The sequence below is a fragment of the Aminobacter aganoensis genome, assembly GCF_014206975.1.
Taxonomy (GTDB): domain Bacteria; phylum Pseudomonadota; class Alphaproteobacteria; order Rhizobiales; family Rhizobiaceae; genus Aminobacter; species Aminobacter aganoensis.
The window spans coordinates 54,947-276,531 of sequence record NZ_JACHOU010000005.1 but is presented as its reverse complement, the minus strand read 5'-3'; the positions used below and the strand labels follow the sequence as shown (position 1 = coordinate 276,531).

Sequence of the window (221,585 nt, the reverse complement as noted above, 5' to 3'; positions counted from 1 at the left end):
GCCGCCTGGCTCGATGACGCGCAGCTGCAGAAGCTGCTGGCTGTCCTGAACGCCGACGGCGAAGAGGTGCGCATCGCCGGCGGCGCCGTACGCAACGCATTGCTCGGCGAGGCCGTCGCGGATGTCGACATCGCCACCACCAACTTGCCCGAAGAGACGGTGCGCCGGGCCGAGGCGGCCGGCTTCAAGACCGTACCCACCGGGGCCGAGCACGGCACCATCACGGTCATATCGGGCGGCAAGCCGTTCGAGGTCACCACGCTGCGTGCCGATGTCGAGACAGACGGCCGCCGCGCCAAGGTCGTCTTCGGCCGTGACTGGAAGCGTGACGCCGAGCGGCGCGACTTCACCATCAACGCGCTCTACGCCAATGCCGACGGCAGCGTGGTCGACCTGGTCGGCGGCCTTGCCGACCTGGAAAGCCGCACGCTGCGTTTCATCGGCGATGCCGAAACCCGCATCCGCGAGGACTACCTGCGCATCCTGCGCTTCTTCCGCTTCTTCGCCTGGTACGGCAAGGGCCGCCCGGATGCCGAGGGGCTGAAGGCCTGCGCGCGGCTGAAAGATGGGATTTCCCGGCTTTCGGCCGAGCGGGTCTGGTCGGAACTGAAGCGCCTGCTTGCCGCCCCGGATCCTTCGCGCGCCCTGCTGTGGATGCGGCAGGCCGGCGTGCTGACCGCGGTGCTGCCGGAAAGCGAGAAGTGGGGCATCGACGCCATCCATGCGCTGGTCCGGGCTGAGGGCGATCTCGGCTGGGCCGCCGATCCGTTGTTGCGCCTGTCTTCGATCGTGCCGCCGGACGCGGCGCGCATGACGGCGCTCGGCGAGCGGCTGCGGCTGTCCAATGCCGACACCGACAGGCTGGTGCAGTGGGCGGCGACCGCGAAGGTTGAGCCGGCGACGACCGAAGGCGATCTGGCCAGGCGGCTCTATCGCGGCGACGTCGAGGGCATCCGCGACCGCCTGCGCCTCGATCTCGCCTCGGCGCGCGGCCGCGCCGAGCAGGACGACAAGGCGCTGATCGAGGCCGGCGGTTACTTCCGCCTTCTGGCATTCGCCGACAGGTGGCAGAAGCCCGATTTCCCGCTGCGTGGCGGCGATCTGGCATCGCTCGGCGTCGAGGGCCCCGCCCTTGGCGCGCTGCTCAAGACGTTGGAAACGGAGTGGGTCGACAGCGGCTTTTCGCTGGAGCGCGACGCGCTGCTCGAGCGCGCCGCTGCAAGGCTCAAGGCCTGATCAGGCCGCGTCGCGGACCTTCTCGATGCGCGAGCGGATCGCTTCGATCATCGTCTCGCGGATGATGGTTTCGCCATGCGTCTCGCGCAGGTGTTCGGCGACGCGGCGCATGATCTCAGCTTCGTCCTCGTGGCGCGTGTGCCACTGGCAGCCGGGGACAAGTGACCCGCATTGAAATTCCTTCATCGGATGTCTCCTTCCTCGTCCGGTTTCGGGGATGAACTATAACATGCAATCCGGTGATTTGGTTGCGCGGGGCTTGGGCCAGCGCGAAATTTGCCTGATGCAGGGGCTGTGAGGGGCGGAAACCGGAATCATTGCAAATGCTTGCGCCGGCTTGCTGAAAAACCGATTCCGCACGGAGCCCTCCGAAACGAAAGAAGGGCGAAACCTTGGTTCCGCCCTTCTGGAAATCAATCGCGAAGCCGCGCTACTTCATGATCTTCACGGCTTCGGCGACCTTGTTCTTGCCGCTCATGTCCCAGGAGATCGACACCTTCTCGCCTGCCTTCAGGCCGGGGTCCTTGAACTTCTTGGGCAGCACGAAGGACGAGCCGTCGGCCAGGGTCAGGCTCATTGCCTTGGCATCGAAGGTCTTGATCGTGCCGTCCGTATGCTGGACGGCGGCGAAGGCTACGGCAGAGGTTGCGAGAATGGCAGCAGCGGCTGCCGGAACAAGAAGCTTGCGCATGGCATGCTCTCCGACGAATGCGGGCGCCCGATGGGCTTACCCACCTTTGTGAAGGGCCGTCCGGTCACGTCGCGTCGCGGTTCGAACCGCCGGCGTTTCCCGGCCCCGGCGATAGAAATAGACCTGTCTTGCCGGGGAAATATTAGACGAAAAACATATTTCGAAACGGTGGCTTAGCCACAATCGACGCCAGATTTTCACTTTGTGGCATCGATTGTGGCAAAGGCTGATGCAGCCAAAAGCCGCAGGTCGTCGGGCCGCCCTTACTCGCCGAACTTCTTCTTCGGCTTGTACTTCTTGGCCGCGCCGGCGCCCGCCGGCTTGCCGTAAGCGGGCTTGTCGAAGGCAGGCTTGTCGCCGGAGCGTTTTTCGAAAGGCTTCTTCTCGTAGGGCTTCTTTTCGAAACCCTTCTTCTTGAAGGGCGGCTTGTCGGAAGGATCGTACTGGCCCTTGCGGTGCTGCTTCTTCGGCTTTGCGCCATGGTCGGGGGCGGGGGCGCTGCCGGTCCGGGTGATGGTCACGCCCTTTTCGCCGGTGCCCTGTTCCTCAACCGCCGCGGCAAAGGCGTCCGCGCGCTCGGCGATGATCTCGAAATGCGAATCGTTCTCGAAGATGCGGATCGAGCCGATTTCGCGCTTGGTCACGCGGCCGGCCTTGCAGATCAGCGGCAGCAGCCAGCGCGGTTCGGCGCGGTGCTTGCGGCCGACCGAGACGGCGAACCAGACGCCGCTTTCGAAGCGGTTGTCGGGACGTTCGGCCTTGGCCGCGTCGAAGGCAGGCATCGGGCGGTCGGACAGTTCTTCCGCCGCCGGGCGCGAGGCCATCTGCTGGCGCAGCCAGGCAAGGGCGATCGTCTCTGCCGAATGGGCGGCGAGGATCTCGGCGACCTGTGCGGCCTCGTCCTCGGCGGGGGCCTCGGCGCTGGCGAGTTCGGCCAGCATGCGCTCGCGGTTGCGGGCGTCGATCTCGGCCGGTCCCGGAGCCGACTGGGTCGTCGCCTCGAGCTTTGCCAGCTTGAGCAGGCGGGCGGCGCTGCCGCGGCGATGGAACGGCACGATCAGCACGCAGACGCCCTTGCGGCCGGCGCGGCCGGTGCGGCCCGAGCGGTGCAGCAGCGTGTCCGGATTGGTCGGCAGGTCGGCGTGGATGACCAGGTCGAGATTGGGCAGGTCGATGCCGCGGGCGGCGACGTCGGTCGCCACGCAGACGCGGGCACGGCCGTCGCGCATCGCCTGCAGTGCGTTGTTGCGCTCGGCCTGGCTCAGTTCGCCCGACAGCGCAACGACGGCAAAGCCGCGATTGGCGAGCCGGGCCGAGAAATGCTTGACCGCTTCACGCGTCGCGCAGAACACCATGGTGCTGCGCGCGTCGAAATAGAGCAGCGTGTTGATGATGGCGTTCTCGCGCTCGGGCGGCGCCACGAGCACGGAACGGTATTCGATGTCGTCGTGCTGGCGGCTCTCGCCGGCGGCGGTGATGCGCAGCGCGTTGCGCTGGAAGCGCTTCGCCATCTGGGCGATCTGCGGCGGAACGGTTGCCGAAAACAGCAGCGTGCGGCGCTCCTGCGGCGCTGCCGCCAGGATGAACTCGAGGTCTTCGCGGAAGCCGAGGTCGAGCATTTCGTCGGCTTCGTCGAGCACGACTGCGCGCAGGCCAGAGATGTCGAGCGAACCGCGGGTGATGTGGTCGCGCAGGCGGCCCGGCGTGCCGACGACGATGTCGGCGCCTTCATCGAGCGCGCGGCGCTCCTTGCGCATGTCCATGCCGCCGACGCAGGACGCGATGCGGGCGCCGGTCGCGGCGTAGAGCCATTCGAATTCGCGGCGGACCTGGATGGCGAGCTCGCGGGTCGGCGCGATGATGACGGCGCTTGGCGCTGCCCCTGGCGTGAAACGCTCGCGGCCGTCCAGCAGGGTGGGGGCGATGGCAATGCCGAAGGCCACGGTCTTGCCCGAGCCGGTCTGCGCCGAGACCAGGAGGTCGACGCCGTCGGCCTCGGGGGCCAGCACGGAGGTTTGCACCGGGGTCAGCGTTTCGTAGCCACGCGCGGCGAGCGCCCCGGCCAGCGCCGGAACCATGTTGTCGAAAATCGTCACGAAAGTCTTCCAATGAGAGCGAGGCCCGTCACAGCGGGACGAGGGCCAAGGAAAGCGCGCTCTCTAAAGCTTTGCCGCCCGCACGTCAATGCGACGGCGGGCAAGGCAGCCATGCAACGCGCTCAAGCCGCGTTGCGCCGCATCATGCGCGCCCGCATCTCCTGCGGGTCGTCATGGATCAGGTCGATCAGGGTCCTTGCGACGGCATCCGGTTCGGTGCGCCGCTGTTCCCAGTTTTGCAGCGTGGTGACAGGTATGCCGAGCAGGGCGGCAAAGTCGCCCTGGCTCATGTCCAGCAGCCCGCGCACGAGCTTCAACTTGGCAGCCGCATCGAGCGGGCGTGTCCGTTCCTCGGTCCAATCGGGATTGTCGATGTCATCGACCATATCTTGAAATCTCCCGGTCGTTGGCCTTCCTCAGCGAGATGATGTGAACGGCCGTGTCTCGCATCGTAAACACGCAAACGTAGAGCCGCGCCTCGACATGGCCGAAGGTGACGAAGCGATCCTCACCATAGTCGTGCCGGTCATCCAGGAAAGTGGCGACCTTGTTGCGGATCACCTCCGCCCCGAGCGCCAGCGAGAAACCTCGCTCGGCCCGGGTCCATTCGTCCTTGGCCGGATCGAACGAAATCTTCATGCAGCATCCGTCAGCTGCCGTCTTTGTACGCTATCAGCGTAGTTTGCGCAATCCGGCGTTTACGGCCACCTGACCTCGGGCGGCATGCTCGACAGGATCGAGGCGATGTTGCCGCCGGTCTTGAGGCCGAAGATCGTGCCGCGGTCGTAGAGCAGGTTGAACTCGACATAGCGGCCGCGGCGCACCAGCTGCTCGTCGCGGTCGCCGTCGGTCCAGTTGGTGTTGAAGTTCTGGCGCACGAGATGCTGGTAGGCGACGAGGAAGGCGCGGCCGACATCCTGGACGAAGCGGAAGTCGGCGTCCCAGCCGCCCTTTTCCTCCGGCGAATGCTGCCAGTCGAAGAAAATGCCGCCGGTGCCGCGCGGCTCGTTGCGGTGCGGCAGGAAGAAATACTCGTCGCACCAGTCCTTGTATTTGCCGTAGTCGGCAACGCCGGGGTGCTTGGCGCAGGCGAACTGCATCGCCTTGTGGAAGGCGACGGTATCGGCGTCTTCCTGAGTGCGCCGGCGATCGAGCACCGGGGTCAGGTCGGCGCCGCCGCCGAACCACCAGCGCGAGGTCGCGACCATGCGGGTGTTCATGTGCACGGCCGGCACGTTGGGGTTTTGCGGGTGTGCGATCAGCGAAATGCCGGAGGCCCAGAAGCGCGGGTCTTCCTCGGCGCCCGGCATCTGCTTGCGGAACTCGGGCGAAAACTCGCCATGGACAGTCGAGGTGTGCACGCCGACCTTCTCGAACACCCGGCCATGCATCATCGACATGATGCCGCCGCCGCCCTTGCCCTCGTCGCGCTGCCAGGGCGTGCGCTCGAAGCGACCCGGCGCCCAGGAGGCCAGCGGTCCCTCGACCTGGTCCTCCAGCGCCTCGAAGGCGAGGCAGATGCGATCGCGCAGCTCTTCGAACCAGGCGCGGGCGCGCGCCTTCCTGTCTTCGATGTCGGCCGGCAGTCCAGCCGGAATTTCGGGACGCTGCAATTTAGGCTCCGCACAAATGACTCGTAATTGTCCGGCGCGATCCCTAATCTCCTTCTCGTAAGGGTCAAGGAGTTCTTTATGGGCACCCCGACCAGACCGCCGCTGGACGATCTCAGAAAAAGGCTCCAGCGCAGCCGGGCCGAACGTGAACTCAAGCCGCGCGACGGGTTCTTGCGCGAGACATTCGTCCTGCCGCGCAACGACGCGCGGCTGAAGGCGCAGGAATGGTTCTCGCGCTGGCCGAAGCAGGCCTACTGGACCGAGATCGAGAGCTGGTTCGAGCGCCCCGGCGACGTCATCGAGTTCACCATCCGCCGCCTGCCGACGTCGGACTAATCCTTCACCAGCAGTCTCTGCGGCCCCGGGCCCTGGCGCGCCAGGCGGTCCTCGCGGTTGCGCAGCGGGCACTTGTCGATCGACATGCAGCCGCAGCCGATGCAGTCGGTCAGTCCGTCGCGCAGCTTCTTCAACTGGTCGATGCGGTGGTCGAGGTCGTGGCGCCAAGCCGTTGAAAGCAGACTCCAATCCTCGCGCGTCGGTGTGCGCCCGTCCGGCAGCGAGGCGAAGGCGTTGGCAATGTCGGCGAGCGAGATGCCGACATCCTGGGCGATCCTGATCACCGCCACCCGCCGCAGCACGTCGCGCGCATAGCGGCGCTGGTTGCCCGACGTGCGGTGGCTGTGGATCAGCCCGCGCGTCTCGTAGAAATGGAGGGCCGAAACGGCGACGCCGCTGCGCTTGGCCACCTCGCCGACGGTCAGTTCGCCTGCCATGAAGATTCCCGCTTGACCTCAAGATTAGTTGAGGTTGTACGAGGGTATCCTTGATCATGCAAGAAAGGATGCACCATGGCTGGACGCGTTGGAAACAGGTGGAGTTTCGAGGCTGCGGCCATGCGGCTTGCAGCGGCCCTGTCAGCCGATCTGGCGCAGCGCCTCGCCGGCGACCATCGCAGCACTCAGCGCGACGTTGAGGCTGCGGCCGCCACCGGGCATCGGGATGATCAGCCGCTGGAAGGCGAGATCATGGACCCTCTCGGGCACGCCGGCCGATTCGCGGCCGAGCATGACGATGTCGCCGGGCTCGAAGCGGAAATCCGTATAGGGCAGGGCGGCCTTGGTCGACATCAGCACAAGGCGGCGGCCTTCACCGCGCCGCCAATCCTCGAAGCGCTCGAAATCGACATGCCGGGTCAGGGCCGCCATTTCGAGATAATCCATGCCGGCGCGTTTGAGCGCCCGGTCGGAAATGTCGAAGCCGGCGGGTTCGATCAGGTCGATGGCGATGCCGAGGCAGGCGGCCATGCGCAGGATCGTGCCGGTGTTGCCGGCGATATCCGGCTGGTAGAGCGCGAGGCGCAGTTTTTCGTCCATTTCGAGTTCCTAATCTGTGGCGGCAAGGCCACAGCAAGACGAGCCAAAGCAAAAAATGAAGACGAGGCCGTGGCATTCCGCCGCGAATGGGCGTATACGGCCGGCATTGTCAACTCGAACCGATGGAGGGGTACATGACGATGCATTTTGACATTCACCGCCCCCTCTGTGGGCGACGTACCGCCTGAGGCGGACCGGTTCGACGACTTTCCTGACCATTCCAGGCATTTTCGCATCGCGGTCCGCAGAAGCCACTTCCCGGTTTTCGAAGGACAATTCCGATGTTTGCCAATATCCCAAGCGGGCACGACGCCCGTAACGAACGCGACTCTGCAAATTCCCTGGGGCCGAGCCAGCTCGCCGAAGCACGGCGCAAGGCCTGGGCGCTGTCGATCGGCGCGGTTCCACAAGCGTCGGGGCCGCCGAGAAGGCTGCATCGCGGCATGCTGCCCGATGTCGACATGAGCAATGTCGTGCCCGACCCGAACCACCGGCCGCTGTTCGGCCGCATCGTTGCCCAGATCGGCCGGCTTGCCGGCCGGTCGGGTGCGGCAGGGCCTGCTGCCAGAACGATGTCAGGAGGCAACCGCTGAGGATTCGCCGAATCCCCGGCGGTTGCCTACATTCCGGGGGCTCGCGCCGCAGTCCGTGACAGGGACAGGGTGCGCCAAGGCCTTGCCCGTGGCCCCCAAGATACGTCCACGCGGAATTCGCCGCGTGCCAGCTACCGAATCGAGAGACCGAAATGTTCCGCTGGTTTGAAAACAGACTGAATCCGTTCCCGTCGGAGGAACCGGTCGAGCCGCCCAGGACGCTGGTGGCATTCTGCCTGCACTATACCAAGGGCGCCTGGCCCTACATCATCGTCGCCGCCGTGCTCACCTCGCTGATCGCGCTTGCCGAAGTGTGGATGTTCGGCTTCCTCGGCAACATCGTCGACTGGCTGTCGGCCCAGAACCGCGAAACCTTCCTGCAGAACGAAGGCTGGAAGCTCGCCGGCATGGCCTTCATCGTCATGGTCGTCCTGCCGGCCATGGTCGTGCTGCAGTCGCTGGTCAACCAGCAGACGCTGATGGGCAACTATCCGATGCGCATCCGCTGGCAGGTGCACCGCTACCTGCTCAAGCAGTCGATGAGCTTCTACCAGGACGAGTTCGCCGGCCGCATCGCCACCAAGCTGATGCAGACCGCGCTCGCGGTGCGCGAATGCGTGGTCAAGCTGATCGACGTGCTCAACTACGTCATCGTCTATTTCCTCGGCGTTCTGATCATCGTCGGCTCGGCCGATTTGCGGCTGGCTGCACCGCTCGTCGTCTGGCTGCTCTGCTACGTGCTGTTGCTGCGCTATTTCGTGCCGCGCCTCGGCAAGCTTGCCGAAGAGCAGGCCGACGCGCGCTCGACCATGACCGGCCGTGTCGTCGACAGCTACACCAACATCCAGACGGTCAAGCTGTTCTCGCATTCGCGCCGCGAGGCGTCCTTCGCCAGGGAGGGCATGTCGCTGTTCATGGGCACGGTCTACCGGTCGATGCGGCTGGTGACCTCGCTCTACGGCGCGCTCTATCTGCTCAACTCGACGCTGCTGTTGTCCGTCGGCGCGCTGTCGATCTGGCTCTGGCTCGGCGAGGTCGTCACCATCGGCGCCGTCGCCGTCGTGCTCGGCCTGGTGCTGCGCCTGTGGGGCATGTCGCAGTGGATCATGTGGGAAGTCTCGGGCCTGTTCGAAAGCATCGGCACCGTCCAGGACGGCATCAGCTCGATCTCGATGCCGCGCCTGGTCGAGGACAAGCCCAACGCCAGGGAGATCGTCGTCGACAAGGGCGAGATCTCCTTCGACGACGTGCGTTTCCACTACGGCAAGAAGAAAGGCGTCATCGAGGATCTCAGCCTCACCGTGAAGCCGGGTGAGAAGGTCGGCATCGTCGGCCGCTCCGGTGCCGGCAAGTCGACGCTGGTCAACCTGCTGCTGCGTTTCTACGACATCGAGGGCGGCCGCATCGTCATCGACGGGCAGGACATCTCGACCGTGCAGCAGGACAGCCTGCGCGCGCATATCGGCATGGTCACGCAGGATACGTCGCTGCTGCACCGCTCGGTGGCCGACAACATCCTCTACGGCCGCCCCGACGCCTCGGAGGCGATGATGATCGAGGCGGCTCGCCGCGCCGAAGCGCTCGACTTCGTCTCAACCCTGTCCGACCCAAAGGGCCGCAAGGGCTTCGAGGCGCATGTCGGCGAGCGCGGCGTCAAGCTGTCGGGCGGCCAGCGCCAGCGCATCGCGATCGCCCGCGTCATGCTCAAGGACGCGCCGATCCTGATCCTGGACGAGGCGACCTCGGCGCTCGACTCGGAAGTCGAGGCGGCGATCCAGGAAAACCTCTACCGGCTGATGGAGGGCAAGACCGTCATCGCCATCGCGCACCGGCTGTCGACCATCGCGGCGATGGACCGGCTGGTGGTGATGGACAAGGGCCGCATCGTCGAACAGGGCAGCCACGACGAACTGGTGGCCAAGGGTGGGCTCTACGCCTCGCTCTGGCAGCGCCAGTCGGGCGGCTTCCTGCTCGATGACGCAGCCGGCGAAGCGGCCAACGACGTCGAGGCCAAGGGCCAGGCGGCGGAGTAGGGGCGTCAGGCGAGACGTTGGTGCCCTCCCTCCCCCTTGTGGGGAGGGATAAAGGGTGGGGGTGCTACGCTCATGACTTGCTGCGTAGCACCCCTAACCCCGGGGACTACCGTGGCGCTACAGATGCCCACCCACCTCATCACAATGTGAACACGCCGCCCAACATTCGCCCGGCTTGGCGGCGCGTTTCTCCTGCCAGGCCACGGTTGCCTCCCGATGCGGTTTGGGCCGAAAATAGCGAGTCGTTGCCGCGGGATAGCCCAGAGTGCTCATGAACAGAATCTACAAGTGGTTCGAAAGCTGGGTCTATCCCTTTCGCGAGCCTGAGAGCCTGCGGCCTCCGGCTACCGTCTGGGGCTTCCTCTGGCACTATGTCGGCCAGGCAAAATTCGCCTTCTTCGCCATGCTGGTCATCGGCGGCATCGCCCCGCTGGTCGAGGCGGGGCTGTTCTATTTCGTCGGCCGCCTCGTCGACATCCTCGACGGGCTGCCCACCGACCGGAGCTGGGCCGCCCTCTGGGACGTCGCCGGCCCCGAAGTCCTGTTCATGGCCGTCGTCGTGCTGGTCGTCCGCACGCTGGTCGTCGGGCTGTCGGCGCTGGTCGACGAACAGACGATCACGCCCGGATTCTACAACCTCGTGCGCTGGCAGGCCCATCGTCACGTCTCGCGGCAGTCCTATTCGTTCTTCCAGAACGACTTTGCCGGCCGCATCGCCACCAAGGTCTGGCAGGCCGGGCAGGCGACCGGCGACCTGATGGAAAGCTTCATCGAGGTCGTCTGGTTCATGCTGGTCTACACCATAACCACGCTCGCCGTCGTCGCCGGGCTCGACTGGCGGCTGGCCGCGCTCGTCGTCATCTGGATCGTCGCCTTCGGCTTCCTGGCCCACCATTACGTGCCGTCGATCCGCAAGCATGCCGAGGCGACGGCCGAGGCCGGCTCGATGATCAACGGGCGCATCGTCGACAGCTATTCCAACGTCCAGACGCTGAAGCTGTTCGCCGCCGACGGCGACGACCGCTACATCCGTTCCGGCTTCGACATCTATCTCGATGCGCTGCGCCCGTTCACGCGCCGGCTGACCGGCGTGCGGCTGGCGCTGACGGCGCTGTCGGGCGTCATGATCACGGCGATTGCCTGGTTTTCGATCCATCTCTGGATCGAGGGCGCGATCTCGGTCGGCGCGGTTGCCTTCACGCTCAGCCTGGTGCTTCGGCTCAACATGCTGCTCGGCCGGCTGATGATGCAGCTCAACGGCATTCTCCGGAATCTCGGCGTGCTCGAAAACTCCAAGGCGCTGATCAGCCAGCCGCTGGGGCTGACCGACAAGCCGGGCGCTCGTGAACTCGAGGTGACGGGCGGCGAGATCCGCGCCGACAAGGTGGTCTTCCATTACGGCAAGGGCGGCGGCGTGCTCGACAGCATCGACCTCGTCGTCAAGCCGGGCGAAAAGGTCGGCATCGTCGGCCCCTCCGGCGCGGGCAAGACGACGCTCGCCAATCTCATCCTGCGCCTCTACGATCTCGAAGGCGGACGCATCCTGATCGACGGGCAGGACATTTCCACCGTCACCCAGAACTCGCTGCGGGCCTCGATCGGGGTCGTCAGCCAGGACACCGCGCTGTTCCACCGTTCGCTGCGCGACAACATCAAGCTCGGCAAGCCCGACGCCAGCGACGACGAGGTCATCGCCGCGGCCCGCAAGGCCGAGGCGCACGAGTTCATCGGCACGCTCGAGGACAATCGCGGCCGCACCGGCTACGACGCCTTTGTCGGCGAGCGCGGCGTCAAGCTGTCGGGCGGCCAGCGCCAGCGCGTGGCGATCGCCCGGGTGTTCCTCAAGGACGCGCCGATCCTGATCCTCGACGAGGCGACGTCGGCGCTCGACAGCGACATAGAGGCGGCGATCCAGGAAAACCTGCAGGCGCTGATGCAAGGCAAGACGGTGTTGGCCATCGCGCACCGCCTGTCGACCATCGCAGCCCTGGACCGGCTGGTCGTGCTCGACCAGGGCGGCATCGCCGAACAGGGCAGCCATGACGAGCTGCTTGCCCTCGACGGGCTTTATGCCCGCCTGTGGAAGCGCCAGTCTGGCGGCTTCCTGTTCCACGAGGACGGCGTCCTCGACGAATCGAGGCCAGCGTGATGGCAGCTTTGAAGCTCCGCCCCTCATCCGCCTGCCGGCACCTTCTCCCCGTGAAGGACGGGGAGAAAGGACAAGCGGCGCCGCTGGCGCCTCCCTCTCCCCGTTCTTCACGGGGAGAGGGTAAGGGTGAGGGGCAGCTTTTGCATTCGACGAGTTGGAGGGCGTCATGACCCCCGAACCCTTCCGCGAAAAGCTGTGGCGGCGCTTCGAGGGTGCCATCGACCCGTTCCAGGATACTGATCGCGAGGTGCTGCCCGAAAGCGCCGGGGCCTTCATCCTCTACTTCGCCCGCCAGGCGAAGGGGCCGTTCGCTCTGCTTTTGATCAGCGGTTTCCTTGCCGGTGCCATCGACGCGGCACTCTACTGGTCGGTCGGCTGGCTGATCGACCTGCTCGACGCCACCAGCCCACAGCGCCTGTTCGCCGACCACTGGCCCGAACTCGCTGGCCTCTTGGTGCTGATCCTGGTCGTGCGCGCCGTCATCATCATCGGCTCGGCCATCGTCGAACAGCAGGTCGTCGTGCCCAGCTTCTTCTCGATGGTGCGCTGGCAGGCATTCCGGCGCGTCATCGAGCAGCCCTACGATTTCTACCAGAACGACTTCGCCGGCCGCATCGCCACCAAGATCGTGCAGGGCGGCGAAGCCGTCGGCGACTTCATCGTCAACGTGCTGCAGACGATGTGGAGTTTCCTGACCTTCGTGCTGCTGTCGCTGACGATCCTGGTTTCGCTCGACCCGCTGATGGGTGCGGTGGTGATGCTGTGGTTCGCCGGCTATGCCGCGATCATCTATTTCCTGCTGCCCGAGATGCGCCAGGCCGGCCGCGCCACTGCCGACCAGCGCTCGATCTTCAACGGCCGCCTCGTTGATGCCTTCACCAACATCATGGCAGTCAAGCTGTTCGACAGCGGGCGGCGCGAGCATGCCTATGTCCGCGACGGGCTCGAAAGCTATCTCGGCGCCGTCGTCCGGTTGACCCGCTCCATCACCACCGTGCGCTCCGCAGTCGCCGTCATCAACGGCGCGATGATGGCTGCGGTGGCGGCCATCTGCATCGTCAGCTGGACGCGCGGCGACATTTCCACCGGGGCGATTGCCGCCGCGCTCGGACTCGTCTTCCGGCTTAACCAGATGTCGGGATGGATGATGTTCAACATCAACGGCCTGGTGCGCAACTATGCCACCGTGCAGGACGCGACGCGCACCATCTCGGTGCGCCCGGCCATCCGCGACGTCGAGAATGCGTCGGTGCTGCCGCGTGCCACCGGCGACATCGTCTTCGACAACGTGTCGTTCCACTACGGCAAGGGCAGCGGCGTCATCGACAAGCTCAACCTGCACATCAGGCCGGGCGAACGCGTCGCGCTCGTTGGTCCGTCGGGTGCCGGCAAGACGACTCTGGTCAATCTGGCGTTGCGCCTGTTCGACGTGGAAGAAGGCCGCATCCTGATCGATGGCCGCGACGTGCGCGACATCACCCAGGCATCGCTGCGCGCCCAGTTCGGCGTCGTCAGCCAGGAGGCGATGCTGATGCACCGCTCGATCACCGACAATATCGGCTACGGCCGGGCAGGGGCCTCGCAGGCCGAGATCGTCGATGCCGCAAGGCGCGCCGCCGCCCACGACTTCATCGTCGACGTCGCCGATCCGCGCGGCCGGCGCGGCTACGACGCCCATGTCGGCGAGCGCGGCGTCAAGCTGTCGGGCGGCCAGCGCCAGCGCGTGGCGATCGCCCGCATGATGCTGAAGGACGCGCCGATCCTGATCCTCGACGAGGCGACGTCGGCGCTCGACAGCGAGGTCGAGGCGGCGATCCAGGACAATCTCTACAAGCTGATGGAGGGCAAGACGGTCATCGCCATCGCCCACCGGCTGTCGACGATCGCCGCGCTCGACCGCCTGATCGTGCTCGACGAGGGGCGCGTCGTCGAGGAAGGCAGCCACGATGAGCTGATCGCCAGGGACGGGCTCTATGCGCAATTGTGGAAGCGCCAGTCCGGCGGCTTCCTGGCCGACCGGCTCGCGGCGGAGTAGGATCGCGCCATGTCGCCCGTCCGCCCGCCCTCCATCCTGTCCAACCGCTCCGAGCAGACGCTCAACGTGCTCGAATACGAGTTCCTGGCGGAGAAGGCGGCAGCGCTCGGCCGCGCCGGCGACCGGGTCGGCGAGGCGCTCGGCAAGCTCAATGCGCACCAGGGCGATGGTGACGCGCGGCGCCTCCTGCTCAAGGCTGCGGCGGACGCCGTCTACGCCTATTTCATCCAGCGCGAGCTCTGCGGCCTGCGCAAGCATGACGACGCCATCCGCGACTACGGCATTCCGCGCGAGGTGCTGGTGCGACTCGGCGCCGCCTGATCGGCGCACGGTCGTTTCCCGGCGTAAGTTGGGTCTTGCCGCGCCAAGGCCGGCATCGTCTGTGTCGCAGGTCTGCCCGGCCTCCCGAAATCCGCTGATTTCCGCCCTTTCCGGGCGGTTTTCCACCGCCTTGCGTTGTCCCCGCGACAATCTGCCCATGTGCCCTGTCGCGTCTGGACAAAAAGAGGCTTCACGCATAAACCGAAGTCCAAATGCCGGAGGAAATTCGCTAGCCTGGTTGCCATGCGCCGTCGGGCTGGCATTGTTGAGCGGGGACAAGTGCTCAGCCTCCGGTGGTATTGAGGCAGAAGGATCAGGTCCCGTGAGCGCAACCGATACGAGCGAGCCCAATCGCCGCGATTTTCTCTATGTGGCCACCGGCATGGCCGGCGTGGTCGGTGCCGGCGCCCTGGCTTGGCCCTTCATCGACCAGATGCGCCCGGACGCCTCGACGCTTGCCGCTTCCTCGATCGAGGTTGACGTCTCGTCGGTCACGCCCGGCATGTCGCTGACGGTGAAATGGCGCGGCAAGCCGGTGTTCATCCGCAACCGCACCCCCGAAGAGATCAAGGCCGCACAGGAAGTGCCGCTTGCCGAGCTCAAGGATCCGGTCGCGCGCAACGCCAACATCGCTGCCGACGCGCCTGCCAACGACATCGACCGCACCGCCGGCGAAGGCAAGGAAAACTGGATGGTCATGGTCGGCGTCTGCACCCATCTGGGTTGCGTGCCGCTTGGCCAGCAGGGCGATTTCGGTGGCTGGTTCTGCCCGTGCCACGGCTCGCACTACGATACGGCCGGCCGTATCCGCAAAGGACCGGCGCCGGAAAACCTTCATATTCCGAATTTCCAGTTTATTTCCGACACGACCATCCGGGTAGGCTGAGGCAGGGGGACTTAATTCCATGAGCGGTGGACACTCGACCTATTCGCCCAAAACCGGCATTGGCCGCTGGATCGACGCACGCATGCCGCTGCCGCGGCTGGTGCACGATTCATTCGTCTCCTACCCGGTTCCGCGTAACCTGAATTACGCCTACACCTTCGGCGGCATCCTCTCGATCATGCTGGTGGCGCAGATCCTCACCGGCGTGGTCCTGGCGATGCACTACGCCAACGACACGACGCTGGCCTTCCAGTCGGTCGAAAAGATCATGCGCGACGTCAACTCCGGCTGGCTTTTGCGCTACATGCACTCCAACGGTGCATCGTTCTTCTTCATCGCCGTCTACATCCACATCATGCGCGGTCTCTACTACGGCTCCTACAAGGCGCCGCGTGAGCTGCTGTGGATCCTCGGCTGCATCATCTACCTCCTGATGATGGCGACCGGCTTCATGGGCTACGTCCTGCCCTGGGGTCAGATGTCCTTCTGGGGCGCCACCGTCATCACCGGCTTCTTCACCGCCATTCCCTTGGTCGGCGAATGGGTCCAGCAGCTGCTGCTCGGTGGTTTCGCCGTCGACAATCCGACGCTGAACCGCTTCTTTGCGCTGCACTACCTGCTGCCCTTCATGATCGCCGGCGTCGTCATCCTGCACGTCTGGGCGCTGCATGTCGTCGGCCAGACCAACCCGACCGGCATCGAAGTGAAGTCGAAGACCGACACCGTCGCCTTCACGCCCTACGCGACCATCAAGGATGGTTTCGCCATGGTCGTGTTCCTGGCCGTGTTCGCCTACTTCATCTTCTACATCCCGAACTACCTCGGCCACCCCGACAACTACATCCAGGCCGACTCGCTGAAGACGCCGGCTCACATCGTTCCGGAATGGTACTATCTGCCGTTCTACGCGATCCTGCGCGCCATCACCTTCAACATCGGACCGATCGACTCCAAGCTCGGCGGCGTGCTCGCCATGTTCGGCTCGATCGCGGTGCTGTTCGTCGTGCCGTGGCTCGACACCTCGAAGGTCCGCTCGGCCGTCTATCGTCCGTGGTACAAGCTGTTCTTCTGGCTCTTCGTCATCAACGCCATCTTCCTCGGCTGGCTCGGCTCGAAGCCTGCGGAAGGCCTCTACATCCCGCTGATGCAGATCTCGACGCTGTACTACTTCGCGTTCTTCCTGATCATCATGCCGGTGCTCGGCCTGATCGAGACGCCGCGCCGCCTTCCGAACTCGATCACCGAAGCGGTGCTCGAGAAGAACAAGGGCGGTTCGGCTCATCCGGCCGGTGCAACCGCTGCACCCGAAACCCGCGGCTGAACGAGAATCTGAGAGGGATTTTGGAATGAAAAAGATTCTCAACAGTCTGGCGGCCATCGGCTTCCTGTTCGCCGGCACCGCCGGTGCGGCGCTGGCGCAGGAAGAGAACCACGCTGCCGAGCCGACGCACTTCCCGATCCATGCGCCGAAGGAAATGGACTGGACCTTCGCCGGCCCGTTCGGCAACTACGACAAGGCCCAGCTCCAGCGCGGCCTGAAGATCTACAAGGAAGTGTGCTCGGCCTGCCACTCGATGAACCTGGTAGCGTTCCGCACGCTCGAGGATCTCGGCTACTCCGAAGCGCAGGTGAAGGCCTTCGCCGCCGAGTACGAAGTGCAGGACGGCCCCAACGCCGATGGCGAGATGTTCACCCGCAAGGCGCTGCCTGGCGACCATTTCCCGTCGCCGTTCCCGAATGCAGTCGCTGCCGCCGCCGCTAACAACGGCGCCGCTCCGCCCGACTTCTCGCTGATCGCCAAGGCGCGCGGCGTCACCCGCGGCTTCCCGACCTTCGTCTACGACATCTTCACCCAGTATGCCGAAGGTGGTCCGGACTATATCCACGCGCTGCTGACTGGCTACGACGAGCAGCCGCCGGCCGGCATGGAAGTCGCCGAAGGCACGCACTACAACCCGTACTTCATTGCCGGCAAGTCGCTGGCCATGGCCAAGCCGATCTCGGACGGCCAGGTAACCTACGAGGACGGCTCGCCCGAGACCGTCGACCAGTACTCCAGGGACATCTCGGCGTTCCTGATGTGGGCCGCCGAGCCGCATCTGGCGACGCGCAAGCAGACTGGCTTTGCGGTCATGATCTTCCTGGTGCTGTTCGCCGGCCTGGTCTACGCCACCAAGCGCAAGGTCTGGGCCAACGCCCACTGACCGGAATCGATCCAAAAGAAATCGAAAGGGCGCCGCAAGGCGCCCTTTTCTTTTGCCGTCCGAGCCGTCAAGAGTGTCGGTTCGTGGCCTTTGACCGGAATGGATTTCCTGCCTTGGCCTGCACAGATTTCAAGGCCCTGCAGTGCCGTTGCGTGTCTGGAAATGACGCGCGGGCCGCAGTCAACGGAGCCCTCGCCGATGAGCAATTCCCTCGAACAGACGCTGATTTCTTCGATCCGCAACATTCCCGACTATCCCAAGCCTGGTGTCATGTTCCGCGACATCACCACGCTTCTGGGCGATGCGCGCGCCTTCCGCCGCGCCATCGATGAGCTGGTCCATCCCTATGCCGGCTCGAAGATCGACAAGATCGCCGGCATCGAGGCGCGCGGCTTCATCCTCGGCGGTGCCATGGCCCACCAGATGTCGGCCGGCTTCGTGCCGATCCGCAAGAAGGGCAAGCTGCCGCACGAGACCGTGCGCATCGCCTACAGCCTCGAATACGGCCTCGACGAGATGGAGATGCACAAGGACGCGGTGGCGCCCGGCGAGAAGGTCATCCTCGTCGACGATCTGATCGCCACCGGCGGCACCGCCGAAGCCGCGGTCAAGCTGCTGCGCCAGATCGGCGCCGATATCGTCGCCGCCTGCTTCGTCATCGACCTGCCCGACCTCGGCGGCCGCAAGAAGCTCGAAGCGCTCGGCGTCGACGTGCGCACGCTGGTCGCTTTCGACGGACACTGACGGACATTTCCTGTTTATCGAGGCGTGGGTAACTTCCCCACACCTCAGCAGTTTCTTTTTCCCATCATTCGCCGTGCAGTTTCCGGGCCGCTGAAACGCGGCCCGGATGCTTGCCCAGCGAGCGGCGGAGTTCCAGCCATGGGCATGGCACTGGTTGCCTGAGCGCATTTCCTCGCTCCTGGCGCTGCCGCTTGGCCGGCTGCCGCTGAAACAAACGAAACATTCCCGAGTCTTTTCAGAAAAACGCCTGAAATGGCGGCGGCGTAGGACAGGACGTGCCGCGCCCGCGGCAGGTTCAACCGGCGATACGCACATCCTCGTGGCCAGGTCCCAAGACTTCCTGCCCGCGATGCTGAGGCGTCTTGCTCCGAAACGCGAGTGTTCCCATGCTGAAGTCAACTGCTTCGCACGATTTTCCCGAACGGCTCCGTGCCGGCCTCATCGACCAAAGCCATCCCGACTATGACGAGGCGCGTGCGCTCTACAACGCCATGATCGACAAGCGGCCGCGCTGGATCGTCCGCTGCGCCGACGCCGCCGATGTCATGGCGGCCGTCAATCACGCCCGCGACAGGGATCTGCTCGTCGCCATTCGCGGCGGCGGCCACAACGGTCCGGGCTTCGGCAGCTGCGACGGCGGCATGGTCATCGACATGTCGCCGATGAAGCGGATCGATGTCGACCCCGCCACGCGAACGGTCCGTGTCGAGCCCGGTTGTACCCAGGGCGACGTCGACCGCGCCACCAGCATGCATGGGCTGGCGGTGCCCGCCGGCATCGTTTCCAGCACCGGCATCGCCGGACTGACGCTCGGCGGCGGCACTGGCTATCTCACGCGCAAGCACGGCCTCACCATCGACAACCTGCTTGCCGCCGACGTCGTGCTCGCCGACGGCAGCACGGTTACGGCAAGCGTGGACAAGCACCCGGAGCTGTTCTGGGCGCTGCGCGGTGGCGGCGGCAATTTCGGCGTGGTCACCCGCTTCACGTTCCGGGCGCATCCGGCCAAGGATGTCTATGCCGGGCCGATCTTTTACGACATTGCCCATGCAGCCGAGATCATGCGCTGGTATCGCGACTTCCTGCCGGACGCACCGCGCGAGCTTGGCATGTTCTTCGGCATCAAGACGGTGCCGTCCTGCGATCCGTTCCCGCGCGAGATCTGGGGCAAGCGCATCTGTGCGCTGATCAGCTGCTACAACGGCACCGAGGAGGAGGGCATGCGGGCGATGCAGCCCGTGCGCGAGGCGCTTCCCAAGCCGCTGATGGACGGCATGATGCGGCTGCCCTTCGTCGATCTGCAGGGGCTGTTCGACCCGCTGCTGCCCAAGGGACTGCACTGGTACTGGAAGGGCGATTATGTCGACGAACTGTCGGACGCTGCCATCGCCGCCCATGTCGAGCACGGTTCGAAGAGCCCGAGCGAGCTGTCGCTGATGCATCTCTATCCCATCGACGGCGCGGTCCACGACGTGGCTCCCGGTGCCACCGCCTGGGGCGCGCGTCGCGCGCGCTGGTCGATGGTCATCGCCGGCATCGACCCGGATCCGGCCAAGGCGCCGGAGTTGAGGCGCTGGGCGGGGGATTATTGGGCCGCGGTGCACAAGCACAACCTCCATGGCGGCGCCTATATCAACTTCATGATGGACGATGAGGGCGAGGCCCGCGTGCGCGCCGCCTATGGCGCCAACTACGAGCGACTGGTCGCGGTCAAGCGCCGGTACGACCCGGCCAATCTCTTCCGGGTCAACCAGAACATCCGGCCCTAAGCCTCCGCAGGGCCTGTCCGTCCCCTGGGGCGGGCAGGCCTGTTCGTTCTGCGAGAGTCCATTACCTGTTTCGGCGCCAATTCTTGGCCGCAATCAGGACATAAGGACACAAGTAATTATTGGATAAATCGGGAATATTTGATGCTCCTGAAGCAGATAATCATGAATAGTTCTGCGGCTTTGGCGATTATTTTTGTATCTTCTGCTTTCGCGTAGGCCTGCATGACCACTCCGCCTGCCAGCTACTCAATTTTCAAAGAAGCAGAGATCGTCATCCGAGCTCGAGTAACTGGATATGAGAAGCCTAGGAGATATCGATCTGTCCTACACTTCGATGTCGTTGAAGTGCTGCCAAACGCTCCCACCCATCGATTCAACAAGATTTCCGCATATTGGACAAACTCAACTTTTGGTATGCCTGATCGCTGGGATGGTCCCACTGACGTCATTGTAGGCTTAAGAGCCGAGATCGACCAAGGCGGCGTTCCGGTTATCGAGGTCGTGCAACAGCCCTGCGGCCCAATGACCATTCTCGAAGACACTCAGGGGAATTTGACAGCAATTTCTGAAGCAATCGGGTTGTCTCGCTAGCTGCCTTGGCTGCGTGGCCCTTTCTCGCGATGGGCAAGAGAACTCCGAAATCCTGAAACACTGTCACCATCTGTCAGCAATCCGCGTGGATAGCCGCGCCCGTTTTTCCACCCCCTGAAAACCTCCCGTATCATCACCCTCGCGATCTTCCACGGGACTCCGGTGCGCACCGGGCTACGGGGGGAAGCGCCGGTGCCGGGCTGGCAGGAGGTCGGATCTTCTGCTGGGTGATGAGCCCCCAAGCCTGGGCCTTGCTGGCGGCCTGCGGAAACCCCGCCGCCGCGAAGAGTGGGGCAAGAACACCGGGCGGGGCGCGAACGTCGCGCCACATAAAATACTATCGGAAGGCACGGCCTCGCGCCCCGCTTCCCGAACTTTCTTCATCCTGAGCTTGTCGAAGGATGACAATGGCCAGGCGCGAAAGCGAGCGTGGCGGTGAACAAGCTTGGCTTTTTACTCCCCGTGAACGGGCAGAAGGTCCCGGCAAGGGGATGCGGGGCAGCGCAAATCTCTGATGCGGCACGCGCCCAGCACAGCCCTCATCCTGAGCCTGTCGAAGGATGCGATGGCGGGCGCGACGGGAGATGCCGTCCATCTGGAGCGACGTTGCGCGTCCTTGCCTATTCCCGCAATGGGAGAAGGTAAGCAGGCTACCCCACCTTCACCAGCACGGCGCTGTCGAATTCGATGACCTTGTCGCCGGTCGTGTCGAAGCCTTCGGAATGCAGCGTCATCATGCGCCAGCCGGGGCGCGAGACGAGCGGCCGGTGGTCGATGCCGCGCCGGGTGTAGGTCACCGTCTCGCCGGCAAACACCGGCTTCAGCCATTTCAGGTTCTTGAAGCCGGGCGAGGGGCCGAACTCCGGCTTCGGGCCGGGGCCGTCCCAGGGGCGGCCGCGATGCGCCAGGTTGAGTTTCATCCACGCCGCCGTGGTGTGCCAGCCCGAGGCGCAAAGGCTGCCGAAGACGCTCTTCTTGGCGGCGTCCTCGTCGGTGTGAAACGGCTGCGGATCGTATTTGCGGGCAAAGTCCTTGATCGACTCGGCGTCGAACAGGTGACTGCCGAGCGTGACGGTGACGCCGATGCCGAGATATTCGTCGAGGGTCATTGCGCGGCCTCGCGGGTCAGGAACATGCAGGTGTTCTGGAACTCGAACACGACCTCGCCATGCTGGTTGACGAGGTCGGCGCGCCAGGTGACGAAACCGAGCGTCGGCTTCGACCGCGACAGGCGTCTGGACAGGATGGTCAGGCGGCCGCCAAGCACGTCGCCGGCGAGCACCGGCTTCTTCCATTTCACATGGTCGACGCCAGGTGAGCCCTGCGAGGTCGAGTCGAGCAGGAAGGCGTCGCACAGCATGCGCATGAACATCGCGCAGGTGTGCCAGCCCGAGGCAGACAGGCCGCCGAGGATGCTCGCCTTGCCGGCCTCCTCGTCGAGATGGAAGGGCTGGGCGTCGAACTCGGAGGCGAATTCGACGATCTCGGCGGGGCTGACGGTCTTGCTGCCGAGGTCGAGCACGGCGCCCTCGACAAAATCCTCATAGGCCCAGGTCTTGGTGGTCATCGGCAATCCTGTTCAAGTTTGTACGATAACCTTGAACCGGCCCCGCGGGTCGCGCAAGGCCGGTTCAGGGTAAGCCGTTGGCTCAGAGCCAGCCGCGGCGGCGGAACCACCAGAACGGCAGGATGGCCGAGATGACCATCAGGCCGAGCGCCATGGGATAGCCGAGCATCCAGCGCAGTTCTGGCATGCCGTCGAAGTTCATGCCGTAGATCGAGGCGACCAGCGTCGGCGGCAGGAACACCACGGCCGCCACCGAGACGATCTTGATGATGCCGTTCTGCTCGATGTTGATCATGCCCAGCGTGGCGTCGAGCAGGAAGGTGATCTTCTGCGACAGGAACGAGGCGTGGTCAGTCAGCGAGGCCACGTCGCGCGACAGCGTCTTCACCCGCGCCTTGGCGTCCTTGCCGTTCTTGGCCTGGCCGGTGGCGTTGGCGAGGAAGCCCGCCACGCGCTGCAGCGAGGTCAGGCTGTCGCGCATGTTGGACGTCAGCGATTCCTTGCGGCCAATGCCCTTGAGGATCATCTGGAAGTCGCGGTCGCGCTTCGAGGCCTTGGTCGCCGTCGGGTTGAAGATGTCCTTCGACAACAGCTCGACGTCGCGCGAGACGCGCTCCAGCACGTCGGCCAGACGGTCGACGATCGCCTCCAGCAGGCCGACGAGGATCGTCTCGCCCGTGGTGCAGCCGATCGCCGCCTTCTCCGCCCGCAGCGGGAAGGACAGGAACGCCTTGGGTTCGTGATAGCGGATGGTGACCAGCAGGTTGCGGCGCAGCACGAATGTCACCGGCGACATGACGGGAAAGTCGCTGTCGGCCTGCGAAGGCAGGGTGGCGGTCATGAAGTAGGCGCCGTCCTCGACATAGAGGCGGGACGAGATCTCGATCTCCTCCATCTCCTCGCGCGTCGGCACGCCGACGCCGAGCAACTGCTCGACCGCGGCCTCTTCTTCCCTGGTCGGATTGAGCAGGTCGGCCCAGACGATCCCGTCCTTTTCGGCCGCAATGCTGTCTGCAAGGCGCAGACGATCGTTTTCCACGACGAATGCCTTGATCATCGCCGGTCTCCCATACTGGAGCTGATATCGTGCCCGATCGCGGGCGGGGTTTCAGGATTGCGCCGGCGGGGTCGTTCTGGCCGGGCCGGCGCCTAGGCGCGATAGACCCGGGGGGCTGCGACGTCAAGTTGCAAATCGGCAAGGTGGGGCAGCAGCCGGTGGCGCGGCATCGTGCCGGCAACCGCCCACGAGCGCATGAGCAGCTGCCTCAGAAGAATTCGTCGAGCAGCTGGTAGTAGGAAAGCTTGGCCGTATCTGCCTGGGGCAGGCCGTAGAGCGCGAGGAAGGGCGCGATCCATTCTTCGCCGAGATTGACGTGGATGCTCCAGCAGGCGAGCGCGAGGTCCTGGTGCAGGTCGGCAACGCCAAGCCGGCTGCAATCGATGAAACCGGTGAACCGCCCGCCATCGGCCATGAAATTCGGCATCGAGGCGTCGCCATGGGTGACGACGAGCGTCTCGGAGGCAGGCCGTCGCGCCAGGAGTTCTTCGAACACCTGCTGCGCGCTCTGGCCCAGCCTTTCGTCGTCGAAATCGTCTTCATCGACCTCGCCGGCGTCAGCGCGGGCCTTGGCCAGGGCGATGCGTGGCCCAAGGCTGTGATCGAAGGGGCAGGCGGCGGCGTCGAGGGCATGCAGCCGGCGCAGCGCGTCGGCCATGATGGCGATGGCCCTGTCCGGCGCCATTTCTTGCGTCACGAGGTCGTGGCCGGCAACTGCGCTCATCAGCAGCCAGTTGTGCCCGCCATGCGCCTCGAAAGCCAGCACCGCGGGGCAGGGGATGCCCTGGCTGCCCAGCCAGCGCAGCCGGGCGACCTCGTCGGGCAGTTCGGCGAACTGGCCGGTCTCCTCGGTCTTGAGGAACAGGGTGGGCTTGCCGGATGCCTCGAGCCTGAAGACGCCGGCACCCGAAGCGCCGATGGTCTGGCGCTGCCAGTCGTAACCGGCCAGCGCCTCACGCAGCGAGGCGGGAAGATCGATCTCGATGGCTGGATGCTGGGTCATCTGGTCTCTGGCGGTCAAGGGGCAGGTTCGTACTCGGCATTGAGGTGCGAGGACGGCAAAAGCAAAAAAGGCCGGGCAAACCCCGACCTTTCTCTAGCGTCTCGACGTCCCAGTGCCAGTACATCCGTGGTCACGGGTGGAGACGATCTGCAAATCTCCAGGCGACCGTAGCCAGGGTTGGTTAGCAAAAGGTTAACGCCACAGGTATGCGGTGTTGGCCGAAAGCCGGGCACGCAAAAGGTGGGCGGCCGGCAGGCTCATTGCCCGCGCCAAAAGAAAAGCCCCGCGATGCAGGGCTTTTCTCGTATTCGGCAGAGGTGGTGCCCGCTCAGGTATTGAATTTGAACAGCATCACGTCGCCGTCCTGGACGACGTATTCCTTGCCTTCGTCGCGCGCCTTGCCGGCTTCCTTGGCCGGAACTTCGCCGCCGAGGGTGACGAAATCGTTGAACGCGATGGTCTGGGCGCGGATGAAGCCGCGTTCGAAGTCGGTGTGGATGACGCCGGCCGCCTGCGGCGCCTTGGCGCCCTTGTGCACGGTCCAGGCGCGCGTCTCCTTCGGACCCACGGTGAAGTAGGTGATCAGGTGCAGAAGCTCGTAGCCGGCGCGGATGAGCTTATCCAGGCCCGGCTCCTCGAGGCCGAGATCGGCGAGGAATTCCTGGGCCTCCTCGTCGGGCAGCTGCGCCACCTCGGCCTCGATCGCAGCGGAGATGACGACGACGCCGGCGCCCTGCGCCTCGGCCATCTTCTGCACCGCCTGGGTGTGCTCGTTGCCGGTGGCGGCATCGCTCTCGGCGACGTTGCAGACATAGAGCACCGGATGCGAGGTCAGCAGGTTCAGGCCCTGCAGGATTTCGAGGTCCTCGGCGGCGATGCCCTTGAGCAGCAGGCGCACCGGCTTGCCGTCCTGAAGCAGGGCGAGCGCCTGTTCCATCATCGGCAGGATCGTGGTCGCTTCCTTGTCCTTGCTGGCCGCGCGCTTGCGGAACTGCACGATGCGGCGCTCGAGGCTTTCGAGATCGGCGAGCATCAGTTCGGTTTCGACCGTCTCGGCGTCGGCGACGGGATCGATGCGGCCCTCGACATGGGTGATGTCGTCGTCCTCGAAGCAACGCAGCACGTGCACGATGGCGTCGACCTCGCGTATGTTGGCGAGGAACTGGTTGCCCAGGCCTTCACCCTTGGAGGCGCCGCGAACGAGACCGGCGATGTCGACGAAGGAGATGCGGGTCGGGATGATCTCCTTCGACTTGGCGATGTTGGCCAGCTGCCTGAGGCGCTGGTCCGGCACCGCCACCTCGCCGGTGTTCGGCTCGATGGTGCAGAACGGATAGTTGGCCGCCTGCGCGGCAGCCGTGCGCGTCAGCGCGTTGAAGAGCGTCGATTTGCCAACATTGGGCAGGCCGACGATGCCGCATTTGAAACCCATGGTCTTTTGGTCCTATCGGGAAATCGGGATTTTGATGAGGGCTATGGGGGAAAGGGGCGAGGATCGTCAAGGCTTGACGCCCGGGATGCCCTGCAATTGCCCGGAAATCAGGAATTTGTTGCCGGTTCGGCATGAAAGCTTGCGGCGGCATGCAGCTTTCGCGACCAAGCCTATCAAGGTCGCGTTCAGTCCTTGCCGAGCAGCTTCTTCAGCATCGCAGCCATCGGGCCGGTCTCGGGGATCTTGACGGCAGGCTGGTTCGGGCGGGCCTGGCGGATATGGCTCTGGGCCTTCGGCGCCTGCGGCGTGGGTGCCTTGGGCGGCGGGGCGTCGTCGGTTCCGGTCGGCTGGAGCTTGTCGCGCAGGCCGACAGTGACCCTGTTCATGAAGCCGTTGTCGTCGCCCTTGGTCAAAAGGCCGGCGCCGTCGGCAATGAGGTCGAGCAGCACTTCGAGCCATTCCTTGTCGGCCTTGGCGAAGTCGCCGAGCACGTGGCCATGGACCATTTCCTTGACGCCGGGATGGCCGATGCCGATGCGGACGCGGCGGTAGTCCTTGGCAATGTGCTGGTCGATCGAGCGGATGCCGTTGTGGCCGCCGGCGCCGCCGCCAACCTTGACGCGCACCTTGCCGGCGACGAGGTCGAGTTCGTCATAGAAGACGGTGAGATCGGCAGGGGCGAGCTTGTAGAAGCGCATGGCTTCGCCGACAGACTGGCCGGACAGGTTCATGAAGGTCTGCGGCTTGATCAGGATGACCTTTTCGCCGGCGATATTGCCTTCTGAAATCAGGCCCTTGAACTTCTTCGTCCAGGGCGAAAACGAATGGCGGCGGGCAATTGCGTCCGCCGCCATGAAGCCGACATTGTGCCGGTTGTTCTGGTATTGCGCACCCGGATTGCCGAGACCTGCAAAGAGCAGCATGTTCGGGTCCTCCGGAGGCGAAGACTATTCTGCCTCGGCAGCAGCCTCGGTCGTGGCTTCTTCCGACTTCGAAGCCGAGGTGCCGGCGATCGTCGCGATGGTGAAGTCGCGGTCCGAGATGACGGGCTTCACGCCCTTGGGCAGCTTGACGGCCGAGATGTGGATCGAGTCGCCGATGTCGGTGCCGTCGAGGTCGACGGTGATTGACTCGGGGATCGCGTTGGCCGGGCAGTGGAGCTCGACCTCGTGACGGACGATGTTCAGCGTGCCGCCGCGCTTGATGCCGGGCGACTTCTCTTCATTGATGAAGTGAACCGGAACCTGGACGTTGACTTCGGTGTTCTTGCCGACGCGCAGGAAGTCGACATGCATCGGGAAGTCGCGGACCGGATCGAGCTGGTAGTCCTTCGGCAGGACCTGGATCTTCTTGCCGCCGACGTCGATCGTGGCGATCGTGGTCAGGAAGCCACCGCCATGGATCTTGTAGAAGATGTCCTTGTAGGACAGGGCGATGGCCAGGGGAGGCTGCTTGTCGCCGTAAATGACTGCAGGCACTTTACCGTTGCGACGAACTTCACGGGCGGACCCCTTACCGACCAGTTCGCGTGCTTCGGCCTTGAGCTCGTATGTGTCGCTCATGGCATTTCCTTTCGGTTGTATGGAGCGCCTACGGCTGGCATGAAGCCTGATCCGTAAACGTCGAAAGCCGCCGGGTGAGGCGGCCTTCCGCCGCGTTGCCTCCAAGGGTGTCTACGCGGGTGGCGGCTCTATAACGGAAGGTGGCAAAAAGTGCAACCGCGGCGGCTCGTGAGGCTGGCTCCCCGAAGACGGTGCTGTGGCTGCTCGCGCCAACACCACCGTGCCTGTATCACGCCGGCTCGTAACGTTCAAAAAAACAGCCAAGCTTTGCCATGCAAGACCTTCTCCCCCTTCACCTGCCGACAGCCACGATCTGGGTGCTTGTCGTGGCCGCCTTCGTCGCCGGTTGCGCGCGCGGATTTTCCGGCTTCGGCGGGGCACTGATCTTCGTGCCGGTGGCAAGCGCGCTGATCGGGGCGAAGCTCGCGGTCCCGCTGCTGCTGATCGTCGATCTCGTGCTGACCCCGGGGCTGATCCCCAAGGCATGGCACAACGCCGACCGCGGCAATGTCGGCGTCATGGCGCTGGGGGCGGTGGTCGGCGTTCCCACGGGCACCTATCTGCTCACCCATGTCGACGGGGTGATGATCCGCTGGGCTATCGTCGCCATCGTTGCCGGCTTGCTCGCACTCCTGATGTCGGGCTGGCGCTATCACGGCCGTCCGCACACCAGCCTGACCGCCGCCGTCGGCATGACGTCGGGGTTGTTCTCCGGTGCCGCGCAGGTCGGCGGACCACCCGTCGTCGCCTACTGGCTCGGCGGCGCCATCGCGCCGCTGACGGTGCGCGCCAACATCGTGCTCTATTTCGCGATTTCCAGCGTGCTGTCGGTCGCCAGCTATCTCGTCGCGGGGCTCCTGACCTGGGAGACTGTCGGGCTGTCGCTGACCATCGGACCGACCTTCGCGCTGGGCCTCTACATCGGCTCGCGCCTGTTCAGCCGCGCCAACGAGGCGACGTTCCGGCGCATCTGCTACGGCCTGATCGCAACCGCTGCGATCATCGGCCTGCCGGCGCTGGACGGCGTGCTCAGGTGATTGAAGCGGCGGCCGATTTCACATAGAATTCGCACAACGGGGGCATGGTGGACTCCCCGTGAGGCCGGATGGCCCAAGTTCCGCCTTCGCTCTCGTTGCGCGGAGGAAAGACCATGCCCCGGACCATCCTAGCCCAGAACCTTATCCGCCTCGTCGGCACCGAAAGGTGCCCGTTGATCGTCGACGTGCGGCGGGAGGCGATGTTTGCCGCCGCGCCGACGAGAATCGCCGCTGCCTTGTGGCGCGACCACATGCAGGTGGACGACTGGCTGCCGCAGTTGCCGGCAGCGCGGCGGATCGTCGTTTATTGCGCCCACGGCCACAATGTCAGCGAGATCGCGCTGGCCAGGCTTCTGGCGGTCGGCACGGATGCAGTCATGCTCGAAGGCGGGATGGATGCCTGGCTGGCCGCGAGCGGGCCGGTGGTGGCGCGTGAGGCGTCCGGCCTGGAGGCTGGACTGCCAAGGCCGAGCGAATGGGTGACGCGGGCTCGGCCCAAGATCGACCGCATTGCGTGCCCCTGGCTGATCAGGCGCTTCATCGATCCGCTGGCGGTTTTTCACTTCGTCTCGGCCGAATGGGTCAAGGATGTTGCCGACGAGACCGGTGCGATCCCCTATGACATCAAGGACGTGCACTATTCGCATCGCGGCGAGGAGTGCACGTTCGACATGCTGATCTCCGAATTCGGCCTGACCGATCCCGCACTCCTGCAGCTCGCCCGCATCGTGCGCGCGGCCGACACGGCGCGGCTTGACATGGAGCCCCAGGCTGCGGGGCTGCTGGCCATATCGCTCGGCCAGTCGGCCATCGAGGACGACGATCATGCCCAGCTCGAGAAAGGCATGGCGATCTATGACGCGTTGTACGGCTGGTGCCGTTACGCTAGGTCGGAAACGCACAACTGGCCAGCAAAGGCGGTTTGACATGGATGCCACGCCGCCGCGACCCACCCCCTCGTTCGGGGAGGCAACCCGGACCTTCGCCAAGATCGGCCTGTTGTCCTTCGGCGGGCCGGCTGGGCAGATCGCGCTGATGCACAAGATCCTCGTCGACGAGAAGCGCTGGCTCGACGAGCCGCGTTTCCTGCATGCGCTCAACTACTGCATGCTCCTGCCCGGGCCGGAGGCGATGCAGCTCGCCACCTATTCCGGCTGGCTGATGCACGGCGTCAGGGGCGGACTGGTGGCCGGGCTGCTGTTCGTGTTGCCCGGTGCGCTGGTCATCACCGCGCTGTCGGCGATCTACCTGACGGTCGGCCATGTCACGCTGGTGCAGGGGCTTTTGTTCGGGCTCAAGGCTGCGGTGCTCGCCGTCGTGCTCGAAGCGTTGATCAAGGTGTCGAGACGCGCCTTGAAGAACGGCAGCATGATCGTTCTCGCCATCGCGGCCTTCGTTGCCATTGCCTTTCTCAAGCTGCCGTTCCCGCTGATCGTGCTTGTCGCGGCGGCGATCGGCGCGCTGCTGCACTTCGCGGGTCTTGCTCCTGCCGGGGCCAGGGCCGCCGATCAAGCCGACCTAGTCTACGCCATGCCCGAATGGACGAAGCCGAGTGCCCGACGCTTCTTCACCACGCTGTCGATCTGGCTCGCCGTCTGGTTCGTGCCGCTGGCCGTGATGTGGCTCGTTCTCGGCCCGGCCCACGTCTTCACCGCCGAAGCGACGTTCTTCTCCAAGATGGCGGCGGTGACGTTCGGTGGCGCCTATGCGGTGCTGGCCTATGTCGCCCAGCAGGCGGTCGAGGTCCATGGCTGGCTGAAGCCGGACGAGATGCTGACCGGCCTGGGGCTTGCGGAAACGACGCCGGGGCCGCTGATCCTGGTGCTGGTGTTCGTCGGTTTTCTCGGCGGCGCCAGGCTTTCGGCACTGGCTCCGCTCAGCGGTGGTATCGCCGGGGCGGCGGTGACGCTGTGGTTCACCTTCGTGCCGTGCTTCCTGTGGATCTTCGTCGGCGCGCCCTATGTCGAGACCGTGCGCAACGTGCGTTGGCTGGCAAGCGCGCTGGCCGCCGTCACCGCGGCCGTCGTCGGCATCATCGCCAACCTCGCGGTGTGGTTCGCGCTGCATGTGCTGTTCGGTACCGTCGGCGAGACGGCGTGCGGACCGTTCGTGCTGCCGGTGCTGGATTTCGGCAGTGTCGACTGGGTCGCGGCGGGCATTGCGGCCGGCGCCGGCCTGGCGCTGATCCGCTTCAAGGCCAACATGATCGTGGTTCTGGCCGTCTCGGCGCTGGCCGGCATGGCGTGGCAACTGGCGTGAGACAGCGTGCATGAAAAAGCCCCGCCCCGGAGTACCGGGCGGGGCTTCGAAATGATCTGCTATGGGCAGAAGGCTCAGTCGAACAGGCTCGACACCGATTCTTCGGTCGCGGTGCGCGAGATCGCTTCGCCGATCAGGTCGCCGATCGAGACGACGCGGATGTTGTGGGCGTCCATAACCGCCTGGGTCGGCTGGATCGAGTCGGTGATGACCAGTTCCTGCAACTGCGAGCCGGCGATGCGGGCGGCGGCCCCACCCGAGAGCACGCCGTGGGTGATGTAGGCGGTGACGCTGGTGGCGCCCTTGGCCAGCAGCGCGTCGGCGGCGTTGCACAGCGTGCCGCCGGAATCGACGATGTCGTCGATCAGCAGGCAGTCCTTGCCGTGCACTTCGCCGATGACGTTCATCACTTCGGATTCACCGGGGCGTTCGCGGCGCTTGTCGACGATGGCGAGCTGGGCGTCGATGCGCTTGGCCAGCGCACGGGCACGGACCACGCCGCCGACGTCGGGCGAAACCACGGTGACGTTGCCGAGCTGCTTGTACTTGGCCTTGACGTCGCGGGCCATGACCGGAACCGAAAACAGGTTGTCGGTCGGGATGTCGAAGAAGCCCTGGATCTGGCCGGCGTGCAGGTCGAGCGTCAGCACGCGGTTGGCGCCGGCGCGGGCGATCATGTTGGCGACGAGCTTGGCCGAGATCGGCGTGCGGCCCGACGCGCGGCGATCCTGCCTTGCGTAGCCGAAATAGGGGATGACCGCCGTGATGCGCCGTGCCGACGAACGCATGAAGGCGTCGATCATGATGAGCAGTTCCATCAGGTGATCGTTGGTCGGGAACGAGGTCGACTGAAGGATGAAGACATCCTCGCCGCGCACGTTCTCTTGAATCTCGACGAAGATCTCCTGGTCGGCAAAGCGCCTGACGCTCGCCTTGCCCAGGGGAATGTTGAGATAGCGGGCGACAGCTTCTGCTAGCACCCGGTTGGAATTGCCCGCGAAGAGTTTCATACGCCGATCCTGGAAATGAATATGAGCGGGCTTTTAGCGGCCCTGAGCCGTATTGCAAGCGGACTCACCATTGAATCCCAAAAAAGCGACATCGCGGAACGGAATGTCGCGGCTCAGCCGGGTTTTGTCGCCAGCCAGGCGGCGAGCTGGTCGAGGGTGCTGTCGGCGATCGACTGCATGGTCGTCGGCGCCACGGCAGGCCAGCCGTCGCCGCTGCCGGTCGATGCCGCCGTCTGCTGGCCGTTGATGCGATGAAGCCGCGTGCCGGCCGGATCGTAGACGTCCCAGACATAGACGACGGTGGTGTCCTTGCCTTCGGTCATCGCCGAGAAGTAGCCGCGCATGATGATGCTCGGCGGCGTGGTGTCAGTGCTGCCGGCCAGCGTGATGCCGCGCTCGCGGGCGCGGGCGCCGAGCCGCTGGGTGAGCGGGGTCGCCGCTTCGACCGGGGTGCCGACGATGGGGGCGAACTGGACGCGCGTCCTGGCGACGATGGCGGCGGCCTGGGGCGAGAGCGGCGCGGGCGCCGTGGTCGCGGGGGCTATCGTCGGGGCGCCGACGTCGGTGCCTTCCGCGTTGGCCAGTGCGTTCGACTGCTCCGTCGGGGCGATGGCCGAGGGCTCGAGCACGTCCTTGGAGCTGTTGCAGGCAGAAAGTGCGACGAGCGCGGACAGGCCTGCCGCGGCCACAAACCAACGTTTCATCTGCCCGAACTCCATGGCAAACGCCCCCCAGCGCTCATCGCAGTCACCGCACGATCAAGTCGAGATCATGGCGGGAAAGTGGCTTGGGCACAGAATCGGTGGTCAGGTAGGTGCGGCCCAGGGTCATTGCGGTCTCGGTTTCCGAGTCCATGATGATCATGTGGGCAAACAGCGTCATGTTGGGCGCGATCGGCTCGGGGTTGCCCTGGTAGAACATCGGCATGTCCATCCAGGACGGCGTGAAGCGCGCGCCGACGGAATAGCCGCAGGCATTGAGCCGGTGCTTGGTCAGGCCATGCGCCTCCAGTGTGCGGGCATGGGCGTCGAACACGTCGCCGAAGCTGTTTCCCGGCGTCATCGCCTTTTCGACCGCCAGCAGCGTGTCGAGGGAGGCATCGTAAAGTTCCTGGTGGCGCTTGGAGACCTTGCCGGTCAGCGCCGTGCGCATCATCGGCGCATGGTAGTGATTGAACACGCCGGCCCATTCGAGCGTCAGCTGGTCGTTCTTGTTGAGCTTGCGGCGGCCGGACTTGTAGCGGCAGAGCAGGGCATCGGCACCGGAGCCGATGATGAATTCGTTGGCCGGATAATCGCCGCCGCCGGAAAGGATCGCGCCCTGCATGGCGGCCAGGATCTTGGCCTCGTCGCCGCCCTGCTTGATCAGCGGCAACGCCGCATCGAGCGCGTCGTCGGTGAGGCTTGCGGCTTTCTCGGCCTTTTCGATCTCGGCCGGGCTCTTGAACAGGCGCAGCCTGCCGACGATGCCCGAGGCGTCGACGATCTGGCCGAAGGTCTGGAGCTGTTCGTCGAGGCGGCGGCCGTTGAAGGCGGTCAGGCCGTGGGTGTCGTATTCGACGCCGACGCGCATGCCGAGCAGGCCGAGATCGTTGAGCAGGTTGCGCAGGTCGAGAGTCGGATTGGCACCGTCGCGGTCGGTCCACAGCACGATGTTTTCGATGATCGAGGTGTGGCGCGCCTGGCGCAGGTCGGCCGACCGCGTCAGCAGCGTCATCGATCCGTCGGCCTTGACGATGAGCGACTGGAAGAAGCAGAAGCCGAACGTGTCGTAGCCGGTCAGCCAGTACATGCTCTCCTGCGCGAACAGCAGCACCGCATCGAGCTTCTTCTCGGCCATCTCGATCATCAGCCGGTCGCGCCGGGCGTCGAATTCGGTTCGTTCGAAATGCAGCGCCATGCCCTCAGTCCTCCAGTGCGATTGCCGAAATCTGCCGCCCGTAGTCGGCTTCCTTGCGGTGCGTGGTGCGCCGGTAGGAGTAGAAAAGGTCCTCTTCCGCATAGGTGCAGCGGTTCAGCGCCTCGGCCGTCACGCCCGCCCGGTGCAGCCTGTCGACGGTGTAGAGATTGAGGTCGAACATCGAATGGCCGGGGTTTTCGGATGGTGCGAAATAGCGCGCATTGTCGCCGTCGGCCTCGGTAAAGCGGGCGACGAACTCCGGGCCGACCTCGTAGTTGGCGGCGCTGATCGACGGGCCGAGCACGGCCAGGATGCGCTCACGCCTGGCGCCCAGGCCTTCCATGGCCGTGACGGTGTTTTCGAGCACGCCGGTGAAGGCACCTTTCCAGCCGGCGTGCGCTGCGCCGATGACGCGCGCTTCCGGGTCGGCGAACAGCACCGGGCCGCAATCGGCCGACGAAGCGCCAAGCGCGATGCCGGGCCGGTCGGTGACGATGGCGTCCGCCCTCGGGCGGTCGCCGGAAAACGGGCCGCTGGCGACGATCACGTCGGGCGAATGGACCTGGTAGAGGCTGAGCAGATGGTCTGCCGCCACGCCCATCCAGGTGGCGACGCGGTGCCGATTCTCGGCCACGCGGGTCTGGTCGTCGTCCGATCCGACGCCGATGTTGAGGCCTTCGTAGATGCCTTCGGAGACCCCGCCGATGCGGGTAAAATAACCGTGGCGGATGCCATTGGCCCCCGCGCTGGCGAGCAAGTTGGACCGGATCGGATCCGGTTTCGAGTCGTTCAGCATTGCCGCCTTGTCATCCCCGTATGCGATTTCGTCAAGGCCGGGCCCGGCGTCGCCGTCCGCCTTGCTGTTGCGAGCGCGGACAGTGGGGCAGGCGCAAGCGTGCTGTCAACTGACGGCGGGAAAGGGAAGTTTTGTGCCAGCGGACGCGACGGCAAGCACCTTGAACAGCGTGCCCATGGCATCGGGACCGGCGAGCCGCTCGACTTCGCCGCCGATCCTTTCGCGCGCCGCCTCGTCCGCGGAGGCGCCGAGCCTGCCCGCGCGCTCGAGCAGGCCGAGTGCCAGCAGGAACTCGCCCTGCGTCGCCATGTGCGCATCGAGACCGTGCAGGCGGGCAGCCGCGGCAAGGGCGGCAAAATCGACATGCGAGGTGAGGTCGGCCTCGCCGGGATGGGCGAGGACGTCGTCATATTTGTGCTCGCGCAGGGCCTGCAGCGTATCGCCGATGCCCGGCTCGAGATGGCCGTAGTCGAAGAACAGGCCAGCACCGCCCGAAGCCGCTATGCGCTCGGCGATCGCTTCCATGGTGGCGGTTCGCGCCGGCGCGAACTCGAAGATCGCACCTTCGGGAGCTTTTCCGGCGTTCTTCGGCAGCAAGGCGGCCTCGATGGTCGCAGGGCCGGCGACGAAGGCTAGTTGGCCGTCCTCGGCGGTGCCGACGACACGCTCGTGCCATGCAGCACCGGTCCTGACGAACTGGCGCGTCGGGATGGCGTCGAACAACTCGTTGCCGACGATGAACAGGGGCGCCCGGGGCAAGGTGGCGACGCTGTCGTGCCAGGCGATGTTCGCACCGCTGGCGGCAAGCGTCTGTTTCTGGACGTCTTGCAGCTGCGGGCTTGTCTCGATCATCGCGACATCGGTGGTGAAGGCAGGGTCGAGCCTGTGCAGGACCCGCAGCATGTCCTTCATCAGCGTGCCGCGGCCGGGGCCGATCTCGGCCAGCACCGCGTCTTGCGGGCTGCCGGCCGCCTGCCAGGCCGCGTAGAGCCAGACGGCGACGAGTTCGCCGAACATCTGGCTGATCTCGGGCGCGGTGGTGAAGTCGCCCGCCGCGCCGAACGGTTGGCGCGTCGTGTAGTAGCCGTCAGCGGGGTCGAACAGGCACAGCGCCATGTAGTCGGCGACGGCGATCGGACCCGAGGCTGCGATCAGCCCCGAAATCCGCTGTTTCAGGCGGGTCATGCGGGCTTGGCGATGGGCGCTGCCGGCTTGGCAGCGAGCATCGCCCAGACACCGATCAGCACCATCGGCACCGACAGCACCATGCCCATCGTCAGCCAGCCGCCCAGGAGATAACCGATCTGCTGGTCGGGCTCGCGGAAGAACTCGACGAAAATGCGCGACAGGCCGTAACCGCAGATGAAAGCGCCGGCGACGAAGCGCGGGGTCTTCAGCCTCAGGCGCGAATGGGTGAGGAAGCGCAGCACGAGGAACAGCACCAGGCCTTCGAGCAGCGCTTCGTAGATCTGGCTCGGATGGCGCAGGAACGGTCCGCCGGTGGGAAACTCGATCGCCCACGGCACGTCGGTGACGCGGCCCCAGAGTTCCGAATTGATGAAGTTGGCGAGGCGCACGAGACCGAGGCCAACCGGCACACCGGCGGCCACGACATCGATCAGCGACCAGACATGAATGCCGCGCTTGCGGGCGAACAGGAACATGGCCAGCGTCACGCCGAGCAGGCCGCCATGGAACGACATGCCGCCTTGCCAGACCGCGAGTATGTCGAGCGGATTGGAGATGTAGCGGCCGAGATCGTAGAAAAGGATGTATCCGGTGCGGCCGCCGAGCACGACGCCGATCGCTGCCCAGACGATGAAATCGTCGAGATCCTCGGGCTTCATCGGCAGCGTGCCGTTCGGCCACAGCCGGGTGTCGGAGACCAGCCGCTTGGCGTACCACCAGGCGAACAGGATGCCGACGATGTAGCCCAGCCCATACCAGTGGATGGCAAGCGGTCCGAGCTGCACGATCACCGGATCGATGTTCGGAAAGGGCAGGGCTGCCAGGGGCAGGGCAAGATATTCGCTCAAATCAGTCTCCAAGGCCGGCAATGCGGCGGACCATGGGGCAGCGTCTTGGCAGGGTCAAGGCAGGCATCGGCCGCTCACCGAGATGTCATTGTCGGCAAGTCGGCATTTTTGCCGCGGCGTTCGGCTACCGCCCCAGGCATGATATCCTTGCAATCTGAGCCTTGCCCCACTACGTCGAATGGACAACGCGAGGGTTTGCCATGACGACCGGACCGAACCGCATTCTGGATGAGTTCGCCAAGCTGATGACCGATGCCGCGGGCGCCGCGCAGGGCGTCAAGCGCGAGGTCGAGACCGCGTTCCGTTCGCAGGCCGAGCGGGTGATGAACACGCTCGAAGTCGTGCAGCGCGAAGAGTTCGAAGCCGTCCGCGACATGGCGATCAAGGCGCGTGCCGAGAACAAGGCGCTGGCCGCCCGCATCGAGGCACTCGAGTCGAAGCTCGCAGCCCTTGGCGGCGAAGATGCCGGCAAGGCCTCACCGGCGGCGGCGCCGAAGCCCCGTACAAAGAAATAATTCGTTAACTTTTCCACAAAGCGCCATCCGAAAAAGTGCTTTGTCGTGAATCGCTTACCGGCGCTTGATGAATCTGCGCCGCAGCCTGTTTCCACACCCGAATGCGGCAGTGCGAAAAATTGGGCTGTTCACGCTACTCCTGATCAATACACTGAATTTGTTGCATGATTCTTAGCGGGGTCACGCACCGGATGGCGCGGTCCGGCTGGGGGGTATTGAGTCCGGCAGCGCTGGTCGTCCGAGTTCAAGAATAAGTTTGTTCGTCGTGTGTGCCCTTTGCGCGGAGCGCGATGGCGCTCCCGGAACGACAGGAAGCATTTATGGAACTTCTCGAACTCGAGTTCTCGCGCGAAATCCATCCGGTGGATGTTATCGAGCAGGTGGCTCACAACAACGACTGGTCGTTCGAGCGTGCCGGCGACGACGAAATCTCGATCTCTGTCGTCGGCAACTGGACCGACTACCAGATTTCCTTCTCCTGGATGGAAGACTTCGAGGCCCTGCACCTGGCCTGTGCCTTCGACATCAAGGTGCCGGAAAGCCGGACGCTGGAGATCCTGCGGCTGCTGTCGCTGATCAACGAGCAGATGCTGTTCGGCCATTTCGACCTGTGGGAGCAGGAGGGCGCGATCATGTTCCGCCAGTCGCTGCTGCTTGCCGGCGGCGTCGAGCCGACCAGCCAGCAGGTCGAGGTGCTGCTGTCCTCGGCGCTCGAAGCCTGCGAATGCTATTTCCAGGCCTTCCAGTTCGTCGTCTGGTCGGGCACGTCGGCCAAGGACGCGCTGGCCAGCGTGCTGTTCGAGACGCACGGTAACGCCTGAGACCACCGCATGAGTTCGCACAACGAGCGCAAGCCCGAGATCACCTTTGCCGACTTCGACAAGGTCGATATCCGCACCGGCACGATCGTCGAGGTCGAGCCGTTTCCCGAAGCGCGGAAGCCGGCGTTCAAGCTGAAGATCGACTTCGGGCCGGCGATCGGCATCAAGAAATCTTCGGCGCAGATCACCAAATATTATGCGCCGGAGACGCTCGTCGGCCGGCAGGTGTTTGCCGTGGTCAATTTTCCGCCGCGCCAGATCGGCCCGTTCATGTCCGAAGTTCTGACCCTCGGTTTCCCCGACGCCGATGGCGACGTCGTGCTCGGCGCCATCGAGCGCAAGGTGCCGGACGGCGGCCGGCTGTTCTAGGCAAGCCAGCCTGAAGCCTCTGCCGGACAGGATAGTCCGCGATCACGCCGCATAGGCCGCCTTCACATTGTCCAGGAACATCTCGGCGCAGGCCGCCCATGTATAGCGCATGGCGCGGTGGCGGGCTTCGGCGCGGTCGATCTTGAGCGCTGTGAGCGCGGCCTGCTGCAAATCCTCCGAAACAACGCCGCCGACACCGTCGCCGACGATGTCGATCGGGCCCGTCACGGGATAGGCGGCAACGGGCGTGCCACTGGCCAGGGCCTCGATGATGACGTTGCCGAAGGTGTCGGTGCGGCTGGGGAAGACGAAGACGTCGGCCGAGGCATAGATCTCTGCCAGCTCGTCGCTCGGGCGCCGGCCGAGGAAATGCGCTTTCGGGTACCTTGCCTTCAGCCGCTCGATCTCGGGCCCGTCGCCGACCAGCACCTTGCTGCCGGGAAGGTCGAGGTCGAGGAAGGCGGGCAGGTTCTTTTCCACCGCGATGCGCCCGACGCAGAGGAAGATCGGGCGCGGCAGGTCGAGCGCGACCTTCTTGCCGGGGTGGAAGTGGTTGATGTCGACGCCGCGCGTCCAGGGCCGGAGCTTCTCGAAGCCACGCGCGGCAAGATCGTCGGCGAGCGACTTGGTCGCCACCATGCAGCCCTGGCCGGAATTGTGGAAGTCGCGCAGCAGCCGGTAGGTCCAGCTCTCGGGAAGCGGCAGGCGCGCGCTGACATATTCGGGAAAGCGGGTGTGGTAGCTGGTGGTGAAGGGGCGACCATTGGCCCGGCAATAGCGCCGGGCCATCATGCCGAGCGGCCCTTCGGTGACGATGTGGACATGATCGGACCGGCGCCTCTCGATGATGCGCGCGACATTGCCGGGCGTGGTCAGCGCCAGGCGGATGTCGGGATAGGTCGGCATCGGCAGCGTGCGGAAGATGTTTGGCGTCAGGAAATCGGCCTCGGCACCAAAGGCACCCAGCGTTTCGGCGAGCCGTTCGAGGGTGTGCACGACGCCGTTGATCTGTGGTTTCCAGGCGTCGGTGACCATCAGGATGCGCACAAATCGTCTTCCCATCCGTTGCCTGTCCCGCCGGCCTCGGGGGCCAGCGGAATCAGCGGCGATCGCGTTGGTTGCGCAGGCCTTTGAGCAGGCTTCGGTGACGTGGCGATGACGGCGCCGTCTTTCGCACGTGCGAAGACGAGGTCGGTTCTGCCCGAACAGGCATTTTCTTTGTGACGATTTTCCCCGGGCGAGGGGGCGGCGTGAAATCCGATCCTTTGCAGAGAGGGGGGCGTTTGCCGAGGATATGGCCAAGCTTCGCAATCGGCGGAGCGAGCCATCCTCCCAACGGCTCTCAGCGAGACACCGAAATGACCGAGACCACTCCTTCGATTTTTCACCGCAACGCGATCAGCCGGCGCACGGCTCTTGCAACCCTGTTCGCCTCCGTCGCCACCGTCATCAGCTTCACCGTCCCGCACCAGGCCTTTGCCGAGGACAAGGCCTCGATTAAGGTCGGCATCATCTCCGGCGAGGACGAGGACGTCTGGCGCGTCGTCAAGGTCGAGGCGGCCAAGCAGGGGCTGACCGTGGAGACGGTGGTGTTCAACGACTATACCCAGCCGAACGAGGCGCTCGAGCGCGGCGAGATCGACGCCAATGCCTTCCAGCACCAGCCCTACCTCGACAACCAGGTCAAGACGCAGGGCTACCACATCACGGCGGTCGGCTATACCGGGCTGTGGCCGATCGGGCTTTACTCCAAGAAGCACTCCAAGGTCGAAGACCTGCCGGAAGCGGCGGTCATCGGCGTGCCCAACGATCCCTCCAACGAAGGCCGGGCCCTGCGCGTGCTGGCCGATGCCGGCCTGATCAAGCTCAAGGACGGCACCGGTATCCTGGCGACCGTTGCCGACGTCGTCGACAACCCGAAGAAATTCGAGATCAAGGAACTGGACGCCGGCATCGTCGGCCGCTCGGTCGAGGACCTCGACGCCGCCGTGGTCAACACCGACTGGGCGCTGAAAAGCGGCCTGAGCGCCGACAACCGCATCGCCCAGGAGCCGGTGGCCGACAATCCCTACCGCAACTTCATCGCGGTCAAGGCCGGCAACGAGAACGAGGGCTGGGTCAAGACGCTGGTCGCCGCCTACCAGAACGAGACGGTCAAGGCCGAGTTCGACCGTGTCTACAAAGGCACCGGCGTCGCCGCCTACTGAGGCTTATCGGCCATCAACGACAGGCGGCTCGCAGGTTGCGGGCCGCCTTCCGCTTTGCGGGAGATTTCATGAACCAGCATTTCAGTTCCACCGACTTGACCTTGTCGCCTGGCTTTGCCGCGCCTTCCGGCGACGTCGTGCGCATCGTCGACCTCAAGCGCCGGTTCGGCCGGACGCCGGCGGTCGACGGCGTGTCGCTGACCGTGCGCAAGGGCGAGATCCTCGGCATCATCGGCCGCAGCGGCGCCGGAAAGTCGACGCTGATCCGCTGCCTCAACGGGCTGGAGCGGCCCGATGCCGGGCAGATCTTCGTCGAGGGGCGCGAGATCACCGGCCTCGGCGAGCGCGAATTGCAGCCGCTGCGCCGCCGCATCGGCATGATCTTCCAGCATTTCAACCTGCTTTCGGCGAAGACCGTCGAAGACAATGTCGCCCTGCCGCTGAAGATCGAGGGCAGGCCGAAGGCCGAAAGGCTCGCCCGTGCGGCCGAACTGCTCGACCTGGTCGGCCTCGCCGACAAGGCCAAGGCCTATCCGGCGTCGCTCTCGGGCGGGCAGAAGCAGCGTGTCGGCATCGCCCGGGCGCTTGCCGCCCGTCCGGCGCTGCTGCTCTCCGACGAGGCGACCTCGGCGCTCGATCCCGAGACGACGCGGTCGATCCTTTCGCTGCTCAAGGACATCAACCGGAAGCTCGGCCTGACGATCCTGCTGATCACCCACGAAATGGAGGTGGTCCGCACCATCGCCGACCGTGTCGCCGTTCTCGATGCGGGCCGCATCATCGAGGAGGGGGCGGTGTGGTCGGTGTTCGCCGATCCGCAGTCGGAGGTGACGCGCAGCCTGCTCGGCGGTATTCGTCCGCAACTGCCCGGGGAGATCGCCGGACGCCTGGCGCGCTCAGGAGGCGAGGCGATCCTGCGCGTCGACATCGCCGGCGAGGCGGCGCGGCTTCCGCTGTTGCAGGACCTGTCGGCCGCCATCCCCGGCCGCTACCGCCTCGTCCATGGCGGCATCGACCATATCCAGGGCGAGCCGGTCGGAACGCTTTTCCTCGGTGTCGGCATCGCCGCGGGGCGCCTCGCCGAAGCCGTCGAATTTCTCAATGCCCGGGGTGCCCGGGCCGAGGTGCTTGGCCATGTCACAGATGATGCTTGAACTTCTGCTGCGCTCGCTTTGGGAAACGGTGCTGATGACGGCGGCATCGGGCCTGATCTCGCTGGTCTTCGGCCTGCCGCTCGGACTGGCGCTGGTCGCCACCGACCGTGGCGGCATCGCCGAGCAGCTGTGGCTGAACCGTATCCTCGGCGGCATCGTCAACGCCTTCCGCTCGGTGCCGTTCATCATCCTGCTCGTGGCGCTGATCCCTTTGACGCGGCTGATCGTCGGCACGTCGATCGGCACCTGGGCGGCGATCGTGCCGCTGGCGATTGCGGCGACGCCCTATTATGCGCGCATCGCCGAAGTGTCGCTGCGCGAGGTCGACCGCGGCCTGGTCGAGGCGGTGCGTGCCATGGGCGGCGGGCGCTGGGCGATCATCCGCGAAGTGCTTGTGCCGGAAGCGCTGCCGGGAATCGTCGCCGGCTTCACCGTCACCCTGGTCACGCTGGTGGGCGCCTCGGCGATGGCCGGCGCCATCGGGGCCGGCGGTCTCGGCGATCTCGCCATCCGCTACGGCTACCAGCGTTTCGAGACGGCGGTGATGGTCGCCGTGGTGATCGTGCTGATCGTGCTCGTGTCGGGCATCCAGTGGGCCGGCGACCGGCTGGTGGCGCGGCTCGACCGCCGCGCCTGAGGCCCGTTCAGGCCGGCACGCGGATCATGGCGCGGAGGCCGCCAAGCGGGCTGTCGCTGAGCTTGATGTCGCCGCCATGGCTACGGGCGATGTCGCGGGCCACGGCGAGCCCGAGCCCGGTGCCGCTCGAATCGAGGTTGCGCGCCTCGTCGAGGCGATAGAACGGCTTGAACACCTCCTCGCGCTTCTCCTCCGGGATGCCGGGGCCGTTGTCGTCGACCATCACCACCAGCATGCCGCGGTCGTGCACGGCCTTGACCTCGACCTCCTTGGCATAGCGGAAGGCGTTGCCGACGACGTTCTGCAGCAGCCGGGTGAAGGCGTTGGGGCGGACATGCACCTCGGGCTCGCCGACCAGCGTGACCTTGAGCTTGCGCTGGCGCAGCTTGGCTTCCTCGCCAAGCTTGTCGAGATAGCTGGTGAGGTCGAAGCGCCCCGGATCCTCGGCCGCCTCACCGCGGGCGAAGGCGAGATAGGCCTCCAGCATCGACTGCATGTCGTCGATGTCCTGGCTCAGCGCCTCGCGGTCGATCTTGTTGCCCGACAGCGCCAGCTGCAGCTTGAAGCGGGTCAGGATGGTGCGCAAATCGTGGCTGACGCCGGTCAGCATCGCCGTGCGCTGGTCGATCTGGCGCTCGATGCGCTCGCGCATCTGGATGAAGGCAAAGCCGGCGCGGCGCACTTCCTCGGCGCCGCGAGGGCGGAAGTTGGGCGGCATCGGCCGGCCCTTGCCGAAGCTTTCGGCAGCTTCCGTCAGTTGCAGGATCGGGCGGATCTGGTTGCGCAGGAAGGGGATGGCGATGGTCAGCAGCACCAGCGAGGTGCCGACCATCCACAGCAGGAAGATGTGGGTGTTCGACGCATAGGCCTGGCTGCGGCGGACGAAGACGCGCAGCACCTTGTCATCGAGCTGGACGCGCACTTCGACGACGTTCGAGTTGCCGACGGTGTCGAGCCAGAACGGCTTGTTGATCTGCCTGCGGATTTCCGTCGAAAGCGCCTGGTCGAGAATGGAGAAGAACGGCTTGGGGCCGGGCGGCGGCAGCGGTTCGGGCGGCAGCAGGTCGATTTTCAGCAACATCCGCTCCTGGGCGATGCGGATGATCTGGGCGTAGCTGTCCGGTTGCGGAAAGGTGTCGAGCAGGTCGATGATGCCGGCGATGTCGCGGGTCACCGCCTGCGACAGGCGCACAGTCACCGTCTGCCAGTGGCGCTCCATGAAGACGAAGGCGACGACCGACTGCAACAGGATCATCGGGGTGATGACGATGAGCAGGGAGCGGGCGTAGAGCCGCTTCGGCATATAGAGCGCGACCCGCCGCCAGAAGCGGTTCCAGCTTCTCGGCACGGCCGTCAACGCACGCCATGCGCGTGTGCCGATACCGCCTCCGCCGGGCCCGTCCATGTCGGTGGTTGCCATCCGCCCTTCCGTTCGCCGTCAGAAACCTGCTCCGTCGGCTGCCTCGATCCTAGTGCACGCTCGACCGTTCTGAAACTGTCTTTGAAGTTCAACAGCTTACGTTGTCAAACGTTGCGTGGCCCGATGCTGAAAACATAGGGATTTTTTCCCGAGTTTCCAAATGACAGGCTGTTCGCTGTCGCCCAGGGACGATCGGCGGGAACTGTGCCGATACTATGTCGGGTGGCTTGCCCCGAGGAGATCGAGGCGCACAGCCATCGTTCCGCCGCAGTGGGCGGGCGCGGCAGTGCAGGCCGATGCAGGCGGCTTGGGCCGAGGGCGTCGTAAACCACGAACCGCACCGCATCAGCAAAATGGAGCCGGGCGTCGTCGTTGCAACGACGCCCGCAGGGTTCGGCCTAGATGCCGAGCAACGTCTTGGCTTCGTTGAGCGCGGCCTCGGATCCGGCGTGGTCGCCGGAGGCATGGAGCTGCTCGCCCTTGGCACGCAACTCCTTGACCTTTGTCATGTCTGCCTCCGCGAGCGTCGAAGCGGGCAGCGCCGCGTCGATAGCTGCCATGATGCTCGGGCAGGAATTGGCGAAAGCGGTTGCTGGAAAGACTGACAGGGCAAATGCAAGCGTAATCGCGCGTAACATGGCTGTTTCTCCCATGCCGGGCCGCGGAATGCGGCGCTTACCGCCGGCGCGCGATACTACAACGGAGCGGCCGGCTTCAACAACCGGCCTTCCCATAAAGGCGCATGGGCGGCATTGGAGGGGATTGCTATTCGACGCTCAGCCGATAGCCGATGCCACGCACCGTCTGCAGCCAGACGGGGTTGGCAGGATCGCGCTCGATCTTGCGCCGCAGGCGGTTGATCTGGACGTCGATGGTGCGTTCGCCGACCTCGGAATCGCCCGTCACCAGTTCGTGGCGGGGGATGGTTTCGCCGGCACGCGCGGCGAAGATGGCGAGGATTTCCTGTTCGCGGTCGGTCAGCTTGAGGGCTTCGCCGCCGCGCTTCAGTTCGCGGCGCGCGATCTGGAAGGTGTAGGGGCCGAACACCAGCTGCTCGACCTTCGGCGTCGTTGCCGGGCCGCCGCGGCGCAGGATGTTGTTGATCCTGAGGATCAGCTCGCGCGGGTCGAACGGTTTCGGCAGGTAGTCGTCGGCGCCGGCCTCAAGGCCGGTGATGCGGCTGTCGGTCTCGGACAGCGCCGTCAGCATCAGGATCGGCACGTCCTTCTGGTCGCGCAGCGATCTGGTCAGTTCGACGCCGGTCTCGCCCGGCATCATCACGTCGAGGACGAGAAGGTCGAAGTCGAGACCCGCCAGCTTGCGGCGTGCCTCGTCGGCGTTGCCGGCGACCGTCACGCGAAAGCCGTTCTCGGTCAGGTACTGCTTGAGCAGGTTGCGGATGCGCGTGTCGTCGTCAACGACGAGCAGGTGCGGAGCATCGTCGCCCAACGTGGCCGGACTGGCCGTCTTGTCGTTATTCTCCATGGTCTTTCCCCGGCGTGTTTCCGGGCAGATGATCAATCTGCGCCCTTAATTCGGGATTGACCATCGCCTTAAGGAATCGTTCGATCCAGGCGCGTTCGGTCTCTCCCGCGCCCTCCAGTGCCGCATCGATGCGGCGTGACTGTGGCCGCGCCAGCGCAAGGGTCAGCGTCCGGCCTTTCGGCGTGGGGTAGAGCTCGCGCTGGCGGCGATCGCGCGGGCCCTGGACCTGGACGATGTAGCCGGCGTCAATCAGCTGCTTGAGCACGCGCGCGAGGCTCTGCTTGGTGATCTTCAGCACGTCAAGCAACTCGGCGACGGTCAGCCCCGGCATGCGGTTGACGAAGTGCAGCACGCGGTGGTGCGCACGGCCGAAACCGTACTCGGCAAGTATCTGGTCGGGGTCGGAGGTGAAGTCGCGGTAGGCGAAGTAAAGCAGCTCGATGATCGAGAAGTCGATGCCGTCGTCGGCCGTCACTGCGGTGCGGATCGGTTGGGCGGCTGCGCCGCTGCGTTGTGCCATAGAATTCCTGCTCGTCAATTTACGTCAGCACTGTTGACATAAATTAGGTGCGATGGTAATTTTTGCCAAGCTTTTCGGCGGATTGCGAATGAAAAGGCAAGGTACGGTGGTTTTTTCCGAAACATCGTGAGTTTGCTTTGGTATTCTGGCCCGCCTACGCTTTATCCAGCTGGCCCCTTACGGGACATTAAGAACGATACGAAACGATAGGCAGGCTCCCGCCTGCGGGAAGGTTTACCATGGCATCCGTTCCTTTCGACCAACTCGATGGATTCATCTGGATGAACGGCGAGTTCGTCCAATGGGCCGACGCCAAGATTCACGTACTAACCCATGGTCTGCACTATGCAAGCTCGGTGTTCGAAGGCGAGCGCGCCTATGGCGGCGAGATCTTCAAGCTGACCGAGCACAACGAGCGCCTGCATGAATCGGCACGCCTGCTCGGTTTCACCATTCCCTACTCGGTCGACGTGATCGACGCGGCTTGCCGCGAGCTTCTGAAGAAGCAGGGCTTCAAGGACGCCTATGTACGCCCGGTTGCGTGGCGCGGCAGCGAGGAAATGGGCGTCGCCGCCCACAAGAATCGCATCAATGTCGCCGTCGCCATCTGGCAGTGGCCGAGCTACTTCGACCCGGCGCAGAAGCTGAAGGGCATCCGCCTCGACATCGCCGAATGGCGCCGCCCCGATCCGCGCACCGCGCCGTCGCGCTCCAAGGCTGCAGGTCTCTACATGATCTGCACGCTGTCCAAGCATGCTGCCGAGGCCAAGGGCTATGCCGACGCGATGATGCTCGACTGGCGCGGCCAGGTGGCCGAGGCGACCGGCGCCAATATCTTCTTCGTCCAGGACGGCAAGATCCACACGCCGACGCCGGACTGCTTCCTCGACGGCATCACCCGCCGCACGGTCATAGGCCTTGCGAAGGATCGCGGCATCGAGGTGATCGAACGCGCCATCATGCCGGAGGAACTGGAAGGCTTCGAGCAGTGCTTCCTGACCGGAACGGCAGCCGAAGTGACGCCCGTTTCCGAGATCGGCCAGTACCGATTCGAGGTCGGCGAAATCGCCAAGACGCTGATGAACGACTATTCGGCGGCGGTTCAGCCCAAGCACGCGATTGCTGCGGAATAGCCAGTAAATTCAATGGCTAAGGATTGCAGAGGGGCGGTTTTCGAACTGCCCCTTTTGCTTGCCCGGACGTGTATTTGACTTTCGCCGATTTCAGCGTCTCATGTTGACGTCGGCAGACTGAGGGCCGGCATGCAATTGGAGGGAATTGTTATGGAATCGCTTCTTCCGATCATCATACAGATTGTAACCGGCGTAATCGGTGGACAGGCCGTCGGCGCGGCGATCAAGACGGCTGCGATGGGGCAGCTGACGAAGCTGATCGCAGGCGGCGTCGGTGGTATCGCAGGCGGCCAGATCCTCGGCGGTCTTCTCGGCGGCGCTGCTGATCCGGCAACTGCCGGCGCACTCAGCGGCATCCTCGGCGACGTGGTCGGTGGCGCAGGCGGCGGCGCCATCCTGACGGCCATCGTCGGTGCCGTCATGGGCGCGATGAAGAAGTAAAAGCGTTTCAGACGGAATTCGGATTGGGCGGCTGCGGCCGCCCATTTCGTTTTGAGCGGGGCAACACTGAACACTGTGGACGAATGTCCTGTCTGACCCTATGTCGGGGCAAAGATCAGAAAGGACAGCCATGGGACAGCTCAATGCCGGGATCGTGCCGGTCACGCCCTTCCAGCAGAATTGCACGATCCTCTTCGACACGGAGGACAAGACCGGCGTCGTCGTCGATCCGGGTGGCGACGTCGATACCATCCTGTCGGTGCTCAAGGACAACGGCATCACCATCACGGCCATCTGGCTGACGCACGGCCATATCGACCATGCCGGCGGGGCGATGGAGCTCAAGGAGGCGCTCGGCGTCGACATCGTCGGGCCGCACGAGGCCGACAAGCCGCTGCTCGACAACCTCGTCACCCAGGGCCAGAAATTCGGCATGAGCGGCGTGCGCAACTGCGTGCCCGACCGGTTCCTGGCCGATGGCGAGACCGTCTCCTTCGGCAATCATGTCTTCGAGGTGCTGCATTGCCCGGGCCATGCGCCGGGCCACGTCGTCTATTACCACCGCGAGGCAAAGTTCGCCCATGTCGGCGACGTGCTGTTCCAGGGTTCGGTCGGCCGCACCGACCTCTATGGCGGCGACCATGCGACGCTGATCCGCTCGATCAAGGAAAAGCTGCTGCCGCTCGGCGACGAGATCGGCTTCATCTGCGGCCACGGCCCAGGCAGCCGGTTCGGCGACGAGCGCCGGAGCAATCCCTACCTGGTCTGAGACCGCCATGGGCTGACTGGGGAGGAAAAAGAAAAACGGCGCCAACCGCAAGGCTGGCGCCGTTTTTCTTGTCGTTGCGTCGGCTTCGTCGAATGGCCGGGCAGGGAAGGCCGATCGCGCAAGCCGCACGGCGTCAGTTGGCGACGCAGAAGTGCTCCAGCCCGTCATAGCCGGTGAAGGTGCCGCTGCGCGGCTTGAAGCTGCGGTAGCGGTCCGAGCAGTAGCTGTACCATTCCGGGCTCCACGGCTCGATGGCGTAGCTGTTGCGGTAGACCACGCGGCGCTGAACCGGGGCAGGGCGGTAATAGTCCTCGCGGTAGACGCGGCGCGGCTGCGGCTCGTAGTCGTAATAGTCGTCGTAGACCGGCCGCGAGCGGTTGCCATTGCCGGCGATGACCGCACCGGCGATCAGCCCGAGCGCGCCGGCAGCGACGATCGCGCCGGTGTTGTCGTGGCGGTTGTGGCGGCGCCAGCGCTCACCGGCTTCGGCCACCGGCAGGGTGGCGAGCGTGGTGGCGGCAACGGCTGCCGAAAGGACGAGAGTCTTGATGGTGCGGTTCATAGTCGGGTCTCCTTCGCCGTCCGGCCCGTATCGAGGCCGGGAATAAGCGTCGACGACATATCTAAGAGACCGAGGCTGAACGCAGCCTGAACAGATTTTCAGGCGGACGGTGGAGCCGATCGAGGCCGACAGACGCCATCCGGCGCGGCGTCAGGCACTGCTGCGCAAATGTGGCCGGTGCTCAAAGCCCGGCCGGATCGCGGGCTCTCAGCCTACGGTCAGATTGACGGCCTTCGGACCCTTGCCGCGCTTGTCCGGCTCGGTGTCGAAAGAAACTTTCTGCCCATCCTCAAGACCGGGAAGGCCTGACGCCTGCACAGCCGAGATGTGGACGAAGACATCCTTCGCCCCGTCGTCCGGCGTGATGAAGCCGAAGCCTTTGGCATGATTGAAGAACTTGACGGTGCCGGTCTGCGGCATGGGAAACTCCTCTGATCCCATCAATTCCAGTCTCTTCGGGCCGGCAAATGCCCGAAGTGGAAATTTGTCGTTCATTTTTAGGCCATCGGCAAGCAAAAGTTTTGCTCTCCGGCGCCGCCCCAAAGCGGCGCCTTTCCCGGAAAATGCCGGGTTTACCAAGGCAGCCAGGCGAGGTTTCCCGGCTCAGTATTCGCAGTAGCGGATCGGCCCAATCTGGATGCAGGAAGGCGGACGCGGGCGGTGCGGATCGAACCTGCTGTAGACCCGTACGCGGCAATTGGGTCCGACATGGCGGTGAGGCACGTTGCCGTAGCGCGGCAGGAAGTGGCGGCGAACGTCGCGGTGGCAGTCGCGCACCTGGATCGGCGGGCGGACCCGGATCGGCCGGCAGTTGGGCCGGCGGTGGACATGCCATTCTGTGCGGCCGAATTGAGGAACGAAATGGCGCTGCGGATCGCCGTGGCAGCCGCGGACCTGGACCACGAGGCCGGGGTCGACTTGTGGCGTGCCGCTTGTCGGCAAGGCTGCCGCCGGGCCGCCGTAACCCAGGCCTGCGGCAAGCAGCGCCGCGCTCAGAGCATTCAGGAATTTCATCGTTGGCCTCCTCCTGATCGGAGGCGTTTTCGGCCCCCGTGGCGGAAATATGCCATGATTTCCGGGGTCTTGCCAGATCGCGGCGATCGGCGCAGGCGCTGCTATGTCCTTGATCGGCCGAGCGATATTCGCAATTGTATGGACGAAAAGGAAAGGGCGCGACGGTTGCCCATCGCGCCCTTGATCACAACTGCAGTCGCTGGGGCTTAAGCCGCGCGGAGGTTGACCGCCTTCGGGCCCTTGCCCATGCGGTCAGGCTCGACGTCGAAGGTGACCTTCTGGCCATCGACGAGCGTGCGCAGGCCCGAAGCCTCGATAGCGGAGATGTGGACGAAAACGTCCTTGGCGCCGCCGTCCGGCGTAATGAAGCCGAAGCCTTTGGTTGCGTTGAAGAATTTTACGGTACCGGTCTGGGCCATTGGGAGAACTCCTTCACCCGTTCAGTGGTCTGGACCTGCCGACCGCCTGGCGTCGGCGGCAAGTCGGTGGTTTGCTTGGCGGTCATGCATTCGCGCACGATAAAACCCCCCGCCGAGTCACGGGGTCGTCAGAGATTCACAGTATCGGGGAAAGGGTCGTGCAAAACGTTCCAGTCTCCGGGTCAGCAAACGCCCGAACTAGATGTGATATTGCATGGAAACGCGTAGGTTGCAAGATGTCGTGGCCAATCGCGATGGCACTTCGCACCATCGCATCAATATACGACATTCTGAAAACCGCCATTGGCCAGATTGCCGCGTCTGATGGGGCAGTCCGGCTGCGGCGGATTGCTTTCGTTGACAGAATCGCGAGGATCGGGGCAGGGGCTGAAACAATTCCCGCGTGGGCGGGAACGAGAGGGAGCTAATTCCATGGTGTTTTCGGCAAAGACCTTCGTGCGAAGAGCAACGGCTGCTTCGTTGCTGTCGCTGATGCTCGCATCCTGCGTGGTGGTGGAAGAGGGGCCGGGGCCCGGCCCGCGGCCACCCCGCCCGGAACCTGGCCCCCAGTTCTGCACGCGCGAATATGATCCGGTCTGCGCGCGGCGCGGCAACGACCGCCAGACCTTCGGCAACTCCTGCATGGCCGATGCGGCGGGCTACCGCGTCATCCGCAGGGGCGAGTGCCGTGGCGGTGGCGATGGCGGCTGGAACGGTGGTGGCGGCAATGGCGGCTGGAATGGCGGCGGGGGCGGCAACCAGCAGTTCTGCACCAGGGAATACCGGCCGGTCTGCGGCCAGCGCGGCGGTTCGCTGCGGACGTTCCCCAATGCCTGCGAGGCGGATTCCGCAGGCTTCCGCGTCGTCGACAACGGCGCCTGCTAGGACGGCGACCAGATTTGCCTCCCGGCTCTCGGTGCCGGGAGGCTCTGTCCGCCTAGTTCGGTGAAAAGTCGTTTGCGCGCCTGACTTCGCGCACGCGGCAGTCGTCGCCGACATGGCGATGGCGCAAGACGATGCCATCGACGCGATGGGTGCGGACGTCGCGGTGGCAGTCCGCCGACCGGCGCGAGGGCTGTTGCCGGCCGCCGACCAGGACCGGCCTGCAACTGTCCCGGTCATGGTAGTGAGGCGCGCGCCGGCCGATCTCCGGGATGTAGGTGTCGCGCACATCGTCATGGCAGCCGCCGATTTTCACGACGAGGCCACCGGTCTCCGGCTGGAACGGCGTCGAAAGCGGCGCCGCGGAAGCCGGCAAGGCGGCAGCCGCGAATATGGTGACAAGCGAAACGGCCAGGAAATTCATCCGGCTTCTCCTTGAGGTTGCACGAGTAGCCAGCAGATTGCGCTGCGCGCCGCCCACTTCAATGGCTTGCGGCTGCCATGAAGCCATTTCGCCTTGGCAGGGTTACGGCTTTATTGCCGCGCGGCTCGTGATCGGGCGAAACCCATACCCCCTCATAGCCGTCCGGCGGAATCCGAACCTCGGATATGCACAAATGCCTCGGCGACATGTATCGTATGGGACCAGCCGAATAGAGTTCTTTGCCGCATAGCGTTTGACGGCGTCCGCGCGGACGCCACAACTGGGAGGAACAGGTCATGGCTTCAGTATCGATACATCCGGCACTCGATGGCGGCGTCAAACCGGGCAGCGCCAGCTTCAGCGGTGGCACGCTGGTCTGCGCCTGCGCCGACCGCCCGGTGAAGGTGGCGATCAAGGGGCAGGTTGCCCACAACCACGCCTGCGGTTGCACCAAATGCTGGAAGCCGGAAGGCGCCAAGTTTTCGGTGGTGGCGGTCACGGCGCATGAAAACGTCACCGTGCTGGAGAATGGCGACAAGCTCGCCGTGGTCGACCCGGCCGCGCTCATCCTGCGCCACGCCTGCAAGGGCTGCGACGTGCATATGTACGGACCGGTCGAGCGCGACCATGCCTTCAAGGGCCTCGACTTCATCCATCCCGAGCGCTTCCAGGAAGCCGGCTGGGCCGAACCGGGCTTTGCGGCCTTCGTCTCGTCGATCATCGAGGCCGGTGTCGATCCGTCCGAGATGGACGGCGTGCGCGCGCGGCTGAAGGAACTCGGCCTGGAGCCCTATGATTGCCTGTCGCCGGCGCTGATGGACTACATCGCCACCTGGGTGGCGAAGAAGTCGGGCGTGCTGAAAGGCTGAACCCGAGTGCTGGGAAGGGCCGGCCTTAGCTCGTAAAGCCTATGCCGGGCGGCCCTTCCGTCTACATGATCGCCAGGCGATCCGTGCTACCCTGCGGCCGGGAGAAACGGCGGCAACGCCCGATGCGCCCGCACGCCTCCGCAATCGAGGGAGGTCGAAATGGCATATTACGTTTACCTGGTGAACTTTACCGAGCAAGGGGCCCGCAGCGTGCGCGACACGACGAAGCGGGCCGACGCATTCCGGGCGATGGCGGAAAAGGGTGGAGCCAAGGTGCACACGCTGTTGTGGACCCTCGGCAAATACGACGTGATCAGCATTGCAGAGGCGCCCGACGACCTGACCGCAACGGCGCTTAGCCTGTCGATATCGGAACTGGGCAATGTCAGGGCCCAGACGCTCAAGGCCTTCGACGCGGGCGACATGCGCCAGATCATCGCCAAGATGGCCTGATTTCGTTCCCCATGCGGGACGGCAGCCGGGATCTTGCCGGGCTTCCGTCCCGATCGACGCCAAAGGCGGGCTTGCGCCGGGCGCGAAGTCGGCCATTGTGCGCCGAGCCGCATTGGCGTGGGAACGGACCTTGGACGATCAAAACTCGAGAGACGATGCGCCGGATCCGGCGGCCTTCATCCGCGCCAACATGCGGATCGCGGCGGTGCCGTCGGTGCCTGAGATCCGGCTCTACAGTGCCCATCCGGCAAGCGGGCTGTGGCGGCTGGCGGCGGATGCGGAGGACGCAGGCGAGGAGCCGGCGCCGCCTTACTGGGCTTACCAATGGGCCGGCGGGCTGGTGCTTGCCCGCCACATCCTCGACCGGCCGGAAACGGTGCGGGGGCGGCGGGTTCTCGACCTCGGCGCCGGTTCGGGACTGGTCGGCATCGCCGCGGCGAAAGCCGGAGCGCGCTCGGTGCTGGCGTCGGAGACTGACCGCAATGGCATCGCTGCGATCGGCCTCAATGCCGAGTTCAACGGCGTGGATGTCCGTGCCACGGCCGACGACCTGACCGGCGCGGCCGTGCCCGATGTCGAGACGATCCTCGTCGGTGACCTTTTCTATGCCGCCGATCTTGCAAGCCGCGTCACGGCCTTCCTCGACCGATGCGTGGCCCAAGGCGTCGACGTTCTGGTCGGCGATCCCGGCCGGGCACACCTGCCGCATGCGCGGCTGCAACTGGTCGCCGAACACGCGGTGGCCGACGTGGGCACCGGCAGTGCCGTGACGACGAAGCCGAGTGCGGTGTTTTCGTTCGCGTAAAGGCACCTCGCTCGTCATCCTGATGGCGAGCAGCGAATGACGGGCGCGCGACATGTGCTTCCTCTTGACGAGTTCTCTGTTATGAGAATATTTCTCGTTTATGGACATTCCCATTTGCGATGAAGCCGGCATCGACCGGCGGATCGCCCAGCGGCTGCGGTCGCTGCGGGCCGAGCGTGGCTGGTCGCTGGACGAACTGGCCAGTCGCTGCGGCGTCAGCCGGGCGACGCTGTCGCGGCTGGAGAACGCCGAGGTCAGCCCGACTGCAAGCGTGCTCGGCAAGCTGTGCGCGGCCTATGGGCTGACGATGTCGCGGCTGATGCACATGGTCGAAGGCGCGTTCGCGCCTGTCGTGCGCCGCGACGCGCAGGCGACCTGGTCGGACCCGGAGATCGGCTTTCGCCGGCGTTCGGTCTCGCCGCCGGCGCAGACGCTGGCCGGGGAGGCGCTGGAGTGCGAGCTCGATACGGGTGTGACGATCGGCTACGACGCCCCGCCGCGGCCGGGCCTCGAGCATCATCTTCTTCTGCTGGAGGGCCGGCTGGCCGTGACCGTGGATGGCAGGAGGCACGAACTCGCTGCCGGCGACTGCCTGCGCTACCAGCTGTTTGGTCCGAGCGCCTTTGCCACGCCGGCCGAGGCAGGCGCGAAATATCTCCTGTTCATTGTGTGAGGCATCGTGAGCGATCTCGAGATTTCCGTATTTTCCGCCGAAGCCATCGAGGCCAGCCTGGCCGAGCTCGGGCAGTTGCTGCAGGCCTGCGTGCATGACGGGGCGAGCATCGGCTTCGTGCTGCCCTACTCGCTGGACGACGCCATGGGGTTCTGGAGGGACAAGGTGCTGCCCGGCGTGCGCCAGGCGACGCGCCTCATGCTGGTGGCGATGAAGGACGGCCGCATCGCCGGCACGGTGCAGCTCGGCTACGACACCATGCCCAACCAGATGCACCGCGCCGACGTCAACAAGCTGATGGTGCATCCCGATTTTCGCCGCCAAGGCATCGCCAACCGGCTGATGGCGGAGATCGAGGCGCATGCCCGCAAGCTGGGACGCAGCCTGATGACGCTCGACACGCGCACCGGCGACAGCGCCGAGCCGCTCTACACGTCTCTCGGCTACGTCACGTCCGGTGTCATCCCGGCCTATGCCCGCGACCCGTTCGGGACAGACCGGCTGGACGCCACGACGGTAATGTACAAGCTGCTCTAGACCAGAATCCAGGCGCCGGTGACGATCAGCACGGCGCCCGCTGCGCGCGACACCAGGTGCCCGACGGGAAGGACCTTCTCGGCCAGGATGAAGGCGGCGATCGCCGCAACCCAGAGCAGGTTCATGATGCCGACGACGAACAGGATCGCCATCAGCGCCCAGCAGCATCCGATGCAGTAGGCGCCGTGCTCGATGCCGAGATTGATCGCGCCGCGCCGGTCGGAGCGGAAGCCGCCATGGCGCATGATGAACTGCAGCGGGCTCTGGCAGGCCGACAGGCAGACGTCCTTGAGCGGCGTGCACTGGTAGATGCCGGCTGCGATCAGCACGACGCCGCCCAGCCGGGCGCCGAGCCCGCTCATCGGCGTCAGCAGCAGGACGGTTTCCAGGACCCATTGGGCTGCGGTCGCGAGCATCGAGAAGGCGACCCAGACGAGGAGGTAGCCTGCTGCGAACCATGCCGTGGCGGCGAAAGGCTTGCCGCGCGAGCCGGCCTGGCGCGCCACGCCGGCATAGACGAGCAGCATGGGGGCGACGGAGGGCAGCATCATGCCGACCATCATGATCGCCCACATGGCGAACATGAAGGCGAACTCGCCGACGCTCCAGCCGCGCAGGGCAGGGGCGAGCGCGCCATCCATTCCAGGCATGTCCGTGCCAGACATTTCCATGCCGGGCATGGCGGTGCCCGAAGGCGCCGCCGCCATGGACGCAGCAAGCCAGATCACATAGGCCCATGCCAATGCGGCAACGGCGACGATGGCGCCGAGAACGACCGCCCGATCTCGCTTCAACAGGAGTTCGAGGCGGGTGGGGCTCATTGGGTCGGACGGACGACCCCGCTTTCGGTCATGTGCATCCGGGCGAAATGGGCATGCGAATCGTTGAGGTCGAGCTCGATCGCGCCCGACGTCTTGACCCAGCCACGCCCGACTTCGGCAACGGTGTACTCGAAGCCGTTGGGAAGGTTGATGCGGGCCCGATGGGCCTGCGATGTCACGGGGTTCAGGATCGGCTCGCCGCGAGCCTCCATGACGCCGGGAATGTCGACGCGGGCGGTGCGCCCGTCGATGTCGACCTGGATGTCGATCCTGGCAAAGACGGGGTCGTGGACCTTCTCGAACGTCGTCGAAAAGACCTGGAAGAATGTGGCGCCGGGCTCGGTGTCCTCGCCCGTCATGATCCTGAGCAGCGCTTCCCGTTGCTCCGGCGTCGCCCGTTCATCGACGATCGCGACGACCTGGCCGTGGCCGTGATGTATCGCACCAGGCCAGTCCACGATCATGGCAATGCGCAACCCATCGAGCTTGGTGGTGCCATGATGCCCCTGCTCGATATCGATCGCGCCGATGGCGCAGCAGTGGCCCTGGGTAGGCAGGGCATTGAACTGGCACGGGCAGCCATAGGCGCAGTTGCAGTGCAGGAATTCGCGTCCCTTGAGGGTCCATTTGACGGCCGACATCGTTACCTCCTTGCGTTTGCAAGCTCGGCAAGTCGTTTGCAGGTTCGTCCCCGGCTGCTGGAACAGCCACGCCGGAACGTTCGGCTCCGTCCCCTGAAGCCCCGTATTCTAGCAGAAAACCGAGGCTTCCATAACGGGCATAACGAGCGGTTGCCGGCAATCGCGTGACTTTCGTCGAGGGTGCGGCGCACAATTCCGATTGACGAGCGACGATTTACGGATTACGAATGACGAAAGTTGAAAATCGTCAGTCGTAAAACGAGCGACCCGAAATGAACGATGTAGCCGAAAGCCCGGTGGATCTGGCGCGACAGGAAACTGTCGGGCGCATCCTTGATTCAGCCGAGCGGCTGTTCCGGCACTACGGCTATGCCAAGACGAACGTGGCCGACATCGCCCGCGACCTCGGCATGTCGCCGGCCAACATCTACCGCTTCTTTGCCTCGAAGGTGGAAATCCACCAGGCGATCTGCGGACGCATGCTGGCGGCGGTCTACCAGATGGCGTGCCAGATCCTGCATTCCGAGGGCAGCGCCACGGAGCGCCTGCGCCGCTTCATCCACGCGCAGCACCATCTGACCGTCGAGACCATGCTCGACCAGGAAAAAGTCCACGAGATGGTCATCGTCGCGCTCGAGCGCGACTGGCACGTCATCGAAAAGCATATCGACCGGCTGCATGACCTGATGGCGGAAGTCATCGCCGAAGGCATCGCCACCGGCGAGTTCGCCCAGCAGGATCCCCGGATTGCCGCGCGCTGTTTCGGCGCTGCCACGTCGACGCTCTGCCACCCGCAGATGGTGTCGCAGTGTGTCAACAAGCCGAACCGCGCGACCTTCGAGGAACTCACGGAATACGCCCTCAAGGCGCTGAAGCAATAGGGCGGCTTCCGGGCCGCTGTCCAAAATCCGCTAGACAACCAGGAGTGCGAACGATGCATTCGTTCAAAACCTTCGCTGCGAAGGTGCGTCCCTTTGCGCGCGTTTTTTCCGTCGTCCTGATCGGTGGCGCCATCGCTGCCTGCTCCGAGGCCAAGACTGAGACCGTCGAGGCCATTCGCCCTGTCAAGGTGGTGGAGATCGCGAGCACGGGTGCCACGCGCGAGCTCGAATATTCCGGCGCGGTGAAGGCGCGCACCGAGATGAATCTCGGCTTCCGCGTCGCTGGCAAGATCACCGAGCGGGTGGTCAATATCGGCGACAAGGTGAAGCCGGGCGACCTGCTCGCCCGCATCGATCCGACCGACTACCAGCTTGGCGTGAGCACCGCCGAGGCGAACCTCCAGGCGGCCGAAAAGCAGGTCGAGACCGCACGCCTGGCCGATGAGCGGGCCGACCAGCTGTTTGCCAAGAAGTTCGCTTCGGAAGCCCAGCGCGAGCAGGCAGCCCTTGCCTACAAGCAGGCATCGTCGCAGCGCGACGCAGCGCTTTCGTCGCTGCGCCAGGCCAGGAACCAGGTCGGCTATGCCGAGCTTCGTGCCGACCAGAGCGGCATCGTCACCTCCGTCAGTGCCGACACCGGCCAGGTGGTCGGTGCCGGCACGCCCGTCGTTGCCGTCGCGGTCGATGGCGACAAGGAGGTGCAGATCGCTGTGCCCGAACTGGAGATCGCCCAGTTCGAACCGGGCAAGCCGGTCAAGGTCAGCTTCTGGTCAGACGACGGCCTGGTGCTCGACGGCAAGGTGCGCGAGGTCGCCGGCAGTGCCGATCCGCAATCGCGGACCTTCTCGGTGCGGGTCAGCCTGCCCGACGATGCCCGTGTGCTGCTCGGCATGACGGCCACGATCGAGGCGTCGGTCGACAGCGGCAGGCAGTTCGTCTCGATCCCGCTCGGCGCCCTGGCCAAGCAGGACGGCAAGGAGATCGTCTGGGTGGTCAACAACGACCGGGAGACGGTGCATGCACGCGGCATCACCGTGGCAAGCTTCGCCGCCGACGGCGTGCAGGTGGCCGACGGACTGAAGCCGGGCGACATCGTCGTTGCGGCCGGCACGCAGTTCATGACCGAGAACCTGAAGGTCAAGCTGCCTACGGCGGAACAGCGCGCGGCGTCGAACGACGCCACCGCAGCCATTCGCTGAAGACAAACATTTTGCCGAGGCGCCGTGCGGCCGATGGGGCCGCAGGACGCTGCAGAACCCTGAACCTGCGCATGTCCCGGTGCCGTTGACAGGCCGGTTTGCGCCAGCGTGGAACCACGGCCATGGAAAAGTCCAGCCAGGACAAGAAGCCCTTCAACCTGTCGCGCTGGGCGATCGGGCATCCGAGCATCGCGCGGTTCCTGTTCGGCCTGATCATCATCACCGGCGCGCTCGGGCTGATGCGCATGGGCCAGAGCGAGGATCCGGAATTCACCTTCCGCGTCATGGTGGTGCAGGCGATCTGGCCCGGCGCCTCGATCGAGGAGATGCAGGACCAGGTCGTTAACAAGATCGAGCGCAAGCTGCAGGAGACGCCGCATCTCGACTGGGTCAAGTCCTACACCCGCGCCGGCAGCGCCATCATCACCGTCCAGGTGAAGGGCGACACCGACACCGCCGAGGTCAAGGACGCTTTCTACCAGGTGCGCAAGAAGGTCGGCGACATCTCCTCCGAGCTGCCGCAGGGCCTGCTCGGGCCGTTCTTCAACGACGAGTTCGGCGATACCTTCATCACGCTGCATTCGATCGCCGGCGAGGGCTACAGCTATCCCGAGCTGAAGGCGTTCGCCATCAAGGCGCGCGACATGCTGCTGACGACGCCGGGCGTCGAGAAGGCGGTCATCATCGGCGACCAGCCGCAGCGCATCTACATCGACGTCTCCTCCAAGGCGCTGGCCGAACGCGGTCTGACGCTGAACGACGTGCGCAACACCATCGCCGGCCAGAACAACATCGATCCGGCGGGTGCCGTCGACACCGGCACGCATTCGGTGCGCATCTCGGTGGAGGGCGATCTTTCCAAGACAGCCGACATCCGCGAACTGCGCCTGCGCGCCGGAAACCAGATCACCCGGCTCGGCGACATCGCCACCGTGACCAGCGGCCTCGAGGATCCCTACCAGCGCAAGTTCCGCTACAACGGCCAGGACAGCGTCCAGGTCGGCGTGGTGATGGCCAAGGGCTTCAAGGTCACCGACGTCGGCCACGCCGTCGAGGAGACCTACAAGCGCTTCGAGGAATCGCTGCCCTACGGCGTCTCCGTCGACCAGATCTCCAACCAGCCGGAGGTCGTCACCGAGGCCATCGGCGAGTTCATGAAGGCGCTGGTCGAGGCGCTGCTGATCGTGCTCGTGGTGTCGTTCCTGTCGATCGGCTGGCGCTCCGGCTTGGTGATCGCGATCACCATCCCGCTGGTCCTCGCCGCCACCTTCGCCATCATGTACGAGCTTGGCATCGACCTGCAGCGCATCTCGCTCGGGGCGCTGATCATCGCGCTCGGGCTGCTTGTCGACGACGCCATGATCGTCGTCGAGATGATGGAACGAAAGCTCGAGGAAGGGCTGGTCAAGGTCGAGGCGGCGAGCTTCGCCTACACCTCGACGGCGTTTCCGATGCTGACCGGCACGCTGATCACCACCGCCGGCTTCATCCCCGTGGGCTTTGCCGAGTCGACGGCGGGCGAATATGTGCGCTCGCTGTTTTATGTCGTCGGCATCGCGCTGGTGATCTCGTGGCTCGTCGCGGTCTATTTCACGCCGTGGCTCGGCAACATGATCCTCAAGCAGCGCAAGCATGCCGGCAGCCATCATGACGCCTTCGACACCAGCTTCTACCGGCGCCTGCGCGCGACGGTCAGCTGGGCCGTGCGCCATCGCCTCATCGTGCTCGCCCTGACGCTGATGACGTTCTTCGGCAGCCTGTTTGCCTTCCAGTTCATCCCGCAGAACTTCTTCCCGCAGTCGTCGCGGCCGGAAATCCTGGTCGACCTGTGGCTGCCGGAAGGCACCAGCATCAAGGAAGTGGAGAAGCAGGCCGAGGCGCTGGAAGCGCGCATGATGGACGATCCGGACAAGAAGTTCATCGCCACCTATATCGGCGAGGGCGCGCCGCGCTTCTTCCTGCCGCTCGACCAACAGCTGCGCAATCCGAACTTCGCCCAGTTGCTGATCATGGCCAATGACGAGCCGGCGCGCGAAAGGCTGATCGTCAAGCTGCGCTGCATCCTGGCCGAGGACTTCCCCTCGATCCGCGGCAAGGTCGACCGCCTGTTCCTCGGGCCGCCGACGGGCTGGCCGGTGCAGTTGCGCGTCGTCGGCCCCGACCGGACCGAAGTGCGCCGCATCGCCGACGAGGTGAAGGCCAAGTTCGCGGCGACGCCACAGCTCGACGCCATCCATGACGACTGGCTGGAGCCGGTACCGGCGATGAAGCTGGTGATCGACCAGGACCGGGCGCGTGCGCTGGGCGTTTCCTCGCAGCGCATCCGCCAGATGCTGCAGGCGACGATGCAGGGCGCGCCGCTGGACGATTTCCGCGACGGCGAGGAGACGGTGTCGATCGTCGCCCGCGAGCCGGCGGCCAATCGCCAGCTGCTGTCGGCGGTCAACTCGGTCTACATCCCGACCGACTTCGGCGGCTTCGTGCCGGTGTCGCAGGTGGCCAAGGTGCTGCCCGTCATGGAGCAGGGCATCGAATGGCGGCGCGACCGCCTGCCGACGATCACGGTCAGGGCAACGCTGCCGGACGGCGTGCAGCCGAACGACGTCACGATGAAGCTGTTCAACGAGCTCAAGCCGCTGCGCGACAGCCTGGCGCCCGGCTACAAGGTCGAGATCCAGGGCGGCGCCGAGGATGCGGCCGAAAGCCAGGCCTCGATCGCCGCCAAGGCGCCGGTCATGCTGCTGGTCATCGTGCTTCTGCTGATGGTGCAGCTGCAGCACTTCGGCAAGGCGATGCTGGTGCTGGCGACCGGTCCGCTCGGCATCATCGGGGCGGCGGCGGCGCTGCTGATATCGGGCGCGCCCTTCGGCTTCGTCGCCATCCTCGGCGTGATCGCGCTGCTCGGCATCATCATCCGCAACTCGATCATCCTGGTCGACCAGATCGACCAGGACATCGCTGCCGGCATGGAGCGCTACGAGGCGATTATCGGGGCGGCGGTGCGGCGCTTCCGGCCGATCATGCTGACGGCGATGACGGCGGTGCTGGCGCTGATCCCGATCTCGCGCGGCGTGTTCTGGGGCCCGCTCGCCTACGCCATGATGGGCGGCATCCTGGTGGCGACCGTCCTGACCATCCTGGTGCTGCCGGCGGGGTATGCGCTGTTCTTCGGCCGCGAGCCTAAGCAGAAGCCGGCAGAGCCAGAGGGTGAGGATCAGGGCAATGTCGCCGAGATCGCCCACCGGCCGGCCCTGGCGGCGGAATAGGGCCAGTTACGCCAAGGCACAGAAAAGCCGCCCCTCGGGGCGGCTTTTTTGCATCACGGGCGGTCAGGCACGCGGTGCCGGCATGTCGCGGCCGTTCTGGTGCAGCGTCAGGCCTTTGGCCCGGCCGTCGGCGCCCGCCTCGAAGGTGATCTGGGCATCGACGATCTTGTAGAAGAAATGCACCTCGCTTTCCGGATAGACCTCGGCCTTGCCCTGGCCGGTCGCCTGCACGAACAGGCCGTCGTCTTCCCGCGTAACGGTCAGCACGAAGTCGGGGGCCAATGGGTACTCGCCGACATAACCGTCATAGATCGCCGGATCGACGGTCACGGCAACGCGCATCTTGGGCGGCTGGGCGAGCGGGTTGCCCGGATCGAGCAGGTGGGCGCCGATATCGTCGACGCCGACCTCGGTCGAGGTGTTAGACAGGGCAACGATACCCATGCCCTTGGCCGGCAGGAAGCCGAGGAAGGACCGAAAGCCGCCGGTGCCGCCATTGTGCCAGACCATCTGGTCGTCGCCGCTGCCGGAAATGACCCAGCCGAGCCCGGTCTCGTCGTTGCCGTGGCCGGTCGGACGGCGCGTCGCCAGGGTGGTGGCGAGCGCAGCGGACAGCGGCGAGGGGCGCGCACCGAGCAGCATCTCGAGAAAATTCAGCAGGTCGTTGGCTGTCGACAGAAGTGCGCCGGCACCGGCCAGCGTCGGCAGGTCCCAGCAGGAGACGGGGGCGAGCGTGTCGTCATGACCGTTGGCCAGCCGGTTCTTCATGTCGCCATGGACGGCATCCGCCGTCGACGACATGCCGAGCGGCGCAAGGATGCGCTCCCGCAGCAGGGACCCGTAGTCGGTGCTGGCGCGCAGCGCGAGCGCATGCCCCAGCAGGCCCATCGCAAGGTTCGAATATTCGAACTGGCTGCCGATGTCGCGGGGCAGGTCATAGCCGGACAGGAACGCGTAGAGCTGCTCGACGGTGTAGTCGGCATAGGGGTTTTCGGGGTCGGCGGGATCGAAGTTGTCGGGCAGGCGGGGCAGTCCCGACATATGCGTCGCCAGGTCGACAAGGGTGATCTGCCGGCCGCCGCGTTCCGGCACGGTGACGCCTGCCGGCAGCTGGCCGGCGACCGGATCGTCGAGGCGGACCTCGCCGCGCCCGGCCATGTCGGCGAGCAGCAGCGTGGTGAACACCTTGGTGATCGAGCCGATCTCGAAGACGGTGTCGCCGTCGACCGGCCGGGCATGGAAGGCGCCGAATTGGCCATGGGCAATGACGCGGCGCCCCGCCGCGCCGAAGGTGCCGACGACGATGCCGAGGCTCTGGCGCTGCTGGTCGATGCGCTCGGCGAGGATGCGCCTGATCTCGGCATCGGATGGAAACTGCGCGCCGGACGAAGCTTCCACGGGAACAGAGACGGTCATTGGTGGCCTCATGTCAGGTGCGGATGTCGGCTGATACGGTCCGGACATTACACCAGCATGGCGGGGATTGGCTCACCTTCTCCCGCCACGGGGGCAGGTGAGGTCCGTCACTTGCCCTCGATGGCGACGCTGGCGAGGTCGGCAGGCGGCAGGCCGACGAGTTCACGGTAGCGGTCGGGGTCGGTGGCGCCTTCGGTGACCACCAGCAGCACGCGCGATGTGGCATCGAGGCAGATCATGGCGCGCATTTCCGGGTCGCGCGCGGCGGTGAACAGGCCGGCCAGGCCGGCGCCACCGCTTTCGCCCGCGACCACCACCGGGTCGTGGCCGAGCGGACGGGCCAGGCGGTTCATGACCTCGACAGCGGTTTCGTCCTCGACGGTCATGAAGGCGTCGGCGACACGCGACAGGATGCGCCAGGCAAGCGGCGAGGGCTCGTAGCATTCGAGCATCGCCATGACCGTCGGCTCGCCATGGGCGAGCTTGACCGGCCGGCCGGTGCGCGCGGTCTCGAAGATGCAGGCGGCGCGGGCCGGATCGACGACGACGAAGGTCGGGCGCTTTTCGCCGAAGCGGATCGAAAGGTAGGCGGCGGCCGCAGCAGCAATGCCGCCGACGCCGGACTGGACGAAGACATGGGTCGGCGGCTGTGGCAGCTTTTCCAGCGCCTCGCGCATGATCGCCGTGTAGCCCTGCATGACCAGGCCGGGGATGTGCTCGTAGCCGGGCCACGACGTGTCGGATACGACGGTCCAGCCTCTTTCGGCGCAGACCCTTGCCGCCTCGGCGACCGAATCGTCATAGGTGCCGGCGACACGCACCATCTCGGCGCCGTAGCGGGTGATGGCGGCTACACGCGCGTCGCTGACGCCGCCATGGACGAAGATCACCGAACGGGCGCCGACCAGCTGCGCCCCTTGCGCGACCGAGCGGCCATGGTTGCCGTCTGTGGCGCAGCCGAAAGTCATGGAGGCTGAGATTTTCGCCACCTCCGGGTTGTGCAGGTCGTCCATGCCCACCGTGCGGCCGAGCTGCCTTTGCGCCTCCTCCAGCACCAGGCGGATGACAGCATAGGCACCGCCGAGCGCCTTGAAGCTGCCGAGGCCGAGGCGATAGCCTTCGTCCTTGAGATGGATGGCGCCAAGGCCGAGCTGATCCGCAAGAGCCGGCAGCGACCGCAGCGGCGTCGGCTTGTGGTTCGGTCGGTGCGACAGGAAGCGCTCGACGGCCTCGGCAGCTTCGATGCCGAGGGTTTCAGCGTCGGTCGGCTCGAGCGGCGTGCCGTAGTCGGGATGCTGGTTGCGGATAAGCATGGTCGGTGACTCCTCGTTCGGCGCATTTATATTGCAGCGTCGGCGAGAAAAGCGCTCTATTCCGGCTCAGTTGGCGCAAGTTTGTATCGCGAGGGGGCATGAACAGGCAGGCAACGCCAAGTGGCGGTCTCGACGACTTCGATTTGAAGATCCTGGCCATTCTCCAACGCGACAATGCCACGCCGCAGCGCGAGATCGGCAAGGCGGTCAACCTGTCGGCGCCGGCGGTGCAGCGACGCATCAGGCGGATGGAGGAAAGCGGGGTCATTGCCGCCAATGTCGCTGTGGTCGACCCCGACAAGGTCGGGCGGCCGATCACCGTCATCGTCGAGATCGCGGTGGAGAGCGAGCGCGTCGACCTGCTCGATGCGGCAAAGGCGAGCTTCGCCGCCGCTCCCGAGGTGCAGCAGTGCTACTACGTCACCGGCGAGGCCGATTTCGTGCTGGTGGTCACGGTTGCAAGCATGGCCGAATACGAGGCGCTGACGCGGCGGCTGTTCTTCGCCAATCCCAACATCAGGCGGTTCCGCACGCTGGTGGCGATGGACAGGGTCAAGGCCGGGCTGACCGTGCCGCTGGCGTGAAAGCCCGCCCGCCGGGGCGGACGGGCCTCGCAGCTTTCGGGGCTGCTATTTCTTGACCGGCGCGTTCATCGCCCAGGCAACGCCGAAGGGGTCGCGCAACTGGCCCCAGCGGTCGCCCCAGAACATCACGTCGAGCGGCACCACGACCTCGCAGCCGGCGTCGACAGCGCGTTTCCACCAGGCGTCGATGTCGTCGCCGAGGATGAGCTGCATGGTATAGCCCTGCGCCTTCTCGTGGGGGTGGCCGTGCTCGGGGTAGGCGTCGCAGAGCATCATCGACGAGCCGTTGACGTAGAGGTGGATGTGCATCGTCCGGCCCTGCTCGTCCGGCGGGATGGCGAAGGCCGTCTCTGCGCCGAAGGCGCGCTCGTAAAACTTGGCCGCCTTGTTGGCGCCGTCGACTTCGAGGTAAGCGATCAGGCCGCCGAGTACCGGCGGGGCGGACTGCTGGGCGTTCTGTGCAGTGCTGTCGGGCATGTCTGTCTCCGTTCGTTGATGGCCGCTGCAGCCAGCGAAAGCGCGCGACGCGGCTGTTCAGGCATCGAACCGGGTGCGTGTCGCCCACGGCGGATCGATGCCCTGTATTGAAGACGAACGAAGCCGGTCGGAACCGACATCTCGGCCCGACATTTTTTGCGCTTCATCGGAACGTTGCGCCGGCGCGTCGAGCGCCGGAGCGCCGAGGCAGAGTTGCGCACAAGGTCAGTTCGAGGAATTCGAGTTGGAATTGCTCGACGAACTGGTGCTCGTCGAGGTGCTGGTCGACGAGCTGGTGCCGGAGTTGCTCTGGGAATCGCTGTCGGTGGTGCAACTGCCGTTGGAGCAGCTCCTGGAGCGCGAGCTCGACTTGCTGGTCGATTTGGAGACCGTCACCGACCTGCTGCCGATCAGGATCGGCGCGCCGGAAGCGGCAGCCGGCGTCATGGCTGGGCCCGGCCCGGCAAGCGGTCCGGCCTGGGCGGCGGAGACGGTGAGGGCCGTGCCTGCGAAAATCGCGGCCGCGGCGAAGCGCTGGAACCTTGCCATTGCAGATGCTCCTTTGCGTGGCACCAAAACGCCATTTGAACATGGCGCGGCTGGCCGCGTGAATTCGTCAATTGGAGCTAGACGAGTCCGAACGGCCACGGCGCCACGTCTAGTGGCGGTCGCCGCGAGCGGTCGCGCCGTGGCCCGAAAGCGGGTTGAGATCGAGCGTGACGTCGATGGGCGCGCAGAAGACAGCGCCGGGCAGATGGTCGCTTTCGGCCAGCGCGAAACGGACCGCCGCTTCCTTGTCGGCAAAGATGCCGCCGACCAGTCCCTGCTCGTCGCTGACCACCCAATGGCCCTGGGGATCGCGGCCGACCATGAAGCGATGCGGCGTGGGGACGGGATGGATGTCGCGAGCCAGTGTGCCCATGATGTCTTGCCTTTCTTCAGATGCGGGTGCGCTGACTGCCGCCTGTGACAGCCGCCGGGCCCATCGTGCCGGCTGCCCGGGCGGCGCCGGAGATGCCTTCCGTCCAACGGCCGTCGAACGCCTGCAAGGCGTCGCCGATCGCCGAGGCCGTCTCCAGTTCGACCTCGACCAGCGGCAGGCGGACGTCGGGCCGCGTGCGGCCAAGGAGATGGAGCGCATGTTTGACGGGCACAGGATTGGTTTCGAGTTCGAGCGCGGCGATGAGCGGGCGCAGGCAGTTGTGGAGAGAACGCGCCGCATGAGGGTCGCCGCGCCGGCAGGCCGCGTGCATCTCGGCGCAAAGGCGAGGCGCGATGTTGGCGACGACCGAGATGGTGCCGTTGCCGCCCATGGTGTTGTAGCCAAAAGCGGTGGCATCGTGCCCCGACAGCCAGATGAACCGGTCGCCATGGCAACGGGCAAGCGTCATGATGCGCGACAGATCGCCGGTGGCGTCCTTGAATCCGACGATGCCGGGGATCGCCGCCAGTCGTTCGATGGTGGCGGGCGCGAGGTCGACGCCGGTGCGCGAGGGGACGTTGCAGACGAGGATCGGCAGTTCGACCTTGGCGGCAACAGTCTCGAAATGCCTGACCATGCCGGACTGGCTCGGCTTGTTGTAGTAGGGCGTGACGACGAGGGCGGCGTCGGCGCCGAAGTCGCGGGCGGCGGCGGTAAAGGCAATGGTCGATTCCGTGCTGTTGGTACCGGTGCCGACGATCACCGGCACGCGCCCGGCGGCGACCTGGACCGTCTTGCGAATGACCAGGATGCGCTCGTGCCAGGACAAGGTCGGGGCCTCGCCCGTCGTTCCGCAGACGACAAGGCCGTCGATGCCTTCGGCGATCTGCCAATCGACGAGGGCTGCGAGGCTCTTGAGGTCGACTTCGCCGTCCCGGAACGGTGTGACGAGGGCGGTGAGAGCGCCCGAGATGCGTGCGCGGATCGGGTCAATGGTCATGGCGATGGACCTCGTTGGCGTGGCGCGTGGGGTTGATCCTGCGGCGGCCGGGCGCGCGGCGAGACGGGAAGGTCAGAAGCAGCGAGGCAAGCATCGCCGCCGCGAGATCGGCATGTTCGGCCTTGCGGGAGCGTCGGCCGGACACGACGCGGGCCGAGCAGATCCAGCGCTCTCCGTGTGCGGAGGCCTGGAGCAGGCGCGGTGGGATGGCCGTCGCTGCGAGATGCAGCACGGCATCGACCAGTGCATCGGCCTCCATCAGGACCCGGAATTTCCGGTATCGGGGTTGCGACCTGTCGCCGGAACGGTCGAGGCCGACAATCTCGGCCGCGTCCCAGACATGGTGCTCGCGGAGAACCCTGATCTCGGCAAGACGGCCGACCAGCGCGTTGGATGTTTCCGGCTTCATGATGACAAACAGATAGTCCGCCGCCGCGTCGGAATTCGAGAGCAGGATCAGGCCGATGTTATAGGAATGTCATAGGGGCGGGGCGTCAGCAGAACGGCGATCTGTTGGCCGTGAGTTCTCAAGGCTCTTGTGTCGGCCGCGGGGAAGCCACCAGCCCGAGGAATACGAGGGCGGCCCGATTGAGACGCAAGATATCCTCGTCGTTCAACCGCCCGACATGCGCCCCTAACTTGGATTTTGGCACGGTCGTGATCTTGTCGACCATCAGTCGCGAGGCAATGCGGAGACCGTTCTGCTCGCTCGGTACGATGAGCAAGCGGAACAAGGGGGCGTCAGTCGGATCCGTTGTAAACGCACAAACGGTAATGGATTCGGTTGCATCGAAATTGTCGTCTTGAACGATGACAACTGGACGTGGCTTGCTTGCGTAGTCTTTGCCGCCTGAGACAATCCAGATGTCACCGCGCCTCATTCCTCATCCCATTCAGAGATGGAATCGATGAAGGCCTGGTCGTCGAAGGCATCGACGCCAGCTGCTACCGCCAGCGACTGGCGATGCGCCTCAGGCCGGAAAGAGGGCGCACGCGTGTCCGGTACCCATATCTGGATGGGACGCAAACCTTGCCGACGCAGGCGTTCACGGTGCTCTCGCACCTTCTCGCGGGATGGCTTTGGGGACGATGCGGGCGGCATGCCAAACCTCTCTGGTTACATGTAACCTACCGCATTTCCGTCCGATCGGCCAGTCAGCAGTCAAGCTGCAGCCAGGGTCTACTGTCCCGGCCGTCCCGATTTGCCCGGCTTCTTCCTTGTCCGCGCGGCCTCTGCGGGATCTTCGTAGGACCCCGCGCCGATCTTGGCGCGCTTGATCGGCTTGACGCCTTCGACCGGCTTTTCGGTGCGGCGCACCGTCATCTCGTCGAGGTCGTTCTTGCGGAACAGCGATTTGCCGTCGTCGGGAACGCCGTAGTCGGAACCATGGGCTTCGGCGGCCGACTGCTTCTTGAACAGCGAGCGCGAGACCGCGCCTGCCGGCGTCGTCATGTCGGTGCCCGGGCCCATGTCGTCGATATGGGGCTTGGCAAACAGCGACTTGCCGGCGGGCTTGGTGCCGTCGGCGCCCATTTCGTCGAGGTCCGGCTTGCGGAACATGTTGGGCCGGGCGGCCTTGGCAGCCTCTTCGGCGGCACGCGCCTCGTCGAGCTTGCGGAAGCGCTCCTGCTCCTCGGCCGTGCGGTGCTTGGCCACGCCCTTGTTGTGCTTGCCCTTCTCGCGGCCCGACGCCGGGCTTTCCATGTCGGCATATTTTGACATCGGGTCGTCCGAGATGGCCAGTTCCATCTCGCGCAGGCGCTTGATCTCGTCGCGGATGCGGGCTGCCTTCTCGAAATCGAGATCGGTGGCGGCGTTGCGCATCTGCTTGTCCAGCGCATCGAGATGCGCCTTGAGATTGTTGCCCATCATCGCACCGGCATTATCGGTGAACTGCGAGATGTCGGCGCGGACGTGGTCCTTCTCGTAGACGGATTCGAGGATGTCGGAGATGCGCGACTTGACGCTTTCCGGGGTGATGCCGTTGGCCTCGTTCCACACCATCTGCTTTTCGCGGCGGCGCGTCGTCTCGGCCATGGCGCGTTCCATCGAGCCGGTGATCTGGTCGGCGTAGAGGATGACCTTGCCGTCGACGTTGCGCGCCGCACGGCCGATGGTCTGGATCAGCGACGTCTCGGAACGCAGGAAACCTTCCTTGTCGGCATCGAGGATGGCGACGAAACCGCATTCGGGAATGTCGAGGCCTTCGCGCAGGAGGTTGATGCCGACCAGCACGTCGAAGGCGCCGAGGCGCAGGTCGCGCAGAATCTCGATGCGCTCCAGCGTATCGATGTCGGAGTGCATGTAGCGGACCCGGACGCCGTGCTCGTGCAGGTATTCGGTCAGGTCCTCGGCCATGCGCTTGGTCAGCACCGTGACCAGCGTACGGTAGCCGGCCTGGGTGGTGGCGCGGATCTCGCCGACGACGTCGTCGACCTGGGTTTTCGCCGGACGGACCTCGACGGGCGGGTCGATCAGGCCGGTCGGGCGGATGACCTGTTCGGCGAACACGCCGCCGGCCTCTTCCATCTCCCAATTGCCTGGGGTCGCCGAGACCGCGACCGAAAGCGGGCGCATGGCGTCCCATTCCTCGAAGCGCAGCGGCCGGTTGTCCATGCAGGAGGGCAGGCGGAAGCCGTATTCGGCCAGCGTCGCCTTGCGCCTGAAGTCGCCCCGGTACATGCCGCCGATCTGCGGCACGGTGACATGGCTTTCGTCGATGAAGACCAGAGCGTTGTCGGGGATGTATTCGAACAGCGTCGGCGGCGGATCGCCGGGGCGGCGCCCGGTGAGATAGCGCGAATAGTTTTCGATGCCGGCGCAGGAGCCGGTGGCTTCCAGCATCTCGAGGTCGAAGCGGGTGCGCTGCTCCAGCCGCTGGGCCTCGAGCAGGCGTCCAGCCTTTTCAAGTTCTTGCAGGCGGTGCTGCAGCTCTTCCTTGATCGACTTGATGGCCTGATTCAAGGTCGGGCGCGGCGTCACATAGTGCGAGTTGGCGTAGATTTTTACGCTCTTCAGGTCGCCGGTCTTTTGTCCGGTGAGCGGATCGAACTCGGTGATCTGCTCGATTTCGTCGCCGAACAGCGAAATGCGCCAGGCCGAGTCTTCCAGGTGGGCCGGGAAGATTTCGATGGTGTCGCCGCGGACGCGGAACGAGCCGCGGACGAAGTTGATGTCCTGGCGCTTGTATTGCTGGGCGACGAGGTCGGCGAGCAGCTGGCGTTGGTCGAGCCGGTCGCCGACCGCCATCTGGAAGGTCATCGCCGTATAGGTTTCGACCGAGCCGATACCGTAGATGCAGGAGACCGAGGCGACGATGATGACGTCGTCGCGTTCGAGCAGCGAGCGCGTCGCCGAGTGGCGCATGCGGTCGATCTGCTCGTTGATTGTCGATTCCTTCTCGATATAGGTATCGGTGCGTGGGACGTAGGCTTCCGGCTGGTAGTAGTCGTAGTAGGAGACGAAATACTCCACGGCGTTGTCGGGGAAGAACTTCTTGAACTCGGAATAGAGCTGGGCGGCCAGCGTCTTGTTGGGCGCCAGGATCAGCGCCGGGCGCTGCGTCTGCTCGATCACCTTGGCCATGGTGAAGGTCTTGCCCGAGCCGGTGACGCCGAGCAGCACCTGGGTGCGCTCGGTCGAATTGACGCCCTCGACGAGGTCCTTGATGGCGGTCGGCTGGTCGCCGGCCGGTTCGAATTCCGACTGCATGACGATTTGGATGCCGCCTTCCGACTTTTCCGGCCGGGCAGGACGGTGGGGAACCCAGATCTCGCCGCCCTTGTGCAGCGGGTTGCCGCTCTCGATCAGCGCTGAAAGGGCCGCCACCGTCGCGGTGACGCCGGAATTGGACAGCGAGGCTGCGTCCTCGAGGGAGATGTCGAGGCCGGCGACCGGATTGAGGCCGGCGGCGGCGCGATCCTTGGCCGAAGCGGCGCCGCCCATCGAGGTGCCGCGCGACGAGCGTGTGGGGGCGGAGCTCTTTTCGGGAATCTTCTTGGCCTTTGGCTGCGGCTTCTCCGCCTCGCGGGCGATCTCCTCGGCCCAGTCGGAAATCGACCCGGACAGCGGCGCACCGGAAAGCTCGGCCTGCGGCGCTTCGCCGAAGCCGGGACGATGCAGCGGTTCGGACGCGTGCAGAAAATCGGTCACGCCATTGCCGCCGCGCTTGCGCGGAGCGGCACGATCGTCGGCTCCCGAGGCGGGCGATTTCTTGTCAGCAGATTTGGCCATTGCACGAATATGGGCAGAGTCCGCGGAAATGGAAAGGGCACGGGCGCCGGAATGCCGGACCGGCGACCGCGACCTCTCGTGCTCCTGACATCAGGCTGTCAGGAAGTCGTCAGCGCGGGCAGGGGAAGCCTGGGGCGATCTTGCAATGGGCGCCAGGCGGGCGAGGCCTTGGCGGCCGTGGCTTGGGAGGCCGGTTCCAGTGCGGTGGTCGGTAATGCGGCGGCCGCACGACGATGGTCGGCGCCACCACGACCGCCGGCGGGCGGCCGACATAGTCGGAGAGGTAATTGGCCGAGACCCAGCCTCTCAGCCGGGACCCGTAGACGTTGCACCAGTTGCCCTCGCAGCCGCGCAGGTCGACGCGGGTGCCTTCGTCGAGCATGCCGATCCTGGCATAGCCGGTGCCGGGGCCGCTGCGCACATTGACGTTGCCGGTGGTGTAGGCGTCGGCGGCGAGCGCCGCTGCCGGCAGTGCCGTCATCGCGGCCAGAATGGCGCCGGTGGCAGCAAGTCTTCGAAATATCATGGGCAGCCCTCCAGACCGAAATTCATTTCGAACGACCCAAACTACATTCTGTGTTGCCGCATGCCAGTATACTGGTGCGTTTATCCTTTATGCCTGGGCAATAGGCATGAGGCGCCGGGCGCGACGCCTGCCGGGCGCAGTCACGGCGGTTGCGCTGCCGCACTTGCCGTTGCGTCAATTGGCCGATATGGCGTCCGGCCAGCCATCTGCAAACCAAGGGCGTCGATCTTCGTGGTCACCGACACGCATCTGTCCGCAAGCACAGCACCCACGGAAATGCACCGATGAGGATCACACATCTGGTGACTCATGCCGGGCTGAACGGCGTCGCGACCAGTTCGAAGACGCTGATCCAGGCGCAACTCGATGCCGGCCATGACGTGATGCTGGTGCATTCGCAGAACTCGTGGATCGAACGTCAGAAGTTCGACGGCCCGCTCGAGAAGATGGGCTCGGGCTTTGCCACCGCTCCGGCCGAACTGCGCCGTGTCGGCTACGCCGCGCGCGACTGGGGCGTGGACGTGGTCCATACCCATGGCAGCCGGGGCAACAAGTTCGGCCTGGTGTTCCGGTGCGCCGCCGGCACGCCCATCGTCATGACCGCGCATACCCGCCAGTTCCAGCTGCCGTGGCTGTTTGCCCATGCGGTGATCGCGCCGAGCCAGCAGACCGCCGACTACTATCTGTCGCACTGGCTGGTGCGGCGGCGGAACATGCATCTGGTGCGACATATGTTCGACGTCGGCACGGTGGAGGCGGCCACCCCAGCGAGCCAAAGCGCCGCGCGGGCGAAGCTGGGGCTCAAGCCTTCATCCTTCGTCATTGGTTCGGTCGGCGAGATCGACGCGCGCAAGAACCAGATCGACATGGTGCGGATGCTCAAAGGCCTGGTCGGGCGAGGCATCGATGCCGAACTGCTGCTCGTCGGCAGCACGCGCCACATCGCCGGTGATGCGGAATGGAGCGCTGCCACCGCCGATCCACAGATCCAGGGCCGCCTGCATATGTCCGGCGAACGGCAGGATGCGACCCGGCTGCTGCACGCGATCGACGTCTATCTCTGCACGTCGAAGATGGAGGAGGGCCCGATCGCCACGCTGGAGGCGATGGCCAGTGCGTTGCCGGTGCTGTCCGTGGATGTCGGCTACTCCGCGGCATTGCTGCGCAACGGCGTCAATGGCTGGGTCTTCTCGCATGGCGAAAGGGAACGCATGACCGAAACCGCGTCCATGCTTGCCGGCGACGCGGCATTGCGCCGGACCGTCGGGATTGCCGCCAGGCAGACCATCGCCGACCATCTGGCGCCGCAGGCGATTGTGCCGGAAATAGACACGGTCTATCGCCAGGCCATCGAACGCGCGGGAAAGAAGCCTCCGCAAAAATAGCCGGGGGCAGCGGCGTCGCGCCAGCCGCGCGCAATGATTTGCTGGTAGGGTGCCTGCGACCAATTTCGGGCGACGCGTGTCCAGCAATTACCCTTTCTCCTACAAGCTTTCCTGGCCGGCCCGGTTTCTCAAGCCGTCGCTGCGCGGCGGTGTATCGGCGCCTGCGCCTGCCGAGGCGGCGCTGTTGCCCAGGCCGGAAAAGAGCGTGCGGCTGGCGTTCGTCGGCGATATCTCGGCCGTCGCCAACAGGCAGCCACCCGCCTGCGATGGAGACTTGAACGCGCTGCTCGCTTCCGCCGACCTCGTGGTCGGCAATTGCGAAAGCCCCCTCGTCGCGCGGCCGAGCGCCCGGTTCGGCACCCGGATCGGCACGCACCACGCCATGACACGCACGTTCCTGGCCGGCGCGCTTGAGGCGACCGGGATCGCGCCGGGGCGGCTGGTGCTGTCCCTCGCCAACAACCACGTGCTCGACCAGGGGATCACAGGCTTTGACGAGACTCTGTCGGCCCTGGCCGCACTCGGCATCGCGACGATCGGCACGTCGACCGCCGTGACCAGGGTGGGCGTCGGGCCGTTGACGCTCGGTCTTGTCGCGTTCACGCAATGGCGCAACGCCGCTGCTGCGGATTTTGCCGGTCGGGTGGCGATGACGGAGGATTTTTTCGCCGGCAGCCGCGATGGACTGCCGGGCGCGCAAGAGGTCGACCTGATGTGCGCGGTGCCGCATTGGGACTGGGAGTTCCGGCATTTTCCGCGCGACCAAACACAGGCCTGGGCGCAACGGCTGGCCGAGTTCGGCGTCGGGCTGGTGGCCGGGCATCATGCCCATGTCGTGCAGCCGATGGCCAAGGTCGGCCAAACCCTCGTCGCCTACGGGCTGGGCGACTTTCTCGGCACCGCATTCGCGCGCCAGCCCTGGCCGGGGCGGGTCGGAGCGATCCTCGTTGCCGATGTCAGTGCCGATGCCGCGACGCGCGGCCGGATCGCCAGCTACCGGCTCGTGCCCTTCATGCGGCTGCGCGACGGAGACCGGGAGCGGCTGGTGCCGCTGGACAAGGTCCAAGGCCCACCCGGCGAACGGGCACGAGGACGCTGGGCTGCGGTCTGCGGCGATGGCCGAACGGGGCTCACAAGCTGATTCCGCTCGTCGCGCCATCTCCTTGTTTCCACCGCGACATTTGCCGAAAAGCCGCTATCATTCCGCAAGCCGCCGGGTAGCCACGCAGCCGGCGCATCGAAATGCGGCGTCGCTTGCGTCTGGCGGGATTTGGCGAGTCGCTGCTTGGGGGCACTTATGAGCGCAGCCGGTTTCATGCCCGACGAAGCTGTCATCGCCGGCATCAGGCGGGACATCGACGCCTACGAGGCGCGGCGCAAGGCCGCCAAACGCTCGGTGCTGTGGCGCGTGCCGCTGTTCCTCGGCCTGCTGGTGCTGGCAGTCGCCGTGCTCGCGGTCGTGTTCAATCTTGCCGCCGACCCCGCCGAGGTCTGGGTGTCGACGCCGCATCTCTATCTCTACGCGGTTGCCTTCCTCGCCTCGTTCTTCGTCTATTTCCGCGCGGCGAAGCCGGCAGGCGACCTGCAGGCGTCGTTGCGCGAAAAGCTTCTGCCGATCGCGTTCGGGTTCGTCGGCGACATGCGGCTGGCGAAGGGCGAGACGCCCCGGAGCTTCGGGCGGCTGCCACGCGAGACCATCGGCGACTACGACGACAGCCATTTCGACGACATCGTTTCGGGCACGTATGAGGGCTTTTCGTTCGAGCTCTACGAGACAGCCCTGTCGCGCCGGGTGGAAAAGTCCGACGTCAGCCTGTTCGACGGCATCATTGTGGCGTTCGACATGGCAAAGCCGTTTCCGGGCACGCTGGTGGCGACGCTGAAGACCAACACGGTGATGGGCTTCTTCCGCGAGATGTTCGGCGGCGGGCTGCAGGAAATCGCCTCAGGGGGCGAACTCGACAAGGCCTATGACTTTCGCACCGACAACGTCGAGGCGGCCAAGCCGCTGGTTTCGGGACAGATGGCGCAGGCGCTGGACTGGCTCAAGGAGGCCTGGCCGGGCGAGCCGGCGCGGATCGCGCTCGTCGAGGGCGACGGCTTCCTGCTCCTGCCGCACAAGAAGGAGTTCTTCGAGCTGCCGGCCTCGACTGTCGCACTCGACTACAAGGCCCATGTCGAGCCGATGATCGCCGACATGGCGACGATCCTGGCGACCGCCGCGCTGGTGCGCAAGATCGGTGCCTGAGCCCTCGCCCGCGTTAGCCGAAGCGCAGCTTCAGCCCGACGATGGCGAGGATGAAGACCAGCGTGATCGAGTTGGACAGGATCACCGGCAGCGAGCCGAGCGCCACGCCATAGACGATCCACAGCGATATGCCGGTGGCGAGCGCCGCGTTGGTGCCGAGCGAGATGTCGCTCGTCTTGCGTTCGCGCAGGATCTTCATGATCTGCGGAAGCCAGGCAAGCGTGGTCAGGATGGCGGCGGTGGCGCCGACGATTTCGAACAGGGGGTTCAAGGCGGGAGCTTTCGAAAAGCACAAGATGCGCTGCCCAAGCTATGCCAGATCGGCGGGCGGCTGTGAAGCGGAGGCGCCGGGCTGGCCCAACGAAACGGCGGTGCAAAACGTCGCGGCGGTTTCGTCCATGGCGATGGATTTTTCGGTGTTTTGTGATCGGCCGTCGGACAATCCGGCCATGGGATGGCCCTGCGATGACGCTGATGTGACGGTCTCCACGCCATGGCCATCAAGGCGATGCGTGCTGATGCGAGGACAACAAATCACCTGAAACAACGCAGGCTGCCGTCGAATATGGCGGAAATAAGCCGCTGATTCTATTCGGTAATTTCACGCAACGTGATTTGCGTCCGGCCGGCCCCGCGGTCAATCTCCAGGTCGTTCGGCGGGCATTGCTGAGAGGGTGAAGCCCGCGAGGACGAGACAGAACCGGAGTACCAGACATGAACAAGTTTCTTGCAACGGCCGTCGCTTCGTTTGCCTTCATCGGTGCCGCCTATGCCGCCGACATCGAAGGCACCGTGCAGTCGGTCGACCCGGCGACGCGTTCCATCACGCTGGAAGACGGCAAGGTCTATGTCATCCCCGAAACCATCAAGGTCGACGAACTGGCCGCAGGCGCCAAGGTGAAGGTGACCGTGGACGATACCACCGGTGCCGTGACCGCGATCGAAAAGGCCTCCTGAGGCCGCTTCGCGAAGGCGCGCCTTGCTGCCCCCCATTCGCCACCGGCGCGCGACATTCTCGACACCCTTCCAAGCTACCTTTGGCCGGCCCGTTCGCGGGTCGGCCATTCTTTTTCCGAGGCCATTCTTTCCGAAGCGTTGACGCGTCAGAAAGCGATCGGAAACTTTTCCGCCAGCCAGTTGGTCGAGCGCCTGGCGGCAGCCAGCGTGCCGCCCGCGGCGTGGCCGAGGCCGGAGCGGACCAGCGCATAGCCATTCGTGGTGGGGTAAAGTGCGGACTCGCCGCCCTCGACGATGCCGGAATAGGCGGCGGGCTGGATTTCAGGCTGGGCCGGCGTGGCCGGAGCCGAAGCAAGCTGCGGTTCGGCAAAGACGGTGGTGCGGCAGATGCCGGTCACCAGCGGGTAGTCGTGATTGCCTTCGCGCAGGATGCGGCTCTTCATCGCCGCCTCGCAATCGGCGACCGAAGTCCATTGCGCCGGCGTCTCGCCGATATATTCGCAGAGCTTGGCATCGCAGTCGCAGCCGACGATGGTCATGGCGACAAGGGCTGACTTGATCACGGTCCGAATCCTCAGGGATTGTTGACGACGCGATTTCTCCGCCCCGAACGCGGCGCCAGTTGGCCGCAATCATGGCATGACGGTGGCTGTGTGAATTCGCGTCGGCGTTGTGGCGGTAAGGCCTCGGTAGATGTGAACTTCGCAACCTTCCCCCTTGCGCATTCGCCCGTGCGGCGAACAATAAGCGGGGAGGCGGCGGCGCGAGTGCCGCCGGGAGGGTGCGTTTCGTGAAGATCGGCGTGGTCAGGAATCCGGTGGCTGGCGGTGGCCGGCTGGACGCGCATTGGACGGAGGTCGTGGCGACGCTGTCGGCGCGCTTTTCCGACCTCGACATCCGTGAGACCGAAGAGCCTGGCGACGGGGCGGTGCTGGCCCGTGACTTGGTGGCGCTGGGATGCGAGATCGTCGTTGCCGCCGGCGGCGACGGCACGATCAGCGAGGTGGCCGACGGGCTGCTGCAGATGCAGGCCGAAACCGGCAGCACGGCGGTGCTCGGCGTCCTGCCATGTGGCACCGGCCTCGACTTTGCCCGTGGCATGGGCATTCCGGTCGATGTCGCTGCGGCGGTCGAGCGCATCGCCAGCGGCACGGACCGGCTGATCGACGCCGGCCGCATCTCGTTCATCGAGGATCACGGCCGGCTGGCGAGCCGCCACTTCGTCAATATCGCCAGCCTGGGCATGTCAGGGGCCACGGTTCGCGCGGTCAACGCCGACCGGCGCAAGGGGCGCGGCTCGGCCAAGGCGCTGTTCTTCTGGCGCACGGTGACCGAATTCGTGCGCTATCGTTTCCAGGACGTCCGCATCACGGTCGACGGCGACGCGCCGGTCGAAGCCAAGGTGGCGCTGGTCGCGGTGGCCAACGAACGGTTCTTCGGCGGCGGCATGATGATCGCGCCCGATGCCGAACCCGACGACGGGTTGTTCGACATCGTCATCCTGCGTGCCGCGAGCAAGCTCAAGCTGATGCTCGACCTGCGCCTGCTTTATGGCGGGCGCCATCGCAACCATCCCGCCATCACCATCCTGCGCGGGCGCAAGGTCGTGGTCGAGCCGCTGGGCGATCCGCTCGCCAATGCCGCGCTGGTCGACATCGACGGGGAATCGCCGGGGCATATTCCGGCGACCTACGAGATGGTGCCCAAGGCGTTGAAGGTCAGGTGCTGATTCAAAGGGTTCGGGAAAAGAATCGGGAAATTGGGCTATGTGCCTGATTTCTTAGCGCTGCCCCTCATCCGCCTGCCGGCACCTTCTCCGCGTCATGACGAGGAGAAGGGAACACTGCCGCGGCGCTGCGCCCTCCCTGGGTCGTGCGCGCTGCCGAGCCAACGAGCAATGAAGGGCGCAATGCCGACGTCTCCCTCTCCCCGTCTTTTACGGGGAGAGGGTAAGGGTGAGGGGCAAATTCGTAAGGCAGATTGCTAGGCATCCATCGCCCGGACCAGTGCCTCGATCTTCGTCGCTTTTTCGAAGTGGTCGAGCTTGTGGGTGCGGATCCACCATTCGGCGGCTTCCATCAGAAGCTCCGGATCGTCGTTCCTGTTGGCAAAAAACGCATAGAAGGACAGTCCGACATCTGGGCCCTTGGCGGCGATCTTGCGCGCGCAGACGTCGAGAATTTTTGCCCTCAGGCTCGGCCGCATCGGAGATTCCTTCAGATGGAACTCAGGGCTATCTCAGGCTGAAGCCGGGAGTCAAAGGCTGGGGATAGGGCAGGCGGTGAGGGCCCTTACCCTCCCCCTTGTGGGGAGGGTGGCCCGCAGGGCCGGGTGGGGGTACTCGTAAAACGCGGAGCTTGCCGACCCCACCCCGTCGCTTCGCGCCGACCCTCCCCACAAGGGGGAGGGTGACGTCGCTGCCATTCAAAGCTTCGCTGGAAATCCCGGCGCGCGCAGGTCTGTACCCGTCGCGTCCTCCAGCAACTTGACGATCATCGTCGACCAGGCATCGCCGCCATAGGCCGCCTTGCCGCGTTCGAAGATCGCGTTGACGCGCTCGGCGAGGTCGAGCGGCACGCCGCCGTCGCGCGCCATGGCCAGCGCAAAGCCGAGGTCCTTCAGCGCCAGGTCCATGGTGAAGCCGATGTCGTAGGAGCCGTTGAGCACCAGCTGGCTCTCGGTCTCGTGGACGAAGCTGTTGCCCGAGGAGGCAACGATGGCGTGGTAGGCCTGGGCGAGGTCGAGCCCGCCCATCTTTGCCAGCATCAGCGCCTCACCGGCGGCGACGAGGTGGATGAAGGCGAGCATGTTGGTGATGACCTTGATCACCGCCGCCGAGCCGATCGGCCCCATCAGGAACGATCTGGCGCACATCGCCTCGATCGCCGCGCGGTGGCGCTGGTAAAGCGCAGGATCGCCGCCGACGAGCGCCGTAATCCTGCCTTCGGCGGCAAGGTGCACGCCGCCGGTGACGGGGCATTCCAGCGTGTAGATGCCAGCCTCGGCGGCCAGGTCGGCAAGGCGCAGGATCTCGTCGCGGCCGTTGGTCGACATCTCGATCCAGCTGCCGCCCTTGGGCAAGCCGGCGAGCAGGCCCTCCGGACCAATCAGCACCGCCTCACTGACCTTGGGCGAGGGCAGGCAGGTGATGGCGTTGCCGGCGCGGGCGGCGGCATCGGATGGGCTTGATGCTGCGGTCGCACCCAGTGCGACGAGACACTCGACCGCCTCGGGGTTGCGGTCATGGACGACCACCTCGAAGCCGCCGCGCAGCAAGCATGCGGCGAGGTTGGCGCCGAGGTGGCCGAGGCCGACGAAGGCGTAGGCGAGGGGTTTTGTCATGGCATCAGCGGGGTCTGAACCATCTGCAGATGCAGGTGGGGACCATCATAGGGATTGGCCTCGCAGACAGTCTCGTCGAGCTCGACGCCGAGGCCGGGCTCCTTCGACGGGATGACGTTGCCGTCCTGCCATTCGATCTTGTTCTTCAGCAGGCTGGCGTGGAAACCGTCCCACTGCTTGAGCGATTCCAGGATGAGGAAATTGGGCAGGGTGACGGCGAGCTGAATGTTGGCGGCGCCGACGATCGGGCCGCAATAGCAGTGCGGCGCCACCTGGATATGATAGGCCTCGGCCATGGCGGCGATCTTCTTGGTTTCGAGGATGCCGCCGGAGCGGCCGAGATCGGGCTGCAGGATGGTGGCGGCACGGTTTTCGATGACGCGGGCGAACTCGAATCTTGTCGTCAGCCGCTCGCCGGTGGCGATTGGGATCGAGGTGCCGCGCGCGACCTGAGCCATCACTTCGGGCATATCAGGCGGCACCGGTTCCTCGAACCACAAGGGGTCATAGGGCTCGATGGCACGCGCCATGCGCAGCGCTCCCGAGGCAGTGAACTGGCCATGGGTGCCGAAAAGGATGTCGGCGCGGGTGCCGACAGCCTCGCGGATGGCCTTCATCATGCGCACCGACAGGTCGATGTCGATCAGGCGCGGTTGGTGGCCGTCATAGGCGGTCCACGGACCGGCCGGGTCGAGCTTCACCGCGCTAAAACCCTGGTCGACATAAAGGGCGGCGCATTCGGCCGCCATGTCGGGATCGTTGTAGACGTTCTTCGGCGCGACATCCTCGGTGTGGACGCTGCCCGTGTGTGGGTAGAGGTAGGTGTAGGAGCGCAAAGTCTCGTGTACCTGGCCGCCGAGCAGCTTGTAGACCGGCTTGCCGGCCTCCTTGCCGATGATGTCCCAGCAGGCCATCTCCAGCGCCGAGAAGCAGCCCATGGCCGAGACGTCGGGGCGCTGGGTGAAGCCGGAGGAATAGCAGCGGCGGAACAGGTTTTCGATGTCGTGCGGGTCCTGTCCCAGAAGATAGCGCTCGGCCATGTCCTCGATCATCTTCGCCGTGACATCGGCCGAGAAGGTGGCGTTGTAGGCCTCGCCATAACCGACCACGCCGCCGTCGGTGGTGAGCTTGACGAAGATGAAATACTTGCCGCCGATGCCGGGCGGCGGGTTGTTGACCACGAATGTCCTTACGTCGGTGATCTTCATGCGGATTCCTCCCGTAACCTAGTTGACGGTGCGCCGCCCCTCATCCGCCTGCCGGCACCTTCTCCCCGTAAGGACGGGGAGAAGGGACAAGCGGCGCTGTTGACGCCTCCCTCTCCCCGTCCTTCACGGGGAGAGGGTAAGGGTGAGTGACCGCGCCAACGTCGGAAACTCTTCACCCAACATCCTCCAGCACCAGCCCCGCGCCTTTCCAGCCGGTCATGATGGCGGCGGCGTTGGTGTTGCCGGTGATGTTGTCGGGGAAGATCGAGGCGTCGATGACGCGCAAACCTTCGACCCCGTGGACGCGCAGGCGCGGGTCGACCACCGAGGTCGACGGGTCCGGGCCCATCCGGCAGGTCGAGACGGGATGGTAGACGGTGCCCGAGCGCTTGCGGAAATCGTGAATCAAGTCGGCGTCGGAAGTGATTGACGGACCTGGCAAAACCTCTTCCGCGATGATGTCTGCGATGGGCGTCTGCGCGGCGATCTTGCGCAGGAATTTCACTGCGTCGAGCATCTCGGCGACATCGCTCTCCGTCGAATAGGCGTTGACGGTGATGCGCGGGTAAACGGTCGGATCGGCGGAGCGGATCATGATCTCGCCACGGCTCGACGGGCGGCAGTTGGACAGGCCGATGGAAAAGCCGGGGAAGGGATCGGGCGACAGGATCGGGCGCTCGCCGGCCTTCGGCAGCACGGTGGAAAAAACCTGGAAATAGAGCTGCATGTTGGGGCGTGCGCGTGCCGGATCGGAGCGGAAGAAGCCGCCGCCCTGGTTCATGCTCATCGACAGCGGGCCGGTGCGCAACGCCAGGTATTGCATGCCGGCGAGCGCCTTGCCCCACCAGGGCCGCAGCAGCTGGTTCAGCGTCGGCACCTTGGCCTTCCAGGTGTAGTTGATGCCCTGGTGGTCCTGCAGGTTGCGGCCGACATGTTCGTTGGCGTGCAGCACCGGCCTGCCGAGCTCGCCGAGCAGCCCTGCCGGGCCGATGCCCGAGAGCTGCAGCAGTTGCGGCGTGTTGACCGAACCGCCGGAGAGGATCACCTCGCGGCCGGCGCGGGCCGTCTTTTTCGCGCCGTCCTGCCGATACTCGACGCCGACGGCGCGCTTGCCGTCGAACAGCACCTTGGTCACCAGCGCGTTGGTCTCGACCCGGACATTGGCGCGCTTCATCGCCGGGCGCAGGAAGGCGCGTGCCGCCGACATGCGCCGGCCGCCCTTTGTGGTGATTTGATAAACGCCGACGCCCTCTTGGGCCTCGCCGTTGAAGTCCTGATTCAACGACAGCCCGGCCGCTTGCGCCGCAGCCAGGAAGCGGTGGGTTAGCGGATGGACGTTGTTCCTGTTGTCGGTGACGTGGATCGGCCCGCCCCTGCCGCGCAGCTTGGTACTGCCAGCCTGGTTGTCCTCGATTGCCTTGAAGGCGGGCAGCAGGTCGTCGAAACCCCAGCCGGGATTGCCGGCGTTGCGCCAGGCGTCGAAATCCTCGCGCGCACCCCGGATCCACACCATGGCATTGATCGAGCTGGAGCCGCCGAGAATCTTGCCGCGCGGCCAGTGATCCTTGTTGCCGGCAAGGCCGGGGTCGGGCTCGGCGGCATAGTTCCAGTTCACGGCAGGGTCGAAGAAGGTCTTGCCGTAGCCGAGCGGCATCTGGACGAAGAAGCGGCGGTCCGTGCCGCCGGCCTCGATCACCAGCACCGAATGACGCCCGCTCGCCGACAGCCGCTCGGCCACCACCGAACCGGCGGAACCTGAACCGACAACAATGAAGTCGAACGTCTGCATGCGGGCGGCGGCCTGTCGAAATACCACGATCCGGCCAGACTATCGCCTCGGCGAAAGGCTTCGGCGTCGGTTACGGCATGGCCTGTGAAAAATACGACCGGCCGATGCAACAGATGCGGCGTTGACGCGGCTGCCGCTGCGAAGTTACGGGTGGGGAAGAGAACGGTACAGGGAAATGACGATGGTGCAGTATGCCGATGGCCAGCCGACGGGCGAACTCACGCTGAGGACGCTGGCGATGCCGGCCGACGCGAACGCCGCCGGCGACATCTTCGGCGGCTGGGTCATGGCGCAGATGGATCTTGCCTGCGGCATCCGCGCCGCCGAGCGCGCCCGGGGCCGCGTGGTGACGGCGGCGGTCAAGGAAATGGCCTTCGCCAAGCCGATGAAGATCGGCGACACGCTGTGCATCTACACCCATGTCGAGCGCGTCGGTCGCACCTCGATGACGCTCAAGGTCGAAGCCTGGGCGCAGCGCTATCTCTCCGACCTGATGGAGAAGGTGACGGACGCCGATTTCGTCATGGTGGCGCTCGACGGCGAAGGCAAGCCGAAGGCGGTGCCGGCGGAGTAGGGGTGGTGGCGAGCTCGTGGCTCGCCGTCGCTCATCCGGCCATCGCGTCGAACTTCATCCGCGCCTCGGCCACGCGGCCCTGGTTGAGTCGCGCCCATTCGCCAAGCGCAAACACCGGAACCAAAAGCTCCCGACCAAGGTCGGTGAGCTCGTAGTCGACGCGCGGCGGGATGGTCGGGAAGACGGTGCGGGTGACGAAGCCGTCGCGCTCGAGCCCGCGCAGCGTGGTGGTCAGCATCTTCTGCGAGATGCCGCCAACGGCATGGCGCAGCTCGTTGAAGCGCATGGCGCCTTCGCCGAGCTTGCCGACGACGAGCACTGTCCATTTGTCGCCGACACGCTGCAGGATATCGCTGACGGCGCGACAATCCTCGGTGCGGTGCGGGTGCCTCGGTATCAAAAAAGTGCCTCCTTGTGCGGGCGTTTTCCAGTCACCTATATAGCGTCGGTATCCATCAGTTACCAGTATCACATTGATACCCACGCCCGAAAGGTTCCTGCCATGTCCAAACCCAAGATCGCCCTCGTCGTCGGCTCGACGCGCGCTGCCCGCTTCGCCGACACGCCGGTGGAGTGGATCGCCAAGATTGCAAAATCCCACGCGGATATCGAGGTCGAAATCGTCGACCTCAGGGATTTCCCGCTGCCCTTCTTCGATGAGGTCGCGTCCTCGGCCTGGGTGCCCTCGCAGAGCGAAGTGGCCCAGCGCTGGCAGAAGAAGGTGGCCGAGTTCGACGGCTTCATCTTCACCGCCGCCGAATACAACCACGGCCCGACGGCAGTGCTGAAGAATGCCATGGATTACGCCGCCAAGGAGTGGAACAAGAAGCCTGCCGGCTTCGTCGGTTATGGCGGCGTTGGTGGTGCACGCGCCGTCGAGCAGCTGCGCATGCATGCGGTCGAACTGCAGATGGCGCCGACCAAGACTGCCGTCCACATCGTCTGGGGCGATTTCCTGGCCGTGCGCCAGGGCGAGAAGAAGCTCGCGGACATCGAGCATCTCAACCAGGCCGCCAACGGGCTGATCGAAGAGATCACCTGGTGGGCGAAGGCGCTGAAGGTCGCTCGCGAAGCTGACGTTCTGGCCGAAGAGGCCAAGGCTGCCTGATCGGCGGCTGAGAAAGATTCCTCCCAGGGAATAAAGGGCGGCCTTGAGCCGCCCTTTTTTATTGACGGGTCAGTGCGCCGACTTGCCGTTGCCGGACAGGCGGGACGCCAGGACCTTGTCGATGCGGCGGCCGTCGAGGTCGACGACCTCGAAGCGCCAGCCCTGGGCGTCGACGCATTCGCCGGTGGTGGGCAGATGGTGCATGTGCGACAACACATAGCCGGCGACGGTTTCGTAGTCGCGGTTCTCGGGCAGGTCGATGCCAAGCTGGTCGGCCATCTCGTCGGCCTGCATGTAGCCGGCAAGCAGCCACGAGCCGTCCTCGCGCTGGACGGCATTGTCGACATCGTCCTCGTCGAGATCGGATCGGAACACGCCGGTGATCGCCTCGAGGATGTCGGCCGGCGAGACGATGCCTTCGAAATGGCCGTATTCGTCATGGACCAGCGCCATCGGCACTTCCGACTGCTTGAGCGTGGCAAGCACGTCGAGCGCGTCGGCCTGGTCGTGGGCGATGGGAGCGGTGCGCACATGCTTGCGCGGGTCGAATGCACGGCCGGCCAGGAGCGAGGCAAGCATCTCGCGGGTCTGGACGACGCCGACCATGGCATCGACAGAGCCTTCGCCGGCGGGAAGGCGCGAATGCTGGGTTTCCATCAAGAGCTTGCGGGTGGCCGCTTCGTCGGCCTGCAGGTTGATCCAGTCGACCTCGGTGCGCGGGGTCATGACGGCGCGCACGGCGCGGTCGCCCAGGCGCATGACGCCTGCAATCATGCGGCGTTCGTCGGATTCGATGGTGCCGTGATGCTCGGCCTCGGCGACGAGCATCTTGATCTCCTCGTCGGTGACCTTTTCCTCGCTTTCGCCGCGCTGGCCGAGCAGCCAGAGGACGCCACGGCCGGAGATGTCGAGCAGCCACACCAGCGGGGCGGCGATCTTGGCCAGCAGCGCCATGGCGGGCGCGACGCGGACGGCGACGCCTTCGGGGTCGCGAAGCGCGATCTGCTTGGGCACCAGCTCGCCGATGATCAGCGAGCCATAGGTGATGGCGGCGACGACGATGCCGACGCCAAGAGCATCGGCGGCACCGGCGCGCACGCCGTATTCCGCAAGGAGCCCGCTCAGCCGCTGGCCCAGCGTGGCGCCGGAGAAGGCGCCGGAAAGCACGCCGACAAGCGTGATGCCGATCTGCACCGAAGACAGGAACCTGCCGGGGTTGGCGCCGAGCTCAAGCGCGCGACCAGCACCCTTGACGTTGCGGTCGATCATCGCCTTGAGACGGGCGGGGCGGGAGGAGACGATGGCAAGTTCGGACATTGCCAGGAGGCCGTTCACACAGATGAGGACGACCACGATACCGATTTCAGCGTAAAGCATAATGATTGCTGCATAGCATTGCTTCCGCCCCTTCGAAAAGACGGCTGCAAAAATACTCTTCCCCGACGGGAGGCTTGCCTGCCTATTTGCGCGGCGCAAGTACCGCAACCATGACCTTGCCGTCGGTAAAGTAGGGATCGCCGCCCCCGTTGCGGCCTGTCTTGGTGAGGCCGATGCCGGGAACCGTCTCGACCGACAAGACTCGCCCGGCCGCGGTGAGGTCGCGGATCACCTGGTCGCGCTCTGCGTCGATGTCAGGCGCGATGTGGTGGGTGATCTCTCCGGTGTCGTGGCTGACGCCGACACCACGGTCGAAGCTCGCGGCGCCATACCAGGTCGGTCGGCCGTCGGGCCCGAGCGCGAATGTCAGCCAGAGGCGAATGTGGTGGCGCGTGTCGGGGCTGTTGCCGACCGGCTTTTCGAAGGCAATGTCCTGCGGGCGGCCGTCAAGCAGCAGAGTCGACACGGGGGCGTCGCGATAGGACCGGTCGAGCAGCACGCTTTCGCCGATTTCGAGCGAGGACTTGAGCGACAGGCCATCGGCGCGGTTCCAGCCTGCCGCCGTGAAGGCTCCGAGCAGGTCGGCCTCGGTGCCGACCATGCCGACATTGATGGGATCGCCGAGGATGCCTTGCGGCGTGGTGGTGATCAGGGCCGGGGGCTTGAGGCCATCGTGCAGGATGCGGAACGACCAGAACTCGGGCGCGGCGAAATAGGCGAGCGCGATATAGCTCGCGCACAAGGCCGCAAACCACAGGGTTGCCTGTCTGTGCAGTTTCCCCCTAGCCATCGGATCCGCCGCCCCAGATGGGTGAAGCAGGATTTTTATCCCCATTCAGGGCCACAGGCAAACCCGCGCCGGGTTCGTCAGGGCGCGTCAGCGGCAGGCGCGATAGCCGTTGCGGCGCTGCTTGATGTCGAAATGGAAGTGGTTGCGGTGGTCGTAATTGTAGCCGGGGCCGAGCACCGTGTTGAAATAGCTGCAGCCATCGGCGCGGATGGTGTTGAGGAAGCCGCGTGTGCGGAAGGCAAACAGGCCGGGCTTTTCGACGTCGATGTCGCGGCCGTTGTTGAGCTCGATGCGCATGATGTCGAGCGCGTTGCCCTTGCCGTGCTCCGACAGGGTGCGCGAGCCGGCGATCTTGCGGCAGGAATAGCTCGAACCCTGGTGGATCGTCTTGACGCCGGAGAAGTAGCGCAGGCGCGCGGCCGGCACCAGGTCGCGCTTGGTCCAGGCGGCGAAGCTGGCGGCCATGGCGCAGGTGACGGTGGCGGCGGGCTTCATCTGCACCGAGCCGATGGCCGAGACCTTGACCGGATAGTCGATGCCGCACGCCGCGCCGCCGCCGATGGGCGGCAGGTCGCGATACTGCACGTCGAGCTTCTTCAGGTCGGCACGGCAATCGACCTCGTCGGCCGGCATCACCGCCGGCCGCATCGGCGCCGTCTGCGGCTCGTTCGAAGGATCGTCGAGCTTGGGATAGGCGACCATGTAGGGGTTGGAGGGTACCAGCGTCTGCATGCCGCGCCCCTGAGCCGGGGCCAGCGAAGCGGTGCGGACAGGCTGCGGCTGCCGGGGCTCGATCTGGCCCAGGTTCTCGGCTTGTGCGTCCAGCGTCGGTTCGATCGCCGGATCGGCCGATGCCATCGCCGAATCGGACATGTCATAGGTCATGTCGGCTGCGGGCGCGGCATTGTCCTGGGGGATTGGCTCGACAGGGGCCAGCGAGGCGGTCTGCGAACCGACGTCGACGGCCGGCTGTAGCGCGAAGACGTCGCCCGAGGTGCAGGAACTGACCCCCAGGCCGACGATCGTCAGCGTCGTGGCAAGCAGCAGGGCGCGCTGGCGCGAGGTGCGGCGCGATGGTTCGGCTGGGCTGGCGGCGCGCGAATCTGCGGCCATGCGAAGGCTCCTGTCCCTTGAGGGAGTGAGCCTAGACCGCAAGGGTAAAGGAAAGATCAGCGCCGCCATTCACGGCTGCGGCGGAATTGCGGCGCGCGCCTATTGGCAGAAGGTGCCGCCATTGCGCCGGGGCGCGAGGTCGAAGTGGAAATGCAGCGCGTGATCGGCGTCGCTGCCCGGGCCGAGCACGGTCTTGAACGGGCCGCAGGCGGCCTCGCGGATCCGGGACAGGAACCTCGCATTCTGCGCCGGCGGGGCCGGTTCGACGTCGATGGCCGTGCCCTTGCTCAGGGTGAAGCGGGCGATGTCGAGCGCATTGCCGAAGGCATGCTCCGACAGCTTGCGCGTGCCGTTGCGCGGGCGGCAGACATAGGCCGAGGCCTGGTCGACCGTTGCCAGTTCCTCGCCGAACTCGGCCTTTGCTGCCGGTGCAATGACGTTTGCGGTAAACCGTGCCGAGGCTTCTGCCGCGGCACAGTTGATGAGCGCGTCGGGCGCGATGTCGACCGCGGCGGAAAGCCGCTTCAGCTTGAGCGGAAACGGCAGTGCGCAACCGTCGGCATTGCTTTGCGGTGCCGCCTCCTCGAATTCGGCGCCCAGCTGTTTGAGGCGGACGCGGCAAGCCGTCTCGTCCGCGGGCATGGTCGCAGGCCGTTCGGCATTCGATCGCTTGTCGGGCAGCATCTTCGGCGCCGGCGGGCCGAACATCTCGCCCGCCGGTGGATTGGCTGCCGCACGGTCGGGGCGCGTCGGTGGAACGGGAACGGCGGCCGGCACAGGCGCGGCTTGCGACCGTGGCTCCGGCATCGGCGGGCCGAACATCGGGCGCTCGGGCTGCTGGCTGGCATCGGGCTGCGGCCGAGGTGTCGGGATCGCCGCCTGCTCGAGCGTCCGGGTTGTGTTGGCCGGCGATGGTTGGGGCAGGGGCGGCGCCGGCGCCGCTTGCGGCACCGGAGCCCGGACGGGCAGGACGGGCCTGGCGCTCTCGGCAAGGCCGTGCGGCATCGCGGCGAAAGTCGCCAGCGGCAAGATCAGGATCAGGGAAGGCAGGCGGCGCTTGCATGTGTGCATCGGCGCTCAACGTCACCGGCCGGCCGCTGGTTGCCGAGGCGGCGACGGCAAGGCCATCAAATTCGGTGACGGGACTGTCATCAATGCAGGGAGGCGCGGCTTCTCACGCGCCCAGCGCCTCGAGGCCTTCTTCGAGCCAATCGCCCAGCATCGGCATGCCGAGAAGGTACTTGGCGGTGCGGCGATTGCTGCGCTGGCGTGCCTCGGCGACGGCGTCCTGCCACTCCGAAGCGTCGTAGTCGCCGCGGCCGATCCAGGCGAGGGCGACGAGTTCGGCGGCCTCGTCGACATTAAGGTCGCTGATCAGCTGGCGCAGCTCCTTTTCGGTGAGGTTTTCTTCCTCTTCCTCGGCGAGTCCGGCGTGATGGTGATTGTCGTGGGTGCCGCCGTCATATTCGATCTCGTGCTCGGCGCCGTCCTCATAATCCTCGTTGACGCCGGCGCTGATTGCCTTGGCCTTGAGGATGAACACCCGCACGGTGTCCGGGCCGATGGTCAGGTCCCACTCTTTTTCGCGCCGCTGCTGCACGAGCGTGCTCCTGGTTGCCTTCCCCCCACCTGATGATAGCGCATTTGGCGGCAACGTCACTGCCTCGATGTTCGCGGGGTGGTTGCCGCGGTTGACACGGCGCACGGCGAGGCAGAAATAGCCGGCCTTCCTTCCTCCTCCACGCGGTATCCCCCATGGCTTTGCTGCTTTCGCCGAAGATCTTTCCTGTGCTGATGCTGATCGCGTCCAACGTGTTCATGACGTTCGCTTGGTATGGGCACCTGAAGTACAAGGCGGCTCCGCTTTACGCGGCTGTCATTTTCAGCTGGCTGATCGCCTTCTTCGAATACTGGCTGGCGGTGCCGGCCAACCGCATCGGCCACCAGGTCTATTCTGCGGCGGAGCTCAAGACGATGCAGGAGGTGATCACGCTCTCGGTCTTCGTCATCTTCTCGGTGTTCTATCTCAAGGAAGGCATCACCTGGAACCATGCCATGGGCTTCGCGCTGATCGCCGGCGGGGCGGCGCTGATTTTCCGCGGCTGAGGCAGGACGAAACACCGCCATCGACGCGTTGACCTCGTCGGGGACGCATCGGTGGAGGTAGCCATGCAGATCCGATATCTGAGACTTCTGGCAGGCGCGTTGGTGTCGCTGCCGCTGTTTGCCGTACCCGTGTTTTCCGCCGATGGCGGCGGAGGCGGCAATTCCGGCGGCGGCATGGGCGGTGGTGGCGGCAACGGTGGCGACCAGGTCAAGTGCCGCACCGGTCTGGTCTACAACAAGAAGACCAAGAAATGCGAAGCGCCCAAGGCCGGCATGATCGATGACGACAGCCTGTACCTGGCGGGCCGGGCGCTGGCCATGGACGGCCGCTATGACGACGCGATCAAGGTGCTGGCGCTGGCCAGCGACAAGACCGACGCCCGCATTCTCAATTATCTCGGCTATTCCCACCGCAAGGCCGGGCGCATCCTCGTCGGCCTCGGCTATTATCAGGAGGCGATCCTCAACGATCCCGACTACATGCCGGTGCGCGAATATATGGGCGAGGCGCATCTGACGCTCGGCGACGTCGCCGGTGCGCGGCTGCAGCTGTCGGAAATCGCCGAGCGCTGCGGCACGGGCTGTCGCGAATATGGCCTGCTGGCCGAGCAGATCGAGACATATCTCAAGGGCTAGGCCCGGAACGCCGCCGGTTGGGCTCGGCATTCACGCCGTCCCCGGATGAAATCCGGCCCCGGATGCGTTAATCTCGCGATGGGCGCATTTTAGGAGGTAGCGATGCAGACCCGAATTGCGAAAGTGCTTGCTGGCGTTGTCGTGTCGCTGCCCTTGCTGGCGGCGCCTGTGTTCTCCGCCGACAGCGGCGGGAGCAGCAGCGGCGACGAGGTGAAGTGCAACAACGGCATGGTCTACAACAAGAAGACCAAGAAATGCGAACCGCCCAAGGCGGGCATGATCGACGACGACAGCCTCTATTCGGCGGGCCGGGCGCTTGCCATGGACGGCAAGTATGACGAGGCGATCAAGGTGCTGACGCTCGCCGCCGACAAGACCGACCCGCGCATCCTCAATTATCTCGGCTATTCGCACCGCAAGGCCGGGCGCGTGCTCGTCGGCCTCGGCTATTACCAGGAAGCGCTGCGCAACAATCCCGACTACACGCTGGTGCGGGAATATATGGGCGAGGCGCAGCTGATGCTCGGCGATGTCGCGGCTGCCCGCGTGCAATTGTCGGAGATCGGCAAACGCTGCGGCACGAACTGCCCGGAATACGGCATGCTGGAACAGCGGATCGACGCCTATCTGCGGGGGTAGCCGGCGCTGTAAGGCAGCGGGGGCAGGGCAACTGCCCCAACCCCGCTGCCTTATTGCCGTTGCCCCTTAGTCGCCGCGCGACAGCCTGACGATGGCGCCATTGTTTTCGTCGGTGAGCAACCAGACAGAGCCGTCGGGGGCGACGTTGACGTCCCGGATCCGGCCCAGTGCGCCGTCGAGCATGCGCTCCTCGTCGAGGACGTTGCCCTTGGCATCGCGGTCGAGGCGGCTCAGCAGTTCGAATTTCAGCGATCCGACGAGCAGGTCGCCTTTCCATTCCGGGAACATGTCGCCCTGGTAGCTGGCGAGGCCGGAAGGCGCGATCGACGGATCCCAGTAATACAGCGGCTGCTCGTAGCCCTTGGCCGACGTGCCGACGCCGATCTTTTCGCCGGAATAGTCGCGGCCATAGGTGATCACCGGCCAGCCATAGTTCTTGCCGGCCTGGGGCCGGTTCAGCTCGTCGCCGCCCTGGGCGCCATGCTCGACGGTGATCAGGGCGCCGAGGACCGGGTCGTAGGTCGCGCCCTGCAGGTTGCGGTGGCCCTTGGACCAGATTTCCGGCGCCATCGCCTTTCCGTCCGGCGAGGGATTGTCGGCGGGGATCGAGCCGTCGGCATTGATGCGGATGACGGCGCCGGCATGATCGTGCATGTCCTGGGCGCGGTCGCCATCGCCGCGGTCGCCCGTGGTGACGAACAGCGTGCCGTCGTCGTTGACGACGATCCGCGAGCCGAAATGCTGCCCGGCACCGGTCTTGCGGCTCATCGAGAAGATGACCTGGACATCCTCGAGCCGCGCGGCCTTGCCTTCGCGAACCAGCCTTGCCCGCGCAAGTGCGGTGCCCGCGCCGCCGCGGCCGGGCTCGGAGAAGCTGAAGTAGATGGTGCCGGAACGTTCGAAGTCGCGGGCGACGGCGATGTCCAGCAGGCCGCCCTGGCCGCGGGCCGCCACCTTCGGCACGCCCATGACCGGATCCGACAGGCCGTCTTGCGAGAAGATGCGGATGTTGCCGGAGCGTTCGGTGACGATGGCTTCGTTGCCCGGCAGGAAGTCCAGTCCCCAGGGGTGATCGAGGCCGTCGGCGATGACGTCGGCGCGGAGCGTGAGGTCCTGGGTGTTGAAGGTTTGCGTCTCGGCGAGGGCCGGCGAACCAACCAGGGCGAACATGAGTGCAAGTAGCGGCGTGTGGTTGCTCATCTATCCGACATAGGTGGAAAGGCTGGCGCGGCAACGGCAGCAGAGCATCAAAGCTGTGCAGGTTCAATCACAAGCGGGTGAAGCGGCGAACGCTCAGGTTGTCTGCACCAACAGGTCTATGGTGGTAAACGAATTTTTTGACGTGAATTCTGCGGCAGGATTGCTATATTCGCCGGAGATAGAGGTGAGACGGTCCCGTTAGCCGAGGCTGCCGGACCGTTTTCTTTTTTTGTGCCTCGCGGCAGCAACAGGCAAGCCGCGCGGCAAAGGCCAGGAGAGGTCGACTATGAACAAGGTTCCGATGACGGCGGGTGGATTCGTCGCGCTGAAGGAAGAGCTGCGCTGGCGCCAGCAGGAAGAACGCCCGCGCATCATCGAGGCCATCGCCGAGGCGCGCTCGCATGGCGACCTTTCGGAAAATGCCGAATACCACGCCGCCAAGGAATCGCAGAGCCTCAACGAGGGCCGGGTCAACGAACTCGAGGACCTGATCGCGCGCGCCGAGGTGATCGACGTCACCAAGCTGAACGGCGACAAGATCAAGTTCGGCGCCACCGTCGTGCTCGTCGACGACGATACCGAGGAAAAGAAGACCTACCAGATCGTCGGCGACCAGGAGGCCGACGTGAAGTCCGGCCGCATCTCGATCTCCTCGCCGATCGCGCGCGCGCTGATCGGCAAGGAAGTCGGCGACGCCATCGAGGTCAACGCGCCGGGCGGCGCGCGCGGCTACGAAATCGTCCAGGTACAGTTCATCTGAGGCGTGGGCGGCACCTGCCGCCGCATACCGGACCAGACAACGATGACAAAAGCACAAAGCCGCGCCGACATTTCCGGCGCGGTCGACATGGCGCGCATCGAGGTGATCGCGCCCAATCTCAAGAAGCGCCTGTCGGGCGTCACCAGCACCATCGTGCAACTGGTGCCGGTCCAGGCGCGCGACCTCAGCATCGCGGTGTTCGGGCCCGGCCTGCCCGACAATCTGCCCAAGATGCGCTGGTGGCAGCTGCCATCGCTGCTCCGGCGCCCGGCCTCCGGCCGGCCCCGCATCTGGCACGCCCGGCGTAACGTCGAGATGTTGGCCGGACTGGTGCTGCGTGACGTCTTCCGGGCGCCGCTGAAGCTGGTGTTCACGTCGGCCTCGCAACGACACCATACCGGATGGAGCAAATTCCTCATCCGGCGCATGGACGCGGTGATCGCCACCAGCCGCAAGACCGCAGCCTATCTCGAAGTGCCCAACACGGTGGTGATGCACGGCATCGATACCGTCCGGTTCTGCCCGCCGGAAAATCGGGCCGACGCGAGGAAAGCCGTCGGACTGGACCCGGCGCGCCAGTATGTCGGCTGTTTCGGCCGCATCCGCCACCAGAAGGGAACCGATCTGTTCGTCGATGCGATGATCGCGGTGCTGCCGGAGCGGCCGGAATGGTCGGCGATCATCGCCGGCCGGGCGACCGCGCAGCATGTCGAATTCGAAGAGCAGTTGCGCACCAAGGTAGCCGCGGCCGGCCTGGCCGACAGAATCCTCTTCGTTGGCGAGCACACGGACATCCCGCGCTGGTATCGCGCGCTGTCACTGTTCGTCGCGCCGCAACGCTGGGAAGGTTTCGGGCTGACGCCGCTCGAAGCCATGGCCAGCGGGGTACCCGTGGTGGCGGCCGATGTCGGCGCGTTTTCGGAGCTGGTTCCGCCGGACGCCGGTATGGTCGTTTCGGCGGATGACCTGCGGGTCATGATCGCTGCGTCTAGCGCTTTTATGGATCATCCCGAACGGCAAGCTGCGGCCGGAAACGCCGCATTGGCCTATGTTCGGGCAGATTTCCCGCTCGAGCGCGAGGTAGACAATCTCGCCGCCGTCTATGGGCGGGTCTGGGCGCAGTAACAAGTTGATTCTTGCACGCTTGTGGGCGTTCAACTTGGTTCCTCGGGCACTAGGCTCGACCACAATAATGCATTCTTGGAAGGAGCTACGGTGATAGAGGGAGGTTTCTTTCCACCTGACCGAGGCTACTGGCAGGCAATCGGCGAGTGTCCGACAAGATCTTGGCAACTTATCCCATCGCACGATTGACGTGCCCCTAAAGTAGGACGCGAACTTCGACTGGACAGGCGCGGAATGGTCGGTTCAGCCCAAGACTTGGTCGATCAAACGCTGATTGATGGTGCCTATGCTGGCGCACTTCGGCATCCTGCAACAATTATCAAATTCAAGGGTGTTGACGGGTGGGTGACCCGTGAAGCAGCTGCCATCATCGCTATCTGTGACGCCGTGTTTTCCATGTACAAACCCGCTTTGCCCGTGAGGAAGTGCTCACCACAGCCATCGCGACGGCCCAAGACGAGGCGGCGCTCGACGCAATCGACGTCAGCGCCGGCTGGCCGGCTTAGATCGTCTCGGGAGTTCCACGCATCTTGAGTAACTTGGCTGGAACGCCACCGTAGACCCCGAATGGCTCGGTCTTGCCCCGTACAACCGCCCCCGCTGCGATGACGCAACCGGTGGAAATATGGGCTCCATCCAGAACGGTGACGTTGGCACCGATCCATACATCGTCCTCAATGGTAACTCCGCGTTGCGTGCCGCCCTGCGATCCGATGGGCCTATCGATGTCCGAAAAGTTATGGTTCGACGGGATAATGACAGTATGGGCTGCGATGCGTACCCAGTTGCCGATCTTGAGACCTCCATGCCCATAGAGGATAGAATACGGGTTAATGGTGCAGTTGTTGCCGATCAAAATATCTCCCGGCCCCAACAACATCGCTCCCGGGTAAATGGTAGTGTCGCGACCGATAGAAATTGAACCACTCCGAGGACGGAGAACGGCCCTTTGACTTACTTTGGCGCGGTGCCCTACACGAATTCTACCGCGACTGAGCAAAGCCAAGACCTTGGCGCGGAAGATGCTTGAAGTGATTTTCATGTCCGTCTGTCTAGCCAGCAACTCGCGATCTTAGCAACACCTTGCAGGTATGACAGCCGGCTCACAACGCTGTCGGCATCAATGCCGTTGGCCAGGCAGTTCCGTCGCGCGTCCTATCCGGCGCTGAGCAAGATCGTCTTGTGCGCTTCGACCTTAAGCGTGAAGCCCTTGTTCCGAAGCGCCTGAAGCATGGCGGTGACCTTATCCTCACCGGTGATGTGGGGGTGGATCTCGACCACGATATGCTTGACGCCCGACAGTGTGGAATTCGACAACAATTCGATTTCCGCCCCCTCGACGTCCATGATGACGATATCTGGTCGATGCTCGGCCAGAACGTCATCGAGGCGATCACTTTGCACTGACATTTTCTCGGCGTGGCCACCCCGTTCCTTGGTGGACGATGAGACGATGTTGTCGCTCCTGAAGAAGGCGATTGGTTCGCCGTCGGTGGTGATGGCTCGCATGCGCAGGTTGGGTGTCAGGCCGTTCAGAGCATAGTTGTTACGGATTATTTGCTCCAACAACGGGTTGGCCTCATACGACACGACGTTCTGAGCGCCACATAAGCGCGCGCACAGAAGTGAGACGAAACCGATCCCGGTGCCAATCTCCAGGACTCGATCATTTGGCGCGAGCAATCCGCGGACCAATTGGCGTTCGTGGCTTTCGTATGTTTCCTTGAAGAGAGCCGAACGGATGAAGCGAGGCAACGCTTCCGGAGAGGTCGAGATCCTTACACCGTCGAGTGTGATCTCCTGCACGTTGAGCAGGCGACGCCAATGAAGCTTCAAGCTGCGAAAATAGTTGGGCATATCAGTGATCCGTAGGCTATTTTTGGGCGCTTATGAAATAGCCGAGGGCCACGCTACAAATACGTTCACCCCGACGTCCCGAATAGCGCCCGTCGCCCCTGGCGAAGGTGATTTTCGAGTAAAGCAGATCGAAGAAGTGTGAAAGATGGAAACGGCCACGCTTGAAAAGGCCTCTGTAACCGCTGATGCTGCCGGCGCTGGTGTAGCGCCCCCAAACCAGAGGCTGCAGCTCGATCTTGGAAAAGCCAGCGCGGGTCAGGGTCTCCCGCCACCAACTGGGCGTTCCCCTGAAGTAGTCATCGGGATGTCCATGGATACGGAAGATGAATGGCACTGTAATGTGAACAGTTCCGCTGGGCGCAAGCACACGGTAGATTTCGTCGACGACGAAACGGGCGTCGTAAATGTGTTCGAGCGTGTTGAGACAGAGGCAAGTTGCGTAGCTGTTGTCGTCGATCGGAAAAACGCCGTTTGGGCCGACCAGGTAAGTCGGGTCGATTTTCGGATCGATGTTGAGTGAGTCATATTTCACGGACTGCGGAAGTATGTCGCGATAGAGCGAGTTTCCTCCGCCCCCAACGTCAAGCAATGAACCTTCAAGTCTCAATTGGACAAGCTTTTCGTATTCGAGTGCGCGTAGGCAACTTAAGCCCTTCTTTCGGCTATAGATCTTTTGCCAGCGCGCTAGGCTGGGAAGCAGCGGTGGGACATATGTGTAGGTCAAGCGACTCTTCTTCGCAGGTAGCTGGATATGCGGGCAGGTATCTCATGTACTGCCGCGAGGCGTGGCGCAAGACTCTATGAGGGTTACTCAGCCGATCGCGTGCGCAAAGTGTGGTTCAACTCGTTTGACAGGCGTGCTAGGCCACGCCAAATGATGTGGATCGTTCCCTGGATAAGGGGGAATGCTCGGTGCAGGTCTGGTCCGCCCGTTGCCTTTCAGTCAACCTCCATTTAATGCAAATATTGCAATGCACGGCCCATGCCTAGTAAAAGGAAAATCGTGGAAAGCACTCTTCCCCTTTCTGCGTTCATCATCTGCCTGAACGAAGAAGATTATCTCGGAAACTGCATCGATAGTCTGCGCGGTTGCCGCGACATCGTGATTGTGGATTCCGGATCCACCGACGGAACGTTGGCATTGATCCAATCCTACATCGATCGGGGCTGGCCGATTAGGCTTTTCTCGGAAAAGTGGCGCGGCTATGCCGGGCAAAAGCAGTTCGCGCTCGATTTGTGCCGAGAGGATTGGTGTTTCAACATCGATGCGGACGAGCGATTTGACGATGCGCTTCGGGCCGCGCTGCCTGCGCTCTTGGCGGCCGACGACTCGGTTGTTGGATGGCGCATCGCTCGGCGCCCCTACCTGATCGGATATGGTTACACGCCGGCACATGTTCACGAACGGCGCAATCTCAGGCTCATTCGTCGTGGGCGCGGCCGTTACGACCTGTCCCAGCGAGTCCATGAGGGCATCCGACCTGATGGCCACGTCAAGGCTGCACCTTCCGGCAGTCTGCTTCACTTCCGCCCAATCATCATGGACCAGCAAATTCTCAAGGAAAACAACTACTCCACGCTCAAGGCCGATCAGTTGGTCGCGGCCGGGCAGGGTCCACGTCGCTTCAGGCTCATTTTCAATCCGCCGATGTTTTTCCTGCGCCTCTACCTGCGCAATGGCCTTTGGCGATGCGGCTTCACCGGGTTCATCGAGGCAATGACGGGCGCAGTCTATTCCTTCCTGACGGAAGCAAAAATCTATCAGCGCAACGCACTTCGGACCAGGCCATCTGTCGATGACGTCGACCGTGGCGCGAAGTCAGGCCGTGCCGAGCAGCAGCCATGAAGGTAATGCATTTCCATTTCGGCAAGGATGGCGGAGCCGAACGTTTCTTTGTCCATCTGCTCAACGGACTTGCTGAGCATGGTGTGCAACAGAAAATCGTGATCCGCCCTGATCGCGCCTGGAAGAACAACATTCACAGTTCGGTGGAGGTGATCGAGAGCCATTTCCGGACCGCATCGTTGGATCGCTTCTTGCTGCCCTTGCGTGTCAATGCGCTCATCAGACATTGGAAACCGAACAGTGTCCTTGGATGGATGCCCAAGGGAGCCAAACTCGTGCCCGGAAACCCTAAGCCGCATCGACTGGTACGTCTCGGCGACTATCCGACCACATTGAAGAAGTTCCGCAATATCGACACCGTAGTCTGCAATACGCCGGGAATTGCCAGCCATGTCAGGGCCATGGGCTGGATGCGCGGTGTCGAAGTGATCTCCAATTTCACTGACATGGAGCGAGTGGCGCCCTTCAGCCGCAGTGCCATGAATACGCCGGAAGACGCGTTCGTCATTTCCTCCATGGGACGTTTCGTGCCGCGCAAAGGCTTCGATGTCCTCATACAAGCGCTCGCCGAACGGCCGAAGGCTTATCTGTGGCTGATCGGGAATGGCGAACAGGAAGGCAATCTGCGTGCACTGGCCGAACAACTCGGCGTCGATGACCGTGTTCGGTTTGCCGGCTGGCAGAAAGATCCAAGGCCTTTCATCGCGGCCAGTGATTGCTTCGCGATGGCGTCCAGCCACGAGCCCCTGGGCAATGTGGTCCTCGAAGCTTGGGCGCAGCATGTTCCGGTCGTCTCAACCCGGTCGGAAGGTCCGACCTGGTTCATGCGCGACGGCGACAACGGACTGATGGTCGACATCGGCGATCACCAGGCGTTTGCCAGGGAAATCGGCCGCGTCCAGGATGATGTTGAAATGTCGAGAAAGCTGGTCGCGTCAGGGCTTCGCACACTTGAGCAGCAATTTTCAGCTGATGCGGTCGTGCGTGCCTACATGGCACTTTTCGCGGCCCACCCCTAGATCCCCACCAGTCCCTCATCCTTCACCTGCCGGATCGTCAGCGCCGTGCGCACGGTGTCGACATTGGGCGAGGATGTCAGTTCCTCGATGACGAAGGTCTGGAAGGTGCCGAGGTCGGGCGCGAGGCAGTGCAGCATGAAGTCGGATTCGCCCGAGACCATCCAGGCGCTGCGCACGATCGGCCAGTTGCGGGTGCGGTCGGCGAAGGCCTTGAGGTCGACCTCGGACTGGCGGTTGAGGCCGACGAGGCAGAAGGCGACGACGTCCATGCCAAGTGCCGGGGCGTTGAGCAGGGCGCGGTAGCGCTGGATGATGCCTTCGTCCTCCAGCCGCTTGACCCGGCGCAGGCAGGGCGGCGCCGAGATGCCAACGCGACGCGACAGTTCGACATTGGTCATGCGGCCGTCGTCCTGCAGTTCGCGCAGGATCTTCCAGTCGATGGCGTCGAGATCGGCCTTGATCGGCATGTTCGCTCCAGCTCTCGCGCAAGAATCTTGCGCGTCCTTGTCATTAAACCACTCGCAGCCATTGGGAAGCCCAAGCTGAGGAAATCGACGCCGGGCATGGGCGCGTTCCCCCGAAGATCAAGCTTTCGGGGGAGTAACATCTTGTCGCCTTGCGCGGGGCAGGGGTGAACACCTAGATTAGAGGCGATCTGCGCCCCGTTTTGCGGGGGGCTGCTTTTTCCATTGACCACGAAGGCCCTTACGATGACCGCCAAACATGCGCCAGTTCTTATCATCGGTTCGGGTCCTGCCGGATACACGGCAGCGATCTATGCGGCGCGCGCCATGCTCAAGCCGATGCTCGTCGCCGGCATGCAGCAGGGCGGCCAGCTGATGATCACCACCGAGGTAGAGAACTATCCCGGCTTCGCCGAGCCTATCCAGGGGCCCTGGCTGATGGACCAGATGCGGGCGCAGGCCGAGCATGTCGGCACCGAGATGGTCCACGACATCATCACCGAGGTCGACCTCGACGTCCGGCCGTTCCGCGCCAAGGGCGATTCCGGCACCGTCTACACAGCCGACGCGTTGATCATCGCCACCGGCGCCCAGGCCAAATGGCTTGGCCTGCCCTCCGAGCAGGTGTTCCAGGGTTTTGGCGTTTCGGCATGCGCCACCTGCGACGGCTTCTTCTACCGCGGCAAGAACGTGGTGGTGGTCGGCGGCGGCAATTCGGCCGTCGAGGAATCGCTCTACCTCTCCAACCTCGCCAAGACGGTGACGGTGGTGCACCGGCGCGACCATTTCCGCGCCGAGCGTATCCTGCAGGAGCGGCTGTTTGCCAAGGACAACATCAAGGTGATCTGGGATTCGGCGGTCGAGGAGATCGTCGGTGCTGCGGCGCAGAAGCCGCTGCCGCCGTCGGTCAACGGCGTCAGGCTCAAGAACGTGCACACCGGCGCGATCACCGAAATGGCGACCGACGGCGTGTTCGTGGCGATCGGCCATGCGCCGGCGGTCGAACTGTTCGTCGGCAAGCTGAAGCAGAAGCCGAACGGTTATCTCTGGACCGAGGCGAACTCGACGCGCACCAACGTGCCCGGCGTGTTTGCCGCGGGCGACGTCACCGACGACATCTATCGCCAGGCGGTGACGGCGGCCGGCCTCGGTTGCATGGCAGCGCTTGAGGCCGAAAAGTACCTGGCGGGAATTGAAGTACATCGCGAAGCGGCCGAATAGGCCGATCAGACGCCTGGCATAAGAGGGGAAAAATGGCGTTGGATTGGGATAAGTTGCGCGTGTTCCACGCTGCGGCGGAGGCTGGTTCTTTCACGCATGCGGCGGAGACGCTGCGGCTGTCGCAGTCGGCCATTTCACGCCAGGTGAGCGCGCTTGAGCACGACATCGGCGTGCCGCTGTTCCACCGCCACGCGCGCGGCCTGGTGCTGACCGAGCAGGGCGACATGCTGTTTCGCACTGCCCACGACGTGCTGATGAAGCTCGAGACGATCAAGACCAGGCTGACCGAGACCAAGGACAGGCCGTCGGGCGTGCTGCGCGTGACGACGACCGTCGGCCTCGGCGCCGGCTGGCTGACCGAGCGCGTCCAGGAGTTCCTCGAACTCTATCCCGACATCCAGCTGCAGCTGATCCTCGCCAACGAGGAACTCGACCTGACGATGCGCCAGGCCGACTGCGCCATCCGCCTGCGCCAGCCGCAGCAGCCCGACCTGATCCAGCGCCGGCTGTTCACCGTGCATTTCCACCTCTATGCCTCGCCAGCCTACGTCAACAAATACGGCAAGCCGGCGTCGATCGCCGAACTCAAGAGCCACCGCATCGTCACCTTCGGCGTGCCGGTGCCGACGCATCTGAGCGAGCTCAACTGGCTCGAGACGGTGGGCGATTTCGAGGGCGGCCAGCGCGTGCCGACGCTGCAGATCAACGACATCCTGTCGATCAAGCGGGCAGTGCAGACCGGTGCCGGCATCGCCATGCTGCCCGACTATGTCGTGGGCAAGGATGACGGGCTGGTGCAGCTCCTGCCCGAAACCGAGGTGCCGTCCTTCGACACCTATTTCGCCTATCCGGACACGATGAAGGAACAGGCTAAGCTGCATGTGTTCCGCGACTTCGTCATCTCCAAGGCGCGCAGCTGGGCCTTCTGAGGCCGGGCGTCAGGCACCGCCTCAGCCGTCGCCGCGCCAGGGCGTGAGACGCGGCAGCCAGCCGGGAACGTTGCTGCGGTAGGCCTCGTATCGGCCGCCATAGCGGTGGGCCAGGACCGGTTCTTCATAGAAACGCACGAAGGCGGCCATGGCGGCGCCGATGACGGCCGCATAGGCGACGAGCGGCCCGTGCGCGAAGATCAGTGCCTGTCCGAGGATGATCGCCAGCATGGCCACATACATCGGGTTGCGGACGTGGCGATAGGCGCCGCCGATGACCAGCCGCTCGGTCGGCGCGATCGGGGCAGGGGTGCCCGAACCCTCCATGGCGAAGCGGGCGAAGGCATGCAGTAGCACGCCCAGCCCGGCCGCGACGAGCATCACACCCAGGACCACCAAAGCCGCATTGGCCACGGCAAGGCCGTAGCCGGCGGTGAGCATCCACGGCACCAGCCCGGCGACGATTCCGGGCGCGGCGAGGAAGAAGACGGCACTGCCGAGCACTGCGGACGGTTTGCGCAAGGCCTGCACTCCCATTGGTCGGGTTGCTTGGAGAGTGCGCATGATGCCGGTTCTGCCGCAACAATGATCGTCCGCTGCCCGAACCGGCGGCATTGCACTGCAGCACGGAATTCGGCGGCCTTTTTGCCGTCAGCGCGTCTTGTGATGTGCATTGCAGCATCGATATCTGCCGGTTTTCGGCGGTAATTCTGGTCCTATCGGGCCTCTAACATTGTTGGACCACAGCTCGCGCCTTTTTGCATGCGTGCGTTGCAAAATAGATGCTTGTTTGTTGGGCATGGAGAGCACATATATTGACCATCTCCAGGGCGCGTTCCTCCTCCCATTAGCGCCCTCGAGTGTTCCCCTCTGGAGGTTAGCCTTAATCGGCACTTCCAAACAAACTCAGCCGGATCTTCTTGGATCCGGCTTTTTTGTTGCCCGGATTCAGGCGCTCCAGCCCACGTAACAGTGACATGTAACCCCGGGTAACGTTCCCCGTTCCCCGCGACGCGCCTAGCTTTTGGATGGACGCGGTGATGGCGCGCCGGGAGATGGGGGCATCACCCGAGCGGGCCAAGGGCTCAGGCAAAGCGCCGCGTCCAGCAGTTTGCCAACGACCCAAGACGTTGGCCACGTAGCGGCGGACCTGCCGTCCCGCCTCCCGCGGAACGGTCCGCAAAAAGCGGTGCCCGAGATTGCCTCGGGCGCCGCTTTTGATTCTGGCGGGCCGTCTCCATATCGGCCCTGTGGTTCCATTTTCCCGATCACTGGCAGAAGGCATCGTGGGGGCAGCATGAGCAAGACACCGGCAGCGAGGCCGAAGATCCATGGCGGAGGGTGCCTTTGCGGTGCCATCCGGTTCCAGGCGCTTGGCCCGGCCGGCAAGCCGCATACCTGCTCGTGCCGCATCTGCCAGCGTCACACCGGCGCCCTGACCGCCGCCTGGGTGGAGTTCGCCAGCGACAAGGTGAGTTGGACCGGGCCGGGCGGCGCGCCGTCGGTCTATCGCTCGTCGGATTATTCCAGCCGCGCTTTCTGTGCCTCCTGCGGTAGTTCGCTCGGCGCCATCGACGACGCGCCGGTCGTGGCGCTTTTGGTAGGGGCGTTCGACAAGCCCGGCTCGCTCGAATTCAAGCCGACGGCCCACTCGTTCCGCGGCGGGCGGCCGAAGTGGTGGCATGTCGACATCAAGGCTGGGTAAGGCTCACATGTAGAGCTTGGCCGGGTCCTTGCCGGCATAGAGCTGGCCGACATCTGCTGCGTAGCCGTTGAACAGCTGCGTCGGCACCAGTTCGCCGGTATGCAGCACACGTTCCCTGGCCTGGCTCCAGCGCGGGTGCGGCACGTCGGGGTTCACGTTCGCCCAGAAGCCGTATTCGCTCGGCTGGATCGCTTCCCACAGGCCGACGGGCTGCTCGGCGACGAAGTCGATCTTGCGGATCGACTTGATCGACTTGAAGCCATATTTCCACGGCAGCGCGAGACGCAGCGGAGCGCCGAACTGCTTGCCCAGCGGCTTGTCATAGGCGCCGGTAACGAGGAAGGGCAGGTCGAGTGCTGCCTCCTCGATGGTGACGCCTTCAACATAGGGCCAGGGATAGACGAAGTCGTTCTGTCCCGGCGCCATCTCCGGATCGAGGAAGGTCTCGAAGCGGATGAACTTCGCGTCCGCCTTGGGGCTGGTCATCGCCACCAGCGCCTTCAGCGGAAAGCCGCTCCACGGGATGGTCATCGACCAGGCCTCGACGCAGCGGTGGCGGTAGAGCCGCGTTTCCAGCGGGAACTTCCTGATCAGGTCGTCGATGGCGAGCGTCATCGGCTTGTCGACGAGACCGCCGATTTGCACCTCCCACGGCCGTGTCTTGAGCTGCTGGGCGTTGGCGGCGATTTCCTTATAGGTGCCGTATTCGTAGAAGTTGTTGTAGTTGGCGTTGATCTCTTCGGGCGTCAGCGAGCGGTCGAGCTTGTAGGCCGTGTTCGGCTTGGCCGGATAGAGGTCGGCCGTCGGGTCCTTTTCCTCGGCGCGAGCCGGCCGCGGCAGCGCGGCGGCGGCAAGGCCGAGCCCCATGCCGGCGAGGATCGAGCGGCGGTTGAGGAAGATCTCCTCGGGCGTGGCCAAGTCTTCTGAGATCGCCCAGTTCGGGCGGCGGTGTACGAATGCCATGCTTGGTTCTCCAAAGGGACCGTCCGCAAGGTCGCCCCGGCGGACAGCGAAATCAACGCGGTCACGTTCACATACGTGTGCGAACGCTGCCGTGTTTCGTTCGCTTGCCGCATTGAAGATCAACAGAGCGTGAGGAGGAAGGTCCGGACGGCCGATGGGGCCGCCCGGTCCATCCCGTGTCACGCGGCCTTGCCGGCCGACTGCATCGCCTCGTCGGCGAGGCGGCCGGTGAGTTCGGCCATGTGGTCGAACTCGGCGCGGTAGGTGGCGGCACCCGCGGTCGCCGAGCGCAGCTCGATGATCAGGTCGCCGATCTCGGATTGCGGCATCGTCGCCTCGACCACGTCCCAGCCTTGCCAGTCGGCGCGCGCGTCGTAGCCGAGGATCTGGCCGCGTCGTTGCGGCACCAGCGCGATGATGCGGGCGGTGGCGTCGGAGGGGGTGAAGATCTCGACCTTCATGACGGGTTCGAGCAGGACCGGCGAACAGCCGGGCATGCCTTCCTTCATCGCGATCTTGGCCGCCATCTGGAACGCCATGTCGGAGGAATCGACGCTGTGGTAGGAGCCGTCCGACAGGTTGACCGCGATGTCCACGACGGGAAAGCCGAGCGGGCCGACCTTGAGGAAATCGCGCGCACCGGCCTCGACCGACTGGATGTACTGCTTGGGCACGACGCCGCCGGTGATCGTGTCGGTGAACTCGAAACCCGAGCCGCGCGGCAGCGGCTTGATCTCGATGACGACATCGCCGAACTGGCCGTGGCCGCCAGACTGCTTCTTGTGGCGGCCGCGCTGCTGGACGGCCTTGCGGATCGTCTCGCGATAAGGCACCGCCGGCGCATAGCCTTCGACGGCGATCTGGTTGCGGCCTTCGAGACGCTCGCGCACCACCCTCAGATGCATCTCGCCATGGCCCGACAGCACGGTTTCGGCCGAGTCCTGGTTGTGGTGCAGGGTCAGCGAGGGGTCTTCCTCGGCCAGGCGCTGGATGGCGGCCGACATCTTGACCTCGTCCTTGCGCTCCTTGGGACGCAGCGCGAAGGCGTAGACGGGTTTTGGCGGCTCGAGGCTGACGAGCGGCTTCATGCCGCCCTTGGCCGAGGTCAGCGTCTGGCCTGTGGCGACGTTGTCGAGCTTGCCGAGCGCCACGGTCTCGCCGGCACCGGCGCTGGCGAGCTTGGACTGGTCCTTGCCGAGCATGCGGTAGATGCCCGAAACCTTCGCTGTGTCGGTGGCATTGAGCCACAGCTCGGCGCCGTCGCCGACCTGGCCGGACAGGATGCGCGACACCGACAGCTTGCCGGCATGCGAGGTGTGGATGGTCTTCATCACCTGGACGATGGCCGCACTGCCGTCGGTGACGCCGAGCCGCTTGCGGGTCGCCTCGACATCGGGGGCGTCGTGGCGGATGGCCTTCAGCAGCCTGAGCGCGCCATTGCCCTTTTCGGCCGAGCCGATCAGCACGGGGGTGACAGCGCCATCGCGCAGATCGGCGGCGAGGTCGTCGAAAACCTCGTCCTTCGGCGGTTCGATCTCCTCGAGCAGCTGCTCCATCAGCTGGTCGTCGTGGTCGGCGAGGGTTTCGAGCATGGCGAAGCGGGCTTCGAGCTCGCGCGCCTTCTCGTCGCCGGGAATCTCGGCGATCTCGCTCTCGGCATACTCGCGGTAGACATAGGCGCGTTCCAGCGCCAGGTCGATCGAGCCGACGACGACGCCATCCTTGCGCAGCGGGATCTGGCGCAGCAGCAGGGGCGTGCGGCTGACCGGCTGCAACAGCTTGAGCGTGTCGCGCACGCCGGCCGTCGCCTTGTCGATCTTGTTGAGGAACAGGATGCGGGGCACGCCGAGCTCGTCGAGCTTGCGCATGATCAGCTGCAAGGCGGGGATCTTCTTCTCGTCGGGTTCGGCGACCACGACCGCCAGGTCGCAGGCAGCAAGGATGGGGTCGGCCTCGAAGGCAAACTCGACCGAGCCGGGGCAGTCGACGAAGGTGATGCTCTCGCCCATGAACTGGGTGGTGGCAAAGACCGCCTCGACGCTCATCGCGTGGGCGCGGGCCTCGGCCGAATGATCGGACACCGTGTTGCCGGTCGACACCGGCTGTTGCTTGGAAATGGCGCCCGTGCGGGCGAGAAGGGCTTCAAGAAGAGTGGTTTTACCGCTGGCAAAGGGACCGACGATGGCGATGCATTTCGGTCCCGTGCGTCTTCCTCCGGCGCGACTACCCATGAGAGCTGACCTCCACTCAGGCATTTTTCCCTGAATGCGGCGGCCGGCCTGTTCGGCCGTCGCGGGCAATGACGTTTTTGGTGTTCCTCCCGGTCGTACCCATCGTCACACGGCTTTGCCGGGAGGGCAAGGGGATGAGGCGCCCGCCCGGTTCGGAGGCGAGCCATCCGTCGCGGCCGAACCTCCTGCTCAGGTCCAGCGCCAGGCCGGAGCCAATGAAGGGAGGGCCGGGAAGCTTGAAACCACCGGCCTCAATCTCGCCAGAGCCGGTCAGGCGGCTTGCCAGGACTGCAACTGGGCAAGGGTCGCCGTCGCTCCGCCGCAGACGACCATCAGCACGCGTTCGAAGCGCGCCAGTGAAGCTGGATGCGTATAGGCGAGGGCGAGCGTCGCGCCACAAGCCGGCTCGACCAGCACGCGATGGTCGTCGACGAAGCGCAGGCAGGCCTCGACGGCGGCGCGGTCTTGCACGATGACGCTCTCGACTGCTCGGCTCTGTGCCAGCTCGAAGGCGCGCTCGCTGACGACGCGGGCACCGAGCGAGGTGGCGATGCTGGTGATGGCGGGCAGTTGCACCCGCCAACCGGCCGTCATCGCGGCAGCCAGCGACGCCGCTCCGTCGGTCTCGACAGCTATGATCGGGACATGTGCCAGGTCGTTGCGCGCCAGGCCCTGGGCAACGCCGGCCATGAGACCGCCACCACCGACAGACAGAGCGACAGCATCGAAAGACAGCCCGCTGGCGACGACTTCGTCGATCATCGTCGCATGTCCGGCCCAGAGCAGCGGATCGTCAAAGGGGTGAATGAACGCCGTTTCCGCGTCGAGCGCCGACAGGGCGCGTTCGTTGGCCTCCTGCCACGAGGCACCGTGGACGATGACCTCGGCGCCCTCCTGGCGGATCAGCGCCTTGGCCCTGTCCGTCGTCGTCTCGGGAACGAAGACCGACACGGGAATCGACAGACGCCGGCCGGCATAGGCAACGGCGATGCCGGCGTTGCCGCCTGAGGATGAGATGAAGCGGCGCTTGCCGCTGCTGGCATGGTGTTCGCAGGCGGCGCCGATGCCGCGGATCTTGAATGAGCCGGGTGGCTGCAGGGCGTCCATCTTCAGCCAGACCGACCGCCCCGCTGCCAGGCTGAGGGGCCGCGATTCGAGCAGAGGCGTGTTGAGATGCAGGGTCATGGGTTTCGACCTTGGGGGAGACGTTTGGTGCTTATGCGGTAATTCTCGAACCGGCGCCAGCAGGCAGGAGGCCCTGACGAGCGCTCATGCGCCCTCAGGCCACCGGCCGACCAGCCAGGACTATCGATGCCGGCCGTTTTCGGCATGTCTGTGAAATGAAAAAGCCCGGCAGGTTCGCACCTGCCGGGCTTTTCAGCGTTGGTGGCCGAGGATCAGTCCTTGGCGTTGAGGTCGGTGCCGAGCGTGTCCTTGACGAACAGCGTGCCGATAATGAGCGTCATCGCCGCGATCGCGATCGGGTACCACAGGCCGTAGTAGATGTCGCCGGCCGCAGCACTCATGGCGAAGGCGGTTGCCGGCAGCAGGCCGCCGAACCAGCCGTTGCCGATGTGATAGGGCAGCGACATGCCGGTGTAGCGGATGCGGGTCGGGAACATCTCGACCAGGATCGCCGCGATCGGGCCATAGACCATGGTCACGTAGATGACCAGGACGGTGAGGATGGCGATGATCATCGGCCAGCTGACGGCTGCCGGGTCGGCGACCATGGCGAAGCTGCCGCCGGCCGGGATGTTGAAGAACCCGACCTCCGGAGCTCCGGCTGCCTCTTCGGCGGTGACCAGCTTGTCCTTGATCGCCTGTTCGGTCGGAACGGTGGTCTTTTCGCCGGCGCGGACCGCGGCGGCGTCGAGCTTCAGTTCCGGATTGGCGGCGATGAAGGCGTCGAGCTTCTGGTCGGCAACCTTGGCCGTACCACGGACCAGCGGATAGCCGGCGTCGTGGAGGGCGATGTTGACCGATTTGACGAAGGCAGCGTCGCTCGCCTTGGCGGCATCGCCGGCGGCGATGGCGTCATAGGAGGTGACGGTTTCCTCGCCGATCTTGACGGTTGCCGGGGTGCCCGGAGCAGCCGTCGCGACGACGTCATAGGGAACCGAGTTCTTGGTCAGGAACGACGTGGCGATATCGCAGGAGGTGGTGAACTTCGCGGTGCCAACCGGGTTGAACTGGAACTTGCAGTCGCCGGGAGCGGCAGTGACGGTGGCGCGAACGTTCTGCTGGGCGGTGGCGAGTGCCGGGTTTGCGGCCCAGGTCAGCGCCTTGAACAGCGGGAAGTAGGTGACGATGGCGAGCGCAAGGCCGGCCATGATGATCGGCTTGCGGCCGATCTTGTCGGACAGCCAGCCGAACAGCACGAAGAAGCCGGTGCCGAGCAGAAGCGAGATCGCGATCATGATGTTGACCGCCTGGGCGTCGACCTTGAGCACGTTCTGCAGGAAGAACAGTGCGTAGAACTGGCCCGAGTACCACACCACGGCCTGGCCGGCGGTGAGGCCGAACAGCGCGAGCAGGGCGATCTTGGCGTTCTTCCACTGGCCGAAGGCTTCCGACAGCGGCGCCTTGGAGCCCTTGCCCTCTTCCTTCATGCGCTGGAAGGTCGGCGATTCCGACAGCGATAGACGGATCCACACCGAGATGCCGAGCAGGATGAAGGAAAGCAGGAACGGAACGCGCCAGCCCCAGGCGGCGAAGGCCTCCTTGCCGAGCCAGCTCTGCACCACCAGGATGACGACCAGCGACAGGAACAGGCCGAGCGTCGCCGTGGTCTGGATCCACGAGGTGTAGTAGCCGCGGCGGTCGTCGGGGGCGTGTTCGGCGACATAGGTCGCAGCGCCGCCATATTCACCGCCGAGCGCCAGGCCCTGCAGCATGCGCAGCACGATCAGGATGATCGGGGCGGCGATGCCGATGGTGGCCGAGCCGGGCAGCAGGCCGACGAAGAACGTCGACAGGCCCATGATCAGGATGGTGACGAGGAAGGTGTATTTGCGGCCGACGAGATCGCCGATGCGGCCGAAGACCAGCGCGCCGAAGGGGCGCACCAGGAAGCCGGCGGCGAAGGCGAGCAGCGCGAAGATGTTGCGCGTCGCCTCGGGATACGAGGCGAAGAAGGTCGCGCCGATGAAGGCGGCGAGTGAACCGTAAAGGTAGAAATCGTACCATTCGAAGACGGTGCCGAGCGAGGAAGCGAAGATGACCTTCTTCTCTTCTCGCGACATGCCGCGACGGGTAGCGCCGGCGGTTGCCGAAATTGCCATAATTGTCTCCTCCCAGAGTGCCGGCGGTAAAGGGCCTGGAGAGCAATCTCCGCGCGAATCCGCCGAACCTAACGACGGTCGAAGTGATAACGCCGGGAGGCGGGCGTTATCCATCGCTGCTTTGGGATTATGACTTTGGTCGTAGAAGCAGCCGCGAAGTGTTCGAAGCTATTGATGCTGCATCGCAAAAGACGATGTGAGGCCAGCGCCAGAAGAGCGGGGGCCTGTGCTGGCGCCCGGCGCTGTTCGCAGGCGGAAAGCTGCTTGCGGATGCTGCCCGGCGGCACGATTGGCGCCGCCGGGCCGTTTGTCCGGCAAGGCGGGCTCAGGCGGCCCGCTCTTCCTTCTCGACGAGGTAGCCGCGGTCGCGGAGCCACCTTGCGATGATGATTTCGACCATCGACGACACCGAGCGGTGATCGTCCTTGGCCGCCTTGACGAGCGCTTCCTTGAGATCGCGTTCGATACGGAATCCGAGTGGGTGAGTCTTAGACATGACAATTCCTGAGACTTGTCGGGACGTGCAGTCCCGTGGGAGGACGACCGGCAAGCTGCGACGAGCCTATGAATGTGTCGCGTATTGTCCGGTCATGCGGCGCAGGTGGGGCGCGTTGCGCCGTCAGGCCTGGGCTGGCGGGGCGCGGGGTGCGCTCGTTCGTGCGCGCAGGAAATTGAAGGGCGAGCCAGCCGGCGAGGCGGCGCTGTCGATGGCCGCGATCGGCAGGCCGTGGCCGGCCCGAAGCAGGCCGCTGTCGTCGGCGCCGTCGCAATTGCCTTCGGCCATCGGGACGCACGAATCGCCCCAGGCCAGAAGTGCGAAAGGATCTGCGGGTTCCGTGTAGGGCACATCGCCGACGGAAAGCTGAGGACTTTCGTCTTGATTGCTGAAATGCGCCTGACTCGATGCAACCGAGGCCGAAAGGGCAGCAAAAACGGTCAACAGCAACAAGAACAAGTGCGTGAGCAAACTTGTGCTCCTTCGCCCCTGCTGCTGCTGTCTATGCTGATACAATTGCTGCCTCTGGACGCCTCTGCACACCGCCGCCTGCCGCGGCGGATATAGTTACTTTAGATTAACAGAGTTCAGGCCGGAACGGCAATATGCAAATGTATAACAGCGTATGAGAATCGAAGATTCTTGCCGGCAGCCGCATGACAGTTTCGGTCGATTCGCGCAGCCGGCAAAGAAAAACCCGGCCGGAGCCGGGTTTTCCAACAGTCCGATACGGCCGGGCTCAGACGAGAGAGGCGGTAAAGCGCTGGATGCGCGTGCAGGCCTCTTCGAGGGTCTTTTCCGAGGTGGCGTAGGAGATGCGGAAATTCGGCCCGAGGCCGAAGGCCGATCCGAACACCACTGCCACGCCTTCGGCTTCGAGCAGTTCCGAGCAGAAAACCTCGTCATTGGTGATGACGGTGCCGGCTTGCGTCTTCTTGCCGATCAGCCCGGCGCAGGACGGATAGACGTAGAACGCGCCTTCCGGCGAGGGGCAGGTGATGCCGCGCGCCTGGTTGAGCATCGACACGACGAGGTCGCGGCGGGCCTGGAAGATCGCCTTGTTCTTGGCGATGAAGTCCTGCGGGCCGTTGAGCGCCTCCACCGATGCCCACTGGGCGATTGTGCAGGCACCCGAGGTCTGCTGGCCCTGGATCATGTCCATCGCCTTGATCAGCTGGATCGGGCCGGCGGCATAGCCGATGCGCCAGCCGGTCATGGCATAGGCCTTGGACACGCCGTTCATCGTCAACGTGCGGTCATAGAGCGCTGGCTCGACCTCGGCGATGGTCTTGAAAACGAAGTCGCCATAGGTCAGGTGCTCGTACATGTCGTCGGTCAGCGTCCAGACATGCGGATGCTTGAGCAGCACGTCGGCAATGGCGCGCAGCTCGGCCTCGGTGTAGGCCGCGCCTGACGGGTTCGACGGCGAGTTCATCAGCAGCCACTTGGTCTTTGGCGTGATCCTGCGCTCAAGTTCCGCGGCGGTCAGCTTGAAGCCGTTGTCGATGCTCGTCTCGGCAAACACCGACGTGCCACCGCAGATCGCCACCATCTCGGGATAGCTAACCCAGTAGGGACGGGGGATGATGACCTCGTCGCCCGGGTTCAGCGTCGCCATGAGGGCGTTGAACAGGATCTGCTTGCCGCCGGTGCCGACGATGGTCTGCTCCGGCTTGTAGTCGAGGTTGTTCTCGCGCTTGAACTTCCTGGCGATCGCCTCGCGCAGCGGGACGATGCCGGAAACCGGCGGATACTTGGTCTCGCCGCGGCGGATGGCTTCGATCGCCGCGTTCTTGATATTGTCGGGGGTGTCGAAGTCCGGCTCGCCGGCGCCCAGGCCGATGACGTCACGGCCCGCATTTTTCAGCTCGCGCGCTTTCTGCGTGACCGCGATGGTCGCGGAAGGCTTAACGCGGGAAAGGGCATCGGCAAGAAAGGCCATGTCTTCAAGTCTCCGGTTCGGAAAAGGCGCGGTCGCGCGCCGCTTTGCGCGCCCGACGGAACGCGCGGCGCTGTAATGTCGCATGACGCAAGGAATCGCAAGCATATTGACGTCGCGGGCGTACCGGATCTGCTGGGCCAGGGACGTGGTGAAGCTGTGCATAAGCATGCGGCTGCCAGCCGGTGGGTCAAGTTTGAGACATTCCGTTAACCGGCGATCAAATCTTCGATGAGATTTTGGCGAAGCAAATTCGCAGTATTCCGGAAATAGGACGGACCGTGTCGAAGAGCATCGGGCTCGCCCATATCATCCGGCACGACGACGGTTCTGCGACCGGAGTCTGGGGCGTGCACGCCCTGCACAGCGCGTTCCAGCCGATTTTCGCCTTTCAGTCGGGGCGTTTGCTGGCCACGGCCTTCGAAGGGCTGATCAGGCCGTTTCGCGGTGCCGACGCGGTTCCGCCGGGCATGTTCTTCGCCGTCGTGGACGGTGCCGAGCGGCTGCAGGTCGAGACCCTGACGCGGACTCTGCATTTGCTCAACGCCGCGGCGTTCGTGCCCAGGTCCGCATCGATCTTCATCAATTTCGATCCGTCGGTGTTCCTCGACCGCTCGATTTCGGAACACGCGCTGCGCGACATGCGTCAGGTTCTCAACGAGACCGGAATCGACCCGCGCCGCATCGTCTGCGAAGTGACCGAGAAGAAGCCCGCCTCGGAAGAGGCGCTGTTCGATTTCGTCCGGGCCCTCAAGGCAAACGGCCTGCGCATCGCCGTGGACGATTTCGGTTCGGCCGAATCCGACATCAAGCGAATCCGCGACATCAAGCCCGACATCGTCAAGTTCGATGCCCACTGGATCAGCCGTCTGATGGAATCCGGCGCAGGGTTCGCGCTGCTCAAGGAGATGGTGGCGAACTTCGAGGAGAAGGGGATCCGCACCGTCTTCGAAGGGCTCGAGGAAAGCTGGCAACTGCAACTGGCCGAGCGCTCCGGTGCCTCGATGGTGCAGGGGTTCGTGCTGGCGATGCCGGAGATCGTGCCGGCGGATTTTTCACATTTCGAACCGGCGGCGCCCGTGGCTGCCGGCAAGCAACAGGGGTCCCCGGCTGCAGCCGGAGACGCTGGCCCGCTGGCAGGCAGCGCGCCGAGACCAGGCCGAAGCTTCGGCAAAAGGACTTCATGATGAGTGACGGGTTTTTCGGGTTTGGAGCACTGCCGGCGGATCTGGCTGCCAGGATCATTGCCGACGAGGTCGGGCTGGAGTTCGGCGTCCATGGCGATTTTCGCCTGCGCTGCGCCATGCAGCCGATCTTCCGCCATGAGCAGGGCCGGCTGACGCCGGTGGCCGCCGATGCGCAGGTCGTGCCTTATCTCAAGGGCCAGCCGGTGGCGATGCCCGAATTCCTGGCCGGGGTGGCTGCCGAAGATCGCGCGATCGTCGGACGCATGATCGAAGTGCTGCCGCTCGCCAATGTCTACAACATCGGCGTCGAAGGCATTTCGCTGCTGTTCCGTCATGACGGACGCGGTGGCAGCGAAGCCATGGCGGACCTGCGTTTCATGGTGCAGCGCCTTGTGGACGAAGGTTTCGACGTGTCGCAGCTGATCTGCGAAATCGATGGTGTCGACGAAAACCTTGCCTACGCCTTGCGCGGGCTGGGCCTGCGTGTCGCACTTGGTCATCACGGGGCAGGGCAGCCGGATGCACATGCAGCCGCTCGGGTGAAAGCCGACATCGCCAGGCTCGATCGGGCGTCGTTCGAGCGATTCTGCGCCGACGCCGCGACCGGCAGGCTGTTGCGGCCAGTGGTCTCGGAGTTCAAGGCGCAAGGGGTATCGGTGCTGGTCGAGGGCATCGACAGCGAAAGCCGCCTTGAAATCGCCCTTGGTGCCGGCGTCGACCTTTTCCAGGGCGACCTGCTCGAGCCGGCCATGCTGGTCGGCAGCGTCTTTGCGGACGGGCCGCGCGAGATGTCGCAATATCGCCGTGGCGCGTGTGTCGTCGTTCCGCTGTTTGGCTGATTTCAGGCGAAACATCACAAATGCTGATGTTTCGGTGCAGAACAAATCGCTGGTTTGACGTTTCTGTGCGGCGATAATCGCGATCGAACAAAGGGACGAGCGCGATGATCACGATCTATGGAATGAGCGACAGCGGCAACAGCTACAAGCCGCGCCTGCTGATGGCCAAGCTCGGCCGGCCTTTCAGGCATGTTGAAACCAGCTCGCGCGACGGCTCGACACGCTCGGCCGCCTACCTCGCCAAGAACGCCAACGGCAAGGTGCCGTTGCTCGAGCTCGAGGACGGACGCTTCCTGGCCGAGTCCAATGCGATCCTGCTGCATATGGCCGAAGGGACCCGGCTGCTGCCGACCGACGCCTACGAACGGGCGCTGGTCTATCAGTGGCTGTTCTTCGAACAATACAGCCACGAACCCTACGTTGCCGTTCGGCGTACGATGTTTCTCTATCCCGAGCGTGCCGCCCAGGTGACGCCGGAACGGATGCAGGCGTTGCTCGACGGCGGCAACAAGGCGCTCGGCGTGATGCAGGTGCAGCTTGAAAAGACGCCATTCCTGGCAGGCGCTGCGATCAGCGTCGCCGATATAGCGCTCTATGCCTACAGCCATGATGCCACCGTCGGCGGCTATGACCTGGATGCTTTCCCCGCGGTGAAGGCCTGGCTTGCCCGCGTGGCGGGGGACGAGGGGCATGTGCCGCTCACCTGGCTGCCCTGACCGCCAGATCCGGAACGAAAAAGGCCCGAAGATCCGATCTTCGGGCCTTTTTCTTGTGTTGCGCTCAGGTGTTGCGGAAGGGCTTCCGCGACTTGAAGCCTGTTTGCGAAAAACAAAAAGGCGGGGTGTAACCCCGCCTTCCGCTGTCAGCAGCTGATCCTGGTTCCTTTGGCCCGAGGCTCACGGCAATCTGCCGCATCGTCCTTCAGGTCTTGGTTCCGGCGCGCTTGTGGCGCGGCCGCCAGTACATCCGTGACTTGCTACGCAATCGGAGCTTTCGCTCCCGCGCGCCTTAAATCAGACTGCCTTGAGAGCTCCGGCAGACGAGCGGCCCGTACGACGGTCCTGCTCGATCTCGAAGCTGATCTTCTGGCCATCGGCCAGCGAGCCCATGCCCGAACGCTCGACAGCGGAGATGTGGACGAATACGTCCGCGCCACCTGCGTCGGGCTGAATGAAGCCGAAGCCCTTGGTTGCGTTGAACCACTTAACGGTGCCAGTTGCCATTGCGATAATCCTTGTCGTCTGCAGTTTGGTCTTGATCAAGCTATGTGCCCGACCCGTGATATCGAAATTTTGGAGATAGACGTCTGCAAACGCGAGAGTGTCGCGGGGCACGGATCTGTCGGCCGAAATATCAACGTGAGCGATATACGGGCAATTGTCGCTCGACGCAAGCCCTTCCTGAAGCGGCATGCTTGAAACCGGCCTCAATAGTCATGCAACCATGGCGGGCGAAAAGTGTTATATTGCTTGGCGTTACCGCGTCGTGGCATTGGAGGAAGCGCAAGCCGCGCCGCAGTTTCTTGTATCGTCGCATGATCCGGAACCCGATCCCGTCGTCGGGCTCATGCATGAGTGTCGCTGCCGAAGTCTTCGGAGATCCGTCATGAAAGCCATTCTGCTTGCCGTTTGCCTGACCCTGGTCGCTGCCGAGGCCCAGGCCGTCTCGCGCTACATTTCGACCAGCATGAGTTGCGCCCAGGTGCAGGGCGCCGTACGCGGCGAGGGTGTGGCGATCCTGCGCTGGACCTCGCCGACCTCGGGCGTGCCGCGCTACGACCGCTATGTCAGGAACGATCGCTTCTGCCCGTCGGGCCAGGAGGCGCGGCGCGCCTATGTGCCGACCGCCGATGCCAGGTCCTGCCCGGTCTACAACTGCAAGCAGATCGAGCGGGACCGCTTCTTCTTCAAGCGCCGGCTTTTCCCGCACAACTGACTTGTGCTGCGGGCCAGTTCCGACCCGTTCCGAATGGGCCGCGTCCGGTCATGCCATGACATTCGGCTGCCGCGTCGTTCCTAAAAGCCGAACGACGCTTGCGCTGCCGGCGGCGGGCCGACGCGCACGCCTTCCAGCACCAGCATTCGTTCCTTCATCACCGAGCCGCCGGTCGCCGAGAAGCCGCCGATCTTACCGCCGGCCGCCAGGATGCGGTGGCAGGGGATGACCAGGGGGATCGGATTGCTGCCGAGTGCCGCACCGGTTTCGCGGAACAGGCCCTTATGCCCGGCCTTCTCGGCCAATCCGCCATAGGTGGTGGTTTCGCCGTGGCGCAGGTTTCTCGCCGCGGCGTAGATGTCGCGGCGGAACCCGTCGACACCGGCGAGATCGACGGGCACGCCGGAGAAGTCGATGTCGGCGCCGTCGGCATAGCGCCTGACGTCGGCGACGAGGGCCGCGATCCATGCCGGGGCAATCTGGTCGGCGTTGGCATTCGCGGCGTCCGTGCCGGCGAGCCGCAACAAGCGCCGCTCGGCTGCCGCGTGGGTTTTTTCGGGCAGGCAGACGCGGGTCAGGCCAGCATCGCTCCAGGCGAGCGCCATGAAGCCGAGCGACGTTTCGAACACTGCGTGGCCGGGCAGGGGCAAGGAAATGGTGCTGTCCATGTCACTCCCTTCCGTGGAGGCATTTGCCGCCAAATCGGTACAAATCAGGAACATTTTCGCACGATCTGCGGCCCTATGCCACCCGAAAACCGCATTCGCCTGTGGATTGCCCGGGCGGGAGCCTTCATGTAAGGAGGGTCGTACGGGACGAAATCATTAACCAGAGTGTGCATTTGCCGGCGATAAAGACCCATCTGCTGATCTCGGCGGCATTGGCGACGGCTCTGCTGTCGGGCTGCCAGACAAACACGGCGGCGCTCAGCACGGACCTTTCGACTGGTGCGGACGTGGCCCTGAGCGCCGATGCGAGTCTTGCGCCAACCGCCGGTTCCGATGCGGACCTCGTGCAGTCGGCCGACGCCGATTTCGCGCTGCCTGAAACCGTGACCGTGGTGCCCACATCCTTTGCCGCGGCCGAAACATCGCCGGCGACCGCCGCGCTCGAGATGGCCGCTGCTGCGCCCGATGCTGCCGACATCGCTGTCGCCGCTGCGGCGCCAGCTCCGGCACCCGGCGGCGAAGCCGCCACCACCGTCGCAGCCGCATCCGAAGCAGCCAAGACGCCTGCCGCGACTGCACCGGCGCCTGCCGTCGCCAAGGCGCCGTTCGATCCGATGAGCGCGCCGATGGCCGGCGGCGACATCGTCGTCGCTGCCAGCGATGCCAAGCTTTCCGGCGAGTTTCCGCCCGCGCCGACGCTTGCCGACTATGCCCTGCCGGCCAAGGCGCCGGTGCCGAAAAGCTATCAGGTGGCGTCGCTCGGCAATGTTGCGCCCGAAAGCTTCGCCGCATCGTCCTATGCCGCGCCTGACAGCCCGGCGCTGGCTTCGCGCGGCAAGGTCGACGAGCTGATCGCCAAATATGCCGCGCTGTACGAGGTGCCGGAGCGCCTGGTGCGGCGCGTCGTCAATCGCGAGAGCACCTTCAACCCGCTGGCCTACAACAGGGGCCACTGGGGGTTGATGCAGATCAAGCACGCGACGGCGCGCGGCATGGGCTATGACGGCCCGGCCAACGGCCTGCTCGATGCCGAGACCAACCTGAAGTTCGCCGTCAAATACCTGCGCGGCGCCTTCATGGTGTCCGACGGCAACGAGGACATGGCCGACAAGCTCTACCAGAGCGGCTACTACTACCACGCCAAGCGCAAGGGCCTGCTCGACGAGACGGGCCTGGGCCGCGACCGCGTGCGCCACCGCGGCTGACGCGTGCCCCGGCCGCAAGGTGACAACGACGTTCGCCTGCGCAAGGTGCTGGGCGGCGACCTCGATACCCCGCAATGGCCCGATGGCTTCGTCATGCGGACGTTCCAGGCGTGCGATGCCCGGCCGCTGCACGATCTGCTCGAACTTGCCTTCGACGACGGCCTGAACGGCCCGTTCGACGTCTGGTGGCCGAGGCTCGCCGACGACGCCGAGTTCGATCCCGGCCTGTGCTTCCTCGTGCATGAAACCGGCGGGCGGCTGGCGGGTGCCGCGCAATGCTGGGCTGGCGGCTTCGTCAAGGATCTTGCCGTGCATCCCGACTTTCGCGGCAAGGGCATTGCCGAGGCGCTGATGCGGCAGGTGTTTGTAGCCTTTTCCGCGCGTGGCGCGAGCCATGTCGACCTCAAGACCAACCGCTTCGGCAACGCCGCCGCCTATCGGCTCTATCTCCGGCTCGGCATGGTCGAGGTCGACTGGTCGGGGGAAATGCAATCTATGGTATAAATCAATTGATATATACCATCGTAGATTGCGAGAAATCGCGATCGGCATTACGCTGCTCCCTTCACGCCAGTCAGGGGAGGCACTTTCATGGCCGGGCCGAATCTCAGGCAGCGCATCGGGCATGGTTTCGTCAGCCGGCAGGTGCTGGCCGAAAACGCTGTGATTGCCGCAGCCCAAGTGGCGCCGGCCGCAGCCTCGCCGCTGGCCGTCGGCGGCGCGCAGGGCGAGGCGTTCTTCGACTTCATGTTCGGCGAGCTGCGCGGCCAGGCGCTGACGGCCACCGACGACGACCTGCTCGCACTCGCCAGGGCGATGGCGGAGCCCGACCTTCCGGCCGGCGACCCGCGCCAGACGGCGCTCGACAATCCCGACATCCCCGCCGGCTTCACCTATCTCGGCCAGTTCGTCGACCACGACATCACGCTCGACCTGACGCCGCTGAGCGAGGCGATGGCCGACCCCGGGATGACGCGCAATTTCCGCACGCCGGGGCTCGACCTCGACTGCGTCTATGGCGCGGGGCCCGGGCCGCACCGCTTCCTGTTTGCGCGTGCGCCGAACGCCGATGGCGCCATGGTCGACACGCCGAAGCTCCTGCTCGGGGCCGCCGAGGTGTCGGTCGAGGGCCCCGACCGGCCCGGCCAGCAGGTGCCGCAGCTGCCCAACGACCTGCCGCGCAACGCCCAGGGCGTGGCGCTGATCGGCGACCACCGCAACGACGAGAACCTGATCGTCGCGCAGATCCACCTCGCCTTCCTGAAGTTCCACAACGCCGTGGTCGACCATCTCAAGGGCACGGTGGCCGACGACAGGCTGTTTGCCGAGGCGGCGCGGACGGTGCGCTGGCACTATCAGTGGATGGTGCTGCACGACTGGGTCGAGCGGCTGACCGAGACCGGCATCGTCGCTCGGATCCTGCATGAGGGCCGCAAATTCTACCGCTTCAGGACCAAGCCGTTCATGCCATGGGAGTTTTCCGGCGCCGTCTACCGGCTCGGCCATTCGATGGTCAGGCCGCGCTACAACCACAACCGCATCTTCCGCACGCCCCAACCGCATCTCGCCGAAGGCACCTTCAACTTCTTCTTCCGCTTCACCAACCTGTCGGGCGGGCTCGACAGCGGTACGCCGGGGCAGGGCACCTTCCCGAGCAACTGGGTGATCGACTGGCGACGCTATTTCGAGCTGCCGGCGCCGGACGCCATCAAGGCCGAGTTCAACCAGTCGCGCCGGCTCGATCCGCTGCTGGCCGGCGAGCTGCACCGGCTGCCGGGCGCGGCCGCAGGTTCCGCCGCCGCCAGCCTCGCCTTCCGCAACCTCAGGCGCGGGGTGCAGATCGGGCTGCCCTCGGGCCAGGCGGTGGCCGCGCTGATGCGCCAGAAGATCAATTTCGATGCGATCTCGCCGGCCGAGATCGCCACCGGGCCGGACGGTGCGGTGGCGAAGTCGCTCGGCTTCGACGCCCGCACGCCGCTCTGGTACTACATCCTCAAGGAGGCCGAACTGCGCGGCGAGGGCAAGCGGCTCGGCCCGGTGGGCGCGCGCATCGTCGCCGAGGTGTTCGTCGGCCTCGTCCAGGGCGACGCGGGCTCCTATCTCTCCGATCCCGCATGGAAGCCGGACCTGCCGGCGGCGGTGCCCGGCACGTTCTTCATGGCCGACCTTTTGAGCTTCGTGGCGGCGTGGGAAAGCCCCGGCCAGCTGGACAAGAGCCTGAACCCGGTGGGGGATTGAGGGCAGCCCGCTCAATGGCGGGGAGAACGCAACTTGCCGTTCTTGGAGTTCCACGTTGCCCCGCTCTGGCCTGCCGGCCATCTCCCCCACAGGTGGGGAGATTGGCAGCGTCGAAGCCCCGCTCATCCTGCAACCCCGGCGATTGGCGAAGGTCGGCATGAGGACTGATCTCCCCACCTGAGGGGAGATGGCCGGCAGGCCAGAGGAGGCGCGAAAGCACGCGATTTCTTCAATACGTCGCACTCCTCCGTCGCCACGCTCGCTTTCGCGCCTGGCCATTGTCATCCTTCGACAAACCCATCCTTCGACAAGCTCATCCTTCGACAAGCTCAGGATGAGGGAAGTTCGGGAAGCGGGGCGCGGGGCCGAGCCTTCCGATAGTTTGATATGTGGCGCGACGTCCGCGCCCCGCCGGCGATTTCTGTTCCCGTCCGTTCCGCTTCCGGGGCCTAGGCATTTTCGCCCGTGCCCCCACTAGCGCATCGTCCAGCGCACCCGGGCCGTAGTGCCCGAAGGGGAACCCTTGGACGGAACCTCCCCGGACCGCGAACCACGTTAGCCCACGAGCGGAGGCGCCGGCTCCTCCCCGCATGCCGCCGTCGCGACCGGCGTTCCCGCGGGAGGAACTGGCGAGATTATGCGGGAGGGTTTGAGGGGGGTGGAAAAGCGGGACGGGATTTGGGGGTAAGATTGCTGACAGATGGTGACAGAGAGGCTTTTTGCGTTTGTGAAGCGCGAGAGGCAACTGGCCCGAACTGACTGTGCCGGCTCGAATGTGAACTGAACGGCTCTGCTTTACGTGCGACAACTCGCGTAACGGGTTGCGCGGTCCGGTAGATACTTCGGTCCCCTAATCTGACCGATGTGATCTTGCCAGGCGTTGCTGGCCGGCGCCTTGCCCGACGAGCGGCGCATGAACGATGACTCGAGTGCTGGCACCCGCGCGCCGCCAAGGCCTTGGACGGAATAGGTGTCCCGCAGGTCACCCAATTACACATCTACCTGTCACGAAACGTCGGCGACTTCTTTGTCGATAAGCCGAGCGACCTCGTCGATCGCATCAAGAAGCATTCGATCGTCATGGTGGGTCCTCGAGACGATCGAGCCGCCCTGAAAGACTGTTTGGGCGAGCAATGAAAGCGTCTTGGCGCGGTCCGACGTCAAGCCTGACTTCAGCAGCATCTCCTCCATAAGGCCCATCCAAGTGTCGAAAGCCTCGCGGCACAGATCAAGAAGAGCCGGCAGATCGTTTACCCCATCATGTATCAGCGGCGAGATCGGACAGCTCCGCTCATAGTTCGTGATTCTCATGAGGTCTGCGATGCGTTCGGAGATGGCTCTGAGCGCGGTGCCCGGGGTTTCGGCCTCGGCGATGGTCTTGGCCGTCGCCAGTGTGACTTCATCGACCGCGGCTCGGGTTGCTTCCAAGGCAAGCTGCCCCTTGCCGCCAGGAAAGTGGAAATAGAGCGAACCTCGTGGAGCGCCACTTTCTGCGAGGACGTCGTTCAGGCCTGTACCAAAGTAGCCACGCGACTGCAGGAGCCTCGTGGCGGCTTGCAGCATCCGGTCTTTCGTCAAGTTTGCCATAAGGGTTCCATACCACAATTGACGACATATGAAAACTGGTCTACAGAATATGTAGATCGGTCTACATCATTGCGAAACGGGGCGTGTCCGTTTCTGTCGTGCCAAGGAGCGAGGTGTCTGGGCACGATTTATTGACGCGAGATCAGCGTCGGACTTTTGGTTCATCCAGGCTGGTCTCGCGGAGCGTTGAAACGAGGAGGAGGAGACAATGGTCCGCGCTGCAACTCATTGCCGGGGTCCTGCTTGCAATCGGCCCCATGGTCGCACAGTCTGAACCTGTCGGCGCCCGCATCGAGGTCAACGGCATGCAGATGTACTACGAGACCTCTGGCGAGGGTGATCCCCTCGTAGTCCTGCACGGCGCCTATATGAACATTCCTACGATGGGCGAAATCATACCCGCCCTCGCTCGATCGCGCAGGGTCATCGCCGTCGAAATGCAGGGACATGGCCGTACGCCCGATATCGGCCGGCCCATAACCTATCCCAACCTCGCCGACGATATCGCTGCCTTCATGGATGCCGTCGGCGTCGATAAGGCGGACATCTTCGGCTATTCGATGGGCGCTGCTGTCGGACTTCAACTGGCAATCCGGCACCCCGACAAGGTCGACAGGGCCGCCTTGACGTCCATCGCCTACGATTTCAAGGGCTGGCACCCCGATTACCGGGCTTTTGTCCCGCAAATCGTCCCCGAACTGTTTGTCGGCACGCCGATGGAAGATGCTTATCGCGAGCTGGCGGCCGACCCGAAAGGCTTCCCCGCCCTCGTGGACAAACTGATCGCGCTCGAACACGAGCCTATGGCCTGGGAAACCGATGTGGCAAAGCTGAAGACGCCAATCCTCATCATTCAGGGTGATGCCGACATCGTCGACCATGCACATACCCTGGCGATGTTCCGGTTACTTGGTGGCGGCGTGATGGGTGACCAGGGCAAGCCCCTGCCGGAAGCACGCCTCGCCATACTGCCTGCGACCTCACACACCGCCATCATGGGCCAGGTCGAGTTGCTGCGCGCCCTGATCGAGCCGTTCCTCAATGGCGAAACGCCAAAGGGCTGGTTCGAACCGCAAGCTCAATGAAGCAAATTCTCAGTGGAGGACCACAATGTCGAAGACGATCTATATAAACCTGCCGGTGAAGGACCTGGCCGTCGCGACCCGCTTTTACCAAGCGATCGGATGCGAGAAGAACGAGCAGTTCAGCGACCACCAGTCGTCGAGCATGGTCTGGTCTGACACCATCACGTTTCAGTTGCTGGCGCATGACTATTTCTCAACCTTCACACCGAAGGAGATTGCCGACGCCCATGTGACGAGCGAGGTGCTGCTTGCCTTGTCCCGCAGCAGCCGAGAGCAGGTCGACTCCATGGTTGAGGCGGCGGCAGCAGCCGGCGGCAAGGCTGACGTTCGCGAGCGGCAGGACATGGGCTGGCTGTACAACCGGGTCTTCGAGGACCCCGACGGTCACGTGTTCGAAGCGCTGGCGGTCGACATGGCGGGAGCACCGGCCGAGATGCAAGGGTAGCCTGCTGCCAGCGAGCGAAGTTTCCAGACGACCATGTAGTCGGGACCGGTAATGCCGGCCGGCGCGATGCTCTTCGGGCGGAGGCAACTCTTCTTTTCGGACGAGGAGTGCCGGTCTAGCCGTTTGGCTTTATCCGCCCTTTCATCTCCAGCACCCACGCCCGCCCTTCATCCCCGCCCCACAACAGCCAGGCGATGTGGCCGGCTGAAGGGTTCTGTTCGTTGCCAAAATTCTTGCCGCGCTTGTCGATTTCGTGGCGGGCGAAGTAGCTGACCATGCGCTTGATGGTGTGGGGTGAAAGTTCGGTGCGGGCGACGAGCTCCTCGGCGCGGCCGACGCCGATCTCGGTGCCGCCGCGGCCGAATTTCTTTCGCAGCGCAAGGCCCCTGGCGGCGTTGTCGGCGACCACCTGCGGCGGGACCAGGCTAAAGCCCGACGCCTCGCGGCGGATTTCGTCGAACGGGTCGTAGGCGATGGGCATGCGGCGAATCCTGGCTGGCAGGGCAGGGTAGCCGGATGGACGCGGGATGGGGAGGGGCGCGAGGCGGCAATATCTTCTCCCCTTGTGGGAGAAGGTAGCCGAGTGAAGCGAGGTCGGATGAGGGGTGCTGGACGGAGCGGGGGCGTTTCGAGATTTCTCGCAATCCGGATTGCCTCCTGCGACCTCCCGTTTCTTCCAGCACCCCTCATCCGCCCCTTCGGGGCACCTTCTCCCACAAGGGGAGAAGGAGATGATCGCGATGGCCCACCCGTGGCCTCACTTCGAGGCGTAGATGGCGCACTTGCCTGTCGTCTTGACCTTGTATTTCTTGCCGACCGAATTGCAGTTGGCGAGGGCGCGCTCTTCGGCTGCCTTCTGTGTCGGCGCGTTGTAGGCGGGGCCGCAGAAGAAGGCTTCGGTGCTGCCCCTGTGGGTCTGTGCGTAGGCAGAATGCCCGGGCGCCGCGATATAGTCCTTGTAGACCTTCTGGCACGGGCCCGTGGTGTTTCCGAATTGCAGCGGATAGCGCTTGTCGCCTTCCTTGCCGGCCAGCGAGCCCTTGTCCCTGGCCATCGCCGCGTCCGGCACGGCCACAACCAGCAGTCCCGCCAGCACCGATGCCAGTGCCAGCCGCATAGTGTTCAGCTTCATTTTCAAATACTCCCCACCCGATAGAGAAGAGTTATCTGCAATCCATGCGTGTGGGAAGGTGGAGGTGAAGAAATAGCGCAGGGGATCGAAGCAAGCCGGCAGGACAATAGATGCTTGTTACGTAGCTCGCGTCAGGCCACGCCATGAGGCGTTGGGGGGTGTCGTCGCACGCAATGCGGGGGGCGAGCCGGGCAGAAGTGGCGGTTTGCCTGAGGTGTCGCGCTTCTTCGCACCCCCCTCTGGCGTGCCGGCCATCTCCCCCGCAAGGGGGAGATCAGCAGCTTGGGCGTCGCGCTTTACTCGGCGACGGCGGCAGCGCTTGCGCTGCCCCTCATCTGCCTGCCGGCATCTTCTCCCCGTAAACGGGGAGAAGAGAGCTGTGGCGACGCTTTTACTTGAAGTAGTCCTGCAGCGGGCGGACTTCGAGCGAGCCGGCCTTGAGGGCAGCGATGGCTTCGGCGACGGCGGCGGCACCTGAGAGGGTGGTGTAGTAGGGCACCTTCTGCATCAGCGTGGCGCGGCGGATCGACTTGGAGTCCGACACCGCCTTCTGGCCGTCGGTGGTGTTGAAGACGATCTGGATCTGGCGGTTGCGGATGGCGTCCTCGATGTGGGGGCGGCCTTCGAGCACCTTGTTGATCTTTTCGGCCGGCACGCCGTTCTCGACCAGGAAGCGCGCGGTGCCCGACGTTGCCAGCACCTTGAAGCCTAGGCCCGACAGGCGCTGGACGGCACCGAGGATGCCGGCCTTGTCCTCGTCGCGGACCGAGACGAACAGCGTGCCCGAGCGCGGCAGGTCGACGCCGGCGCCGAGCTGGGCCTTGGCGAAGGCGAGCGCGTAGTCGCGGTCGAGGCCCATGACCTCGCCGGTCGACTTCATCTCCGGCCCGAGCAGGATGTCGACGCCGGGGAAGCGGGCGAAGGGGAACACCGCTTCCTTGACGGCGATGTGGCCGGGATTGCGCGCGTCGGGCTTGGCGCCGTAATGGGCGAAGGCCTCGTCGAGGCTCTCGCCCGACATGATGCGGGCGGCGATCTTGGCGATCGGCTTGCCGACGGTCTTTGCCACGAAGGGCACGGTGCGGCTGGCGCGCGGATTGACTTCCAGTACGTAGATGACGCCGTCCTTGATGGCGTATTGTACGTTCATCAGGCCGCCGACATTGAGCGCACGCGCCATGGCCGAGGTCTGGCGCTCGAGCTCGTCGACGAGCTCGGTGGAGAGCGAGTGCACCGGCAGCGAGCAGGCACTGTCGCCCGAGTGGATGCCGGCCTCTTCGATGTGCTCCATGATGCCCGAGACGAAGGTCGCCTTGCCGTCGCAGAGGCAGTCGACGTCGACCTCGATGGCGCCCGAGAGATAGGTGTCGAACAAAAGCGGGTTCTTGCCGAGCAGGGTGTTGATCTGGCCGGTCTTGTCGTTGGGGTATTTCTGCTTGATGTCCTCGGGTACCAGGCCCGGCACGGTGTCGAGCAGGTAGGACTGCAGCATGCCTTCATTGTGGATGATCTGCATGGCGCGGCCGCCGAGCACGTAGGACGGGCGCACGACCAGCGGGAAGCCGAGCTCGCCGGCGACGGTGCGGGCCTGCTCGACGGAGTAGGCGATGCCGTTCTTGGGCTGCTTGAGGTCGAGCTTGTGCAAAAGCTTCTGGAAGCGGTCGCGGTCCTCGGCGAGGTCGATGGCGTCGGGCGAGGTGCCGAGGATCGGGATGCCGGCCTTTTCGAGCGCATCCGCCAGCTTGAGCGGGGTCTGGCCGCCGAACTGGACGATGACGCCGTGGAGCGTGCCGGCGGCCTGTTCGGCGCGCAGGATTTCGAGCACGTCCTCGGCCGTCAGCGGCTCGAAATAGAGCCGGTCCGAGGTGTCGTAGTCGGTCGACACGGTCTCGGGGTTGCAGTTGATCATGATCGACTCGTAGCCGGCCTCGCGCAGCGCATAGGCGGCATGGACGCAGCAATAGTCGAACTCGATGCCCTGGCCGATGCGGTTGGGGCCGCCGCCGAGGATGACGACCTTCTTGGCGGACGAGACCTGGGCCTCGTCGGCGAGGGCGCCGGCGAAAGGCAGCTCGTAGGACGAGTACATGTAGGCGGTCGGCGAGGCGAACTCGGCGGCGCAGGTGTCGATGCGCTTGTAGACCGGGTGGACGCCGAGCTTTTGACGGGTCTTCTGAACGGCTTCTGCCTCGGTCTTCGTCAGCGAGGCGAGGCGGGCGTCGGAGAAGCCCATCGACTTCAGCATGCGCAGGTTTTCGGCATCCTGCGGCAGGCCGTGCTCGCGGACGCGGGCTTCCATCGAGATGATGCCGGCGATCTGCTCGAGGAACCACGGGTCGATCTTGCACATGGCGTGCACGTCTTCGAGCGAGGTGCCCATGCGGATTGCCTGGGCGACCATGCGCAGCCGGTCGGGCGTCGGCGTGCCGAGGGCGGCGCGGATGGCATTGCGTTCGTCGCCATTGTCGCCGTCGGCGCCGATGCCGGGGATCTCGATCTCGTCGAGGCCGGTGAGGCCGGTCTCAAGTCCACGCAAGGCCTTCTGCAGCGATTCCTGGAAGGTGCGGCCGATGGCCATGACCTCGCCGACCGACTTCATGGCGGTGGTGAGCACCGGCGAGGCGCCGGGGAATTTTTCGAAGGCGAAGCGCGGGATCTTGGTGACGACGTAATCGATCGACGGCTCGAAGGAAGCGGGCGTGGCACCGCCGGTGATGTCGTTCTCCAGCTCGTCGAGCGTGTAGCCGACGGCGAGCTTGGCGGCGATCTTGGCGATCGGGAAGCCGGTCGCCTTGGAGGCGAGTGCCGAGGAGCGCGAGACGCGCGGGTTCATCTCGATGACGACGAGGCGCCCATCTGCCGGGTTGACGGCGAACTGGACGTTGGAGCCGCCCGTCTCGACGCCGATCTCGCGCAGCACCGCGATCGAGGCGTTGCGCATGATCTGGTATTCCTTGTCGGTCAGCGTCAGCGCGGGCGCGACGGTGATCGAGTCGCCGGTGTGCACGCCCATCGGGTCGATGTTTTCGATCGAGCAGATGATGATGCAGTTGTCGGCGCGGTCGCGCACGACCTCCATCTCGTATTCCTTCCAGCCGAGCACCGATTCCTCGATCAGGACTTCGGTGGTGGGGGAGGCGTCGAGGCCGCTTTGTACGATGTCGAAGAATTCCTGGCGGTTGAAGGCGATGCCGCCGCCGGTGCCGCCCATGGTGAAGGACGGGCGGATGATGGCGGGCAGGCCGACATGGTCGAGCGCCTGGGCGCCGATCGCCATGCCGTGATTGATGTAGCGCTGCTTGCGGTCGCCTTCGCCGAGGTTCCACTGGGTTTCGAGCGCGTCGAGTGCTGCGTCGAGATTGGCCGGGTTCTCGGCCTTCAGCGCGGCGCGCTCGGCTTCGTGCTTCTTGCGGTCGGCATCCTTGACCTCGGAGGCGTTGGCCAGCATCGACTTGGGCGTTTCGAGCCCGATCTTGGCCATGGCTTCGCGGAACAGCGAGCGGTCCTCGGCCTTGTCGATGGCGTGCGCGTCGGCGCCGATCATCTCGACATTGTAACGTTCGAGCACGCCCATGCGGCGAAGCGACAGTGCCGTGTTGAGCGCGGTCTGGCCGCCCATGGTGGGCAGCAGCGCGTCGGGGCGCTCCTTGGCGATGATCTTGGCGACGACTTCGGGCGTGATCGGTTCGATGTAGGTGGCGTCGGCCAGCTCCGGGTCGGTCATGATGGTGGCCGGGTTGGAGTTGACGAGGATGACGCGGTAGCCTTCCTCCTTCAGCGCTTTGCACGCCTGGGTGCCGGAGTAGTCGAACTCGCAGGCCTGGCCGATGACGATGGGACCGGCGCCGATGATCAGGATGGACTTGATGTCGGTGCGTTTTGCCATTGTGTACGGTCCGTCAGTAGGCCTGCGCGAAGAACCGGGACGGGGCGATGCCCGGGCCGGTGCGCAAGTGAGATTCAAGTATCAGGCTAGGCGCGCCTTATAGGGGAAGGACGGGGAGGGGGGAACCCCGAAAATAGCATTTAAGCCATTGTAGACAGGCAAGAATGCGGCCAGCAGCGGGAAGCTCGACGCGCCATGCCGGTTCGGGGCGTCGCGACCGGCGTCCGGCGCCCGTTTCCCGGGTCAGCCGTCGTCCTTGAGCCGTTCCAGGAGAGGCAGGTCGCGCGCGGCGGTGACGATCGAATCGAGCAGGCCCGGAAAGCGGCTGTCGAGGTCGCCGCGGCGCAGCGAGATCAGCCGGCTGGTGCCGGAAACCTCGGTCTTGGTGATGCCGGCCTCGCGCAGCTTGGCGAGGTGGTAGCTGAGATTGGTCTTGGAGCCGAAATCGAGAAACTGGCCGCAACTCATCGCCACGCCCTCGTTGCGGGCGAGATAGCCGACGATGGCGAGCCGCGTCTGGTCGCCAAGCACGGCAAGCACGTTTGCGAGGCTGATCTGGTCGGGATTGGGATGCGGCAATGACATGGTGCGAAGCTAGCTATGCTGTCCGGTCGGTTCAAGGTTGGCGCCGCCTGCTGACATGACGATGGCAAGAGCGCGTTCGAGGCAGATTGACATGACGCTACGACAAGTTCAATAGTTCAACGAATTTTGAACTAAGGACAGCGTCATGGACAAGCGCCTTATCTGGCTGGCGGTCGGCTCGTTTGCGATGAGCACCGTCGGCTTCGTGTTCTCCAGCCTGCTGCCGGCGATCGCCGGCGATGCCCATGTCTCGGTGCCCTTCGCCGGCTACCTGATCATGGCGTTTTCGCTCGCCTACGCCGTCGGCGCGCCAGTGCTGTCGGCGCTGGCGGGCGAGGTCGACCGCCGCCGCGTGCTGGCGGCGACGATGCTGGTGTTCGTGGCGGGCAACGTCATTGCCGCCATGAGCTCGTCCTTCGGCGGGTTGCTGGTGGCGCAGGTCGTGATGGGCATGGCGGCCGGGCTCTATGCGGCGACCGCGCAGGCGACAGCCGTGTCGCTGGCAGGGCCCGAGCATCGGGCACGCGCGATCGCCGTCGTTGTCGGCGGCACGACATTCGCGGTGGCGCTGGGTGCGCCGGCAGGGTCGCTGATCGCGACGATGTGGGGCTGGCGCGGCACCTTCCTGGCGATTGCGCTGCTCAGCATTTCCTGTGCGGCGATCCTGTGGGTGCGGCTGCCGCGGGGATCGCGCGGCATCAAGCTGACGCTTGGCGAGCGCTTCACCGCCATAGCCCGGCCCGGCATCCTGCCGTCGCTTCTGGTGACGCTGCTTTATCTCGCCGGCGGTTTCACGGTGATCTCCTACATCGCACCGCTGGCGCTGGAAGGGGCGGGGCTGCCGGCCATCGCCCTGCCGGGCATGCTGCTGGCCTTTGGCGCCGGTGCCGTCATCGGCAATCTGTCGAGCGGCTATCTTGCGGACCGGATCGGCGCGACACGCATGGTGGTGCTGTCGCTGTTGATGTCGTCGGGCTTCTGCCTGGCGATTGCACTGACGCTCAAGCTGCTGCCGCACCACATCGCCGGGCCGGTGCTGATCGGGCTGATGGTGCCGTGGGGCATCATCGGCTGGGCTTTTCCGCCGGCGCAGGCGAGCCGCATCGTCGGTTTCGCGCCCGAGGTGGCGCACCTGACCCTGTCGCTCAACGCCTCGGCACTCTATTTCGGCATCGCCTTGGGCACAGTCATCGGCGGACGCGTGCTGGAGTTCGCCCGGCCGTCCGATCTCGGCCTGGTGGCTGCGGCGTTCCCGCTGGTGGCACTTGCGGTGCTCGTCTTGTCGCGGCGGTCGGCACCGGTGGTGGTGGCCCGCTGATTTGCCGAGCATTGGCTGTCGTGCCGATCAGTTCAGGACGAAATCGACCAGCAGCTTGACGTTGAGGGCGGCGATGACGACCGCGATCAGCATGGCCAGGGCGATCAGCCAGCGCGGGGCGACAAGCGCGCCCATCTTCTTGCGGTCGGCGGTGAACAGGACCAGCGGGAAGACGGCGAAGGAGAGCTGCAGGCTGAGCACGACCTGGGTAAGGATCAGCAGACGCGCCGTGCCGCTGTCGCCGTACCACATGGTGACGGCCGCGGCCGGTACGATGGCGATGCCGCGGGTGACCAGGCGGCGCAGCCATGGCGGCAGCTTGATGTGGAGGAAGCCTTCCATGACGATCTGGCCGGCGAGCGTCGCCGTTACCGTCGAATTGATGCCGCAGCAGAGCAGCGCGATGCCGAACAAAGTGGGGGCGATGGCGAGTCCGAGCAGCGGCGCGAGCAGCGAATGGGCCTCGCCGATCTCGACGATTTCGGTGCGGCCGGTGGAATAGAAGGCGGCCGCGGCGAGGATCAGGATCGAGGCGTTGATGAGCAAGGCGAACATCAGCGCGATCGTCGAATCCCAGGTCGCGAACTTCAGCGCCTGGCGCTTTTCGACCAGCGTGTTGCCATAGGCGCGCGTCTGCACGATGCCGGAATGCAGATAGAGATTGTGCGGCATGACGGTGGCGCCGAGGATGCCCAAGGCGAGATAGAGCATCTCGGGGTTGGTGACGATCTCGGTGGTGGGCGCAAAGCCAACTATGACCGCGCCCCAGTCGGGGTCGGCCAGCGCCACCTGGATTGCGAAGCAGACGGCGATGACGCCGAGCAGCGTGATGATGAGCGCCTCGACCCAGCGGAAGCCGAGCTTCTGGAGATAGAGGATGAGGAACACGTCGAGCGCGGTGATGATGACGCCGATCTCGAGCGGAATGCCGAAGATGAGGTTGAGGCCGATGGCCGTGCCGATGACCTCGGCGATGTCGGTGGCGATGATGGCGACTTCGGCGAGGAACCACAGCACATAGGCGACGGGACGCGGGAAGGCGTCGCGGCAGGCCTGGGCGAGGTCGCGGCCCGAGGCGATGGCGAGGCGGGCGCAAAGCGACTGCAGCACGATCGCCATGATGTTGGAAACCAGCGCCACGAACAAAAGCGTGTAGCCGAACTTGGAGCCGCCGGCGATCGAGGTCGCCCAGTTGCCGGGATCCATGTAGCCAACGGCGACGAGATAGCCGGGGCCGACGAAGGCGGCTGCCTTGCGCCAGGTCGGGGCGTCCTTGCTGATGGCGATCGAACGATGGACGTCGGAGAGCGATCCTTCGCCTCGCGCCGTCCGCCAACCCTCGGTGTCTTCGGCCGGCCGGGTGTAGGAGTCCACTCGATGTTCCTAATCGCAGTTGCAAGTCATTTGCAAGAATAGCGAAGGCCGGCGTTTTGGCAAGCCCTCGTGCGACGTGTTCGCGCAGCCACACGCCTTCCGGCGACGGGAAACATTAGCTATGTGAAAAATAGTTGATGCAAAAAATCAGGAATAACGCTATCGGCTCGCGCGTTCAGGGACCGCGAAGGGGCGGTCGGGGGCGAGCGAAGAATGGATTTCCTGCAGAAACTGGCGGCGCATGGCGAACGCCCGGCCCTGATCTTTCCGGGCCGGCCCGCGATCAGCCATGCCGAACTGGCGCGCCGCGCCGCCGGGATGGCCGCCGGTTTCGGCAACGGCCGCAAGCTGGTGGCGATCGAGGCGGCGAATTCCGAGCACGCCATCACCGCCTATGTCGCGGCCCGCGCAGGCGGGCATGCAGTGGCGCTGATCGCGCCCGGCGAGGCGAAGGCCATTGCCGATTTCGAAGAAGACTTCCGTCCCGATGTGAGCGTGCGGCTGGTCGACGGGCGCTGGCGCCTGATCGAGCACGAGCGGGCAGGGGAGGCACTGCATGGCGACCTCGCCGTGCTGCTGGCGACATCGGGCAGCACCGGCAGGAGCCGCCTCGTCAGGCTGTCGCGCACCAACATCAACAGCAATGCCGAGGCCATCGCCTGCTATCTCGGGCTGGAGACCGACGACCGGGCGGCGCTGATCCTGCCGTTCCACTATTCGTATGGCCTGTCGGTGCTGAACTCGCACCTGGCGGTCGGCGCGAGCGTGTTTGTTTCGGCGAAGGGCGTGACCGAAAAGGGATTTGCCGATGACCTGCGCGCGGCCGAAGTCACCAACATCAGCGGCGTGCCCTATTCCTACGAGCTGATGCAGAAGACCGGGTTTCGCCCCGAGCAGCTGCCGTCGCTGCGTTTCATGACGGCGGCGGGCGGGCGGATGCCGGTCGAGCTGGCCGAGAGCTTCCGGCGCAAGCTCGATGCCTCGGGGCAGCAACTGTTCCTGATGTACGGCCAGACCGAGGCGGCAGCCCGCATCGCCTATGTGCCGCCGCAGGCGCTTGCGGCGAACCCCGACAGCATCGGCATCGCCATTCCGGGCGGGGAACTGTCGCTTGTCGGCGAAGACGGCGCGAGGATCGACGGCAGCGGCGCGGCGGGCGAGCTCGTCTATCGCGGGCCGAACGTGATGATGGGTTATGCCGAGGGCAGGGCCGACCTGGCGCGCGGCGCCGAGGTGGATGAGCTTCGCACCGGCGATCTGGCCGAACGCTGCGACAACGGCTTCTTCCGCGTCGTCGGACGGCTGAAGCGCATGTCGAAGATCGCCGGCCTGAGGATCGGCCACGAGGCGGTGGAGCATGCGCTGGCGCGCCATGGCATCGTTGCGGCGGTGACGGGAGACGACCGGCGCCTGGTGGCGGCGTTCTCGTCCGGCCAGGCGCCCGAGGCGGTGTGCAGGCTGATGGTCGAGGCCAGCGGCCTGACGCCGCTGCATGTCGAGGCGGTAGCGGTCGAGGCGCTGCCGCGGCTGTCCAACGGCAAGGTCGACCATCAGGCGGTGGCGCAGCGGGCGCGGCAGGCGGCGAAAGCCGATCCGGGAATCATCGAGGCGTTCAGGCGCGCCTTCTATCCCCGGCAGGTGGCGCCGACGGACAGTTTCGAGGCACTGGGCGGCGATTCCCTGCTGTTCGTGCAGCTGTCGCTGACGCTGGAACGCAAGCTGGGCCGCATTCCCGAAGGCTGGGAGAAGATGCCGGTGGGGGCGCTGGCACGGCTCGGACGCCAGACCGGCGGGCTGCGCGTGGTCGATTCCGAACTCTTGATGCGGGCGATGGCGATCCTGCTCGTCGTGCTGCACCACGCCACGCTGTGGCCCATTCCCGGCGGGGCAGCGGCGCTGGTGATGCTGGTCGGCTACGGGCTGGCGCGCTTCCATGGCGCCGCACTGATGCGCGGGGAGACGACGCGGCTGCTCAAGGCGCTGGCCGGCAACCTGGCGATCTATGCGCCGATCGTCGCCGCCTATTCGATCGCGCGCGGCGAGGTGCTGTGGCCGTCGGTCTTCCTTCTGGGCAATCTCGGCATCTTCGATCCCAAGCACATGCTGCCTTATCTCTACTGGTTCGTGGAGGCCTATGCGCAGGTCATGCTGATCGTCGCCGGGCTGTTTTCGCTGCCGGCGGTGCGGCGGCGGGTGGCGGAGAACCCGTTCGGCACGGGCATGGCGGCGCTCGTCGTGACGGTGGCGATCAAGTTTTTCGCGCCCAAGGTCTGGGCGGTGGGGGCGGTGCAGATCTTCACCGTGTCGGACGTGTTCTACCTCGCCGTGTTCGGCTGGTGCATCTTCCATGCGCGGACGGCGCGGCAGCGCATGCTGGTGATGGGGGCGGCCGTGATGGCATTTCCCGTCATGGCCTATTGGGGCGGCAACTGGACCGGCTCCTGGGTCAAGTTCATGCTGCAACTGGCCTGCGTGGCGATGCTGCTCTACCGGCCGCGGGTGGCCGTGCCGAAGCAGGTCGCCGCGCTGGCGCTGCCGGTGGCGGCGGCGGGCTACCACATCTACCTGTTCCATCGCCTGGTGCCGGAGCTTCTGGCGCCGCAGTTCAAGGCGCTTGCGTCGTGGCCGGTGGCGACGGCGCTGACCGTGGCGGTCGGCATGCTGACGGGGATCGCGGCGTTCCATGGGCAGAAGGCGGTTGCCGCCTGGCTGTCGGCGCGGCGCAGCCGACGGGCGGATACGGCGCTGGCGGTGCAGGCGGCGCCGGCGGAATAGGCCGATCCAGCCGGCTCGATGAAACCTGCTGCCGCGTGCCTGACGATCCTGGCGGGAACCAGCGCGGCGCGCCTGCGTTAGCCTGAGCGCCGGCTGGATTCCGGCGCCTGGGAGGAAGCGAAAGATGGCGATCACTCAAGCTCCGACGGCGAAGGGCAAGGCGGCTGCCAAGGGCCTGCACAAGGCTGCGGCCAAGCAAGAACGCAAGGTCGAGGCGAAGACCGGCCAGGACTTCAAGAAGGGCGAAAAGCGCTTCGAGGAGCGGGCCAAAAGCTCCGACGGCAAGAGCGCCGGGACCAAGCAGAAGAGCTGACCGCCGGCGGTTGCGCGCCCGGGTGGCACAACCAAAAACCCTGTGACTTGAATCAAGCGTTGGGCTAATTGTCTCCCTGAGCGGAGCCAAGCCCGCGACGACGAACATTGAGGGATATGCCCATGCGTTGGAGAGGCCGTCGCCAGAGTGACAATGTGCAGGATGCGCGCGGCCAGGGCGGCGGCGGGCTGGGCGGCGGCTTCGGCCGCGGCAGCGGACGGCTGCCGATGGGCCCGCGCATCGGCGGCGGCGGCGGAATTTCCGGCATCATCATTCTCGTCGTGCTGTTCTTTGCATTGCGCGCCTGCGGCATCGACCCGATGCAGATCCTGGCCGGCGGCGACGGCTCGGGACCGGGCGGCGGCCAGGTGACCGAAGGCGGCGCGCCGGCAAACGACGAGATGACGCAGTTCGTCTCGACGGTGCTGGCCGAGACCGAAGACACCTGGAACGGCATCTTCCAGGCCGAAGGGCTGAAGTACGAAGAACCCAAGCTTCTGCTGTTTTCCGGCCAGGTTTCCTCGGCCTGCGGCTACGCCTCGTCGGCTTCGGGGCCGTTCTACTGCCCCGGCGACAAGAAGGTCTATCTCGACACCTCGTTCTTCAACCAACTGGCCAAGCAGTTCGGTGCCGCGGGCGATTTCGCCCAGGCCTATGTGATTGCCCACGAGGTCGGCCACCACGTGCAGAACCTGACCGGCATCCTGCCCAAGTTCAACCAGATGCGGCAGCAGATGAGCGAGGCCGACGCCAACCAGATGTCGATGCGCGTCGAGCTGCAGGCCGACTGCTTCGCCGGCGTGTGGGGCTATTACACCGCACAGAAGGGCCTGCTCGAGGACGGCGACATCCAGGAGGCGCTGAACGCGGCCCAGCAGATCGGCGACGACACGCTGCAGAAGCGCATGCAGGGCTATGTCGTGCCGGAAAGCTTCAACCACGGCACCTCGGACCAGCGCCAGCGCTGGTTTGCCGCCGGCCTGAAGAGTGGCAAGCTGTCGTCCTGCGACACCTTCAACAACCCGATCTGAATGGCTGCGGACAGGCGCATCGAACTGGTGCCGGGCGGCCCGTCGCTGTCGCGGCTGGTGTTCGGCGCCTGGCGCCTGCTGGACGGCGGAGCGACGCGGGACGCCGACGCGGTTGCCCGGCTGATCGACATTTCGGCCGGGCTCGGCATCACTAGCTTCGACCATGCCGACATCTATGGCGGCTACCAGGTCGAGGAGGCCTTCGGCGCAGGTCTGGCACGCTGGAAGGGCCGGCGCGACAGCATCGAGCTGATCAGCAAATGCGGCATCATGCTGAAATCGCCGCAGCGGCCGGAAAACTGGCTGAAGCATTATGACACCGGTGCCGCCCATATCGCGGCGTCGGTCGACCGGTCGCTCAAGAACCTCGGCACCGACTATCTCGACCTTTTGCTGATCCACCGGCCCAACCCGCTGATGGATGCCGACGAGACGGCGGCGGGGCTGGAGCGGGTGGTGCAGGCGGGCAAGGTGCGCGCCGTCGGGGTCTCGAACTTCACGGTGCCGCAGTTCGACCTGCTGGCGTCGCGTCTGCCGTTTCCTGTCGTCACCAACCAGATCGAGCATTCGGTGCTGGAGACCTCGGCGCTGACGGACGGCAGGCTCGACCATGCGCAAAGGCTGCGCTACGCACCGATGATCTGGTCGCCGCTGGGGGGCGGGTCGCTGTTCACCGGCGACGGCCAGCGCGAGCACAAGGTGCGGGCCGCGCTGAGCGTGGCGGCGGCCGAGACCGGCGCGCACGACGTTGCTACCGTCGCCATCGCCTGGCTGCTGCGCCATCCGGCGCGGCTGGTGCCGGTGCTCGGCACGATGAAGCCGGAGCGGCTGGCGCAGCTGGCCCGCGCGCTCGATGTCACACTCGACCGCCAGCAATGGTTCTCGATCCTCGAAGCGAGCGAGGGCAGGGCGGTCCCGTAACGTTCCGTCCGTGCCTCTGGACACATCAGACATTTTGATGTGTTCACGCATTGTTCCTGATCCTTGCCGCTGATATAAGCGACGTTCCGCACTGCCCCCGGCGGTTCGATCCCCGCTGCTGCCCCCATGCGGCGGCGGTAAACGACATGCTGCGACAGCTTGAAGCGGCGCATCGCCGATGCGCGACCTTGTGCCAGGTGGGTTCGACATGGTTGACGAAAAGACCGCCAAACGAGGCCTTGCGCTCGTCTTCGTGACGCTGCTGCTCGACGTCATCGGTTTTGGCATCATCATGCCGGTGCTGCCTGCCTTCCTGCAGGAACTGACCGGCGTCGGCATCAGCGAAGCGGCGATCGAGGGTGGCTGGCTGTTCTTCGTCTATGCGGCGATGCAGTTCCTGTTTGCGCCGCTGATGGGCAATCTGAGCGACCGGTTCGGCCGCCGGCCGATCCTGCTCGCCTCGGTGCTGACCTTCGCCATCGACAACCTGATCTGCGCCTTTGCCTGGTCCTATGCGATGCTGTTCATCGGCCGCGTGCTGGCCGGAATCAGCGGCGCCAGCTATTCGACCGCCTCGGCCTTCATCGCCGACGTCTCGACCGACGAGAACAGGGCGAAGAATTTCGGCCTGCTCGGCATCGCCTTCGGCGTCGGCTTCGTGATCGGGCCGGTGCTCGGCGGCCTGCTGGGCGGGTTCGGACCGCGCGTGCCGTTCTTCTTTGCCGCCGGCCTTGCCTTCCTCAATTTCGTCCTCGCCTATTTCTTCCTGCCGGAGACGCTGACCAGGGAGAACCGCCGCAAATTCGAGCTCAAGCGCGCCAACCCGCTGGGCGCGCTCCGCCAGATGCGCAACTACAAGGGCATCGGCTGGATCGGCATGGTGTTCTTCCTGATGACGCTGGGCCACATGATGTACCCGGCGGTGTGGTCGTTCGTCGGCAGCTACCGCTACGGCTGGAGCGAGCAGCAGATCGGCTTTTCGCTCGGCGTGTTCGGCATCGGCGGGGCGCTTGTCATGGCGCTGGTGCTGCCGCGCGCCATCCCAAGGCTCGGCGAGTGGCGCACGGCGGCGGTGGGCCTGGCGTTCACCACCGTCGCCGCCTTCGGCTATGCCGCGGCCTGGGAGGGCTGGCTGGTCTATGCGGTGATCGTGGCGACCTGCCTCGAGGCGCTTGCCGACCCGCCGCTGCGCAGCCTCGCGGCGGCCAAGGTGCCGCCATCGGCGCAGGGCGAGCTGCAAGGCGCGATGACCAGCCTGTTTTCGATCACCAGCATCATCACGCCGCTGCTCTACACCGGCATCTTCGCCTGGTTCACCGGGCCGAACGCCCCGGTCTCGTTTGCCGGCGCGCCCTATGTGCTGGGCGGCATCTTCATCGCCATGGCGCTGGCGGTGTTCGTGCTGAAGGTGGAGAGGCCGACGGAGCAAAAGGGAACGGACGCCAGCGAGGCCGAGAGCGTGAATACATAGACTCGGAATGACGGGTGTGGGGTGGCAAGCGGACTGGCAGCTTCTGGATGCAGATGCGAGAGTGGAATGAGACAGGAGCCGACTTGCCGCTCTTGGCGCTCGCGGTCCGCGACTCACGGCGGGGGGCATCGCCCATGCTGGCGGCCACACATTGGCCTTCACCAAAAGAAGCAAAGACTTATCGGGCAAAGCTACGCTGGCCAAGTCCGATGATTTACGGCAGTACGGTGTCCTGTTCGAAATCGACGATCGCGAGTTGCCCAACCTCGACCGAGAGGAAGGTTGTGGCAACGGATATGAGCGCGATGATACATTTCCGGTTGTTCTTCCCGATGGCACCAAGATCAGGGCGGTCACCTATATAGCGTCTAAGTCCGAATCCGGCCTCACGCCCTATGATTGGTATTGGCTCTGATCGTGGCCGGAGCAAAGCAACATGACTTGCCAGCCGAACAGATCGAAGCGTTGCAATCTACTGTGTTTGACAATGTGGATAGAATCCAGAGAGCCATCGATGGTCGACGCGATGCCATGGCCGCACTTAACCACGCCGGATTTGCTAGCCTCACCGGCATTCTCGATAGGGAGCCGTCGTGAGCGCGCAGCGCGATCTGGTCAAAGATATCATCCGTGAACTAGTACGGCTCGAAGCCATACCGATAGCAGAGCGGTCGAAAGTCGACGATTTTTCATTGCCGCGCATGATCGATGCCGGAAACGGTGAATCCCTTATCGTCTCACGTAAGCTCGATGAGGGGATTGAGCGGGTCGCCAAACGGCTGATGGATGACGATCCGCTCTTAAAGCCGAAATTCACGCAGGCCGAATGGCGGGCGATCGTAAGACGCGCATTCGGGCCGGCTCTCGCCTCAATTGACGTAGACTATGATCTTGAAGCGAACGCATTGACCGTCCTTACGCAGGTTAAAAAGACCGCTAATCAGGATGCTACAGGCAAAAGCATTCGAGAATATGCGTTTGGGTGCACGCTTTTTGGCGGCAAAGATTTCAAACCATTCTCCATCGGCCCGGTCTTATTTGAGCCGCGAGACGTTTGGCTCGAACGTAAGTACCAGGATAGCGGGATTTCAACGCGATCCCAGCGGCGGATTGAGCGCATATGGCAAGGTGGTAAACTTCGAAAGCGCAAACCGTCATTCGACAGCATCGCCGAATTGGACGTTATCGACGCCATCGGATCGTGCAAATTTGTATGCAGCATTGCCATCCATGATTTGGCGTCGGAGGCCGGACGGGAAAAAGCGCTCATGGCCGCACGATTCGCAACAACGGCCATAGCACTCATGTGGCAAACTCCATCTAAAGCCCTTGACGGCATCAATCTGCTCTTTGATCGCGAACCGCATCGCCGTAAAGCCCTGACCTTTGTCCCCGGCAAAGGCGTACTCTCAGGGTCGAGTTGGTCGCACCCGCCGTTCGGACCTCATATCAAGCCAGTCGAATGGGAAGGCATTTTGGCGGAGAAAGCCGACATATTTGCGGTCGTGGGAGAGATGCTGGCCTACGTCATTAGCCCCGACGGGGCCGTCGCCCGCCCCAATATGATGTCAACGCTGTTTCATGCGTTCTTGTGGTTTCATGAGGGGTGCCGTGAAAGCTCGTCCCATATGGCCGTCGTCAAACTGGCCGCATCTCTCGACGCTCTGGCATGCGGAAGAAAATCAGGCGGTATACTTACTCTCATCAATGCTCGCCTGAAGATGGAGGACGACAAACCCATTCGTCCCGATGGCCCTACCCTCAAGAAAGCAATCGACCGCATTTATAGCGATGGTCGTAGTCGACTAATCCACGGAAACAACCAAGAATTAGGCAATGACTGGTCCGATACGAAAGCCCTCGCCGAGCAGTTCGGCAGGCTTTGTTTATTGCTCTGTCTTGACTGGATCGCCAACACTCCGAATTGCGATGATCCGGATCAGCTCCGTCTGAGCAAGACCTGACATGACATGCAGCCAGCATCGCTTTCTGCGGCCAGATGTCGGCTTTCGGGAGTTGGTGAGTTTAGTTCCGAACCGCAGTTACGGGGTCGGCAGCGGCTGGCTTTCATGTCGTGGCGAAATCTGATTCAGGCGGCGCATGAGTCGAAATGACCTGGCTCCGCATGGAACGGGATCGAACCGCTTCCAAGTAGACCCCGCAGTGTGCCGCGCGTCGATGACCGCCGCATGCTGAGCGGCATCTCTCAGGTGCTGCGATCCGGCGTGTGATGGCGCGATCTGCCGGAGAGGTACGGCTCCACCGCTACAATACTGGAATGGGGTCAGGGGCATCGCCCGATCGGAGCAAAGAAAAAGCCGCCCGGAGGCGGCTTTGTTTCTTGACCGTCGCGGCTCAGCGCTCGGCGAAGGCGGGTTCGCCCTGGCGTTCGCGGATCAGGTTGGCGAAGCGGCGGAAGAGGTAGTGCGAATCCTGCGGGCCGGGCGACGCCTCGGGGTGGTGCTGGACCGAAAACACCGGGCGGCCAGTGAGCGCTATGCCGCAGTTGGTGCCGTCGAACAGCGAGACGTGGGTCTCTTCGACGCCTTGCGGCAGCGACTTGGCGTCGACGGCGAAACCGTGGTTCATCGACACGATCTCGACCTTGCCGGTGGTGTGGTCCTTGACCGGATGGTTGGCGCCGTGGTGGCCCTGGTGCATCTTCTCGGTCTTGCCGCCGAGGGCCAGCGCCAGCATCTGGTGGCCGAGGCAGATGCCGAAGACGGGCAGTTCGGTCTTCAGCAGGTCCTTGATGACGGGGACCGAATATTCGCCCGTCGCGGCGGGGTCGCCGGGGCCGTTGGACAGGAAGATGCCGTCCGGCTTCATCGCCAGGATGTCCTCGGCCGAGGTCTTGGCCGGAACCACCGTGACCTTGGCGCCGAGGCCGGCGAGCAGGCGCAGGATGTTGCGCTTGACGCCGTAGTCGATGGCGACGACGTGCATGGTTTCTTCGGCGCGCTCGCCATATCCCTCGTTCCAGACCCAGGGGGTCTCGGTCCAGGACGACGACTGGCCGGAGGTGACTTCCCTGGCGAGGTCGAGGCCGACGAGGCCGGACCAGGCGCGGGCCTGGGCCTTGAGGTTCTCGATGTCGAACTTGCCGTCGGGCGCATGCGCGATGACGGCGTTGGGCATGCCCTTTTCGCGGATCAGCGCTGTCAGCGCGCGGGTGTCGACGCCCGACATGGCGACGATGCCGCGGCGCTTCAGCCACTGGTCGAGGTGACCGGCGGCGCGATAGCTCGACGGGTTGGTGACATCGGCCTTGAACACCGCGCCGACCGCGCCGAAGCGGGCCGCCGGGTTGAGGTCCTCGATGTCCTCGTCATTGGTGCCGATGTTGCCGATGTGGGGGAAGGTGAAGGTGACGATCTGGCTGGCGTAGGAGGGGTCGGTGAGGACCTCCTGGTAGCCTGTCAGCGCGGTGTTGAAGCAGACTTCGGCGACGGCCGTGCCGGTGGCGCCGAGGCCTCGGCCCGTAATTACCGTGCCGTCGGCCAGCACCAGAACGGCGGTCGGCACTTCGGTTGCCCAGGGGGCGGTCTCTGAGGCCATGGCGATGCTCCTGCGTAACGGGCGCCGCGACTTGAAAAATGGCTCGGGAGAGGCCATATCGCGCAGCGAAAAGCACGGACGACCACCGTCAGGCGGGCCCCGTGCACAAAACAAACTAGTCCTTGCAAGGCGCGGACAATAAGCGAACCCCGGCGGGTGGTCAATGACCGGTCCGGGATTCGTGGCTAATTATTTTTCCTAATGAAAACAGGAAGTTGGCCATTGTCATTCGGTTTGCCACTGTGGCAGGTCGGCGCTATTGTTTGCGACACGTTCAGGAGTAATGGCCATGCGCGAGATGCTCGCCGAGGCGCTGAAGACTGCATTGAAAGCCGGCGACAAGCGCCGCACCTCGACGCTCAGGCTGATCCAGGCCGCCATCCAGGACCGCGACATCGCCCATCGCGGTGCCGGCAAGGACCCGGTGTCGGACGAGGAAATCCTGCAGATCCTGACCAAGATGGTCAAGCAGCGGCAGGAATCGGCCAAGGCCTTCGAGGAAGGCGCGCGGCTGGAGCTGGCCGCGCAGGAGCGCGACGAAATCGCCATCATCGGCGACTTCCTGCCCAAGCAGATGGCCGAGGACGACGTGCGCGACGCCGCCCAGAAGGTGATCGCCGAGGTCGGCGCCGACGGCCTGCGCGACATGGGACGCTGCATGAACGCGCTCAAGGAGCGCTATCCCGGCCAGATGGACTTCGGCAAGGCAAGCGGCATCGTCAAGAACCTGCTGCAGTAGGTTTTTGACGGCTTCTGTTTCCGCAAATGAGACGCCCCGCCAGTGCGGGGCGTTTTCGTTTTGGGGATAAGGGGAGATTCAGGCGGCGCGACGCAGCTTTATCGGCGTCTTGTCGCGCAGTCCCCAGATGTGGCCGAACGGGTCGAACACAGTGGCGCCGCGGCGGCCGTCGGTTGCTACGCCAAGCTCTCCTCGCAGGATTGCCCCGGCCCCGATCGCCCGTTGCAGGGCGGTTTCGGCGTTGGCGACATCAAGGATGAAGACGGCGCTGACCGCGCCGTGGGCCTTGGGAAAGAACGGCCCGCCGCGCTGCGGCTCGCCTTCGCGGCGCGGATTGGCGCCGCCGACCTGCAGGGCGACGTCGCCGATGCGGAGGTCGATGGAGATCGGCTTGCCCTCGAACATGTAGGCCCCGCCGCGAACGGCCCCGAAGGCGCGCTGGTAGAAGGCGGCGGCTTCTTCCTCGCGGCCATGTTCGACAAGGATTGCCATGGCGAGATCGACCTCGGCATCGCATGCGGCCTTGAGGATGTTCCATTCGTTGAAGCCGAGTTGGCGGGCAACGATCTCGAGGCAGGCGCCGTGCGAGAGATGCACGTCTTGCGCGGCCAAGGCGCCCCGCAGCTCCTTGGCCATGAGTTTGGTTCGGTTCAGTGTCGGCATGGATCGGTTCCCATGAGGGCGACAAATGGCGTCAGTGCTCGCAATTGCTGACGGTCACCCCATGAGGGTCAAACCAGCTTCGTGGTGCATTCACCAATCCGGATGGAGCGAGCGGCAGGCTGCACGGCCGTGGCCAAGTTTACGAATGCGGTCGATTCGCGCAAGCGCGCCGCGTCAGGCGACCGGCAGGCGGTGGCGGGCGGTGGCGGCGTGGAAGCGGGCGCCATGGATCAGGGCGTCGTCGTTGAAGTCGAATGACGGGTTGTGCAGCGGCGCCGAGCCTTCGCCATTGCCGATATAGGCGAAGCAGCCGGGCACATGGTCGAGGAAGCGGGCGAAATCTTCCGAGGCGGTGACGATCTCGCCATGGCCGTTGACGGCGCCTGGGTCGAAGACGGAGCTGGCCGCCTCGATGGCGGCCGCGGTGGCGTCGGCATCGTTGATCAGCGGCACGAACTCCCTGGTGTAGGTCACTTCGGCGCTGCAATTGTAGGTCAGTGCCGTGCCCTCGGCGATGATGCGCATCTGCTGTTCGATCGCAGCGCTGACTTCGGGCCGGAAGCTGCGCGCATCGCCGAGGATGCGGGCGAAGCCGGGCAGGGCGTTGCGGGTGCCGTCGGTGACGAGCTCGGTGACCGAGACGACGGAGATGTCGGCCGGGCTCAGCCGGCGCGAGACGATGGTCTGCAGGTTGGTGACCAGCGCGCAGGCGGCGACGAGCACCTCGCGGCCGCCATGCGGGCGGGCGGCATGGCCACCGAGGCCGCGCAGCACGATCTCGAAATTGTCCTCCGCCGACATGATCGGCCCGGGCCGCGTCTCGAAACGGCCGACGGGCAGGCCGGGCATATTGTGCAGGCCATAGATCTCGTCGAAGGGAAAGCGGCTCATCAGGCCGTCGTCGAGCATGGCGAGCGCGCCCTTGCCCCATTCCTCGGCCGGCTGGAAGACGAAGCGCACGGTGCCGTCGAAGCCGCCGTCGGCGGCGAGCATCCTGGCGGCACCGAGCAGCATCGCGGTGTGGCCGTCATGGCCGCAGGCATGCATGACGCCGTGATTTTGCGAGACGTGGCCGTGGTCGGCCTGCTCGGCGATGCGCAGCGCGTCCATGTCTGCGCGGAGTGCAATCGCCCGGTTGCCGCTGCCGCGGCGCAGCGTGCCGACGACGCCGGTGCCGCCGATGCCCTCGACGACCTCGTCGAGGCCGAATTCGCGAAGCTTGCGGGCGACGAAGGCTGCGGTGCGCTTTTCCTCGAAGCCGAATTCGGGGTGGGCATGCAGGTCGCGCCGCCATGCGGTCATCTCGGCGATGAGGGCGTCGTGGTCGAGCGCGGCCATGTGCTGGCTCCCTTGATGTCGGGAGCAGCCTCGCCCGGAAAGGGCGGGACAGGCAAGGGCGGTTGCTGGGGCCAGCGGGCGGATGAGAAAGGGCCCCTCTCCGTCACGGCTTCGCCGTGCCACTTCTCCCCCACGTCGTGGGGGCGAGGAACCCAAGTCCTGCGAGCTCGCGGGCGGCTCGCCTGTGCCGGACAGACCTGCGCTTCGCTCCGGTTTCCGGGCCGCTCAGCTGGCCTTCAGCCGCGAGCCGCGCAGCAGGCCCTGCTCTTCGAGTACGGGGTAGGCCATCGAGGCGAGCAGGGAGTTGATCTGCTTGAGGTCGCGGATGGTGTCGAGGTGGATGGAACTGGTCTCGACGCTCTTGATGGTGCCGTCGCGCAGGCGCAGGAAGTGGCTCTGGCTGGTCTCTTTCTCGACGTCGCGCAGCCTGTCCTTTTCGAGCACGAGCTGGCGGGCGGTGTTGGCGTCGCGCGACACCAGCACGTTGAAGGCGAGGCGCGCATTGGCCATGACCGAAGCATGGAAGCTGGTCAGCTCACGCCAGCCCTCGGGCGTGAATTCGAGGCCGCGGTCGAGCTTCTTCTGGACGTGGGCGAGCATGTTGCGGACGATGATGTCGCCGACCTGTTCGAGCTTGACGCAGGCGCCGAGCAGTTCCTGGCAGCGCAGCGCCTCGTCCTCGGTCATCGGCCGGATGGTGGCCTTGGCGAGGTAGAGCTTGATGGCGGCATGGCGGCGGTCGACGCGGTCGTCGAGCGAGGCGAGGGCCGCGATCTTGTCGGCGTCGGGCTTTTCGTAGAGCTCGATGATGCGCTGGAGCATGATCTCGATGGTTTCGCAGACCCGCACGACCTCGCGGGTGGCGTTGGCCAGCGCCTGGGACGGCGTGTCGAGCGCGGCTTCGTTGAGCGCGCTGAGTTCGGCGACTGCCATGTCCCTGGCCGGGTCGGCCTTGGTGCCGAGCGCGACGATCTTTTCCGACGCGCTGTAGACCAGCTTCGCCAGCGGGATGCCGGCGACCAGGATGATGCAGTTGAACAGGATATGGGCGTTGATGATCTGGTCGGGCACGGTGGCGCCGAGGAAGGCGACCGAGGGCTTGGCCCAGAGGAAGACGACCAGCATGACCAGCGAGCCTGCGCCGCGCATCAGGAGGTTGCCGATGGGGACGACGCGGACGCCGGGCTCGGCGTTGCGGGTGAGCAGGGGGGCGATGACCGAGCTGCCGAGATTGACGCCGAGCACCAGCACGATGCCGAGTTCGGGCGGCACGAAGCCGCGGCCGGCCAGGGTGACGATCAGCAGCACGGCGGCGATCGAGGAATGGAACAGCCAAGTGACGATGGCCGCCAGCAGATAGGCGGTGACGGGGTCGCCGGCGAAATAGTCGACTATGACGGGCAGGAGCCTGCTTTCGCGCAGCGGCTCGGAGGCCTGGCCGACCATTTCGAGCGACAGCACGAGCAGGCCGATGCCGACGAGGATGCGGCCGGTCTGCTGCCAGCTGCGGCGGTCGGTGGCCAGGAACATGGTGGTGCCGGCGGCGAGGCAGATCGGCACCAGCAAGGACAGGTCGAAGGTCAGGATCTTGATGACCAGCGCCGAGCCGATCTCGGCGCCGCGCACGGCGAGCTGGCCGGCGATGCCGCTGACGATGCCGGCCCCGGCGAAGGAGCCGACGAGCAGGGTGACCGCGGTGGAACTCTGGAAGGCGATGGCGAGTGCCGTACCGGCCAGCACCGCCAGGATCGGATTGCGCATGGTGTTGCGCAGCTTGTGGCGCAGGACGTCGCCATAGGCGCGCTCGACCCCGGTGCGCACCATGCGCGTGGCAAACAGGAGAAGCGCGACGGCGCCGGCGAGATGCAGCAGGACGACAGACCCGCTCATCGGCTGCACCGGCGGAAGCGGGGGGCGGCTGCGAGCGGCAGGACGCGGATGCGAATCACTGTCATGACCATGTCGATTATCTTAGCCGGATAATATTTTTCGTCCATATTGCACGCGTGTGCATTGCCCGCAAGATATGTGAACGGGTCATATAGGAGATACGTTCGGCGGAGCGTCGGGTTCCCGGGCGACATCCGTGCACGCAATTGGAACGATCGCGGCTTCCGGCCTGTGAACAGCGGGCATGCCGGCGAATAGGAGTCGTGTCGGAGGGGGCGAAGGCCTATATCAGTTTCAAACAAGCAGGACCCGATGCGCTTTTCCGACGGATTTTTGAGCGAGATACGAGACCGCGTGCCGATTTCGGCCGTGGTGGGACAGCGCGTGACCTGGGACCGCAAGAAGACCAATGCGCCGCGCGGCGACTTTTGGGCGTGCTGCCCGTTCCATGGCGAGAAGTCGCCTTCGTTCCACTGCGAGGACCGCAAGGGCCGCTACCACTGCTTCGGCTGCGGCGTGTCGGGCGATCATTTCCGCTTCCTGACCGACCTCGACGGCATGACCTTCCCGGAGGCGGTCGAACGCATCGCCGAGATGGCCGGCGTGCCGATGCCGGCGCGCGACGCGCATGAGGAGCGGCGCGAGAAGGAACGCGCCAGCCTGACCGACGTCATGGAACTGGCGACGACATTCTTCGAGGACCGGCTGCAAAGCGCGGACGGGGCGCGGGCACGGGCCTATCTGCGCGACCGCGGGCTGACGCCGGCGACGCAGCAGACGTTCAGGCTCGGTTTTGCGCCCGACAGCCGCAATGCGCTCAAGGAATTCCTCGCGTCCAAGGGCATCGAAAAATTGCAGATGGAGGCCTGCGGGCTGACCGTGTTCGAGGACGTGCCGGTGTCCTACGACCGCTTCCGCGACCGCATCATGTTCCCGATCCCGGATTCGCGCGGCCGCATCATCGCCTTCGGCGGACGCGCCATGTCGGCGGAAGTCTCGGCCAAATATCTGAACTCGCCTGAAACCGAGCTCTTCCACAAGGGCAACGTGCTCTACAATTTCGCCCGCGCCCGCAAGGCGCTGCAGAAGGGCGGGGCGGTGATCGCCGTCGAAGGCTACATGGACGTGATCGCGCTGGCCCAGGCCGGGTTAGACAATGCGGTGGCGCCGCTCGGCACGGCGCTGACCGAAAACCAGCTCGAGCTGCTGTGGCGCATGTCGGGTGAGCCGGTGCTGTGCTTCGACGGCGACAAGGCCGGCCTCAAGGCCGCCTATCGCGCCGCCGACATGGTGCTGCCGCTGGTGGCGCCGGGCCATACGGCGCGCTTTGCCTTACTGCCCGAGGGCAAGGACCCCGACGATTTGGTCAAGGCCGAGGGGCCCGAGGCGTTTCGCGCGGTGCTTTCGGAAGCACGGCCCTTGTCCGACCTGGTCTGGATGCGCGAGACCTCGGGTGGCGTGTTCGATACGCCCGAGCGTCGTGCCGAGCTCGAAAAGACGCTGCGCGAACTGACCGGCCGGATCAAGGACGAGAGCGTCCGCTATCACTACCAGCAGGAGATGCGCGAACGGGTGCTGAGTTTCTTCGGCAACCAGCGCGGCCGGCAGCAGGGCCAGGGCGACCGCGGCAAGGGCTCGTTCGGCAAGCCCGGATTCGGCAAGGGCAACGAGCGCGGCCAGTGGAACAAGGGCGGCGGTGCCGCCGCAGGCAGGCTGGCCGTGTCGGAGAGCCTGGCGCGCTCGGCGATGGTCAAGCGGGCAGGCGGCATCATGCCGCTGCGCGAGGCGGCCCTCGTGGTGGCCCTGGTCAACCATCCCTCCCTGATCGACGAGAATTTCGACCATGTCGAAAAGCTCGATCTCAGCCATGGCGAATTGCGCCAACTGCATTCGGTGCTGATCGATGCCATGGCGCATGGAGAGGCCAACACGCGCGAGGGAGTGGTGGCGGCGATCGAGCGCGCCTCCTGCGCCGAGATGTGGGAGCGGGCGGTGGCGCTGGCGCGACGGACGCGGCAGTGGACCGCGCTCGAGGACGCGGCACTCGAAGACGCCCGCGACGCCTTCGCGCAGGCGCTGCACTTGCACCGCAGCGCCCGTACCTTACATAAGGAACTGAAACAGGCCGAGGCGGCGCTGGCCACCGATCCGACCGACGAAAACTATCGGCATCTGGTGGAGATCCAGGCGCAGTTTCATGACGTGCAAGCTACCGAGGCGCTTATCGAAGGCTTCGGTGTGTCCTCGGGCCGAGGCGGGCGAAACTAGGGCGAGAGAGCGAAAATCCCGCATTTGATTCGCTTTTTTGCAGCGAATCATGCGACAGGCGCTTGACCTTCCGCCGGAATGACGGAATCAGGTCGATTCGAAAAGTTAACCGGCGGCCAGACCGCCAGTCGTGTCGACGGCCTGTAGAATGCGGATTGGGTGCTTGTCACTGGACAGGAAGATAATCCGCCACAGATATCAGGGTTAATCTGGACTTAACACAGGTGCAGCTACTGGCAGTTCAGGCGCAGGTTGGATGAGGCGATCTGATTTGCACTGTCCGAGAGTTTAAGCGGCTGACGGGCCGCCTGGAGAAAGCAAAGAATGGCGACAAAAGAAAAGGAAGAGGTCGAGACCGAACGCGAAGGCGCTGCTGACGGCCCTTTGCTCGACCTTTCCGATGACGCTGTCAAGAAGATGATCAAGCTCGCGAAAAAGCGCGGCTATGTCACGATGGACGAGCTTAATGCGGTGCTTCCCTCGGAAGAGGTGACCTCCGAGCAGATCGAAGACACGATGGCGATGCTGTCCGACATGGGCATCAACGTAGTCGAGGACGACGAGCAGGGGGAGGAAGCCGAGGCCGCCGAAGGCGATGCCGAGGAAGATGCCAACGAGCTTGCCGAACAGACCGGCACCGCCGTCGCCGCGACCACCACCAAGAAAGAGCCGACCGACCGCACCGACGATCCGGTGCGCATGTACCTGCGCGAGATGGGCTCGGTGGAGCTTCTGTCGCGCGAAGGCGAAATCGCCATCGCCAAGCGCATCGAGGCCGGTCGCGAAACGATGATCGCCGGCCTGTGCGAGAGCCCGCTGACCTTCCAGGCCATCATCATCTGGCGCGACGAGCTCAACGAAGCCAAGATACTGCTGCGCGAGATCATCGATCTCGAGGCGACCTATGCCGGCCCCGAGGCCAAGCAGGCGCCGATCGTCGAGCGCGTCGATGAAGACGCCAAGCCGAAGGAAGAGCCGAAGGCCGGGCGCCGCCGTGGCGACGACGAGGACGACGTCACCAATGTCGGCGGCGACAACCGCGGCGAGGAAGAGGAAGAAGACGAAGACGAGGCCAGCCTGTCGCTGGCGGCCATGGAAGCAGAGCTTCGGCCGCAGGTGATGGAGACGCTCGACGTCATCGCCGACACCTACAAGAAGCTGCGCAAGCTGCAGGACCAGCAGGTCGAGAACCGTCTCGCCGCCGCCGGCACGCTGTCGCCGAGCCAGGACCGTCGCCTGAAGGAGCTGAAGGACCAGCTCATCAAGGCGGTGAAGTCGCTGTCGCTGAACCAGGCCCGCATCGAGGCGCTGGTCGAGCAGCTCTACGACATCAACAAGCGGCTGGTGCAGAACGAGGGCAAGCTGTTGCGCCTCGCCGAAAGCTACGGCGTGCGCCGCGAGGAATTCCTGCGCGAGTACCAGGGCTCCGAGCTCGACCCGAACTGGACCCGTTCGATCGCCAACCTGTCCAGCCGCGGCTGGAAGGAGTTTACCAAGAACGAGAAGGATGCGATCCGCGACTTGCGCGCCGAGATCCAGAACCTGGCCACCGAAACGGCGATCTCGATCCTGGAATTCCGCAAGATCGTCAACCAGGTGCAGAAGGGCGAGCGCGAAGCAGCGATCGCCAAGAAGGAAATGGTGGAAGCCAACCTTCGCCTGGTGATCTCCATCGCCAAGAAGTACACCAACCGCGGCTTGCAGTTCCTGGACCTGATCCAGGAAGGCAACATCGGCCTGATGAAGGCGGTCGACAAGTTCGAGTACCGCCGCGGCTACAAGTTCTCGACCTATGCCACATGGTGGATCCGGCAGGCGATCACCCGTTCGATCGCCGACCAGGCCCGTACCATCCGCATTCCGGTGCACATGATCGAGACGATCAACAAGATCGTCCGGACCTCGCGCCAGATGCTGCACGAGATCGGCCGCGAACCGACGCCGGAGGAACTGGCCGAAAAGCTCGCCATGCCGCTCGAGAAGGTGCGCAAGGTGCTGAAGATCGCCAAGGAGCCGATCTCGCTCGAAACGCCGGTCGGCGACGAGGAGGATTCGCACCTCGGCGATTTCATCGAGGACAAGATGGCGATCCTGCCGATCGATGCGGCGATCCAGGCGAATTTGCGCGAGACCACCACGCGCGTGCTCGCCTCGCTGACCCCGCGCGAGGAGCGCGTGCTGCGCATGCGCTTCGGCATCGGCATGAACACCGACCACACGCTCGAAGAGGTGGGCCAGCAGTTCTCGGTCACCCGTGAGCGTATCCGCCAGATCGAGGCCAAGGCGCTGCGCAAGCTCAAGCACCCGAGCCGCAGCCGCAAGCTGCGCAGCTTCCTCGACAGCTGACATAAAACCAACAAATGGCCGTCCCCCGGGACGGCCATTTTGCTGTGTATCGGTCGAAAATGGATCAGGCCTGTTTGAGTTCACCTGTCTACTACGATCTGAGCGAGCTTTACCTGCTAAGTCGTGGCAGGCTGAAGTTCTATGGCATCGCCAGGGTGGTGGCGGAGATCGGCTACGAGCTGCATCTCCTCGACAAGGGCGTGATCTTCGTCGTCTACGACGAGACGGCGCGCGCCTTCTTCGAGGTCACCCCGCATTTCGGCAAGGCGTCCTACAATGGCGTCGTCGATCTCGGTTTTCCCGAAGGTGCCGTTCCCTACCGGCTGCGGGGGCCAAAGCCGGGCCGCAGCCTGCCGAACCGCGTGTTTGCGACCACGTTCAGCACCTTCCTGAGGGCGGTCAATCGCTCGAAGCTGCGAGCGCTGCAATCGCATCTGAAGCCGATTGCGCTCCAGGATGGTTATCTGGTGTCGGCCGGGCGGCCGAAGCTTCTGGTCGACATGATCGATTGCCTCGCCCGGACTGGTTCCAGGACGCGGTTCTACCCGCTGCTGCACGACTGCATCCCGCTGCATGATTTCGGCGACAAACCGGATGCGTTCCAGCGCAACTTCCATGCCGACAACAACAAGGTGATCCGGCACGCCAGCCATATCATCGCCAATTCGCAGTTCACCGCGAAGGACCTGCAGGCCAAGGTGGAGGAGGGGTTGCTGCCGCCGTTGCCCGGGATGTCCGTGGTTCCGCTGGCGCATGAGTGCCGCGCGGATGGCGAGACGGCAAAGCTCGAGCTGCCGGTACGGCCCTACGTGCTGGGCGTCGGCATCACGCTCGGGCGCAAGAACCTCGACGTCGTTCTCGCCGCGCAGAAGCTGCTGCTGGAACAGGGCAAGACGCCGCCGCTGATGGTGATCGCCGGCGCCAACCGGTGGCGGACGATCGCGGGCCTCAACAGCGGCCGCAATGCGACGGTGGCCCAGCATGTGCTGATGATTGACAACCCCTCGCAGGCCGATCTCATCAGGCTGTACCAGAACGCGCTGGCGACGCTGATGCCGAGCAAGCTCGAGGGCTGGGGCCTGCCGCTGGGGGAATCGCTGTGGCTGGGCACGCCGGCGCTGGCCGCACCGTCGTCGAGCCTGCCCGAGGTCGGCGGCGACCTCGCCGTCTATTTCGACCCGGATTCGCCGGCGGAGCTGGCCGGCTTGCTGGAGCGGCTGGCTACCGACAAGGACTACCGCCTGGGCCTGCAACGGCGGATCGTCGCGGCAAGGTCCAGCTTGCGAAGCTGGAAAGACGTGGCCGAGGACATGCTGGCTGCATTGCAGACCCCCGGCGGCCAGCCGATCGACGCTGCCGGCTGATCGAGGCAGGCCTGCCGATGTGACCGCAGGCCGAAGGTTCGGTTGCAGCCCCTTTGCCGAGCAGGACTATGCGCCTTCGAGGCGCTGCAGGATTTCCCTCATCTTGTCGATCTCGGCCTGCTGGCCGGGCACGATATCGCTGCACAGGGCGGCAATCTCCGGATCGCTGACGGTCGCGTTCTCGCACATCAGCACTGCGCCGGAGTGGTGCGGGATCATCGATTTCAGGAACTGCACGTCGGCGATTGCCGTCTGTTCCCGGATCATGAACCACGAGGCGGTGAATGCCACGAGGCTGAAGACGACGATCGCGACGTTGATGGCGCGGTTGGGGTACATGGCGCGCATGAGCAGGAGCTCGATCAGGATCATCGGGAACACCATCAGCGCCGCCATGTAGAACTGGTTCAGGTTTGCAAAGACATCGGCGAAGGTGTTCACCATGGCGTACATGAGGGCAAACATGGCGATGAAGGACAGAACTGCCATCGCCAGAAGACGAAGGTAGTTGTGCATGGAATGATGTTGGATGTTCATGGCATTTACCTTGGTTTGATCTGACATGGGTCGTGCCAGCCAAACCGCTCGATTGAGCAAAGGTTCCGATTTCCTGCTTGCTGCGGCCTGGATGTCTGGCCGTGGAGAGGCCCACGCAACGGAGGTTGCGTGGGCGCGCTCATCGTCAGCGGCAGGTGGCCGTCATCCGGCTGGCGTCGAGGGTGCCGCCGTTGAGGGTGAGCACCGAGCCGTCGGTCTGGGTCAGCGACGTGGCCGACCAGGTGCCCTGGTCGGCGAGGCAGTTCAGCGGCGTGCCGACGACGGTGATGTCGCCGCGGATGTTCTCGGCCGGGCCGGAGAAATAGAGGCCCGCCGTGGATGCGTTTTCGACGCGTATGTTTTCGAAGGTGATGTCGCTCACCGGCCCCTGGAAATTACTGCCATAGATGAATGCGCCATAAGATCCGGCGTTGGTGATGGCGACATCCTCGAAGTGGATGTCGGAAACCGGATTGAAGAAGATCCCGGCATTGCGGGTGCCGTCGATGTTGAGCCCCTTGAACTTGACGTTGGTGGTTGCTGCTTCTTCCGGCAGTGACATCGCCGAGACGAGCATCAGCCCGTTGACGCCGCCCTTCAGCGTCATGTCGGTGATGGTCACATCGGAAGTGCCCTGGAGCACCACCAGATCCATGTCGAGCCCCTGTTCGGAGTTGTCGATGGTGACCTTGTTCATCTCGACGTCGTTGGCGGCGACCAGCAGGATGCCTTCGCGGCGCGACTTGCTGATGGTGACGTTGTCGATGACGATGTTGGTGGCGGCATGGGTGATCACTTCGGGCCAGTCGCTCTGGTCGATGCGGCTGCCGGCGAAGATGCCGTAGGTGACGCTGCCGATGACGGTGTTGCGGACGCTCAGCCCGCTGGTGCCAAGCGCGCTGATCGCGGCATGGGGAGCGAGGTTCGGCCGCCCGACGGCGAACTCGCAGGCGGTGTTGTTGTCGCAGACGAAGAGGTCGTGGATGTAGGCGTTGTCGATCGCGGCACCCGTGACGTTGTCGAGGCGGATGCCGTCGCCGTCGGTTTGCGAGATGTCGACGTTGCGGATCGAGATGCTGGACGCGCCATTCGAGGCGATGCCGGCCAGGCCGCCGGTGATCGTCACGCCTGCGATCTCGCTGCCCGAGGCCATGGCGACGACATTGGCGAGCGGATCCGTGCCGTGCAGCGCCGTTGCCTGGCCGTCGTTGCGGAAGGCGGTCTCGATGCGGCTGTTGGTGCCGCGCACGGCGATGACCCCGCCGCCGCCGAGCATGTGCTGGCCGGTGCCCAGTTGCATCGCCTGGTCCAGCGCGATCGTGCCGTTGGCGAGCACCAGCGCATTCTGGCCGGCGGCGGCGAGGGCTGCGTTGATCGCGGCAGCGTCGCCTGACGCGTCGTCGACATTGACCACCTTGCCGACCGCCCGGCCGCCATGGACAAATTCGGCGGCCTCGATCAGGCCATTGCCGTCGGCGTGGGTGCGGACGAAGTCCGAACGCTCGACGCGCTGGAACATCGGGTCGAACGCGGCATTGCCGCTGCGGCTGGAGCCGCCGAGCGGCACGCGCAGGCGGGCCGTCAGGCCGAATTCGGTGTCGTTCTCGTTGTCGTGGGAAACGGACGCGCCGAGCGTGAAGGTCGAGCCGGAGACGCCGGGCAGGCCTGCGAAGCTTACCTCCGTGCGCGCCTTGACGCCCAGCGTGTCGTCGAGGCCGGTGTCGCCGTCATACCAGTAGGCACCGCCGAAGATCTTCATCTCGGCCGCCATGCCATCGGGGAACACGGGCAGGCGCATGCCGGCTTCGGCATCTGCGCCGGTGCGGGCGAGTTCGCGGCCGGCCTGGATCCTGAGGTCGCTGCCGGAGACGAAGGCGCGGCTCAGGCTTGCGGCATATTTGTCGTCGGTCAGCGGCAGGTAGATGTTGGTGCGGGCTTCGTGGATCGGCCCCAGCGCCTCGGCGCCGAAGGACAGCTGGTTGAAGCTGTTGCCATGGTCGCTGTTGAAGACGTCGTAGTAGCCATAGGCGCCGAGCAGCCAGCCATTGTCGATGCGATGGCGGTAGCCGATGCCGAACGAGGCCTGGCGGGCAGAACCCTCGACGAAGCTGCCGCCGGCATCGAAGAACAGGCCGTCGCCGCCGTCGAGCAGGAAGGGCAGGAAGATGCCGACGCCGCCGGTGCCGTGGCCATAGGCGAGGTTGCCGTCAAGCTCGACTATGGGCTGCTGGACTTGCGCCAGGGCATGGCTGGAGAGGGCGGTGCCGGAGACCAGCGCCGCTGCAAACAGACTTGGGAATTTCATGATCTTTACGTGGGCTTCCGATTGAACGGCGCCGGGATATAATACTTGAGTATGAGAGTCCAGTTTGTAGCTGGACCATCTTTGGATGAAGCTTGTTGTGCCAATTCAATGGGTTGGCGCTTGAGTGGGTTTTTGCCGCAGGCGCCGTTGCAGACGCTGCGGCAGGTGGGGCGGAGCGTGGCTGTGGATAGTCCGGAAGCCGGCGCGGGCAGGAGCGGGTGGCGCCTGGCGCCACCCCTCGAGATCACGGCGCCCTGGGAGACTCGACGACCAGTGCGACGATGCGGCGGACGAGCGGCAGGACGAGCAGCAAGGTGGGAAACGCCACCAGCCAGGACAGCGCCCAGGCCGAAGGCCAGGTGGCGAGGAAGGCGGGCGTCGGGCCGAGGCTCTTCAGCGTCGAGATGGCGGAGACAATGAAGGTCATCACCACAGACAGGACCAGCGGCATGACAAGGGCGGCATAACGCGCCGGCAGCTTGCCGGGCGACTTCGAACGTAAGGTCATTGAAGAGTATTTCCTGAAGTCGGCATCGGTCACGAGAGTGCAAGACATGGCATTCCTCCCGGACGGGCCGGTTGAATGCGTTGCTTGACGTGAGACGCTTACGGCGTGCGCTTGGCGCAGCGGCCCGTTCCTAGTGGGCCTTGGTGCAAAAGGCAACAGCTGCGAAATCAGGTGGCTTCCGCAGCGTCCAGCGTTCAACTAAGGTCCGGTCAAACAAGGGAGATTGCCGTGTCGATCGAATTCCTGCTGACCACGCTGATCATCGTCGCATCGCCCGGCTCGGGTGTCGTCTACACGCTGGCCGCGGGGCTTTCGCGCGGCGGCAAGGCAAGCGTGCTCGCGGCTTTCGCCTGCACGCTCGGCATCGTGCCGCATCTGATTGCGGCGCTGACCGGCATTGCCGCCTTGCTGCATACCAGCGCATTGCTGTTCGAGATCGTCAAATATGCCGGCGTCGCCTACCTGCTCTACATGGCTTGGCAGAGCCTGCGCGAACATGGCGCGCTCAAGGTCGAAGCCAATGCCGACCCGCGCAGCGCCCGCCAGGTGCTGATCGACGGCGTCCTGGTCAACGTGCTGAACCCGAAGCTGTCGATCTTCTTCGTCGCCTTCCTGCCGCAGTTCATCGCGCCCAACGATCCGAACGCACTGGCGCGGATGCTCGAACTGTCCAGCGTGTTCATGCTGGCGACCTTCGTCATCTTCGCCATCTATGGCCTGTGCGCAGCCGCCGTGCGCGACAAGGTGACGGGCAGCCCGCGGGTGATGACCTGGATGCGTCGAACCTTTGCCGCGGCCTTCGTCATGCTCGGCGCCAAGCTGGCGCTGACCGAACGCTGAAGGGCGACGTCATGCAGTTCAGCATCGGCCGCGAGGATCCGGCGACGCCGGAGGTGATTGCGCTGCTGGAGGACGGCGACGCCTATGGCGCGTCGCTCTATCCGGCCGAAAGCAACCACTTCCTGCCGCTCGACGCGCTGCGGGCCGACACTGTGCATTTCGTCGTCGCGCGCGACGGGCAAGGGACGGCCGTCGGCACCGGCGCGATTGCGCTGGCCAATGGCTGGGCCGAGCTCAAGCGCATGTGGGTGGTGCCGGCCGCACGCGGCAAGGGACTGTCCAAGGCGATCCTCGGCGACCTTGAAAGCCGCGCGCGCGACGCCGGGCACAGCCTGATGCGGCTCGAGACAGGGATCGCCAACCACGAGGCACTGGCGCTCTACGAACGCACCGGCTTCGTCCGGCGCGGGCCGTTCGGCGACTACCGCGAAGATCCGTTCAGCGTGTTCATGGAAAAGCGGCTCGACTGAGCCGAGGCAACGCCGGCTGAGCACAGGAGACGTGCAGCCTGTCGGCGGGCAAGGCCATCACAAACTTGCACCTGACCCGGCACGGGAGGATACTCCGGCGCGTCGGACGCATTTCAGGGCAATGACCCGGATGCCTGCCCCGGCTTTCCGCCGTGCGCCGTGGCACCGGAGGGAGGTTGCCGTGACGACTTACATCATGCTGATCAACTGGACGGACCAGGGCATTCGCGATGTCAGGTCCTCGCCCAAGCGGCTCGACGCCGCCAAGAAGCTGCTCGGCGACATGGGGGGCTCGTTCAAGCAGTTCTACCTGACCATGGGCGAGTGCGACATGGTGGCGATTGCCGAGGCGCCGGACGACGCGGTGGTGGCCCGCTTCGCCATGATGCTGGGCCAGGGCGGCAACATCAGGACACGCACGCTCAAGGCATTTCCCGAGCTTGCCTATCGCGAGATCATCGCCTCGCTCGGGTAGGGCCGGCAACATGGAGCCTGGGCGCACGGGCCGCGCGTGCGCCCTGGCTGCGGCCGGTTCGAAACGCCTCGACTGATTCAAGACAAGCGTCTAAGCTTCGGAAAAACAACGGGAAGAACAGCATGTCGTTTCTGAAGAGGCTTTTCGGCGGTGGTGGCGGTGCGGCCGAGCCTGCCGCTGCGGCCGTTGCCAAGGAGATCGAATACAAGGGCTTCTCGATCAAGGCGATGCCCTACAAGGAAGGCGGCCAGTTCCAGACCTGCGGCGTGGTTTCCAAGGACGTCGGCGGCGAGGTCAAGGAGCACAAGTTCATTCGCGCCGACCGCTTCGCCGCCCTCGACGACGCGGTCGAGGTGTCGCTGACCAAGGGCCGGCAACTGGTCGACGAGCAGGGCGAGCGCATGTTCGCCTGAAGCCGGCGGTATCGCCCGGCAGCTTATGGCCCGGCCTTGTGCCGGGCCTTTTGCGTTTCAGGACCGCTCGGGCAGCATCAGCCCGTCGATGACAGCCGAGATGACCGTTATCTCGTCTTCGGGCGAGGCGCCGGCATCGATCGCCAGGGCCGCGCGATCGAAGGCGGCGGCAAGCAGGCCGGTCAGCGCGGCCAGCGGCAGGCGGCGCATGGCGCCGGTCCGCATCGAGGCGGCGAGGCCCTCGCGCAAGGTGCGGTTGCCGTGGCGGTTGTCGATATCGTCCATGCCGGTGCGGCCGAGCACGGCGGGACCGTCGAGCAACAGCAGCCGCGTCCTGCCGGGCGCGCGCATGGCCTGGAGATAGGTCTTGCTGCCGGCAAGCAAGGCTTCCTGGGCGCCGATGGCCGGCGGCGCTGCCGCCTCGATCTCGGCGGCGACGGATGCCGCCTCCTGCTCGGCCACGGCCCGGAACAGCTCCTGCTTGTCGGCGAAGTGGTGGTAGAGCGCGCCGCGCGTGACGCCGGCAGCGGCGACGATCTCCGGCGTGCTGGTCTCGGCGTAGGATTTTTCGGCAAACAGCGTGCGCGCGGCCTCGATCAGGAGAGCGCGTGTCGCCTCGGTGCGGTCACGGTTGGAGCGGCGCTCGGTTTTCTCTTGCATACATTCAGCCTGTATGTTACTTCGCATTTGCATGCAGACTGTATGTCTTTTGAGAGGAGAAGGAAAGCCATGAAGACGACCAGCTACTATCCCGTTCTGATGACCGGCGACGTCGCCGGCACCGCCGCCTTCTATGTCAAGCACTTCCGCTTCGCGTATGAGTTTGACGCCGGCTGGTATGTCCATCTGCGGTCGACGGAGGACAGAAAAGTCGATCTCGCCATCGTCCAGGGCGACCACGAGACGATCCCCGAGGAGGGGCGCGGACGGGTCGCCGGCGTGCTGATCAATTTCGAGGTCAAGGATGTCGATGCCGTGCATGAACGGCTCGTCGCGGAGGGGCTGCCGATCCTGCGCTCGCTGCGCGACGAAGACTTCGGGCAGCGCCACTTCATCACCAGGGACCCCAATGGCGTGCTGATCGACGTCATCACACAGATCCCGCCGAGCCCCGAGTACCTGGCGATGTATGTGCCGGACAGGGTTGACGCCTGACGCAAACGAAAACGGGGGCGCCGCGAGGCGCCTCCGTTACTTTATCCCAACCGGCTTCGACCTGGCCGGCAGGCTCAGTCCTGGATGTAGCAGCGCTTGCGGACGCCCGGTGCCGGATCGCCGAAGGTGTCGTTGTCGCATTCGACGCCGTCGCGGAAGACGCCTTCCTCGTAGCTGCCCATCGTGCCGTATCGCACCCGCTTGCGGCCATAGAAGTCGCAGAAGCCGTTCTCGTTGGCGCAGACTGTCCATCTCTGGCGGCGTGGCTCGTCATAGCCGCCGCCGCCCCGGCCGCGCTGCACGATGTAGCACTCCTTGCGCAGGCCGGGAGCCGGGTCGCCGAAAACGCGGTTCGAGCAGCGGACCGACGGCCTGTCGATGAAGCGCGAGGTCATCCTGCCTTGCGCGCCGTAGACGACTTCGGCGGGAAATGGCAGCCGACAGGTGCCGCCCTCGGTGGCGCAGCGAACCATGCGCTGGGCCGTGGCCGGGGCAGGGGCCAGCATGGACAGGGTTGCAGCCAGGCCGGCGACGCAAAGGGAGGCAAGGGCTGTCCGCATTGCAAATGTGTGGGCGGTTGACACTGGGATGTCCTCGAATCGTTGGAAGACCGCGACTTTGGCCACGACATCTTGAATGCACGATGAATGGGCCTTTTTGACGAACGCCTGGCGCAGTGTTTTGCCATGCTCCCGTCCGTCCGGGTGCCCGTCATCGGCTTGGGGTGCAGGCGTCCTGCCCAAATGCAAAGAGGCGCCTTTCGGCGCCTCTGGCGTTTTCAAGGGCAGCTCAGGTCAGAGCTTGCCGGAGAGGCCGAGGTTGAAGGTGTGCTGGTCGCGTTCGGCACCGAACGAACCGGCGTAGCTCGAGGTCAGGCTGAGCCGGTTGGTGAAATCGGCGGCAAGGCCGGCCTCGACGCGGCCGAAGGTGCCTTCGCCGGTCTCTACCTGGCTGAGGAAGGCGGTCGCCGCGGTGGTGTAGCGGGTCGACACCGTCTCGTCGTTGCCGAAGAAGGCGCCGCCGATGCCGACGCTGCCGAAACCGCGCAGGGATGTGCCGGATTCGAGTTGCCAGCTGCGGGATGCGCCGATGCCGGCGAGAGCTTCGAGGCGATCGACATCATAGGCCTGGACGATGAGGTTGCCCGCGCCGGCACCGGTCTCGGTGTAGGAATCAACGTGGGTGCGCAGGTAGGCCAGGCTGGCGAAGGGCGTGACCCTGGCCACGTCCAGCTCGATGTCATGCGAGGCGCGCAGATGCGCCCCCAGGCTGTAGCCGTCGATCTCGGCAGAAGCCGTGGTTGCACCCGCGGTGCGGGCATATTCCCAGCGCTCGGTCGAGGCGGCAAGCCGGGCGTCGAAGACGGTGCCGGTCGGCGCCTGCCAGCGGATATAGGGCGAGGCGGTGAACTGGCGGTTTTCGATATTGGCATAGACGCCGTCGATGTCGCCGTTGCCGCTGGCATAGCCGCCGGCGAGGCCGACGAGCACTTCGGGCGAGATGGCGTGCTCGACGCCGAGGCCGGTGACATAGCCGGAGAAGTCGAGCTGTCCGGCAGTGAAGTCCTGCGAGCCGGTGGTGTAGCCGCCGAAGAGGAAGCTGCGGCTGCCGTCGAAGCCGGCGAGCGCAACATTGCCGCCGGCATCGCCGATCGAGCGGGCAAGGGCCGCGGCTCCGTCCGAGCCGGCCGTGCTTTCCTCGGCATATTGCAGGGCGCCGGTGGCGAGCTGGGCCGTGGCCTGGCCGCCGGTCGCACCGGTGCCGCGGGCAAGCATGAGGTCGTAGGCCTCGTGCAGGCGCTGGGACAGTGCGACGGGGCCGCCAGCGGCGACGAGGCCGGTGTCCTTGACGGTCCAGTTGAGCAGGCTCTGGACCTGGGCGGCGGTCAGGCCGGCAAATATCGGGCTGTTGATGAACAGTTCCGACTGCTGGATGGCACGTGCCACGTCGGCGGCATAGAGCGCGCCATCGTGGTCGATATTGCGCCCTATCTCGCCGAAAAGCATGTTGACGTTCATGAACGACACGGTCTGGCCGTCAGCGACCGTCACCGGGAAGACGATGTAGAGGTTGTCGTCGTGGTTCTCGAAATTGGTTATGACCTGGCTGAGGGCGTAGTCGTTGTTGCCGTAGAGATGGGCGATGACCGCAGTCAGGGACTCGTTGCCAGGCTGAAACTGGCCGGTCACCACGTAACCCGATTCCGCGGCGTGAACGTACATGTCGTCGCCGGCAACGAGAGTGCCGCCGAAGACGATGTTGGCGGTAATCGTGGCGCCGGTGTCGTTGGTGAAGCTGTCGAACCAGCGAACCGAGTTGGTGGGAAGTCCCGGCACCCCGATGTAAGACTGGGTTTGCCGCCAGGCCTTCAGCCCGTTGAATTCAGAATCATAAGCGACGACGCTGTTGATGTGGTAGTCGATCGTCGATGCGCCGTAAATCACGCCCCATTTGTCGTAAGCGTTGTCGCTGTCGTCCGAACGGGATTGACTGACTGCGCCAGCCGCGCCGGTCCCCCAATATGCGTCGTCGAAACCCTCATCGACGTAGGCATCCGACCATGATTCACATTCGCGCACGGTGCAAATTTCAAACTCGATCGTGCTTTGGCCGGCCTGTGCCGCATCGATGCCCAGCACAAGTGCCGCAATCGATACTGAGGCGCTGAACGCAGATCCCGATAGTTTCATGAATTGCCTCGAAAAGTCGTCATTCAAATTTCTTGAGATTGCAGAAGCACAATTGCCTTCGATCTACTGTTATCTCAGGTGTTAAATTTCTTCGAATCTTGTCATTTTCTAATTAAATTCTACAGAATTTTTGAAAAATCAATCCATATTCTATACAATCTTGGATTGATGAAAATTTCTTGCATGCACCTATGGGCGATCATTGTGATCGGCAATCCTCGCCGGAGGCGTTTGGGCGCAGGACGGGCCCAAACGCAAAGAGGCGCCTTTCGGCGCCTCCGGAGCAGAGCAGTTCGGCAGGCTGCCTATCTCACGACGAGCACCGGCACCTTGGAATAATGGACGACCTCGGCGGTCTGGCTGCCGAGCAGCAGCCGGCTGACGCCGCGGCGTCCGTGGGAGGCCATGACGATGAGGTTGCAGCCACGTTCCGCGGCAGTCTCGACGATCGCTTCGGCGGGTGACTCGCCGAATGCCTGGACGGGATCGACGGTGACGCCGGCCTTTGACGCTGCCGCCTGAGCGAGGTTCAGGGCCGCGTCGGCATGCTTTTGCTGGGCATCGCTCCATGATGCCATCGTGGCCGGGCTGTTCAATGGATAGGGCTCGGTCACCGTGATGACCGTGACCTTGCTGCCAAGGTTCCTGGCCAGTGTCAGCCCGTGGTCGACACCCTTCTGCGCGAGTTCGGAACCGTCGGTGGTTATGAGGATATGCGTGTACAAATCTACCTCCACTGCTTGGATCATCGTCGTTTTCATCGGTCCCGCAGCGCCGGTTTCACCGCCGGCTGCTGCGGGTGTTCGGTCGATCAGCCTGCCGTGACCGCGCCCGCGATCGCGTCCTTGAGCATCAGCCGGCGCTTTCGCAGCGTCGCCTCGTGTTCCTGGCTCACGGGCTCGATGTGGGTTTCGGCCTTGTGGATCTGCTCGTTCACATCGTCATATTCTTCGAGGATGCGGGCGAAACCCGTGTCCCGAGCTTTCAGGGCGTGGATGGCATCCAACTTGCCGGGGAATTCTTCACCCAGAGTGTGCGGTGTGTTCGACATTTCATCTCCTTGCGAATTGTCGAGCCAACTATAGTGCCGGGTGGAGGGGGCGAACTTGATCTGGGTCAACTTCAAACGGCAAGACGACGACAACTCATTCGCTGCCGTTGCTGGCCCGCAGACGATGGTGAAGAACGTTGATCTCTTGCCAGCCGTACTGCGACCCCGACTGCGTGACGATCCTTGCGGTGTCGTGCTGGCGGCGCAGCGGGACGTTGACCGCGTGCCGCACGGCCTGCGACAGGTGATCGAACAGCATCCCCGGACCCAGCCGGCTCTCGTAGAACGTGGCTGCTTCGGTCCAGTCGATCGACTTGACGTCCTTCATCGCGCGCCTCACCGCTGATCGTTGTACGGTTCCTTCATCTGCCCGATCATCCGGGCCAGCCTGGAGAATGACGGAATGTCCGCTTCCGGCTGGCATTGGTTGGCAAGCTCCAGCACCCTGATCGGGAAGTTGATGGCGTCGCGGTTGGACGACGACATGCCCTCGGATCGATCTTCGGCTGTCTCGCTGGCTTCGGCCTTGCGCAAGGCGATGTCGATTTCTTCAACCGTCAGAACGCCCTTGCGGACAAGGACGTGGTTGATCGCTGCGATGGCCATGATCAGGCCCTCGAGTTGCAGGTTGGCGACGTTCATGGCGATTGCTCCTTTCAACGAAGCAACAACGCCTGAACGCGGAAAGCGATCCGGTCGACGGGGATGGCGGTTGGATCTGGCGGCGTCAGGACTGCCAGAAGCGTGCCCGCTTCATCCTGTAGCCCGGCTGTTCGCTGCCGCCTGGTTTTTCAGGAACGCGCGCGCGGCGGCCCGGTGCGTTCTGGCCGTCCGAGTGACGCGCCTTTTCGTTGGTTTCGTCGACGGGCTCGGTGTTGCCGTAGCGATCGGCCGGGTGCCTGTTCTCGGCAGCCTGCTGCGAGAAGGCATCGCCGGGGTCCGGGCCCTTTCGTTCGACGGGCTTTCGTGCGCCGGTTTCATAGTTGTTCGGCATCGATTGTCTCCTGTCTGCTGCAGGGACAACATGGAGGGCGGCGGAAGGTTCCTTTGGTGCCTCGAGGCGGTCGACTCATCGATCAGGCGCGGTCTCCGCTGCGACATGCGCGATCATTGGGGAGATAGGGCGCCGAGCACGATTGCGATGAGCATCAACAGCGGACCCATCCACTTGAAGTGCTTCACGAGATTGTCCAGCCACGCTTGCTGGGGCGGGACGGGAAAGGCGATGTAGCCGAAGCCGACGGCCGTCATCCAGACAGCGGCGCAGGCCATGATGATCTCGTCGATATAGGCTGCGAGCACGCTGAGGCTATCCCAGGAGGCGAACCGTCCCACAAGACCAGAAATGGGGCCGGCCGACAAGCGACGGCTGGCGGGAGAGACGGCTGTCCGCCCTAGGTTTTCCGGGCGCGTTTCCGGTTCACGGCGATCGTCGCCGCACCCGCCACCGCGATGACGCAGCCGAGGATGAACGGCGGAATGAAATAGGCCAGCGCCTCGCTGTCTTCCCAGCGCAGCCGGAAGCCTTTGCAGCCGGTCGGAATCATGCCGCAGGCGAAGCTGTTGAGCCAGACCCACAAGCCGAAGGTGACCGCGCAGACGAGCAAGCCCGCGCCGGCCAGGACATATCCCAGAATGCGCATAGTGGCCTCCCGGCGATGGTTCGAGTTCGACAATGGAGGGTGGGCAGCGCTTCGGCCGGGTGGCCGAAGACTGAATCAATCCAGCGGGTTGGCCGGCGCGACTGACAAGATGAATCCGCGCCGGTGCGATGCCCGGCGTCGGCTCAGAGGCTGGGGCCGTCCGCCTCGGCCGACTTCTTGGAGCCCTTGGACAGGCCGGTGAGGCGGTCGATATAGGCCAGCAGCAGCGCCGACAGCACGAAGGTGAGGTGGATGATCGTCAGCCACATCAACTGGTCGGAAGTGTATTGCTGGTTGTTGAGGAAGACCTGCAGCAGGTGGATCGACGAGATCGCGACGATGGTCGAGGCGACCTTGATCTTGAGCGAGCTGATGTCGATGGTGCCGAGCCAGTGGACCTCGCCATCGTGGTTGTCGAAGCGGCTGACGAAATTCTCGTAGCCGGAAATGATGACCATCACCACCAGCGAGGCGACGAGCGCGGCGTCGATCAGGCCGAGCACCTTCAGGATGGTGTCGGTGTCATCCAGCACCATCACCTTCATGACGAACTCGTAGAGCTTCCTCGTGAAGGACAGGGCGTAGACGCCGAGTGCGACGGCGAGGCCGAGGTAGAACACCACGAGCAGCCAGCGCGAGGCGAGAATGATGGATTCGACGGCGTGTTCGAGGCGTTTCATGAGACGTCCGAAATTTTGCGTTTGGGGAATTTGCGATTGCAGATTGCGAAGGTGCCGACGAATGCAACAGGTTTTGGGATAAAACAAGGCCCGGCCGCTGGAGGGGGAATTTCGGCCGGGCCTTGATCTCCTAGAATGCCGGAGATGGGACGGGGCAGGGAACCACGTCGCCCTCAAAGTGGCATCAAAATCCAGCGAATCAATGGCGAAAGCCGGGTCATCGCGTGATTGTGACCGGGCGACAGGATGGCCGGAAGCGGGCCGGGACAGGCCGCGCCGGCGGCAATCTGGCCGCTGGAACGCAGCAAAAAGGCCCGGCCCGCGAGGTGCGGACCGGGCCTTCAAAGATGCTGCCAGTGCCTATTTGGCGCTGGCGATGGGGGCCACCAGCGGCGTGATGCGGCGGATGGCGACGCGGCGGTTCTCACGCTCGCGCGCGTCGGTCTTCACCTTCAGGTAGCGCTCGCCGTAGCCTTGCGTCGACAGGTTTTCCGGCGGGATGCCGAAGACGTTGGAGAGCGCGTCCGCCACCGCCTCGGCGCGGCGGTCCGACAGCGCCAGGTTGGCGACGTCGGAGCCGACGGCATCGGTGTGGCCTTCGATGAGGAAGGTTTCGGCCGGGTTCTTCTTGAGCAGCTTGTCCATCGCGTTGGCGACGCCCTCGAGCTTGGCGACTTCGGCTTCGTTGATCGAAGCCGAGCCGAACTCGAAGTTCAGCGTGTCGAGGTCGACACGGCGGGCGATGTCGCGCACGCGGGCCGAACGCTTGACCTCGTCGACCGAGTAGAGGCGCTTGACGCGCTCGACCGGCGGCTGCTCGAGGAACTCGTAGTAGGCATCTTCATCTTCGACATACTGGGCATCGAGGATGTATTCGTTGCGCGGGATGTGAAGCTGGAGCGGGGGCAGGTCGAGGCCCGGATCGCGCCACTCGTCCATCTCGCCGTAATACTGGTCGTCGACATAGCTCAGTACATATTCCTGGCCGTCGGGCGTGATGCGCGAGCGCTGCACGATGTCGCCGTAGCGGTTGCGGATGGTGATGATCTGGTTGCCGTTCTCGCGGACGATGACCTCGCGGGTGCGGCCGCGCGGCAGTTCCTCGTAGTAGACCTCCTGGGCGTTGCGCGTCATGCGCGGGCGCTCGTTGCTCTCGACGATGACCTGGTTGTTGATCTGGATGATCACCCGGTCGCCGATCTCGCGCAGGACCTCGGTACCCTCGGGGCGCGGCCTGCGGCGCAGGTCGATTTCGGGTGCGCGCTCGAGGCGGGTGCCCTGCTCGGCGGTGATCGCCTGGATCTCGACCGGCTGGGCCTGTTCGGCGGCAGCCTTGTCGTCGGCCGGCGGCGGGCCCGGATCGACCGGCACCGGCTGCGGCTGGGCCGTCTGTCCGCCGGCCTGGCCTTCGGGCACAGGCTGGCCTTCCGGCGCAGGTTGGGCGGGCTGGCCCTCGGCAGCCGGCTGCTGGCCACCGGCAGGTGCAGGCGCTGTTTCCTTCTGGCTGTCGAGGATCGGGGCCTCGTTCGGGTTGACGGGCGCCTCGCCCTGCTGGGCCGGCTGTTCGCCGGTCGCGGGCTGCTGCGGCTGCTCGCCGGTAGTGGGTTGCTCGCCGGCAGCGGGTTGCTCGCCGGTCGCGGGCTGTTCGCCGGTTGCCGGCTGCTCGGCCTTGGGCTGTTCGGCGGCAGGCGTCTCGCCCTGGGCTGGGGCCTCTCCGGCGGGTGCCGTCGTTTCCGGGGCAGGCGCAGGAGCCGGCGCTTGCTCAGGCGTTGCCTCGGCGGGTTGTTCAGCGGGCTTCTCAGCAGGCTTGTCAGCCGGCTGCTCGGCCTGAGGTTCGGGGGCGGGCTCGGCTTCCGGAGCCGGCTGCTCGGCGGCTGGCGCCTGTTCCTGCTGTTCCGGCGCTGGCTGCTCGGCGGGCTTCTCGGCAGGCTGTTCGGCGGGCTTTTCCGCCGGCTGCTCGGCCTGAGGTTCCGGCGCGGGCTCGGCTTCGGGGGCCGGCTGTTCGGCGGCCGGCGCCTGCTCCTGCTGTTGCGGTGCGGGCTGCTCGGGCTCCGGTTCGGGGGCTGGCTGCTCGGCCTGGGGCTCGGGCGCCGGAGCGGGCTCCGGTTCCGGTGCCGGCTCGGGCTGAGGCGCGGGCTCGGGTTCCGGCGCGGGTTCCGGCGCCGGCTGCGGTTCTGGTTCGGGGGCAGGGGCCGGCTCTTCCGCCGGTGCCTGCTGGCCGCCCTGGCGTGCGGCGCAGGCCTCGGCCGATTCGCCTTCCTGGCAGTCCGACTGCACGCGAATGAGCGGCAGCGCAGCGCCGGAATCCGGCAGCGCGCCATTCGGCAGCGGCAGCGCGCCCAACGGCGCGGATGCCATGAACAGGCCGATCGCCGTGCCTGCGAGAATCCGTGGTTGGCGTTTCATCGTTGGAAATCTCCTCGAAGTGAACTCTTGGTCCCGTCCCGGCCCAAACAGATGGAACCCTGAAATGGTTCCGCTCCACCCGGCAGTCGCATCGTTTCGGGGCATTTGCCCGACGGCAACAAGGCAATATCGTGGCTTCGCTGAACTGGCGATGAATGCAACGCGCAGGCGATGAATACAATGCGTGCGTGCTTGACGACGCCGGAGATGCGCGCCAAATGCCGGGCATGGACGAGCCCTACTGGAAAACGACGCCGCTGGAGGCGATGAGCCCCGCCCAGTGGGAGCGGCTGTGCGATGGCTGCGGCAAATGCTGCCTGTCCAAGCTCGAGGACGAGGACACCGGTGACATCTACTGGACCAGCGTCGGCTGCCGGCTGTTCGACGGCGCGACCTGCCGCTGCTCCGACTATGCCAACCGCCTCGCGCGCGTGCCGGATTGCGTCGGGCTGACGCCTGACAACGTGCGCACCATCACCTGGCTGCCCAGCACCTGCGCCTATCGCCTCGTCGCCGAGGGCCACGACCTCTACTGGTGGCACCATCTGGTTTCGGGCAGCGCCGAGACCGTGCACGAGGCCGGCATTTCGGTGCGCGGCAGGCTGACGGCTTCCGAGGACGACCTGGCCGAACCGGAAGACTATTTCGAGCATGTGCTCGACGAGGAACCGTAAGCGCCGGTTCGCCATATTCCCGACCATTTCGGCAGGCTATTTCGCGCTCGCGCGGCGACTCACGAATGCGTGATCGCATCATATTATCCAATGGAATCAGTGTCTTGCCAGATGAACCGAAAATGAATGCACGGTTCGAAATCGGTTCAGCTTGGGTGGGGCAATCTGCAGCCATCGCTCAGGCACAGACGGCTTGACGCCACGGAGTTCAAGGAGAAGACCATGTTCGACAAGATCAAGACTGCCGCCCTTTCGGCGCTCATCGGCTTCAGCACGCTGGCGGCGATTCCCGCTTCGGCGCAGGCAGATGGCCTCTACCTGAACCTCGGCCAGGGCGAGCCGCGCGTCGGCATCTATGTCCAGGACGGCTATCGTGACGGCAACCGCTGGGACAACCGCAACGACGGCCGCTGGGACAACCGCAATGACGGCCGCTGGGGCAATCGCCCCGACCATGGCCGCTGGGATCGCCGCTGCACGCCCGACCGGGCGCTCGACAAGGCCGACCGCATGGGCCTGCGCCGCGCCCGCGTCGTCGACGTCAACCGCCGCACCATCACCGTCAGCGGCCGCAAGTATGGCGAGCGCGTCGCGATCAGCTTCGCCCGTGCCCCGAACTGCCCGGTGGTTCGCTGGTAACAGCCGGGCCGGGCGCCGCCCGGTCCTGAGTAGCGGGGGCCCCTTTTCGCCAAGAGAGGGCGTGGCTCCAAACAAAACCCCGGAGGCCTGGCCTCCGGGGTTTTTTCATTGCCCGATCGGGCGTCCGGCTTGTCCGAAGGCTGCCGCCCCGAGACGGCAGCCCTGGACCCAAGGCGTCAGTTCTTCAGTTCGAAGGTGACGTTGACCTGGACGCGGTAGGCGTTTTCACCGGCCTCGACGGGGACGGCACCGGCGGCGGCGCGGTCGAACGACTTGGCCTGCTGCAGCGGCATCGGCGGCGGCGCGAAGGACTGGTCGGCGATCTCGATCACCTTGCCGAGGCTGACGCCGGCGGCCTCGGCCAGCACCTTGGCCTTGGCGATGGCGTCGGCAACCGCAAGCTTGCGCGCCTCGGTGATGACGGTGTCGGGCTTCTCGTTGGTGAAGTTGATGCCGCCGCCCTGGTTGACGCCGAGCGATACCGCCTTGTCGAGGACCTCGCCGGTCTTGGCGATGTCGCGGATGCGCACCGACAGCGTGTTGGTGACCTGGTAGGCGACGAGTTCGGCTTCCTGCGAGCCGTCGGGCTTGTTGGTGTAGTTGTAGCGCGGCTGGATCTGGATGCCGGCGGTTTGCAGGTCGCGGTCGGCGATGCCGGAGGCCTTCATCGCGGCGATGACGGCGGCCATGGCGTCGTTGTTAGCGTCGAGTGCCTCGCGCGCGGTCTTGGCCTCGCGCATCACCGACAGCGACAGCAGGGCAAGGTCGGGCGCGACCGAGGCTTCGCCTTCGCCCGTCACGATGATGCGCGGCGGCGGCTGGTTGTCGGCGCGGGCGGCAGCGGCGGGAACTGCGAGTGCCGCTGCAAGAGCGAGCGCCATGTATTTGCGATTCATAATATAATCTCCGTTGTCCTGAGCCCTTCAACCGTGTCGAATAGGGGCGGATTATGGGTGGATTGCGGCAGGGCGCACGAGATGCGCGAAGATGGCTTGTGCCGGCGCGCAAAACTGACTATCCAGCCCGCGTGTGGGGCCTGTAGCTCAATGGTTAGAGCCGGCGGCTCATAACCGCTTGGTTGGGGGTTCGAGTCCCTCCGGGCCCACCAAAATCTAAATATTGATTTTATCTATATTTTCGTCTGCTCCGAGCCCGAGTGTGCACCAAGACGTACACTGGAGCGCGCGTGTATCCTTGGCAAAAGGATTCAGGCTTTTTCTTTCGGATGCGCATCCCAACCGAGCGAGTCGCAACCCCGGTGCAACTCCCTTGTGTCTGGGGTTGGCGAATTGGTGGCGTTGAATACCCAACCCAATGGGCGCTTGTGTGATGAGACAGGCGGGTGTCGCAGCGCCTGTCTCCTCGCGCTGGTCGAGACATCAGGACTCGAGCCAAACCTTCTCAAGCTGGATCTGGAGGAGCGGATGAGCGTGATGATCTTTGACCTTTGGAACAAAGTGGGTAAAGACCTTCCGCCAGTATGGCTGGATGATGACGCCAGCCTCCTGAAGGATCTGTTCCATGTGCTGCATGGCAGCGCGACGTTTGTCGACATCGGATATCGACAGAGCCTCATTCAGTTTTGCGTCGAAATCGTCGTTGGCAAACCCGGTTTCGTTCCAGGCTTCGCCGCTTGTAGAGAAAGGCGAAGCCTTGCCGGAAATACGTCTGTCTCATGGGACAGGGATATCAAGCTGGTTTCAACACGAAGTCCGCCGGCGCCAGCCTGACCCAAGGGGGGTGCGCGGCTGTCTGACAACGTCGCTGCTGGCTTTAACGAAGACCGCCGCACTTTCGGATTCGAAACGGCTCACCAACCAGGTAATTGGCATTGTCAGGCCGTTCGCAATTGCCTGCAGCGTCGTAAGGGAAGGTGAGATTCCCCCATTTTCGACTTTGGACAGCATGCCAATCGACAGGTTCGTGGCCGCCGCCAGGTCACTTACCTTCATGCCATGTCGCGTTCGAAAGGCACGAACCTCGCGACCGATCGCGCTATGCAAGAATGGTTCTCTGGCTTTGGTCACAGCGATCGTGTTCTGGCTCTGTGTGATGCGGTTGCGTAAAGCAGGTGCGTAGAGCAGGTGACCCGCGGTGAGCGGGCCACCTGCCGCGCTCAGTACTCGTATCCGCCTCGCCTTGCCGGCATGACCATTGTCCTGGTCAGGCCATAGTGAAGGATCGCCGCCACGATGCAGGCGGGGACCGATGCGCTGACCCAGATGAACGGCCCGTGCGCGGCGAGGGACTGGGGGTCGAACAGTGCGTAGTAGACGAGGCCGCCGCCGGCGAGGGCAAGGAATGCTGCCGGATTGATGCCGCGCCAGTAGGCGTAGTCGGAATCGGCGCCGTCGTTGAAGACGTCGCACTGCTTGATGCGGCCTCGCCGCAGGACCAGATAGTCCATCGCCGTCACGCCGGAGAGCGGTGCGAATCCGAGCGCGGTCCAGGCGAGAAACTTGAAGAAGTTGTCGTAGATCTGGCCCGGGAAGAAGGCGATGACGATCACCGGAACAAACAGGGCGCCGGTCAGCAAACCCCAGGGCATGGCTTCGAAGTAGCGGCCGGCCTGCCGCATCGCCAGGCACATGCCGTAGAAGATGCTGACGATGGCGGTGATGTTGGCCAGTCCGACGAAGAGCAGGGCGGTGACGCCGACGAAAGCTCCGCCCAGCGGGATCATCCAGGCCGTCGGGTCATGCGATCCCAGGCTCAGGGCGGCAAACAAGCCGACCAGTTCGCCGAGCACGGCCGCGGCGAAGATGCCGATCAGATTGGGCCAAAGGGCTGCGCGGGGCGTGCGCGTGAAGCGCGAGATGTTTCCCAGCACCGGCCACCAGCCGAAGCCCGCCGCCAGGTTGAATTCGACCGCGATCATGAAGTTGAGCCGCCGATCGTCGAATGGCGCAAGCGGAGCGGCATTGGCGATGTCGCCCCAACTCTTGTGGCTGAAGATGAGGAACAGGATGCCGAAGCAGAGGATGAGCTTGCCCGGCCCGACAAAGCGGTTGAGCCATTTGACGGCCGTCGGCCCTTTCCAGAGCAGCAGCCATGAGATGGTGATGGCCAGGATGGCCAGAAAGGTCACGCCGAGATCATTTTCACCGATGTTGGTGCCGCCGACCTGGTTCATGACGCCGCTGATCGCGCGGCCGAACATGATCGACAGGATCGCCGACCAGCCGACGCCGTAGATCGCCAGGAAGAAGCCTACCAGGATCAGGATGCCGAGGGGGCCGAACACGCTGCGCATCAAGGTGAACTGCTCGATGCCGAACTTTCCGGTCGAGATGCAGACGCTGACGGCCATGATCGACACGCCGATCACGTTGCCGATGATGATCGCGTAGATCCCGTCCCGGGCGCCGACGACCAGGGCCGTGCTGCCGCCGAGCAGGAACGCCCATGTGGCGATGGCGAGGCCGATGTTGATCCATGAATTGTCGAGGAAACCGAGCTCGCGTTCTTCCTTGAGCACGGGAAGCGTGCCGAAGGCGGCGCTCGCGCCCGTGAATTTTGGTGCGGGGGCCATCAGTTGCCTCCGACCCACATAGCAATCGCGCCAAGCAGGATGGTGGCGGTTACGGCGAACCATATCCCGAGCTCCCGGCCCGAAATATCCGTGCGTGCCGGGTCCATGTAGCTGGGATCCGCGATGATGTTCAGCCGCCGGTTCAACTCCCGGCGCATTTCGTTGTCTGGGCTTTCTGAAGCGATAGTCATTTCATCCTCCTCCAAAGATTAAATGATCACCTGTCCCGGTTCCTGAACGTCCTTCAGTCCCCCGGGGCTGGCATCGTCGTGTTCTCCTGGCTGTCCGGAATCACCGCGGCTTCCCCTGCGGGCAAAACTTTCGCCCGACGCATTGGTTCTGTTGAGGACCGGGAAGCTCGCAAGCGGGGTTCTCCTGTCTGATCGACCCCAGGGTTCCATCGGATTGTCGGATGTGCGGCGCGCCCTTTGTCTTGTCGCGCAGGGTCGCTGCCCATCACGCCGTAACGTTGCGGCAGTTTGAATTTGGTGTCAAACAATTTTCCTGACACGAATGTAAAAATATTAGCTGGGATGCACATATGTGGAGGGTGCGAGCGCGCATCCGCCCAACTTCTGGCGAAGCGGAGGGTTGTTAAATTACTTTATGATTACAGATGTTTATTTAGAATCTATGCATTCTTCGTGCTGCCTGCGAACATGCCTTGTGCATAGGTCCTGTGCCTGCCAATTCCTGTCAGGTCGGAAAAAATCCTCAAATCACCGTGTTGACAGCAATGTCAAAGCTACGTAGCGTCAAGGTCGAAAGCGCAGCCTCGTTGCAAGCGCCTCGCCGTCCGAAGCGGCAAATCCCGCCCTGCTTCGGACGTTGAACGCACGCCGCCGCTGCGAACTTCTCCGGCAATGCTCAGGGTCAGGACGTCATCGATGGAATCCGCCGCTCTCATTCATCTCGAAGATCGCGTGAAATCGGTCAAACGGGCCAAGACACGCTTCTATCGCAATCCGGGCGTCCGGGCGGAGTCGTTGCTGGAAGCGGCGCTGGAGTGCTTCGCCGAGGAAGACTACGAGAGTGTCACGATCCCGCTCATCGCCAAGAAGCTGGGCGTTGCTCACTCGCTCATCTATTATTACTTCAAGAACAAGGACTCTCTGTACCAGTCTTCCGTCCTTCATGCGCTTGACCGGCTGATGACCAACTACGGAGAGGTCGTCGCCCGGCACGAAAGCCCGGCCGAACTGCTGAGCGCCTATCTCGACCTCAATGTCGAGATGTCGGAGACGCTGCGCAGCCTCGTGCGCATCATGTTCGTCAATGCCGGTGGCGCCAGGGACTCCGGCCCGAAGTTCATCGACAGCTTCGTCGAGGATTTCTACGAGTCGGAGAAGAAGGTACTTGCCGACTGCATCCGCACCGGCGTCGAGGTGGGCATCTTTGCCTGCCCGGATCCCGACGAGATGGCAGCGTTCATTTCGCGCAACATCGACGGCATCTACTTCGGCAGCTTCATGCCGCACGGCGCTCCGATCCCGGCTGCGATGCGCTACCTCAAGGAGGTGGTCTGGGGGCTGCTGCACTATGCCGGCGACCCGTCCGCCAACAAGACGTCCACGGCCAAGAGCGGGAGATAGCCATGTGCCAGGTATGCGGCTGCGGCCCTGAGAACATTCGCATCGATGGCAAAGGCGACGCCGGCGTGGGGGGCGGCGATCACGGTCATCACCACCACCATCACGACGGCGGGCATCACCACCACCATGGCGACGGGCACCACCACGATGACGGGCACCATCATCACCATCATGCGGACGGCCATCACCACGAACATGTTCACCTTGCAGACGAGGATGCGCCAGGGGCCTTGGCCCACGGCGACCTGCATTTCGGCAGGGACGCCGCCAAGACCCATGTTCCGGGGATGAGCCAGAAGCGCCTGGTGCAGATCGAGCAGGAGATCCTGGCGAAGAACGGCATGTTCGCGGACGACGTGCGCGATGAACTCAGCTCGCAAGGCGTGCTTGCGCTCAACCTGATTGCAAGTCCGGGGGCGGGCAAGACCACTTTGCTGGTCGAAACGCTGCAGCGTTTGAAGGGAGCCTTCCCAACCTGGGTGATCGAGGGCGACCAGGAAACGGCGAATGACGCCGACCGCATTCGCGCGACTGACACCCAGGCCGTGCAGATCAACACCGGAAAGGGGTGTCACCTCGATGCCGACATGATCCAGCGCGCGCTTGCCTCGCTGTCGCTGGAGCAGGGCGGTGTCCTGTTCATCGAGAATGTCGGCAACCTGGCCTGTCCCGCCGGCTTCGACCTTGGCGAAGCCCACAAGGTGGTCATCCTGTCGGTGACCGAGGGCGACGACAAGCCGGTCAAGTATCCCGAGGCGTTCGCCGCGGCGAACCTCCTGGTGATCTCGAAGTCGGACCTTGCGCCTTATTGCGATTTCGACATCGAGGCCTGTGTTGCCCGCGCCCGTGAAATCAATCCGTCAATCGAGAGCATTGTCGTTTCGGCCCGCGACGGCACCGGGATGACCGAGTGGCTCGACTGGATCGTTCGCGCCCGCCAGACGCAGTTGCAGGATCTCGCGCGCGGCCTGCAGGCACGGATGGACATCATCCACAACGCGCTGCACGCCTGAGGTTGCGCCATGCATGAGCTCACGATTGCCTCGAGCCTGATCGAACTCGCCAGCGATCACGCGTCCAGGAACGGCCGCGGCCGGGTCACGGGAATGCATGTGCGCCTCGGCGTCATGTGCGGCATCGCTCGCTCGCTCTACTTCTGCTTCGGCCCGGCGACGCGCGGCACGCGGTGCGAAGGTGCCAAGCTGCACATCGAGGAGGTGCCGCTGACGATATTCTGCGAGCACTGCGCCGAAGCGCGGTCGCCGCTCTCGCTTTCCAATCTTCGTTGCCCCGACTGCGGGAGGCCTTCACGCAAGGTGCTGTCGGGACGCGAGATGGAACTTACCCACATCGAACTCGAGGACGAACCGCCGCAACCGGCGGCCCAGGCTCGGCAAACACTTCAGTAGTTACCTGTTGGGAGGAACAGAATGCTCGATCGAAAATCAGAGACAGCCAAGTGGCAATTCACGCCACATCAACATCGCGGGCCCGCCGAGCAGTTCGGCGAGGATGACCACATCTATTCGCCGAAACTGCACAATGGCTCGTTCAAATCCAGGGGGCTCGCCACCTTCATGGGCGCGCCCTACTGCCCGCCGGACCGCCACAAGATCCGCGAGATGGGCGCCAAGATCTGCTTTCTGGCGGTGCCTTGGGACCAGGGCCAGATCGTGCGCGCCGGCGCTTCGCAAGGCGCTTCGGGCCTGCGTGAGGCGACGACCCAGTATTTTCCCTACATGTTCGAATATGACGTCGACCTGCTCAGCTTCTTCCGGGTCGTCGACTGCGGCGACGTTCCGACGGTCCCCGGCAACAACGTCAAGTCGCAGGAATACACCACCGACTACGTCACCGAGTGCCTCGAAGGCGGCGCCAAGGTGATCCTGTTCGGCGGCGACCATTCCCTGCCGATCCCCGGCGCCAAGGCGCTGTCGCGTTTCACCGGCAGCGGCAAGATGGGCTACCTGCATGTCGACAGCCATCTCGACGCCGGCCCCGACTGGGCGGGCAACCTGATCACCAACTGCTCCGGCACGCCGCGGGCGCTCGACCTGCCCAACTGCAATGCCAGGAACATGGCGCACATGGGATCGCGCAACGGCCTCAATCCGAAGGACTGGTGGGACTTCTACGTCGACAACGACATCCGCGTCGTGACCATGCCCGAAATGATCGAGCGCGGGCTGGAGGTGTGCGCCAACGAGATCTTCGAACGGGTGAAGAAGGACGCCGACACGCTGTACTTCACCTGGGACACGGACTCGATCGACATGAGCTGCATGCCCGGCTCGACCTCGCCGGAATGCTACGGCCTGAAAGGCCGAGAAGCGATCCAGTTTGCGCGCATCGCCGGCCGGCACGGCTGCGACATCCTCGATGTCGTCGAGCTCTGCCCGTATTTCGACTCGAGCCAGATCAGCGCCAAGATGACGGTCAACATGATCTACCACTATCTCGGCTCGCGCGCCCAGACGCTGCGCCAGCAGGGCAAGCAACCGTAAGAATTCTCAGGGAGGAGACACAGTCATGAACCCAGCAAAATCCTACGCCCATCTGTTCTCGCCGCTTGGCGGCGACGCCGGAGACAACTATCGGGCGCCCGGCCTGATCACGTTCCTGCGTTCGGCTCACGTGCCGCTGAATGCCGAAGCGCTGAAGGCCTGTGGCGCGAAATACGCCTTCGTCGGCGTGCCGTTCGACGAAGGCAACATCGGCAAGCCCGGATCAGAGGACGGTCCGCGCGAGTTCCGCCTCGTCTCGCAGGAGTACTTCTCATACTGGTTCGAATACAATGTCGACCTGCATGGCAAGGCCGTCGACTGCGGCGACGTCTCGATGCCGAAGGTCAGCCCCGAGGTGGCGCACGAGCGCATCTATCGTGCGGTCCGCGAAGTGCTGAAGTCGGGACTAACGCCGATCATCTGCGGCGGCGACCGCTCGATCTCGATCGCCGCTGCGCGCGCGCTGTCCGACCATATCGGCGCGCAAAAGAAGATGGGCTACATGCATTTCGGCGCCCAGCTCGATATGGCCGACAGCTGGGCCGGCGAGCGCAACCTGGCGCCGTGCGCCATGGCGCGGATCACCGAACTGCCCAATCTCGACATCAGGAACGTCGCGCATCTGGGCGCGCGCAATGCGATGAACCCGAAGGACCACATCGACCTCTCGAAGGAGAGAGGACTGCAATACGACACCATGTTCGACCTGATCGACGGCGGCATCTTCCCGCTGGTCGAGCATTCCATCGACCGCGTCTGGAGCGGCACCGACGCGCAGTATCTGAGCTTCAATTTCAACGTCATGGATTCGTCGGCGGCGCCGGGCGTCACGTCCACCGAACCCGGCGGCATTGAATCGCGCGAAATGATGCGCATCGCCGACATGATCGCAAAGCGCGGCAGCGTCAGCGTGATCGACCTTACCGAGCTCTGCCCGATCTTCGACATCAGCGGCACGGCTGCACGGCTCGCGGCGTGCGTGATCATGCGGCTGATGGCGTCGCTGGCAGCGCAAGGCGGGGACGTGATCGACGCAAATCTGCGCCGCACCGACCTGGTAGCCGCCGAATAACGAATATCCACTTGGACAAGGCCGGGTGATACCGGCCCATGGAGTCGATGGTGAACACGACAAGCACTCGAAAGATCACGCGGTTCGCAACCGCCGTCGCTGTGGCCTACGCCGCATCGACGATGCCGAGCTACGCGCATTTCCTGCCCAACGCCGGTGGCCTTGGGGCAGGGCTCTCGCATCCGCTCTCCGGTCTCGATCATATCCTGGCCATGGCCGGGGTGGGCATCTGGGCCGGGCAAAATGCCGACAACGAGCCGGTGTTCCGCTGGCTGCCGCTCGGTTTCGTCATCGGCATGATCGCCGGTGCGGTCTTCGGCATGACCGGGTTTCCGCTTCCCTTCGTCGAACTTGGTATCGCCGGCTCGGTGGTTGTTCTGGGCGCGATCGTGGCACTGGGCAGCCGGGTGCCGTTCGGCGCGGCCTTTGCGATGACGGTGGTATTCGGCGGCCTGCACGGTTTTGCCCATGGCCAGGAACTGCCGATCGCCAGCAACGCCTTGCTCTACGGACTGGGCTTTGTGGTGTCGACCGCCGTCCTGCATGCGATCGGCTTCTCGCTGGCAACCTTCGTGGCGCGCCTGTCCTGGCGCACTGCGCTCAGGGTGGGTGGCGGCGGCATCGCCGTAGCGGGTGTTGCGCTGGCTTCGAGTCTCGCCGCCTGACCACGCATCTGGCGGAGGGCCTCGCCGCCCTCCGCTCATGCCTGGGCGCCGAGACGTCCAGAGCATCAACGACCCAGGCCGGAGCCGGGTCCCTTTCCAAACATCCGCATGGCTCCTTCTCTAGGGAGCGAAAGACGTCACTGGCGTGCGTCTGCCGCCAGAACGAACCCTGTTTGCCAAGACATGACCGGAGGAAAAAAATGACATTGAGCTGGCGTTTCTCAGCCCTTGCTGACCGTCACCGCGCCCTAGGCTCCAATCTCGAGGATTGGAGCGGGATGGGCACTGCCTGGACCTACGACGCGGACCCGTACGACCAGCACGTCGCGATCCGTACCAAGGCCGGGCTGATGGACGTGTCGGGGTTGCGCAAGACGCACCTGATCGGGTCGCATGCCATTGCGATCCTCGAATACATCACCACCCGCAGCGTCGCCAAGATCCAGCCGGGCCGATCGGTCTATGCGGCCATCCTCAACGAACGCGGCCACCTGACCGATGATTGCGTGCTCTACCGCAATGGCCCCAATTCCTGGATGCTGGTTTCCGGCACCGGCACCGCGCATGAGGAGATCGTCAAGCAGGCTGCGGGCCGCAACTGCGCCGTGCTGTTCGACGACGACCTGCACGACCTGTCGCTGCAAGGGCCGGTGGCGGTCGATTTCCTGGCCAGGCACGTGCCCGGAATTCGCGACCTCAACTATTTTCACCACGTCCACACCACGCTGTTCGGCGCCCCGGTGACGATTTCCCGAACCGGCTACACGGGCGAGCGCGGTTACGAAATCTTCGTGCGCGGCCAGGACGCCCGGCTGGTTTGGGATACGATCCTCTCGGACGGCAAGGAGATGGGCATCATCCCGTGCTGCTTCAGCACGCTCGACCTGCTGCGGGTCGAGAGCTACCTGCTGTTTTATCCCTACGACAATTCCCAGATGTATCCGATCGCAGGACAGCCGGTGGGTGACAGCCTGTGGGAGCTCGGCCTCGATGTCACCGTGTCGCCCGGGAAAGCCGGCTTCAGGGGCGCCGAGGAGCACTATCGACAGAAGGGACAGGAGCGGTTCAAGATCTTCGGCATGCTGATCGAGGGCGACCAGATGGCCGATCTCGGCGACGAGGTCTGGGCCGACGGCAAGAAGGTCGGCGTCATCACCTGTCCGTCCTATTCCCGGCTGACCAAGCGTTCGATGGCCATCGCCCGTCTCGATGTGCCCTATGCCCGGCAAGGCGTGAAGCTGGAAGTGCGGGGCAAATCGCTGAAGGCCAGCGCAATTGCCCACACCCTGACCTTCGATGATCCGGAAAAGAAGAAACGGACGGCAAAGGGCTGAGATCCGCAACGGCGGAGGGATTCGATCAGACTATTGGTCAGCGTTGCCGCCAATCTGGTCGGATCCCTCTTTTGTTGGCGCAGTACTGCAGCCGATCCCGTCCTGCAGGGTCAAACACGCCAGACTGGCGCTGGGAGGAATGCTCCGACGATTTTGGTGAATCGGCCCGCCTCGGCCCCGGATCGCCGACGTTGGCGCACCTCCCGGCAAATCCGGAGGCGTAGTGGCCAGGCGCAGATCGACTCCGTTTTGCGCCGGCAGAGCGGCCGAAATGTCCCGCTCTCCCTTCCGGGGAGGGGTGGTATTGCGCCGGACTCCGCCTCAGACCGTGTAGAGCCCGGCGAATTCCTCGCGCAGGGCGTTCTTCTGGATCTTGCCCATGGCGTTACGGGGGAGCGCGTCCTTGACCAAAACGCGCTTCGGGATCTTGAACTTGGCCAGCACGCTTTCGAGTTCGCCGCGGATCGCGGACTCGTCCACGGTGCGGCCGGGGCGTGCCGTCACAACCGCTGTCACCGCCTCGCCGAAATCGGCATGCGGCAGGCCGATCACCGCCGACTCGCCGATCGACTGCAATGCGTCGAGCGCGTTCTCGACCTCGGCCGGATAGACGTTGAAGCCGCCCGAGATGATCAGGTCCTTGGCGCGGCCGGAGATGGTGAAATAGCCTTCAGGATCGACATAGCCGAGGTCGCCGGTGATGAAGAAGCCGTCGGGGCGGAACTCCTGCTCCGTCTTCTCCGGCATGCGCCAGTAGCCCGAAAAGACGTTCGGCCCCTCGATCTCGATGACGCCGACCTCGCCTTGCGGTAGCGGCGTCCCCGTCTCCGGATCGGCGATGCGTACCGTGATGCCCGGCAGGGCGAAGCCGACAGCGCCCGGGCGCCGCTCGCCATCATACGGGTTGGAGGTGATCATGTTGGTCTCGGTCATGCCGTAGCGCTCGAGGATGGCGTGGCCGGTGCGCGCGGTGAAGCCGCGGTGCGTCTCGGCCGACAATGGCGCCGAGCCCGATACAAACAGCCGCATGTGGCTCGCGGCGGCGCGGTCGAAGCGGTTGTCGGCAAGCAGCCTGGTATAGAAGGTCGGCACGCCCATCATCGTGGTGGCGCGGGGCAGGGCCGCCATCACCGCGTCAATGTCGAACTTCGGCAGGTAGATCATCGACGCACCCGACAGCATCACCGTGTTGATGGCGACGAACAGCCCGTGCGTGTGAAAGATCGGCAGCGCGTGCAAGAGCACGTCGCCGGCGCTGAAGCGCCAGCTCTCGACGAGGGACATCGCGTTGGAGCGCAGGTTCTCGTGGGTGATCATCGCGCCCTTCGAGCGACCCGTCGTGCCGGAGGTGTAGAGGATCGCGGCGAGGTCGTCCGGGCCGGCAACGACGGTGTTGAAGGTCGCCGGCATGTCGCGGACCAACTGCTGAAGTGTGCCGGTGCCGGCCGCGTCCAGCGTTTCGATGCGACTGACCGCCGCGCCAAGTGTGGAGCGCAGCGTGGCAAGGCTGCCCGGCTCGCACACCACAAGCCCCGGCTCGGCGTCGTCGGCGAAGTAGCTCACCTCGGCCGGCGTATAGGCCGGGTTGAGCGGCAGGTAGACCGCGCCGGCCCGCAAGCAGCCGAGATAGAACCAGACGCTGTCGACATGCTTGTCGGTCTGCACCGCCACGCGGTCGCCCGGCTTCACGCCCAGCGACGCCAGAAGGTTGGCATAGCGAGCCGAGGTCTCTAGCATGTCGCCGTAGGACAGCGTCTTGCGGCCGTCGGCGTGCAGGAACGGACGTGCCGGATCGGCGATCGCGGCCTCGATGGTGGTGAATAGGTTGCCGTTCATGGCTTGATCCCCTCGATCGTCGCGGATTCGACCAACCGCCCGCCGGCTGCGCTGAGCCGGCCCACTGCGGCGGATGCCGCGACCGACTGGCCTGATGCATATGCCTCGTGATTGCGCTCTATCTCGTCAAGCTTGTAAAGATAGTTGATCATGATGCCATGCGACGACGACATGCCGGCATTGCCGGTATTGGCCAGGAAGTTGATCCGCTCCAGCCGAGCGCCGTTGCCGAGATGGAAGCGCGCGACCGAATAAAAAGTCGTACTTCATCGGACAGATCCGCCTTTCGCCAGATCCATCTCAGTGCGGCCTGCGCACGCTTTCCGTGATGGTCTGCGCCAGGGTTTCGGCGGCACGGGAGGGTTTGTTGCGGGGATAGGCTATGTGGAACATGTCCTCGAAAACCATGCGCTCGGGCGCCAGCACCCGAAGACGGCCGGTGCGGACCCATTCGTCGGCATAGTGGTCGGGCAGGAAGCCGATGTAGGCGCCGGAAAGCAGAAGCAGCAGTGTACCCTCCATGTGAGGTGTTGCGGCTGCCCAGGTGAAGTTCACTCCGCAGATCGTCTCGTTCAGCATGTAGGTGCGGCCGGCGAAGGGCTGGGCGGAGAGGCGGTCGTCGGTAAGCTCGGCATCGGGGAGGGCGAAGAGGGCGTGACCCTCGGCACAATAGAGCTTCTGGACCTCGGAGAAGACCGGCTGGGCGCGGAAATGCGGCGTGACGCTGCCGACCGACGGCATCAGGACGATCTGGTAGGAGCCGTTGAGCAGGCCCTGGTGCAGCACCTGGGGGGCTGCGACGTCGATCTCCAGATGAACGCGCGGGGCCGCGCGGTGAAAGGCGGCAAGCGCTCCCTGCAAGTCGAGGTCACGGTTGGTGATCATGGCGTCGACGGTGCCGAAGCTGAGATTGCCGGTCAGTTCCCCTTGCGCCTCGCCGATGCGGCTCTGAAATTTTTCGAGCGATCCGAAGAGTTCGAGCGCTGCGTCATAGACGAGACGCCCCTCGTCGGTGAGCAGGAAGCCGCCGCGCCCACGGCTGCACAGGCGCAGGCTCAGCCGTTCCTCGAGGTGGCGCATATGGGTCGAGATCGTCGCCTGGGTCATGCCGAGCGCCGATTGCGCGGCGGAAAAGCCGCCATGCTGCACGACGGAAGCGAAGACACGCAGCAGCCTGAGTTCGGCATCGCCAAGCGAAAGGTTGAGGACGCGATGGCGGACCTTGTTGATCATTCATTGATTAATGCACAAGTAAACATCCAATCATAGATGCTTTTAAACGTATTGGCTTTTGGCACACTCCTTCGACCTTTGGAGGAGGGTACATGGCCAGCAATTCTTATGAGACCGGACGCCTGAACCTGCCGTTCGTCGGCATCTGCACGTTCGGCAAATATCCCTACCAGCCCGACTGGGACGCCATCGACGCCGATGTCGCGATCCTCGGCGCACCGTTCGACTGCGGCACGCAATGGCGGGCCGGAACCCGCTTCGGCCCGCGCTCGATCCGCGAGGCTTCGACGCTGTTCTCCTTCGGCCACGGCGGCGCCTATGACCATGAGGACGACGTCACCTACCTGCCGAGCGGCGAGGTCTCGATCGTCGACATCGGCGACGCCGACATCGTGCACACCGACACGATGAAAAGCCATGCCAACATCGAATTCGGCGTGCGCAAGATCCTGGCCGCCGGCGCCCTGCCGGTGGTGCTCGGCGGCGACCATTCCGTCAACATCCCCTGCATCAACGCCTTCTCCGACGACTGCGCCAGGAACGGCCCGATCCACGTCGTCCAGATCGACGCCCATCTCGATTTCGTCGACGAGCGCCACGGCGTGCGCTACGGCCACGGTAACCCGATGCGCCGCGCCGCTGAAAAGCCCTATGTGAGCGGCCTGTCGCAACTCGGCATCCGCAACGTCTCGTCGACCGCGAAAGAAGGCTACGAGGACGCGCGCAAGATGGGCTCCGACATTCTCTCGGTCCGCCAGATCCGCGCCCTTGGAAGTGCGGCCGTCGCCGAGCGCGTCCCCGCCGGCGCGCGCTACTACGTCACCATCGACATCGACGGCTTCGACCCATCGATCGCGCCGGGCACCGGCACGCCCTCGCATGGCGGTTTCATCTACTACGAGGTGCTGGAGATCCTGACCGCACTTGCCAAGCGCGGCACCATCGTCGGCATCGACCTGGTCGAAGTGGCGCCCGACTACGACCACACGGGCGGCACCTCGATCCTGGCCGCGCAGGTGCTGATGAACCTCATCGGCCGCGTCATTCATGCCAGGCCAAAACAACGCTGAACGAAGAACTTGGGACGAGCCGGCCGCTTGCGGTGCCCGGCCGAGGAGGAAGCACATGGACGACACCGTCCGCAATTATCTTGACCACTATGGTGTCAGCGACGCGACGCGGCGGTTCCTGGCGAAGCCGCAAAAAATGTTCATCGACGGCGCCTGGGTCGACAGCAGCAATGGCGCGACCTTCGACATTTTCGAGCCCTCTACTGGCGGATTGGTCAGCTGCGCTCCCTCAGGCACGACCGATGATCTCGACCGGGCCGTCCGGGCTGCCCGACGCCAGTTCGACGGCGGGGCCTGGCGCCGCCTCAAGCCGCTCGAGCGCGAGCGCCTGCTCCATCGCCTTGCCGACCTGATCGAACTGCATGCCGACGAACTGGCGGAAATCGAAGCGATCGACATGGGCAAGTCGGTGACCTTTGCCCGCGAGATCGACATCCAGGGCACTGTCGACACATTCCGCTACTTCGCCGGCTGGCCCTCCAAGCTGCACGGACGCACGGTGGAGCCTTCCATTCCCGGCAACTATCTCGCCTACACCCGCAAGGAACCGCTGGGTGTGGTCGCGGCCATCGTGCCGTGGAACTTCCCGCTCCAGACCATGGCCTGGAAGCTCGCGGCGGCACTTGCCGTCGGTTGCACCGTGATCGTCAAGCCGGCCGAACTGACCTCGCTCTCCACCCTGCGCTTTGCCGAACTGGTGCAGGAGGCCGGCATCCCGGATGGTGTCGTCAATATCGTGACGGGCCGGGGCAGCGTGATCGGCGCCGCCATGTCGACCCATCCCGGCATCGACAAGGTGACCTTTACCGGCTCGACGCCCGTCGGTCAGGAAGTCGGCCGCTCGGCCGTCGGCAATCTCAAGCATGTCACGCTGGAACTCGGCGGCAAGTCGCCGGTGCTGGTTCTCGACGATGCCGATCTCGCCAGCGCGGCCCGGGCGGTGGTGAACGGGGTGTTCTTCAATTCCGGGCAGGTCTGCGATGCCGGCACGCGCGTCTACGTCCAGCGCTCGGTGCACGACGCCTTCCTCGACGAATTGGTCGCCGTCACGCGAACGCTCAAGATCGCGCCCGGCCTCGACCGCGATTGCTACATCGGCCCGCTGGTCTCGGCGCAGCAGAAGAAGGTCGTCTCGTCCTACATCGATGCCGGCCGCCGGGAGGGCGCCGAGCTGATCCATGGCGGCGTGAGCCTGGACCGGCCGGGCCATTTCATCGAGCCCGCCATCTTCGCGCGCTGCAAGCCCGAAATGACGATCGTGCGCGAGGAGATCTTCGGTCCCGTTCTGGTGACCGACGCCTTCGACGATCTCGACGATGCGGTCGCGCTGGCCAACGACACGCCGTTCGGCCTGGCGGCCGCGATCTACTCGAACGACCTTTCGCGGGTGCACGGGCTGATCCCGCGCCTGCATGCCGGCTCCATCTACGTCAATGCCCACAGCACGATCGATCCTTCCATGCCCTTCGGAGGCTTCAAGGCCTCGGGCTTTGGCAAGGATCTGGGACCCGAGCAGCTCGACTACCTGATGGAGACGAAGGCCGTGTGGATCACCCTGCCATGAGGGCCTGAGTGACAACCCGGCCGTCGCCCATGGGCGGCCGGTTGGCAAGATCCGCGGCCGATGGAGCCGCATTCATCGCGGACAGATGCCGAAGGCGCGACGCGAAAGGGGAACGACAATGGAAACCGATATCGCCTGGCAGAAAGAACTCGAGCGGCGCGCCCGCATCTATGAGGACATCGAGGCCGGTGGCCGTTTCGAGGGCGTGATGACCACGCTCGATTATGCCGGCATGACCCTTCTGACGCTCGCACTCGTCGTCGGATTCTGGATCTGGGGGGCGTGAGATGACCGATCACGCCTTCAATGCCGGGCTCGGGGCGGCTGCGGCCGAGCGCCAGGAAGCCGCCCGCAATCGCGATGCCGCCGAACGCGGCGATGCGCCGCTCCTGCCTTCCGAAAGGCTCTGGGGCTTCTGGGAATTCACTTACGCCAACTCGGCACTTGCCATCGCCACGTGGGCCTTCCTGATCGGCGGCGCCATCGGCCTTTTCGTCGGGCCGAAGGAAGGCATAGCGGCCATCGTCATCGGCAACATCGTCGGCGTCGTGCTGACGGCGCTGGCCACCACGCCGCTTTCCGGCCGCTACGGCATCGAGCAGTTCGTCGCGCTGCGCAGCCAGTTCGGCTACAATGGCAGCCGCGTCGTCTATGTGCTCGCCGTTGTCGTGCTCACCATGGGCTGGCTTGCCGTGCTTGCCATGATGTTCGGCCGCTCGATCGACGGCCTCGCTGCGCTCAGCGCGGGCGAGGCGGCCAATCCGACCGGCATCAAGATGGTTATCGCCGCCGTCGGCGCGATCCTCGTCACCTGGTTCATCGTTGCCAAGGGGCCGACATCGATCAAGTTCTTCAACATGGTCGTCTCGCCCGCGCTGGTGATCCTGATGATCGTGATGCTCTACCTCATCCTCCAGAACCGTTCCTTTGCCGAACTCCTGGCGATGCCGGCGCTTGCCCCGCCCTTCGAGGACGACACGCTCAACTTCATCATTGCGGTCGAGGTCAACCTTGCCGCGGGCTTCTCCTGGTGGCCCTACATCGGCAACCTGGCGCGTCTGACCAAGAACGAGCGCACCGCCTTCTGGCCGAACATCCTCGGCATCTTCGGTGCGGCAGCCCTCGGCGAAATCGTCGGCCTGCTCGCCGCCGTGGCCCTCGGCGAAAGCGATCCGACGATCTGGATGACCAAGATTGCCGGCCCGATGATCGGCATCATCGCACTGCTCTTTGTCGCCTTCGCCAACATGACCTCGATGGCGAACATCCTCTACACCTCGATCGTCGGTCTCCGGCAGGTGGGAACGGCGTCGGTGCGCGCCATTTCCTGGGGCGCGATCCTCTTCCTGTTCTGTCTCATCCCGCTCGGCCTCGTGATCTTCTATCCGCAGATGTATGACGGCTTCTTCATCTTCCTCGTCTGGACGTCGGCGCTCAATTCGGCGCTCGCCGGCATCGGCATCGCCGATTACTTCTTCCTGCGTGGCCAGAAGCTGGACATGCGCAGCCTGCACGGCCCGCAGGAAAACGGTCCCTACCATTTCTGCGCCGGTTTCAACCCGATCGGGCTCGCAGCACTTGCCGTCGGCTTCGTCGTCTATGTGATGATCTTCAATCCGCAGACGCTCGCGAGCATTCCCGCCTTCAAATACCTGACCGCCTCCGTGCCGTCCTGCCTCGCTGCCGGTGGCGTTCACTATGTCCTGACCCGGCTGTTTGCCCGCGGGCGCGGCTGGGGTCTCTATCCGTAACTCTTAGGTGACCGCCATGACCTACGACTACATCATCATCGGCGCCGGATCGGCCGGCTGCGTGCTTGCCAATCGTCTTTCGGAAGATCCGGCCACGAAGGTCCTGGTCCTCGAATACGGCGGCAGCGACAAGTCCGTCTTCATCCAGATGCCGACGGCGCTGTCCATCCCGATGAACGGCACCAAGTACAACTGGAAATACATGACCCTGCCGGAGCCGGGTCTCGACGGCCGCAGGGTCCATTGCCCGCGCGGAAAGGTCATCGGCGGTTCCTCCTCGATCAACGGGATGGTCTACATGCGCGGCCACGCCCGCGACTTCGACGAGTGGGAGGAGCTGGGAGCGCGGGGCTGGCGCTACGCCAACTGCCTGCCCTATTTCCAGCGCGCCGAAAACTGGCAGGACGGGGGCGACGCCTATCGCGGCGGCACCGGCCCGCTCGCCACCAATGCCGGCAACAAGATGCAGAACCCGCTCTACAAGGCCTTCGTCGATGCCGGCCACGAGGCGGGCTACATCACGACGGAGGATCCCAACGGCCATATGCAGGAAGGTTTCGGCCCGATGCACATGACCGTCAAGGACGGCGTGCGCTGGTCGACCGCCAATGCCTATCTGAAGCCGGCGATGAGCCGGCCGAACCTCACCGTGGTCACCCATGCCATGACGCGGCGCGTGCTGCTCGAGGGCAAGCGGGCCGTCGGCGTCGAGTATGAACTCGGCGGCGAACGCGTCGTGGCCAAGGCGAGCCGAGAGGTGCTCATTTCCTCCGGCCCGATCGGCTCGCCACATCTTCTGCAACGCTCCGGCATCGGCCCGGCGTCGGTGCTGCAGCAGGCGGGCGTCGAGGTGCTGCACGATCTGCCCGGCGTCGGCGAGAACCTCCAGGATCATTCCGAGGTCTACATCCAGTACGCCTGCAAGGAGCCGATCACGCTCAACGGCAAGATGGGGCTCCTCAGCCGCGCGCTCATCGGCGCCGAATGGCTGCTGTTCAAGAAGGGACTTTCGGTCTCCAACCATTTCGAGAGCGGCGGTTTCATCCGCTCCGATGCCGCGCTCGAATGGCCCGACATCCAGTTCCATTTCCTGCCTGCCGCGATGCGTTACGATGGCAAGAAGCCGCTCGACGGCCACGGCTTCATGGTGCTGACCGGGCCGAACAAGCCGAAAAGCCGAGGCCATGTGCGCCTGCGCTCGCCCGAGGCGCACGAGCAACCGGACATCCTCTTCAACTATCTCGACCGCGAGGAGGATCGCGAGGGCTTTCGTCGTTGCCTGCGGCTGACCCGCGAAATCGTCGCCCAGCCGGCCTTCGACAGGTTCCGTGGCGAGGAGATTGCCCCCGGCAAGGATGTGCGCCGCAACGACGAGATCGACGCCTGGGTGCGCGAGACCATGGAAAGCACCTACCATCCCTGCGGCTCCTGCCGTATGGGCGAGGATGCCATGGCCGTGGTGAACAGCGACCTCAAGGTTCACGGTCTCGAAGGGCTCAGGGTCATCGACAGTTCGGTGTTCCCAGCGGAGCCGAACGCCAACCTCAACGCGCCGACCATCATGCTCGCCGAACGCGCTTCCGACATCGTGCGCGGAAAGCCGCTGCTTGCCGCCTCCAATGCGCCGGTCGGCATTGCCCCTGGCGTCGGGGTCAGCCAGCGCAGCGGCAATCCCTTGCGCGCCGTCCAACACTGAGTTGTCGGGAGCACGGGGATGGTGGAACGTGGAATAGGCTATGTGGTCTGCCAACAGGGTCGTGACGGATCGGAGGCGCCTCACGATCGGGCGCCTTTCATCGTGGCCTTGCTTCGTCGGCTACAAGCCCGATTCCTTGGTATGTTTGCCTCAGCCCTGGCGCGGCGGTCTCACAGCCGGGCGAGTGCCTCGGCGAGGCGATCGAGATAAGGCTTCATGCGTTCTGCCGGAACGCCGGCATAGCCGAGGATAAGCGCGTCGGGCCGGGTCGGGCCGATCGCATAGTCGGACAGCGGATAACATTGCAGCCCGGCCTCGATCGCGGCGCGATGGGCTGCCCGATCTTCTCGCCCGCCTTCCAGCCAGGCGAGCGCGTTGAGCCCGCTCTCGGAACAGTCGATGCTGGCAAGGCCGGCGAGGGCCGTCTGACCGGCGTCCTTGAACGCCTCGCGGCGCTCGGCATAAAGGCTGCGCATGCGGCGCAGATGGCTGGCGAAATGCCCGCCTCCGATGAACTCGGCCAGCACGAGCTGGGTTTCCACCGGTACGCTGCGATGGATGAGGCCGGCAAGGTTGCGGAAGGCGCCGATGAGCGCCGGAGGCAGTACGAGGTAGCCGATGCGGATGCCCGGATAGAGCGCCTTGCTGAAGCTGCCCGCATAGATCACCCGGCCATGGCTGTCGATGGAACGCATCGAAGGCAGCGGCGCGCCGTCGTAGCGGAACTCGCTGTCATAATCGTCCTCGATGATCCAGGCGTCGTTGATCCGGGCCCATTCCAGCAGCGCGAGCCGGCGCGGTAGCGAGAGCGTCACCCCAAGCGGATGGTGTCGCGAAGGCATGACGAAGGCGAGCCGCACATCGGGGTGGCGCGCCATGGCGCCGGCGACATCCATGCCATCTGCATCGACATCCACAGGGCAGAGGTCCAGGCCAAGCGTGCGGAAAAGGTTGCTTGTGGTGACGGGGCCAGGATCCTCGAACCAGATGCCGTCGCCGGGATTTGCGAGCGCCAGAGCCGCGAGCGTGAACGCCGCGTGTCCTCCCGGCGTGATGACGATCTGCTCGGGGTCGCAGGGATCGCGCCGATGCAGGGCGAGGTACTCGGCGATCCGCTGTCGCAACACCAGCTCGCCCGCGATATCGCCATAGCCCATCGCCGCCTTGCCGCTGCGCGTCACCGCATTCCAGCATTTGCGCCAGAGGGCGAAGGGAAAGCGGTCGAGCGCCGGCTGGTTGGGCAGGAAGGGCCGATGCTCCATCCTGCCGATCTCCGCCGACACGCCACCCGCCTGTGTGCCGATCCGCGACAGCCGCGGCGGTGCATCGCCCAACGGTTGCTCGGCGCGTGGCTGTGGGCGTTGATGGGGCAGGGCGGTCGAAACGAATGTGCCGGCACCCTGTCGCGCCTCCAGATACCCTTCCGCCTTCAGGTTTTCCAGGACGCGAACCAGCGTCTGGCGCGACAGGCCCAGCTCCTGTGCCAGGATGCGGCTTGCCGGCAGGCGGGTGCCGGCCCTGAGGTGCCCGCGCAGGATCGCCGTGCGCAATTGGTCCTGCACCTGCCTGAACTTCGGCAGGGACGCGGAACCTTCGAGGCGAAGGAAGGGCAGGATCGGGCCTTCGAACTGCTTGGCCAAGGGGCATCCTAAAATTGGTCTAGTTGAATGCATGATAATGGACGTTTGATTGTTGTCCAATTGTTACATGCTCTGCCTACACGAGAACGCACCGATGCAGCCCCACGGGACGCAGACAGGTGCCAGGGGAACCGGCGTGAACGGCAAGGCCGACGGCCGGATGCAAGGATCAACGCAGCCATTGCCCACGAACCGTCGCTGACGGTCAACAGGAGGACTTCATGAACCGCATCATCTCGCGCGCATTCGTTTCCGCGCTCGCCCTCGCGGCGGCCTTGCCGACGGTCGGCTGGGCAGAGCCCGCGCAAGACCTCGTGGACGCAGCGACCAAGGAAGGCATGCTGACGGTCATTGCCTTGCCGCATGACTGGTGCAATTACGGCGAGGTCATTTCCAGCTTCAAGGCGAAGTATCCCGGCATCACGGTCAACGAGCTGAACCCCGATGCCGGCACGGCCGACGAACTGGAGGCGATCCGCGCCAACAAGGGCAACACCGGCTCGCAGGCCCCCGACGTCGTCGACCTCGGCCTCGCCTTTGCACCCACTGCCGCCAAGGAAGGCTTGCTGCAGCCCTACAAGGTCGCCACCTGGGACGAGATCCCCGACAACATCAAGGATGCCGACGGCTACTGGTATGGCGATTATTACGGCGTCATGGCCTTCGGCGTGAACAAGGACCTGCTGCAGACGGCGCCGGCCGACTGGTCGGAGCTTTCCAAGCCCGAATATTCCGGTGCGGTGGCGCTTACCGGCGACCCGCGCTCCTCGGCGCAGGCGATCCTCGCGCTGATGTCGGCGGGCATCTCGCGCGGTGCCAAGCCGGGTGCCGAATCCGGCGCCAAGGGACTGGAACTGTTTGCCGAGCTGAACAAGGCCGGCAACTTCGTGCCGGTGCTCGGCAAGGCCGGCACCATCGCACAGGGCCAGACGCCGATCGTCGCCGCCTGGGACTACAACCTGCTTGCCTGGCGCGACTCGTTGAACGGCAACCCGCCGATGGAAGTCGTTGTACCGACCAGCGGCGTGGTGGCCGGCGTCTATGTGCAGGCGATCTCGGCTTATGCACCCCATCCGAACGCGGCAAAGCTCTGGATGGAGTATCTCTATTCGGACGAGGGCCAGACCGGCTGGCTGAAGGGCTACTGCCACCCGGCGCGCTTTGCCGCCATGCTGAAGGCCGGAAAGTTCCCGCAGGAACTGCTCGACAAGCTGCCGCCGGCCGAAGCCTATGAAAAGGCGATCTTCCCGGCCGTCGAAGAGCTGGACGCCAACAAGACTGCCATCGTCGAGGGATGGGACAAGGTCGTCGGCGCCAACATCAAGTAGGCACGCGCAGAAAGCGGGAAGGCTTGCTGCGGCAGGCCTTCCCCATCGCGCCCGTTGGGAACACTCCGATGACGACAATCGCCCTATCCCTGCCATCGGCGCGGCAGCCGAGGCAGATGCTCAGCTGGTTGGGGGTTGCCCCCTTCTTCCTCTTCGCCCTGCTGTTCCTGATCTTGCCGACGCTCAACATCGTCGTCGGTGCCTTCCGCAACCCGCAGGGGCAGGTCACGCTGGAGAACTTGGGCAAGCTCTTGTCGCCCTCCATCCGCTCGGCCTTCTGGATCTCAATCGAGCTCAGCCTGCTGACTGCGGTGCTCGGCTGCCTTTTCGGCTTCCTCATCGCCGCCGCCATCACCCTTGGCGACCTGCCGCGCCCGCTGCGCAATGCCATCCTCACCTTTTCCGGCGTCGCCTCCAATTTCGCCGGCGTGCCGCTCGCCTTCGCCTTCATCGCGACGCTCGGACGCCTCGGCTTCGTCACCATGCTGTTGCGCAACTGGTTCGGCATCAACCTCTACGGCAGCGGCTTCAACATCGTCTCCTTCCTTGGCCTCGCGCTTACCTATCTCTATTTCCAGATCCCGCTGATGGTGCTGATCATCACGCCCGCGCTGGAAGGGCTGAAGCGTGAGTGGCGGGAAGCGGCCGAGAGCCTCGGGGCTTCCGGGGCACAATATTGGCGGCTGGTGGCGCTGCCGGTGCTGTGGCCCTCGCTGCTCGGCACGCTGGCTCTGCTGTTTGCCAATGCCTTCGGTGCGGTGGCCACGGCCATTGCGCTCACCGGTTCGTCCCTGTCGATCGCGCCCATCGTGCTCTTCGCGCAGATCCGCGGCGACGTGCTCAACGATCCGCATCTCGGCTACGCCATCGCGTTTGCGATGATCGTTCTGACGGCCATCGCCAACGGCATCTACATCCTCCTGCGCATGCGTGCCGAAAGGTGGCTCAAATGACGGGAAAGCAGCTTTGGTCCTGGCTCGCTGTCGTGTTTGCCGGGCTCTATTTCCTGCTGCCGCTGGTCGGCATGTTCGACTTCTCGATGCGCATGCAACGTGGGGTCTATTCGTTCGAAGCCTATCGCATCGTGCTTGCCGATCCGCAGTTCCAGCAGACCTTCGGCTATTCGGTCGCGCTGGCCTTGCTGACCATCGTCATCGGCATCCTGCTCGTCGTGCCGACCGCCTATTTCGTGCGCCTGCGCTTTCCGGGCCTGAGGCCGGCGATCGAGTTCATCACGCTGCTGCCGCTGGTCATCCCGCCCATCGTCATCGTCTTCGGCTACATCCGCATCTACAACACCTCCTCGGTACTGCCGCTGACCGGGAGCTGGTGGGGCACGAACATCCTGCTGCTCTGCGGCTATGCCGTGCTGTCGCTGCCCTACATGTACCGCTCGGTGGACACGGGGCTGCGCACCATCGACATCGCCAGCCTCACCGAGGCCGCACAGTCGCTCGGCGCCGGCTGGGCGCGCATCCTTGCGGTCGTGATCCTGCCGAACGTCTTCGTCTCGGTTCTGTCAGGGGCCTTCCTGACCTTCGCCATCGTCATCGGCGAATACGTCTTCGCGGCGCTGCTGAACGTCAATTCCTTCGGCCCCTACATGGTCTGGATGGGTGGCAACCGCGCCTACGAGCCCTCGGCGCTCGCCGTCGTCGCCTTCGTCATCACCTGGGCCTGCATGGGGCTGATCCAGCTTTTCACCCGCTTTTCCAAATTCTCCACCGCGAGGCGCTGACCGTGGCCTTTCTCGACATTCGTCATCTGCAAAAGTCCTTTGGCGCGCTGCGCGTCGTCCAGGATTTCACCCTCGGAATAGAGAAGGGCGAGTTCGTGTCCTTCCTCGGCCCTTCCGGCTGCGGCAAGACCACCGTGCTGCGCATGGTCGCCGGCTTCGAGACGCCGACATCGGGAGCCGTCAGTATCGATGGGCACGACATCACGGGCCTGCCTGCCAACCGCCGCAAGATCGGCATGGTGTTCCAGGCCTACGCGCTGTTTCCGAACCTGACGGTGGCCGACAACATCGGCTTCGGCCTCAGGGTGGCCGGGCAGGGCAAGGCGGAGATCGCAAGGCGGGTTGGCGAGATGCTGGAACTGATCGGCCTGCCGCAACTCGGCAGCCGCTATCCTTTCCAACTCTCCGGCGGCCAGCAGCAGCGCGTGGCGCTGGCCCGCGCGCTGGCGCCACGCCCGCAGGTGCTGCTGCTCGACGAGCCGCTGTCGGCGCTCGACGCGAAGATCCGCGTCAGCCTGCGCGAGGAGATCCGCCGCATCCAGCGCGACCTCGGCATCACTACGATCTTCGTGACCCATGACCAGGAGGAGGCGCTGTCGATGTCGGACCGCGTGGTGGTCATGCATCAGGGCATCGCCGACCAGGTCGGCACGCCGTTCGAGATCTACAACCGGCCGGCGACGCGTTTTGTCGCCGAGTTCGTCGGCACGCTGAATCTCATCGATGCCGACCTGGTCGATGCCGCGGCCGGCCATGTCAGGCTGGGCGGCGTGCCGGTGACGCTGGGCAGGCCAGCGCCCGGGCGGGCCGGGGAGCGCATCAGCCTGGCGCTGCGGCCCGAGACGGTGGCGCTCGGGCGCGATGGGGGCGACATCGTCCTGCCGGGCCGGATCGCCGAGGTGCATTTCCTTGGCCCGGTGCTCCGTGTCCGCGTCGCGGTGGAGGGCGGCGGCTTCATCTCGCTCGACACGTTCAACCAGGCCGACAGGCCGCCGCCATCGGTCGGTGCGCCGGTCGATATCAGCATGTCGCATCGCGACCTTCTGGTGCTCGCTGCCTGATGGGGCTTGAAGCCTCGACATCTCCAGCGAAGGAGCTGGCATATTGATCGACATGCCCTGGAACACGGCGCAGTCCGCCGACTGGCGGACACGTATCGCACAGCTTCCGGCGGGACGCCGCGCCCGGCTGGCCGCGCGTGCGACGAGCGCGCCGCTCTTTGCCCATGCCTATGCCTTTCATCTCAACATGCGCTTCGGCGGCATGACACCGCTTCACCTTGCCGAGTTCGCCAAGGCGCAAGGCCTTGCCGGCCTGAAGGTCCATGTCGAGGATGGTGAAGGCGCATGCCTTGCCCGCATGTCCGATGCAGCCCTGGGCACCTATAGAGCGGCGGTGAGCCACCTCGGGCTGGAGCTGCATGTCGAGACCAGCACGACCGAGGCGGACGGGCTTGCAGATGCCGTGCGGATCGCCCTTGCCACCGGCGCCACTTCGTTGCGCTGCTATCCGCGCTACGAGGGACGCGTTTCCGACATCATCGACTGGACGGTCGCGGACCTTCGCCGGTTGGACAGCTTCGACCCTCAGGGGCGGCTACGGTTCACGCTCGAGCAGCATGAGGACCTCCAGTCGGATGAACTGATCTGCATCCTGCATGCCGTCGCCAATCCGCGCCTCAGCCTGCTGTTCGATTTCGCCAACATGACCAACGCCCATGAGATGCCGCTGCCGGCACTCGCCGCCCAGGCGCCCCATGTCACCGAGGTGCATGTCAAGGATTGCCTCGTTACGCCCGATCGCGGCGGCTGGGCGCATCTGGCCTGCCAGTCGGGCAGCGGCCACTTGCCGATGCATGCGATGTTGGTGGAACTGCTGCTTCTGGGCGAGGACCGGCCGCAGGTCCTGGCCTTCGGGCTGGAGGAGGAGGAGGGCTATTTCGCTCCCGCCCTGCGTTTTGCAGCCGAGGGGAGCGATCCTTTCATCCCCGCCCGCTCCGCCAGTTTCACCGAGCTTGGGACCGATGATCTCCCAGCGCGGCTGCGACAGGAGGCCCAGGCCGCGCGTCGGCAGGTCGAAACCGTCAGGGCGATGTTGGACGAGATCGCCGCCGAGGCTGAAAGGACCCGATGATGAACCATGCCTGTCCCCCCGCCTGCCTGGCGCTCGCTCATGCGATGGCGGATGCCGCCGCGCAGGTGATCCGCCCGCATTTCCGCAAGCGCATCGCCATCGACGCCAAGGCCGATTCCAGCCCCGTCACCGTTGCAGATCGCGACGCAGAGTCCACGATGCGGCGGATGATCGAAGCGCACTTCCCCGATCATGGCATCAGGGGCGAGGAGTTCGGCAGCTGCCGCACCGATGCCGAATGGGTGTGGGTGCTCGATCCGATCGACGGCACGAAATCCTTCGTCTCCGGTTCACTCGCCTTCGGCACGCAGATAGCACTTCTCCATCTGGGCGAGCCGGTGCTCGGCATCATCAACCAGCCGATCACGGGCGAGCGCTGGGTCGGGACGGGGGGCATGGCGATGCTTGGCGGCGAAGCGATCCGCACCAGCGAAAGGACCACGCTCGACCAGGCGATCCTCTACACCTCGGCGCTCGAACAGTTCGACCAGCCGCGCCATGACCGGTTCTCGGCGCTTGCCGCCAGCGTCCGTTTCACCCGGCTGTCGCACGACTGCTACGCTGCCGGTCTCCTGGCGCTCGGCGGCGTCGATCTCCTCGTCGAAAGCGACGTCTTCGACTACGACATCCTCCCGCAACTGCCCATCGTGCAGGCCGCGGGCGGCGTCGTGACCGACTGGGACGGTGAGCCGCTCAAGGACGCTCGGAGCTACGCCACGGTACTCATGGCGGCAAACGGCGACCTCCACAGGGCCGCCTTGGATGTCCTTTGCCGAACATGATTTTCAGACGAGCGACCAGGGTGGTTGATTGGATAGATGTTGCAGGTGAGCACTGGTCGTGCGGTTGAAGCCAATGTGAGACGAGCGCGATGGGTTGCTTGCCGAACGTGCGCCAATTTGCTTGTCCAAGCGGACAGGCCACTCACGGCCCCGAGCATGCCACCGATGTGACCGGGCTTTGGGCAGAGGGGCATGTCGGCGCGTGCCCTGTCATGCAACCGGCAAGCTTCACGTGCGTTGAGGTTCATGGATTTTACGCCGAATGTCTGGATCAAGGACGGAGACTTCTCGCTGCGCGAGGTTGTCTCGGTGCCCGACGCTGCCGAGTTTCTCGAGGCGTGGCCGCACGACAGGCGCAGTCCGTTCTTCTATCTGGCCGAGAACGCCATGCAGGCGGCGATCAACGGGTCGATCCCGGTCGAGGAAGCAAGAGAGGCGTTCGAGACGTTTTGCACCGAGGCCGGAATCCTGGCCGACGAAGCGCCGAAGGACTGAATTCGCCCGCCATTCTTGACGGGAACGGCTGCCGTCGCCATTTCCTTGTGAGCATGTCGTGGCGATCGCGGCAGTGTCCGCTTGCTCGAGACGACGGTCCAGGACCGAGGAGGAAGTGATGACAGCAAATGCCTTTTCCCGCCCGATCTTCGTCAAGGACGAGGGTCAGGCCGTCCGCGAAATCGCATGTGTCGCCGATGCGCTGGCATTCCTGACGACGTGGCCGGAAAACCGGCGCGGGCCGATCCACAGCACCGCCGTTCGCGCCTGCCAGGCGGCGCGCGAAGGCCGGCTGACCGTCGACGGCGCGCGCAACGCGTTTGCCGGCTTTGCCCGTTCCGTGCACATTCGCGAAGCCGGCCCGGTGTCGGTGGAGCCGTGGATGGTCACGCCCAGGCGCGGCCGCATGCCGATCTAGATCGGCCACGACAGGTTCTGCTGGAACAGCCGCGAAGCGGCCGGCCGCAGCACTGGATCCGGTTTTCCCCTTCACCGCCTGGCGCCGTTCAGGGTGCAGCGAAGCGCTGGCGTAAGACTGCGGCCATGTCCCGGGCAAGCTCCGCGACGATGCCGCCGGCCTCCCAGGAATACAGCGACACGACCATCGACGGTTCCGCGCCGAAGGCGGTGGACTGGCGGACCCGGCGGTCCGTCGTCGTGCCGACCGGAAGCAGGGAGAGGCCGAGGCCGGCCTCGACGGCCGACAGCACGCTGCTCAGGCTGCTGCTGGTGAAGGCGACGTACCAGCGCAGCCGCTCGCGGTCGATCCGCTCGAACATCGCATCGCGGTACAGCCCGCCCGGCGGAAAGGTGACCAGCGGCAAGGGCTCCGGCCAGGCCGGACTGGCGTCGGCACCTTCGAACCAGGCGATGGCTTCGGGGAAGGCGGCGCGGTGATCGGCGCTCGGCGTGGCTTCCTTGACCACCACGATGTCAAACTCGCCGCCACGGTAGCGCTTGGTCAGGTCGAGGCTGAGGCCGGCGGTAACGTCGAGGCGCACCTCGCGGTGCCGCTTTGCGAATTCCGCGAAGGCGCTGGTCATGCTTCCAGTGGCGATGTCGTCAGGCAATCCGATGCGGATCGACGCGGTTCCGGCGGTGTCGGCAAGCAGGAGTTCGGCTTCGCCCTGGAGCAGCAGGATGCGTCGCGCATGGCCTATGAGGCGCTCGCCGGATGCGGTGGGCCTGACGGGGCGGGCGGCCCGGTCGATCAACTCGCGGCCGACGGCATCCTCGAGCCGCGCCAGCTGCTGGCTGATCGTCGATTGCGTCATGTGCAGCCGGTCGGCGGCAAGCGTGAAGCTTCCGGTGTCGGCGATGGTCACAAAGGCGCGCAGCAGCCGAGGATCCAGCATATCAGCTCATTATCATCGTGAATGATTATCATTCATATATCCCATTTGCGCATGAAATACCAAGGCGCTAGGCAAGGATGAGCCGTCCAGGCTCGCTTCAATCGTTCTCGTCGCTTTCGCGCTGCGGCCCAAGGGGTCGCGCGCTACGGGGTCTTTCGTGCTGGCATTCAGGCAAACACAGCTTTCGGCTGCGGGCGAGGGCCTTCACGGCCGGCAACGGACCATCGCCACCTGCGCTGTCCTGCTGAATGTCTGCATGGCCAATCTCGACACGGCGATCGCCAACACGGCCCTGCCGACGATCGCCCGCGATCTCAACACGACCGAGGCCCAGTCGATCTGGATCGTCGGCGCCTACCAGCTCGCGATGGTAGCCTCGCTCCTGCCTGCCGCGGCGCTGGGCGAGATCGTCGGGCTCAGGCGCATCTCGATGGGCGGGCTGGTGCTGTTCACGCTGGCCTCGCTGCTTTGCGGCCTTGCGCCGTCGCTGGAGTGGCTGGTTGCCGGCCGCGTCGTCCAGGGCATGAGCGCGGCCTGCATCCTGGGCACGGGCGTGGCGATGATGCGCTTCATCTATCCGCACGCTTTGCTCGGGCGCGGCATGGGCCTGAACGCACTGGTGGTAGGCCTGTCGTTTGCGGCAGGGCCGTCGGCGGCCTCGGCCGTCCTCAGCCTGACCAGCTGGCACTGGCTTTTCCTCATGAACGTGCCGCTCGGCCTGATCGGCATCGCGATGGGATTGTATGCGCTGCCGCCGACGATCCGCAGCGCGCGGCGCTTCGACGGGTGGGCGGCGGCCTTGTGCGCGCTGTTTCTGGCGACGACGGTGTTTGCGCTGAACATGGCGGCGCAGGGCGCATCGTGGGCATCGGTGGCGACCAACGCGACGATCGCCATCGCCAGCCTCGCGGTGCTGCTGAAACGCCAGGGCAACCGCCCGGGGCCAATCCTGGCCATCGACCTCATGCGAAAGCCGGTCTTCGCGCTGTCGTCCGTCTGCTCCTTCTTCACCATGATCACCCAGGCGCTGGCATTCGTGTCGCTGCCGTTCCTGTTCCAGGCGCTGTTCGGCTACAGCCAGGTCGAGACCGGTTTCCTGATCACGCCATGGCCCGCGATGGTGGCCTTTTCGGCGCCGCTGGCCGGGCGGCTGTCCGACCGTTTTCCCGCCGGCCTGCTGGGCGGCGCCGGCCTTGGCGTGCTCAGCCTGGGCATGCTGCTGCTGGCAACGATGCCGCCCGACCCGGATGCGCTGGACGTGGCCTGGCGCATGGCCGTCTGCGGCGCGGGCTTCGGCTTTTTCCAGTCGCCCAACATGCGCACCATGATCACCTCCGTGCCGCCCGAACGCAGCGGCGGTGCGGGCGGCATGTCCAGCGTCATCGGCAATCTGGGCCAGGCCTGCGGCGTCGCAATGGTGGCCGCGCTGTTCAACCTGTTCGGGGCGCACGGAGCCGTTGTCGCGCTGTGGATGGGCGCCGTGTTTGCGTTGCTGGGGAGCGGCGCCAGCTTCATGCGGCTGCGCCACCGGCCCGAGATGGGGCTGGAGCCGCTCAAGACGCTGCAGGACCGGCCATCATCCTGAGGCATTCAGAAGCACACTGCAGAGTATCCAAACATTTAATGACCGAATGCCAGTGGCCGGCATCATATACAGGGTGGATGACTGCAGCCCCGATCCGCCATTGTCGGCGGCGCTGGCGCAGACAGGCGGCGAGAGCCGCAACACAACTGGAAAAGGAAGCTTCATGGCACTCTCGCAACGTCGCATCGGATGGCTCGGAGCGCCTGTTCTGCTCGCCCTGGTGTTCATGCTGTTCAATTCCATTCCCTCAGGCGCTTCAGGAGAGAACATGAGCGACCTTCCACTGCATGCGGCGGCGGCCAATGACGATGCCGCGGCCATCGGGCAGCTTCTGGCCAAGGGCGCCAAGATCGACGTCCGCGACAAGGACGGGCGCAGCGCGCTGCTGGTCGCGACGCTGGGCAACAAGGTCAACGCCGCCGAGGCGCTGATCCAGGCCGGCGCCGACGTCAACCTCAAGGACAACATCAACGACAGCGCCTATCTCTATGCCGGCGCACGCGGACATCTCGACATCCTGAAGCTGACGCTGCAGAACGGCGCCGACCTGAAGAGCACCAACCGCTATGGCGGCACGGCGCTGATCCCGGCTTCCGAGCGGGGGCATGTCGATACGGTGCGCACGCTGATCGAGGCCGGCGTCGATGTCGACCATGTCAACAATCTCGGCTGGACCGCGCTGCTGGAGGCCATCATCCTGGGCGACGGCGGCGAACGCCATGTCGAGATCGTCAAGCTGCTGGTCGACGCCGGCGCCGACGTCAACCTCGCCGACAAGGACGGCGTGACGCCGCTCAGCCATGCGCGCTCCAGCGGTTATGACGCCATGATCGGCCTGCTTGAAAAGGCCGGCGCCAAGTGAGCGAAACCGACGGCTTCCTCGCCGAGGCGATCGCCCTGGCATTCGACAATGTCGAGCAGGGCGGGCGGCCCTTCGGTGCGGTCGTCGTCAAGGACGGCGCAATTCTCGCCCGCGCGGTGAACCGGATGCAGGCCGACAACGATCCGACGGCGCATGCCGAACTCCTGGCCCTGCGGGCCGCGGGCAAGGCGCTGGGATCGCCACGGCTCGACGGCTTGGCCGTCTATGCGAGCGGACAACCCTGTCCGATGTGCCTGGCCGCGATGCGCATGTCCGGCATCAAGGACATCGCGTTCGCTTATTCGAATGAAGAGGCCGAGCCCTTCGGCCTGTCGACCGCCGCCCATGCCGCCGAACTGTCGAAGCCGCTCGGCCAGCAAAGCGGGGTGTCGATCAGGCACTGTCCTCCGAAGACCGGTGACGGGCGCCATCTCTATCAGGCCTGGCAGGCCCGCGCCGGGTCGAAGCCGTAGGCGGACGACGGCGCTGCGCCATCGGTTCTGCACTGATGGCGCCTTCCATCGACATCACCAGATCATGGAAAGCGCAGGCGTGGCCGACGCTAGGCGTCGATGGCGACGATCGCCTCGATCTCGACGGTAATGTTGTCCGGCAGCGAGCCGAAGCCGACGGCGGAGCGGGCGTGGCGGCCGCGCTCGCCGAAGACCTCGAGCAGCAGATCCGAACAGCCGTTGATGACCTTGGGATGGGCCGTGAAGTCCGGCGTGGCGTTGACCATGCCGAGCAGCTTGACGACACGCCGGACCCTGGAGAGGTCGCCGGTCGCCGCGTGGATGATGGAGAGCAGGTTGAGCCCCGTCAGGCGGGCGTCTTCATAGGCCTGCTCGATGCCGACCCCGGCGCCGACCTTGCCCGTCTTGAGGGTGCCGTCGGCCAGCTTCGGTCCCTGGCCGGAGAGGTAGAGCATGTCGCCCTCGAGAACGAAGGGCACGTAGGTGGCAATGGGGGAGGGCGGCGGCGGCAGGGTCAACCCGAGCGCGGCAAGTCTGTCATAAGGGGTCATCGATCAGTCCTGGTATGTTTCCACAAGCTCGGCCTGGCGGATGCAGGCGACGCTGTGGCCGGAGCCGACCGTCTCGCGCGTCGGGACGGTTTCGGCGCAGGCTGCTATCGCATGCGGGCAGCGCGTGCGGAAGACGCAGCCGGACGGTGGGTTGAGCGGGCTCGGAATGTCGCCCTGCAGGATGACCCGTTCGCGCCGGACAGTGGGGTCCGGCACTGGGGCGGTCGCCAGCAGCGCGCGCGTATAGGGGTGGCGCGGGTTGGCGTAGACGGAGCGCGCCGGTCCCTGTTCCATGATGCGGCCGAGATAGAGCACGACGATCTCGTCGCAGAGATATTCCACGACGGTCAGGTCGTGGGAGATGAAGATCATGGTCAGGCCGAGTTCGCGCTGCAGTTCCTGGATCAGGTTCAGCACCTGCGCCTGCACCGAAACGTCGAGCGCCGACACCGGCTCGTCGGCGATAATCAGTTCGGGCTCGACGGCGAGCGCACGGGCGATGCCGACCCGCTGGCGCTGGCCGCCGGAGAACTCGTTGGGATAGCGCCGGGCGTGCTCGGGCGAGAGCCCGACGCGCGTCAGCAACTCCTCGATCCGGGCCTGGCGGGCAGCCCCCTTGGCGAGGCCGTGGGTGTCGATCGCCTCGCCGATGATGTCGCGGACCCGCATGCGCGGATTGAGGCTGGAATAGGGGTCCTGGAAGATGATCTGCAGGCGCCGCCGGTAGGCGCGCAGGGCCTTTTCCGGCAGGCTGAACAGGTCGACGCCGTCAAAGATCGCCTCGCCCGACGAGGGTTCCACCAGCCGCAGCAGGCAGCGCCCGGCGGTGGTCTTGCCCGAGCCGGATTCGCCGACGATGCCGACGATCTGGCCGCGCCGGACGTCGAAGGAGATGTCTTCGACCGCCTTGACCGGGCCGCTGCCGGTCGAGAATTGCTTGCTGAGCCCGCGCACCGACAGCAGGATGTCGGCGGCGTCAGGCTGTTGCGTCGTTTGCGTCGTGTCGGTCACAGAAGTTCGTGCCTCCAGCAGCGGGTCAGGTGTTCGGGCGAGGCGTTGAGCAGTTCCGGAGGCGCGGTTTCGCAGTGCGGCTCGGCCAGCGGGCAGCGCGGGGCGAAGGCGCAACCGGCAGGCAGCGCCAGCACGCTCGGCACGCTGCCGGGGATCGGGTTGAGCATCTTGCGCGTGCCGTCGTCGGCGCGGTCGCGCTTGGCATCGGGAATGCAGGCAAGCAGGCCCTTGGTGTAGGGATGGCGCGGACGGGCGAACAGGTCGTGCACCGGCGCCTGCTCGACGACGCGGCCGGCATACATGACAGCCACCTCATGGGCGATCTCGGCGACGACGCCCAGATTGTGGGTGACGAACAGGATGCTCATGCCGATCTCGCGCTGCAGCCGGCGCATCAGGTCGAGGATCTGCGCCTGGATGGTGACGTCGAGCGCGGTCGTCGGCTCGTCGGCGATCAGCAGGGCCGGATTGCAGGCGAGAGCCAGGGCGATCATCACACGCTGGCGCATGCCGCCGGACATTTCGTGCGGGTACTGGTCGAGACGCTTGTCGGGGGCCGGGATCTCGACCAGTTCGAGCATGCGCCGGGCGCGGGTGCGGGCCTCGTGCCGGTCGACCGGCTCGTGCAGGCGGATCATCTCCATGATCTGGTCGCCGACGGTGTAGAGCGGGTTGAGGCTCGTCATAGGCTCCTGGAAGATCATGGCGATCTCCTTGCCGCGGATCGCCCGCATGCGCTTGTCGCTCAGCGTGGCGAGATCGACGACGCCGCCGTCGCGCATGCGGTAGAGCAGGCGGCCGCCGACGATGCGGCCGGGATGCGCCAGCAGCCGCATGATGGACAGGCTGGTGACCGACTTGCCCGAGCCTGATTCACCGACGACCGCAAGCGTCTGGCCGCGGCGGACGGTGAGCGTGACGCCGTCGACCGACTTGGCGGCGCGTGCGCCCATGATGAAGTGCGTGCGCAGATTGTCCGCCCGCAACACGATGTCGTCGGCGAGCGCGTCGGGATGATTGCCTGCGTTGGGTGTGGACATGGCCATGTGTCAGAGGTCCTTGCGCAGGCGTGGATCGAGCAGGTCGCGCAGGCCGTCGCCGACAAGCTGGAGCGAGAGCACGGTCAGGATGATGGCGAGGCCGGGGAAGATCGTCATCCAGTCGGCCTGGCCGACATATTGGCGGCCGGCGGCGATCATCGTGCCCCAGGTCGGGATTTCCGGGCTGACGCCGACGCCGAGGAAGGACAGGCCGGCCTCGGCGAGCATCGCATAGGCGAAGATGAAGGTTGCCTGCACCAGGATCGGCGAGACGAGGTTGCGCAGGACATGGCGCGTCATGATGCGCCATGTCGGCACGCCAAGGGCGCGCGCGGCCTCGACATAGGGGAGTTCGCGGATGACCAGCGTCGAGGCGCGCACAACGCGCGCCAGGCGCGGCGCATAGACGACGCCGAGCGCGACGATGACGGTTGCCAGCGACGGCCCCAGAGCGGCGACGAGGGCGATGGCCAGAAGGATGTCGGGAAAGGCCATCATCGCATCGATGATGCGCGAGACGATGCCGTCGGCCTTGCGGAAGAAGCCGGCCACCAGGCCGAGCGTGATGCCGACGGTGGCGGCAAGGGCGGTGGCCGCGGCGCCGACCAGCAGCGACAGCTGGCCGGCATAGATGGTGCGGCTGAAGATGTCGCGGCCGAACTCGTCGGTGCCGAAGAACCAGGTCGCGCTCGGCGGCTTGAGCCGGTTGACGATGGACAGCTTGCCCGGCGCATAGGGCGCGATCAGCGGCGCGAGAACGGCGAGCAGGGTGATCACCACGATGATGGCAAGGCCGATCGCCAGCGTCTTGCGCTGCAGGATGAGCGTCGAGATGCGTGGGCTATCCACGCTGGATGCGGATGCGGCGGCCATCAGTAACGTACCCGGGGATCGATCATGAGGTAGAGCAGGTCGATGCCGAAATTGATCAGCACGTAGATCGCTGCGATGACGAGCAGGGCGCCCTGGATGACGGGATAGTCGCGTCGCAGAACGGCCGACACCACGAGATTGCCGACGCCCGGCAGGCTGAACACGGTCTCGGTGACGACGGCGCCGGAAACCAACAGCGCGGCGGTCAGGCCGACGACGGTCAGCACCGGGATCAGCGCGTTCTTGAAGGCGTGCTTCATGATGACCCGGAACTCGCCCATGCCCTTGGAGCGGGCCGTGCGCACGTAGTCGTCATTGAGAACGTCGAGCATCGAGGCCCGGGTGAAGCGGGTAATCAGCGCCGACGAGACGACCCCGAGCGCCACTGCCGGCAGCACGAGATGGCTCATGCGCGTCAGGAACGAGGCATCGGGGCCACCGTAGCCTGCGACCGGGAACCAGCCGAAGCGGACTGCGAAGACCTGGATCAGGATCAGGCCGAGCCAGAAGCTCGGGATACTTGCGGCGAGCATGGTCAGGGTGGTCACCGACTGGTCGAAGAAGCTGCCGCGCTTGTAGGCCGACATGATGCCGACGGGGAGCGCGATGGCGCTGGCGATCAGGATCGCGAAGACGGTGAGGAAGAAGGTCGGCTCGGCACGATCGAGCAGCGCTGCGGCGACCGGCATGTCGAGGAAGATCGAATGGCCGAGGTCGCCGCGGGCGAGCTGGGCGAGGAAATAGAGGTACTGGACGGGCAGTGACTGGTCGAGGCCGAGGCGCACCCTGAGCACGTCGATGTCGGCAGGCGTGGCGTCCGGGCCGAGCATGACCGCGGCCGGATCGCCGGGAGCGACGCGCACGATGACGAAGACGATCGTGACGACCGTGAACATCACGGTCAGCATGCCGAAGAGGCGTTGCAGGACGTATCGTGTCATCGATCGGCTCCCCCATTGGCCCGCCGGCGCGACAATGGCCGCGCCGGCGGAGATTGCTGTTGTTACTTGGCGATATAGGCGTTCCAGAAGTATGGCCAGGCCGACGGCGTGAAGCCGGCGAGCTTCGGCGACTTGGCCGACAGGGCGTTGAAGTCGCCGACCTTGTAGAAGGGGGCCTCTTCATAGATGAGCTTCTGGATGTCGGCGAAGATGGCGACACGCTTCTGCGGGTCCATTTCGGTGTTGAGGGCGACGACGAGCTTGTCCTTCGCCTCGCTGGCCCACCAGCCCGGATAGGACGAAGGCAGCGGTGCGATTAGCGCCGGATCCGGCAGGAACGGGCTGTGGGTGATGAAGATGTCCCACAGCGCCGGCTCGGCGCGGCGCTGCACCAGCGTCGCCCAGTCGACGACGTCGAGCTGCACCGCAAGGCCGGCGGCCTTGAGATATTCGGCCGCGACCTGGGCCATCTTGTAGTGGAACTCGTACTGGCGGCTGGTCAGGATGCGGACCGGCTTGCCGTCGTAACCGGCTTCGGTGGCAAGCGTCTTGGCCTTTTCAGGATCGGCCTGGTTGTAGCCTTCGATGCCGGCGTCCGAACGCCACTGGTAGCCATCGGGGTAGAGCGCGCCGTCAAGCGCGAAGAACTCGGGCTTGCCGAATGCGGCTGCCATCATGTCCTCGGCGTTGAGCGCCGACTGCACGGCCTTGCGCAGGCCGGGCTTGGTCATCATGCCTTCCTTGTTGTTCATGATGAACATCGGCCAGCCGAACGACTTGAGCACCAGCGGCTCGGTCTTTGCCTGACCGTTGAGGCGGTCGAATGCCTCGACAGGCAGCAGGTCGGCGTAGTCGTATTGGCCGGCGATGGCGCCTTCGACGCGGGTGTTGGCGTCCGGCACCGGCACGAAGCGGATCTCGTCGAGATACTGCTTGCGGGCGCCGCCGAAGCCGTCAGGCTCGCCTTCGCGGGCCTTGTAGCCGTCGAAGCGCACGAGCTGCAGATACTGGTCGGCCTTGCGCTCCTTGATCATGTAGGGACCGGTGCCGACATAGTCGGCCAGCGTCTCGGCGATCTTCTCCGACGGCAGCACCACGGCGGCCGAATTGTTGAAGGCGAGCAGTGCGGTCAGCGGCGCAAAGGGCTGCTTGAGCGTGATCTGGACGGTGTAGTCATCGACGGCTTCGAGCTTGTCGAGATTGGCTGCGACCAGCTTGCCGCGCGAGGCGACTTCCAGCCAGCGCTTGAGCGAGGCGACCACGTCCTCGGCGGTCATCGCCGAGCCGTCGTGGAAGACGATGCCCTGGCGCAGCTTGATGGTGTGGACTTTGCCGTCGGCCGATACCTCGGGCAGCGCCTCCGCCAGCAGCGGCGCGACGTTCCAGTCCTTGTCGAAGGTGTAGAGCGTCTCGAAGAAGTGCTGCGTGACCATGCCGAGCAGGTCGCCCGTCGCGGTCATCGGATCGAGCGTGGTGAGTTCGCCGATCGTCGCGACGTTGACGACGCCGCCGCGTTCCTGTGCAAAGCCTTGTGCGGCAACGAGCATGCTCACGCTTGCCAGGCCCGCGATAGTCAATTTCTTCAGCATGGTTCCCTCCCTATATCCAAATCAAAAGTTGACGGTAATTCTCAATTCGCCTTGGTCAGCGACCTCACCACGCGCTCCAGTTCGTTGACGACCGCGTCGGTGATCAGTTCGCCCTTGCGGGCGCTCGCCGTGGACGGATCGCCGACCACGCCGGTGCCGCCGGACATCTGGTGCATGGTGCGGAACAGCGCTCCGCGGCTTGCCCGGATCATGTCGGCGTTGGCCCAGTCGTAGGTCTCGACGTAGGACATGTCGCCGATCAGCTCGCGCCGCACGTTGTCGGGGGCGGCAAGCAGCATCAGTGAGGTCTCGAACTCGCAGGCATGGTTAACGCCGGCAAAGCCGCTTTCGCGGATCGCCTCCAGCTCCGGCGCGACCAGCCGCCACCAGGTGAGCATGGCGATGGTGCACTCGCGATGACGGGAGCCGAAGGTTTCGAGCAGCACCTGCCCGACAGCCTGGTTGCCGCCATGGCTGTTGAAGATGACGAGGTTGGTGAAGCCGTGGCGCACGACGCTTTCCAGAATGTCGCCGACATAGGCGAGGAACGTCTCGTGGCGCACGGTCAGCGTGCCGGCAAAGTCCATGTGGTGCTCGGAGCAGCACACCTTGACCTGCGGCAGGATGAGGACCTTGTCGCCGAGGCGCTCGTCGAGGCGGTCGAGGAAGTGGCCGCCGATGGCGACGTCGGTGTCGATCGCCAGATGCGGACCGTGCTGCTCGATGGCGGCGACGTTGACGATGACCGGAATGGAGCGGTCCAGTCCGGCGAATTCGTTGGTGGTGAGCTTGTCCCAGCGCATCCGGGCTACCCTCAGGAGATCGTGCGTTCGGAGGTGCGGAAGCGGGCGAGGGCGGCCTCGTCGAGCTTGACGCCAAGTCCGGGGCCGTCGGCCGGGATGCCGACATGGGGCGGCTCGAAGGCGAGCGGGGTTTCCAGCAGGTCGTGGGTGCGGATCATGCGGCCGAAGATGTCGCCCGGCCAGACACAGCTCTTCGCCGCCGCCGACTGGTGGACATACATTGCCTCGAGGATGCCGAGGTCGATTTCCGAACCGTGCCAGCAATACAGGCCGGCGGTTGCCGCAATGTGGTCGAGCACCTGGAACTTGGCGAGGCCGCCGTTGAAGTTGAAGCCGTCGACGGCGTTGTGGGCGATGGCGTTGATGGCGTCGTGCGGGCGCTGGCCCTGGAAGACGTAGGGCAGCGAGACGTGCAGCACGATCGGGATCGAGGAGAAGCGGCGCAGCTCGGCAAAGTCGAGCTGCATCCAGCGCGGCAGCGGATCCTCGAGCAGCAGCACGTTGCCGACGGCCTCGAGCTCGCGGATGATGCGGCGGGCGTTGCCGGCATTCTCCCAGCGCTGGTTGGGATCGAAGATGACCTTCATGCCCGGCGCGTGCTTCTTGATCTCGGCGCACCAGCCGGCGACGTCGTCTTCGAGGTCGCACTTGAACTTGATGACCTTGTAGCCCTGCTCCTGGTAGCGCTTGACCCAGGGTCCGACCTCTTCCTGCGTGCGGTGGCTCGACCAGGCGCTGACAGGGACGCGGTCGCGGATGGCGCCGCCGAGGAGGCGATGCATCGGCACGCCGAGCGACTTGGCATAGGCGTCCCAGATGGCGCATTCGAAGCCGTCATATTCGCGGCAAAGCGGCAGCGGCAGGTCCTGCAGCGGCAGATCCATGATCGACTGGCCAAGCAGGTTGTCGCAGATCGCCTCGATACGCGGCCATTCGTGATCGCGGTAGAACTCGCCAAGGCCAACCGTGCCGTCGGCCAGCGTCATGCGCAGGACGAGCTTGGGCAGTTCGTCGAACTGCATGCTCCAGGCGGCCTTGCCGCCGACGGGCAACATGTGAAGCGGCTTGGCCAGGCTGTCCGAGTTGATGACGCCCTTGTGCGCCGGCACGATGACCTCGTCGAAGCGGAAGGAAACAATGGTCTTGTCGGCTATCGGCATGGGCGGCTTTCGGATTGGACTGGGTGTCGTTTCGAGAAGCAGGATGTAGTTTTATTACTCACAAGTCAACAAGTGCGGAGTAAAATTTCATACCCTGTGGACCGCGCGCGACCATCCGGCACGTTCCGGATTCGGGCGGGGGTGGGCTATCTCATTGTATTTGTTATATGAAATTGAATCCGTTTCCGCGAAGTGCGGCTCTCGCCGCACCGTCAGGAATTGCGGATCGAGCCGCCGATCAGTCGCCGATGGGTTGGTTGTCGGTGCTGCCGTGCAGGGCGACGAGCGTCGAGCGCGCCCGCCACAGCTTCTTGCCGACGGTGTTGCGACGGCGGGCGCCGATCAGGGTCGAGATGCAGTCGAGCACGAACAACTGGCCGTAGCGCCCGCGGTTGGGCATGTAGAAGAACTTCTCCTCGTCGAAGGCGACCAGGGGCACGTTGACGGTGGCGTGGCTGGCAAGGGGGCTGCCGGGATGGGTGACGGTGACCACCTTGGCATCGAGCGAGACGGCGAGCTTGGCGCTGTCGACCAGCGACAGCGGCTTGCCGGTGACCGAGAATATGAACAGCACGTCGTCCGCTTCGACGGTCGAGGCGATGATGCGCTGCTTGTAGGGGTCGGCGGTGGCCGAAACCGCCAGGTCCAGGCGGAACAGCCGGTTCTCCGCCTCGCGCGCGACGTTTGCCGAACTGCCGCCGACGCCGAAGCAGAAGATGCGTCGCGCATTGTGGAGCAGTTCGGTCGCCCGCTCCAGCGCAGCCGGGTCGCGCTGCGAGAAGGCCACGGCAAGGGCCTGGATCGTCGCCTCGTAGACGTTTTCGGCGACGTCGGGGCCGGTTTCCGCCGCCGAGGTGCGCTCGCCGACGATGTACATGCGGCCGATGGCATAGTCCTGCGCCAGGCGGATCTTGAAGTCGGTGAAGCCGTCGCAGCCGATGCGCCGGGTGAAGCGGACGATGGTCGGTTCGCTGACCTTCGCGCGGGCCGCAAGCTCCTTGATCGGCAGCCGCGTCGCCGCCTCGATGTCTTCGAGGATGGCGTTGGCGATGGCGCGGTCGGCCGGGTTCATTTCATCGTTTTCGATGCGCAGGCGGTCGATCAGGTTGACTTGATTTGCCATGTGCCTTCATCGATTTGATGAGTCGGATTGCCTCATCGTTACCATAAGCGCCCCTTCGAACAACCATGCGGCCGAGCGGGCGGCGATCGGGGAACCGCTTGCCGGGGGCGGGCAAGCGCGGGCGAGGACGCGATCTCGTTCCGGCCGACTGGCAGCCGCTGCGCGTGGCGGAACGCGCCCGACGCTTTTAAGGAGCTTCTGCAGTTCTGTGAAGTCCAGGCGCATGCAACGGTCGCGCGACAGGCGCAAGCGCGCCTGGATGCCGGCGCTCACACCGTCGGAATGCAGACCGTCGAGCGTGTCAGAAAGCGCTTCTCGCGACCATTGTCGAGCGAGAACATGCCGCCGCGCCCGGGCACGACGTCGATGACCAGATCGGTGTGTTTCCAGACCTCGAACTGCGCGGCGCCGATGTAGACCGGCGTGTCGCCGATGGTGCCGAGCAGGACGTCGTTGTCGCCGACGATGAAGTCGGAACGCGGATAACACATCGGCGAGGAGCCGTCGCAGCAGCCGCCGGACTGGTGGAACAGCACCGGCCCGTGGTCGGCGATGATGTCGTCGAGCAGGGCGACGGCGTCAGGTGTGGCGGAGACCTTGTCGTGGGGAGGATGCGAGGACATGGGCGCTGGGTTCCGGCGTTGCGGCCAGCTCTCTTCTCCCCGTGCACGGGGAGAGGATGCCGGCAGGCAGGTGAGGGGCGGCGCAGACCTGGGTGGTCGAGCTGCCCCTCATCCGCCCCTTCGGTGCACCTTCTCCCCGCAGGCGGGGAGAAGGAAAAAAAGCTCAGAAGAACCCGAGCTTCTTGGGGCTGTAGCTGACCAGCATGTTCTTGGTCTGCTGGTAGTGGCCGAGCATCATCTTGTGGTTCTCGCGGCCGATGCCCGACTGCTTGTAGCCGCCGAAGGCGGCGTGCGCGGGATAGGCGTGGTAGCAGTTGGTCCAGACGCGGCCGGCCTGGATGGCGCGGCCGAAGCGGTAGAGCCGGTTGGCGTCTCGGCTCCAGATGCCGGCGCCGAGGCCGTAGAGCGTGTCGTTGGCGATCGACAGCGCGTCATCGTCGTCCTTGAAGGTGGTGACCGAGAGTACCGGCCCGAAGATCTCCTCCTGGAAGATGCGCATCTTGTTGTGGCCCTTGAAGACGGTCGGCTTGACATAGTAGCCGCCGGCAAGGTCGCCGGGCAGGGTGGCGCGCCCGCCGCCGGCCAGAAGCTCGGCGCCTTCCTGGCGGCCGATGTCCATGTAGGACAGGATCTTTTCCAGCTGCTCGGACGAGGCCTGCGCGCCGATCATGGTTGCGGGGTCGAGCGGGTCGCCCTGGACGATCGCCTCGACGCGCTTGAGCGCGCGTTCCATGAACCTGTCGTAGATCTTCTCATGCACCAGCGCGCGGCTCGGGCAGGTGCAGACCTCGCCCTGGTTGAGCGCGAACATGACGAATCCCTCGATCGCCTTGTCGAAGAAGTCGTCGTCCTCCGACGTCACGTCCTGGAAGAAGATGTTGGGCGACTTGCCGCCGAGTTCGAGCGTCACCGGGATCAGGTTCTGGCTGGCGTATTGCATGATCAGCCGGCCGGTCGTCGTCTCGCCGGTGAAGGCGATCTTGGCGATGCGCGGGCTCGACGCCAGCGGCTTGCCGGCCTCGAGGCCGAAGCCGTTGACGATGTTGAGCACGCCCTCGGGCAGAAGATCGCCGATCAGGTCGGCCCACAGCATGATGGAGGCCGGCGTCTGCTCGGCCGGCTTCAGCACCACGCAATTGCCGGCGGCAAGGGCTGGGGCCAGCTTCCAGCAGGCCATTAGCAGCGGGAAGTTCCACGGGATGATCTGGCCGACGACGCCGAGCGGTTCGTGGAAGTGATAGGCGACCGTGTCGTCGTCGATCTGCGACAGGCTGCCTTCCTGGCCGCGCAGGACGCCGGCGAAGTAGCGGAAATGGTCGATCGCCAGCGGCACGTCGGCGGCGGTCGTCTCGCGGATCGGCTTGCCGTTGTCCCAGGTCTCGGCGAGCGCCAGGAGGTCGAGGTTTTCCTCCATGCGGTCGGCGATGCGGTTGAGGATCAGGGCGCGGGCCGCCGGCGCGGTCCTGCCCCAGGCGTCCTTGGCCTTGTGGGCGGCGTCGAGGGCTGCCTCGACGTCGGCGGCGTCGGAGCGGGCGATCTCGCCGAGCGGCCGGCCGGTGACCGGCGAGATGTTTTCGAAGTAGCGGCCGGATTTCGGCGCCACCCACTGGCCGCCGATGTAGTTGTCGTAGCGCTTGGCGAAGGGCACCTTGGCGGTGCGCGAAAACTCGACCTTGTTCATGAACTTCCTCCCGAGAAGCGACGTCGCGGGATGCGACGTGTCGGGAGCAGCGTCGGAGAATATCGGGGCCGTGTCAGCCCGGGCGGAGCGGTCGCCGGCGCCAACTGTCGCAGAACTGCGACAGTTTCGGGCGGCAACCTCAATGCGTGCGGCGGATGCCGAGGCGGTTGAGCTTGCGGTGCAGGGTGGCGCGCGAAATGCCGAGCTGCTGGGCAGCGGCCGAGACGTTGCCGTCGGCGCGGGCAAGCGCCCGGTGCAGGGCGGCACGCTCGGCTTCGCCGAGGTCCTCGGCGACCCGCATGCCGCCACCGACAATGTCGGCGACCGGCAGCCGCCGCTCGAGCCGTTCCCGGGTGATGCCGTAGGTCAGGCGCGCCTGCCTCGTCGCGCCGATGACCAGGTCGTCGGCGTCGACGGCGATCATGCCGCCGGGGCTGCGCTCGACCTCGGGCGTCAGGATGATGCGGGCATGGGGGAAGGCGAGACGGAAGTTGTCGGCCTCGATGCGGCGCGCGGCATCGCCGACGGCGAGCGCGATCAGGTTGACGAATCCTTCGGTCAGGTCGGCCCGGCAGGACGACACGTCGAGGGCGGCCGCGACATTGCCGTGGTGGTCGTAGATCGGGGCGGTGGTGCAGGACAGTGCGGTGTTGCGCGACAGGAAGTGCTGGCCGCGATGGATGGTCAGCGGCCGCTGCTCGACCAGGCTGGTGCCTATGGCGTTGGTGCCTTCGCTTTCCTCGCTCCAGACGGTGCCCGTCCACAGGCCCCAGTCGTGGAAGGTCTCGTCGTCGGCGACGGCGCCGCGGCGCTCGACGGGCACGCCGTCGCGGTCGGCCAGCAGCACGCAGCAGCCGACTCCGCCGACGGCGAGGTAAAGCCGGTCGAGGCTGGCCTGGGCCACTGCAATCAGGGGCTCGATGCGCTGCCGGGCGAGCGACAGCTCGGCTTCGGTCAGCCGCTCGGGCGGGCTCCGGTGCGTCGGGTCGAGACGGTGCTGCGACGAACGCCGCCAGGACGCGACAAGCGCCGAGCGCGCAGCGTCGCTCGACTTCAGGGCCGCCTGGACCCTGTCGGCATGCTCGACGATTGCGGGGCCTCTCATCCTCTCCTCCGACGGTGGTCTGCACTCTTCCTTGTCGCGTACAGTCGTCGCCCGCTTCCGCGCGCCGGTCAATTAGCCGTTAGACCCAGACAGGCATGCAGGCCGGGAGCGACGAGCTCGCCGGCCTGCAGCGTTCTCGACGTCAGGACTTGTGATGGACGTCCTGCAGCCCGTAGACCTGGGTGGCGAGCCCTTCCTTGCGCGCCTTGATCTGCAGGGAGAGATATTGCGAGTAATGCCTGGACTGGTGCAGGTTGCCGCCGTGGAACCACAGCGCTTCCTGCTGGGTCGGCTTCCACATGTTGCGCTGCTCGCCTTCCCAGGGGCCGGGATCCTTGGTCGTGCTGGAGCCAAGTCCCCAGCACTTGCCGACCTTGTCGGCGACATCCTGGCTGATCAGGTCGGCGGCCCAGCCATTCATCGAGCCATAGCCGGTGGCGTAGACGATGAGGTCGGCCTCCAACTGGCGCCCGTCTTCGAGCACGATCGAGGTTTCGGTCAGTTTTTCGACGCCTGTGCCGCTGACCAGCTTGATGCGGCCGTCGGCGACCAGCTCGCAAGCCCCGACGTCGATGTAGTAGCCGGAGCCGCGCCGAAGGTATTTCATGAACAGGCCGGACTCGTCGTCGCCGAAGTCGAGCATGAAGCCGGCATCTTCGAGACGCTGGTAGAATGCCGCGTCCTTGTCGCGGATCTTGTTGTAAATCGGCACCTGGAATTCGTGCATGATGCGATAGGGCAGCGAGGCGAAGATCAGGTCGGCCTTGCGCGTGGTCATGCCGGAAGCGACGGCGCGCTCCGAATAGAGGTCGCCGAGCCCGATCTCCATCAGCGAGTCGGACTTGACGATGTGGGTGGAGGAGCGCTGCAGCATGGTGACGTCGGCGCCGCCTTCCCAAAGGGCCGCGCAGATGTCATGCGCGGAATTGTTGGAGCCGACGACCACCACCTTCTTGTCCTTGTAGGCATCGGGTCCGGGGTGCTGGGAGGAGTGCTGCTGCTCGCCCTTGAAGATGTCCTGGCCCTTGAATTTCGGGACGTTGGCCTTGCCCGACATGCCGGTGGCCAGCACGAGCTGTTTCGGCTTCAGCACGATCTCTTGGCCATCGCGCTCGACCGCGACGGTCCATTCCCCGGCAGCCTCGTCATAGCTGGCGGACTTGCAGGTGGTGGAGGTCCAGTAATTCAGCTCCATGACCTTGGTGTACATCTCCAGCCAGTCGCCGATCTTGTCCTTGTGCGCAAAAACCGGCCAGTTCTCGGGGAACGGGATGTAGGGCAGGTGGTCGTACCAGACGGGGTCGTGCAGGCAGAGCGACTTGTAGCGCTTGCGCCAGCTGTCGCCGGGCCGCTCGTTCCTCTCGATGATGATGGTCGGCACGCCGAGCTGCCGCAGCCGGGCGCCGAGCGCTATGCCGCCCTGGCCGCCGCCGATGATGACGGTGTAGGGCTGGGTGGTGAAGCCGAGCTCGGCGGCTTCGGCCTCGCGCTTTTCCTTCCACGTCCGGCGGCCGGCGTCGCTGCCGTGCTCGGCTCCCATCGGCCGCAGCAGGCCCTTGGGTTCCTCGTGGCCCTTCAACTCGCTCATGGTGGTGAGCAGCGTCCAGATCAGGCCGTTCTTCAGCCTGACGTGGCCATAACCGCGCGCCACTGCCGTCTCGAACTCGAACCAACCATCGGTGATGCTGCCGCTCTGGCTGGCCAGTTCCTTGCCGTCCTGGCGGAAGCGGCCCGGCTTGATCGACGCGAGCTGGTTTTTCAACATGTCGCGGATCTGGTCGTGGCCTTCCATGGTCTTGAGATTCCAGGTGAAGGTCACGAGGTCGCGCCAGTAGCAGTCCGCCTGGAACAGGTTCACGGCGGCGTCGATGTCGCCGCTGGCAAGCGTCTTCTCCAGCTTGCCGAGAATGCTGTCGATCTTGGTCTGTGGGCTGTCGTCGAGCATTTTGTCTTCCTCCGAATTGCCGATGATTGTTTGCTTCGGGACCGGCCTGTGGCCGTCCGCGGCGGGGACTTGCCGGTGGGTCATCCCGGTCGTCCCGCAGGGTTCAGCCGGGCGTCGATGCCCGAACTGTTCGACGTGGCTTTCCTCCGATTCCAGTCGCTCCATGCACAGCAAGTGCCGTGCCAAGTCGCCGATGGCGGGAAAGACAGGGATTCCGGGAGGAGGTGTGACCACAGCTGTTGCAGCGCGCCTGGCGCATGCCACAGCTGTTGCAGCAGGCGCTGCAACAGCTCAGTTGAGCGCGGTCAGGCCGTAGCGCTTGATCTGGCGGTGGACGGTGGAACGGTCGACGCCCATCCGGCGGGCGGTCTCGGAGATGTTCCAGTTGCACGCGGCAAGCATTGCCTGCAGTGGCGCGGGGCCGGACACGGCGTCGTCATGGTCGGTCACCTCGGCCGCCGCGGCCAGCGTTTCGGGCAGATCGCAAATCTCGATCACGCCGTCCTGGCACAGTGCGGCCGCAACCGCGATGACGTTGTCGAGTTCGCGGATGTTGCCCGGCCAGCCATGGCCGCGCAGGGCAAGCAGGGCAGCGGGTGCCACGGTCAGCGTCTCGCCGTCCTGCCTGTGGCGGGCAACGACCGTGTCGAGCAGCCAGTCGAAGTCGCGGCGCTCGCGCAGCGGCGGGATGGACAGCGTCGCGGCGTTGAGGCGGTAATAGAGATCCTCGCGGAAACGCCCTTGCTGCACCAGGGAGCCGAGGTCGCGGTGCGAGGCCGAGATGACCCTGAGGTTGACCGGCTTCGGCCGCGATGCGCCGACCGGCAGAACCTCCCGTTCGGCCAGCACACGCAGGAAGCGGCTTTGCAGCGGAAGCGGCATGTCGCCGATCTCGTCGAGGAACAGGGTGCCGCCGTCGGCCTCCTCGATCAGGCCCTTGCGGCCCTTGGCCGACGCCCCGGTGAAGGCGCCGGGCAGGTGGCCGAACAGCTCGCTTTCGATTAGTTGCTCGGGAATGGCGGCGCAGTTGATGGCGACGAACTTGCCCTTGGCGGCAGCGCCGTCATGGATGGCCTTGGCCAGATATTCCTTGCCGGTGCCGGTCTCGCCCTGGAGCAGGATGGGCAGCGGCCTGCCGGCGAGCTTCGCCGCCTTGGCCTGGAGGGCCGCCATCTGCGGATCGCCGCCGCTCAGGCCGCGCAGCGAGACCGGGATCTGGTCGCGCGCAATCGCCGGAGCCTGGACCTTGTGGTGCGGCTCGATGGCATGGGCAAACAGCGCATTGCCGTCGCGGGCGAAGACCAGGCGGTCCTGCGTCGGCCGCCGGCGGGTGAGATCCGGCAGGTCGTCGATCTCCATGTCGAAGAAGCGCGCGATCGGCTGGCCGATAAGCTCGTCCGGCTGGCGCCAGTCGAGCCCGACCGAACGTGCCAGGATCTTGGCGCCGCCATGGGTCATGCCGATGATGCGCCCGGCGCCGTCGATGGAAATCGCCGCCTCCGGGTCGACGTCGAGGAATTCCGGCGAGCGGGCGAAGCGTAGCACCCATTCATCGCGGGTCTGGGCCATCAGGTTGGCGAGTTCGATGCGGCGCACGGTGGCTGCCACCAGATGCAACGCCAGATTCTGACTGGTCTTGCGGATCGGCGAGCTCAACAGCGAGATGTCGAGCACGGCGGCCAGATCGCCCCCGGTATCGTAGACGGGTGCTGCCGTGCAGGACAAAGGCGTATGCGTGTTGTCGAAATGGTCGGTCTGGTGGATGGTCAGGGCTTCGCCGGCCTCCAGGCAGGCGCCGACGGCGCAGGTTCCGGCGCGCGCTTCCGACCATTCCGAGCCGAGGTAGAGGCCGGCCTTGCGCAAATTGTTGTCGAACAGCGGATCGCCGAGAAACTCGACGGTCACGCCCTTGCGGTCGGACAGCAGCAGCACGTAGTTCTGGCCGGCGACCTGGCGGAACAGGTTTTCGAGGCCAGAGCGGGCAATGGCGATCAGTTCCTCGGACTGCTGGCGATGCTGGCGCAGCTCGCCGTCGGGCAGGATATAGGCTTCGCAGGCCTGGCTCGGGTCGAGCCGATGCTGCTCGATGCAGCGCAGCCAGGACTTGACCACCTGCTCGTCGCGCCCGGTCGAAGCTCCAAGGCTGACGCTTTCGATCTCGCGAATATGGTCGGAATGCGAAAACATCGGCAATTGCAGCGCGCCTCCCAACGCACCGCCCTCCCATTTCCTCCGGATGTCCCATGACTGCATGGCCTTGGGGCATTGTAAAGGAGACTAAGGCAGAGGTGTCGGTGGTGGTGGCGGCGAGCGGCAATGCTTCAAACGCCCCGAAGTATATCCGGACGACAACGGGTTGCGAAACATTTGGGGAAATTCTGCAACGTTATAGTATTGCAATGATCACCTGAGAGAGTAGTCTCCTCGACAGGGACCCGATTGAATTGCTTGGGTCCTTTCGTCCAAGGCACATGAGGGGATCATGACCCAGGACCAGGGAAACTCCGGCACCGTTCGGCCCGATGTTTCCACGCGCCGCAAGGAACTCCTCGCATTTCTCGTGCTGGCCTTCGGAATCTGGCCCGTCGTCGCGGTCGGTGTCGTCGGCGGATACGGCTTCATGGTCTGGATGTGGCAGATCATCTTCGGGCCGCCTGGACCTCCGGGAGGTTGAGCCGATGGCAGCGCTGGGCAGCATCAGCCGCAGGTCGTTCCTGACCGGCCGCGACGATCAGCCGGTGCGACGACTCCTGCCGCCCGGAGTGGCAGAGGACGGACTGGCCGCCTGCACCGGCTGCGGCTCCTGCGTCGATGCTTGCCCCACCGCCATCATCGCGCTTGTCGCAGGCAAGCCATCGCTGGACTTCCTGGCTGGCGAATGCCTGCTGTGCGGCGACTGCGCCACGGTTTGCCCCGAACCCGTCTTCGACCGGGCCGTGCCACCGGCGTTTGCCCATGTCGTTGCCATTTCGGACGCCTGCCTGGCGCGCAACGGCGTGTCCTGCATGAGCTGCCGCGACGCCTGTCCGCCCATGGCGATCGCCTTCAAGCCGCGGATCGGCGGACCGTTCCTGCCGCAGCTGGACGAGGCCGCCTGCACCGGCTGCGGCGCCTGCATCGCGCCATGCCCCGCGCAGGCGATCGCGGTCACCCCCATAAGCATGGAGCCGGCACATGCCTGACCAGCGCCGCTATCACCACATTTCCAGCGCGGTCGTTGCCGTCATGCCCGGGCGGCTGGCCGAAGTGGCCGAAGCGATCGCCGGCATGGGCGGCCCGGAAATCCGGGCGCAGGAAAACAACCGCATCGTGGTCGTGATGGAAGGCGACAGCGCCGGCGAACTGGGGGCCCAGCTCACCGCGCTCGGCGCCCTCGACGGCGTCGTCGCGGCTAACATGGTCTTTGAACACATCGAGGAACTGGAGGGCTCTGCACCATGACGGCAGAACTGAACCGACGCGAGCTCCTGAAGGCACAGGCGGCGGCCGTTGCGGCCGCAACGGCAGGCATCGCCCTGCCGGCATCGGCCCAGCCGATCCCCGGCGGCGTGGGCGCGCTGGAGATCAAGTGGTCGAAGGCGCCATGCCGCTTCTGCGGCACCGGCTGCGGCGTCATGGTCGGCGTCAAGGACGGCCAGGTGGTCGCCAGCCACGGCGACACCCAGGCCGAGGTCAATCGCGGCCTCAACTGCGTCAAGGGCTACTTCCTGTCCAAGATCATGTATGGCGCCGACCGGCTGACGACGCCGCTGATGCGCAAGCGCAACGGCGTCTACGACAAGGACGGCGAGTTCGAGCCGGTAAGCTGGGACGAAGCCTTCGGCCTGATGGCCGAGCGGGCGAAGAAGGTGCTGAAGGAGAAGGGGCCGACGGCGATCGGCATGTTCGGTTCCGGCCAGTGGACCATCTTCGAGGGGTATGCCGCGACCAAGCTGATGCGCGCGGGCTTCCGCTCCAACAATCTCGATCCCAATGCCCGCCACTGCATGGCTTCGGCCGCCTATGCCTTCATGCGCACCTTCGGCATGGACGAGCCGATGGGCTGCTACGACGATTTCGAGGCCGCCGACGCCTTCGTGCTGTGGGGCTCGAACATGGCCGAGATGCATCCGATCCTGTGGACGCGGCTGGCCGACCGGCGGCTCGGCCACGAGCACGTCAAGGTGGCGGTGCTGTCGACCTTCACTCACCGCAGCATGGACCTCGCCGACATTCCCGTGGTGTTCAAGCCGGGAACCGACCTCGCCATCCTCAACTACATCGCCAATCACATCATCACGACCGGCCGGGTCAACGAGGACTTCGTCAACAAGCACACCGTGTTCATGCGCGGCGAGACCGACATCGGCTACGGGCTGAGGCCGGAAGATCCGCGCGAAACCTCGGCCAAGGGCGCGGCCAATGCCGCAAACATGGAGCCGATGGACTTCGAGGCCTACAAGAAGCTGGTCTCGGAATACACGCTGGAGAAAGTGGCCGAGCTCAGCGGCGTCGAGAAAAGCTTCCTCGAGGAGCTGGCAGAGCTCTATGCCGACCCGTCGCGCAAAGTGATGTCGCTGTGGACCATGGGCTTCAACCAGCATGTCCGCGGGGTCTGGGCCAACCAGATGGTTTACAACATCCACCTGCTGACCGGCAAAATCTCCGAACCGGGCAACAGCCCGTTCTCGCTGACCGGCCAGCCGTCGGCCTGCGGCACGGCGCGCGAGGTCGGCACCTTCGCCCACCGCCTGCCGGCCGACCTGGTGGTCACCAATCCCGAGCACCGAAAGCACGCGGAAGAGATATGGAAGCTGCCGGCCGGGCTGCTGCCCGACAAGCCGGGCTTCCATGCGGTCGAGCAGGACCGGATGCTGAAGGACGGCAAGCTCAATTTCTACTGGGTGCAGGTCAACAACAACATCCAGGCCTCGCCCAACAGCAGCAACGAAGCCTATCCAGGCTATCGCAACCCGGACAATTTCATCGTCGTCTCCGACGCCTACCCGACGGTGACGGCGATGTCGGCCGACATCATCCTGCCCGCCGCGATGTGGGTCGAGAAAGAAGGTGCCTACGGCAATGCCGAGCGCCGCACCCATGTCTGGCACCAGCTGGTGCAAGCCCCGGGCGAGGCGCGTTCGGACCTCTGGCAGCTTGCTGAATTCTCGAAGCGTTTCACCACCGACGAGGTGTGGCCGCAGGAAATCCTCGACGCCAATCCTGCCTATCGCGGCAAGACGCTGTTCGACGTGCTTTACGGCAACGGCAATGTCGACAAGTTCCCGCGCAGCGAGATCAACCCGGATTATGCCAACAACGAGGCCACCGAATTCGGCTTCTACATCCAGAAGGGCCTGTTCGAGGAATATGCCACCTTCGGCCGCGGCCACGGCCACGACCTGGCGCCCTACGACACCTACCACGAGGTGCGCGGGCTGCGCTGGCCGGTGGTCGACGGCAAGGAAACGCGCTGGCGCTACCGCGAAGGCCTCGATCCCTATGTGAAGCCGGGCGAGGGGGTCAAGTTCTACGGCCGCCCGGACGGCAAGGCGGTCATCCTCGGCGTGCCCTACGAGCCGCCAGCGGAATCGCCCGATGACGAGTTCGACATATGGCTGGTCACCGGGCGCGTGCTCGAGCACTGGCACTCCGGCTCGATGACGCTGCGCGTGCCCGAGCTCTACAAGGCGTTTCCCGGCGCGCGCTGCTTCATGAATGCCGACGACGCCCGCAAGCGCGGCATCAACCAGGGCGCCGAGGTGCGGGTGATCTCACGGCGTGGCGAAATCCGCTCGCGCATCGAGACGCGCGGGCGCAACCGGATGCCGTCAGGGGTGATCTTCGTGCCCTGGTTCGACGCCAGCCAGCTCATCAACAAGGTCACGCTCGACGCCACCGATCCCATCTCCAAGCAGACGGATTACAAGAAATGCGCAGTCAAGATCGTTCCGGTCGCATGAACATGCGGCGCAGCGTCCCCGCGCTTGTCTTTGCCACCCTGTTCTGTGCGGGCACGGCGGCCCTGGCCCAGATGGCCTCCGACAGGTCTCCCGAGCTGACGGGTCCACCGTCGCCGATGGAGACGATCCCGGCGGCGCCGGTTCCCAAATGGGTGACCGACGACGTGCGCAAGATGCGCGCATATCCCGAGCAGCCGCCGGTCATCCCGCATTCGATCGAGGGCTACCAGCTGTCGGTCAACACCAACCGCTGCCTGTCCTGCCACAAGCGCGAGTTCACCCAGAGCTCGGGCGCGCCGATGATCAGCGTCACCCACTACATGACGCGCGAGGGCCAGATGCTGGCCGACGTGTCGCCGCGGCGCTACTTCTGCACCGAGTGCCACGTGCCGCAGGCGGACGTGCGGCCCTTGGTCGAGAACCGTTTCAAGGACATGAGCGAACTGGGCTTCAAGCCCGCCGGCAGCGAGTAGGCCCATGCAACGATTGAAGGAATGGCTGCTGTGGGCGTGGCACATCGTCAGCACACCGGCCGGCACGCTGAGCCTCGGCTTCCTGACGCTGGGCGGCTTTGTCGGCGGCGTGATGTTCTGGGGTGCGTTCAACACGGCGCTGGAGG

228 protein-coding genes, 1 tRNA gene and 2 pseudogenes (2 of these 231 running past the window's edge) are annotated in these 221,585 nt (G+C 64.9%); 111 read left to right on the top strand and 120 right to left on the bottom strand.

All coding sequences use genetic code 11. The annotated features are described in order from the left end of the window. Window positions 1-1,236: the 3' portion of a CCA tRNA nucleotidyltransferase gene (locus tag GGR00_RS13860; protein ID WP_184699717.1), read on the top strand. It extends 21 nt beyond the left edge of the window; the window shows 1,236 of its 1,257 coding nt (coding positions 22-1,257); the start codon falls outside the window, past its left edge; its stop codon occupies window positions 1,234-1,236. Here GGR00_RS13860 and GGR00_RS13855 read toward each other — a convergent pair whose 3' ends face one another. The 6 genes from GGR00_RS13855 to hemF all read right to left on the bottom strand — a co-directional run bounded on the left by GGR00_RS13855 (window position 1,237) and on the right by hemF (window position 5,636). Beyond that, a complete protein-coding gene (locus GGR00_RS13855) occupies window positions 1,237-1,422 on the bottom strand; it encodes a DUF1059 domain-containing protein (RefSeq protein WP_055970520.1) in 186 nt (61 codons plus the stop codon). Window positions 1,423-1,666: 244 nt separating this feature from the next. Then, complete coding sequence (locus tag GGR00_RS13850) at window positions 1,667-1,927, bottom strand: DUF1344 domain-containing protein (protein WP_055970518.1); 261 nt, start codon at window positions 1,925-1,927, stop codon at window positions 1,667-1,669. 263 nt (window positions 1,928-2,190) lie between these two features. After that, window positions 2,191-4,023, bottom strand: coding sequence for a DEAD/DEAH box helicase (locus GGR00_RS13845; RefSeq protein ID WP_184699716.1), 1,833 nt, complete (start codon window positions 4,021-4,023; stop codon window positions 2,191-2,193). Window positions 4,024-4,145: 122 nt separating this feature from the next. Next, window positions 4,146-4,409, bottom strand: coding sequence for a helix-turn-helix domain-containing protein (locus GGR00_RS13840; protein ID WP_184699715.1), 264 nt, complete (start codon window positions 4,407-4,409; stop codon window positions 4,146-4,148). Further along, on the bottom strand, window positions 4,399-4,662 hold the full coding sequence (locus tag GGR00_RS13835; RefSeq protein WP_184699714.1) for a BrnT family toxin: 264 nt from the start codon (window positions 4,660-4,662) through the stop codon (window positions 4,399-4,401). The genes GGR00_RS13840 and GGR00_RS13835 overlap by 11 nt, the downstream gene beginning before the upstream one ends. 59 nt (window positions 4,663-4,721) lie before the next feature. Continuing rightward, complete coding sequence (hemF, locus tag GGR00_RS13830; protein ID WP_055970513.1) at window positions 4,722-5,636, bottom strand: oxygen-dependent coproporphyrinogen oxidase; 915 nt, start codon at window positions 5,634-5,636, stop codon at window positions 4,722-4,724. Window positions 5,637-5,714: 78 nt separating this feature from the next. On the opposite strand from hemF, the gene GGR00_RS13825 reads away from it, so the two are divergent. Further along, window positions 5,715-5,972: a hypothetical protein gene (locus tag GGR00_RS13825; RefSeq protein WP_055970512.1), complete on the top strand. Its 258-nt coding sequence runs from the start codon at window positions 5,715-5,717 to the stop codon at window positions 5,970-5,972. Here GGR00_RS13825 and soxR read toward each other — a convergent pair. Both soxR and GGR00_RS13815 read right to left on the bottom strand, forming a co-directional pair. Beyond that, window positions 5,969-6,409: a redox-sensitive transcriptional activator SoxR gene (soxR, locus tag GGR00_RS13820; protein ID WP_184699713.1), complete on the bottom strand. Its 441-nt coding sequence runs from the start codon at window positions 6,407-6,409 to the stop codon at window positions 5,969-5,971. The genes GGR00_RS13825 and soxR overlap by 4 nt on opposite strands. A gap of 141 nt (window positions 6,410-6,550) precedes the next feature. Further along, a complete protein-coding gene (locus GGR00_RS13815) occupies window positions 6,551-7,009 on the bottom strand; it encodes a tRNA (cytidine(34)-2'-O)-methyltransferase (protein ID WP_055970507.1) in 459 nt (152 codons plus the stop codon). A 281-nt stretch (window positions 7,010-7,290) separates the two neighbouring features. Here GGR00_RS13815 and GGR00_RS13810 point away from each other — a divergent pair, with 281 nt between their 5' ends. The 10 genes from GGR00_RS13810 (at window position 7,291) to GGR00_RS13765 (ending at window position 19,743) form a co-directional block, all read left to right on the top strand. Then, window positions 7,291-7,602: a hypothetical protein gene (locus GGR00_RS13810; protein ID WP_184699712.1), complete on the top strand. Its 312-nt coding sequence runs from the start codon at window positions 7,291-7,293 to the stop codon at window positions 7,600-7,602. A gap of 152 nt (window positions 7,603-7,754) precedes the next feature. Further along, the gene (locus GGR00_RS13805) at window positions 7,755-9,635 is read left to right on the top strand and encodes an ABC transporter ATP-binding protein (protein ID WP_184699711.1); all 1,881 of its coding nucleotides are present in this window, start codon (window positions 7,755-7,757) and stop codon (window positions 9,633-9,635) included. 271 nt (window positions 9,636-9,906) lie between these two features. After that, complete coding sequence (locus GGR00_RS13800; protein ID WP_184699746.1) at window positions 9,907-11,784, top strand: ABC transporter ATP-binding protein; 1,878 nt, start codon at window positions 9,907-9,909, stop codon at window positions 11,782-11,784. Window positions 11,785-11,950: 166 nt separating this feature from the next. After that, on the top strand, window positions 11,951-13,819 hold the full coding sequence (locus tag GGR00_RS13795) for an ABC transporter ATP-binding protein (RefSeq protein WP_184699710.1): 1,869 nt from the start codon (window positions 11,951-11,953) through the stop codon (window positions 13,817-13,819). A 9-nt stretch (window positions 13,820-13,828) separates the two neighbouring features. Next, on the top strand, window positions 13,829-14,140 hold the full coding sequence (locus GGR00_RS13790) for a DUF6665 family protein (protein ID WP_055970499.1): 312 nt from the start codon (window positions 13,829-13,831) through the stop codon (window positions 14,138-14,140). 322 nt (window positions 14,141-14,462) lie between these two features. Continuing rightward, a complete protein-coding gene (gene petA, locus GGR00_RS13785; RefSeq protein ID WP_055970497.1) occupies window positions 14,463-15,026 on the top strand; it encodes a ubiquinol-cytochrome c reductase iron-sulfur subunit in 564 nt (187 codons plus the stop codon). A 19-nt stretch (window positions 15,027-15,045) separates the two neighbouring features. After that, window positions 15,046-16,347, top strand: coding sequence for a cytochrome b (locus tag GGR00_RS13780; RefSeq protein WP_055970495.1), 1,302 nt, complete (start codon window positions 15,046-15,048; stop codon window positions 16,345-16,347). 25 nt (window positions 16,348-16,372) lie between these two features. Next, entirely contained in the window at window positions 16,373-17,230 is an 858-nt protein-coding gene (locus GGR00_RS13775; protein ID WP_184699709.1) for a cytochrome c1, read from the top strand. A gap of 198 nt (window positions 17,231-17,428) precedes the next feature. Beyond that, on the top strand, window positions 17,429-17,974 hold the full coding sequence (locus GGR00_RS13770; RefSeq protein ID WP_055970491.1) for an adenine phosphoribosyltransferase: 546 nt from the start codon (window positions 17,429-17,431) through the stop codon (window positions 17,972-17,974). A 386-nt stretch (window positions 17,975-18,360) separates the two neighbouring features. Then, window positions 18,361-19,743 carry an FAD-binding oxidoreductase gene (locus tag GGR00_RS13765; protein ID WP_184699708.1) on the top strand — a complete coding sequence of 461 codons (1,383 nt, stop codon included), beginning with the start codon at window positions 18,361-18,363 and terminating at the stop codon, window positions 19,741-19,743. Between the two features lie 1,241 nt (window positions 19,744-20,984). Here the strand turns inward: GGR00_RS13765 and GGR00_RS13760 are convergent. The 7 genes from GGR00_RS13760 to GGR00_RS13730 all read right to left on the bottom strand — a co-directional run bounded on the left by GGR00_RS13760 (window position 20,985) and on the right by GGR00_RS13730 (window position 26,955). Further along, entirely contained in the window at window positions 20,985-21,443 is a 459-nt protein-coding gene (locus GGR00_RS13760; RefSeq protein WP_055970487.1) for a MaoC family dehydratase, read from the bottom strand. Beyond that, window positions 21,440-21,901, bottom strand: coding sequence for a MaoC family dehydratase (locus GGR00_RS13755; protein WP_055970485.1), 462 nt, complete (start codon window positions 21,899-21,901; stop codon window positions 21,440-21,442). The genes GGR00_RS13760 and GGR00_RS13755 overlap by 4 nt, the downstream gene beginning before the upstream one ends. An 82-nt stretch (window positions 21,902-21,983) precedes the next feature. Continuing rightward, window positions 21,984-22,958, bottom strand: a complete 975-nt coding sequence (corA, locus tag GGR00_RS13750; protein WP_184699707.1) for a magnesium/cobalt transporter CorA — start codon at window positions 22,956-22,958, stop codon at window positions 21,984-21,986. Window positions 22,959-23,166: 208 nt separating this feature from the next. After that, window positions 23,167-23,961 carry an APH(3')-II family aminoglycoside O-phosphotransferase gene (locus GGR00_RS13745; RefSeq protein ID WP_184699706.1) on the bottom strand — a complete coding sequence of 265 codons (795 nt, stop codon included), beginning with the start codon at window positions 23,959-23,961 and terminating at the stop codon, window positions 23,167-23,169. A 328-nt stretch (window positions 23,962-24,289) separates the two neighbouring features. After that, window positions 24,290-25,393 (bottom strand): redox-regulated ATPase YchF, encoded by a 1,104-nt coding sequence (gene ychF, locus GGR00_RS13740; RefSeq protein ID WP_055970479.1) that lies wholly within the window; start codon window positions 25,391-25,393, stop codon window positions 24,290-24,292. Between the two features lie 185 nt (window positions 25,394-25,578). Further along, window positions 25,579-26,316 carry an aminoacyl-tRNA hydrolase gene (pth, locus tag GGR00_RS13735; protein ID WP_184699705.1) on the bottom strand — a complete coding sequence of 246 codons (738 nt, stop codon included), beginning with the start codon at window positions 26,314-26,316 and terminating at the stop codon, window positions 25,579-25,581. A 24-nt stretch (window positions 26,317-26,340) separates the two neighbouring features. Further along, window positions 26,341-26,955 (bottom strand): 50S ribosomal protein L25/general stress protein Ctc, encoded by a 615-nt coding sequence (locus tag GGR00_RS13730; protein ID WP_055970476.1) that lies wholly within the window; start codon window positions 26,953-26,955, stop codon window positions 26,341-26,343. 272 nt (window positions 26,956-27,227) lie between these two features. Between GGR00_RS13730 and GGR00_RS13725 the strand changes: the two genes are divergently transcribed. From GGR00_RS13725 to chrA, 3 genes are all read left to right on the top strand, one after another. Further along, window positions 27,228-27,992, top strand: coding sequence for a sulfite exporter TauE/SafE family protein (locus GGR00_RS13725; RefSeq protein WP_055970474.1), 765 nt, complete (start codon window positions 27,228-27,230; stop codon window positions 27,990-27,992). Window positions 27,993-28,105: 113 nt separating this feature from the next. Continuing rightward, the gene (locus GGR00_RS13720; protein ID WP_184699704.1) at window positions 28,106-28,918 is read left to right on the top strand and encodes a chromate resistance protein ChrB domain-containing protein; all 813 of its coding nucleotides are present in this window, start codon (window positions 28,106-28,108) and stop codon (window positions 28,916-28,918) included. 1 nt (window position 28,919) lies between these two features. After that, window positions 28,920-30,251: a chromate efflux transporter gene (gene chrA, locus GGR00_RS13715; RefSeq protein ID WP_184699703.1), complete on the top strand. Its 1,332-nt coding sequence runs from the start codon at window positions 28,920-28,922 to the stop codon at window positions 30,249-30,251. A gap of 74 nt (window positions 30,252-30,325) precedes the next feature. Here the strand turns inward: chrA and GGR00_RS13710 are convergent, their stop codons facing one another. The 6 genes from GGR00_RS13710 to lgt all read right to left on the bottom strand — a co-directional run bounded on the left by GGR00_RS13710 (window position 30,326) and on the right by lgt (window position 35,992). Further along, window positions 30,326-31,261 carry a ribose-phosphate pyrophosphokinase gene (locus GGR00_RS13710; RefSeq protein ID WP_055970468.1) on the bottom strand — a complete coding sequence of 312 codons (936 nt, stop codon included), beginning with the start codon at window positions 31,259-31,261 and terminating at the stop codon, window positions 30,326-30,328. A gap of 113 nt (window positions 31,262-31,374) precedes the next feature. Further along, window positions 31,375-31,965 (bottom strand): hypothetical protein, encoded by a 591-nt coding sequence (locus GGR00_RS13705; RefSeq protein ID WP_184699702.1) that lies wholly within the window; start codon window positions 31,963-31,965, stop codon window positions 31,375-31,377. 43 nt (window positions 31,966-32,008) lie between these two features. Continuing rightward, window positions 32,009-33,160 (bottom strand): M24 family metallopeptidase, encoded by a 1,152-nt coding sequence (locus tag GGR00_RS13700; protein ID WP_055970466.1) that lies wholly within the window; start codon window positions 33,158-33,160, stop codon window positions 32,009-32,011. A 4-nt stretch (window positions 33,161-33,164) separates the two neighbouring features. Next, window positions 33,165-33,956, bottom strand: a complete 792-nt coding sequence (gene pgeF, locus GGR00_RS13695; RefSeq protein ID WP_184699701.1) for a peptidoglycan editing factor PgeF — start codon at window positions 33,954-33,956, stop codon at window positions 33,165-33,167. Between the two features lie 105 nt (window positions 33,957-34,061). Further along, on the bottom strand, window positions 34,062-35,141 hold the full coding sequence (locus tag GGR00_RS13690; protein ID WP_184699700.1) for a class I SAM-dependent methyltransferase: 1,080 nt from the start codon (window positions 35,139-35,141) through the stop codon (window positions 34,062-34,064). Next, window positions 35,138-35,992, bottom strand: coding sequence for a prolipoprotein diacylglyceryl transferase (lgt, locus tag GGR00_RS13685; RefSeq protein ID WP_055970460.1), 855 nt, complete (start codon window positions 35,990-35,992; stop codon window positions 35,138-35,140). The genes GGR00_RS13690 and lgt overlap by 4 nt, the downstream gene beginning before the upstream one ends. A 200-nt stretch (window positions 35,993-36,192) precedes the next feature. On the opposite strand from lgt, the gene GGR00_RS13680 reads away from it, so the two are divergent. From GGR00_RS13680 to GGR00_RS13670, 3 genes are all read left to right on the top strand, one after another. Then, a complete protein-coding gene (locus GGR00_RS13680; protein WP_055970458.1) occupies window positions 36,193-36,507 on the top strand; it encodes an accessory factor UbiK family protein in 315 nt (104 codons plus the stop codon). A gap of 320 nt (window positions 36,508-36,827) precedes the next feature. After that, entirely contained in the window at window positions 36,828-37,328 is a 501-nt protein-coding gene (locus GGR00_RS13675) for a type III secretion system chaperone family protein (RefSeq protein ID WP_055970456.1), read from the top strand. Window positions 37,329-37,337: 9 nt separating this feature from the next. Then, window positions 37,338-37,697 (top strand): tRNA-binding protein, encoded by a 360-nt coding sequence (locus GGR00_RS13670; RefSeq protein WP_055970455.1) that lies wholly within the window; start codon window positions 37,338-37,340, stop codon window positions 37,695-37,697. A gap of 42 nt (window positions 37,698-37,739) precedes the next feature. Here the strand turns inward: GGR00_RS13670 and GGR00_RS13665 are convergent, their stop codons facing one another. Next, the gene (locus GGR00_RS13665) at window positions 37,740-38,744 is read right to left on the bottom strand and encodes a glycosyltransferase (protein ID WP_184699745.1); all 1,005 of its coding nucleotides are present in this window, start codon (window positions 38,742-38,744) and stop codon (window positions 37,740-37,742) included. Between the two features lie 311 nt (window positions 38,745-39,055). On the opposite strand from GGR00_RS13665, the gene GGR00_RS13660 reads away from it, so the two are divergent. From GGR00_RS13660 to GGR00_RS13650, 3 genes are all read left to right on the top strand, one after another. Continuing rightward, window positions 39,056-39,904: a MetQ/NlpA family ABC transporter substrate-binding protein gene (locus GGR00_RS13660; protein WP_055970451.1), complete on the top strand. Its 849-nt coding sequence runs from the start codon at window positions 39,056-39,058 to the stop codon at window positions 39,902-39,904. A 68-nt stretch (window positions 39,905-39,972) separates the two neighbouring features. Then, complete coding sequence (locus GGR00_RS13655) at window positions 39,973-41,058, top strand: methionine ABC transporter ATP-binding protein (protein ID WP_184699699.1); 1,086 nt, start codon at window positions 39,973-39,975, stop codon at window positions 41,056-41,058. Next, window positions 41,039-41,695, top strand: a complete 657-nt coding sequence (locus GGR00_RS13650; protein WP_184699698.1) for a methionine ABC transporter permease — start codon at window positions 41,039-41,041, stop codon at window positions 41,693-41,695. The genes GGR00_RS13655 and GGR00_RS13650 overlap by 20 nt, the downstream gene beginning before the upstream one ends. Before the next feature lie 7 nt (window positions 41,696-41,702). On the opposite strand, the gene GGR00_RS13645 is transcribed toward GGR00_RS13650, so the two are convergent. The 4 genes from GGR00_RS13645 to GGR00_RS13630 all read right to left on the bottom strand — a co-directional run bounded on the left by GGR00_RS13645 (window position 41,703) and on the right by GGR00_RS13630 (window position 45,120). After that, window positions 41,703-43,115: an ATP-binding protein gene (locus GGR00_RS13645; RefSeq protein WP_156381079.1), complete on the bottom strand. Its 1,413-nt coding sequence runs from the start codon at window positions 43,113-43,115 to the stop codon at window positions 41,703-41,705. A 398-nt stretch (window positions 43,116-43,513) separates the two neighbouring features. Then, on the bottom strand, window positions 43,514-43,753 hold the full coding sequence (locus GGR00_RS28590) for a hypothetical protein (RefSeq protein ID WP_055970448.1): 240 nt from the start codon (window positions 43,751-43,753) through the stop codon (window positions 43,514-43,516). Between the two features lie 127 nt (window positions 43,754-43,880). After that, complete coding sequence (locus GGR00_RS13635; RefSeq protein WP_184699697.1) at window positions 43,881-44,600, bottom strand: response regulator; 720 nt, start codon at window positions 44,598-44,600, stop codon at window positions 43,881-43,883. Next, window positions 44,590-45,120: a MarR family winged helix-turn-helix transcriptional regulator gene (locus GGR00_RS13630; protein WP_055970444.1), complete on the bottom strand. Its 531-nt coding sequence runs from the start codon at window positions 45,118-45,120 to the stop codon at window positions 44,590-44,592. Before GGR00_RS13630 ends, GGR00_RS13635 begins: the two co-directional genes overlap by 11 nt. A gap of 239 nt (window positions 45,121-45,359) precedes the next feature. Between GGR00_RS13630 and GGR00_RS13625 the strand changes: the two genes are divergently transcribed. The 3 genes from GGR00_RS13625 (at window position 45,360) to GGR00_RS13615 (ending at window position 47,463) form a co-directional block, all read left to right on the top strand. Then, a complete protein-coding gene (locus GGR00_RS13625; protein WP_184699696.1) occupies window positions 45,360-46,253 on the top strand; it encodes a branched-chain amino acid aminotransferase in 894 nt (297 codons plus the stop codon). Between the two features lie 150 nt (window positions 46,254-46,403). Beyond that, window positions 46,404-46,694: a hypothetical protein gene (locus GGR00_RS13620; protein WP_156381078.1), complete on the top strand. Its 291-nt coding sequence runs from the start codon at window positions 46,404-46,406 to the stop codon at window positions 46,692-46,694. Between the two features lie 130 nt (window positions 46,695-46,824). Next, the gene (locus GGR00_RS13615) at window positions 46,825-47,463 is read left to right on the top strand and encodes an MBL fold metallo-hydrolase (protein ID WP_055970440.1); all 639 of its coding nucleotides are present in this window, start codon (window positions 46,825-46,827) and stop codon (window positions 47,461-47,463) included. 133 nt (window positions 47,464-47,596) lie between these two features. Here the strand turns inward: GGR00_RS13615 and GGR00_RS13610 are convergent, their stop codons facing one another. From GGR00_RS13610 to GGR00_RS13595, 4 genes are all read right to left on the bottom strand, one after another. Then, window positions 47,597-48,025 carry a BA14K family protein gene (locus GGR00_RS13610; RefSeq protein ID WP_055970438.1) on the bottom strand — a complete coding sequence of 143 codons (429 nt, stop codon included), beginning with the start codon at window positions 48,023-48,025 and terminating at the stop codon, window positions 47,597-47,599. Between the two features lie 207 nt (window positions 48,026-48,232). Further along, window positions 48,233-48,445 carry a cold-shock protein gene (locus GGR00_RS13605; protein WP_018428999.1) on the bottom strand — a complete coding sequence of 71 codons (213 nt, stop codon included), beginning with the start codon at window positions 48,443-48,445 and terminating at the stop codon, window positions 48,233-48,235. Window positions 48,446-48,628: 183 nt separating this feature from the next. After that, complete coding sequence (locus GGR00_RS13600; RefSeq protein ID WP_055970436.1) at window positions 48,629-49,039, bottom strand: hypothetical protein; 411 nt, start codon at window positions 49,037-49,039, stop codon at window positions 48,629-48,631. Between the two features lie 206 nt (window positions 49,040-49,245). Further along, a complete protein-coding gene (locus GGR00_RS13595; protein ID WP_006202520.1) occupies window positions 49,246-49,458 on the bottom strand; it encodes a cold-shock protein in 213 nt (70 codons plus the stop codon). Window positions 49,459-49,890: 432 nt separating this feature from the next. Here GGR00_RS13595 and GGR00_RS13590 point away from each other — a divergent pair, with 432 nt between their 5' ends. Continuing rightward, on the top strand, window positions 49,891-50,343 hold the full coding sequence (locus tag GGR00_RS13590; RefSeq protein ID WP_055970434.1) for a Kazal-type serine protease inhibitor family protein: 453 nt from the start codon (window positions 49,891-49,893) through the stop codon (window positions 50,341-50,343). Window positions 50,344-50,395: 52 nt separating this feature from the next. On the opposite strand, the gene GGR00_RS13585 is transcribed toward GGR00_RS13590, so the two are convergent. Next, entirely contained in the window at window positions 50,396-50,764 is a 369-nt protein-coding gene (locus GGR00_RS13585) for a hypothetical protein (RefSeq protein WP_055970432.1), read from the bottom strand. A gap of 296 nt (window positions 50,765-51,060) precedes the next feature. On the opposite strand from GGR00_RS13585, the gene gfa reads away from it, so the two are divergent. From gfa to GGR00_RS13560, 5 genes are all read left to right on the top strand, one after another. Next, the gene (gene gfa / locus GGR00_RS13580; protein WP_184699695.1) at window positions 51,061-51,633 is read left to right on the top strand and encodes an S-(hydroxymethyl)glutathione synthase; all 573 of its coding nucleotides are present in this window, start codon (window positions 51,061-51,063) and stop codon (window positions 51,631-51,633) included. Window positions 51,634-51,792: 159 nt separating this feature from the next. After that, window positions 51,793-52,086 (top strand): GYD domain-containing protein, encoded by a 294-nt coding sequence (locus tag GGR00_RS13575; protein ID WP_055970428.1) that lies wholly within the window; start codon window positions 51,793-51,795, stop codon window positions 52,084-52,086. Between the two features lie 130 nt (window positions 52,087-52,216). After that, window positions 52,217-52,891: a class I SAM-dependent methyltransferase gene (locus GGR00_RS13570; RefSeq protein ID WP_377863666.1), complete on the top strand. Its 675-nt coding sequence runs from the start codon at window positions 52,217-52,219 to the stop codon at window positions 52,889-52,891. Between the two features lie 100 nt (window positions 52,892-52,991). Beyond that, window positions 52,992-53,564 (top strand): helix-turn-helix domain-containing protein, encoded by a 573-nt coding sequence (locus GGR00_RS13565; protein ID WP_055970423.1) that lies wholly within the window; start codon window positions 52,992-52,994, stop codon window positions 53,562-53,564. 6 nt (window positions 53,565-53,570) lie between these two features. Then, window positions 53,571-54,101, top strand: a complete 531-nt coding sequence (locus GGR00_RS13560) for a GNAT family N-acetyltransferase (protein WP_055970421.1) — start codon at window positions 53,571-53,573, stop codon at window positions 54,099-54,101. On the opposite strand, the gene GGR00_RS13555 is transcribed toward GGR00_RS13560, so the two are convergent. Next, complete coding sequence (locus tag GGR00_RS13555; protein ID WP_055970419.1) at window positions 54,098-54,922, bottom strand: DUF2182 domain-containing protein; 825 nt, start codon at window positions 54,920-54,922, stop codon at window positions 54,098-54,100. The two genes, GGR00_RS13560 and GGR00_RS13555, sit on opposite strands and share 4 nt — an antisense overlap. After that, complete coding sequence (locus GGR00_RS13550) at window positions 54,919-55,563, bottom strand: DUF1326 domain-containing protein (protein ID WP_055970417.1); 645 nt, start codon at window positions 55,561-55,563, stop codon at window positions 54,919-54,921. The genes GGR00_RS13555 and GGR00_RS13550 overlap by 4 nt, the downstream gene beginning before the upstream one ends. 272 nt (window positions 55,564-55,835) lie before the next feature. On the opposite strand from GGR00_RS13550, the gene GGR00_RS13545 reads away from it, so the two are divergent. From GGR00_RS13545 to GGR00_RS13535, 3 genes are all read left to right on the top strand, one after another. Then, on the top strand, window positions 55,836-56,444 hold the full coding sequence (locus tag GGR00_RS13545) for a TetR/AcrR family transcriptional regulator (protein WP_055970415.1): 609 nt from the start codon (window positions 55,836-55,838) through the stop codon (window positions 56,442-56,444). A 53-nt stretch (window positions 56,445-56,497) separates the two neighbouring features. Next, the gene (locus tag GGR00_RS13540; protein WP_184699694.1) at window positions 56,498-57,643 is read left to right on the top strand and encodes an efflux RND transporter periplasmic adaptor subunit; all 1,146 of its coding nucleotides are present in this window, start codon (window positions 56,498-56,500) and stop codon (window positions 57,641-57,643) included. 122 nt (window positions 57,644-57,765) lie between these two features. Next, window positions 57,766-60,909 carry an efflux RND transporter permease subunit gene (locus GGR00_RS13535; RefSeq protein ID WP_184699693.1) on the top strand — a complete coding sequence of 1,048 codons (3,144 nt, stop codon included), beginning with the start codon at window positions 57,766-57,768 and terminating at the stop codon, window positions 60,907-60,909. Between the two features lie 63 nt (window positions 60,910-60,972). Here the strand turns inward: GGR00_RS13535 and GGR00_RS13530 are convergent, their stop codons facing one another. Both GGR00_RS13530 and GGR00_RS13525 read right to left on the bottom strand, forming a co-directional pair. Further along, entirely contained in the window at window positions 60,973-62,325 is a 1,353-nt protein-coding gene (locus tag GGR00_RS13530; RefSeq protein WP_184699692.1) for a serine hydrolase, read from the bottom strand. Window positions 62,326-62,432: 107 nt separating this feature from the next. After that, window positions 62,433-63,638 carry a diaminopropionate ammonia-lyase gene (locus GGR00_RS13525; protein WP_184699691.1) on the bottom strand — a complete coding sequence of 402 codons (1,206 nt, stop codon included), beginning with the start codon at window positions 63,636-63,638 and terminating at the stop codon, window positions 62,433-62,435. Between the two features lie 98 nt (window positions 63,639-63,736). Between GGR00_RS13525 and GGR00_RS13520 the strand changes: the two genes are divergently transcribed. Then, window positions 63,737-64,222 carry an Lrp/AsnC family transcriptional regulator gene (locus GGR00_RS13520; protein ID WP_184699690.1) on the top strand — a complete coding sequence of 162 codons (486 nt, stop codon included), beginning with the start codon at window positions 63,737-63,739 and terminating at the stop codon, window positions 64,220-64,222. Between the two features lie 45 nt (window positions 64,223-64,267). Here the strand turns inward: GGR00_RS13520 and GGR00_RS13515 are convergent, their stop codons facing one another. The 9 genes from GGR00_RS13515 to GGR00_RS13475 form a co-directional block, all read right to left on the bottom strand. Further along, entirely contained in the window at window positions 64,268-64,699 is a 432-nt protein-coding gene (locus tag GGR00_RS13515) for a VOC family protein (protein WP_184699689.1), read from the bottom strand. Window positions 64,700-64,924: 225 nt separating this feature from the next. Next, the gene (locus GGR00_RS13510; RefSeq protein ID WP_184699688.1) at window positions 64,925-65,248 is read right to left on the bottom strand and encodes a hypothetical protein; all 324 of its coding nucleotides are present in this window, start codon (window positions 65,246-65,248) and stop codon (window positions 64,925-64,927) included. 109 nt (window positions 65,249-65,357) lie between these two features. Next, window positions 65,358-65,621 carry a hypothetical protein gene (locus tag GGR00_RS13505; RefSeq protein ID WP_055970403.1) on the bottom strand — a complete coding sequence of 88 codons (264 nt, stop codon included), beginning with the start codon at window positions 65,619-65,621 and terminating at the stop codon, window positions 65,358-65,360. A gap of 16 nt (window positions 65,622-65,637) precedes the next feature. Continuing rightward, entirely contained in the window at window positions 65,638-66,621 is a 984-nt protein-coding gene (gene dapA / locus GGR00_RS13500) for a 4-hydroxy-tetrahydrodipicolinate synthase (RefSeq protein ID WP_184699687.1), read from the bottom strand. Next, a complete protein-coding gene (locus GGR00_RS13495; RefSeq protein ID WP_055970401.1) occupies window positions 66,611-67,030 on the bottom strand; it encodes a hypothetical protein in 420 nt (139 codons plus the stop codon). Before GGR00_RS13495 ends, dapA begins: the two co-directional genes overlap by 11 nt. 118 nt (window positions 67,031-67,148) lie before the next feature. After that, window positions 67,149-67,502 (bottom strand): type II toxin-antitoxin system PemK/MazF family toxin, encoded by a 354-nt coding sequence (locus GGR00_RS13490; protein ID WP_055970399.1) that lies wholly within the window; start codon window positions 67,500-67,502, stop codon window positions 67,149-67,151. Beyond that, complete coding sequence (locus GGR00_RS13485) at window positions 67,499-67,723, bottom strand: antitoxin MazE family protein (protein ID WP_082496366.1); 225 nt, start codon at window positions 67,721-67,723, stop codon at window positions 67,499-67,501. The genes GGR00_RS13490 and GGR00_RS13485 overlap by 4 nt, the downstream gene beginning before the upstream one ends. A gap of 78 nt (window positions 67,724-67,801) precedes the next feature. Continuing rightward, complete coding sequence (gene uvrB / locus GGR00_RS13480; RefSeq protein WP_184699686.1) at window positions 67,802-70,855, bottom strand: excinuclease ABC subunit UvrB; 3,054 nt, start codon at window positions 70,853-70,855, stop codon at window positions 67,802-67,804. Between the two features lie 109 nt (window positions 70,856-70,964). Further along, on the bottom strand, window positions 70,965-71,381 hold the full coding sequence (locus tag GGR00_RS13475; RefSeq protein ID WP_055970395.1) for an SH3 domain-containing protein: 417 nt from the start codon (window positions 71,379-71,381) through the stop codon (window positions 70,965-70,967). A gap of 149 nt (window positions 71,382-71,530) precedes the next feature. Here GGR00_RS13475 and GGR00_RS13470 point away from each other — a divergent pair, with 149 nt between their 5' ends. From GGR00_RS13470 to GGR00_RS13460, 3 genes are all read left to right on the top strand, one after another. Beyond that, window positions 71,531-72,766 (top strand): glycosyltransferase family 4 protein, encoded by a 1,236-nt coding sequence (locus GGR00_RS13470; protein WP_246441363.1) that lies wholly within the window; start codon window positions 71,531-71,533, stop codon window positions 72,764-72,766. A gap of 76 nt (window positions 72,767-72,842) precedes the next feature. Then, complete coding sequence (locus GGR00_RS13465) at window positions 72,843-73,907, top strand: CapA family protein (RefSeq protein WP_343065551.1); 1,065 nt, start codon at window positions 72,843-72,845, stop codon at window positions 73,905-73,907. A 156-nt stretch (window positions 73,908-74,063) separates the two neighbouring features. Then, the gene (locus GGR00_RS13460; RefSeq protein ID WP_184699684.1) at window positions 74,064-75,014 is read left to right on the top strand and encodes a DUF3137 domain-containing protein; all 951 of its coding nucleotides are present in this window, start codon (window positions 74,064-74,066) and stop codon (window positions 75,012-75,014) included. 13 nt (window positions 75,015-75,027) lie between these two features. Here GGR00_RS13460 and GGR00_RS13455 read toward each other — a convergent pair whose 3' ends face one another. Then, complete coding sequence (locus GGR00_RS13455) at window positions 75,028-75,285, bottom strand: SemiSWEET family sugar transporter (protein WP_055970388.1); 258 nt, start codon at window positions 75,283-75,285, stop codon at window positions 75,028-75,030. Between the two features lie 39 nt (window positions 75,286-75,324). Further along, window positions 75,325-75,465 (bottom strand): hypothetical protein, encoded by a 141-nt coding sequence (locus GGR00_RS13450; RefSeq protein WP_184699683.1) that lies wholly within the window; start codon window positions 75,463-75,465, stop codon window positions 75,325-75,327. Window positions 75,466-75,728: 263 nt separating this feature from the next. Between GGR00_RS13450 and GGR00_RS13445 the strand changes: the two genes are divergently transcribed. Continuing rightward, window positions 75,729-75,971: a DUF1344 domain-containing protein gene (locus GGR00_RS13445; protein WP_055970386.1), complete on the top strand. Its 243-nt coding sequence runs from the start codon at window positions 75,729-75,731 to the stop codon at window positions 75,969-75,971. A 146-nt stretch (window positions 75,972-76,117) separates the two neighbouring features. Here the strand turns inward: GGR00_RS13445 and GGR00_RS13440 are convergent, their stop codons facing one another. Further along, window positions 76,118-76,534: a hypothetical protein gene (locus GGR00_RS13440; RefSeq protein ID WP_184699682.1), complete on the bottom strand. Its 417-nt coding sequence runs from the start codon at window positions 76,532-76,534 to the stop codon at window positions 76,118-76,120. Window positions 76,535-76,761: 227 nt separating this feature from the next. On the opposite strand from GGR00_RS13440, the gene GGR00_RS13435 reads away from it, so the two are divergent. Further along, the gene (locus GGR00_RS13435; RefSeq protein ID WP_055970383.1) at window positions 76,762-77,700 is read left to right on the top strand and encodes a diacylglycerol/lipid kinase family protein; all 939 of its coding nucleotides are present in this window, start codon (window positions 76,762-76,764) and stop codon (window positions 77,698-77,700) included. A 254-nt stretch (window positions 77,701-77,954) separates the two neighbouring features. Here GGR00_RS13435 and GGR00_RS13430 read toward each other — a convergent pair whose 3' ends face one another. The 4 genes from GGR00_RS13430 to GGR00_RS13415 all read right to left on the bottom strand — a co-directional run bounded on the left by GGR00_RS13430 (window position 77,955) and on the right by GGR00_RS13415 (window position 82,310). Then, window positions 77,955-78,176, bottom strand: a complete 222-nt coding sequence (locus tag GGR00_RS13430) for a DUF6500 family protein (protein WP_055970381.1) — start codon at window positions 78,174-78,176, stop codon at window positions 77,955-77,957. Window positions 78,177-78,395: 219 nt separating this feature from the next. Beyond that, window positions 78,396-79,313, bottom strand: a complete 918-nt coding sequence (locus GGR00_RS13425; RefSeq protein WP_184699681.1) for an NAD(P)-dependent oxidoreductase — start codon at window positions 79,311-79,313, stop codon at window positions 78,396-78,398. Beyond that, window positions 79,310-80,521 (bottom strand): mandelate racemase/muconate lactonizing enzyme family protein, encoded by a 1,212-nt coding sequence (locus GGR00_RS13420; RefSeq protein ID WP_184699680.1) that lies wholly within the window; start codon window positions 80,519-80,521, stop codon window positions 79,310-79,312. The genes GGR00_RS13425 and GGR00_RS13420 overlap by 4 nt, the downstream gene beginning before the upstream one ends. A 172-nt stretch (window positions 80,522-80,693) precedes the next feature. Beyond that, entirely contained in the window at window positions 80,694-82,310 is a 1,617-nt protein-coding gene (locus GGR00_RS13415; protein ID WP_184699679.1) for a GMC family oxidoreductase, read from the bottom strand. Window positions 82,311-82,491: 181 nt separating this feature from the next. Here GGR00_RS13415 and GGR00_RS13410 point away from each other — a divergent pair, with 181 nt between their 5' ends. Next, a complete protein-coding gene (locus GGR00_RS13410; protein WP_055970372.1) occupies window positions 82,492-82,884 on the top strand; it encodes an acyl-CoA thioesterase in 393 nt (130 codons plus the stop codon). A 31-nt stretch (window positions 82,885-82,915) separates the two neighbouring features. On the opposite strand, the gene GGR00_RS13405 is transcribed toward GGR00_RS13410, so the two are convergent. After that, entirely contained in the window at window positions 82,916-83,284 is a 369-nt protein-coding gene (locus GGR00_RS13405) for a winged helix-turn-helix transcriptional regulator (protein WP_055970370.1), read from the bottom strand. 102 nt (window positions 83,285-83,386) lie between these two features. On the opposite strand from GGR00_RS13405, the gene GGR00_RS13400 reads away from it, so the two are divergent. Next, complete coding sequence (locus GGR00_RS13400; protein ID WP_184699678.1) at window positions 83,387-83,992, top strand: NADPH-dependent FMN reductase; 606 nt, start codon at window positions 83,387-83,389, stop codon at window positions 83,990-83,992. A 69-nt stretch (window positions 83,993-84,061) separates the two neighbouring features. Here GGR00_RS13400 and GGR00_RS13395 read toward each other — a convergent pair whose 3' ends face one another. From GGR00_RS13395 to GGR00_RS13375, 5 genes are all read right to left on the bottom strand, one after another. Continuing rightward, complete coding sequence (locus GGR00_RS13395) at window positions 84,062-85,369, bottom strand: hemolysin family protein (protein ID WP_184699677.1); 1,308 nt, start codon at window positions 85,367-85,369, stop codon at window positions 84,062-84,064. A gap of 82 nt (window positions 85,370-85,451) precedes the next feature. Continuing rightward, window positions 85,452-86,159: an LssY C-terminal domain-containing protein gene (locus GGR00_RS13390; protein WP_184699676.1), complete on the bottom strand. Its 708-nt coding sequence runs from the start codon at window positions 86,157-86,159 to the stop codon at window positions 85,452-85,454. An 87-nt stretch (window positions 86,160-86,246) separates the two neighbouring features. Next, on the bottom strand, window positions 86,247-87,272 hold the full coding sequence (locus GGR00_RS13385; protein WP_246441362.1) for an extensin-like domain-containing protein: 1,026 nt from the start codon (window positions 87,270-87,272) through the stop codon (window positions 86,247-86,249). A 99-nt stretch (window positions 87,273-87,371) separates the two neighbouring features. Then, window positions 87,372-88,343: an extensin-like domain-containing protein gene (locus GGR00_RS13380; protein ID WP_246441361.1), complete on the bottom strand. Its 972-nt coding sequence runs from the start codon at window positions 88,341-88,343 to the stop codon at window positions 87,372-87,374. A 103-nt stretch (window positions 88,344-88,446) separates the two neighbouring features. Continuing rightward, on the bottom strand, window positions 88,447-88,872 hold the full coding sequence (locus tag GGR00_RS13375; protein ID WP_055970357.1) for a DUF3775 domain-containing protein: 426 nt from the start codon (window positions 88,870-88,872) through the stop codon (window positions 88,447-88,449). A gap of 155 nt (window positions 88,873-89,027) precedes the next feature. Between GGR00_RS13375 and GGR00_RS13370 the strand changes: the two genes are divergently transcribed. The 3 genes from GGR00_RS13370 (at window position 89,028) to GGR00_RS13360 (ending at window position 90,653) form a co-directional block, all read left to right on the top strand. Then, window positions 89,028-89,378: a DMT family protein gene (locus GGR00_RS13370; RefSeq protein WP_055970355.1), complete on the top strand. Its 351-nt coding sequence runs from the start codon at window positions 89,028-89,030 to the stop codon at window positions 89,376-89,378. A gap of 63 nt (window positions 89,379-89,441) precedes the next feature. Next, a complete protein-coding gene (locus GGR00_RS13365) occupies window positions 89,442-90,014 on the top strand; it encodes a tetratricopeptide repeat protein (RefSeq protein WP_184699675.1) in 573 nt (190 codons plus the stop codon). Window positions 90,015-90,116: 102 nt separating this feature from the next. Beyond that, complete coding sequence (locus tag GGR00_RS13360; RefSeq protein ID WP_184699674.1) at window positions 90,117-90,653, top strand: tetratricopeptide repeat protein; 537 nt, start codon at window positions 90,117-90,119, stop codon at window positions 90,651-90,653. A 66-nt stretch (window positions 90,654-90,719) separates the two neighbouring features. On the opposite strand, the gene GGR00_RS13355 is transcribed toward GGR00_RS13360, so the two are convergent. Continuing rightward, window positions 90,720-91,853: a PQQ-dependent sugar dehydrogenase gene (locus GGR00_RS13355; protein WP_184699673.1), complete on the bottom strand. Its 1,134-nt coding sequence runs from the start codon at window positions 91,851-91,853 to the stop codon at window positions 90,720-90,722. Between the two features lie 286 nt (window positions 91,854-92,139). Here GGR00_RS13355 and greA point away from each other — a divergent pair, with 286 nt between their 5' ends. Further along, the gene (gene greA, locus GGR00_RS13350) at window positions 92,140-92,613 is read left to right on the top strand and encodes a transcription elongation factor GreA (protein WP_055970348.1); all 474 of its coding nucleotides are present in this window, start codon (window positions 92,140-92,142) and stop codon (window positions 92,611-92,613) included. A 42-nt stretch (window positions 92,614-92,655) separates the two neighbouring features. Further along, window positions 92,656-93,738 (top strand): glycosyltransferase family 4 protein, encoded by a 1,083-nt coding sequence (locus GGR00_RS13345; protein WP_184699672.1) that lies wholly within the window; start codon window positions 92,656-92,658, stop codon window positions 93,736-93,738. Window positions 93,739-94,240: 502 nt separating this feature from the next. On the opposite strand, the gene GGR00_RS13340 is transcribed toward GGR00_RS13345, so the two are convergent. From GGR00_RS13340 to GGR00_RS13330, 3 genes are all read right to left on the bottom strand, one after another. Further along, entirely contained in the window at window positions 94,241-94,780 is a 540-nt protein-coding gene (locus tag GGR00_RS13340) for an acyltransferase (protein WP_244487735.1), read from the bottom strand. Window positions 94,781-94,893: 113 nt separating this feature from the next. Further along, window positions 94,894-95,595 carry an FkbM family methyltransferase gene (locus GGR00_RS13335; protein WP_055970342.1) on the bottom strand — a complete coding sequence of 234 codons (702 nt, stop codon included), beginning with the start codon at window positions 95,593-95,595 and terminating at the stop codon, window positions 94,894-94,896. A gap of 16 nt (window positions 95,596-95,611) precedes the next feature. Further along, window positions 95,612-96,319, bottom strand: coding sequence for a methyltransferase domain-containing protein (locus tag GGR00_RS13330; protein WP_162244885.1), 708 nt, complete (start codon window positions 96,317-96,319; stop codon window positions 95,612-95,614). Between the two features lie 279 nt (window positions 96,320-96,598). On the opposite strand from GGR00_RS13330, the gene GGR00_RS13325 reads away from it, so the two are divergent. Further along, on the top strand, window positions 96,599-97,441 hold the full coding sequence (locus GGR00_RS13325) for a glycosyltransferase family 2 protein (RefSeq protein ID WP_343065548.1): 843 nt from the start codon (window positions 96,599-96,601) through the stop codon (window positions 97,439-97,441). Beyond that, window positions 97,438-98,460 (top strand): glycosyltransferase, encoded by a 1,023-nt coding sequence (locus GGR00_RS13320; protein ID WP_184699670.1) that lies wholly within the window; start codon window positions 97,438-97,440, stop codon window positions 98,458-98,460. The genes GGR00_RS13325 and GGR00_RS13320 overlap by 4 nt, the downstream gene beginning before the upstream one ends. Here GGR00_RS13320 and GGR00_RS13315 read toward each other — a convergent pair. Beyond that, complete coding sequence (locus GGR00_RS13315; RefSeq protein ID WP_055970335.1) at window positions 98,457-98,927, bottom strand: Lrp/AsnC family transcriptional regulator; 471 nt, start codon at window positions 98,925-98,927, stop codon at window positions 98,457-98,459. The genes GGR00_RS13320 and GGR00_RS13315 overlap by 4 nt on opposite strands. Window positions 98,928-99,170: 243 nt before the next feature. Here GGR00_RS13315 and trxB point away from each other — a divergent pair, with 243 nt between their 5' ends. Next, window positions 99,171-100,145, top strand: coding sequence for a thioredoxin-disulfide reductase (gene trxB / locus GGR00_RS13310; protein ID WP_184699669.1), 975 nt, complete (start codon window positions 99,171-99,173; stop codon window positions 100,143-100,145). A gap of 32 nt (window positions 100,146-100,177) precedes the next feature. After that, complete coding sequence (locus GGR00_RS13305; protein ID WP_184699668.1) at window positions 100,178-101,074, top strand: LysR family transcriptional regulator; 897 nt, start codon at window positions 100,178-100,180, stop codon at window positions 101,072-101,074. A gap of 21 nt (window positions 101,075-101,095) precedes the next feature. Here the strand turns inward: GGR00_RS13305 and GGR00_RS13300 are convergent, their stop codons facing one another. Continuing rightward, a complete protein-coding gene (locus tag GGR00_RS13300) occupies window positions 101,096-101,596 on the bottom strand; it encodes a methyltransferase family protein (protein WP_184699667.1) in 501 nt (166 codons plus the stop codon). Window positions 101,597-102,371: 775 nt separating this feature from the next. Between GGR00_RS13300 and GGR00_RS13295 the strand changes: the two genes are divergently transcribed. Beyond that, window positions 102,372-102,779, top strand: a complete 408-nt coding sequence (locus GGR00_RS13295; protein ID WP_055970332.1) for a GFA family protein — start codon at window positions 102,372-102,374, stop codon at window positions 102,777-102,779. Between the two features lie 3 nt (window positions 102,780-102,782). Here the strand turns inward: GGR00_RS13295 and msrP are convergent, their stop codons facing one another. From msrP to GGR00_RS13260, 7 genes are all read right to left on the bottom strand, one after another. Next, window positions 102,783-103,742: a protein-methionine-sulfoxide reductase catalytic subunit MsrP gene (msrP, locus tag GGR00_RS13290; RefSeq protein WP_184699666.1), complete on the bottom strand. Its 960-nt coding sequence runs from the start codon at window positions 103,740-103,742 to the stop codon at window positions 102,783-102,785. Between the two features lie 179 nt (window positions 103,743-103,921). Then, complete coding sequence (locus GGR00_RS13285) at window positions 103,922-105,973, bottom strand: elongation factor G (protein WP_184699665.1); 2,052 nt, start codon at window positions 105,971-105,973, stop codon at window positions 103,922-103,924. A gap of 270 nt (window positions 105,974-106,243) precedes the next feature. Beyond that, on the bottom strand, window positions 106,244-107,158 hold the full coding sequence (locus GGR00_RS13280) for a pyridoxal-phosphate dependent enzyme (RefSeq protein ID WP_055970328.1): 915 nt from the start codon (window positions 107,156-107,158) through the stop codon (window positions 106,244-106,246). A gap of 212 nt (window positions 107,159-107,370) precedes the next feature. Next, window positions 107,371-109,257 (bottom strand): MFS transporter, encoded by a 1,887-nt coding sequence (locus GGR00_RS13275; RefSeq protein WP_055970327.1) that lies wholly within the window; start codon window positions 109,255-109,257, stop codon window positions 107,371-107,373. A gap of 325 nt (window positions 109,258-109,582) precedes the next feature. Beyond that, complete coding sequence (locus GGR00_RS13270; protein WP_018428911.1) at window positions 109,583-109,753, bottom strand: type II toxin-antitoxin system antitoxin; 171 nt, start codon at window positions 109,751-109,753, stop codon at window positions 109,583-109,585. 123 nt (window positions 109,754-109,876) lie between these two features. Then, window positions 109,877-110,269, bottom strand: a complete 393-nt coding sequence (locus GGR00_RS13265; RefSeq protein ID WP_156381076.1) for a hypothetical protein — start codon at window positions 110,267-110,269, stop codon at window positions 109,877-109,879. A gap of 223 nt (window positions 110,270-110,492) precedes the next feature. Further along, on the bottom strand, window positions 110,493-111,695 hold the full coding sequence (locus GGR00_RS13260) for a pyridoxal phosphate-dependent aminotransferase (protein WP_184699664.1): 1,203 nt from the start codon (window positions 111,693-111,695) through the stop codon (window positions 110,493-110,495). 278 nt (window positions 111,696-111,973) lie between these two features. Here GGR00_RS13260 and GGR00_RS13255 point away from each other — a divergent pair, with 278 nt between their 5' ends. From GGR00_RS13255 to GGR00_RS13245, 3 genes are all read left to right on the top strand, one after another. Beyond that, window positions 111,974-112,879, top strand: coding sequence for an EAL domain-containing protein (locus tag GGR00_RS13255; RefSeq protein ID WP_055970323.1), 906 nt, complete (start codon window positions 111,974-111,976; stop codon window positions 112,877-112,879). Then, window positions 112,879-113,718, top strand: a complete 840-nt coding sequence (locus tag GGR00_RS13250; RefSeq protein ID WP_184699663.1) for an EAL domain-containing protein — start codon at window positions 112,879-112,881, stop codon at window positions 113,716-113,718. Before GGR00_RS13255 ends, GGR00_RS13250 begins: the two co-directional genes overlap by 1 nt. Before the next feature lie 104 nt (window positions 113,719-113,822). After that, the gene (locus GGR00_RS13245; protein ID WP_184699662.1) at window positions 113,823-114,434 is read left to right on the top strand and encodes a glutathione S-transferase family protein; all 612 of its coding nucleotides are present in this window, start codon (window positions 113,823-113,825) and stop codon (window positions 114,432-114,434) included. Between the two features lie 297 nt (window positions 114,435-114,731). Here the strand turns inward: GGR00_RS13245 and GGR00_RS13240 are convergent, their stop codons facing one another. Continuing rightward, window positions 114,732-114,941 (bottom strand): cold-shock protein, encoded by a 210-nt coding sequence (locus GGR00_RS13240; protein WP_055970634.1) that lies wholly within the window; start codon window positions 114,939-114,941, stop codon window positions 114,732-114,734. Window positions 114,942-115,323: 382 nt separating this feature from the next. On the opposite strand from GGR00_RS13240, the gene GGR00_RS13235 reads away from it, so the two are divergent. Further along, a complete protein-coding gene (locus GGR00_RS13235; protein ID WP_184699661.1) occupies window positions 115,324-115,653 on the top strand; it encodes a hypothetical protein in 330 nt (109 codons plus the stop codon). Between the two features lie 80 nt (window positions 115,654-115,733). On the opposite strand, the gene GGR00_RS13230 is transcribed toward GGR00_RS13235, so the two are convergent. Beyond that, on the bottom strand, window positions 115,734-116,321 hold the full coding sequence (locus tag GGR00_RS13230) for a methylated-DNA--[protein]-cysteine S-methyltransferase (protein ID WP_184699660.1): 588 nt from the start codon (window positions 116,319-116,321) through the stop codon (window positions 115,734-115,736). 173 nt (window positions 116,322-116,494) lie between these two features. Between GGR00_RS13230 and GGR00_RS13225 the strand changes: the two genes are divergently transcribed. The 3 genes from GGR00_RS13225 to GGR00_RS13215 all read left to right on the top strand — a co-directional run bounded on the left by GGR00_RS13225 (window position 116,495) and on the right by GGR00_RS13215 (window position 119,764). Further along, window positions 116,495-117,526 carry a lytic transglycosylase domain-containing protein gene (locus tag GGR00_RS13225; protein ID WP_246441360.1) on the top strand — a complete coding sequence of 344 codons (1,032 nt, stop codon included), beginning with the start codon at window positions 116,495-116,497 and terminating at the stop codon, window positions 117,524-117,526. Window positions 117,527-117,529: 3 nt separating this feature from the next. Continuing rightward, the gene (locus GGR00_RS13220) at window positions 117,530-118,030 is read left to right on the top strand and encodes a GNAT family N-acetyltransferase (RefSeq protein WP_343065547.1); all 501 of its coding nucleotides are present in this window, start codon (window positions 117,530-117,532) and stop codon (window positions 118,028-118,030) included. Between the two features lie 87 nt (window positions 118,031-118,117). Then, a complete protein-coding gene (locus GGR00_RS13215) occupies window positions 118,118-119,764 on the top strand; it encodes a peroxidase family protein (RefSeq protein ID WP_184699659.1) in 1,647 nt (548 codons plus the stop codon). 1,005 nt (window positions 119,765-120,769) lie between these two features. On the opposite strand, the gene GGR00_RS13210 is transcribed toward GGR00_RS13215, so the two are convergent. Continuing rightward, entirely contained in the window at window positions 120,770-121,351 is a 582-nt protein-coding gene (locus GGR00_RS13210) for a TetR/AcrR family transcriptional regulator (RefSeq protein ID WP_184699658.1), read from the bottom strand. Between the two features lie 257 nt (window positions 121,352-121,608). Here GGR00_RS13210 and GGR00_RS13205 point away from each other — a divergent pair, with 257 nt between their 5' ends. Beyond that, window positions 121,609-122,436, top strand: coding sequence for an alpha/beta fold hydrolase (locus GGR00_RS13205; protein ID WP_055970312.1), 828 nt, complete (start codon window positions 121,609-121,611; stop codon window positions 122,434-122,436). Between the two features lie 25 nt (window positions 122,437-122,461). Next, window positions 122,462-122,881 carry a VOC family protein gene (locus tag GGR00_RS13200; protein ID WP_055970311.1) on the top strand — a complete coding sequence of 140 codons (420 nt, stop codon included), beginning with the start codon at window positions 122,462-122,464 and terminating at the stop codon, window positions 122,879-122,881. Window positions 122,882-122,996: 115 nt separating this feature from the next. On the opposite strand, the gene GGR00_RS13195 is transcribed toward GGR00_RS13200, so the two are convergent. The 4 genes from GGR00_RS13195 to GGR00_RS13180 form a co-directional block, all read right to left on the bottom strand. Continuing rightward, window positions 122,997-123,362 carry a hypothetical protein gene (locus GGR00_RS13195; protein WP_244487734.1) on the bottom strand — a complete coding sequence of 122 codons (366 nt, stop codon included), beginning with the start codon at window positions 123,360-123,362 and terminating at the stop codon, window positions 122,997-122,999. A gap of 276 nt (window positions 123,363-123,638) precedes the next feature. Beyond that, window positions 123,639-124,013: a hypothetical protein gene (locus GGR00_RS13190; protein WP_055970309.1), complete on the bottom strand. Its 375-nt coding sequence runs from the start codon at window positions 124,011-124,013 to the stop codon at window positions 123,639-123,641. Between the two features lie 391 nt (window positions 124,014-124,404). Further along, the gene (carB, locus tag GGR00_RS13185; protein WP_055970307.1) at window positions 124,405-127,899 is read right to left on the bottom strand and encodes a carbamoyl-phosphate synthase large subunit; all 3,495 of its coding nucleotides are present in this window, start codon (window positions 127,897-127,899) and stop codon (window positions 124,405-124,407) included. Between the two features lie 243 nt (window positions 127,900-128,142). Then, window positions 128,143-128,484 (bottom strand): ArsR/SmtB family transcription factor, encoded by a 342-nt coding sequence (locus GGR00_RS13180; RefSeq protein WP_055970306.1) that lies wholly within the window; start codon window positions 128,482-128,484, stop codon window positions 128,143-128,145. Window positions 128,485-128,629: 145 nt separating this feature from the next. On the opposite strand from GGR00_RS13180, the gene GGR00_RS13175 reads away from it, so the two are divergent. Further along, window positions 128,630-129,802 (top strand): MFS transporter, encoded by a 1,173-nt coding sequence (locus GGR00_RS13175; protein WP_184699657.1) that lies wholly within the window; start codon window positions 128,630-128,632, stop codon window positions 129,800-129,802. Window positions 129,803-129,829: 27 nt separating this feature from the next. Here GGR00_RS13175 and GGR00_RS13170 read toward each other — a convergent pair whose 3' ends face one another. Further along, on the bottom strand, window positions 129,830-131,176 hold the full coding sequence (locus GGR00_RS13170) for an Nramp family divalent metal transporter (RefSeq protein ID WP_184699656.1): 1,347 nt from the start codon (window positions 131,174-131,176) through the stop codon (window positions 129,830-129,832). A 213-nt stretch (window positions 131,177-131,389) separates the two neighbouring features. Here GGR00_RS13170 and GGR00_RS13165 point away from each other — a divergent pair, with 213 nt between their 5' ends. The 8 genes and pseudogenes from GGR00_RS13165 to GGR00_RS28285 form a co-directional block, all read left to right on the top strand. After that, complete coding sequence (locus GGR00_RS13165; protein ID WP_184699655.1) at window positions 131,390-133,951, top strand: AMP-binding protein; 2,562 nt, start codon at window positions 131,390-131,392, stop codon at window positions 133,949-133,951. A gap of 124 nt (window positions 133,952-134,075) precedes the next feature. Then, entirely contained in the window at window positions 134,076-134,264 is a 189-nt protein-coding gene (locus GGR00_RS13160) for a hypothetical protein (protein ID WP_055970301.1), read from the top strand. Window positions 134,265-134,386: 122 nt separating this feature from the next. After that, on the top strand, window positions 134,387-135,295 hold the full coding sequence (gene ypfJ, locus GGR00_RS13155; RefSeq protein WP_184699654.1) for a KPN_02809 family neutral zinc metallopeptidase: 909 nt from the start codon (window positions 134,387-134,389) through the stop codon (window positions 135,293-135,295). Beyond that, a complete protein-coding gene (locus GGR00_RS13150) occupies window positions 135,296-136,216 on the top strand; it encodes an aldo/keto reductase (protein ID WP_184699653.1) in 921 nt (306 codons plus the stop codon). 208 nt (window positions 136,217-136,424) lie between these two features. Continuing rightward, on the top strand, window positions 136,425-137,687 hold the full coding sequence (locus GGR00_RS13145; protein WP_184699652.1) for a TCR/Tet family MFS transporter: 1,263 nt from the start codon (window positions 136,425-136,427) through the stop codon (window positions 137,685-137,687). 151 nt (window positions 137,688-137,838) lie between these two features. After that, window positions 137,839-138,102, top strand: a complete 264-nt coding sequence (locus GGR00_RS13140) for a gamma-glutamylcyclotransferase family protein (RefSeq protein ID WP_184699651.1) — start codon at window positions 137,839-137,841, stop codon at window positions 138,100-138,102. Window positions 138,103-138,280: 178 nt separating this feature from the next. Then, a complete protein-coding gene (locus GGR00_RS13135) occupies window positions 138,281-139,651 on the top strand; it encodes a hypothetical protein (protein WP_184699650.1) in 1,371 nt (456 codons plus the stop codon). Window positions 139,652-139,822: 171 nt separating this feature from the next. Next, window positions 139,823-139,915 (top strand): annotated as a pseudogene (locus tag GGR00_RS28285) (IS5/IS1182 family transposase); the annotation flags it as partial. A 127-nt stretch (window positions 139,916-140,042) separates the two neighbouring features. Here GGR00_RS28285 and carA read toward each other — a convergent pair. Then, a complete protein-coding gene (gene carA / locus GGR00_RS13130; RefSeq protein ID WP_184699649.1) occupies window positions 140,043-141,245 on the bottom strand; it encodes a glutamine-hydrolyzing carbamoyl-phosphate synthase small subunit in 1,203 nt (400 codons plus the stop codon). Between the two features lie 289 nt (window positions 141,246-141,534). On the opposite strand from carA, the gene GGR00_RS13125 reads away from it, so the two are divergent. After that, window positions 141,535-141,984 carry a GatB/YqeY domain-containing protein gene (locus GGR00_RS13125; RefSeq protein ID WP_055970631.1) on the top strand — a complete coding sequence of 150 codons (450 nt, stop codon included), beginning with the start codon at window positions 141,535-141,537 and terminating at the stop codon, window positions 141,982-141,984. A gap of 78 nt (window positions 141,985-142,062) precedes the next feature. Here the strand turns inward: GGR00_RS13125 and GGR00_RS13120 are convergent, their stop codons facing one another. The 3 genes from GGR00_RS13120 to GGR00_RS13110 all read right to left on the bottom strand — a co-directional run bounded on the left by GGR00_RS13120 (window position 142,063) and on the right by GGR00_RS13110 (window position 145,875). Further along, complete coding sequence (locus GGR00_RS13120) at window positions 142,063-142,647, bottom strand: glyoxalase superfamily protein (RefSeq protein ID WP_184699648.1); 585 nt, start codon at window positions 142,645-142,647, stop codon at window positions 142,063-142,065. 174 nt (window positions 142,648-142,821) lie between these two features. Further along, the gene (locus GGR00_RS13115; protein WP_184699647.1) at window positions 142,822-143,985 is read right to left on the bottom strand and encodes an amidohydrolase; all 1,164 of its coding nucleotides are present in this window, start codon (window positions 143,983-143,985) and stop codon (window positions 142,822-142,824) included. Between the two features lie 225 nt (window positions 143,986-144,210). Continuing rightward, complete coding sequence (locus tag GGR00_RS13110) at window positions 144,211-145,875, bottom strand: Na/Pi cotransporter family protein (RefSeq protein WP_184699646.1); 1,665 nt, start codon at window positions 145,873-145,875, stop codon at window positions 144,211-144,213. A gap of 312 nt (window positions 145,876-146,187) precedes the next feature. Between GGR00_RS13110 and dnaG the strand changes: the two genes are divergently transcribed. The 3 genes from dnaG to GGR00_RS13095 all read left to right on the top strand — a co-directional run bounded on the left by dnaG (window position 146,188) and on the right by GGR00_RS13095 (window position 151,853). After that, the gene (dnaG, locus tag GGR00_RS13105; protein ID WP_184699645.1) at window positions 146,188-148,143 is read left to right on the top strand and encodes a DNA primase; all 1,956 of its coding nucleotides are present in this window, start codon (window positions 146,188-146,190) and stop codon (window positions 148,141-148,143) included. A 324-nt stretch (window positions 148,144-148,467) separates the two neighbouring features. Next, complete coding sequence (rpoD, locus tag GGR00_RS13100) at window positions 148,468-150,489, top strand: RNA polymerase sigma factor RpoD (RefSeq protein WP_055970274.1); 2,022 nt, start codon at window positions 148,468-148,470, stop codon at window positions 150,487-150,489. Between the two features lie 74 nt (window positions 150,490-150,563). Continuing rightward, the gene (locus tag GGR00_RS13095) at window positions 150,564-151,853 is read left to right on the top strand and encodes a glycosyltransferase family 4 protein (RefSeq protein WP_184699644.1); all 1,290 of its coding nucleotides are present in this window, start codon (window positions 150,564-150,566) and stop codon (window positions 151,851-151,853) included. Between the two features lie 66 nt (window positions 151,854-151,919). On the opposite strand, the gene GGR00_RS13090 is transcribed toward GGR00_RS13095, so the two are convergent. From GGR00_RS13090 to GGR00_RS13080, 3 genes are all read right to left on the bottom strand, one after another. After that, entirely contained in the window at window positions 151,920-152,390 is a 471-nt protein-coding gene (locus GGR00_RS13090; protein ID WP_246441359.1) for a DUF305 domain-containing protein, read from the bottom strand. A gap of 145 nt (window positions 152,391-152,535) precedes the next feature. Beyond that, entirely contained in the window at window positions 152,536-154,695 is a 2,160-nt protein-coding gene (locus GGR00_RS13085) for a right-handed parallel beta-helix repeat-containing protein (protein ID WP_184699643.1), read from the bottom strand. Window positions 154,696-154,939: 244 nt separating this feature from the next. After that, entirely contained in the window at window positions 154,940-155,203 is a 264-nt protein-coding gene (locus tag GGR00_RS13080; protein ID WP_055970263.1) for a DUF2798 domain-containing protein, read from the bottom strand. A gap of 228 nt (window positions 155,204-155,431) precedes the next feature. On the opposite strand from GGR00_RS13080, the gene GGR00_RS13075 reads away from it, so the two are divergent. From GGR00_RS13075 to GGR00_RS13060, 4 genes are all read left to right on the top strand, one after another. After that, window positions 155,432-156,043 (top strand): LysE family translocator, encoded by a 612-nt coding sequence (locus tag GGR00_RS13075; protein WP_055970261.1) that lies wholly within the window; start codon window positions 155,432-155,434, stop codon window positions 156,041-156,043. Window positions 156,044-156,054: 11 nt separating this feature from the next. Further along, entirely contained in the window at window positions 156,055-156,513 is a 459-nt protein-coding gene (locus tag GGR00_RS13070) for a GNAT family N-acetyltransferase (protein WP_184699642.1), read from the top strand. A gap of 181 nt (window positions 156,514-156,694) precedes the next feature. Continuing rightward, window positions 156,695-156,988 carry a GYD domain-containing protein gene (locus GGR00_RS13065; protein WP_055970258.1) on the top strand — a complete coding sequence of 98 codons (294 nt, stop codon included), beginning with the start codon at window positions 156,695-156,697 and terminating at the stop codon, window positions 156,986-156,988. Between the two features lie 122 nt (window positions 156,989-157,110). Continuing rightward, window positions 157,111-157,401, top strand: a complete 291-nt coding sequence (locus GGR00_RS13060) for an HlyU family transcriptional regulator (RefSeq protein ID WP_055970255.1) — start codon at window positions 157,111-157,113, stop codon at window positions 157,399-157,401. 57 nt (window positions 157,402-157,458) lie between these two features. Here GGR00_RS13060 and GGR00_RS13055 read toward each other — a convergent pair whose 3' ends face one another. Next, complete coding sequence (locus GGR00_RS13055; RefSeq protein ID WP_184699641.1) at window positions 157,459-158,061, bottom strand: TetR/AcrR family transcriptional regulator; 603 nt, start codon at window positions 158,059-158,061, stop codon at window positions 157,459-157,461. Window positions 158,062-158,130: 69 nt separating this feature from the next. On the opposite strand from GGR00_RS13055, the gene GGR00_RS13050 reads away from it, so the two are divergent. Then, window positions 158,131-158,556, top strand: a complete 426-nt coding sequence (locus GGR00_RS13050; protein ID WP_055970251.1) for a VOC family protein — start codon at window positions 158,131-158,133, stop codon at window positions 158,554-158,556. Window positions 158,557-158,630: 74 nt separating this feature from the next. On the opposite strand, the gene GGR00_RS13045 is transcribed toward GGR00_RS13050, so the two are convergent. From GGR00_RS13045 to GGR00_RS12995, 11 genes are all read right to left on the bottom strand, one after another. Then, window positions 158,631-159,140: a hypothetical protein gene (locus GGR00_RS13045; RefSeq protein ID WP_343065546.1), complete on the bottom strand. Its 510-nt coding sequence runs from the start codon at window positions 159,138-159,140 to the stop codon at window positions 158,631-158,633. Window positions 159,141-159,350: 210 nt separating this feature from the next. Next, the gene (locus tag GGR00_RS13040; protein ID WP_184699640.1) at window positions 159,351-161,246 is read right to left on the bottom strand and encodes an autotransporter outer membrane beta-barrel domain-containing protein; all 1,896 of its coding nucleotides are present in this window, start codon (window positions 161,244-161,246) and stop codon (window positions 159,351-159,353) included. A gap of 305 nt (window positions 161,247-161,551) precedes the next feature. Then, complete coding sequence (locus tag GGR00_RS13035; protein WP_055970245.1) at window positions 161,552-161,971, bottom strand: universal stress protein; 420 nt, start codon at window positions 161,969-161,971, stop codon at window positions 161,552-161,554. Window positions 161,972-162,057: 86 nt separating this feature from the next. Continuing rightward, window positions 162,058-162,297, bottom strand: coding sequence for an HP1242/YdcH family protein (locus GGR00_RS13030; RefSeq protein ID WP_055970241.1), 240 nt, complete (start codon window positions 162,295-162,297; stop codon window positions 162,058-162,060). A 94-nt stretch (window positions 162,298-162,391) separates the two neighbouring features. Beyond that, window positions 162,392-162,625 carry a hypothetical protein gene (locus GGR00_RS13025; RefSeq protein ID WP_184699639.1) on the bottom strand — a complete coding sequence of 78 codons (234 nt, stop codon included), beginning with the start codon at window positions 162,623-162,625 and terminating at the stop codon, window positions 162,392-162,394. Window positions 162,626-162,633: 8 nt separating this feature from the next. Continuing rightward, window positions 162,634-162,939 (bottom strand): hypothetical protein, encoded by a 306-nt coding sequence (locus GGR00_RS13020; protein ID WP_055970235.1) that lies wholly within the window; start codon window positions 162,937-162,939, stop codon window positions 162,634-162,636. 85 nt (window positions 162,940-163,024) lie between these two features. Next, complete coding sequence (locus GGR00_RS13015; protein WP_055970233.1) at window positions 163,025-163,291, bottom strand: hypothetical protein; 267 nt, start codon at window positions 163,289-163,291, stop codon at window positions 163,025-163,027. 113 nt (window positions 163,292-163,404) lie between these two features. Then, on the bottom strand, window positions 163,405-163,599 hold the full coding sequence (locus tag GGR00_RS13010; protein WP_055970629.1) for a hypothetical protein: 195 nt from the start codon (window positions 163,597-163,599) through the stop codon (window positions 163,405-163,407). Between the two features lie 92 nt (window positions 163,600-163,691). Then, the gene (locus GGR00_RS13005; protein ID WP_184699638.1) at window positions 163,692-163,940 is read right to left on the bottom strand and encodes a hypothetical protein; all 249 of its coding nucleotides are present in this window, start codon (window positions 163,938-163,940) and stop codon (window positions 163,692-163,694) included. A gap of 143 nt (window positions 163,941-164,083) precedes the next feature. Further along, window positions 164,084-164,620: a TIGR00645 family protein gene (locus tag GGR00_RS13000; protein WP_055970222.1), complete on the bottom strand. Its 537-nt coding sequence runs from the start codon at window positions 164,618-164,620 to the stop codon at window positions 164,084-164,086. Between the two features lie 360 nt (window positions 164,621-164,980). Then, on the bottom strand, window positions 164,981-167,026 hold the full coding sequence (locus GGR00_RS12995) for an OmpA family protein (protein ID WP_184699637.1): 2,046 nt from the start codon (window positions 167,024-167,026) through the stop codon (window positions 164,981-164,983). Window positions 167,027-167,253: 227 nt separating this feature from the next. Between GGR00_RS12995 and GGR00_RS12990 the strand changes: the two genes are divergently transcribed. Beyond that, a complete protein-coding gene (locus tag GGR00_RS12990) occupies window positions 167,254-167,700 on the top strand; it encodes a YcgN family cysteine cluster protein (protein ID WP_055970628.1) in 447 nt (148 codons plus the stop codon). Window positions 167,701-167,922: 222 nt separating this feature from the next. Continuing rightward, complete coding sequence (locus GGR00_RS12985; RefSeq protein WP_055970627.1) at window positions 167,923-168,339, top strand: hypothetical protein; 417 nt, start codon at window positions 167,923-167,925, stop codon at window positions 168,337-168,339. Between the two features lie 176 nt (window positions 168,340-168,515). Here the strand turns inward: GGR00_RS12985 and GGR00_RS12980 are convergent, their stop codons facing one another. Further along, the gene (locus GGR00_RS12980) at window positions 168,516-169,235 is read right to left on the bottom strand and encodes an SIMPL domain-containing protein (RefSeq protein ID WP_055970215.1); all 720 of its coding nucleotides are present in this window, start codon (window positions 169,233-169,235) and stop codon (window positions 168,516-168,518) included. Window positions 169,236-169,371: 136 nt separating this feature from the next. Between GGR00_RS12980 and GGR00_RS12975 the strand changes: the two genes are divergently transcribed. Together GGR00_RS12975 and GGR00_RS12970 are read left to right on the top strand one after the other, a co-directional pair. Then, a tRNA-Ile gene (locus GGR00_RS12975) sits at window positions 169,372-169,447 on the top strand. Window positions 169,448-169,763: 316 nt separating this feature from the next. Next, window positions 169,764-170,069, top strand: a complete 306-nt coding sequence (locus GGR00_RS12970; RefSeq protein WP_184699636.1) for a hypothetical protein — start codon at window positions 169,764-169,766, stop codon at window positions 170,067-170,069. Here GGR00_RS12970 and GGR00_RS28670 read toward each other — a convergent pair. The 3 genes from GGR00_RS28670 to GGR00_RS12955 all read right to left on the bottom strand — a co-directional run bounded on the left by GGR00_RS28670 (window position 170,040) and on the right by GGR00_RS12955 (window position 172,062). Further along, window positions 170,040-170,366, bottom strand: a complete 327-nt coding sequence (locus GGR00_RS28670; protein WP_377863710.1) for a helix-turn-helix domain-containing protein — start codon at window positions 170,364-170,366, stop codon at window positions 170,040-170,042. The two genes, GGR00_RS12970 and GGR00_RS28670, sit on opposite strands and share 30 nt — an antisense overlap. Before the next feature lie 89 nt (window positions 170,367-170,455). Beyond that, the gene (locus GGR00_RS12960) at window positions 170,456-171,871 is read right to left on the bottom strand and encodes a purine-cytosine permease family protein (RefSeq protein WP_184699634.1); all 1,416 of its coding nucleotides are present in this window, start codon (window positions 171,869-171,871) and stop codon (window positions 170,456-170,458) included. Then, window positions 171,871-172,062 (bottom strand): hypothetical protein, encoded by a 192-nt coding sequence (locus GGR00_RS12955; RefSeq protein ID WP_156381070.1) that lies wholly within the window; start codon window positions 172,060-172,062, stop codon window positions 171,871-171,873. The genes GGR00_RS12960 and GGR00_RS12955 overlap by 1 nt, the downstream gene beginning before the upstream one ends. 696 nt (window positions 172,063-172,758) lie before the next feature. On the opposite strand from GGR00_RS12955, the gene GGR00_RS12950 reads away from it, so the two are divergent. The 7 genes from GGR00_RS12950 to GGR00_RS12920 all read left to right on the top strand — a co-directional run bounded on the left by GGR00_RS12950 (window position 172,759) and on the right by GGR00_RS12920 (window position 179,038). After that, complete coding sequence (locus tag GGR00_RS12950; protein ID WP_055970166.1) at window positions 172,759-173,463, top strand: TetR/AcrR family transcriptional regulator; 705 nt, start codon at window positions 172,759-172,761, stop codon at window positions 173,461-173,463. 2 nt (window positions 173,464-173,465) lie between these two features. Then, window positions 173,466-174,476, top strand: coding sequence for a hydrogenase nickel incorporation protein HypB (hypB, locus tag GGR00_RS12945; protein ID WP_055970163.1), 1,011 nt, complete (start codon window positions 173,466-173,468; stop codon window positions 174,474-174,476). A gap of 9 nt (window positions 174,477-174,485) precedes the next feature. Beyond that, on the top strand, window positions 174,486-174,872 hold the full coding sequence (gene hypA / locus GGR00_RS12940; RefSeq protein WP_055970160.1) for a hydrogenase maturation nickel metallochaperone HypA: 387 nt from the start codon (window positions 174,486-174,488) through the stop codon (window positions 174,870-174,872). Between the two features lie 21 nt (window positions 174,873-174,893). Continuing rightward, window positions 174,894-175,967 (top strand): agmatinase family protein, encoded by a 1,074-nt coding sequence (locus GGR00_RS12935; RefSeq protein WP_055970157.1) that lies wholly within the window; start codon window positions 174,894-174,896, stop codon window positions 175,965-175,967. Between the two features lie 25 nt (window positions 175,968-175,992). Next, window positions 175,993-177,039, top strand: coding sequence for an arginase family protein (locus GGR00_RS12930; protein ID WP_055970154.1), 1,047 nt, complete (start codon window positions 175,993-175,995; stop codon window positions 177,037-177,039). 50 nt (window positions 177,040-177,089) lie between these two features. Then, window positions 177,090-177,704 (top strand): HupE/UreJ family protein, encoded by a 615-nt coding sequence (locus GGR00_RS12925; protein ID WP_162244882.1) that lies wholly within the window; start codon window positions 177,090-177,092, stop codon window positions 177,702-177,704. A gap of 200 nt (window positions 177,705-177,904) precedes the next feature. Next, entirely contained in the window at window positions 177,905-179,038 is a 1,134-nt protein-coding gene (locus GGR00_RS12920) for an aminomethyl transferase family protein (RefSeq protein WP_184699633.1), read from the top strand. 321 nt (window positions 179,039-179,359) lie between these two features. On the opposite strand, the gene GGR00_RS12915 is transcribed toward GGR00_RS12920, so the two are convergent. The 3 genes and pseudogenes from GGR00_RS12915 to GGR00_RS12905 all read right to left on the bottom strand — a co-directional run bounded on the left by GGR00_RS12915 (window position 179,360) and on the right by GGR00_RS12905 (window position 182,107). Then, the gene (locus tag GGR00_RS12915; RefSeq protein ID WP_055970145.1) at window positions 179,360-180,874 is read right to left on the bottom strand and encodes a malonate--CoA ligase; all 1,515 of its coding nucleotides are present in this window, start codon (window positions 180,872-180,874) and stop codon (window positions 179,360-179,362) included. Then, window positions 180,871-181,122: pseudogene (locus GGR00_RS12910) on the bottom strand (malonyl-CoA decarboxylase domain-containing protein); the annotation flags it as partial. The gene GGR00_RS12915 and the pseudogene GGR00_RS12910, both read right to left, overlap by 4 nt. A 52-nt stretch (window positions 181,123-181,174) precedes the next feature. Continuing rightward, window positions 181,175-182,107 carry a LysR family transcriptional regulator gene (locus GGR00_RS12905; protein ID WP_055970143.1) on the bottom strand — a complete coding sequence of 311 codons (933 nt, stop codon included), beginning with the start codon at window positions 182,105-182,107 and terminating at the stop codon, window positions 181,175-181,177. 92 nt (window positions 182,108-182,199) lie between these two features. Here GGR00_RS12905 and speB point away from each other — a divergent pair, with 92 nt between their 5' ends. The 5 genes from speB (at window position 182,200) to betA (ending at window position 188,188) form a co-directional block, all read left to right on the top strand. Continuing rightward, complete coding sequence (gene speB, locus GGR00_RS12900; RefSeq protein ID WP_055970141.1) at window positions 182,200-183,177, top strand: agmatinase; 978 nt, start codon at window positions 182,200-182,202, stop codon at window positions 183,175-183,177. A 55-nt stretch (window positions 183,178-183,232) separates the two neighbouring features. Continuing rightward, window positions 183,233-184,741: an aldehyde dehydrogenase family protein gene (locus GGR00_RS12895; protein WP_055970139.1), complete on the top strand. Its 1,509-nt coding sequence runs from the start codon at window positions 183,233-183,235 to the stop codon at window positions 184,739-184,741. A 118-nt stretch (window positions 184,742-184,859) separates the two neighbouring features. Next, entirely contained in the window at window positions 184,860-185,027 is a 168-nt protein-coding gene (locus tag GGR00_RS12890; RefSeq protein WP_184699632.1) for a hypothetical protein, read from the top strand. 1 nt (window position 185,028) lies between these two features. Continuing rightward, on the top strand, window positions 185,029-186,492 hold the full coding sequence (locus tag GGR00_RS12885) for a purine-cytosine permease family protein (protein WP_210315010.1): 1,464 nt from the start codon (window positions 185,029-185,031) through the stop codon (window positions 186,490-186,492). Window positions 186,493-186,508: 16 nt separating this feature from the next. Then, window positions 186,509-188,188 carry a choline dehydrogenase gene (gene betA, locus GGR00_RS12880; protein WP_184699631.1) on the top strand — a complete coding sequence of 560 codons (1,680 nt, stop codon included), beginning with the start codon at window positions 186,509-186,511 and terminating at the stop codon, window positions 188,186-188,188. 170 nt (window positions 188,189-188,358) lie between these two features. Here betA and pdxR read toward each other — a convergent pair whose 3' ends face one another. After that, on the bottom strand, window positions 188,359-189,828 hold the full coding sequence (pdxR, locus tag GGR00_RS12875) for a MocR-like pyridoxine biosynthesis transcription factor PdxR (RefSeq protein WP_184699630.1): 1,470 nt from the start codon (window positions 189,826-189,828) through the stop codon (window positions 188,359-188,361). A 221-nt stretch (window positions 189,829-190,049) separates the two neighbouring features. On the opposite strand from pdxR, the gene GGR00_RS12870 reads away from it, so the two are divergent. The 8 genes from GGR00_RS12870 to GGR00_RS12835 all read left to right on the top strand — a co-directional run bounded on the left by GGR00_RS12870 (window position 190,050) and on the right by GGR00_RS12835 (window position 196,722). Beyond that, window positions 190,050-191,156: an ABC transporter substrate-binding protein gene (locus GGR00_RS12870; protein WP_184699629.1), complete on the top strand. Its 1,107-nt coding sequence runs from the start codon at window positions 190,050-190,052 to the stop codon at window positions 191,154-191,156. 68 nt (window positions 191,157-191,224) lie between these two features. Beyond that, window positions 191,225-192,109 (top strand): ABC transporter permease, encoded by an 885-nt coding sequence (locus GGR00_RS12865; protein ID WP_055970128.1) that lies wholly within the window; start codon window positions 191,225-191,227, stop codon window positions 192,107-192,109. Next, on the top strand, window positions 192,106-192,894 hold the full coding sequence (locus GGR00_RS12860) for an ABC transporter permease (RefSeq protein ID WP_055970126.1): 789 nt from the start codon (window positions 192,106-192,108) through the stop codon (window positions 192,892-192,894). The genes GGR00_RS12865 and GGR00_RS12860 overlap by 4 nt, the downstream gene beginning before the upstream one ends. A 2-nt stretch (window positions 192,895-192,896) precedes the next feature. Next, window positions 192,897-193,955 (top strand): ABC transporter ATP-binding protein, encoded by a 1,059-nt coding sequence (locus GGR00_RS12855; RefSeq protein WP_184699628.1) that lies wholly within the window; start codon window positions 192,897-192,899, stop codon window positions 193,953-193,955. 52 nt (window positions 193,956-194,007) lie between these two features. After that, window positions 194,008-195,027, top strand: a complete 1,020-nt coding sequence (locus GGR00_RS12850; protein WP_246441367.1) for a sugar phosphate isomerase/epimerase family protein — start codon at window positions 194,008-194,010, stop codon at window positions 195,025-195,027. Next, a complete protein-coding gene (locus GGR00_RS12845) occupies window positions 195,027-195,809 on the top strand; it encodes an inositol monophosphatase family protein (protein WP_210315008.1) in 783 nt (260 codons plus the stop codon). The genes GGR00_RS12850 and GGR00_RS12845 overlap by 1 nt, the downstream gene beginning before the upstream one ends. A gap of 246 nt (window positions 195,810-196,055) precedes the next feature. Further along, window positions 196,056-196,304, top strand: coding sequence for a DUF982 domain-containing protein (locus GGR00_RS12840; protein ID WP_055970117.1), 249 nt, complete (start codon window positions 196,056-196,058; stop codon window positions 196,302-196,304). 118 nt (window positions 196,305-196,422) lie between these two features. Further along, complete coding sequence (locus tag GGR00_RS12835) at window positions 196,423-196,722, top strand: DUF982 domain-containing protein (protein ID WP_184699626.1); 300 nt, start codon at window positions 196,423-196,425, stop codon at window positions 196,720-196,722. An 88-nt stretch (window positions 196,723-196,810) separates the two neighbouring features. On the opposite strand, the gene GGR00_RS12830 is transcribed toward GGR00_RS12835, so the two are convergent. After that, window positions 196,811-197,659: a LysR family transcriptional regulator gene (locus GGR00_RS12830; RefSeq protein ID WP_184699625.1), complete on the bottom strand. Its 849-nt coding sequence runs from the start codon at window positions 197,657-197,659 to the stop codon at window positions 196,811-196,813. Window positions 197,660-197,816: 157 nt separating this feature from the next. On the opposite strand from GGR00_RS12830, the gene GGR00_RS12825 reads away from it, so the two are divergent. From GGR00_RS12825 to GGR00_RS12815, 3 genes are all read left to right on the top strand, one after another. Beyond that, complete coding sequence (locus GGR00_RS12825; protein ID WP_184699624.1) at window positions 197,817-199,244, top strand: MFS transporter; 1,428 nt, start codon at window positions 197,817-197,819, stop codon at window positions 199,242-199,244. Between the two features lie 163 nt (window positions 199,245-199,407). Next, window positions 199,408-200,106, top strand: coding sequence for an ankyrin repeat domain-containing protein (locus GGR00_RS12820; protein WP_156381068.1), 699 nt, complete (start codon window positions 199,408-199,410; stop codon window positions 200,104-200,106). Then, entirely contained in the window at window positions 200,103-200,579 is a 477-nt protein-coding gene (locus tag GGR00_RS12815; protein WP_184699623.1) for a deaminase, read from the top strand. Before GGR00_RS12820 ends, GGR00_RS12815 begins: the two co-directional genes overlap by 4 nt. 89 nt (window positions 200,580-200,668) lie before the next feature. Here GGR00_RS12815 and GGR00_RS12810 read toward each other — a convergent pair whose 3' ends face one another. The 14 genes from GGR00_RS12810 to GGR00_RS12745 all read right to left on the bottom strand — a co-directional run bounded on the left by GGR00_RS12810 (window position 200,669) and on the right by GGR00_RS12745 (window position 217,211). Continuing rightward, window positions 200,669-201,130 carry a RidA family protein gene (locus GGR00_RS12810; protein WP_184699622.1) on the bottom strand — a complete coding sequence of 154 codons (462 nt, stop codon included), beginning with the start codon at window positions 201,128-201,130 and terminating at the stop codon, window positions 200,669-200,671. 3 nt (window positions 201,131-201,133) lie between these two features. Continuing rightward, on the bottom strand, window positions 201,134-202,096 hold the full coding sequence (locus tag GGR00_RS12805; protein ID WP_184699734.1) for an oligopeptide/dipeptide ABC transporter ATP-binding protein: 963 nt from the start codon (window positions 202,094-202,096) through the stop codon (window positions 201,134-201,136). A 41-nt stretch (window positions 202,097-202,137) separates the two neighbouring features. Then, window positions 202,138-203,187, bottom strand: a complete 1,050-nt coding sequence (locus GGR00_RS12800) for an ABC transporter ATP-binding protein (RefSeq protein ID WP_055970098.1) — start codon at window positions 203,185-203,187, stop codon at window positions 202,138-202,140. Between the two features lie 3 nt (window positions 203,188-203,190). Beyond that, window positions 203,191-204,054 carry an ABC transporter permease gene (locus GGR00_RS12795; protein WP_055970094.1) on the bottom strand — a complete coding sequence of 288 codons (864 nt, stop codon included), beginning with the start codon at window positions 204,052-204,054 and terminating at the stop codon, window positions 203,191-203,193. Continuing rightward, window positions 204,054-204,995: an ABC transporter permease gene (locus tag GGR00_RS12790; RefSeq protein ID WP_055970091.1), complete on the bottom strand. Its 942-nt coding sequence runs from the start codon at window positions 204,993-204,995 to the stop codon at window positions 204,054-204,056. Before GGR00_RS12790 ends, GGR00_RS12795 begins: the two co-directional genes overlap by 1 nt. A 62-nt stretch (window positions 204,996-205,057) precedes the next feature. After that, window positions 205,058-206,581: an ABC transporter substrate-binding protein gene (locus tag GGR00_RS12785; RefSeq protein ID WP_377863748.1), complete on the bottom strand. Its 1,524-nt coding sequence runs from the start codon at window positions 206,579-206,581 to the stop codon at window positions 205,058-205,060. Between the two features lie 44 nt (window positions 206,582-206,625). Beyond that, complete coding sequence (locus GGR00_RS12780) at window positions 206,626-207,387, bottom strand: creatininase family protein (RefSeq protein WP_055970085.1); 762 nt, start codon at window positions 207,385-207,387, stop codon at window positions 206,626-206,628. A gap of 11 nt (window positions 207,388-207,398) precedes the next feature. Continuing rightward, complete coding sequence (locus GGR00_RS12775; RefSeq protein WP_184699620.1) at window positions 207,399-208,547, bottom strand: mandelate racemase/muconate lactonizing enzyme family protein; 1,149 nt, start codon at window positions 208,545-208,547, stop codon at window positions 207,399-207,401. A gap of 238 nt (window positions 208,548-208,785) precedes the next feature. Beyond that, a complete protein-coding gene (locus GGR00_RS12770) occupies window positions 208,786-209,670 on the bottom strand; it encodes a MurR/RpiR family transcriptional regulator (protein WP_184699619.1) in 885 nt (294 codons plus the stop codon). 269 nt (window positions 209,671-209,939) lie between these two features. Continuing rightward, window positions 209,940-210,293 carry a DUF779 domain-containing protein gene (locus GGR00_RS12765; RefSeq protein WP_055970075.1) on the bottom strand — a complete coding sequence of 118 codons (354 nt, stop codon included), beginning with the start codon at window positions 210,291-210,293 and terminating at the stop codon, window positions 209,940-209,942. Window positions 210,294-210,456: 163 nt separating this feature from the next. Beyond that, a complete protein-coding gene (gene adh / locus GGR00_RS12760; protein ID WP_055970073.1) occupies window positions 210,457-211,974 on the bottom strand; it encodes an aldehyde dehydrogenase in 1,518 nt (505 codons plus the stop codon). 139 nt (window positions 211,975-212,113) lie between these two features. Then, window positions 212,114-213,079, bottom strand: a complete 966-nt coding sequence (locus GGR00_RS12755) for a helix-turn-helix domain-containing protein (RefSeq protein ID WP_184699618.1) — start codon at window positions 213,077-213,079, stop codon at window positions 212,114-212,116. A gap of 142 nt (window positions 213,080-213,221) precedes the next feature. Further along, entirely contained in the window at window positions 213,222-215,024 is a 1,803-nt protein-coding gene (locus GGR00_RS12750) for an NAD(P)/FAD-dependent oxidoreductase (RefSeq protein ID WP_184699617.1), read from the bottom strand. Between the two features lie 291 nt (window positions 215,025-215,315). After that, window positions 215,316-217,211 carry a sigma-54-dependent Fis family transcriptional regulator gene (locus GGR00_RS12745; protein ID WP_184699616.1) on the bottom strand — a complete coding sequence of 632 codons (1,896 nt, stop codon included), beginning with the start codon at window positions 217,209-217,211 and terminating at the stop codon, window positions 215,316-215,318. A 295-nt stretch (window positions 217,212-217,506) separates the two neighbouring features. Here GGR00_RS12745 and napE point away from each other — a divergent pair, with 295 nt between their 5' ends. The 6 genes in view from napE to GGR00_RS12715 are tightly spaced (at most 4 nt apart) and all read left to right on the top strand, a layout consistent with a single transcriptional unit that may run on beyond the window. After that, the gene (gene napE, locus GGR00_RS12740) at window positions 217,507-217,698 is read left to right on the top strand and encodes a periplasmic nitrate reductase, NapE protein (protein WP_184699615.1); all 192 of its coding nucleotides are present in this window, start codon (window positions 217,507-217,509) and stop codon (window positions 217,696-217,698) included. 4 nt (window positions 217,699-217,702) lie between these two features. After that, entirely contained in the window at window positions 217,703-218,206 is a 504-nt protein-coding gene (napF, locus tag GGR00_RS12735) for a ferredoxin-type protein NapF (protein ID WP_184699614.1), read from the top strand. Further along, the gene (locus GGR00_RS12730; RefSeq protein WP_055970055.1) at window positions 218,199-218,465 is read left to right on the top strand and encodes a chaperone NapD; all 267 of its coding nucleotides are present in this window, start codon (window positions 218,199-218,201) and stop codon (window positions 218,463-218,465) included. The genes napF and GGR00_RS12730 overlap by 8 nt, the downstream gene beginning before the upstream one ends. Next, complete coding sequence (napA, locus tag GGR00_RS12725; RefSeq protein WP_184699613.1) at window positions 218,462-220,966, top strand: periplasmic nitrate reductase subunit alpha; 2,505 nt, start codon at window positions 218,462-218,464, stop codon at window positions 220,964-220,966. Before GGR00_RS12730 ends, napA begins: the two co-directional genes overlap by 4 nt. After that, window positions 220,936-221,439, top strand: a complete 504-nt coding sequence (locus GGR00_RS12720) for a nitrate reductase cytochrome c-type subunit (RefSeq protein ID WP_082496353.1) — start codon at window positions 220,936-220,938, stop codon at window positions 221,437-221,439. The genes napA and GGR00_RS12720 overlap by 31 nt, the downstream gene beginning before the upstream one ends. A 4-nt stretch (window positions 221,440-221,443) precedes the next feature. Then, window positions 221,444-221,585: the start of a cytochrome c3 family protein gene (locus tag GGR00_RS12715; protein ID WP_184699612.1), read on the top strand. The gene runs 575 nt beyond the window's last position; 142 of the gene's 717 nt are visible here — the first part of the coding sequence; it begins with the start codon at window positions 221,444-221,446; the stop codon falls past the right edge of the window.

Bases quoted from the DNA above. Each gene is read 5' to 3' on its own strand.
- GGR00_RS13085 (WP_184699643.1), bottom strand. From the start codon at position 154,695: ATGAAATTCCCAAGTCTGTTTGCAGCGGCGCTGGTCTCCGGCACCGCC.
- GGR00_RS12890 (WP_184699632.1), top strand. From the start codon at position 184,860: ATGGAAACCGATATCGCCTGGCAGAAAGAACTCGAGCGGCGCGCCCGC.
- uvrB (WP_184699686.1), bottom strand. From the start codon at position 70,855: ATGGCCAAATCTGCTGACAAGAAATCGCCCGCCTCGGGAGCCGACGAT.
- GGR00_RS13145 (WP_184699652.1), top strand. From the start codon at position 136,425: ATGGTTGACGAAAAGACCGCCAAACGAGGCCTTGCGCTCGTCTTCGTG.
- GGR00_RS12850 (WP_246441367.1), top strand. From the start codon at position 194,008: ATGCCCTGGAACACGGCGCAGTCCGCCGACTGGCGGACACGTATCGCA.
- GGR00_RS12920 (WP_184699633.1), top strand. From the start codon at position 177,905: ATGACATTGAGCTGGCGTTTCTCAGCCCTTGCTGACCGTCACCGCGCC.
- GGR00_RS13540 (WP_184699694.1), top strand. From the start codon at position 56,498: ATGCATTCGTTCAAAACCTTCGCTGCGAAGGTGCGTCCCTTTGCGCGC.
- GGR00_RS12915 (WP_055970145.1), bottom strand. From the start codon at position 180,874: ATGAACGGCAACCTATTCACCACCATCGAGGCCGCGATCGCCGATCCG.
- GGR00_RS13650 (WP_184699698.1), top strand. From the start codon at position 41,039: ATGTCACAGATGATGCTTGAACTTCTGCTGCGCTCGCTTTGGGAAACG.
- carA (WP_184699649.1), bottom strand. From the start codon at position 141,245: ATGGCCTCAGAGACCGCCCCCTGGGCAACCGAAGTGCCGACCGCCGTT.
- GGR00_RS13530 (WP_184699692.1), bottom strand. From the start codon at position 62,325: ATGACCGTCTCTGTTCCCGTGGAAGCTTCGTCCGGCGCGCAGTTTCCA.
- GGR00_RS13625 (WP_184699696.1), top strand. From the start codon at position 45,360: ATGGCATCCGTTCCTTTCGACCAACTCGATGGATTCATCTGGATGAAC.
- GGR00_RS13690 (WP_184699700.1), bottom strand. From the start codon at position 35,141: ATGACCCGCCTGAAACAGCGGATTTCGGGGCTGATCGCAGCCTCGGGT.
- GGR00_RS12775 (WP_184699620.1), bottom strand. From the start codon at position 208,547: ATGCCGATAGCCGACAAGACCATTGTTTCCTTCCGCTTCGACGAGGTC.
- GGR00_RS12980 (WP_055970215.1), bottom strand. From the start codon at position 169,235: ATGAATCGCAAATACATGGCGCTCGCTCTTGCAGCGGCACTCGCAGTT.
- GGR00_RS13855 (WP_055970520.1), bottom strand. From the start codon at position 1,422: ATGAAGGAATTTCAATGCGGGTCACTTGTCCCCGGCTGCCAGTGGCAC.
- GGR00_RS13315 (WP_055970335.1), bottom strand. From the start codon at position 98,927: ATGCCGATCAAGGCCGATCTCGACGCCATCGACTGGAAGATCCTGCGC.
- GGR00_RS13245 (WP_184699662.1), top strand. From the start codon at position 113,823: ATGATCACGATCTATGGAATGAGCGACAGCGGCAACAGCTACAAGCCG.
- GGR00_RS13380 (WP_246441361.1), bottom strand. From the start codon at position 88,343: ATGCACACATGCAAGCGCCGCCTGCCTTCCCTGATCCTGATCTTGCCG.
- GGR00_RS12985 (WP_055970627.1), top strand. From the start codon at position 167,923: ATGTTCGACAAGATCAAGACTGCCGCCCTTTCGGCGCTCATCGGCTTC.
- GGR00_RS13705 (WP_184699702.1), bottom strand. From the start codon at position 31,965: ATGAAACGTTGGTTTGTGGCCGCGGCAGGCCTGTCCGCGCTCGTCGCA.
- GGR00_RS13725 (WP_055970474.1), top strand. From the start codon at position 27,228: ATGCAAGACCTTCTCCCCCTTCACCTGCCGACAGCCACGATCTGGGTG.
- GGR00_RS13340 (WP_244487735.1), bottom strand. From the start codon at position 94,780: ATGAAAATCACTTCAAGCATCTTCCGCGCCAAGGTCTTGGCTTTGCTC.
- trxB (WP_184699669.1), top strand. From the start codon at position 99,171: ATGACCGCCAAACATGCGCCAGTTCTTATCATCGGTTCGGGTCCTGCC.
- GGR00_RS13675 (WP_055970456.1), top strand. From the start codon at position 36,828: ATGGAACTTCTCGAACTCGAGTTCTCGCGCGAAATCCATCCGGTGGAT.
- GGR00_RS13575 (WP_055970428.1), top strand. From the start codon at position 51,793: ATGGCATATTACGTTTACCTGGTGAACTTTACCGAGCAAGGGGCCCGC.
- GGR00_RS13600 (WP_055970436.1), bottom strand. From the start codon at position 49,039: ATGAAATTCCTGAATGCTCTGAGCGCGGCGCTGCTTGCCGCAGGCCTG.
- GGR00_RS13240 (WP_055970634.1), bottom strand. From the start codon at position 114,941: ATGGCAACTGGCACCGTTAAGTGGTTCAACGCAACCAAGGGCTTCGGC.
- ypfJ (WP_184699654.1), top strand. From the start codon at position 134,387: ATGCGTTGGAGAGGCCGTCGCCAGAGTGACAATGTGCAGGATGCGCGC.
- GGR00_RS13025 (WP_184699639.1), bottom strand. From the start codon at position 162,625: ATGAAGGACGTCAAGTCGATCGACTGGACCGAAGCAGCCACGTTCTAC.
- GGR00_RS13355 (WP_184699673.1), bottom strand. From the start codon at position 91,853: ATGAGCAACCACACGCCGCTACTTGCACTCATGTTCGCCCTGGTTGGT.
- GGR00_RS12930 (WP_055970154.1), top strand. From the start codon at position 175,993: ATGAACCCAGCAAAATCCTACGCCCATCTGTTCTCGCCGCTTGGCGGC.
- GGR00_RS12865 (WP_055970128.1), top strand. From the start codon at position 191,225: ATGACGACAATCGCCCTATCCCTGCCATCGGCGCGGCAGCCGAGGCAG.
- GGR00_RS12720 (WP_082496353.1), top strand. From the start codon at position 220,936: ATGCGCAGTCAAGATCGTTCCGGTCGCATGAACATGCGGCGCAGCGTC.
- GGR00_RS13635 (WP_184699697.1), bottom strand. From the start codon at position 44,600: ATGGAGAATAACGACAAGACGGCCAGTCCGGCCACGTTGGGCGACGAT.
- GGR00_RS13040 (WP_184699640.1), bottom strand. From the start codon at position 161,246: ATGAAACTATCGGGATCTGCGTTCAGCGCCTCAGTATCGATTGCGGCA.
- GGR00_RS13585 (WP_055970432.1), bottom strand. From the start codon at position 50,764: ATGAATTTCCTGGCCGTTTCGCTTGTCACCATATTCGCGGCTGCCGCC.
- GGR00_RS13205 (WP_055970312.1), top strand. From the start codon at position 121,609: ATGGTCGCACAGTCTGAACCTGTCGGCGCCCGCATCGAGGTCAACGGC.
- GGR00_RS13815 (WP_055970507.1), bottom strand. From the start codon at position 7,009: ATGGACGAAAAACTGCGCCTCGCGCTCTACCAGCCGGATATCGCCGGC.
- GGR00_RS12745 (WP_184699616.1), bottom strand. From the start codon at position 217,211: ATGTTTTCGCATTCCGACCATATTCGCGAGATCGAAAGCGTCAGCCTT.
- dnaG (WP_184699645.1), top strand. From the start codon at position 146,188: ATGCGCTTTTCCGACGGATTTTTGAGCGAGATACGAGACCGCGTGCCG.
- GGR00_RS13150 (WP_184699653.1), top strand. From the start codon at position 135,296: ATGGCTGCGGACAGGCGCATCGAACTGGTGCCGGGCGGCCCGTCGCTG.
- GGR00_RS12835 (WP_184699626.1), top strand. From the start codon at position 196,423: ATGACAGCAAATGCCTTTTCCCGCCCGATCTTCGTCAAGGACGAGGGT.
- GGR00_RS12755 (WP_184699618.1), bottom strand. From the start codon at position 213,079: ATGAGAGGCCCCGCAATCGTCGAGCATGCCGACAGGGTCCAGGCGGCC.
- GGR00_RS13795 (WP_184699710.1), top strand. From the start codon at position 11,951: ATGACCCCCGAACCCTTCCGCGAAAAGCTGTGGCGGCGCTTCGAGGGT.
- GGR00_RS13720 (WP_184699704.1), top strand. From the start codon at position 28,106: ATGCCCCGGACCATCCTAGCCCAGAACCTTATCCGCCTCGTCGGCACC.
- GGR00_RS13365 (WP_184699675.1), top strand. From the start codon at position 89,442: ATGCAGATCCGATATCTGAGACTTCTGGCAGGCGCGTTGGTGTCGCTG.
- GGR00_RS13030 (WP_055970241.1), bottom strand. From the start codon at position 162,297: ATGTCGAACACACCGCACACTCTGGGTGAAGAATTCCCCGGCAAGTTG.
- GGR00_RS13770 (WP_055970491.1), top strand. From the start codon at position 17,429: ATGAGCAATTCCCTCGAACAGACGCTGATTTCTTCGATCCGCAACATT.
- GGR00_RS13320 (WP_184699670.1), top strand. From the start codon at position 97,438: ATGAAGGTAATGCATTTCCATTTCGGCAAGGATGGCGGAGCCGAACGT.
- GGR00_RS13335 (WP_055970342.1), bottom strand. From the start codon at position 95,595: ATGCCCAACTATTTTCGCAGCTTGAAGCTTCATTGGCGTCGCCTGCTC.
- GGR00_RS12870 (WP_184699629.1), top strand. From the start codon at position 190,050: ATGAACCGCATCATCTCGCGCGCATTCGTTTCCGCGCTCGCCCTCGCG.
- GGR00_RS13280 (WP_055970328.1), bottom strand. From the start codon at position 107,158: ATGACCCTGCATCTCAACACGCCTCTGCTCGAATCGCGGCCCCTCAGC.
- corA (WP_184699707.1), bottom strand. From the start codon at position 22,958: ATGATCAAGGCATTCGTCGTGGAAAACGATCGTCTGCGCCTTGCAGAC.
- GGR00_RS13515 (WP_184699689.1), bottom strand. From the start codon at position 64,699: ATGCCCGACAGCACTGCACAGAACGCCCAGCAGTCCGCCCCGCCGGTA.
- hypA (WP_055970160.1), top strand. From the start codon at position 174,486: ATGCATGAGCTCACGATTGCCTCGAGCCTGATCGAACTCGCCAGCGAT.
- GGR00_RS13800 (WP_184699746.1), top strand. From the start codon at position 9,907: ATGAACAGAATCTACAAGTGGTTCGAAAGCTGGGTCTATCCCTTTCGC.
- GGR00_RS12885 (WP_210315010.1), top strand. From the start codon at position 185,029: ATGACCGATCACGCCTTCAATGCCGGGCTCGGGGCGGCTGCGGCCGAG.
- GGR00_RS13120 (WP_184699648.1), bottom strand. From the start codon at position 142,647: ATGCCGACACTGAACCGAACCAAACTCATGGCCAAGGAGCTGCGGGGC.
- GGR00_RS13535 (WP_184699693.1), top strand. From the start codon at position 57,766: ATGGAAAAGTCCAGCCAGGACAAGAAGCCCTTCAACCTGTCGCGCTGG.
- GGR00_RS13780 (WP_055970495.1), top strand. From the start codon at position 15,046: ATGAGCGGTGGACACTCGACCTATTCGCCCAAAACCGGCATTGGCCGC.
- GGR00_RS13605 (WP_018428999.1), bottom strand. From the start codon at position 48,445: ATGCCGCAGACCGGCACCGTCAAGTTCTTCAATCATGCCAAAGGCTTC.
- GGR00_RS12905 (WP_055970143.1), bottom strand. From the start codon at position 182,107: ATGATCAACAAGGTCCGCCATCGCGTCCTCAACCTTTCGCTTGGCGAT.
- GGR00_RS12795 (WP_055970094.1), bottom strand. From the start codon at position 204,054: ATGGCCGCCGCATCCGCATCCAGCGTGGATAGCCCACGCATCTCGACG.
- GGR00_RS12950 (WP_055970166.1), top strand. From the start codon at position 172,759: ATGGAATCCGCCGCTCTCATTCATCTCGAAGATCGCGTGAAATCGGTC.
- rpoD (WP_055970274.1), top strand. From the start codon at position 148,468: ATGGCGACAAAAGAAAAGGAAGAGGTCGAGACCGAACGCGAAGGCGCT.
- GGR00_RS13160 (WP_055970301.1), top strand. From the start codon at position 134,076: ATGGCGATCACTCAAGCTCCGACGGCGAAGGGCAAGGCGGCTGCCAAG.
- GGR00_RS13390 (WP_184699676.1), bottom strand. From the start codon at position 86,159: ATGGCTAGGGGGAAACTGCACAGACAGGCAACCCTGTGGTTTGCGGCC.
- GGR00_RS13015 (WP_055970233.1), bottom strand. From the start codon at position 163,291: ATGCCGAACAACTATGAAACCGGCGCACGAAAGCCCGTCGAACGAAAG.
- GGR00_RS13055 (WP_184699641.1), bottom strand. From the start codon at position 158,061: ATGCAAGAGAAAACCGAGCGCCGCTCCAACCGTGACCGCACCGAGGCG.
- GGR00_RS13805 (WP_184699711.1), top strand. From the start codon at position 7,755: ATGTTCCGCTGGTTTGAAAACAGACTGAATCCGTTCCCGTCGGAGGAA.
- GGR00_RS13445 (WP_055970386.1), top strand. From the start codon at position 75,729: ATGAACAAGTTTCTTGCAACGGCCGTCGCTTCGTTTGCCTTCATCGGT.
- GGR00_RS13520 (WP_184699690.1), top strand. From the start codon at position 63,737: ATGAACAGGCAGGCAACGCCAAGTGGCGGTCTCGACGACTTCGATTTG.
- GGR00_RS13400 (WP_184699678.1), top strand. From the start codon at position 83,387: ATGTCCAAACCCAAGATCGCCCTCGTCGTCGGCTCGACGCGCGCTGCC.
- GGR00_RS13175 (WP_184699657.1), top strand. From the start codon at position 128,630: ATGGACAAGCGCCTTATCTGGCTGGCGGTCGGCTCGTTTGCGATGAGC.
- GGR00_RS12770 (WP_184699619.1), bottom strand. From the start codon at position 209,670: ATGGCAAATCAAGTCAACCTGATCGACCGCCTGCGCATCGAAAACGAT.
- GGR00_RS13655 (WP_184699699.1), top strand. From the start codon at position 39,973: ATGAACCAGCATTTCAGTTCCACCGACTTGACCTTGTCGCCTGGCTTT.
- GGR00_RS12995 (WP_184699637.1), bottom strand. From the start codon at position 167,026: ATGAAACGCCAACCACGGATTCTCGCAGGCACGGCGATCGGCCTGTTC.
- pgeF (WP_184699701.1), bottom strand. From the start codon at position 33,956: ATGCTGAACGACTCGAAACCGGATCCGATCCGGTCCAACTTGCTCGCC.
- GGR00_RS13410 (WP_055970372.1), top strand. From the start codon at position 82,492: ATGGTGCAGTATGCCGATGGCCAGCCGACGGGCGAACTCACGCTGAGG.
- GGR00_RS13510 (WP_184699688.1), bottom strand. From the start codon at position 65,248: ATGGCAAGGTTCCAGCGCTTCGCCGCGGCCGCGATTTTCGCAGGCACG.
- GGR00_RS13250 (WP_184699663.1), top strand. From the start codon at position 112,879: ATGAGTGACGGGTTTTTCGGGTTTGGAGCACTGCCGGCGGATCTGGCT.
- GGR00_RS12970 (WP_184699636.1), top strand. From the start codon at position 169,764: ATGAGCGTGATGATCTTTGACCTTTGGAACAAAGTGGGTAAAGACCTT.
- GGR00_RS13850 (WP_055970518.1), bottom strand. From the start codon at position 1,927: ATGCGCAAGCTTCTTGTTCCGGCAGCCGCTGCTGCCATTCTCGCAACC.
- GGR00_RS13165 (WP_184699655.1), top strand. From the start codon at position 131,390: ATGGATTTCCTGCAGAAACTGGCGGCGCATGGCGAACGCCCGGCCCTG.
- GGR00_RS12955 (WP_156381070.1), bottom strand. From the start codon at position 172,062: ATGACTATCGCTTCAGAAAGCCCAGACAACGAAATGCGCCGGGAGTTG.
- GGR00_RS13370 (WP_055970355.1), top strand. From the start codon at position 89,028: ATGGCTTTGCTGCTTTCGCCGAAGATCTTTCCTGTGCTGATGCTGATC.
- GGR00_RS12765 (WP_055970075.1), bottom strand. From the start codon at position 210,293: ATGTCCTCGCATCCTCCCCACGACAAGGTCTCCGCCACACCTGACGCC.
- GGR00_RS13285 (WP_184699665.1), bottom strand. From the start codon at position 105,973: ATGGGTAGTCGCGCCGGAGGAAGACGCACGGGACCGAAATGCATCGCC.
- GGR00_RS13275 (WP_055970327.1), bottom strand. From the start codon at position 109,257: ATGGCAATTTCGGCAACCGCCGGCGCTACCCGTCGCGGCATGTCGCGA.
- napE (WP_184699615.1), top strand. From the start codon at position 217,507: ATGACCCAGGACCAGGGAAACTCCGGCACCGTTCGGCCCGATGTTTCC.
- GGR00_RS12990 (WP_055970628.1), top strand. From the start codon at position 167,254: ATGGACGAGCCCTACTGGAAAACGACGCCGCTGGAGGCGATGAGCCCC.
- GGR00_RS12800 (WP_055970098.1), bottom strand. From the start codon at position 203,187: ATGGCCATGTCCACACCCAACGCAGGCAATCATCCCGACGCGCTCGCC.
- speB (WP_055970141.1), top strand. From the start codon at position 182,200: ATGGCCAGCAATTCTTATGAGACCGGACGCCTGAACCTGCCGTTCGTC.
- GGR00_RS13755 (WP_055970485.1), bottom strand. From the start codon at position 21,901: ATGACCACCAAGACCTGGGCCTATGAGGATTTTGTCGAGGGCGCCGTG.
- GGR00_RS13485 (WP_082496366.1), bottom strand. From the start codon at position 67,723: ATGCCGCCCGCATCGTCCCCAAAGCCATCCCGCGAGAAGGTGCGAGAG.
- GGR00_RS13545 (WP_055970415.1), top strand. From the start codon at position 55,836: ATGAACGATGTAGCCGAAAGCCCGGTGGATCTGGCGCGACAGGAAACT.
- GGR00_RS13730 (WP_055970476.1), bottom strand. From the start codon at position 26,955: ATGAGCGACACATACGAGCTCAAGGCCGAAGCACGCGAACTGGTCGGT.
- GGR00_RS12840 (WP_055970117.1), top strand. From the start codon at position 196,056: ATGGATTTTACGCCGAATGTCTGGATCAAGGACGGAGACTTCTCGCTG.
- GGR00_RS13495 (WP_055970401.1), bottom strand. From the start codon at position 67,030: ATGAAGCCGGAAACATCCAACGCGCTGGTCGGCCGTCTTGCCGAGATC.
- GGR00_RS13395 (WP_184699677.1), bottom strand. From the start codon at position 85,369: ATGCTTTACGCTGAAATCGGTATCGTGGTCGTCCTCATCTGTGTGAAC.
- GGR00_RS13195 (WP_244487734.1), bottom strand. From the start codon at position 123,362: ATGCCCATCGCCTACGACCCGTTCGACGAAATCCGCCGCGAGGCGTCG.
- GGR00_RS13760 (WP_055970487.1), bottom strand. From the start codon at position 21,443: ATGACCCTCGACGAATATCTCGGCATCGGCGTCACCGTCACGCTCGGC.
- GGR00_RS13615 (WP_055970440.1), top strand. From the start codon at position 46,825: ATGGGACAGCTCAATGCCGGGATCGTGCCGGTCACGCCCTTCCAGCAG.
- GGR00_RS13360 (WP_184699674.1), top strand. From the start codon at position 90,117: ATGCAGACCCGAATTGCGAAAGTGCTTGCTGGCGTTGTCGTGTCGCTG.
- GGR00_RS13115 (WP_184699647.1), bottom strand. From the start codon at position 143,985: ATGGCCGCGCTCGACCACGACGCCCTCATCGCCGAGATGACCGCATGG.
- GGR00_RS13505 (WP_055970403.1), bottom strand. From the start codon at position 65,621: ATGGGCACACTGGCTCGCGACATCCATCCCGTCCCCACGCCGCATCGC.
- GGR00_RS13020 (WP_055970235.1), bottom strand. From the start codon at position 162,939: ATGAACGTCGCCAACCTGCAACTCGAGGGCCTGATCATGGCCATCGCA.
- GGR00_RS13260 (WP_184699664.1), bottom strand. From the start codon at position 111,695: ATGGCCTTTCTTGCCGATGCCCTTTCCCGCGTTAAGCCTTCCGCGACC.
- pth (WP_184699705.1), bottom strand. From the start codon at position 26,316: ATGCTGCTCTTTGCAGGTCTCGGCAATCCGGGTGCGCAATACCAGAAC.
- GGR00_RS13080 (WP_055970263.1), bottom strand. From the start codon at position 155,203: ATGACCTTACGTTCGAAGTCGCCCGGCAAGCTGCCGGCGCGTTATGCC.
- GGR00_RS13790 (WP_055970499.1), top strand. From the start codon at position 13,829: ATGTCGCCCGTCCGCCCGCCCTCCATCCTGTCCAACCGCTCCGAGCAG.
- msrP (WP_184699666.1), bottom strand. From the start codon at position 103,742: ATGGCATTCGTACACCGCCGCCCGAACTGGGCGATCTCAGAAGACTTG.
- GGR00_RS13210 (WP_184699658.1), bottom strand. From the start codon at position 121,351: ATGGCAAACTTGACGAAAGACCGGATGCTGCAAGCCGCCACGAGGCTC.
- GGR00_RS13555 (WP_055970419.1), bottom strand. From the start codon at position 54,922: ATGAGCCCCACCCGCCTCGAACTCCTGTTGAAGCGAGATCGGGCGGTC.
- GGR00_RS12810 (WP_184699622.1), bottom strand. From the start codon at position 201,130: ATGACCCCTTATGACAGACTTGCCGCGCTCGGGTTGACCCTGCCGCCG.
- napA (WP_184699613.1), top strand. From the start codon at position 218,462: ATGACGGCAGAACTGAACCGACGCGAGCTCCTGAAGGCACAGGCGGCG.
- GGR00_RS12845 (WP_210315008.1), top strand. From the start codon at position 195,027: ATGAACCATGCCTGTCCCCCCGCCTGCCTGGCGCTCGCTCATGCGATG.
- napF (WP_184699614.1), top strand. From the start codon at position 217,703: ATGGCAGCGCTGGGCAGCATCAGCCGCAGGTCGTTCCTGACCGGCCGC.
- GGR00_RS13775 (WP_184699709.1), top strand. From the start codon at position 16,373: ATGAAAAAGATTCTCAACAGTCTGGCGGCCATCGGCTTCCTGTTCGCC.
- GGR00_RS13565 (WP_055970423.1), top strand. From the start codon at position 52,992: ATGGACATTCCCATTTGCGATGAAGCCGGCATCGACCGGCGGATCGCC.
- GGR00_RS13110 (WP_184699646.1), bottom strand. From the start codon at position 145,875: ATGAGCGGGTCTGTCGTCCTGCTGCATCTCGCCGGCGCCGTCGCGCTT.
- GGR00_RS13745 (WP_184699706.1), bottom strand. From the start codon at position 23,961: ATGACCCAGCATCCAGCCATCGAGATCGATCTTCCCGCCTCGCTGCGT.
- GGR00_RS13415 (WP_184699679.1), bottom strand. From the start codon at position 82,310: ATGCAGACGTTCGACTTCATTGTTGTCGGTTCAGGTTCCGCCGGTTCG.
- GGR00_RS13590 (WP_055970434.1), top strand. From the start codon at position 49,891: ATGGTGTTTTCGGCAAAGACCTTCGTGCGAAGAGCAACGGCTGCTTCG.
- GGR00_RS13680 (WP_055970458.1), top strand. From the start codon at position 36,193: ATGACGACCGGACCGAACCGCATTCTGGATGAGTTCGCCAAGCTGATG.
- GGR00_RS13295 (WP_055970332.1), top strand. From the start codon at position 102,372: ATGAGCAAGACACCGGCAGCGAGGCCGAAGATCCATGGCGGAGGGTGC.
- GGR00_RS13620 (WP_156381078.1), top strand. From the start codon at position 46,404: ATGGAATCGCTTCTTCCGATCATCATACAGATTGTAACCGGCGTAATC.
- soxR (WP_184699713.1), bottom strand. From the start codon at position 6,409: ATGGCAGGCGAACTGACCGTCGGCGAGGTGGCCAAGCGCAGCGGCGTC.
- GGR00_RS13235 (WP_184699661.1), top strand. From the start codon at position 115,324: ATGAAAGCCATTCTGCTTGCCGTTTGCCTGACCCTGGTCGCTGCCGAG.
- GGR00_RS13180 (WP_055970306.1), bottom strand. From the start codon at position 128,484: ATGTCATTGCCGCATCCCAATCCCGACCAGATCAGCCTCGCAAACGTG.
- GGR00_RS13420 (WP_184699680.1), bottom strand. From the start codon at position 80,521: ATGAAGATCACCGACGTAAGGACATTCGTGGTCAACAACCCGCCGCCC.
- GGR00_RS13710 (WP_055970468.1), bottom strand. From the start codon at position 31,261: ATGAAACTCTTCGCGGGCAATTCCAACCGGGTGCTAGCAGAAGCTGTC.
- GGR00_RS13700 (WP_055970466.1), bottom strand. From the start codon at position 33,160: ATGGCGCTGCATTTCGAACGAACCGAATTCGACGCCCGGCGCGACCGG.
- chrA (WP_184699703.1), top strand. From the start codon at position 28,920: ATGGATGCCACGCCGCCGCGACCCACCCCCTCGTTCGGGGAGGCAACC.
- betA (WP_184699631.1), top strand. From the start codon at position 186,509: ATGACCTACGACTACATCATCATCGGCGCCGGATCGGCCGGCTGCGTG.
- GGR00_RS13305 (WP_184699668.1), top strand. From the start codon at position 100,178: ATGGCGTTGGATTGGGATAAGTTGCGCGTGTTCCACGCTGCGGCGGAG.
- GGR00_RS13230 (WP_184699660.1), bottom strand. From the start codon at position 116,321: ATGGACAGCACCATTTCCTTGCCCCTGCCCGGCCACGCAGTGTTCGAA.
- GGR00_RS13550 (WP_055970417.1), bottom strand. From the start codon at position 55,563: ATGTCGGCCGTCAAATGGACCCTCAAGGGACGCGAATTCCTGCACTGC.
- GGR00_RS13060 (WP_055970255.1), top strand. From the start codon at position 157,111: ATGTCGTTTCTGAAGAGGCTTTTCGGCGGTGGTGGCGGTGCGGCCGAG.
- GGR00_RS13840 (WP_184699715.1), bottom strand. From the start codon at position 4,409: ATGGTCGATGACATCGACAATCCCGATTGGACCGAGGAACGGACACGC.
- GGR00_RS13825 (WP_055970512.1), top strand. From the start codon at position 5,715: ATGGGCACCCCGACCAGACCGCCGCTGGACGATCTCAGAAAAAGGCTC.
- GGR00_RS13645 (WP_156381079.1), bottom strand. From the start codon at position 43,115: ATGGCAACCACCGACATGGACGGGCCCGGCGGAGGCGGTATCGGCACA.
- GGR00_RS13490 (WP_055970399.1), bottom strand. From the start codon at position 67,502: ATGAGGCGCGGTGACATCTGGATTGTCTCAGGCGGCAAAGACTACGCA.
- GGR00_RS13765 (WP_184699708.1), top strand. From the start codon at position 18,361: ATGCTGAAGTCAACTGCTTCGCACGATTTTCCCGAACGGCTCCGTGCC.
- dapA (WP_184699687.1), bottom strand. From the start codon at position 66,621: ATGACCATTGACCCGATCCGCGCACGCATCTCGGGCGCTCTCACCGCC.
- GGR00_RS12960 (WP_184699634.1), bottom strand. From the start codon at position 171,871: ATGGCCCCCGCACCAAAATTCACGGGCGCGAGCGCCGCCTTCGGCACG.
- GGR00_RS12935 (WP_055970157.1), top strand. From the start codon at position 174,894: ATGCTCGATCGAAAATCAGAGACAGCCAAGTGGCAATTCACGCCACAT.
- GGR00_RS13630 (WP_055970444.1), bottom strand. From the start codon at position 45,120: ATGGCACAACGCAGCGGCGCAGCCGCCCAACCGATCCGCACCGCAGTG.
- hypB (WP_055970163.1), top strand. From the start codon at position 173,466: ATGTGCCAGGTATGCGGCTGCGGCCCTGAGAACATTCGCATCGATGGC.
- GGR00_RS13810 (WP_184699712.1), top strand. From the start codon at position 7,291: ATGTTTGCCAATATCCCAAGCGGGCACGACGCCCGTAACGAACGCGAC.
- GGR00_RS12750 (WP_184699617.1), bottom strand. From the start codon at position 215,024: ATGCTCGACGACAGCCCACAGACCAAGATCGACAGCATTCTCGGCAAG.
- GGR00_RS13190 (WP_055970309.1), bottom strand. From the start codon at position 124,013: ATGAAGCTGAACACTATGCGGCTGGCACTGGCATCGGTGCTGGCGGGA.
- gfa (WP_184699695.1), top strand. From the start codon at position 51,061: ATGGCTTCAGTATCGATACATCCGGCACTCGATGGCGGCGTCAAACCG.
- GGR00_RS13385 (WP_246441362.1), bottom strand. From the start codon at position 87,272: ATGGCCGCAGATTCGCGCGCCGCCAGCCCAGCCGAACCATCGCGCCGC.
- GGR00_RS13450 (WP_184699683.1), bottom strand. From the start codon at position 75,465: ATGGCCGGATTGTCCGACGGCCGATCACAAAACACCGAAAAATCCATC.
- GGR00_RS12830 (WP_184699625.1), bottom strand. From the start codon at position 197,659: ATGCTGGATCCTCGGCTGCTGCGCGCCTTTGTGACCATCGCCGACACC.
- GGR00_RS13595 (WP_006202520.1), bottom strand. From the start codon at position 49,458: ATGGCCCAGACCGGTACCGTAAAATTCTTCAACGCAACCAAAGGCTTC.
- GGR00_RS13070 (WP_184699642.1), top strand. From the start codon at position 156,055: ATGCAGTTCAGCATCGGCCGCGAGGATCCGGCGACGCCGGAGGTGATT.
- GGR00_RS12780 (WP_055970085.1), bottom strand. From the start codon at position 207,387: ATGCGCTGGGACAAGCTCACCACCAACGAATTCGCCGGACTGGACCGC.
- GGR00_RS13000 (WP_055970222.1), bottom strand. From the start codon at position 164,620: ATGAAACGCCTCGAACACGCCGTCGAATCCATCATTCTCGCCTCGCGC.
- adh (WP_055970073.1), bottom strand. From the start codon at position 211,974: ATGAACAAGGTCGAGTTTTCGCGCACCGCCAAGGTGCCCTTCGCCAAG.
- ychF (WP_055970479.1), bottom strand. From the start codon at position 25,393: ATGGGTTTCAAATGCGGCATCGTCGGCCTGCCCAATGTTGGCAAATCG.
- GGR00_RS12790 (WP_055970091.1), bottom strand. From the start codon at position 204,995: ATGACACGATACGTCCTGCAACGCCTCTTCGGCATGCTGACCGTGATG.
- GGR00_RS13200 (WP_055970311.1), top strand. From the start codon at position 122,462: ATGTCGAAGACGATCTATATAAACCTGCCGGTGAAGGACCTGGCCGTC.
- GGR00_RS13215 (WP_184699659.1), top strand. From the start codon at position 118,118: ATGGCCGGGCCGAATCTCAGGCAGCGCATCGGGCATGGTTTCGTCAGC.
- GGR00_RS13660 (WP_055970451.1), top strand. From the start codon at position 39,056: ATGACCGAGACCACTCCTTCGATTTTTCACCGCAACGCGATCAGCCGG.
- GGR00_RS13525 (WP_184699691.1), bottom strand. From the start codon at position 63,638: ATGCTTATCCGCAACCAGCATCCCGACTACGGCACGCCGCTCGAGCCG.
- GGR00_RS13425 (WP_184699681.1), bottom strand. From the start codon at position 79,313: ATGACAAAACCCCTCGCCTACGCCTTCGTCGGCCTCGGCCACCTCGGC.
- GGR00_RS13835 (WP_184699714.1), bottom strand. From the start codon at position 4,662: ATGAAGATTTCGTTCGATCCGGCCAAGGACGAATGGACCCGGGCCGAG.
- GGR00_RS13345 (WP_184699672.1), top strand. From the start codon at position 92,656: ATGACAAAAGCACAAAGCCGCGCCGACATTTCCGGCGCGGTCGACATG.
- GGR00_RS13090 (WP_246441359.1), bottom strand. From the start codon at position 152,390: ATGAACATCCAACATCATTCCATGCACAACTACCTTCGTCTTCTGGCG.
- GGR00_RS13125 (WP_055970631.1), top strand. From the start codon at position 141,535: ATGCGCGAGATGCTCGCCGAGGCGCTGAAGACTGCATTGAAAGCCGGC.
- GGR00_RS12895 (WP_055970139.1), top strand. From the start codon at position 183,233: ATGGACGACACCGTCCGCAATTATCTTGACCACTATGGTGTCAGCGAC.
- GGR00_RS13610 (WP_055970438.1), bottom strand. From the start codon at position 48,025: ATGAACCGCACCATCAAGACTCTCGTCCTTTCGGCAGCCGTTGCCGCC.
- GGR00_RS12860 (WP_055970126.1), top strand. From the start codon at position 192,106: ATGACGGGAAAGCAGCTTTGGTCCTGGCTCGCTGTCGTGTTTGCCGGG.
- GGR00_RS13005 (WP_184699638.1), bottom strand. From the start codon at position 163,940: ATGCGCATTCTGGGATATGTCCTGGCCGGCGCGGGCTTGCTCGTCTGC.
- GGR00_RS13050 (WP_055970251.1), top strand. From the start codon at position 158,131: ATGAAGACGACCAGCTACTATCCCGTTCTGATGACCGGCGACGTCGCC.
- GGR00_RS13460 (WP_184699684.1), top strand. From the start codon at position 74,064: ATGAGCGCAGCCGGTTTCATGCCCGACGAAGCTGTCATCGCCGGCATC.
- GGR00_RS13430 (WP_055970381.1), bottom strand. From the start codon at position 78,176: ATGCGGCCGAGCCTGAGGGCAAAAATTCTCGACGTCTGCGCGCGCAAG.
- greA (WP_055970348.1), top strand. From the start codon at position 92,140: ATGAACAAGGTTCCGATGACGGCGGGTGGATTCGTCGCGCTGAAGGAA.
- GGR00_RS13475 (WP_055970395.1), bottom strand. From the start codon at position 71,381: ATGATATTTCGAAGACTTGCTGCCACCGGCGCCATTCTGGCCGCGATG.
- carB (WP_055970307.1), bottom strand. From the start codon at position 127,899: ATGGCAAAACGCACCGACATCAAGTCCATCCTGATCATCGGCGCCGGT.
- GGR00_RS28590 (WP_055970448.1), bottom strand. From the start codon at position 43,753: ATGTTACGCGCGATTACGCTTGCATTTGCCCTGTCAGTCTTTCCAGCA.
- GGR00_RS13270 (WP_018428911.1), bottom strand. From the start codon at position 109,753: ATGTCTAAGACTCACCCACTCGGATTCCGTATCGAACGCGATCTCAAG.
- GGR00_RS13670 (WP_055970455.1), top strand. From the start codon at position 37,338: ATGAGTTCGCACAACGAGCGCAAGCCCGAGATCACCTTTGCCGACTTC.
- GGR00_RS12820 (WP_156381068.1), top strand. From the start codon at position 199,408: ATGGCACTCTCGCAACGTCGCATCGGATGGCTCGGAGCGCCTGTTCTG.
- GGR00_RS12730 (WP_055970055.1), top strand. From the start codon at position 218,199: ATGCCTGACCAGCGCCGCTATCACCACATTTCCAGCGCGGTCGTTGCC.